This is a genomic window from Streptomyces sp. NPDC041713 (assembly GCF_055591085.1).
Map to the genome: position 1 here is coordinate 502317 of NZ_JBVIZY010000003.1, position 230686 is coordinate 733002.

A 230686-nucleotide genomic window follows, 5' to 3' on the forward strand; every position below is an offset into this window, starting at 1 on the left:
GGTCGCCGTCCTCTCCCTGGACCGCATCGAGGTCATCGAGTCGTACTTCGCGCTGGCCAAGCTCGGCGCCCTGTTCGTACCGCTGAACCACAGCCTCACCGCGCCCGAGGTGACCGGCATGGTGCGGCGCACCGGGGTGAGCGTGATCCTCGGTGAGGCCGCGCTCCTCGACCGCCACCCCGAGCTGCCGGTGCGGCTGCGCGTCGCGGTGGACGGCCCGGAGTACGCGGAGCTGGCCGCGCCGCGGACGACGCGGGCCGGCGAGGAGGGCGACGAGGACGGCGACGACGCGAGCTTCCGGCTGCCCGACGTCGCCGACAGCGACCTCGCCGCGATCCTGCACACCTCGGCCACCACGGGCCGGGCCAAGGGCGTCACCGTCGACCACGGCTCGTTCCGCGGCATCTCGCTCGGCTGGCTCGCCACGGCGGCGCCCACCGACGACATGGTCCTGGTCAACTGCTGCCCGCTCTACCACGGCAGCATGACGGTCATCCTCACGTACCTGGCGGCGGGCGCCACCGTCGTCCTGCTGCCGGGGTTCACGCCGCAGCGGGCGCTCGCGGCGCTGGAGCGCCACCGGGCCACCCACGTCTGGCTCGTCCCGCAGATGCTCCGCTTCCTGCTGCAGAGCAAGGGCATGGCGGGCGCCGACCTCGGCTCGCTGCGCGAGGTGCTGTACGGGGCGGCGCCGATGCCGGTCGAGCTGCACGCCGAGGCCACCGCGCGGCTCGACTGCGGCTTCCGGCAGGTGTACGGCATGACCGAGGTGGGCGGTCCGTTCGCCACCCTCACCCCGGACGACCACCGCACCCTCGCCACCGGCGCGCCGCTGCCCGCGGGACGCGTCATCCCCGGCATGTCGGTACGGGTCCTCGACGACGCGGGCGCGGAGCTGCCGCTCGGCGCGGTCGGCGAGATCACCGTGCGCGGCCCCGGGCTGATGCGCGGCTACTGGAACAACCCGGCCGCCACCGAGGAGATCACCGTCGACGGCTGGATCCGCACCGGCGACCTCGGCCTCCTCGACGAGAGCGGCCTCATCCACCTCGTGGACCGGCGCAAGGACCTGATCCTGCGCGCCGGACAGAACGTCTACCCCGCCGAGATCGAACGCGCGCTGCTCACGCACCCGCTGGTGCGCGACGCGGCCGTGGTCGGCGTCCCGGACGCCGACTACGGCGAGGTCCCGACGGCGTACGTCGTCACCGGCCCCGCAGGCCCCGCGGACACCGCGGCCGACGGCGCACCGCCGCACACCACGGACGGCCCCGCACCGCCGGACACCACCGCCGACGGCGCCCCGGCCGTCACCCGGGCCGAGCTGATGGCCCATCTCGCCGAGCGCCTCGCACCGTACAAACGCCCCCGGCATCTGGAGTTCATCGACCAGGTGCCCCGTAGCCCCGCCGGAAAGATCCTCAAACGGCTGCTGCGCACCTGAGCCGGAAGGAAGGCCCATGACCAGCGCACCCACGCTCGACCTGCGCTACACCGCGGAGCGCACGCTCCGCGTCTCGGACGACACCGAGCTCTACTACGAGATCCAGGGGGACGAGGGCCCGCACCTCACCCTGGTGAACAACTTCTTCATCATCGCGCCGATGTGGCGCAACTTCACCGCCGAACTGGCCAAGCGGAACCGGGTCCTCACCTACGATCTGCGCAACCAGGGCGCCTCATCGGTCTCCCCGGACATGACCTGGGACGACCACGTCGAGGACCTGCGGGTGCTGCTCGACGGCCTCGGCATCGAGCGCACCCACCTGCTCGGCACCTCCGCCTCCGGGTTCATCTGCCGTGACTTCGCGGCCCGTTACCCCGAGCGCGTCGACGGCCTGATCCTGACCGGCCCGTCCTGCACGCCCGGGGACGGCGTACGGCGCCGGGCCACCGAGCGCGCCTGCATCAACTCCCTTGAATTGGGCGGCACCCAGGCCCTCTGGGACCACCTGTACTCGGTCGTCTTCAGCGAGGCGGCGATGCGCGAGATGGGCGCCACCGGCTACCTCGGGCTGCGCTCCGCGTTCACGGCCATCCACCCGCCGGACCCGATGCTCACCAACCTCAAGTGCGCCCAGCAGGTCACCGACGGCCCCGAGCTCCTCGCCGCCATCAAGCAGCCCACGCTGCTGCTTCTCGGCGACAAGGACGACATGTGGAACGAGACGCTCGGAGCGGAGGCCGGCCGGCTCATCGAGGACTCCGAGGTCGAGTGGATGCACGACGTCGGCCACCTCCCGTACATGGAGGACGGCGACGGCTTCCAGGCCCGGGTCCAGCGCTTCCTCGACGCGCTGGCGGCCCGCGAGGCGGCCGTGGCCCCGCAGACCGGTGACGACGACCGGACTCCGGCGGGCGACCGAGCCGCCGGGGAGACCGCCGGAGGCGAGGCTTCCGCGCCGGTCGCCGGGGCCTCCGAGACCGACGACGCGCTGCTCGCCGTCCTCTGCGCGCTGCTCCGCGAGGTCGTCGCCGACCGGGCCGACCTGCCCGTGACGGGGCTCGCCGAGACGCCGCTGAACAGCATCGGCCTGGAGTCCTGGGCGTTCACCCTGCTGCTCGGCCGGATCGAAGAGCAGCTGTCCGTCGAGTGGGACATGGACGTCCCGCCGGAGGTCTTCGAGAGCCTCGCCTCCATCGCGGCCCATCTGCGCGCCCACCACAGCCCCACCCTGCCCGCCACCTCCCAGGAGTCCGCACAGTGACCGCCACCACCCCTCCCGCCGTCCACGTCATCACCGGGGCGACCGGCTTCGTCGGCGGGGCCGTCGCACTCGAACTGCTCCAGGAGACCCCCGACCACCTGGTGTGCCTGGTGCGCGGCGACGACGACGCGGCCGCGACCCGCCGCCTGCACGACGCCCTCGGCCACGCGGCGGAGATGTACGACGTCCCCGGCTTGCTGCCCGCGATCCTGGAGCGCACCCGGGCCGTCGCCGGCGACATCACCGACGACGCGCTGCCCGCGTCCGCCGACCGGTTCCGCGCCGCCGACGGCACCGCGCCCGGCACCTTCTGGCACGTCGCGGCCTCCCTGAAGTACGAGGACCGGCACGCCGACGAGATCAACCTCATGAACGTGACCGGCACGCACAACGTCCTGGAGCTCGCCAAGGCCCTCGGCGAGCCGGTGTTCAACCACGTCAGCACCGCCTACGTGGCGGGCAGGCGCACCGGCCTGATGCACGAGGAGTTCCCCGGCGACACCGAGTCGGCGAACAACGTCTACGAGGCCACCAAGACCATCGGCGAGCAGAAGGTCGCCGCCTCCGGTCTGCCGTGGCGCGTGCTGCGCCCGTCGATCGTCATCGGGCACTCCGCGACCGGCGCCGCCACCAGCTTCACCGGCATGTACGGCTTCGTCTCGTCCGCGCTGCGCTTCCGCCGCGCCGTGGAGAAGGAGTTCGGCAACCTGCTCCAGCACCGGCAGGTGCCGATCATCGCCGATCCGGACATCGAGTGCGACCTCGTCCCCGTCGACCTGGTGGCCAGGAGCGCCGTCGCCATCGGCCGTACGGGCGCGCTGAGCACCGTCTACCACCTCAACAACGGCGGTTCGCCGACGGTCGGCGAGGTCATCGAGGAGGTCTTCGCCCTCACCGGCCTGCGCAAGCCCCGCTTCGTCTCCAACCGGGGGCTGCTCACCGCGATCGACCTGAAGCTCGACGAGGGCATCCAGTTCTACGCCTCGTACATGATCAACGGAAAGCGCTTCGACCAGACGAACACCGAGTCCGTCTGCGGCGCGGGCGCCCAGCGCTTCGACCTGGACCGCGCCGAGGTCAGTCGCTTCGTGCGCTGGTACCTCGACCGCATCGAGTCCGACGGGCGCAGCTCGGCGCCGGCCCGCGCCTCCTTCGCCTTCAAGGGCACGCGCCGGGTGGCCGCCACCGCCGGCTGACCTGCGCCCCGCGCCGACGGCGTCCCCCACCGCCGTCGGCGCCCCCTTCTCCGCTTCTCCGTACGCCGCCGTACGCCGCCCACTCACGCCCGAGACGCCGCACCGTCTCCCGTCCCCTCCAGGAGAGGAGACCGCGCATGCCCACGACCGACGACCTGCCGAAGCCCGGGAAGCTGTTCACGCTGGGTCTGATCACCCAGCAGGCCGCACGGAACCACCCCGACGCGCTGTTCTACCTGGACCGCGCCTTCGACCTCGCGCCCGGCCTCGGCCTGCGTCCGACCTACGCCCAGGCCGCCGAGCTCGTCGAGGACACGGCCGCCCGGCTGTACGCCGCCGGGGTGCGCCCTGGCGACACCGTGGCCGTCTTCAAGAGCCACAACGCCGACATCCTCTTCCTCGCCTGCGCCATCGGCCGGGTGGGCGCGGTCCCCGCGATGCTCGCGCCCTTCCTGGAGTGGCCGACCGTGGTGACGATGATGAGCCGGCTCAAGCCGGACCACTTCCTCACCGACCCCGGCATCCTGGCGCGCGCCGGGGAGCACCTGGACGCGCTGCGCGAGCACGCCCCGTCCGTCCTGCTCACGCACGGCGAGGCGGCCGGGCTGCCCTCGCTGGCCGCCACGGCGCCGGGCGAGGCGCCGCCGTACCCGGACATCCCCGAGGACGCGCCCGCGCTGATCACCCACACCTCCGGCACCACCGGGGTGCCCAAGCTGGTCGCCGCCGCGCGTCGCGGCACCCAGCTGCCCATCAACACGCAGGCCAGGATGGCGAAGCTGCTGCGCTACCGCGAGACGTTCGCGATGTGCATCTCCTTCGTGCACGCCCGCACCTACGCGGCGCTCGCCACCGCGCTCCAGCTCGGCATCGGCATCGCGCCGCTCGCCGACGCCGACCCGGACAGCGTGCGCGAGGTGCTCTCCGAGTGCCGCCCCGGCTGCGTCGAGGCACACCCCAACATGTATCTGCACTGGGAGGAGCTGGCCGGCCTTCCGGACGGCCCCTTCGAGCGGGTGCGCATCTTCATGAGCACCTTCGACGCCATCCACCCGCGCAGCATCCGCACCCTGCTCGGCGCGAGCAAGCGGCGCTCACCGCTGTTCATCCAGACGTACGGGCAGACCGAGACCGGTCCCGTCACCATGCGGATCTACACGCGCCGCAACATCGAGAAGGCGGACGGCCGCTGCGTCGGCTTCGTCTTCCCCGGCATGACCAAGGCCCGCATCCGCCCCCGCCCGCAGGACGAGGGCACCCGCAACGGTTACATCCAGGCCAAGTCCTCCGGCGTCGCCCTCACCTACGTCGGCCAGCAGGACCTGTACGACGAGCGGTACGACGACGACTGGTGGAACCTGCAGGACATCGGTCACAAGACCCGCTGGGGCTGCGTGCACCTGATGGACCGCGAGTTCGACCAGACGGACGGCCTGGAGAGCCTGCTGGCCGCCGAGGACCTGCTCATCGAGGCGCTCCCCGAGCTGACCGAGGCCGTCTTCGTCCGCGTCGGCGACACCGTACGGCCCGTGGTGAGCACCCGCCGCGACCTGCCCCTCGACCGCGCCGCCTGGCGGGCCGCCGTCGCGGACCTGCCCACGGTGCCGGCTCCGGTGCACGTCGCGTGGGAGCACATGCCGCACACCGCCACCTGGAAGGTGAAGCGGAACGTCCTCGCCGCCGGTCTGACCGACGGTTCGATCCCGGCCCTGGACGGGGTGCTGAGCTGAGATGACCACCCACCCCCTGACCGTTCCGCTCCCCCGGGAGTGGACCACCGGCGCCGGGGTGCGCGTCGAGCGCTCCCGCACCGCCGTCGACGGCGAACCGGCCCTGCGGGAGCTCGAGAACGCACTGGACACCCGCAGGGGTGCCGTCCTGCGCTCCGACTACGAGTCCCCAGGCCGCTACCGGCGGCACGCCATCGGCTACACCGACCCGCCCGTCGAGATCGTGCTGCGCGCGCTGCGCACGGTGGAGGTGCGCGCGCTCAACGCGCGCGGCGAGGTGCTGCTCCCGGTGCTGCGCGCGGCGGCCCGGCGCACCCTGCGCGAGGTCCGCGACCTCGCCGCCGCCGAAGGTCCCGGCTTCACCGGCCTGGTGCGCAGCACGCCGGGCCAGGACACGTTCAGCGAGGAGGACCGGTCGCGGCGGCCCGGCGCCTTCGACTTCGTCCGCGCGGTCCGCGACGCCCTGTCCGGCCCCGCGGGCGACTTCCTCGGCCTGTACGGAGCCTTCGGCTACGACCTCGTGCTCGCCTTCGACCCCGTACCGCTGCGGCAGCACGGACGCGCGGACCACGACCGCGACCTGGTCCTCCACCTGCCGGACGAGGTGACCGTCGCCGACCCGGTGGCGGGCACCGCCTGGCGCCACCGTTACGAGTTCACGGCCCACGGCCGGAGCACGCACGGGCTGCCGCGGACCACGCCCGCGCAGCCGTACCGCGCCGGGGACCCCGCCGACGGCCCGGCCGGCGACCACGCGCCGGGCGAGTACGCCGCGCTGGTGGACGTCGCACGGGAACGGTTCCGCACCGGCGACCTGTTCGAGGTGGTGGCCAGCCGCACCTTCGACCGGCCGCTGCCCTGCCCGCCGTCGGAGCTGTTCCGGGCGCTGCGCGGCCGCAACCCCTCGCCGTACCAGATGCTCGTGAACCTCGGCGAGGGCGAGCACCTGGTGGGCACCTCGCCGGAGATGTTCGTCCGGGTGCACGCGCGGCACACCTCCGACGGCACCGGCTGGCGCGTGGAGTCGGCGCCCATCAGCGGCACCGCGGCCCGCGGCCGGGACGCCCTGGAGGACGCCGAACAGATCAAGGCGCTGCTCGCCTCCGAGAAGGAGGAGGCCGAGCTGACCATGTGCACCGACGTGGACCGCAACGACAAGTCCCGGGTGTGCGAGCCCGGCACCGTCCGCGTCATCGGCCGCCGCCAGCTGGAGATGTACGCGACGCTCATCCACACCGTCGACCACGTCGAGGGCGTGCTGCGGCCGGAGCGGGACGCGCTCGACGCCTTCCTCAGCCACATGTGGGCGGTGACGGTCACCGGCGCGCCCAAGCACGCGGCCGTCGCCTTCCTGGAGGAGCACGAGCGCTCCCCGCGCCGCTGGTACGGCGGCGCCGTGGGCCGCGTCGGCTTCGACGGCACGCTGGACACGGGCCTCACCCTGCGCACCGTGCACGTGCGCGAGGGGCGGGCGCGGGTCCGGACGGGGGCGACGCTGCTCTACGACTCGGTGCCCGAGGCGGAGGAGCGGGAGACCGAGCTGAAGGCGAAGGCGCTGCTCGACGTGCTCGCCGCGCCGTTCGGGCCGGGGGCGGCGGGTTCCTCCGGGGCGGTCCGCGCGACGGCCTCCGCCACGGGTGGGGACGACTCCGCGTACCGCCCGCGGGTGCTGCTCGTCGACCACCAGGACTCCTTCGTGCACACGCTGGCCGGGTACTTCCGGCAGGCGGGCGCCCGCGTCTCGACGTACCGCGGCGGCTTCGACAAGTCCCTGGTGACGGACCTCGACCCCGACCTGCTGGTCCTGTCGCCGGGTCCCGGCCGCCCCGAGGACCACGACACGGCGGGCACCCTGCGCGTCGCCGAGGACAACGGCATCCCGGTGTTCGGCGTCTGCCTCGGCATGCAGGCCCTCGTGGAGTACCTGGGCGGGCGCCTCGCGGTGCTCGACCGGCCCTTCCACGGCAAGCCGTCGACGGTCTCGGTGGTGGACGGCGGCGGGGAGCTGCTGCGCGGCCTGCCGCCGCGCTTCACGGCGGGCCGCTACCACTCCCTGTACGCCGACGCCGCGGCCCTGCCGCCCGGCCTGCGGGTCACCGCCCGCTGCCCGGACGGGGTGGCGATGGCCGTCGAGCACGAGACCCGGCCGCTGGCGGGCGTGCAGTTCCACCCCGAGTCCCTGATGACGCAGTTCGACGACCACGGGCAGCGGCTGATCGGCAATGTCCTCGCGCGACTGGCACGGCGGCCGCAGCCCGTCGGCAGCGTGCCCCGTGTGTGAACCCCGTGTGTGATCCCCGTATGGGGTCCCCGTGTGTGCCCGTAAGTGATCCCCGTGTGTGTTGGAGAGAGGTTCCACGAGCATGACTGACACCACCGTTGCCCCGGCCCCCGGTGCCGCCGTCCGGCGGACCTGGCAGGCCCCCGGCGAGCTGCACCCCGACGACCGCCGCGAGTTCGGCGCGATGCTGCGCTACTGCCTGGACGGCACCGAAGGCACCGGCGAGGGCGGCATCGACCTGACATCCGTGCCCCGGATCGAGTTCGGCGCCGTCGACGACGCCCACGCCGACCGGGTCGAACGGCTCCTCGGCGAGGCGTTCAAGCGGTTCGCGGGCGCTCCGCAGCGCACCCCCCGTACCCGCCTCGACCGCTGGGACCTGGCCGTCGAACCCGCGCCAGCCGCCGTCCCGGGACCGCTCGGCACGACCCCCGCCGACGGCCGCATCGGGCCGGGCCTGTTCGTCAGCGGCCCCCGCAACGCGCTGCTGATCCGCACCCTGGAGCGGCTCCTCGGGCAGACCGCGGCGCGGCTCGGCGCCGCCGAGTACACGGTGCCCGCGCTGCTGCCCTGGACCACGCTGGAGAAGGCCGGCTACACCGGCAACTTCCCGCAGCACATCACCGCCGCCGGCGTCGTCCGCCCCGACCTGGACGCGCTCGACCGCTTCGGCGCCGCCACCGACCAGGCCGCCCGCGCGGCCGAGTTGGAGTTCACCCCGGTCGCCCTCGCGCCCGCCACCTGCCTGGGCCTCTTCGAGCGTTTCCAGGGCGCGCGCCTCGACGAGCCGCTGACCGTCACGGCCACCGGCCAGTGCAGCCGGTACGAGGGCAAGGCGGCCGCCGACACCTCGCCGACCCGCCGCTGGTCGTTCAGCATGCGCGAGATCGTGTACGTCGGTGACCGCCCCGGCGCCCGCGCCTTCCACGCCCAGGTGCTCGAGGAGCTGCTCACGCTCGCCGAGAGCCTCGGCCTGCCCTGCAAGGTGCAGCCCGCGTCGGACCCGTTCTTCACCAGCGCCCGCCCGCAGATGGCCCAGTACCAGGCGGCGATGGACGTCAAGTACGAGCTGGTGGGGCGCATGGCGCACGACGGCTCGGAGGTCGCGGTCTCCTCGCTCAACTACCACAACCAGCACTTCGGCAAGGGCTTCGACATCGCCTTCGCCGGGCAGCCGGGCTTCTCCGTCTGCTGGGCCTTCGGCCTGGAGCGCTGGGCGGAGTGGCTCGGCGGCTACCTCGGCGACGACCCGACGGGGTGGCCGGCGCGCCTGCGCGAGCAGTGCTGACGGCAGGCTGACCCGGGCGCTCGCCCGGGTCAGCCCCTGGTCAGCCCCTCATCAGCGGCTGGTCAACCTCGGTCAGCCACCGGTCAGCGCCAGGCTTCCTCGAAGTTCCGCCGGGCCCGGTGCAACCGCGACCGCACCGTGCCCACCGGCAGCGAGAGCACGCGCGCCGTCTCCCGCTCCTCCAGGCCGTAGACGGCGCGCAGCGTGAGGATGTCCCGCTGGTGCGAGGGCAGCCGCTCCAGTACGTCGGCGATGGCGACGCCCAGCGAGGGGTCGGCCGGGGACGGCTGGTCGACCAGTTCGGCGGTCGCGGTCCGCCCCGCACGCCGCGCGGTCCGCGCGGCCTCCCGCACCGTCACGGCGCGCACCCACCCGTAGAACGCCGCGGGCTCCTTGAGCGTCCGCAGCCCCCGGTACACGGCGAGCAGCGACTCCTGGACCGCCTCGGGCCGGTGACCCGCGTCCACCGAGGAGCACAGCCGCCGTACGAACGGCGTGATGTGGAGCAGCAGATCGTTCACCGCGCGGTGGTTTCCCGCCTGCGCGTTCCGGATCAGATCGTCGACCGACTGGACCGTGACCTTCTCGTTCATTCCCCCGCCTTGCCTACGTGTCGCAATGACCGATGAATTCACGGGGGAGTGCACGCGTCGAAAGCAGCGCGTTCCCGCCGAATCCGGCAAGGACGTGCCGACGGCAGCCGGAATATCCGGCTCCGCAATGTCCAACCCCCGTGCCGTCGAGGCTAATGACGGAGGTGCACGGAACAACCAATTCACACTGGCTGGATTCCGCCATGGCAAAAATTCGCCATCCCACCCGCCGTCCGCACGTCTCACGCGTGTCCCAAAAGCGGAGAGTCCGACCCGATGGTCACAAGTCCGTTGCACAGCGCGTGATCTGACTCTCACTTACTGCTCACCCTCCGCGCCTCCGCCCTAGAGTGATCGCCTACGCGTCGGTAGCCGCTGGACAGCGGGCACAGCCCATGGCACAGCCCATCGCACCGCCCATGGCTCAGCTCATTGCACAGCTCATTCACCGGAGGGCCGCTCTGTGAGAAACCGTGCAGCCGGCACGGACGCCCAGGTGTCCGAAGCCTCACGGCTCGCCGTCTATATGGAGCTCCGTGAGCGCGGCGGTTCCGACCCCGAAGAGCTGACCGACAGTTTCGGCCTGTCCCGTTCCGAGGCGCGCGCCACCTGGGCCTCGCTGCGCCGCCTCGGATTGGTGAGCTGGCCCGCCGAACCGGGCGACCGCGTCGTACCGGTGGACCCCGAATTCGCGCTGATGCGCATGCTCCGACAGCAGCAGGACATGGCGCAGCGCAGCCTGGAGGAGTCCCTGCGGATGCACGAGGCGATGGAGTCGCTCCTGGAGGTCTACCTCCCGGCGACCGGCTCCTCCCGCTCGCGCGTCGAGGTCACCGCCGCCGGCACGATCGACGAGATGGTGCAGGCCCTGCACGACGTCACGGACTCGGCCCGCGCCACCCTGCGCACCGCCTACGCGGAGAGCAGCCTCCCGGCCCGGCTGCGCCGCAGGATCGGCCCGCTCCGGCAGCAGATGTTCGACCGGGGCATCCAGGTCCGCTCGGTCCGGCTCCGCCGCGACTCGATGTCGCCGGGCACCTACGACTCCTTCGGCCGCCTGGTGGCCGCGGGCGTGGACCTGCGGCTCGCCTCGGTCATCCCGCTCAACATGGTGATCATCGACTCCGACTACGCCGTGCTGCCCGCCGCCGACGACGCATCCCACAGCTGCCAGCTCACGATCCGCGGGGCGCCCCTGGTCAGCGCGTTCTCCGCGGTGTTCGAGCACACCTGGCGCGAGGCCACCCCCTTCGCCCCGGAGGGCGAACGCTCCCCCACCCACCTCTCGACCGAACAGCGCACGCTGGTGCAGCTCCTGGCCGACGGCATGAAGGACGAGGCCATCGCGCGCACCCTCGGGGTCTCGCCGCGCACCGCGAGCCGTCTGATCGCCGACCTGATGCAGCGGCTCGGCGTCACCAGCCGCTTCGCCGCCGGCGCCCGCGCCGCCCAGTACGGCCTGCTGACCCCGGTCCGCCCCCCACACATCACCCCGGCTCCGGCCCCTGCCCCGGCCTCCAGCGCTCCGTAGCGTCAGCGGCAGGACGCACCAAAAAAGCCCCTCCGAACCGCGTTTCCGCAGTTCAGAGGGGCTTTACGGTGTGGAGCCTAGGGGAGTCGAACCCCTGACATCTGCCATGCAAAGACAGCGCTCTACCAACTGAGCTAAGGCCCCGAGAGCGACACCGTCACCGGAAGAATCACCTCCCGGCGTGCGTCGCAGACCAGAGTACCGGGTCACCCCCCGGATCCCGCAAAAGGATTGGGGGTCCCGGTCGACGACCACGCTCCGTAAGATGCACGACGTGGTTCGCGGCAGCGAACCGCGGTCTTAGGGGAAGCGATGGGGAGACGCAATGGACGCCGCACAGCAAGACACCACCGCGAGAGCACGAGAGCTCCAGCGGAACTGGTACGGGGAGCCGCTGGGGGCGCTCTTCCGCCGACTCATCGATGACCTCGGCCTGAACCAGGCCCGCCTCGCGGGAGTCCTCGGCCTCTCCGCACCGATGCTCTCCCAGCTGATGAGCGGCCAGCGCGCCAAGATCGGCAACCCCGCCGTGGTCCAGCGCGTCCAGCTCCTGCAGGAACTGGCCGGCCAGGTCGCCGACGGCAGCGTCAGCGCCGCGGAGGCCACCGACCGCATGGACGAGATCAAGAAGTCCCAGGGCGGCTCGGTCCTCACCAACACCGCGCAGACGGCGACCAGTTCGGGCGCCCCCACGGTCAAGCGCGTGGTGCGCGAGATCCAGTCACTGCTCCGCTCCGTAGCGGCGGCGGGCGACATCATCGATGCCGCGGACTCCCTCGCCCCGACCCACCCGGAGCTGGCAGAGTTCCTCCGGGTGTACGGCGCCGGGCGCACCGCGGACGCGGTCGCCCACTACGAGGCGCACCAGAGCTGAGCCGTCGACCGGGCCGCCCCGCGGCCCGGGAGGGGAGCGGAGCGCGACCATGGGTGAGGTCTTCGCCGGCCGGTACGAACTGGTCGACCCGATCGGACACGGGGGAGTCGGAGCGGTCTGGCGCGCCTGGGACCACCGGCGCCGCAGGTACGTCGCCGCCAAGGTGCTGCAACAGAGCGACGCGCACTCCCTGTTGAGGTTCGTACGGGAGCAGGCCCTGCGGATCGACCACCCTCATGTGCTCGCGCCCGCCAGCTGGGCCGCCGACGACGACAAGGTCCTCTTCACCATGGACCTCGTCGGCGGCGGCTCGCTGGCACACGTCATCGGGGACTACGGCCCGCTGCCGCCCCACTTCGTCTGCACCCTCCTCGACCAGCTCCTCTCCGGCCTCGCCGCCGTCCACGCCGAGGGTGTCGTGCACCGTGACATCAAACCGGCCAACATCCTGCTGGACGCCACCGGCGCCGGGCGCCCGCATCTGCGGCTGTCCGACTTCGGCATCTCGATGCGCAAGGGCGAGCCCCGGCTCACCGAGACCGACTACGTGGTCGGCACCCCCGGTTACTTCGCCCCCGAGCAAATGATGGGCGCGGAACCGCACTTCACCGCCGACCTCTTCGCCGTCGGCCTGGTCGCCCTGTACCTCCTGGAGGGCGCCAAGCCGGACGCCAAGGCACTCATCGAGTACTTCGCCGACCACGGCACGCCCACGGCCCCGCAGGGCGTGCCCGAGCCGCTCTGGCAGGTCATCGCCACGCTGCTCCAGCCCGATCCCCAGGCACGCTTCCGTACCGCCACGGGGGCGCGGAAGGCGCTGGCCTCGGCCGCGGAGGTGCTGCCCGAGCCCGGCCCCGACGACGAGCGCATCGAGATCTTCGACCAACTCCCCCCGCTGCCTTCCGGTTTCGCCCCCGAGGGCCCGCTGCCGTCAGCGCCGTACGCGGGCGGCCCGCATTCCCGCGCCCGTCATGCGCGTCCCGTTCCCGTTCCTGGTTCTGGTCCTGGTCCTGGGGTGCCTCCGCCACCCAACCGTGCTCCTGACCCCACCCCGGGGTTCGCGCGTCCCGCGCCGGGCCTCGTAGCGGGCCCCGTACCGCATCTTCCTCCGCAGCCCCAGGAACCGCCGCAGCCGTCCACTCCCCCCACTCCGATGCCCTTACAGGCACCCGCACCCGTACCCGTACCCGCTCCAGCCCCCATGCCCGCACCCCCCGCCCACGCCGTGACCTCCGCGGCGCACCGCGCTCACGCTCCTACCCATTCCTACGTCGCTCGCGCCGCTCAAGTTCCGCCTCGCCCGGGACCTCCCCCGAAAGTGGCAGTGCCGATGCTGCTCGTCGCCCTGACCTGCCTCACCGTGGGCTTTTGGGCCCTGACGCAGCTCTGACTTCCCGCCCCGCACGCGCCATCTCAGCCGCCCTCGCCGCCTCGGCCACCCTCTCCGCCCTCGCCGCCCGGCGCCGTGCGATCAGGATCCACAGACCGAGCACACCCAGCAGCGTCACGCCGGTGCCGATCCCCGTGGCGGCGACCACCGCCATCAGCCCGTTCACCCCGTCGTCCCCGGTTCCGGCACCTCCGCCGCCGGCCGTCTCCCCGCGCTCCGCGGCCTGCGCGTCCCGCTCCGTGACGCCGAAGTCGTCCGCGGGCACCGGCGACCCCGCGTACGCGGGCCCGGGCCGCGGCGCACCGTCGACGTCCACCCGCAGCGTCAGGTCCAGCGGGGCATCGCCGAACTTCTCCGCGACCTGCGGGCTGAGGTGCACCGACAGGTAGTACCAGCCGGCGAACCGCATCGCCGAGACCCCGTCGGTGAGGGAGAACCGGTTCTCGTACGCGACCGGCGGCAGCGGATCCAGCCCGGCCGACTTCTGCCTGCCGTCGTACGCCGCGTCGGCGTCGTCCACCTCGGCGCGCACCGGGTTGGACAGCGACATGACCAAGGCGGACGAGACATACCCCGTACCGGAGGCCCCCCGACCGATGCCGCCCCCACCACCCGAGCCCGCCGACCCATCCGCACCACCGAGTCCACCCCCGCCGTCGCCACCACCCGCACTGCCGAGCTCGGCCGTGACCGACAGTTGCTGTCCCCAGTCGACCGGTACGCGGTAGAAGAGGGTCTCTCCGGGCTTGATCCCGGCCCCCCAGACGCCCGTGCCGAGGCCCCGCGCCTCGCCGAAGCCCGCGCCGCCCTGCCGCACCCTGCGCTCACCCGACGGCGGTACGGGCACCGCGGAGCCCCAGGTCTCCGGCGGCACCGTCGCACCGTCCGCCCGCAGCACGGGTTCTGACGCCACGTGGAGTTCGAGGTCCCAGTCGCCCTGCGCGGCTCCGGAGGACGCCCTGGTCCGCTCGACGAGCACGTAATACGTACCGGCCCCCGTACAGCTCTTCTCGTCGGGCCCGACCCTGCGTACGGCCGACGCCGTGATCGGGCGCGGGCTCTCCGAGGAGCCGAACCGCGCCCTTTCCGCCTCCACAGGACTGCAGTTGTTGCCGTCGGCGTCCTGCAGGGAGACCTGGACCCCGTCGGCATAGGTCACCCGGGCCCCGGGCCTCGGAACGGCGGTCACCGCGACGTACGCATTCTGTTCCGCCGTCAGCTCCAGGCGGTAGAAACGTTGCCCCGCGCGCGGGAGGGCACTTTTGTACGTCTTGCCGGGCCGCAGCCGATGCCCTTCGAGGTTGCTCGTGGCGCCCTCGACCGTCTCGGCACCCGGGGCGAAGGCGTACGCCCCGGGATCTCCCACCTCACCCACCGCAGCCCCGACGGCCCCGGCCTCCCCAGGAAGTACCGCGACAGCGCACAACGCCGCGACCGCGGCGGCAACCACCCCAACCCGCCCCCGGCCCCGCTCCGCCACCCCACGGCCCCCGCCCGGCCGCCCCATCACGCGCCGCCCCATCACGCGCCACCCCTCGTCGCGAACTCAGCCGACCCACCCGCCCCGACCCACCCGCCCGGTCCCGACCGTCCTGCCCGCCCGAGACCGCCCGAACACCATCGCGAACCCGCCATCGGCGCGACCGCCCCGCACCCGCCCGCACGCCCCGGTGGCGCTTAAAGAATCAACTGATTTCGGAAGCGAAAGAGGGTGAATCCGCTGTTGTCACCGGCGCACCCGCCATCCGGGTTCCATGCCCGAACCACCACCACGACCGGCCCGCACGCGCACCCGCTCCACGACCGTCCGCTCCCCGCCCGAAGCGGAGCAGCACAAAGCCCCGGCCGCAACTGCGACCGGGGCCTGTGAAGTGACTGTCGTCGATACTCACGAACCCGTGGGCACGGAGTCAGTCGCCTCCGTCCACAGATCCTGCTCGGCGCGATCCGCCTGGATCTGGCGGTACACGAGGAGCCCGCCGATGGCGGCCAGTGCGACCAGGAGAAGCTTCTTCACCGCGCGACCTCGTCTTTCCTTGACGTAGGGGACTTCTGGCGCCCGACTATACACACCGAGCGATATCGATCGGTGACCTGGATCCGCCTCAACTCCCGCCCCGCACACAGCAGTCGAAACCGGACCCGGGAGCTCCACGGGGAACCCGTCCCACTGTGATTTTCGCCGCTTTGCCCCTCTCTCGGCGCCCTTGAGGCCAAACGGGTGGTGTTCATCTGAACATCGACGCCACGCGAGCGTCGGTCCACCACTCGCGGCCTCACATACACATCATGAGGAAAGTACGCAAATCGCCCAACCCGAATTGAGGGGCCATGACCGGCAACAAGGCCATGAAACTGTGGACCACGATCGTCACCGCACTCCTCGCGCTCTTCGCCGCGATGGGGCTCACCACGACGGCCACCGCGGCCACGGGCACACAGGAGACCACGAACGCACGCAACGCCACGGTGTGCGCGCCGACGCCGATGATGGCGGCCCTCTGGTCGGCGGCGTACGAACGGTCCCTGCCGCCGACGATGAAGCAACGCATCCGCGCCGAGGCCCACGGCTCGTCCCCCAGCTGCCGGCACCTGCCCCCGTCGGACACGGAAGCCGAGGCTGACACCACCACCACCGAACCGGGCCTAGCCGCGGAGCCGTAACCCGGCCCCCAGGGCCCGCGCCCTCCCCGAACCCCAGAAGACCCCCGGCCCCAGGCCGGGGGTCTTCTCACGTCCACCCACCGCCCCACCCGGAACACCTACGGCACACCTGCGCACCCCTGCACACACCTGCGGCACAGCCGGATGCAGCAGGGCCATGGACGTCTCCACACCCAGCACGTGGGAGGTGAGGCGACGGCGAGGGGGAGACGCCACCGATGTCACCTGTAGACCCCGTAGACGCCAAAAACCCCCAACCATGATCGGTTGGGGGTCTTCGTGCTGGTGGGGCTAACAGGATTTGAACCTGTGGCCTCATCCTTATCAGGGATGCGCTCTAACCAACTGAGCTATAGCCCCGCCGCGCTGCGGTATGTCCCGCGCGCTGACCTCTGAAGATTAGCGCACCTGGGCGCCAGTCCCAAAATCGATGCCCGCGCGCGGGGGAGCAGCCGCTACTCGTCCTCGGCGAGGGTCAGCTCGACGCCGCCCACGAAGCCCGCGGAGAGGTTGTAGATGAACGCGCCCAGGGTCGCCAGCGCCGTCGCCAGGACGACGTCGATGACCGCGATGATCGACGTGAACAGCAGGACGCGCGGCAGGGAGAGGAACGACTGCAGGTCGAATCCGTTGGACTCGTTCGAGCCCGTCGCCTCGGAGATCGTGCCGCCCACCGTGGAGAAGACACCCATGGCGTCCATGACCATCCACAGGACGGCCGCCGCGACGATCGTGCAGATGCCGAGCGCGATGGAGAGCAGGAAGCTGACCTTCATCACCGACCAGGGGTCGGCCTTGGACACCCGCAGACGCGCCTTGCGGGTGCGCGGCGTGGTGCGCGCCCCGGTGCGCGGGCGGCGCACCGCGCCGGACGGGGCGCCCTGCTGGTACGCCTGCGGCGGGTGGTACGGCTGGGACGACTGCTGCTGAGGCTGACGCTCGCCGGGCAGCGCCCCGCCTCGGGTATCCGTCACAGTCCCCCCCTGGGATCCATGAGACTCGTTCGAGTCGTGTGCATCAGTGGCGGAGCCACGGGCACCATCCGTACCGGTAGTGCCGGTCCGCTTTGCCTCGGCGCCCTTGGCTCCGCTCACGATGACTCACTCCTCGCGCTACTCGGCCGAGGAGTCCGTGCCCTCGTCCGTACCGGTGACCGGCTCGGCGGCGTCCGATTCGTCGACGACGATGTCCCCGTCGACTTCCTCGGCCTCGCGACCGGCCTCGGCGTTACGAGCGATACCGACCACGGCATCGCGCTTGCCCAGGTTGATCAGTTGGACGCCCATGGTGTCACGGCCCGTCTCCCTGACCTCGTTGACTCGCGTACGAATCACACCGCCGGACAGCGTGATGGCGAGGATCTCGTCCGTCTCCTCGACCACCAGGGCGCCGACGAGCTCGCCGCGGTCCTCCACGATCTTGGCGGCCTTGATGCCGAGGCCACCGCGACCCTGGACGCGGTACTCGTCGACGTTGGTCCGCTTCGCGTACCCACCGTCGGTGGCGGTGAAGACGAACGTACCGGGGCGAACCACATTCATCGAGAGCAGTTCGTCGCCGTCACGGAAACTCATGCCCTTGACGCCCGAAGTGGCGCGGCCCATCGGGCGCAGCGCGTCGTCCGTTGCGGTGAACCTGATCGACTGGGCCTTCTTGCTGATGAGGAGCAGGTCGTCCTCGGCCGAGACCAGCTCGGCGCCGATCAGCTCGTCGTCCGAACCGTCGTCCGTCTCACGGAGGTTGATGGCGATGACGCCACCCGAGCGAGGCGAGTCGTAGTCCTTGAGCGGCGTCTTCTTGACGAGGCCGCCCTTGGTGGCGAGCACCAGGTAGGGCACCGCTTCGTAGTCGCGGATCGCGAGGATCTCGGCGATCTGTTCGTCCGGCTGGAAGGCGAGGAGATTCGCCACGTGCTGGCCGCGCGCGTCGCGTCCGGCGTCGGGCAGCTCGTACGCCTTCGCGCGGTAGACGCGGCCCTTGTTGGTGAAGAACAGCAGCCAGTGGTGGGTCGTCGACACGAAGAAGTGGTCGACGATGTCGTCCTGCTTCAGCTTCGTGCCGCGCACGCCCTTGCCGCCGCGCTTCTGCGAGCGGTAGTCCTCCGTCTTGGTGCGCTTGATGTAGCCACCGCGCGTGATGGTGACGACGATGTCCTCTTCGGCGATCAGGTCCTCGATGGACATGTCGCCGTCGAAGGGCACGAGCGCGGAGCGCCGGTCCTCGCCGAACTTGTCGACGATCGCCGCGAGCTCCTCACTGATGATCTGGCGCTGCTTCTCGGGGGAGGCCAGGATCGCGTTGTACTGGTTGATCTTCTCCTGGAGCTCGTCGTGCTCGGCGACGATCTTCTGGCGCTCCAGGGCGGCGAGCCGGCGCAGCTGCATCTCGAGGATGGCGTTGGCCTGGATCTCGTCGATCGACAGGAGGCCCATCAGGCCCTCGCGCGCGATGTCGACCGTCTGGCTGCCGCGGATGAGCGCGATGACCTCGTCGATGGCGTCCAGGGCCTTCAGGAGGCCGCGCAGGATGTGCGCCCGCTCCTCGGCCTTGCGCAGCCGGTACTTCGTACGGCGGACGATGACCTCGACCTGGTGGGTCACCCAGTGCCGGATGAACGCGTCCAGGGAGAGGGTGCGCGGCACGCCGTCGACCAGGGCCAGCATGTTGGCGCTGAAGTTCGACTGCAGGTCGGTGTGCTTGTAGAGGTTGTTCAGCACGACCTTGGCGACCGCGTCCCGCTTGAGGACGATGACCAGGCGCTGACCGGTGCGCGAGGACGACTCGTCGCGGACGTCGGCGATGCCGCCGACCTTGCCGTCCTTGACCAGGTCGGCGATCTTCTGCGCGAGGTTGTCGGGGTTGGTCTGGTACGGGAGCTCGGTGACCACCAGGCACTGGCGGTTCTGGATCTCCTCGACCGCGACGACCGCGCGCATCGTGATGGAGCCACGACCCGTGCGGTACGCCTCCTCGATGCCCTTACGTCCCACTACCAGGGCGCCGGTGGGGAAATCGGGGCCCTTGATGCGCTCGATAAGGGCGTCGAGCAGCTCCTCGTGCGTGGCGTCCGGGTGCTCCAGGGCCCACTGCGCGCCCGCCGCGACCTCGCGGAGGTTGTGCGGCGGGATGTTGGTGGCCATGCCGACCGCGATGCCCGCCGAGCCGTTGATCAGCAGGTTCGGGAAGCGCGCCGGCAGAACCGTCGGCTCCTGGTTGCGGCCGTCGTAGTTGTCCGTGAAGTCGACGGTCTCCTCGTCGATGTCACGGACCATCTCCATGGCCAGCGGCGCCATCTTGCACTCGGTGTACCGCATGGCGGCCGCCGGGTCGTTGCCCGGGGAGCCGAAGTTGCCGTTGGAGTCCACCAGCGGCATCCGCATCGACCACGGCTGGGCGAGGCGCACCAGGGCGTCGTAGATGGAGGAGTCGCCGTGCGGGTGGTACGTGCCCATGACGTCGCCGACGACGCGGGCGCACTTGTAGAAGCCCTTCTCGGGGCGGTAGCCGCCGTCGTACATCGCGTACAGGACGCGACGGTGGACGGGCTTGAGGCCGTCCCGTACGTCGGGCAGCGCGCGGGACACGATGACGGACATCGCGTAGTCGAGGTAGGAGCGCTGCATCTCCGTCTCGAGCCCGACGGGCTCGACGCGCATGCCCACACCGGGGACAGCGGGCTCCTCTTCGGGCATCACAGGGGTGTTTTCGTCGGCCATTGCTGGTCAAAGTCCTTTCGAGGTGCGGCTCGTACGGGCCGACTCAGATGTCGAGGAAGCGGACGTCCTTGGCGTTGCGCTGAATGAACGAGCGCCGCGCCTCGACGTCCTCTCCCATCAGCACCGAGAAGAGGTCGTCGGCCTGTGCCGCGTCGTCCAGGGTGACCTGGCCGAGCACGCGGTGTTCCTGGTCCATCGTCGTGATGCGCAGCTCCTCGGCGTTCATCTCGCCGAGGCCCTTGAAGCGCTGGACCGAGTCGTCCTTGATGCGCTTGCCGGCCTGGCGGCCGAGCTCCACCAGGGCGTCGCGCTCGCGGTCGGAGTACGCGTACTGGAAGTCGTCCCGCGACCACTTGATCTTGTAGAGCGGCGGGCGCGACAGGTAGATGTGCCCGGCCTCGACCAGCGGGCGCATGAAGCGGAACAGGAAGGTCAGCAGCAGCGTGTTGATGTGCTGGCCGTCGACGTCGGCGTCCGCCATCAGGATGATCTTGTGATAGCGGAGCTTCTCGATGTCGAAGTCCTCGTGCACCCCGGTGCCGAAGGCGGAGATGAGCGCCTGGACCTCCTGGTTGTGCAGGATCTTGTCGACGCGCGCCTTCTCGACGTTCAGGATCTTGCCTCGGATGGGCAGGATCGCCTGGTACATCGGGTTGCGGCCGGACTTCGCCGAACCACCGGCGGAGTCACCCTCGACGATGAAGATCTCGCACTGCGTCGGGTCGTTCGACTGGCAGTCGCTCAGCTTGCCCGGCAGCGACGCCGTCTCCAGGAGCCCCTTGCGGCGGGTCAGGTCGCGCGCCTTGCGGGCGGCCACGCGCGCGGTGGCGGCCTGGATGCCCTTGCGGATGATGTCCGCGGCCTCGTTCGGGTTCCGGTCGAACCAGTCCGTGAGGTGCTCGTGGACGACCTTCTGCACGAAGGTCTTCGCCTCCGTGTTGCCCAGCTTGGTCTTGGTCTGGCCCTCGAACTGGGGCTCGCCCAGCTTCACCGAGATGATCGCGGTCAGACCCTCGCGGATGTCCTCGCCGGTGAGGTTGTCGTCCTTCTCGCGAAGGAGCTTCTTCTCGCGCGCGTAGCGGTTCACCAGACCCGTCAGCGCGGCCCTGAAGCCCTCTTCGTGCGTACCGCCCTCGTGCGTGTGGATGGTGTTCGCGAAGGAGTACACGCCCTCGGTGTACTGCGAGTTCCACTGCATGGCGATCTCGGCCGAGAGCAGGCGGTCCTTGTCCTCGGCCTCCACGTCGATGACGGTGGGGTGGATGACCTCGCCCTTGCGGGAGTTGAGGTACTTCACGAAGTCGACGATGCCGCCTTCGTAGTGGTACGTCACCGTGCGGGGCTCGTCGTCGGCCGCCTCCGCCGTGTCCGCGCCCGCCACGGCCTTCGCCGACTCGCGCTCATCGGTGAGTTTGATCGTCAAACCCTTGTTGAGGAACGCCATCTCCTGGAAGCGCCGTGCCAGCGTCTCGAAGGAGTACTCGGTCGTCTCGAAGACGTCGGGGTCGGCCCAGAAGGTGACCGTCGTGCCCGTGTCCTCGACCCGCTCGTGCTGGGCGAGCGGGGCCGTCGGGACGCCCAGCTTGTAGTCCTGGGTCCAGCGGTACCCATCGGTCCTGATGTCGACGGCCAGCTTGGTCGACAGCGCGTTGACGACCGAGACGCCGACGCCGTGCAGACCGCCGGAGACGGCGTACCCGCCGCCGCCGAACTTGCCGCCCGCGTGCAGCACGGTCAGCACGACCTCGACGGCCGGCTTCTTCTCGACGGGGTGGATGCCCACCGGGATGCCACGGCCGTTGTCGATGACCCGGACGCCGCCGTCGGCGAGGATCGTGACGTCGATGGTGTCCGCGTACCCGGCCAGGGCCTCGTCGACGGAGTTGTCGACAACCTCCTGCACGAGGTGGTGCAGGCCGCGCTCACCGGTCGAGCCGATGTACATGCCGGGTCGCTTGCGGACCGCGTCCAGACCCTCGAGGACGGTGATCGCGCTGGCGTCGTACGAGGGCGGGGCCTCGCCGTTCTCGCCGGCGGCGGTGGACGGGATGTTCTCGTTGGGGTTGCCGGAATCGGCCACGAAGCGCCCTTTCTGGCACAGCACAAGCCAAGCTCCCGGCGGTGGCCGGAGCGGCTGCGTCGTTCAGCGATAGTCAGCGTTGCTCGGTGCGTCCCACAAGTGGGGCGGGATTAGCTTCCAGTCTACCGGTAGCGCTGACAGTGATGGGGGTTTGCCGGTACCTGAGTCCGCATGTGCCGTCCTGAACGGGACTCGGCCGACTCCCCATATGCGGAACGGGGCTCCAAAGGGCTCACAGCGGCACTCAGCGCTTTGGGACGTCAACCGCCAGCTACCGTCGCCGACGGGCTCATCCGTAGGTGTCGCCGGGGCCCGTGCTTCCGGGGGCGCGCAAGGGTCCGAAGCGGCGCGCGGGGCCCCCGGGGCCGAGCACCTTGATGAGGCGTACGGTGCCCTGCCCCAGGTCCTCGTTGAGGCGTGCGACCAGCTGCGGAGCCATCAGCCGCAGCTGCGTGGCCCACGCCGTCGAGTCGCACTGCACGGTCAGGACGCGCTCGTCCTCGTCGTACTTCTGGGGCACGCAGTGGTTGGCCAGGTCTTCGCCGACGATCTGGGGCCAGCGCCCCATCACACCGCCCACCGCGGCCGGCGTCTCCCAGCCGCGCTCGGTGATCAGACGATTGATCGCGGAACCGAGCGGCAGCGGATCGCGCCCGTCGGCGCGCGCGCCGGACCGCAGTCCGCCGCGGCGGGCCTGCTTCTTCTGCTGTGCGGCGTCGCCACGCGCGCGTGCCTGTTCTTTCGCGGCCCGCAGGGCGACCCTCGCCAGGTCGACGCCGGAGGGCTCGGGCGTCTTCGGTGCCTCGGCGGGCCCGGGGGCGCCCTCGGCGGGCTCCTCGGCGCTCATACGCGCTCCACCGCGCCGTCCGCCACCGCGTAGCGCGTACCGCTGAGCACGCCCGGGACGTCGTCGTCCACCGCGGCGGTGACAAGCACCTGCTCGCCCGGCGCCACCAGCTCCGCGAGGCGCTCCCTGCGGCGCGCGTCCAGCTCGGCGAAGACGTCGTCGAGGACGAGGACCGGCTCGTTGCCCTCGGCCCTCAGCAGGTCGTACGAGGCCAGGCGCAGCGCCAGCGCGTACGACCAGGACTCGCCGTGGCTCGCGTACCCCTTGGCGGGGAGCTGGCCCAGCTTGAGGACGAGGTCGTCGCGGTGCGGGCCGACCAGGGTGACGCCCCGCTCGATCTCCTGCTTGCGGGCCTCCTCCAGGGCGGCGGTCAGCTGCTCGTAGAGGGCCTCGCGGGTGTGTCCCTCGCCGGGCGCGGAGGGCTTGTACTCCAGGGAGACCGGGCCGCCGCCGGGCGCCAGCTGTTCGTACGCCTTGTCGGCCAGCGGCTGCAGCGCCGAGATCAGGTCGAGCCGCTGGGCGAGCAGCTCGGCGCCCACGCGCGCGAGGTGCTGGTCCCAGACGTCGAGGGTGGACAGGTCCATGGTGCGGCCGCCGTGCCGACGGGCGAGAGCGGCCGACTTCAGGAGGGTGTTGCGCTGCTTGAGGACCCGGTCGTAGTCGGACCGGACGCCGGCCATGCGCGGCGACCGCGCGGTGATCAGCTCGTCGAGGAAGCGCCGCCGCTCCCCGGGGTCGCCCTTGATCAGCGCGAGGTCCTCGGGGGCGAACAGCACGGTGCGGACGATCCCCAGCACATCGCGCGGCCTGACCTGTGAGGACCTGTTGATGCGGGCGCGGTTGGCCTTGCCGGGGTTGAGTTCGAGCTCGATCAGCTGCTGGCGCTCGCCCTGGCGGACGGCCGCCCTGATGACGGCGCGCTCGGCGCCCATGCGCACCAGCGGGGCGTCCGAGGAGACCCGGTGGCTGCCGAGGGTGGCCAGATAGCCGACGGCCTCGACGAGGTTGGTCTTGCCCTGGCCGTTGGGGCCCACGAACGCGGTGACGCCCGGGTCGAGCGGTACCTCGACCCGGGCGTACGAGCGGAAGTCGGCCAGCGAGAGATGCGTGACGTGCATGGTGTGCGCCGACCTCCCCCGGCCTACTTCCGTTGGTGCAGAGGCCTGTGGGAAACGGCTGGCGTTCCCCACAGGCTGTGGATCAGTTCTCGCTCTTGGACTCCACCGCGTGGCCGCCGAACTGGTTGCGCAGCGCGGCGATCATCTTCATCTGCGGGGAGTCGTCCTGGCGCGAGGCGAACCGCGCGAAGAGCGAGGCGGTGATGGCCGGCAGCGGCACCGCGTTGTCGATGGCGGCCTCCACCGTCCAGCGGCCCTCTCCGGAGTCCTGCGCGAAGCCGCGCAGCTTCTCCAGGTGCTCGTCGTCGTCCAGGGCGTTGACCGCGAGGTCGAGCAGCCAGGAACGGATGACCGTGCCCTCCTGCCAGGAGCGGAAGACCTCACGGACGTCGGTGACGGAGTCGACCTTCTCCAGGAGCTCCCAGCCCTCGGCGTAGGCCTGCATCATCGCGTACTCGATGCCGTTGTGGACCATCTTCGAGAAGTGGCCCGCGCCGACCTTGCCCGCGTGCACCGAACCGAAGTCGCCCTCGGGCTTGAGCGCGTCGAAGATCGGCTGGACCTTCGCGATGTCCTCGGCGTCGCCGCCGTACATCAGCGCGTAGCCGTTCTTCAGGCCCCAGACGCCGCCGGAGACGCCGCAGTCGACGAAGCCGATGCCCTTGGCCTTCAGCTCCTCGGCGTGCTTCTCGTCGTCCGTCCAGCGGGAGTTCCCGCCGTCCACGACGACGTCGCCGGGCTGCAGCAGCTCGGCGAGCTCGTCGATGGTGGACTGGGTCGCGGCTCCGGCCGGAACCATCACCCACACCACCCGCGGGCCCTTGAGCTTGCCGACCAGCTCTTCGAGGCTGGAGACGTCAGCGACGTCCGGGTTGCGGTCGTATCCGATGACCGTGTGACCTGCGCGGCGGATGCGCTCGCGCATGTTGCCGCCCATTTTGCCGAGGCCGACGAGACCGAGCTCCATCAGAGGTTCCTTCACTAGCGAGGTGGCGTTACGGCACTTTCGTACCTGCGTCCGAGCCTACGCCCGGACGCACGCACACACCTGTGGGCTCAGCCGCTCAGACGTACCGGCATGATCAGGTACTTGTAGGCGTCGTCGGCCTCCGCGTCGACGGCAGGCCGGCCGCTGAGCAGCGCGGGCTTCGTCGACGTGGTGAACGACAGCTGGGCGACCGGCGAGTCGATCGCGCTGAGGCCGTCGAGCAGGAACGTCGGGTTGAAGGCGATCGAGACGTCGTCGCCCTCGAGCTGCGCGTCGACCCTCTCCACAGCCTGTGCGTCGTCACTGGAGCCGGCCTCCAGGATCAGCACGCCCTGCTCGAAGCTGAGCCGCACCGGGGTGTTCCGCTCGGCCACCAGGGCCACGCGCTTCACGGCCTCGACGAACGGGGCGGTCTCGATGACCGCGATCGAGTTGAACTCCGTGGGGAAGAGCGTCTTGTACTTCGGCAGGTCGCCCTCGAGCAGACGCGTCGTCGTACGCCGTCCGGCACCCTCGAAACCGATCAGGCCCTCGCCGGCACCCGAGCCGGACAGGGCCAGGGTGACCGTGTCGCCGCTCGTGAGGGCTTTGGCGGTGTCCAGGAGCGTCTTGGCGGGCACCAGGGCCACGGCGGACGCCTCGGGGTTCTCCGGCTTCCACAGGAACTCACGGACCGCGAAGCGGTAGCGGTCGGTGGAGGCCAGGGTGACCGTGTCGCCCTCGATCTCGATGCGCACACCGGTCAGCACCGGCAGCGTGTCGTCGCGGCCCGCGGCGATGGCGACCTGGGCGGCGGCCGAGGCGAAGACCTCACCGGGGACGGTGCCCGTGGCGGTCGGCATCTGCGGCAGCGCGGGGTACTCCTCCACAGGAAGCGTGTGGAGTGTGAATCGCGAGGAGCCGCAGACCACCGTCGCCCGTACACCGTCTGTGGAAATCTCCACCGGACGGTTGGGGAGCGCGCGGCAGATGTCCGCGAGCAGGCGGCCCGACACGAGGACGGTGCCCTCCTCGTCGATCTCCGCGTCCACCGAGACGCGCGCCGAGACCTCGTAGTCGAAGCTCGACAGGCTCAGTGCGCCTTCCTCGGCCTTCAGCAGCAGGCCCGCGAGGACGGGCGCGGGCGGCCGGGCCGGGAGGCTGCGCGCCGCCCAGGCCACTGCCTCCGCGAGTACGTCGCGTTCAACCCGGATCTTCACCGTTAGCCGACCTCCTGCTGTTGCTGGCTGCTCTCGCCCGCTGGGCCTGTGGCCCTCGTCGTCTGACTCGGTGTCTCTCAGCCATGCCGTGGGAAGGACACCGGGGACCAGTCTGACGCACCGCGCTGACAGTCGGTGCCTGTCGGGGTCAAGTCGTGCCGAGCGGTGTCGGCGCTCCGGAGCGCGAGTTGTGCACAGCCCCCACTTCGAAACCATTTCCCCGGTCTCTCTAGTTGGGAGTAGTAGTAGGGGCTGTGGAAACCGTGGATAACCGCGAAAGCGCAGGTCAGTGCCGGTTTTTTATCCACTGACCCTGTGGGCGGAGCCGGTGGACAACCGGTGGTTTCTGTGGACGGGCGAAAGTTCTGCACACCCGATGCACAGGGAGGGGGTACTTCTCCCCAGCACTGTCCCCAGCTTTACCCAGCTTCCCCACAGGCCAACCGACCACCTTGGTGTGACGCCTTTCACTCGACCCGGTGAGAGGGCGCGTTGCGTTGCCGAACAGTGGACAGCCGTGTGGAGAAGCTGGGGAAAGCTGGGGACAACGAGCTCCAGCCTGTGGGCCGCCGGTGGACAACTTCATGCACAGCCTGTGGACGAAATTTTCCTCCACAGGCTGTGGAGAGTCGTCGTCCACGAATCCACAGCCACCTGACCTGGCTTGATGATCCCTCAGCGGAGCCGCCTGTGGACAGCGTCTGGACAACTTCTGGGTCCCCAGGGTGTGGAGGGAAAAAAGTGCGCACATCTGTGGAGAACAGCCGTATGAGCAGGGGAAATCGAACAGCGGGAGGCGCTCGTACGACGTCGCTGTACGGATCCGAGTGGGCGGAACGGCCTCCCGCGGCCCGCGAAAACGCCCTCCACGCGCGCGTGGACGACGAAAAGGGCGTCCCAGGAGTTGCCCTGGGACGCCCTCAGCGATGTGACGCGGCCGCTGTCAGCCGTTCTTGATGCGGTTGGTGAGCTCGGTGACCTGGTTGTAGATGGAGCGGCGCTCGGCCATCAGCGCGCGGATCTTGCGGTCGGCGTGCATGACGGTCGTGTGGTCACGGCCGCCGAACTGCGCGCCGATCTTCGGCAGGGAGAGGTCGGTCAGCTCCCGGCACAGATACATGGCGATCTGGCGGGCCGTCACCAGGACGCGGCTGCGCGAGGATCCGCACAGGTCGTCCACCGTCAGGCCGAAGTAGTCGGCGGTCGCCGCCATGATGGCCGTCGCGGTGATCTCCGGAGCCGCGTCCTCGCCGCCCGGGATCAGGTCCTTGAGGACGATCTCGGTGAGCCCCAGGTCCACCGGCTGCCGGTTCAGCGACGCGAACGCGGTGACTCTGATCAGCGCGCCCTCGAGCTCACGGATGTTCCGCGAGATCCGGGACGCGATGAACTCCAGCACCTCCGGCGGCGCGTTCAGCTGCTCCTGCACCGCCTTCTTGCGCAGGATCGCGATGCGCGTCTCCAGCTCCGGCGGCTGGACGTCGGTGATCAGCCCCCACTCGAAGCGGTTGCGCAGCCGGTCCTCCAGCGTGACCAGCTGCTTGGGCGGCCGGTCACTGGAGAGCACGATCTGCTTGTTCGCGTTGTGGAGCGTATTGAAGGTGTGGAAGAACTCCTCCTGCGTCGACTCCTTGTCCGCGAGGAACTGGATGTCGTCGACGAGCAGGATGTCCATCTCGCGGTAGCGCTTGCGGAAGCTGTCGCCCTTGCCGTCGCGGATGGAGTTGATGAACTCGTTGGTGAACTCCTCCGAGCTCACGTAGCGCACGCGCGTGCCGGGGTACAGGCTGCGGGCGTAGTGCCCGATCGCGTGCAGCAGGTGTGTCTTGCCGAGCCCCGACTCCCCGTAGATGAAGAGGGGGTTGTACGCCTTCGCCGGCGCCTCGGCGACGGCGACCGCGGCCGCGTGGGCGAAACGGTTCGACGCACCGATGACGAAGGTGTCGAAGAGGTACTTCGGGTTGAGGCGCGCGGTGGGCTCGCCGGGCCCCGTCGCGGGCGCCGGCTGCGCGGCCAGCGGGCCGGGGGCGCCGCTGGATGAAGTGGGCCCGACCGGGCCGCCCCGGTGCACGCCGTGGCCGCCGTGGGTGCCGTGACCGCCGCCCCGGTGGCCGCCGGGCGGCTCCGACAGGTCGTGGCGCTCGCGCCGGTCGTGCTGCTCGGAGCGCTGCTGTTCGTAACGCTCCTGCGGCGGCTGCGAACGGTAGTCGTGCTGCGGCTGCTGGACCGGGTTCGCGTACGGGTCGCGGTCGGGGAAGCCGAGTCGCGGCTGCTGCCAGCCGTAGTCGTCCTGCTGCTGAGGCTGCTGCTGCGGCCAGGCGCCGGGAGCGGGGCGCTGGTAGTCGGGGTAGGCCGGGCGCGCGGTCGGCAGCTGCTCGGAGCGGGATCCGCCCTGGTGCTCGTCCGCGGGGCGGCGTCCGTAGGTGTCGTACGCGTCGTGCCCCTGCCCGGAGGCGGGCGGCAGCTCGGGCTCGTCGTAGCGCTGCTGATGTGACTGCTGCTGGTGTGACTGCTGTTGCTGGGGGGCCTGGTGCTGAGGGCTCTGGTGCTGGACGGGCGGGGCCGGCGGGCCCGGGGGCTCGCCGACCGAGTCGTCGACCGTGATGGCGATACGGATCGGACGGCCGCACTCGCGGCTCAGGGTCTCGCTGACCACGGGGGCGAGACGCCCCTCCAGTACGCCCTTGGCGAATTCGTTCGGAACAGCGAGCAGCGCGGTGTCGGCGACGAGCGCCAGGGGCTGGCAGCTCCGCAGCCACCGCTCGTCCTTCGCCTCCACGCCCTGCCCGCGGCCCTCACCCAGCAGATGTTCCAGAACTCGTGGCCACACTGCGGCAAGATCGGCAGGTACATCAGCCACAGGGCACGCTCTCTCACGGGGTCCCACGAACGTGTGGTTCTCGGGACGGACATCGGGATGGGGAGAAGAAAGGAACGAATCGGAGTTCCGTCACGGTAGTCAGGGCGACGGGTACGGTTCAAGTTGTTGTCCACAGGCTGTGCACAGTGTCTCCCCTCGACAGCCGGTTTGACCGGATGGCGCAGCCCCGCGTACCGTGACCAGGTCGAGTTGTCGATGGCTGCTGCCGCCTGCCTCCGATGGGCAAAGATCACGATCTGTGATTGTGAAGCGGTGCACTCGGTGCGTATTCGCGAGCTTCTCGTGGGCGCACGGTGACAGCCAGGCGATGTCCCGCCACCACACGATCATTTCTGGAGCCCCCGAGTGAGCAAGCGCACCTTCCAGCCGAACAACCGTCGCCGCGCCAAGACCCACGGCTTCCGCCTGCGGATGCGCACCCGCGCCGGCCGCGCGATTCTCGCGAACCGTCGTGGCAAGGGTCGCGCCAGCCTGTCCGCCTGATCTCAGTCAGGTCATGACGTCGTGCTGCCTACCGAGCATCGGCTGAGGCGGCGCGAAGACTTCGCGACCGCGGTACGCCGAGGACGCCGGGCCGGACGCCCGCTTCTCGTCGTCCATCTACGCAGCGGCGCAACGGACCCGCACGTGTCAGGGGAGAGCCATCCCCCGACACGTGCGGGTTTCGTCGTCAGCAAGGCCGTGGGCGGAGCGGTCGTGCGCAACGCCGTGAAGCGCCGACTCCGTCATCTGATGCGCGACCGGGTGGCCGAGCTGCCCCCCGGTAGCCTGGTAGTAGTACGAGCGCTGCCCGGAGCGGGCGACGCCGACCATGCACAGCTGGCCCGAGACCTGGATGCCGCCTTGGAGCGGCTGCTGGGAGGGGGCGCGCGATGAAGTACCCACTGCTGGCTCTGATCAAGCTGTACCAGTGGACGATCAGTCCACTGCTCGGCCCGGTGTGCAAGTACTACCCGTCGTGTTCTCGCTACGGCTACCTGGCCATCGACCGGCACGGAGCGATCAAGGGAACGGCGCTCACTGCCTGGCGCATCCTGCGGTGCAATCCGTGGTCGCTCGGTGGCGTCGACCATGTTCCGCCGCGCAAGCGTCCGCGGTGGCACGAGATGCTGCGCGCCGCCTGGCGCGAACGCAAGGGCGGGCCCTCCGCCGCAGGCGCCCCGACCGGGGAACTCCCCCCGGGAACGGCCGCCGAGACCGAGACCCCGTCCCATGCTCAAGGAGCCTGATTAGTGGACACGATTGCCAGTCTCTTCAGCTTTATCACGACACCAGTTTCGTGGGTCATCGTCCAGTTCCACTCGGTGTACGGGAAGATCTTCGGTCCCGACACGGGCTGGGCCTGGGGCCTGTCCATCGTGTCCCTGGTGATCCTGATCCGGATCTGCCTGATCCCGCTCTTCGTGAAGCAGATCAAGGCGACTCGGGCGATGCAGACGCTGCAGCCCGAGATGAAGAAGATCCAGGAGCGCTACAAGAGCGACAAGCAGCGCCAGTCCGAAGAGATGATGAAGCTGTACAAGGAGTCGGGCACCAACCCGCTCTCCTCGTGCCTTCCCATCCTGGCGCAGTCGCCCTTCTTCTTCGCGCTGTACCACGTGCTCAACGGCATCGCGACCGGCAAGACGATCGGCGTCATCGACGACCAGCTCCTGGAGAGCGCGCGTAAGGCGCACATCGTCGGTGCCCCGCTGGCCGCGAAGTTCACCGACAGCGCGGACAAGGTCGCCTCCCTCGGCGCCACCCTCACCGATGTCCGGGTCGTCACCGCGATCATGATCATCATGATGTCGGCGTCGCAGTTCTTCACGCAGCGCCAGCTGATGACGAAGAACGTCGACACCACGGTCAAGACGCCGTTCATGCAGCAGCAGAAGATGCTGATGTATGTCTTCCCGGTCATGTTCGCCGTCTTCGGCATCAACTTCCCCGTCGGTGTCCTCGTCTACTGGCTGACCACCAACGTGTGGACCATGGGCCAGCAGATGTTCGTGATCCGCCGTAACCCCACCCCCGGCTCCAAGGCCCAGGCCGCCTTCCTGGAGCGCCTGCAGAAGCAGATCACGCACACCAAGAAGGTGCGGGGGCGCGGCAACACGAACATCATCAAGGCGATCGTCGCCAAGGGCCGGGACCGCAACGAGTTCGAGCGCAAGTTCATCAACGGTCTGACCAAGGCGGGCCTCGCGGCCCAGGCCGACGGCACCGTGGTGGAGAGCGACACCACCGTCCTCACCGAGACCGAGGACGGCACGCCCGGCGGCCAGGGCGCCCCGAAGCGCCAGCAGCCCAAGCGTCAGAGCAAGTCCAAGCGCCAGACCGCCACGACGCAGGCGGCGGGCGCCACCAAGGCGGACGTCTCCTCCGAGACGAAGCCTTCGCTGGAGAAGACCGCGGCCGAGCCCGAGGGCGCTTCCCCCAAGACCAAGCCGGCCGGTGACACCACCAAGCAGGGCAACCAGCCTGGCGCCGGTCAGCGCAGCCGAGCCAAGTCGGGACAGCAGCGCAAGGGCCAGCAGCGGCCCAAGCACCCGTCCTCCAAGAAGTAGAAGGAGCCCATCCAGTGACGGAAGGCACCACCACCTCCGCCGCAGCCGAGGCCGGCGACACCCTCTCCCGCCTCGAGCAGGAGGGCGAGATCGCCGCGGACTACCTCGAGGGTCTGCTCGACATCGCCGACCTCGACGGCGACATCGACATGGACGTCGAGGCCGACCGGGCCGCTGTCTCGATCATCAGCGACAGCGACAGCCGCGATCTGCAGAAGCTCGTCGGCCGCGACGGTGAGGTCCTGGAGGCCCTGCAGGAGCTCACGCGTCTCGCCGTCCACCGCGAGACGGGCGACCGCAGCCGCCTGATGCTGGACATCGGGGGCTACCGCGCCCAGAAGCGCGAGGAGCTCTCGGAGCTGGGTGCCAAGGCAGCGGCCGACGTGAAGAGCTCCGGCGAGCCCGCCAAGCTCGACCCGATGACGCCGTTCGAGCGCAAGGTCGTGCACGACGCGGTCAAGGCCGCCGGCCTGCGCAGCGAGTCCGAGGGCGAGGAGCCGCAGCGCTTCGTCGTCGTTCTCCCTGCCTGATCGGCACAGCGTTATCCGGCCCCGTCTGTTCGCAGGCGGGGCCGATCTTTGTCAGCCTGATAGTCAGCCACCCCCAGTGCGGTACGGAAGGACGGCCCCCGTGACGGAGGCAGCGGAGCTCCCCCCGGCGCCCGAAGAGGCCCGGACGGTATTCGGTGATCGCTTCTCGGACGCGGTCCGGTACGCGGAACTGCTGGCCGACGCGGGAGTGCAGCGGGGCCTGATCGGCCCCCGCGAAGTGCCACGGCTGTGGGAACGGCATCTGCTGAACTGCGCGGTGCTCTCCGAGGTGGTGCCCGAGGGCGTCACCGTGTGCGACGTCGGCTCGGGCGCCGGACTGCCGGGTATCCCCCTGGCTCTGGTCCGCCCGGACCTGAAGATCACGCTCCTGGAGCCGCTGCTGCGGCGCACGAACTTCCTGACCGAGGTCGTCGAGCTGCTCGGCCTCGACCACGTCACGGTGGTGCGGGGCCGTGCCGAGGAAGTCCTCGGCAAGCTGCCTCCCGTCCATGTCGTGACCGCGCGAGCCGTCGCACCACTGGACCGCCTCGCGGCCTGGGGCGTCCCGCTGCTCCGCCCGTACGGAGAGATGCTGCTCCTCAAGGGCGACACCGCCGAGGAAGAGGTCAAGGCGGCAGGCGCCGCGCTGAGCAAGCTGGGCGCGGTGGACATCTCGGTGCTGCAGGTCGGCGAGGGCGTGGTGGACCCGCAGTCCACGGTCGTACGGGTCGAGGTCGGAGAGAGCCCCGGCGGTGTGCGCTTCGCAGCGAAGCGCGCCAAGGCCGCCCGCACCGGCCGCACGCGTCGACGCCGCTGAGGCGCGCGGCCCGGCGCTCCCAAACCGGCGTCGCTGATCCGTCCTGACGACGAGCCGTACTCCACACAAGCTGCCAAACGTACGCATACCGGGGTGTCGCACCAGCGGCACCCCGGCTGCCGTGCATCGTGTTTCACGTGAAACGTCGCTCACTGCTGCATGGCATCATCAGTCGCGGCCGCGCTGCGGAACCTCGCGACCGCCGGCCACTCGGTTCCCTCGATAAGGGCACGGAGTTTTCCACAGAGGTGGATTCGTCCACAGAAGACCGGGCCTCGCTGGTTCATGACCCTCAAAGCATGGGAGGCTCTGTTCATTGCGAGCCTGATGTCGAGGAGAGTGAATCCTTGCGGTCCGACGCCAACATCGCGGGACCGATGACCGATCCGGTCCCCGGTCCCCGTACCGAGTCGGCGGGGGAGGATGTTTCACGTGAAACACCGACCCCGATGGACGACACACCCATCGGTCGTGCTGCCCAACTGGCAGTAGAAGCACTCGGCCGCGCAGGCGAAGGCCTGCCGCGCCCCGAGCAGACCCGCGTCATGGTGGTCGCCAACCAGAAGGGCGGGGTGGGCAAGACGACGACGACCGTCAATCTCGCCGCCTCGCTCGCTCTGCACGGCGCCCGCGTCCTGGTGATCGACCTGGACCCGCAGGGCAACGCCTCCACAGCTCTCGGTATCGACCATCACGCCGAAGTGCCGTCCATCTACGACGTGCTGGTGGAGAGCAAGCCGCTCTCCGACGTCGTGCAGCCGGTGTCCGATGTCGAGGGACTCTTCTGCGCCCCGGCCACCATCGATCTCGCCGGTGCGGAGATCGAGCTGGTGTCGCTGGTGGCGCGGGAGAGTCGGTTGCAGCGAGCGATCCAGGCGTACGAGCAGCCGCTGGACTACATCCTCATCGACTGCCCGCCGTCCCTGGGCCTGCTGACGGTCAACGCCCTGGTGGCCGGCGCGGAGGTGCTGATCCCCATCCAGTGTGAGTACTACGCGCTGGAAGGGCTCGGCCAGCTCCTGCGGAACGTCGATCTGGTCCGCGGGCACCTGAACCCGAACCTGCATGTGTCGACGATCCTGCTCACCATGTACGACGGCAGGACCCGGCTCGCCTCGCAGGTGGCGGACGAGGTGCGCAGCCACTTCGGCGAGGAGGTGCTGCGGACGAGCATTCCGCGGTCGGTCCGTATCTCCGAAGCGCCGAGCTACGGCCAGACGGTGCTCACCTACGACCCGGGGTCGAGCGGGGCTCTCTCCTACTTCGAAGCGGCACGAGAAATCGCGCTGCGCGGGGTCGGGGTGCGCTACGACGCCCAGCACGCCCACGTGGGCGCTCAGAACGACCAGCACAGCATGACGGAGGGGATGCAGTGAGCGAGCGACGGAGAGGACTGGGCCGAGGCCTCGGCGCCCTGATCCCTGCAGCCCCGACGGAGAGGCAGCCCTCACCGAGTGCGGATGGAGCCTCGGCTTCCCCCTCGGCGGTGCCGGTGCTGACGGCTGAGCGTGGAGTGGCGGCCGCGAAGGTGACGGCGCTTCCCCAGAGCCCTGTTTCACGTGAAACGGTCGAGCCGCCTCGCCAGGCCGCGGAGGCACCGACGGAGAATCAGACGGTCGCCGGGGCATACTTCGCCGAGCTGCCGCTGGACTCCATCAAGCCCAACCCGCAGCAGCCGCGTGTGGTGTTCGACGAGGACGCACTCGCCGAGCTGGTGACCTCCATCAAGGAGGTCGGTCTCCTCCAGCCGGTCGTCGTCCGGCAGCTGGGCCCCGCGCGCTACGAGCTCATCATGGGTGAGCGGCGCTGGCGGGCCTGCCGGGAGGCAGGGCTTGAGCGGATCCCCGCCATCGTGCGGGCCACGGAGGACGAGAAGCTCCTCCTGGACGCGCTGCTGGAGAACCTGCACCGCGCCCAGCTGAACCCGCTGGAAGAGGCCGCCGCCTACGACCAGTTGCTCAAGGACTTCAACTGCACGCACGACCAGCTGGCGGACCGCATCGGCCGGTCCCGTCCGCAGGTCTCCAACACGCTGCGGCTGCTGAAGCTCTCGCCGGCCGTGCAGCGCCGCGTCGCCGCCGGAGTCCTCTCCGCGGGGCACGCCCGTGCACTGCTCTCCGTCGAGGACTCGGAGGAGCAGGACCGGCTGGCGCACCGCATCGTGGCCGAAGGGCTCTCGGTGCGTGCCGTCGAGGAGATCGTGACCCTCATGGGGTCCCGGCCGCAGAGCGCCCCGAAGGCCAAGGGGCCGCGCGCCGGCGCCCGTGTCTCGCCGGCGCTGACCAGCCTCGCCACCCGCCTCTCCGACCGGTTCGAGACGCGGGTCAGGGTGGACCTGGGCCAGAAGAAGGGGAAGATCGTCGTTGACTTCGCCTCTCTGGAAGACCTGGAGCGCATCCTCAGCACGCTGGCCCCGGAAGAGGGGCCGGTGCTGAAGAACGGCCTGGCCGAGGCCGACGCGGACGACACCCCCGAGGGCACCTCCGGAGACAAGGAAGCCTGAGCCGCAGAGCCCGGCACCGCGAGAGCGGGCCGTGTCCGGTCTGTACCGGAACACGGCCCGCTCTTTGCTTTCTTACGGTTTCGGTGCAATCACATCGTGGATACGATGCGTTCGGGTATGGCGCATTACCTGGCGGCCCCTCATGGAGGAGGCGGCCGCCCGCTGCACGGCGGCCGAGGGAAATGAGGAATCGCGTTCATGGGGCGTCGGCTCGTACCGCTCACACTGGACAACCTCCCGGATCTCCCCGAGCGGTGCCGCACATGTGTCTTCTGGGAGCTGGACCCGGTCAGCGGCCAGGCGGCGGTGAAGGCCGGAACCCCGGAGCTGGAGAAAGAGGCGTGGATCTCCGCCGTTCTCCTGGAATGGGGATCCTGCGGCCGGGTGGTCTATGTCGACGACATGCCGGTGGGCTTCGTGCTCTACGCGCCGCCGGCGTATGTGCCGCGCTCCACGGCCTTCCCCACGAGCCCGGTGGCCCCGGACGCCGTGCAGTTGATGACCGCCTGGATCATGCCGGGCTACCAAGGTCAGGGGCTGGGCCGGGTGATGGTCCAGACGGTGGCGAAGGATCTGCTGCGCAGGGGCTTCAAGGCGATCGAGGCCTTCGGGGACGCGCGCTGGGAGAAGCCGGCGTGTCTGCTGCCCGCCGATCACCTGCTGGCGGTGGGCTTCAAGACGGTCCGCCCCCACCCTGCCTATCCGCGGCTGCGGCTCGAACTGCGCACGACGCTCTCCTGGAAGGAGGACGTCGAGCTGGCGCTCGACCGGCTGTTGGGGGCGGTCCAGAAGGAGCCCGCGCTCCGGCCGCTATGAGCCCGGCGACCGGGTCGCCGAACGACGAATGGACCAGCCCCCGGAGGGACTGGTCCATTCGTGTTTCACGTGAAACATCGTCGCTGATTACTCGGCGATGAAGTCCTCGAGGTCGCGGACGATCGCAGCCTTCGGCTTGGCGCCCACGATGGTCTTGGCCACCTCGCCACCCTGGTAGACGTTCAGGGTCGGGATGGACATGACGCCGTACTTGGCGGCCGTCGCCGGGTTCTCGTCGATGTTGAGCTTGACGACCTCGATCTTGTCGCCGTGCTCGGCGGCAATGGCCTCGAGGGACGGGGCGATCTGACGGCACGGGCCGCACCAAGCGGCCCAGAAGTCCACCAGGACGGGCTTGTCGCTCTTGAGGACGTCCTCGTCGAAGGAGGCGTCCGTCACGTTCTTCAGGTTGCCGGCCACTGCGGGCTCCTCATTTCTCGGGGTGGTGCAAGGGGGAAGGGTACGGGTCAGACGCTGGCGGTCGGGGTCTTCTCGGGCTCCGCGGCCTCGGCGTCGGAGAGCGCCGCCAGGAAACGCTCGGCGTCGAGAGCGGCCGAGCAGCCGGTGCCGGCCGCCGTGATGGCCTGACGGTAGGTGTGGTCGACGACGTCACCGGCGCCGAAGACACCGGTCAGGTTCGTCCGGGTCGAGGGCGCCTCGACCTTCAGGTACCCCTCGTCGTCCAGTTCGAGCTGGCCCTTGAAGAGCTCGGTGCGCGGGTCGTGGCCGATCGCGATGAACAGGCCCGTCACCGGCAGCTCGGACGTCTCGCCCGTCTTCAGGTTGCGCAGCGTCAGACCTTCGAGCTTCGGGTCACCCTTGATCTCGGCGATCTCGCTGTCCCAGATGAACGAGATCTTCGGGTCGGCGAAGGCGCGGTCCTGCATCGCCTTGGAGGCGCGCAGGGTGTCGCGGCGGTGCACGATCGTCACGGACTTGGCGAAGCGCGAGAGGAAGGTGGCCTCCTCCATCGCGGTGTCGCCGCCGCCGATCACGGCGATGTCCTGGTCCTTGAAGAAGAACCCGTCACAGGTGGCGCACCAGGAGACACCGCGGCCGGAGAGGGCGTCCTCGTTCGGCAGGCCCAGCTTGCGGTGCTGGGAGCCGGTGGTGACGATGACGGTCTTCGCGCGGTGCACGGTGCCCGCGGTGTCCGTCACGGTCTTGATCTCACCGCTGAGGTCCACGGCGACGACGTCGTCGGGCACGAGCTCGGCGCCGAAGCGCTCGGCCTGGGCCCGCATGTTGTCCATGAGCTCAGGGCCCATGACGCTGTCCTGGAAGCCGGGGAAGTTCTCCACCTCGGTGGTGTTCATCAGCGCACCGCCGGCGGTGACGGCGCCCTCGAACACCAGCGGCTTCAGCGACGCGCGCGCGGTGTAGAGCGCCGCCGTGTAGCCGGCGGGCCCGGAGCCGATGATGATCACGTTACGGACGTCGGTCACGGCTTGATTCCTCGTCTCTGGGGACTGCTGCGTACTGCTGGCGGGGTACCTGTATCAGGACTCTCACCCCACCCAACGGATCCTACGGGGCGTGCATTCCCCGACACGTCCGCGCGCACGGGAGCGGGCGAGGAGGGAGAGTGCCATGCACCACAAGACCGCTGGCAGCAGCGTTGAGTACCCGCAGAACGGCGCGGGAAAAACCCCGGGGACGTCAGCCCTGCGGGTACGTGTGTGTCACGAGGACCTTGCCCGCGGCCGACGAGGACGTGCCCACACAGGCGGCATCGACGACGTATGCGGAGACCATGTCGCTCTCGGAGTCATGGGGCACCACGACGAGGTAGGCGCGCTTGCCCTCGTACGAGCCCTTCTCGGCGGCGAGCGGAGTCCTGTCGCCGATGCCGCGCTGGATGCACTCCGGAACCTCGACCGCCCGCAGCGTGGAGTCCATCTTGGGCGACTCCGGGCTGGAGCGAGGGGCGAAGGACGGAGTCGACGCCTCCGACTTCCCCGGAGCCTTCTTGACGTGGTTCTTGTCGAGGAGGTCGGCGACGCGGCCCTTGATCTCTTTCCCGGAGAAGGCCTCCGCGGAGTTCGGCCGTTTCGATGCGGACTCGCTCGTCCCGCCGGGGTCGCTCCCCATGGTCTGTGTCAGCAGGGTGCCGAGGCCGATGGCGGCGGCGGTGAAGACGGCGCCGAGTACCGCGGTGCGGCGGCGGGTGCCGCGCAGCCGGCCTCCGCGTCCCGGGCCGGTGGCCGCACGGGAATGACCCGCGGGGCGGTCGGTGGCGGTCCCGGAGAGCGCGGGAGCGGGCGTTGTTTCACGTGAAACATGCGCGGTCGCGGGTGCCGAACCCACGGCCACGCGCTCGGGGACCGCTTCTGCGGGAACGTTCTCGGAGGTCGTGGAGTCCAGCAGTGCCTCGGCCGCCAAGGCGGCGTCGATGCGTCCGGCCACGTCATCCGGCATGCGCGGCGGGCCCGGCAGGGTGCCGAGCAGACCGCGGATCTCCTCCAGTGAGGCGTGGACGTCGGCACAGAGCTCACAGTCGGCCAGGTGGCTCCGCACCTCGCTCGTACGCGACGGAGAGAGTAGACCTTCGATCAGGTCGGAGATCTCAGCGACGTCCGGATGCCCTGCCGAGTCGGTCGTGGTTGTCACGCTCGCCCACCTCCGCCCTTCACAGCAGCTGAATCGCTCGTGCCCGTATCCCGTGGTCCTGCTGCCGGTGGGACGGATGGCTCCTGCGTCCGGTTCCTTCCGGCGCCGGGCTTCTTGCTCTGTCCGTCGCCCGCGGCGGCGCCGTCGTCTCCGTCGCCCGGAGGCGACTCCGTCCGCAGGTGGGTGAGGAGCGGCAGCAGTCTGGCTCTGCCACGAGCACAGCGGCTCTTGACCGTGCCGGTGGGAACGTCGAGCACATCGGCGGCCTCGGCCACCGGATAACCCTGCATGTCGACCAGGACGAGCGCGGCCCGTTGTTCGGGCGGGAGGGTGCCGAGCGCCTCCACGAGCTCCCGGTGCAGATCCCCCCGCTCCACCGGCGCGGCGGCGGACTCCTCCGGCTCCAGGAGCTGCTCGAGACGCTCGGCGTCGTCGATCGGGGAGGTCTTGCGGGAGGCCGCCTTGCGCGCCCGGTCGAGACAGGCGTTCACGGTGATGCGGTGCAGCCAGGTCGTCACGGCCGACTGTCCCCGGAAGGTGTGGGCCGCGCGGTAGGCGGAGACCAACGCGTCCTGCACAGCGTCGGCCGCCTCCTCGCGGTCCCCCAGGGTGCGCAGCGCCACGGCCCAGAGCCGGTCGCGGTGGCGCCGCACGATCTCGCCGAAGGCGTCCTTGTCGCCCGCGACATGGCGGGCGAGGAGGTCCTTGTCGCTCATGTCGCCGTGCGCGGTGCCGTCCACCGTCGAACCCCCTCCCCTGTGAGCCTTGGCGGGCCTGCTAGCCCTTGAGCTTCACGTCGGTGATCGCCTGCTTGTACCCCGCCCGGTAATACCCGTCGGCACCGGAACGCGGAACCGCAGTCATCCAGAGGAGCACGTACTGCGACTTCACGGGCTTCTTCGCTTTGATCTTCAGGGTCTGGCCCGACGTGGTGGCAGTGCCGATCTTCTTCAGGGAGGCGATGTCTGTCGAGGGCGTCAGGGAGTCCGCGGCGTACAGCTCGACCGTGGTGTGGTCACCGCCGTAGTGAAGGGCTATCGACGCCTCGGAGACGTTCTGTGCCGACCCGAGGTCGTAGACGATACCGACACCGGGCTTGTACGGGGCGAGCCTCGGGCCCTCATTGAAGGTCTTGGTCCGCCAGAGCGAGGACCCGTCGGTGTCGTAGGTGTTGCCGACGTCTCCCGGGGCCTGGGCCCCGCCCGACGCGACGAACTCCTGGGCGCCCTTGATCGCGATCGGTTTGGCGGGCTTGGGCTGGCCCTTCTCGCCGCTTTCGTTGGTGTGCGTGGTGCCGGGGTCGCTGGAGTTCTCGCGGTCCATCAGAGCGTCCGCCAGCTGCCAGCTGCCCAGTCCGAGCGCGGCGATGAGCAGGGCGGAGACACCCCACTTGAGCACCTTGCCGGTTCGGCTCTGCAGCGGAGGCGGGGGCGTGGGCACCGGCTGCGTGACGCCCGGGTGGACCTGGGTGCGGCCGTACGTGCCCTGTTGGTACGTGGTGTGCTGGTACTCCGGCGGCGCCGTGAACGCGGGCTCCGGCGGGCGGATGCGGGGCATCTCGCCGATCGCCTTCACCAGCTCCTCCGGAGTCGTGCACGGAGGGTCCTGCCGTGACGCGGTCGCACCGTCGTTGACGAGCGCGCGCATGGCGAGCTCCGACAGGCCGCGGTGGATGCCGGCGCGCACCTGGTCGGGGGCGATGAGGCCGACGTCCTTGGGCAGCCCGGAGAGGCCGTACGCGTCCTCTTCGTACGGCCAGCGCTGGGTCAGCGAGGCGTACAGGAGAGCGCCGATCGCCTCGGTGTCCGTGCGCTGCGGGGTCTCGGAGCTGATGCCGCGCAGGGCGGCGTTCACCGCGAGGCCGCGGATGCGGTACTGGCCCGTCGAGGTGCGCAGGATCGCGCCCGGGGTCAGCCGCAGATGGGCCAGCCCCTCACGGTGCGCGGCGGCCATGGCCTGTGAGACCTGGCTGACGAGCTGGTAGGCGTCGTGGGCCTCCAGCGGGCTCGCGGCGAGCAGCGCGGTCAGTTCCGTGGCGTCCGGGAGCCATTCGTGGACCACGTAGACGAGGTCGTTCTCCTCGACCGCGTCCAGGACCTGCACGAAACGCGGGTCGCCGAGCAGCGCCGAGGAACGGGCCGCGGCGAGGACCGAGCGGGCCCTCGGGTGGTCGGCGGGCAGCAGGTGCACGCCGACGGCACGTCGGAGCTTCTCGTCGACAGCACGCCAACTGCTGAAACCGTCCAGACGGGTGACGCACTCCTCGAGCCGATAGCGTCTGGCGAGCTTGTGGCCACTGTGCAGCTCGGGGGGTGAGGAGGCCCCGCGGCTCGTGGACTTGTCGTTGTCCGCCCCGTCTTCGTCTGCTGCCGTGTCCCGCTCCCGGGTCTGGGCCACCCCGTCGGCCGTGGCCTGTTCCGCCTTCGCGGTCAGCGGCTCCTCGCCGCTGTTGTCTGCCACGTCGACGGCAGCCGTGCTCCGTTCCGCCACCGTCGTTCCTGCCTCCCCATCCATTGCGCTCCGTCAGACGCCAAAGCCAATTGTGCCCACAGTCTGGCGCTATGCACGACACACGGTGGCTGGCGATGGTTGTGCGCGGCCGCCCATCTCAGCGACCGAGACGGCCGCGGACCATGCCGACCATCGAGTTGAGTTCCGCGATCCGCATGCGCTTCGCGGCGACGAAGAAGACACCGAGCAGGACCACGCCACCGGCCAGCAAGGCCGCCAGCGACCCGAGGACGCCCTGTCCGAGCGCCTGGGTGACCGCGTACGCGGCGCCGCCGCTGAGCAGGGCCGCGGGCAGCGCCGCGATCCCGAGGCGGGCGTAGGTGCGCAGGACGTTGGCGCCGTCCAGGTCGCCGCCGAGGCGCTTGCGCAGCCGGCGCCAGGCGACGCCCACGCCGATGGCGTACGCGAGGCCGTACACGGCGGCCATGCCGGTGACCGCCCAGCGCGTGGGCAGCAGCATGTAGCAGGCGCCGGAGGCGGCGGCGTTGACGGCCGCGACGATGACCGTGTTGTAGAAGGGCGTGCGGGTGTCCTCGTAGGCGTAGAAGGCGCGCAGCACCACGTACTGCACGGAGTAGGGGATCAGGCCGAGGCCGAAGGCCATCAGCATGTAGCCCATGTTCGTGGCCTGGGCGCTGCCCGAGGAGCCGAAGATCAGGGTGCACATCGGGATGCCGAGCGCGACGAATCCGAAGGCGATCGGGACGATCGCGACGGCCGTGGTGCGCAGGCCCTGCGAGATGTCGTCGCGTACGGAGCCGGTGTCGCCGTCGTGCGCGGACCGGGCGAGCCGGGGCAGCAGGGCCGCCATCAGGGAGACCGTGATGATGGCCTGCGGGAGGCCCCAGATGAGCTGGGCGTTCGCGTAGGCGGCGAAGCCGATGCCGCTCGTCGCGGGCAGGTCGGTGGTGGCCGCGGTCGCCAGCTGCGTCACGACGATCGCGCCCGCCTGGTTGGCGAGGACGAAGAGGATGGTCCACTTGGCGAGCTTGGCGGCCTTGCCGAGGCCGTGGCCCTTCCAGTCGAAGCGGGGGCGCAGGCTGAACCCGGTCTCGCGGAGGTAGGGGATCATCGCAAGCGCCTGGACGACCAGGCCGAGCAGGACACCGACGCCGAGGAGGCGCTCGGCCTGCGGCGGGATGCTGTTCACCGTCATGCCGGACTCGGCCGACGACCCGTACACCCAGATGAACATGCCGAGCGTCGAGATGATGACGATGTTGTTCAGGACCGGCGTCCACATCATCGCGCCGAACTTGCCGCGCGAGTTGAGGATCTGTCCCATCACCACGTGGACGCCCATGAAGAAGATCGAGGGCAGGAAGTAGCGGAGCAGGGTGACGCCGACCTCGGTGGCCGCCGGGTCGTCAGCGACCGGCACCGACATCACCCGGACCAGCTGCGGTGCCAGGACGATGCCCAGGACGGTGAGCGCGCCGAGCGCCACCATCACGAGCGTCAGGAGGCGGTTGGCGTAGGCCTCGCCGCCGTCGTCGTCCTCCTTCATGGAGCGCACCAGCTGGGGCACGAAGACCGAGTTGAGGCCGCCGCCGACGGTGAGGATGTAGATCATCGTCGGGATCTGGTAGACGACCTGGAAGGTGTCGCCGAGCAGACCGACACCGAGCGCCGAGACGATCAGGGCGGAGCGGATGAAGCCGGTGAGGCGGGAGACGAGCGTGCCGGCCGCCATGACCGCGCTGGACTTCAGCAGGCTCGACGCGCGGCCGCCCGACTTGCCGGCGGGGGCGGGCGACGGCGCGGCGGGGGCCGGCGCGGAATCGGTCACCGGAGCGGCGGCCGGCGCCGGGACGACCGGCTGCTCGGCGGCGGGCGGGTAGCCGCCGTCGACGGGCAGCGGGTAGCCGTTGCCCTGCGGATGGCCGCCGTCCTGCGGATAGTCGCCGCCCTGCTGATAGCCCTGGGGATAGCCGTTGTCCTGCGGGTATCCGTTGTCCTCGGGATGGCCGCCCTGCTGGTAGGCGCCCTGCGGGTGACCACCCTGGGGGTAGCCCTGCTGCTGGTAACCGCCTTGCTGGGGGTATCCGCTCTGCTGCTGATAGCCGCCCTGCTGGTAGCCCTCACGGGGATACGCGTCCTGCTGGTAGTCGGCCTGTCCGCCGCCGTACCCGCCGGGCTGCTGGTCGCGGAAGAGGTGGGCGAAGGCGTCCGGCTCGTGCCGCTCCTCGCCGGCCTGGGTGACCAGGTCGTCGACGCCCACGAATTGCGTCGTACGGGCGTCGTCGCCGTACGGCAGGTGCCGGGTCGGGCCCTCCGGCTCGGGGGGCGGGGTCTGCGCCCACCTGCGGGGGTCGGGAGCGTGCGGCGGGGCGGGCGGTTGGCCGTAGAGCGGCTGCTGCGGGTAGGTGCCCGGCGGCGGCGGTGGGTGCGCCGCGCGGTCGTAGAGGGCCTCGGTCACCGGGTCCTGGGCGGAGAGGTCCTGCGCCCGGTAGGGATCCTGGTCGTAGGCGTCCTGGAGGTACATGTCCGGCGCGGGCTGCGGCGGCACCTGCCCGTGCTCGGGAGAGCCGGGCGGCAGGTCCTCGGGAGAAGCGGAGCCACCCGTGCCCTGGCCACGGTCACCGTCGTACGGCGCGTTCATGGTTACCCCACCTCATCGTCCCCGGGCCCACCGGCCACGACATCGCTCAACGCTCCACTCTCTCACCCGTGTCCGACGGGTCCGTGCTTTCCGGGGCGGTGTCCGGTGTCGGGTCACTCGGCTGCTCGGGGTCGCCCTCGTCGGGCTCGCTGCCGGACCCACCCTCCGGGCCGTCGCCCGGGCCCGTGTCCGGCGCCTCCTCGGCCCGCTTCCGGGCCGCGCGCTTGCGCTGTGTGTACATCCGGAACCCGGCCAGCACGAGCAGCAGGAGACCGCCGGCGATGACGAGCATCACGGCGGGGGTGACCTCGGTGACGTTGACGTCGAAGCGCACGACGTCGCCGTACGGCTCGCCGTCCTCCGTGTACAGCTGGGCGTAGACCGGGACCGGGCCGTTGGCGTTGGCCGTGGTCGTGAACTTCACGGACTGGGAGTGCCCGCCCGCGATCTTGATCTGCTTCTCCTCGAACTGCCCGTCGCCCACCTTCAGACGCGTGGGGTTGGTCGAGGACAGCCGCAGGACCAGATGCTCGACGTCCTGCACCAGGTTGTTCTGCACGGAGATCGGGATGGTGGCGCTGCGGCCGGAGAGCTTCGCGTCGGACCGCTGGATCAGGGAGACCTGCCTGGTGAGGTCCTTCAGATAGCTCCCGACACTGTCCCGGTAGGCCTTGGCCTGCGTCGGACGGCCGCGCCAGGACGTCGACATCTCACGGTCTATGGCCCTGCCGAAGGGGGTGACCACCCGGTCCTTCTCGGTGAGGATCACCTGGAAGCGCTTGAGCCGGCTCTGGGTGTTCTGGATGGCCTCGAAGGCCGGCTGCGGCAGCTCCTGCTTGCGCAGGGCGGCGGGGTAGGACCCGGCCGACGGGACTTGGGTGTTGGAGCCCGGGTCCGGCTTGGCCTTCGCCGCCGCGGCCAGGTCCTGGGGCTGGGACCACTTCTCGTCGCCGAGGGCCGACAGCGCCTTGTGCATGGTCTGGGCCTGGCTCGCCGTGGGCATGCGCTGCGGGGCGACGACGATGTTCCGCTGCCGGTCGGGATCCTGCAGATTGATCATCAGGCTCTGGGCGAGGAACTCCTGGACGGCGAGGGTGGAGTTCTCCGCTCCCGTCATGTCGCCCTGGAAGGCCGTGGAGAGGCGCGCGTCGGCCACCACGGCGGTCGTGCCACCACCGATGGGCCGCGCCGCGGACGGCGTGTAGGACAGACCGCCGGTCTCGCGCAGGCTGTCGCTGCGGGCGATCACCGTATGGGCACCGGCGGAGGTGGCGACGTCGACGATCGACGGATCGATCGCGCCGTCGGCGGGCCAGGCGAAGTCCGTGCTCGGCTTCACCTGCAGGATCGCCTTCACCGCGTCGGCGCCGACCTCGGTGGCCTCCCTCAGGTGACCGAGGGAACCGGAGACCGCCTTGCCGGTGTGCGCGAGCGAGGCGAGGTCGGGGTCGGCGAAGGGCAGGGCCACGACCTTCTTGCCCTTGACGGCGGACTGCAGGCTGTTGAGCCACTGATTGGCGAGCGTCTGGTGCTTGCCCGCCCTGGTGGACTTCCCGTCGGGGTTCTCGATCCGGTAGCTCTTCGTCATCGCCTCGACCGAGGCGAGCAGGTCCGGATCGATGACCCAGGTGACGTCCAGGCTGCTGCCGAGCGACAGGAGCTGCTCCAGGCGCCCGCCCGTGGCCAGCTCCTTGGCCAGGTCGTCGTTCTTGAAGACGGGGGTCTGCTGTTCGTCGGAGCCGGTCTTCGCCGTGAGGTGGTTGGTCGAGGTGAGCGGCCACAGGTACGTGGTCTTCGTCTTCGTGGAGGCGGTGTCCGGCTGCCACGGCAGGAAGGTGTGCTGGATGCCGAGGACCTGGGAGTAGGGCTGGGCGGCGCTCTGCCCGGTGAGGGCCACGCCGAGCTGGTAGACGCCCTCGGCGCCCAGCGGCAGCTCCTTCGCCGGTACGGAGATGCTGAAGTCCTGTCGCACGCCGGGAGCGAGCCTGCTGAACTTGTCGACGTACTTCCCGCCGACATCCGTGCCCTCGGACCCGGGCTGGAAGCCCGTGCGCTTCGCGGCGCTGTCGATGGCGCTGCGGGAGGTGAGCGGCGCGACCCGCAGCCCGACCTGGGCGCCGGTCACCGTCTGCTTGCCGTTGTTGGTGACCGTGCCTGAAACCGTGACCGTGTCGCCCTCACCGGGGGCGGTGGGGGTGAGCGAGTCCACAGAGACGTCGACGGTGCGGGAGCCGGTCGGGTCGGCCTTCGCGCCCGGCATGGTGGAGGCCGCCGTCGCGCCCGGCTCGGCGTGCGCCGCCGTCCCCGCCGGGACCTGCAGCAGCCCGGCCAGCAAAGGGGTACCCACCAGCAGTGCTGCGGTGCGCCGCAGCCACCGGCGGGCAGGTGAGGGGCTTGTCCCCGGGAAGTCTGCCGCCTCGGCCACGCGTTCGCCCGTCCCTCGTCGTCAGTGGTCGTCGGATGTGCGTCCACGCATGGTAACGATGCGCGCTGTGGCGAAGTGCCGCGGACTGCTCCACGTGATCGGAAGAGCTGTCCGGCGCGGCGGCGCGGGCCTCTGGGGCCGGGCGGGAATCGGGTCGGCCGCGGGCGTCCGGTGCACGTACCCTTTTCTGTTGTGCCGAACGCCAATGAAGACAATCCCAGCGCACTGAGCCAGGTGCAGCGCCGCGCGGTCAGCGAACTGCTGCGGGTGTCCCCTGTCGCGGACGATCTCGCCCGCCGTTTCCAGGAGGCCGGGTTCTCCCTCGCCCTGGTCGGCGGCTCGGTCAGGGACGCCCTGCTGGGCCGGCTCGGCAACGACCTGGACTTCACAACCGACGCCCGCCCCGAGGACGTGCTGAAGATCGTCAGGCCCTGGGCGGACGCGGTGTGGGAGGTCGGGATCGCCTTCGGCACGGTCGGCTGCCAGAAGGAGGCCCGCGTCGGAGATGTGGAGCAGAGCTTCCAGGTCGAGGTCACGACGTACCGCTCCGAGGCGTACGACAGGACCTCGCGCAAGCCCGAGGTGTCCTACGGCGACTCCATCGAGCAGGACCTCGTACGCCGTGACTTCACCGTGAACGCGATGGCCGTGGCGCTGCCCGAGAAGGAGTTCGTCGACCCGCACGGCGGGCTCGAAGACCTGGCGGAGCGCGTGCTGCGCACCCCCGGCACGCCCGAAGAGTCCTTCTCGGACGACCCGCTGCGGATGATGCGGGCCGCGCGCTTCGCCGCACAGCTGGACTTCGAAGTGGCTCCCGACGTCGTCGCCGCGATGAAGGCGATGGCCGAGCGCATCGACATCGTCTCCGCGGAGCGCGTGCGCGACGAACTGAACAAACTGCTCCTCTCCGCACACCCGCGCAAGGGCCTGGCCCTCCTCGTCGAGACGGGGCTCGCCGAGCGGGTCCTGCCCGAGCTGCCCGCGCTGCGCCTGGAGCGGGACGAGCACCACCGCCACAAGGACGTGTACGACCACTCCCTGATCGTTCTCGAGCAGGCGATGGCCCTGGAGACGGACGGCCCCGACCTGACGCTGCGGCTCGCCGCGCTGCTGCACGACATCGGCAAGCCCCGCACGCGGCGCTTCGAGAGTGACGGCCGGGTCTCCTTCCACCACCACGAGGTGGTCGGCGCCAAGATGGTCAAGAAGCGCATGACGGCGCTCAAGTACTCCAACGAACTCGTGAAGGACGTCTCGCGCCTGGTCGAGCTCCACCTGCGCTTCCACGGCTACGGCACGGGCGAGTGGACGGACTCGGCCGTACGTCGCTACGTACGGGACGCGGGTCCCCTCCTGGAGCGCCTGCACAAGCTGACCCGCTCCGACTGCACGACGCGCAACAAGCGCAAGGCGAACGCCCTGTCGCGTGCGTACGACGGCCTGGAGGAGCGCATCGCCCGCCTCCAGGAGCAGGAGGAACTGGACTCGATCCGCCCCGACCTCGACGGCAACGACATCATGGAGGTCCTGGGCGTCCGCCCGGGCCCGGTGATCGGCAAGGCCTACAAGTTCCTCCTTGAGCTGCGCCTGGAGAACGGCCCGATGGAACGGGACGCGGCGGTGGCGGCGCTCAAGGAGTGGTGGGCCGCGCAGAGCTGAGGCGATGGGACGCCGGAGGGCGGGGGATGTTTCACGTGAAACACCCACTCCGCCCTCACTGTGCCGAGGGGCGTTGTTTCACGTGAAACCGTGAAACAACGCCCCTCGGTGGTCTACCGGCCGGCTCCGCTTACTTGGTCTTCTTCAGGCACAGCACGACGTTGTGGCCCTTGCCGCTCTGGTAGTAGGCGATCTCAGAGGTCTTGACGGCCTCGCACTTGTCGCTGTCGCTGGTGTTGTCGAACTTCTCGACCACCTTGTACTGGGAGTCGCTCGAGGAGCAGTCGACTTCCTTGAGGTCCGGCGAGAACTGTGTGCCGTCGTTGTGCATGCAGCTGCCGACGCTGGTGGACTCGGCGTCGCTCTTGGTGAGCATCCACTTGCCGACGGCTATGAGGATGGCGACCACGATGAAGCCGACGATGCGCAGGATCAGCTTCTTGCCACCGCCCCGCCGCGCGGGCGGCGGGGGGACAGGTCCGCCCTGGTTGAAGGCGGGGTACGGGGCCGTCGGGCCGCCCGGCTGGCCCTGCTGCGGCGGGTACGGGGCCGCGGGGGCCTGACCGTACGGGGCGACGCCGCCCTGCGGCTGCCCATAGGGGTTCTGGCCCTGGGGCGGGTACGGAGCCTGGCCCTGGGGCGGCGGAGTGGTCACTTTGGGGGTCCCCCTCGAACGAAGGCGCGATGGCGCGAATACGACGCCCGTAAGTTATCCGGGCCGAGTGGGAACTCTGAAGTCCAGAGGGGCTCTGTGTCACTGATGTGACACTTACTGCGCGTCAAAGCGGGCCATAGCCCCAGCAATCGCCGCGTAGACCAGAGCCACCGTGACGACCAGCGGAACCGAGCGGCCGTCCGGGGGCAGTATCAGGGCGGCTACCGCCGCTGCGCCCACGAATGCCACGTTGAAGAGGACGTCGTAGACGGAGAAGATCCGTCCGCGGAAGCCGTCGTCCACCGAGGACTGCACCACCGTGTCCGTGGCGATCTTCGCGCCCTGCGTCGTCAGGCCGAGGACGAAGGCGGCGACCAGCAGCGGGGCGGGGGCGAAGGTGAGCCCGAGCGCCGGTTCGAGGACCGCGGCCGTTCCCGCGCAGGCGATGATCCAGCCACCCGCCCCCAACCGCCCCACCGCGGCCGGCGTCACCAGGGCCGCCGCGAAGAAGCCGGCGCCGGAGACCCCCAGGGCCAGCCCGAGCAGCGCGAGCCCGTCGGGCTCCGTCGACGACCACGCGTACCGGCACAGCATCAGGACCATGACCGTCAGCGCGCCGTAGGAGAACCGCATCATCGTCATCGCGGCCAGCGCACGGGCGGCCGCGGGGCGCCGCGTCAGGTGCCGTACCCCTGCCGCCAGGCCGTGTGCCGTGCCGGCCAGCGCTGCCGCGAGCCGTGGCGGCACGAGTTCCGGATCGGGGCCGAGCAGTTCGCGGGCCATGCGGAGCGAGGCGACCGCCGCGCAGAGGTACAGCAGCGAGCCGAGCAGGACCACCGCCGCGTCCGAGTCCGCGGCCACCAGGCGGACGACGAAGGCGAGGCCGCCGCCCGCGGTCGCGGCGAGCGTCCCCGCGGTAGGCGAGAGGGAGTTGGCGAGGACGAGTCGGTCGGCGTCGACCACGCGGGGCAGCGCGGCCGAGAGCCCGGCGAGCACGAAACGGTTGACGGCGGTGACACAGAGCGCGGAGACGTAGAAGAGCCAGTCGGGCACGCCGCCCAGCATCAGCACCGCGGTCAACGAGGCGAGCACGGCCCGCAGGAGGTTGCCGTAGAGGAAGACCTGACGGCGCCGCCAGCGGTCGAGCAGCACGCCCGCGAAGGGACCGATCAGCGAATAGGGCAGGAGCAGCACCGCCATGGCCGAGGCGATCGCGCCCGGCGAGGTCTGCTTCTCCGGGGAGAAGACGACGTACGTGGCGAGCGCGACCTGGTAGACGCCGTCCGCGCCCTGGGAGAGCAGCCGTACGACGAGAAGCCGCCGGAAATCCCGCAGCCTCAGCAGTATCCGCAGGTCACCGACGACAGCCATGGAGCACAGCCTCACATACGCGAAGGGCCCCCGGGCGGAATGCCCGGGGACCCTCTACAAGCGACAAGGAGAGAGCTCGCGGCGCTCTGCCTCGGTCAGGGCTCGACCCCTTGGTCAGGGCTCGACCCCTCGGTCAGCGCTCGACCTCGCCCTTGATGAACTTCTCGACGTTGTCGTACGCCTCGTCGTCGAAGTACTGCACCGGCGGGGACTTCATGAAGTACGAGGACGCGGAGAGGATCGGGCCGCCGATGCCGCGGTCCTTGGCGATCTTCGCGGCGCGCAGGGCGTCGATGATGACACCGGCCGAGTTCGGGGAGTCCCAGACCTCGAGCTTGTACTCCAGGTTCAGCGGGACGTCGCCGAAGGCGCGGCCCTCGAGGCGGACGTACGCCCACTTGCGGTCGTCGAGCCACGCCACGTAGTCCGACGGGCCGATGTGGACGTTCTTCTCGCCCAGCTCACGGTCCGGGATCTGCGAGGTGACGGCCTGCGTCTTCGAGATCTTCTTGGACTCGAGGCGGTCGCGCTCCAACATGTTCTTGAAGTCCATGTTGCCGCCGACGTTGAGCTGCATGGTGCGCTCGAGACGGACACCGCGGTCCTCGAACAGCTTCGCCATCACACGGTGCGTGATGGTGGCGCCGACCTGCGACTTGATGTCGTCGCCGACGATCGGGACACCGGCCTCGGTGAACTTGTCCGCCCACTCCTTGGTGCCGGCGATGAAGACCGGGAGGGCGTTGACGAACGCGACCTTGGCGTCGATGGCGCACTGTGCGTAGAACTTCGCGGCGTCCTCGGAGCCCACGGGCAGGTAGCAGACGAGGACGTCGACCTGGCGGTCCTTGAGGATCTGGACGACGTCGACCGGGGCCTCGGAGGACTCCTCGATGGTCTCGCGGTAGTACTTGCCGAGGCCGTCGTGGGTGTGACCGCGCTGGACGGTGATGCCCTTGTTCGGCACGTCGCAGATCTTGATGGTGTTGTTCTCGCTGGCGCCGATGGCGTCCGAGAGGTCGAGGCCGACCTTCTTCGCGTCGACGTCGAAGGCGGCGACGAACTCGACGTCACCGACGTGGTAGTCGCCGAACTGGACGTGCATCAGGCCCGGGACCTTGGCGTCCGGGTCTGCGTCCTTGTAGTACTCGACGCCCTGGACCAGCGAGGCGGCGCAGTTGCCCACGCCGACGATGGCTACGCGAACCGAACCCATTCCGGTTGCTCCCTGTGTGATCTCGGTATTCCGGATGAAACCCCGCGGAACGCTGGGTCTCACTTGGTGGGGTCATCGGACGGATCCGGCGGCGGGTTGGTCTCCCGCCGCCGGGGCAGGCCCGCCGACTCCCCGGATGTGCTGTTCTGCTGAGCGGAGCCGCCGGGGGCGGACCGTTGCTGGTCCCGCCCCGCCCGCTCGCTCTCGATGAGCTCGTTCAGCCAGCGCACTTCGCGCTCCACGGACTCCATGCCGTGGCGCTGAAGCTCGAGCGTGTAGTCGTCCAGGCGCTCCCGGGTACGGGCCAGGGAAGCGCGCATCTTCTCCAGGCGCTCTTCGAGGCGGCTGCGGCGGCCCTCGAGCACCCGCATCCGCACGTCCCGCGAGGTCTGCCCGAAGAAGGCGAAGCGGGCGGCGAAGTGCTCGTCCTCATAGGCGTCGGGGCCGGTCTGCGACAGCAGATCCTCGAAGTGCTCCTTACCTTCCGCCGTCAACCGATAGACGATCTTGGCGCGACGCCCTGCGAGTGGAGCTGCGAGGGCGTCCTCGGGGCTGCTGCCCGTCTCCTCGATCAACCAGCCGTTGGCGACCAGCGTCTTGAGGCAGGGGTACAGCGTCCCGTAGCTGAAGGCGCGGAACACTCCCAGTGACGTATTGAGGCGTTTACGCAGCTCGTAGCCGTGCATCGGGGACTCGCGAAGCAGACCGAGGACGGCGAATTCCAGGATGCCGGAGCGCCTGCTCATCTTCGCCTCCTGTCTGTCACGGTCCCTCGGGACGGCCTTTATGCCGAGCTGATGTATCGACTCGATACATCGAGACGATAGAACGGCGATCCGGATGAGACAAGAGGGGGCACGGTGAACGGCGTCACATCACCGATTCGTAGGAAGTAACTTGCCTGATTTGGGGTGAACTTCGGCTCTACGAGGGTTTTGACGGTGCGTAGTCTGTGCGCCATGCATGCCACCGGGAACCAAGTGACGCCGGGGAGCGTCGTGGTCCCCGGTGCAGTGCGGGTGAGCTCCGGAACGGGCGCATCCGTACTTCGGGGGGACCGGAAACCAGCCGCCGTTTCCAGGCGTGGACAGCTGCGCCTGCCCGAGGAGTAATCGTTCGATGAGCGAGCACCGTCGCAAACCGCCGCAGCCGCAGGGCGGCGGACGCGCCGCGGCCCGGCGCGGCGCCCCAGCAGCGCCGTCGGGCCGCCGTGCGGCACCGCGGGGCGACACCGGATCGCCCTCTTCTTCTTATGGGGCTTCGGGATCAGGCACTCCGGATGACGGAGGCCGTCCCTACGGCGGCCGGGCCGAGGCCCGGCGCGCCGCACAGCGCAGCGGTTCCATCGGGGCGAGCGGCGGCCGCCGCAGGGCGCCCGACGGAGGCGGGCGCTCGGGCGGTGGCGGCCGTCGTGGCGGTGGCGGCCCCGGTGGTCCGAGCGGGCCGGGCCGTGGCAGGGGGCGCGGTGGTGCCGAGCCGCCCCGCAAGAAGCGGTTCATCGACTACCCGCGCGCGGGCAAGTACGGCGCGCGGCGCTGGGTCCCGTCGTGGCGCCTGGTCTCGGGTGTGTTCCTCGGCTTCCTCGGCAGCGTGATGGCGGTCGCCGGCATCTCGTACGCCTTGGTGGAGGTGCCCGAGGTCGACAAGGCGGCCAAGGCGCAGAACAACGTCTATTACTGGGACGACGGCAAGCAGATGGTCGCGACCGGCGGTGAGCGCAACCGCCAGATCATCGACTACGACGACATCCCCAAGGAGATGCGCTTCGCCGTCATGTCGGCGGAGAACAAGACCTTCGAGGACGACAAAGGCGTCGACCCGATGGGCATCACCCGCGCCCTGGTGAACATGGCCAAGGGCGGGCAGACCCAGGGTGGCTCGACGATCACCCAGCAGTACGTGAAGAACGCGCGCCTGGGCGACCAGTCGCAGACGTTCACCCGTAAGTTCAAAGAGCTCTTCATCTCCATAAAGGTCGGCCGGACGGTCTCCAAGGAAGACATCATGGCCGGCTACCTCAACACCGCGTACTACGGGCGTGGGGCGTACGGCATCCAGGCAGCCGCCCGGGCGTACTTCAACAAGGAAGCCAAGGAGCTGGACCCGAGCCAGTGCGCGCTTCTCGCCACCGTGCTCAAGGGCGCCACGTACTACGACCCCGCCGGCTACCCCGAGATCGACCCCGCCGCCAACTCGCAGGACAACACCACACGTGCCAAGAAGCGGTGGTCCTGGATCCTCGACGAAGAGGTCAAGGACGGTCGGCTGACCGCCGCCCAGCGGGCCAAGTACCAGGACTTCCCGAAGCTGCAGAATCCGCGCTCGAACATCGATCTGGCGGGCCAGACCGGCTACCTCGTGGACCTGGCCAAGGCGTACGTCATCCGGAACACCAAGATCACCGCCGAGCAGCTCCAGCAGGGCGGCTACGAGATCCACACGACCTTCAACAAGGCGAAGGTCAAGGAGCTCGAGGACTCGGTGAACAAGGTCCGCAAGGCGAAGATCAAGCCGAAGCTGCGCCCGGAGAAGGACACGCACGTCCAATTCGGCGGTGCCTCGGTGGAGCCCGGGGACGGCGCGATCAGGGCCATCTACGGCGGTGAGGACGCGACGAAGCACTTCACCAACAACGCCGACCAGACCGGTGCCCAGGTCGGTTCGACGTACAAGCCGTTCGTGCTGGCCGCCGCGTTCAAGAACGGCGTGCGCAACCCGGACCTCGGCGAGGTCCAGGCGGACAGCGAGCGCACGGTCGTCAACCCGAAGAGCCTGTACAGCGGCAAGAACAAGCTCAAGATCCAGAAGTACGACGGAAACGTCTGGACCGACCGCGACGGCAAGGAATGGCTCCAGAAGAACGACGGCAATGAGTCGTACAACCCCCCGACCTACCAGATCGACCTCCGCGAGGCGATGAGGCAGTCGGTCAACTCGGCCTATGTACAGCTCGGCATGGACGTCGGTCTGGACAAGGTGAAGGAGTCGGCCATCGCCGCCGGCCTCAAGGACGACCGGTCCATGGCGAGCGCCAACTACCCGTCCTTCTCGCTCGGCACCTCGTCGCCGAGCGCGATCCGGATGGCGGGGGCGTACTCCACCTTCGCCGCGAGCGGTGAGCAGAACGACCCGTACTCCGTCACCGAGGTGCAGCACGAGGGCGACACGGTCTACAGCCACAAGAAGGAGACCAAGCGCGCCTTCGACGACACGGTCGCGGACAACGTCACCGACGTGCTGCGGACGGTCGTGGAAAAGGGCACCGGCACGTCGGCCAAGCTCGTCGGCCGCCAGGTCGCGGGCAAGACCGGTACGACGGACGGCAACAAGTCCGCCTGGTTCGTCGGCTACACCCCGCAGTTGTCGACGGCGGTGAGCATGTACCGGCTCGACGACGACGAGTCCAACAAGAAGCGGCACTTCCTGGAGATGTTCGGCACGGGTGGCGAGGAGAAGATCCACGGCGCCTCGTTCCCCGCGCAGATCTGGCAGGACTACATGGAGCGGGCGCTCAAGGGTGAGCCCGTGAAGAACTTCCCCGTGCCCGGGCCGATCGGTGAGGTCGTCGGTGAGACCCCGCCCCCGACGACCGCTCCCACGAAGTCCGAGGAGCCGCCGAAGACCACGTCGCCCTCGCCCTCGGATTCCAAGTCCTCCAAGCCTCCGACGAAGTCGCCCGACCCCGGGGAAACCTGTGACCCGCTCGACTGGGACTGCAACCACGACGGCGGCCAGGAGAACGGCGGAGCCGAAGGGGGCGTTGGCGGCGGTCCCGGCGGCCCCGGCGGCCAGTCACCGCCCGCTACGGAGGACCCGGACGGTGGCGGGGTCAACGAGGGCAACGAAGACGGCGGAAGCCACTTCATCGGTGGTCCGGGCTGAGCCGAGCTCGCGGGAGTGACCCGGTGAACCGCCGGGGCACGGTCCACGGATGTTTCACGTGAAACGAGAGCCGTGGAAACGAGGGTCGTCGCGCCGATGGGCGCGGCGGCCCTCTCCGCGTTCCCCGTCGCGTACGGCAGGATGGCGGGCATGCCCAGTGCAGACCCCCACAGCGCAGATTCCCCCGGCGCGCATTCTCATGGTGCAGAGCACGAGAGCGTCGGCCCCCACAGCTCAGGACGGATCGGTGCGGGCTCGGGCACCGAGACCGCGCTCGCGAGCGAGCACGAGCCGGTGGACCCGCGGGAGCCGGAGCCCGAGCCGGTGCGGCCGACCGAGGAGGACGAGGTCGCCAGGGCCAGCAGTGAGCTGATCGGGGGCCCGACGGGACGAAGAGTGCTGTTCGCGCCCAGCTGGTGGACCCCAGTGCGCATCATCGCGCTCGTCGCCCTCGGGATGTTCGCGCTCGGAATGATCCAGAAGATGCCGTGCTACAACGGCGCCTGGTTCTTCGGGGCGAGCTCGCAGTACACGCACGCCTGCTACTCAGACATCCCGCACCTCTACCAGGGCCGCGGTTTCGCCGACGGCCTCGTGCCGTACTTCGACAAGCTGCCCGGCGACATGGAGTACCTGGAGTACCCGGTCCTGACCGGGGTGTTCATGGAGGTGGCCTCCTGGCTGACTCCCGGCAGCGGCTCCATCCAGCATCAGGAAAAGATCTACTGGATGGTCAACGCCGGGATACTGATGGCCTGCACCGCGGCCCTCGCCCTCTGCGTCGCCCAGACCCATCGGCGCCGCCCCTGGGACGCCCTGCTCGTCGCTCTCGCGCCCGCGCTCGCCCTGACGGCCACCATCAACTGGGACCTGCTCGCCGTCGCTCTCACGGCCGCCGCGATGCTGATGTGGTCACGCGCGCGTCCGCTCGCCTTCGGTGTGCTCCTCGGGCTCGCCACGGCCGCCAAGCTCTACCCCGTGCTGTTGCTCGGGCCGCTGCTGATCCTGTGCTGGCGCGCGGGACGATGGCGGGCGTTCGGGGCGGCCCTGGCCGGCACGGTGGGCACCTGGCTGATCGTCAACCTGCCGGTGATCCTGCTCGCCGGCGACGGCTGGTCGAAGTTCTACACCTTCAGCAAGGAGCGTGGCGTCGACTTCGGCTCCTTCTGGCTGATCCTGTCCCAGCGCATGGACTCCCCGCTGAGTACGGACACGGTCAACACCCTGGCGACGATTCTGATGCTCCTCGCCTGTCTGGCCGTCGGCGCGCTCGGACTCACCGCGCCGCGCCGCCCGCGCTTCGCGCAGCTCGCCTTCCTGGTGGTCGCCGCCTTCGTCCTCACCAACAAGGTCTACTCGCCGCAGTACGTCCTGTGGCTGATTCCGCTCGCCGCGCTCGCCCGCCCGCGCTGGCGGGACTTCCTGATCTGGCAGGCGTGCGAGGTCGCGTACTTCCTGGGGATCTGGATGTACCTCGCGTACACGACGAGCGGAGACGCCCACAAGGGCCTGCCGACCGAGGGCTACCAACTGGTCACCGCCATCCACCTGTTGGGCACGCTCTACCTCTGCGCAGTGGTCGTGTGCGACATCCTGATGCCCGAACGGGACGTCGTACGGCGGGCGGGGGAAGACGACCCCTCGGGGGGTGTGCTGGACGAGGCGGAGGACGTCTTCGTCCTGGGGCACACGGGCCGCGCCACCGCGTCTTCCGCCGTGAAGTGGGGAACAGAGCCCAGGCGCGTTCGCTGAGGGCGAACGGGCCGACAGAGGTGGAAGACGGAGGGGCCGGTACGACGCGTGGTCGTACCGGCCCCTCCGTCTACCGCTCTCGGTGTCTTCTCAACGGTCGACGATCCGGTCGAACTGCGTGGTGGTGTGCCGCAGATGGGCCACCAGCTCCTCGCCGACCGTCGGCTCCGGCGCGTCGGACGGCACGAACAGGATCGAGACCTGCATGTGCGGCGGCTCCGCGAACCAGCGCTGCTTGCCCGCCCAGACGAAGGGCGAGAGATTGCGGTTCACGGTCGCGAGGCCCGCACGGGCCACGCCCTTGGCGCGCGGCATCATGCCGTGCAGCGCCTTCGGGGCCTCCAGGCCGACGCCGTGCGAGGTGCCGCCCGCGACGACCACCAGCCAGCCGTCCGACGCCGCCTTCTGCTGGCGGTAGCCGAAGCGGTCGCCCTTGGCGACAGCGGTGACGTCCAGGACGGCGCCCCGGTACTCGGTGGCCTCGTGGTCGCCCAGCCAGAGGTTCGTACCGATCCGCGCGCGGAACCGGGTCTGCGGGAACTGCTGCTGCAGACGCGCCAGTTCACCCGCCTTGAGGTGGCTGACGAACATCGTGTGCAGCGGAAGCCGGGCCGCGCGCAGGCGGTCCATCCAGCCGATGACCTCCTCGACGGCGTCCGAGCCGTCGGTGCGGTCCAGCGGCAGGTGGAGGGCGAAGCCCTCGAGGCGCACGTCCTCGATCGCGGCGTGCAGCTGCGGGAGCTCCTGCTCGCTGACGCCGTGCCGCTTCATCGAGGACATGACCTCGATGACGACGCGGGCGCCCACGAGGCCGTAGACGCCGTCGAGCGACGACACGGAGCGGATCACGCGGTCGGGCAGCGGCACCGGCTCCTCGCCCCGCCGGAACGGGGTCAGGACCAGCAGGTCGCCGCTGAACCAGTCCTTGATCCTGGCGGCCTCGTAGGTGGTGCCCACGGCGAGGACATCGGAGCCGAAGCGGGTGGCTTCCTCGGCGAGGCGCTCGTGACCGAAGCCGTAACCATTGCCCTTGCAGACCGGGACGATGCCCGGGAACTGCTCCAGCAGGTGCTTCTGGTGTGCCCGCCAGCGCGCGGTGTCGACATAGAGCGTGAGCGCCATGGCTGGATCCCGGAACCTTTCTCGTGCCTGCGGTGTATCGGAGTGGTGGAAGGAGATTGTGCGGGATCAGCGGCGCGACATGTAGATGTCGAGCGCCTTGTGCAGCAGCTTGTTGAGCGGGAAGTCCCACTCGCCGATGTACTCGGCGGCCTCGCCGCCGGTGCCGACCTTGAACTGGATCAGACCGAACAGGTGGTCGGTCTCGTCCAGCGAGTCGGAGATGCCGCGCAGGTCGTAGACGGTGGCCCCCATGGCGTACGCGTCGCGCAGCATCCGCCACTGCATCGCGTTCGAGGGCCGGACCTCACGCCCGATGTTGTCCGACGCGCCGTAGGAGTACCAGACGTGCCCGCCGACGACCAGCATCGTCGCGGCCGACAGGTTCACGCCGTTGTGCCGCGCGAAGTACAGCCGCATGCGGTTGGGGTCCTCGGAGTTGAGGGACCGCCACATCTGCTCGAAGTAGCCGAGCGGCCGCGGGCGGAACTTGTCGCGCACCGCGGTGATCTCGTAGAGCCGCTGCCACTCGGCGAGGTCCTGGTAACCGCCCTGGACGACCTCGACGCCGGCCTTCTCGGCCTTCTTGATGTTGCGCCGCCACAGCTGGTTGAAGCCCTTCTGGACCTCGTCCAGGGAGCGGTTGGCCAGCGGCACCTGGAAGACGAAGCGGGGCTGCACGTCGCCGAAGCCGGCGCCGCCGTCCTCGCCCTGCTGCCAGCCCATCCGGCGCAGCCGGTCGGAGACCTCGAAGGCGCGCGGCTCGATGTGCGTGGCCTCGGTGTCCCGCAGGCGCTTCACGTCCGGGTTCTGGATGCCTGCCTTGATCGCCGGAGCGTCCCAGCGGCGGATCACGACCGGCGGACCCATCTTCACGGAGAAGGCGCCCTGCTGCTTCAGATGCGCCAGCATCGGCTGCAGCCACTCGTCGAGGTTCGGGGCGTACCAGTTGATGACCGGGCCCTCGGGGAGGTACGCGAGATAGCGCTTCAGCTTGGGCAGCTGTCGGTAGAGCACCAGGCCGACGCCGACCAGCTGACCGGTCCTGTCGTCGAACCAGCCCAGGTTCTCCGAGCGCCATTCGCTCTTCACGTCAGCCCATGCCGGGACCTGGCAATGACTCGCCGACGGCAGTGTCTGGATGTACGCCAGATGCTGCTCGCGACTGATGGTCCTCAGGGTCAGACTCATTCGGGGCGCTCCTCGGGCTGGTGTGTCCCCATGGGTACAGGGGCTCCGGCTCTCGCGCCGAAGCCTACTGCGCCCCGCGAGCGCCCTGTCTGGGCGTACGGAACTCAGCACCCCGGTCCGCGTGCGCGACCGGGGCGCCCGGAGGCCGTCAGCCGACGATTCCGCCGAAGAGACCGCCGTGTGCCATGCCCAGGAAGAACCCGACCGCCGATGCGCCGAGGCCGAGGATCAGGCCGAAGCGCTCGCGCGTGGTCACCGAGATGAACTGGCCGTACGCGCCAGCGGCGATCCCGATCAGGCCTGCCCACGAGCTGATCAGATGGAGGTTGTGGAACATCGCCGTCACGAAGGCGATCACCCCGAGCACCAGGGTCACGCCGAGCAGCGTGTCCTGGAGCGGATGGGCTTTGCCGTCGGTGGCGAAGAGAGACGTGCCGGTATTCGGTCGCATTGCTTGTGCCATGGAGGCACCTCCTGCGGAAGGCGGCGCATCGTAGCGCCGTACACACCCGATGTGTACAGATTCTGCCCGTCCGACGCCGGATTTCAACCGGAAGCCTCGGTGCGGGTACTCTGTACCGTCTGCACCGGTGTCTGCCCTGGCCACAGCAAGAGCCCCCGTTCGCGGGAGTCGATTGTCAGTGGCGGCCGATACCGTTGCGTACGCATCACGACCCTCCTGCCACGGAACGACCGTGGCCGCTGAGTCCAAAGGAGGTGGGTTCCACATGCGTCACTACGAAGTGATGGTCATCCTCGACCCCGATCTCGAGGAGCGCGCTGTCTCCCCGCTGATCGAGAACTTCCTCTCCGTCGTCCGTGAGGGCAACGGAAAGGTCGAGAAGGTCGACACCTGGGGCCGTCGTCGTCTGTCCTACGAGATCAAGAAGAAGCCCGAGGGCATCTACTCGGTCATCGACCTGCAGGCCGAGCCTGCGGTCGTCAAGGAGCTCGACCGACAGATGAACCTGAACGAGTCGGTCCTCCGGACCAAGGTCCTCCGTCCCGAGATGCACTGAGCTCTCTAGCTCAGCAGCACCCGGGAATCGAGTAGCAGCAACAAGCAGCCAGCAGCAAACCCGCCGAGAGGTTCCCCCATGGCAGGCGAGACCGTCATCACGGTCGTCGGCAATCTTGTCGACGACCCCGAGCTGCGCTTCACCCCCTCCGGTGCGGCGGTCGCGAAGTTCCGTGTCGCGTCCACCCCCCGCACCTTCGACCGTCAGACCAACGAGTGGAAGGACGGCGAGAGCCTGTTCCTGACCTGCTCGGTCTGGCGTCAGGCGGCGGAGAACGTCGCGGAGTCGCTTCAGCGAGGCATGCGCGTCGTCGTGCAGGGCCGCCTGAAGCAGCGGTCCTACGAGGACCGTGAGGGCATCAAGCGCACGGTCTACGAGCTGGACGTCGAGGAAGTCGGCGCCAGCCTGAAGAACGCCACGGCCAAGGTCACCAAGACCACCGGTCGCGGTGGCCAGGGCGGTTACGGCGGCGGTGGCGGCGGCCAGCAGGGCGGCGGCTGGGGTGGCAACCCCGGCGGCGGTCAGCAGCAGGGTGGCGGCGGCGGTGCTCCCGCCGACGACCCCTGGGCGACCGGTGCGCCGGCCGGCGGCGGCCAGCAGCAGGGCGGCGGCGGTGGCGGCTGGGGCGGAAGCTCCGGCGGCTCCGGTGGCGGCTACTCGGACGAGCCCCCCTTCTAAGCCTCACGGCCTTCGGGCCACGGGCCGAGGGTGGGCCGTAACCCCACTTCTTGATCACACAGGAGATACACCATGGCGAAGCCGCCTGTGCGCAAGCCTAAGAAGAAGGTCTGCGCTTTCTGCAAGGACAAGGTCACGTACGTGGACTACAAGGACACGAACATGCTGCGGAAGTTCATTTCCGACCGCGGCAAGATCCGTGCCCGCCGCGTGACCGGCAACTGCACGCAGCACCAGCGTGACGTCGCCACGGCCGTGAAGAACAGCCGTGAGATGGCGCTGCTGCCCTACACGTCCACCGCGCGATAAGGGAAGGGTGACCGACTAATGAAGATCATCCTCACCCACGAGGTCTCCGGCCTCGGTGCCGCCGGCGAGGTCGTAGACGTCAAGGACGGCTACGCCCGCAACTACCTGATCCCGCGGAACTTCGCGATCCGCTGGACCAAGGGTGGCGAGAAGGACGTCGCGCAGATCCGTCGTGCGCGCAAGATCCACGAGATCGCGACCATCGAGCAGGCCAACGAGGTCAAGGCTCAGCTCGAGGGCGTCAAGGTCCGTCTGGCCGTCCGCTCCGGCGACGCCGGTCGTCTCTTCGGTTCCGTCACCCCGGCCGACGTCGCTTCGGCGATCGAGGCTGCCGGTGGTCCGAAGGTCGACAAGCGCCGCGTCGAGCTGGGCTCGCCCATCAAGACCCTGGGCGCCCACACGACGTCCGTGCGTCTGCACCCCGAGGTTGCCGCGAAGGTCAACGTCGAGGTCGTCTCCGCCTAAGCGCTGCGCTTGGCAGAGTTGAAGCAATCGTTGGGCCGCACCCCTGGGGTGCGGCCCAACGTGCTTCGTGGATGGCGCTGCGGGGACGTGCTGCGTGGAGCGTGGCCGTGCTGCGTGGCTTGTTTCACGTGAAACAGAGCGTGTCGCCCGGTTTCACGTGAAACAGGGTGCGTCGCCCGTCGGCCGTACCCTCAGCGCTTCGTCCTCAGCGTGTGGCGCCCGTGACGAGCCAGCGGCCGGAGCGGGAGCGCAGCCACAGGGTCAGCATCCGGACCGCCATCATCAGCGTCATCGCTCCCCACAGGGCGGTCAGGCCGCCGCCGAAGGTCGGTACGAGCAGGGCGACCGGCGTGAAGACGGCCAGCGTGGCGATCATGGCCCAGGCCAGATAGGGCCCGTCGCCCGCTCCCATCAGGACACCGTCCAGGACGAAGACGATCCCGCAGATGGGCTGGGCGAGCGCGATGACGACGAGGGCCGGCAGGGCCGCGTCCTGGACGTCGCCGTCGCCGGTGAAGAGCGGGATGAACACGGGCCGCGCGAGGACGACCAGCAGGCCGAGGACGACGCCCGAGGCGATGCCCCACTCGACCATCCGCCGACAGACGGCGCGAGCACCGTCCGGATCGTCGGCGCCCAGGTAGCGACCGATGATCGCCTGGCCCGCGATGGCGATGGCGTCGAGGGCGAAGGCCAGCAAACTCCATAGGGACAGCACGATCTGGTGGGCGGCCACGTCGGAATCACCGAGGCGGGCGGCGACGGCGGTCGCGATCATCAGGATGGCGCGCAGGGAGAGGGTGCGGACCAGCAGCGGTGCACCGGCCTGGGCGCAGGCCCTGATGCCGGCGGCGTCGGGGCGCAGCGAGGCGCCGTGCCGGTGGGCACCGCGTACGACGACGTAGAGGTAGATGACGGCCATGCCGCACTGGGCGATGACGGTGCCCCAGGCGGAGCCCGCGATACCGAGGTCCGCGCCGTAGACCAGGCCGACGTTGAGGACGCCGTTGGCGACGAAGCCGCCGATCGCGACGTACAGCGGGGTTCTGGTGTCCTGCAGGCCGCGCAGCACTCCGGTGGCGGCGAGCACCACGAGCATGGCGGGGATGCCGAGCGAGGAGATCCGCAGATATGTGACGGCGTAGGGGGCCGCGGTCTCCGACGCGCCGAAGAGCTCCACGAGGGCGGGAGCGGTGGGCAGGACGACGGCGATGACGGCGGCGCCGAGAAGCAGCGCGAGCCAGATGCCGTCCATGCCCTGGCGGATGGCGGACTGCAGATCGCCGGCGCCCACCCGGCGCGCGACGGCGGCCGTGGTGGCGTAGGCGAGGAAGACGAAGATGCTCACCGCGGTGGTGAGGAGCGCCGAGGCGACGCCGAGACCGGCCAGTTGCGCGGTGCCGAGGTGGCCGACGATGGCGCTGTCGGCCAGCACGAAGAGGGGCTCGGCGACGAGCGCGCCGAATGCGGGAACGGCGAGCGAGATGATCTCTCGGTCGTGCCGTCGCCGGGCGGCCTTGGGCGCCGCGGGAGCCTGTGTCATGAGCACCAATGTAATCTTCCACAGGTAAGAGATGCAATGCTTTAGAGACCCTTACCTGACTGCTCTTTCCGTGTGCCGCGGGGCGTGGTTTGCAACGATCTTGGTCCGACCGGGGAAGTTTTTCTTCTGCACAGCCGGTGGATGGGAAAGGTGCAGGTCAGAGGTGTTCCGAGAGGCGGGCTGAGGGCTTGTTCACAGGCCTGTCCACCGGCCCGTGCACAGGTTTTGCGGGGTTCTCCACAGCCTGGGGTCCGTCATCCACACCGCCTGTGGATAACCAGATTGGCTGACGGTGCCCACAGGCCTACCGTGGTCCGGCGCCCGCCTCGTCGTACGACCTCGGAAACCCCGTAAAACCGACGCGTCAGAACCGGAGTTGGGCCCGCTTATTTGTCAGTGTCGTGCCGTAACAAAGAGGGGCACGGCGAGGTCCGCTCGGCGGACGGGAGGAGGTGGCCCGGTGAGTATCTCCGAGCCTTTGGACGACCCCTGGGCCGACAGCGGTCCCAGTGACCGTCTGCCCGTCTCCCGTCAGCGCCGCGACGGAGGCAGGGGCCGCGACGAGCAGCACGACCGGGGCCGGGAGAGCGGCTGGGACGGCGGGGGTTCGTCGTTCGAGCGTGTCCCGCCGCAGGATCTCGACGCGGAACAGTCCGTGCTCGGCGGCATGCTGCTGTCCAAGGACGCCATCGCCGACGTCGTCGAGGTGCTCAAGGGCCACGACTTCTACCGCCCGGCGCACGAGACGATCTACGCCTCGATCCTCGACCTGTACGCGAAGGGCGAGCCGGCCGACCCCATCACCGTGGCGGCCGAGCTCACCAAGCGCGGCGAGATCACCAAGGTCGGCGGCGCATCGTATCTGCACACGCTGGTCCAGACGGTCCCGACCGCGGCGAACGCCGAGTACTACGCGGAGATCGTCCACGAGCGCGCGGTGCTGCGCCGCCTCGTCGAGGCCGGCACCAAGATCACGCAGATGGGATACGCGGCCGACGGCGACGTCGACGAGATCGTCAACAGCGCTCAGGCCGAGATCTACGCGGTCACCGAGCAGCGCACGACCGAGGACTACCTTCCGCTCGGCGACATCATGGAGGGCGCCCTCGACGAGATCGAGGCGATCGGCTCGCGGTCAGGAGAGATGACCGGTGTGCCGACCGGCTTCACCGACCTCGACCAGCTCACCAACGGCCTGCACCCGGGCCAGATGATCATCATCGCGGCCCGCCCCGCCATGGGTAAGTCGACGCTCGCGCTGGACTTCGCGCGAGCCTGCTCGATCAAGCACAACATGCCGAGCGTGATCTTCTCGCTCGAAATGGGGCGCAACGAAATCGCGATGCGTCTGCTGTCCGCCGAGGCGCGGGTGGCGCTGCACCACATGCGGTCCGGCACGATGACCGACGAGGACTGGACCCGTCTCGCCCGGCGCATGCCGGACGTCTCGGCCGCCCCGCTCTACATCGACGACTCCCCGAACCTGTCGATGATGGAGATCCGCGCCAAGTGCCGCCGCCTCAAGCAGCGCAACGACCTGAAGCTCGTCGTCATCGACTACCTGCAGCTGATGCAGTCGGGCGGCTCCAAGCGGTCCGAGAGCCGCCAGCAGGAAGTCTCGGACATGTCGCGAAACCTGAAGCTCCTGGCCAAGGAGCTGGAGCTGCCGGTGATCGCGCTCTCGCAGCTGAACCGTGGCCCCGAGCAGCGCACGGACAAGAAGCCGATGGTCTCCGACCTGCGTGAATCCGGCTCGATCGAGCAGGACGCGGACATGGTGATCCTGCTGCACCGCGAAGACGCGTACGAGAAGGAGTCCCCTCGCGCGGGCGAGGCGGACATCATCGTGGGCAAGCACCGTAACGGCCCGACGGCGACGATCACCGTCGCGTTCCAGGGTCACTATTCGCGCTTCGTGGATATGGCCCAGACCTGATCCCGCTCTCGCCATGGCTCGGCGGTCGCTTCTGAGGCTCGCCTTCGGTCGTCCGGTTCAGAAGGCGCTGAGCCCGGTGAGTTCGCAGGAGAGGTTCCAGAGCCGGGCCGCCGCGTCCGGGTCGACGGCCCAGGGTTTGACGCCGCCGATCAGCATGTCGTCGGTGGTGGCGGGTTCGGCGACGTCGCAGTCCTGGCAGTACGCCCCGCCGTGGCCGTCCAGCAGGGGTGAGGTCGCCGCCCACACTGCCGTCGCCGCGCCCTGTTCAGGGGTCTTGAAGCCCGCGGCGGGTGTGCCGTTTTGGGTGATCCAGCCCTGGGCGAGCTGCTCGTCACGGGGGATGTGGCGCTGCAGTGGCGTGAGGATGCTGCCGGGGTGGACGGCGAAGGCGTGCAGGCCGCGGGTGGTGCCGAGCCGGTCGAGGTGCAGGGCGAAGAGGGCGTTGGCGGTCTTGGACTGGGCGTACGCCAGCCAGCGGTCGTAGCCGGAGCGGAAGTGCGGGTCGTCCCACCGGATGTCGGAGAGGAAGTGCCCGGAGGAGGCGACGGCCACCACGCGGGCCCCGGTGGCCGCGAAGGACGGGGACAGGCGGTGGGCCAGCGCGAAGTGCCCGAGGTGGTTGACGGCGAAGTGCGCCTCCCAGCCCGGGCCGACGCGTGTCTCCGGGCAGGCCATCACGCCCGCGCCGTTGATGAGGACGTCGAGGGAGGGGCCTGTCTCCAGGAACCGTTCGGAGAAGACGCGGACGCTCTCCAGGTCGGAGAGGTCGAGCGCCCGCACCTCGGTCCGGGGGAGGCCGTGCAGGGCGGCCTCGGCGGTGTCGGGCCTGCGGGCGGGGACGATGACGTGGGCGCCCGCGTGGACGAGGGCGCGGGTGGTCGCGAGCCCGAGTCCGGAGTAGCCGCCCGTGACCAGGGTCGTGGCACCCATCAGGTCCACGCCCGCGAGTACGTCCGTAGCCGTGCTGTGGGCGTCGAATCCGGTGCCGAGCTTGTGCTGTTCGGTGATCATGGGCGGGACGCTAGGACCTTGAGCGCAGGCTAGGTCAAGCGGTCGCAGCGGAGGCCGGTTCAAGCGGTCGATACGGTCCTGGCATGAGCGAGGACGCGGGTGGGCTGCCCGACGAGACGACGAGGATGCCGAGCACGACGAGGACGCCGAGGGCCACGAACCGGCTGTCCATCGGCCAGGTGGCGGAGGCGACCGGCCTGAGCGTGCACGCACTGCGCTTCTTCGAGCGTGAGGGGCTGTTCCTCCGCGAGATCCCACGCTCCGGCGGGGGACAGCGCGTCTACGAACAGGCCGATGTGGACTGGCTCCTGCTCTGCCGGCGGCTGCGCGACTCGGACATGCCGATCGCCACGATCCAGAGATTCGCGGCGCTCGTACGCTCCGGGCCGGGCAACGAACCGGAGCGCCTTGCGCTGCTCCAGGAGCACGAGCGCGCCGTCCGAGCGAAGATCGACGGCCTCGCCGCCTGCCTCGATGTCATCCACGGCAAGGTCGTCACCTATGAGCAGCACCTGCGCGACGGGACGGCGGCCGGGCTCTGGTCACACCCTCGGTGAGGCGGCGGCTCGACTCGGGGGCGGCTCCCGGGTGAACTGGTCCCATGACGACACCTCATGAAGACGCCCGGCCCTACGAAGGGCTCCAGCCGTACGAAGGGCTCCAGCCGTACGAAGAGCTCCAGCCGTGCGAAGACCTCTTGCCGTCCACCCGCCGAGCCCTGCTGCACCGCATCGCCGTCGCGCAGCGGGAGGGCCGTACCCCCTCCTTGGTCGCCGCCGTGGCCCGGGACGGTGCGCTGGTGTGGAGCGGCGGCCGCAGCATGGTGGACGGCCACGCGCCGGACGAGAACGTCCAGTACCGCATCGGTTCGATCACCAAGACCTTCACCGCCGTGCTGGTGATGCGGCTGCGGGACGAGGGCGTACTGGACCTTGGCGACCCGTTGGAGAAGCACTTGCCGGGCACCGGCGTGGGGGAGGTCACCATTGCCGAACTCCTCTCCCACACGGGCGGGTTGGCCGCTGAGACGCCGGGAGCCTGGTGGGAGCGCACGCCCGGCTCGACGCGCCCGGAACTCTCCGATGTGCTGGGTGAGGAGCCCTTCAAGCACCCCGTGGGCCGGCGCTTCCACTACTCCAACCCCGGTTACACCGTGCTCGGTTCGCTGGTGGAGGCGCTGCGCGGCGCCCCCTGGGAGGAGGTACTGCGCCGCGAGGTGCTGGAGCCGCTCGGCCTGAACCGGACGAGCGCACAGCCGCAGGAGCCGCACGCGGGTGGCTTCGCCGTGCACCCCTGGGCGGACGTGATGATGCCCGAGCCCGTCGAGGACCTGGGTCTGATGGCTCCGGCGGGCCAGCTGTGGTCCACCGCGGCCGACCTGGCCCGCTTCGGGGACTTCCTCGTGCGGGGGAACGACCGGGTGCTCGCCGCGGAGTCCGTACGGGAGATGCGCACGCCGTCGGCTCCCCTGCAGACCGGCGAATGGGACAGGGCCTACGGTCTGGGGCTGGATCTGGTGCGCTGGCAGAAGGGCAGCCTGGCGGGTCACGGTGGATCGCTGCCGGGCTTCCTGGCGGCGTTGTGGGTGAGTGAGGCCGACGGGCTCGTCACCGTCGCACTGGCCAACTGCACGTCGGGGCCCCCGGTGTCGACGCTGGCCGTGGACCTGCTGAAGACCGTGGCCGACGCCGAACCGCGTATCCCGGAGCCGTGGCGCCCGCTCACCGACGTCGACGAGAAGGCCTTGGAGGTGACCGGCCCCTGGTACTGGGGGACCCAGGTGCTCGCTCTTCGGCTGACGGCCGATGGTGAGCTCGATCTTGGGCCGCTCTCCGGCGCGGGACGACAGGCGCGGTTCCGGTCCAACGGCGACGGCACCTGGACGGGACTCAACGGCTACTACGCGGGGGAGTTGCTGCAGCCGGTACGGCGACCCGACGGCTCGGTGAGCCACCTGGACCTGGGGTCGTTCGTCTTCACCCGTGAGCCTTACGACGCGGGAGCGCCGGTTCCCGGCGGCGTGGACCCACAAGGGTGGCGCGGTTTCCCGTAGGCGTTGCTGCGGTGCACCAGGTCGGGCGGCCTGTTTCACGTGAAACAAGGCGTGTGAGCCAAGGCGTGTGATCCAAGGCGTGTGAAGCAGGCCGCTCTTTGCTGTCGCTCCGTCAAGCGACGTCTCAAAGCTGCAGCTTGAAGCCCACGTGCGACGCCGAGAATCCCAGTCGCTCGTAGAAGCGATGCGCGTCGGTGCGCGAGGCGTCGGAGGTCAGCTGCACCAACTGGCAGTTGTGGCGGCGGGATTCCTCGACGGCCCACTCGATGAACCGTGTACCGAGCCCGCTGCCGCGCTCTTCGGCATGGATGCGTACGCCCTCGATGATCGACCGGGTGGCGCCCTTGCGGGAGAGCCCCGGGATGATCGTGAGCTGCAGGGTGCCGACGACGCGGCCCTCACGCTCGGCGACGACGAGATGCTGGTTCGGATCGGCGGCCAGAAGCTCGAAGGCGGTGACGTACGGAGCGAGGTCGTCCGGCGACTCGCGCGCGGCGCCCAAGGGGTCGTCGGCGAGCATGCCCACGATGGCGGGCAGATCCGCAGCGGTGGCAGGGCGTATTTCGAGATCTCCCATGGCCGCAGCCTATGCGGGCCGGCTGCGGCGCGGGGTGGGGCCCACTGCGGCCACCCCACCCGTGCCCGCTCCTATGCGGGCACGCGCAACGTCTCGACGGCCTTGACCAGCGGGGCCAGCTCCGGGTTCTGTGCCGCCTCGTCGAGCGCTTCGCGCAGCGCCGCGTCGTTGGTGGGACGCGCCTCGGCGAGCAGCGCGGCACCGGCCTCGCTGACGTCCGTGTAGATGCCCCGGCGGTCGGTGGGGCACAGGTAGCGGGAGAGAAGGCCGCGCTCCTCGAGCCGGGTCACCAGGCGGGTGGTCGCGCTCTGACTGAGCACCACCGCGTCGGCGACCTGCTTCATCTGCAGGTGACCGCCTTCACCGTCGTGCTGGCGGTTGAGGACGTCGAGGAGCCCGTACTCCCGCACGCTCAGGTCGTGCTTGGCCTGGAGGGCGCGCTCGACGTGGGCCTCGATCTTGCCGTGGAGCAAGGAGAGGGCGCACCAGCTCTGTGCGAGCGCGGTGAGTGCGGGGTCTGTCGCTGTCATGGCTCTTGTTCCTCCGTCCCGGAGCGGCTGCACCCAGAGTAGTCCACCGATGCAATATCCGGCGGTTGCAATTAACCCGCGCGTGCAACTATTGTGTACGCACGTTAAGCGCACCTGCAATCGTTTGGAAGGTAGATCCATGCCTCTCGCGCTTCTGGCCCTCGCGATCGGGGCCTTCGGGATCGGGACCACCGAGTTCGTGATCATGGGACTGCTTCCCGAGGTCGCGGGTGACTTCGGCGTCTCCATCCCGACGGCCGGCTTCCTCGTGACCGGCTACGCCCTCGGTGTCGTGCTCGGCGCTCCCCTGATGACCGCTCTCGGCACCCGAATCCCGCGCAAGCGGATGCTGATGCTCCTGATGGGCCTCTTCGTCCTCGGCAACCTGCTCTCCGCCGTGGCCCCGGTCTTCGGCGTGATGCTGGCCGGCCGCGTCGTCGCCTCACTCGCCCACGGCGCCTTCTTCGGTATCGGCTCGGTCGTCGCGGCCGAACTGGTCGCTCCGGAGAAGAAGGCAGGAGCGATCGCCATGATGTTCTCGGGACTCACGGTCGCCAACGTCGTCGGTGTCCCGCTCGGCACGCTCGTCGGACAGGCCATCGGCTGGCGGATCACCTTCGTGATCGTCGCCGCCCTCGGCGTCCTCGGCCTCTTCGGGATCGCCAAGCTCGTGCCGGACCTGCCCAAGCCCGAAGGCGTGCGGCTGCGCGACGAGATCGGAGCCTTCCGCAACGTACAGGTGCTGCTCGCCATGGCGATGACGGTCCTGGGCTTCGGCGGCGTCTTCGCGGCCATCACCTACATCACGCCGATGATGACGGACGTCGCCGGTTACGCGGACTCCTCCGTCACCTGGCTGCTCGTCCTCTTCGGACTCGGCATGGTCGGCGGCAACCTGGTCGCCGGTCGGCTCGCGGACCGGGTGCTGATGCCGATGCTCTACGTGACGCTCGGTTCCCTCGCTCTGGTGCTGGGTCTGTTCACCCTGACCGCGCACAACAAGATCGCGGCCGCCGTGACCGTCCTGCTGATCGGCGCCCTGGGCTTCGCGACGGTGCCGCCGTTGCAGAAGCGCGTCCTTGACCACGCATCCGGCGCCCCGACGCTGGCCTCCGCGGTCAACATCGGCGCCTTCAATCTGGGCAACGCGCTTTCGGCGTGGCTCGGCGGGCTCGTCATCTCCGCCGGCCTCGGCTACACCGCCCCGAACTGGGTCGGCGCGGTCCTCGCCGCCTCCGCCCTCGTCCTGGCCCTGGTCTCGGCCGCCCTGGAGCGCCGCTCCACCGGCCCCGGCCTCGTCATGGCGGGCGGGACGCCGACCCCCGTCGAGCAGGCGGCACCCGCCGAGCAGCCGACGCCCGTCCACCACTGAGCCCTCACTCCCTCCCCCGGGTGCCGCCCGAACTCCTGGCACCGACCGGGCGATCCAGTACCGCAACACCAGGCGTTACCTCGTACCACCTCGCAAGGAGAAACCCCTCATGACCACCATCCCCGCCACCGCCGTCGCCCCGCTGACCATCGAGGACGCCGAGGTTCTCGTCACCGCGGCCCGCCGCGCCGCCGAGGCCGCCGACGTCACCGTCAGCGTCACCGTCCTCGACGCGGGCGGTCATTTGCTCGCCTTCCGGCGGGACGACCGGGCCGTGCTGATCTCCGGCGAGACCAGCACCCGTAAGGCGTACACCGCCCTGCAGTTGAACGCGCCCACCGCCGACCTGGTCGACGCCGTCCAGCCCGGGGGCCTCTTCCACACCCTGCCCACCGCCCTCGACCGCCCGCTGCTCTTCATCGCGGGCGGGGTGCCGGTCCACCGTGACGGCCGGCTGATCGGCGCCGTCGGCGTCGGCGGTGGCGCGCCCGAGCAGGACCACGGCTTCGCGACGGCGGCCGTGGAGGCCCTCGCGTAGGGCGCGCAGAACATACGGCACGCAGAACGTACGGCGCGTAGAGCAGCACGTACGGATGGCGTACGAGAGAGGCCCGCCCCGGGGGAACCCGTGGGCGGGCCTCTCTCGCGTGACCTGAGTCGGCCTCTGTGCGTGGCGCCGGGCCACGCGACCGGCTCAGCCGGCGGCGACCGTCAGCGGTGCGAAGCGTCGGGTCCAGTCGCCAGGGAGCTCCGGCACTCCGTACGCCATCACGTCGTTGTCGGCGATGTGCGCGAGCCCGCTCTCCTTGGCCCACGCCAGCAGCTCTGTGTGCCGTGCGTCGATGTCGGTGCGCAGTGGGCGGTCGGTGCCTGCGCCGAGTGAGGCGATCAGGGCCTTGGCGGTCTCGGTGTCCCGGGCGATGAGCGGGCCCACGACATGGGTCTCCATGTTGGGCCAGGCACCCGCGTAGCCGACGATCTCTCCGTCGGTCTCGGCGACCCTGAGCTGGTCGGTGAAGGCCGGCAGCCGGGTGATCACATGCATGCGGTCATGGCCGAAGACTTCGGTGTCGAGCCGGAGGATGGCGGTCAGGTCCTCCGCGCTGGCCGGCCGGGTGGCGATGTCGGGCAGGGGGCCCGCGGGAACGAGGTGGCCCATGACCATCTCGGCCCGGCCGATCGCCTCGAAACCGAGCTGTTCGTACAGCGGGCGGCCGAACGGCGTCGCGTGGAGGGTCAGCGGAGTGGTGCCCGCCTCCTCGACGGCGTTCTGCATCATGCGGCGGCCGATGCCCCGCCGGGCGTACCGCTCGGCGACGAGGACCATGCCGATGGCCGCGAGGTCGGGACGCTCCGTAGAGCCGTACCGGGTCACCACGTAGGCGCCGATCAGGCCGTTGCCGTCAGGGTCGTCGATGCCGTACCCCGTGCCGGCCGACAGGAGCAGGCCCCACTTGTGTTCTTCACGCGGCCAGCCCCGGTCTTCGGACAGGTCGGCGCAGGCCGGCAGATCGCGGGGCGTCAGTCGGCGGATGGGCAGGGCGGAGAGGGAAGGTGTCGACACCTGGTTCAGGCTGTCGGACGTTCCTCCCCGGCGTCCACCTGTTTGTGGAGAGAGGCACGGTGCTTTTGGCCACGGAGCAAGTGCGCCCAGCGGCACGATGTTTCACGTGAAACACGATGCCGAGCGGTGAGGCCCGGGAGGGAGCGTGGAGGGAGGGGTGTCTGGCGGCGGGAGCCATCGCGGGGACTAGCCTCGGCGGACATGGCACGCCTACACCTCTTCGACCTGGACGGGACGCTGCTGCACGGCACGGCGGCGCCCGTGGAGATATCACGCCAGCTCGGCCTGAACGCGGAGATCGCCGAGCTGGAGCGGGACTTCGTGGCCGGACGGATCGACTCACCGGAGTACGCGCGGCGGGTGCATGTCCTGTGGGCGGAGCTCACTGACGCACACGTGACGGCCGCCTTCGACGGAGCGCCATGGCTCACCGGCATCCGGGAGACCTGGGCCGCGATCCGGGAGAACGGGGACTACTGCGCGGTGATCTCCCTCTCGCCGTCGTTCTTCGTCGAGCGGCTCATCGGGTGGGGCGCGCATGCCGCGCACGGCTCTCGCTTCCCGGACGTGCCGTTCACCATGCCGGTCGATCCGACGGGCATTCTCGATGCCGCGGCCAAGGTGAAGATCGCGGACCGGCTCTGTGCGGAGTTCGGACTGGGGCGGAGCGATTGCATCGCATACGGCGACTCGCTCTCCGACCTGGAGTTGTTCGGCGCAGTGCCCGTTTCTGTGGCCATCAACGCGGATCAACGGCTGGTGAGCCTGGCCACCCACTCTTATGTCGGGCGGGATCTACGTAAGGCGTACGAATTGGGCCGGCGCGACCGGTAATTACCGGCAATGCACTGTCAGAGCGGTGGAATTCCGGACGAGGGGTAGAGGGGCTTGTGTGTTCGGCGGCTGCCGGTAAGGTCGATCAAGGTCGTACCCGGTGCGTCTCTTCGCACCCAAGGGGTACACGCGGCACTCCAAGGGGTGCACGCGGAGGGCAATGAAGCCTAACGGCGTGGAGAGATCCAGAACTCGGACTTTCCGTTATGCGGCTGTCGAGGCAGCCGCTAATGGGATGCTGCGGTGAGACGACTGCGGACAATGTCACATTCTGGCCCTACTTGTCCGTAGGGTTCGGGGCGCCGGGGTTCAATGTGGCCGTGACGGCCGTCGAGGCAGAGCGGGGACAGCAGGCAGCAGGCAACTTCCGGCAGGAAGTGCGCAGACCGACCGAGAGATGTTCGAGGCGAGGCACAGCATGGACGCTCCGACCACCACGTCGGCGGATGACGGCACTTCCGGCGACGGAGGCGGCTGGTTCACTCCGCGCAGGCCCGCGCAGCAGCCGGAAGACGGCGCACGGCAGCGGCCCGACGGTTTCGGCGACCCGTCCGAGGGCCACGCCCGCCCGTCCGGCAACGCCGAGGCGTCGCCCGGCGTCAGCGCCCGCCCGGCTCCGGCCTCCGGCACAGCGCCTGCCGCGACGACCGCCGTCACGACTGCCGCGACGGCCACCGTGGCGGCGACGGACGAGCGAATAGCAGCCGCTCCGACCCCTCCGGCGTCACCGACCCAGCCCCAGGCCCAGTCTCAGCCCCAGCCCCAGTCGGCCTCACCCACCATCACCGCCCCGACGCCGTCCCCTTCGCGGAAGGCGTCCGCTGACGCGGTCCTGGTGCAGCGCACGATGGCGGAGATCGCCCCCGTCGCCGACAAGGTCACCTCGTACTTCTACGCACTGCTCTTCACCCGCCACCCGGATCTGCGCGCGCTGTTCCCCGCGGCGATGGACACCCAGCGGGACCGGATCCTCAAGGCGCTGCTGACCGCGGCCGAGCACATCGACCACACCGACGTGCTCGTCTCGTACCTCAAGAACCTCGGGCGAGGACACCGCAAGTACGGCACCCAGCCCGAGCACTACCCGGCCGTCGGCGAGTGCCTGATCGGCTCGCTGAGCCGGTACGCGAGCGCCGTCTGGGACGACGAGACCGAGGCCGCCTGGGTCCGGACGTACACGACGATCTCCCAGGTCATGATCGACGCGGCCGCGGAGGACGAACTGCGCGCCCCCGCCTGGTGGTACGCCGAGGTCGTCTCGCACGAGCTGAGGACCCCGGACATAGCGGTCGTCACGGTCCGCCCCGACCAGCCGTACCCCTTCCTCGCCGGGCAGTACACCAGCCTGGAGACTCCTTGGTGGCCGCGGATCTGGCGTCACTACTCCTTCGCGTCAGCGCCGCGAGCGGACGGGTTGCTGTCGTTCCACGTCAAGGCGGTCCCGGCCGGCTGGGTCTCCAACGCTCTGGTGCACCATGCCCGGCCCGGTGACGTCCTGCGCCTGGGCCCGCCCAGCGGTTCGATGACCGTCGACCACACCACGGACAGCGGCCTGCTCTGCCTGGGCGGCGGCACGGGCATCGCGCCCATCAAGGCGTTGGTCGAGGACGTCGCCGAACACGGCAGGCGCCGCCCGGTCGAGGTGTTCTACGGGGCCCGCACCGATCACGACCTGTACGACATCGACACGATGTTGCGGCTGCAGCAGGCCCACCCGTGGCTGGCCGTGCGTCCCATCGTCGACCATCGGGCGCAACTGCCGGACGCGGTGCGCGAGTACGGGCCCTGGAACGAGTACGACGCGTACCTCTCCGGACCGCCCGGCATGATCCGCAACGGAGTGGACGCGCTGCGGGACATCGGGATCCCGGACGGCAGAATCCGCCACGACGCCATCGAGGAATTGATGGCGGCGAACTAGCCGAGCAACGGACCGGGACGGACCGCGACGGGCCCGCGGATCAGCCAAGGCGGTGGATCACCGAGGTCAGCGGACCAGCCGAGGTCAGCAGATCAGCCGAGGCCGGCGGGTCAGCCGAGATCGGGTGCGTGCATCGCGCGCACCCCCTCGATGTTGCCGTCCAGGTAATGCCGCAGGGACAGCGGTACGAGATGGACCGAGGCGATGCCGACCCGCGTGAACGGCACATGCACGATCTCGTACTCGCCGCACGGCTCCTCCACCTCGGGACCGTGCCGACGGCTGGTGTCCATGGACTCCAGACGGCAGACGAAGAAGTGCTGCACCTTCACGCCGGTCGCGCCACCGTCCTCGCCGATGTGCTCCACGGTGTCGACGAAGCAGGGCACGACGTCGGTGATCTTGGCCCCGAGTTCCTCGTGAACCTCTCGGTGGAGCGCGTCCACGACAGACGCGTCCTCCGCCTCGACGCCGCCGCCCGGGGTGACCCAGTACGGATCCACACCGGGCTTGGTGCGCTTGATCAGGATCAGGTCGTCTCCGTCCAGCAGGACGGCGCGTGCGGTGCGCTTGACCACGGGTCGGACGGTCATGGTGGGAATGTGGCCCGGACTGTTCCACGTGAAACATCGCGGACCTGCGGCGCCCCCATCGGGCGCATAGCTGCCTCATCGTGATGGGACGCCGACGCAGGGTCAACTAACCTTGTCTGCACGGTTCTGCGCGCGTGGAACCGGAACGGTCCGAGTCACGAGGGGGGAGGCTCGGACCGTTCGTTGTGCGTATCCGTAAGGGCGACGCGAGGCTTGCCCCGCGTGGTCAGACGGCTGTGTCGGCCGACTCGTCCAGCGCCCGCAGCACGTCCGCCACCAGGTCGACGGGGTCCTCTGCGCCAGCGGAGAAGCGGATGAAGCCCTCGGAAACGGCGTCCCCGCCCCACCGTCGCCGGCGCTCGGCCGTGGACCGCACACTGCCGAAGCTCGTGGCGTCGTCGACCAGGCGCAGTGCGTCGAGGAAGCGCTCCGCACGCGCGCGTGAGGGCAGCGTGAAGGAGAGCACGCACCCGAAGCGCCTCATCTGCTGGGCGGCGATCTTGTGCGAGGGATCGTCAGGCAGCCCGGGGTAGCGCAGCCCCGACACCTCGGGGCGGTCGCGCAGCGCCTCGGCGAGGGCCAGGGCGTTCGCGTTCTGCCGGTCGGCGCGCAGCTGCAACGTGGCGAGCGAGCGGTGGGCGAGCCAGGCTTCCATCGGCCCCGGAATCGCCCCGACGATCTTGCGCCAACGCCGCACGGAAGAGGTCAACTCGGCGTCACGGCAGGCGACATATCCCAGAAGGATGTCGCCATGGCCGGTGAGCATCTTGGTACCGCTGGCGACCGCGAAGTCGGCGCCGAGTTCGAGAGGACGCTGGCCCAGGGGTGTCGCGAGGGTGTTGTCGACGGCCACCAGGGCGCCCCGCGCGTGTGCCGCGTCGGCGAGCCGCCGCACTTCGCACACGTCGAGGCCGGGGTTGGAAGGCGTCTCGATCCACAGCAGCTTGGCGCCGTCGAGGACGTCGAGCTGTGCGTCGCCGCCGGTCGGCGCGGTGCGCACCTCGATGCCGTACGCCGTGAGCTGCTCCCGGACCAGCGGCAGCACCTGGTAGCCGTCGTCCGGCAGAACCACCACGTCACCGGCGCGCAGCTGCGAGAACAGCACGGCCGAGATCGCGGCCATCCCGGAGGCGAAGACCAGCGTCTCGACGTCCGAGGCGGCGTCCGGGCCGCCGTCGGGTGCTTCGAGCTCGCCGATGGCGCGCTCCAGGTGCGTCCAGGTGGGGTTGTCGTCGCGGCCGTAGGCGTACCCGCCCGTCGGGTCGCCCGGCAGGTGGAAATGCGCGGCGAAGACGGGGCCGGGCAGCGTCGGCTCGTGTTTCACGGGCTCGGGCAGCCCGACCCGAACCGCGCGCGTGCCGTCGCCGATGCGCGCCGCCCCGTCACCCATGGGTCCCACGTCCGTCATGCCGCCGCCTCTCCACTGCTCACACGTTCCTGTACGACGCCGAGCAGGCTCCTCGGCGCCCGACGCCGGGCAGGATCTCGCTCGCCGTCTCCTCCATTCTCCGGCACACGTCGAACGCCTGAACGTCCCACACGGTCACCCGCACTCGGTCACCCGCACCCGCCCCGCACCCGGTCGCCGCGGTCGGCACCCGCACGCGGTCAGTCGTCGTCGGGAAGCACCACGTTCAGCGCCCAGGACACGATCGAGATGATCAGGCCGCCCAGCACGGCGGTCCAGAAGCCCTCGACATGGAAACTGACGTCGAACTTGTCGGCCAGCCACGACGTGAGCAACAGCATCAGGGCGTTGACGACGAGGGTGATCAGGCCGAGCGTCAGGATGAACAGGGGGAAGGTCAGGACCTTGACCACCGGCTTGACCAGGAAGTTCACCAGGCCGAAGAGCAGGGCGACGACGATGAGCGTGCCGACCTTCTTGCCCGTGCTGTCGCCGGTCAGGGTGATCTTGTCGAGCAGCCATACGGCGACGGCCAGGGCCGCGGCGTTGGCGATCGTCTTGACTACAAAATTCTTCATGTGTGTGATCGTGGCAGACATGGGTCGGCCGCAGGCATCAGCGAGGGGTGTACGGGAGCGATGAAGGCATTCCGACTGGATGAGCTGGAGGCGGAGCGCGCCGCGAACGACGGGGCGTATCTGCAGTTCCTGCGTGAGCGGAACATGTCGGTCGGGCTGTACGCGCTGGATGCGGGGGAGGCCGACCCGCAGCAGCCGCACCGCCAGGACGAGGTGTACATGGTCGTCAGCGGTCGTGCCTCGATCACGGTCGGCATGGAGACGACGCAGGTGGCACGGGGCAGCGTCATTTATGTGCCGGCCGGGGTGGCCCACAAGTTCCACCACATCAGCGAAGACCTGCGGGTGCTCGTCGTCTTCTCTCCGCCCGAGTCCTGAGCCCCCTCTGCGCGCACTGCCCTTCGGGATCTCCCTTCGCGGGACCTCCCTTCGCGGGGTCTCCGCCTGCGGGCTGACGTCTTCAGGGTTGTGACCTCGGGGTTCCCTCAGGGTCGGATCAGGGGACGGCAAGGGGTCCGAGGCCCCCGTTGAGCCCTTCGGCGCCCTAGCATCGAATGCAAGACGCCAGGAACCCGCGGAGATTCAGGAAACCGCACCGAGGCGAAGAGCGCGAAGTGCGCGAAGTGCGAAGTGCGGACAGAGCGCGGAAGCGCGGACAGAGCAGAGAGAGGTAAGGACGATGGCAGCGAAGGAGATCTTTGCGGGAATGCCGTGGTGGGTGAAGTGGGTGGCCATACCCGTCATCGCACTCGTCGTGTTCGGCGGAGTGATAGCGGCCGTGGTCGGATTCGTGGTCACCCTGCTCTTCAAGGCGTTGATATTCGTAGCCCTGGTCGGTGGACTCATCTATGTCGTACGGAAGTTCATATCCGGCTCGTCTTCGTCCCGCAGCGACTGGTGACCTCCGGCCTCGCCCGACGACCGGTTTCCACGGCGGTTCCCTCGGGCGGGGGAAGTTTTCCCGTGCGGCTCCGTAGGGCGAAGGCCAAGGATTAGAGTCCGGAATCCGACGCGGGCTCGATATCCGCGGACGGGCGCACGTGCACGGCCCCTCCCTCGCTACTCGGGCACGGGCGGACCCTTCAGGCGCTTCGGGAGTGCACCTTGGACGCGGTCGACAACACCATGCCGCCGGTTGTTGATGCCGTCACTTCACCGTCCGACGACGCTTCCACCGCCGTCGCCGTCGGGCCGACCCTCATCGGCTCCGTGCAGCGGGCGATGCGGCTGCTGGAAGCCGCCGCATCGCATCAAGGCGGGGCGCCCGCAAAGCAGTTGGCCCGGGAGGCAGGTCTCGCCCTTCCCACCGCGTACCACTTGTTGCGCACTCTGGCCCACGAGGGCTATCTGCGCCGGGAGAGAGGAGTGTTCGTGCTCGGCGAGGCGGCCGAGCGGCTGGGCGGAAGCGGGGCCCAGCAGAATCGGCGCGGAGCCATCGAGGAAGCACTGGCGCACTGGCGGGACACCATCGGCGTCCCCGTGTACTTCGCCGTCTACCGCGAGGGTGAGATCGACGTCGTCGCCGTCGCGGACACCCCGGGAAATCCGGCCGTCGAGGAGTGGGCGGACTTCCGGGAGACGGGCCACGCCCACGCGATCGGTCAGTGCCTACTGGGTCAGCTGGATGACGCGGCACGCAAGGACCATCTCGACCGGTATCCCGTGCAGTCGATCACGCCCTATTCGGTGCGCGACGACCGTGCGTTCATCCGGCGGCTCGACGCGCGGGAACGCATGCGGCCCGTGGTGGAGCGGCAGGAGTACGCGCTCGGCACGGTCTGTGCGGCGATCCCGATCACGGCCGGCGACACCGCGGCGACCATGGCCATTTCTGTTCCCTCCTATCAAGCCGAGCGGCTGCTGCCGGCGGCCGACCGGTTGCAGCGTGAGATCGGAAAGCTACTAGGGACACTCGCCTTCTCTATCAGCATCTGAAAACTCACTCCTTGTGATCTGGCCAGTACTTTGAGCAAGATGCCAGGGGTGTCGGGAAGTTGGTTCCTGGCTCCTTGCGGGCTATGCGACGGGGTGCGGCGGGATGGGCGAGACGGTTCAGGCAGAGGTCATGATGAGCTTCGTTGTGTCCGAGGAGCTGTCGTTCCGCATCCCGGTGGAGCTGTACTACGAGCTCGACGACCCCTATGCCGTGCGGCTGACATTCCACCTGCCGGGGGACGCCCCGGTGACCTGGACGTTCGGGCGGGAGTTGCTGATCGACGGGGTGGGCAGGCCGAGCGGGGAGGGTGACGTGCGGGTGGAGCCCACCGACTCCACGAAGCTCGACGATGCGCTGATCAGACTTCAGGTCGGCGCGGACCAAGCGCTGTTTCGGGTGGGCATCCCGCCGCTGCTCGCCTTCCTCGACCGCACGGACAAGCTGGTGCCGCTCGGACAGGAGCGGGCGCTCGCCGGCTTCGACACGCATCTCGACGAGGCACTCGACAGGATCCTCGCCGAGGAGCAGAACGCAGGCTGACGGCTAGGTCAACTGCGCGGTCCAGGTGGCACTTTGGTGCATTTCATGGCATCAGGATTGGCGCGAAATGGTCAGCGCTTACGGCGACGTCCCTTGCCGCCACGTGAGGGTCGCGGAACGCTGGCACCCACGCCCGACCCGGCTCCCACACCTGAGCCAGCACCCACCCCAGCGCCAGCCCCCACCCCAGCGCCAGCCCCAGCACCAGCCCCGACACCACCACCAGCACCCACACCTGCACCCGCACCGCCACCCCCGCCACCGACCGACAGGCCGGAGGCCGCACCCGCCCCGCTCCCCGACCCGGACGTGCGGTCCGCCGAGACGACCAGGGCGGCCAGCGCGGTCGTCACCGGCACCGAGGCGACCAGGCCGATCGAGCCGATGAGGGTACGCACGATCTCCTCGGCGACCAGTTCGCTGTTGGCCACCGTGCCCACGCTGGACTGGGCGATGGAGAAGAGCAGGAGGAGGGGCAGCGCGGCGCCCGCGTAGGCGAGGACGAGGGTGTTGACGACCGAGGCGATGTGGTCGCGGCCGATGCGGATGCCTGCCCGGTAGAGGCCGCGCCAGCTCATCGTCGGGTTGGCCTGATGCAGTTCCCAGACGGCGGAGGTCTGGGTGACCGTCACGTCGTCGAGGACGCCGAGCGAGCCGATGATGACGCCCGCGAGGAGGAGGCCGCTCATGTCGATGGACGGGTACAGGCCATGGATCAGGCCGGTGTTGTCGTCCGTGTTGCCGGTCAGCGAGGCCCAGCCGATGAAGAGGGAGCCGAGGAGGCCGATCAGGAGGAGGGAGATGAGCGTGCCGAGCACCGCGACCGACGTACGGGCCGTGAGGCCGTGGCAGAGATAGAGCGCGATCAGCATGATGGCGCTTGCCCCGATCACCGCCACCACCAGCGGGTTCGAGCCCTGCAGGATGGCCGGCAGGATGAAGAAGGTGAGCACCAGGAAGCTGATGGCGAGGGCGACCAGGGCCATCACGCCGCGCAGCCGGCCCACCACGACGACGGCGAGGGCGAAGATGCCGGCGAGCAGCGCCATGGGGAGCTTGCGGTTCACGTCGGTGACAGAGTACTGGAGGCCTTCGGGGGCCTTGGGTTCGTAGGCGACCACCACCTTCTGACCCTGCTTCAGTTGCCGGGGGGAGTCCGGCTGGATGATCTCGGTGAAGGTGCGGCCCGTGTCATCGCCGCTGGTGACCTCGACCGTGGCCCGCTTGCAGGTGCCCGCCGCCCGGGACTGCGCGGACTGGCCTTCGGCGGTGGAGGTGTCGCCGTTCGGCGGGGTCTGCGAGGGGTTGAGGTCCTTGCAGGGGAGCTCCTGGATCTTCGTGACCTTCGCCGACTGGGTCTGCCGGTCGAAGCCGACGCCGGTGCGCTCGTGACCGGGCGTGCCCCCCGGCCACAGCACCGCCAGGCCCACGACGACCGCGGCGGCGAAGGGGATCAGGATCGCGGCGATGACCTTGCGCAGATGCTGGGAGACAGGGGCGGCCGGACCGTGACTGTGCGAGTGGCCGTGACCTCCGTCGCCGTGACCGCCGTGACCGCCGTGACCGCCGTGACCGCCGTGGCCTCCGCTGCTGTGTCCGCTGCGTCCGCCGTGTCCGCCGTGATCGCCGTGTCCGTGGCCGCCGTGGTCGCCGTGGCCCGGCCCGCCGTGGCCTGCGTATTGGTGGCCTTCGGGGGCGGGGTGATGGGGCGTGACGTGGCGGTCGGAGGGTGGGACGGGGCCGGGGCGTCCGGACGGGGGGCGGGAGGGGGGCGGGAGCGGCGGCTCTGTGGTGGTCACTGCCCGATCATCGCAAGAACGAGGGGGGCCCTCTGTTCAGCGCGCCCGAGATGACGCTAGCGTGGAGCCACCTTTGCAATCGCGGGAGCTCGGAGCACCGGGCTGAGAGGGCGCTGACCTCCGTACGAACCGGCACGAATGTGCACGAGCCGTACGGGATCCGCTGCGTCGACCGCCGAACCTGTTACCGGGTAATGCCGGCGTAGGGAGTAGGTCTCATGACCACATCGGACGCACGCACGCCTGCCTCCAGCAGCGACAACAGCACTGCCGCAGCTGACGAGGCCGGGAAGTCCATCGGCTGGCACAAGGCGTATGTCGAGGGTTCGCGCCCCGACCTGCGCGTGCCGGTCCGCCAGGTGCACCTCACCAACGGCAAGGCCGTCACCCTGTACGACACCTCGGGTCCGTACACCGACCCGTCGGCCGAGACCGACGTCCGCCGCGGTCTGCCGCCGCTGCGGGAGAACTGGATCATCGCCCGCGGCGACACCGAGGAGTACGTCGGACGGCCGCTCCGGCCCGAGGACGACGGTCTCAAGCACACCTCACCGCGAGGTGGTCTCAAGAACCTCGACGCGGTCTTCCCCGGCCGCCCCCGTCAGCCGCGCCGCGCCCGTGAGGGGCAGGCGGTGACGCAACTCGCGTACGCGCGCCGCGGCGAGATCACGCCCGAGATGGAGTTCATCGGGATCCGCGAGAACCTCGACCCCGAGGTCGTGCGGGCGGAGGTCGCCGCGGGGCGCGCGGTGATCCCGGCGAACGTCAACCACCCGGAGATCGAGCCGATGATCATCGGCAAGAAGTTCCTGGTGAAGGTGAACGCCAACATCGGGAACTCCGCGGTCACCTCGTCCATCGAGGAGGAGGTGGACAAGATGACGTGGGCGACCAAGTGGGGCGCCGACACGGTCATGGACCTGTCCACCGGCCGCAACATCCACACCACCCGCGAGTGGGTGCTGCGCAACTCCCCCGTGCCGATCGGCACCGTGCCGCTCTACCAGGCCCTGGAGAAGGTCGACGGCAAGGCCGAGGAGCTGACCTGGGAGATCTACAAGGACACGGTCATCGAGCAGGCCGAGCAGGGCGTGGACTACATGACGGTGCACGCGGGAGTGCGCCTCCCGTACGTGCCGCTCACCGCGCGCCGCAAGACCGGCATCGTCTCGCGCGGCGGTTCGATCATGGCGGCCTGGTGTCTGGCACACCACAAGGAGAGCTTCCTCTACGAGCACTTCGAGGAGCTCTGCGAGATCCTCGCGGCGTACGACGTGACGTACTCGCTGGGTGACGGGCTGCGGCCCGGTTCGATCGCGGACGCCAACGACGAGGCGCAGTTCGCCGAGTTGCGGACGCTCGGGGAACTCAACACGATCGCCAAGCGTCACAACGTACAGACGATGATCGAGGGCCCCGGGCACGTTCCGATGCACAAGATCAAGGAGAACATCGACCTCCAGCAGGAGATCTGCGAGGAGGCGCCGTTCTACACGCTCGGCCCGCTGACCACGGACATCGCGCCCGCCTACGACCACATCACCTCCGGCATCGGCGCCGCGATGATCGGCTGGTGGGGCACGGCGATGCTCTGTTACGTCACGCCCAAGGAGCACCTGGGCCTGCCCAACCGGGACGACGTGAAGACCGGCGTCATCACGTACAAGATCGCGGCGCACGCGGCGGACCTCGCCAAGGGCCACCCGGGCGCGCAGGACTGGGACGACGCGCTCTCGGACGCGCGCTTCGAGTTCCGCTGGGAGGACCAGTTCAATCTGGCCCTCGACCCGGTCACGGCACGGGAGTTCCACGACGAGACGCTGCCGGCCGAGCCCGCCAAGACGGCGCACTTCTGCTCGATGTGCGGGCCGAAGTTCTGCAGCATGAAGATCTCGCAGGACATCCGGCGTCAGCACGGCGGCGACCTCGGTGAGGCGGACATCGAGGCGGGGATGGAGCAGAAGTCCAAGGAGTTCGCGGCGGCGGGCAACCGGGTTTATCTGCCGATCGCCGACTGACCGAACGGGCACGCCGACCGCAACGGACAAGGCAGCCGCAGGGACGCCACCGGCACCCAGCCGGTGGCGTCCACCCGCACCCGGGCGACTCCGCCCCACCGTGCTCTGGGCAGGGCGAATCGCCCACCTGTCGTTGTTGCCCTGTCGCTGTCGTCGCGCCTCCCCCGCGCGTCCGACCTGGACGCCTCCCCGGGCGCCGGCGGGACCGGGCCCGCTACTCCGGCTTGTGGTCGGGACCGCCGAAATCGGGGCTGGAGAAGTCGGGGCTCGAGTAGCTCGGCCGCGGACCCGCGGCCGGGCCGCCCTCCGGGCTGCTGAACCCCGGGCGGTGATAGCCGAGTTGCGGCATCCGGCCATGACCGCCGGAGGCCCCGGCCCCCGCCCCCGCCCCCGCCCCGGCCCCGGAACCCGACGTCGACGTCCGGGCGGCGGGAGCCGCGCCCGGGTCCGTCAGCGCCTCCCGGAGGAACGGCACGACGCCGCGCTCGAGGAGCGCCCGCCCCCAGTCCTCTCTGGCGCGGGACACCTCCTCGTACCGCTCGCCGTGCAGTCCGGCCTGGAGGGAGGTGGAGCCGTTGCGCAGCGCGGTCAGGAGCAGGCCGACCGCCGCGACCAGGATGCCCCCTGCGGTGAGCGCGCCGAACAGCCAGCCCACGGTGAGCAGGGTGTCCGCGAAGGCGGGCTCCGGGGTGAGCATCTTCAGGATGTAGCCGACGAGCAGGAAGATCGCGGCGGCCGCCCCGGCGAGGACGGGTGCGAGGACCGCGACGACGGCGATCGCCCCGGCTCCCGCTGCCGCCGGTTCCGCCACCTCGCCCATCGTGGTGGCGAGGCTGAGGCCGCCGGAGCCGGACTCCGTGGCGCTCTGTCCGTCCCCTTCACGGATCGATGTGGACGTCGGTCGAGGTTCGCGCAACTCCTCGCGAACCTGCACGTAGTGCGCGTACTCGGCCGCTGCCGCGGCCGTGATCAGTGCTGTCGCGTTCAGGGCCATGGTGCGCAGTTGTTCGGTGTTGAGCCGCTGGCCCATTGCGGCGAGTTCGGGACGGTCAGGTGCGTTGCGCAGCGCCTCGTCGAGGATCCGCTCATACTCGGGGCGGTCCTCATTGAGCAGGTGTGGAGCGCTGTTCATGTGCATCCCCCGATGCTCCGTAGGGCTGAGGCTCGCATGGCTACGAGCCGTTGGGCAGAAACGGAGGGGAGCCTGCTACGGATAAGCCGATGGTAGAGCCGTGACCGCGTGCGGTGACAGGGGGTTTCCGGAAATTGCCCCCCTGGCCAGCGTGATCGTGTAGGGGGGGCGCCTGCCCAGGTAACGCTCAGATACCCAGGGGGAGTTGGCGGACCAGCAGCTTTCCGGCCATGGTCACTCCGCCGTCCATGGCGATGGCCAGACCGTCGGCGTAGACGTGCGGGCCCTCGATGACGGGGCCGCCGCCGTCCGACTCGTCCTCGGAGCCGACGTCGCCCAGGAGGTACGGGATGGGGCTGTGGCCGTGGACGATGCGTGTGCCGCCGTAGACGTCCAGGAGTTCGCGGGCGGCCGAGGGGCCCGACTCGTCGCGGAAGGCGAAGCGCTTGGTGAACTTGCGGAAGAGGTCCCAGCACTCGTCGGCGTCGTTGCGCGTGAGGGTCTCCCGGATGGTGTCGTTCACCGCCTCGATCGAGTCGCCGTAATCCAGATAGGCGGTCGTGTCGGAGTGCACGAGCAGGTGGCCGTCGGCCTCCTCCATCGCGTCCAGGCGGGCCATCCACTGCAGATGGTGGTCCTCCAGGCGCTCCATGTCGGACTTCTGCCCGCCGTTGAGCAGCCAGGCCGCCTGGAAGGTGGCGGTGCCCGCGCCGGAGTTGACGGGGGTGTCGCCGAAGCGCTTGGCGCCGAGCAGGAGCAGCTCGTGGTTGCCCATCAGCGCCTTGCAGTAGCCGCCGGCGGCGGCGGCCTCGGCGGACAGCCGCATCACGAGGTCGATGACGCCGATGCCGTCGGGCCCGCGGTCGGTGAAGTCGCCGAGGAACCACAGGCGCGCGTTGCCCGCGGCCCAGTTGCCCTCGGCGTCGACGAGGCCCTGCTCCTGGAGGGCCGCGACGAGCTCGTCCAGATATCCGTGCACGTCGCCGACGACGAACAGCGGCCCGTGCTCGTCGCCCGGCCGCGGCTGCGGGGGCTCCGGCATGACCTGGACCTGCACCTGGACGGTGTCGCCCCGGTTGATGACCGGCAGGTCGCGCTGGGTCGGGGTGTAGCCGTCACCCGGCCCCTCACCAGGCACTTCGCCCGGCGCCTCGGCGGGCGCGCCGGGGCTCACCGGGCCGGGGCCGGTCGTCTCATGGACGTACGCCGGTACGCGGAAGTCGCGCAGCGTCGCCGTCCGCACATCGGGTCCCTGACCGGCCCCCTGAGTCATCGACCCCTCCACCACCATTGCGCCGCATCTGCACCGAGATCGGACTGCCTGGTCGCAGCGGCCCTCGGTGTCGTCCGCCCATCATAGGAATGCGGCTCCCGCTGTGTGGTGCACCAGGGGTGGTGAATCGGTCCCGAACCCCGGTTCACCGCGGATTTCTCCCGAATTGGGCAGAGGTTTCCCCCTGATTCCCCCTGGACGAGGGGGAGGAAGTCGGCCTCTGCCCGGTGCCGGGTGTCCGGGCGGGAGCGGTCAGCCGTGGCCGGGCGAGCGGGGCGGGCTGACCGTCGTGCGCGGTGGACGTCGCTCGGACGAGGTGCGCACGATCAGTTCGGTCGGTATCACCTGCTCGACGGGCCGGCCCGCGTCGAGGCCCTCGATGGCGTCGATCAGGAGCTGGACGACGGCCGTGCCGATCCGCCGCGGTTTGAGCGAGAGCGTGGTGATGGGCGGCTCCGTGGTGGCGTACACCGTGGACTCGCTGCAGCAGACGAGCAGCAGATCGTCGGGGACGCGCAGGCCGTACCGCCGGGCGGCGGCGAGCAGGTCGGTGCCGTTGGGGTCGAAGAGGCCGTAGACGGCGTCGGGCCGGTCGGGCCTGGCGAGCAGCCGGTCGGCGGCGACGGCGCCTGCGCACGGGTCGTGCGCCGGGTAGGACTCGTAGACCGGATCCTGGCCGATGCGTTCGCACCAGCGCAGGTAGGCGGTGGTGGAGAGGTGGGTGTACGTGTCCGTGGTGGTGCCGGTGAGGAGGCCGATCCGGCGGGCGCCGGCGGCGGCGAGGTGGTCGAGGATCTCCAGGACCGCCGCCTCATGGTCGTTGTCGACCCAGGCGGTGACCGGGAGCGAACCCGCGGGGCGGCCGTCGGAGACCACCGGAAGGCCCTGCCGGACCAGTTCGCTGACCACGGGATCGTGGTCGGAGGGGTCGACGACGACGGTGCCGTCGAGGGCGACGTTCGACCACACGTCGACGGGGCTGCGGCGCGAGGTGGCGGGCAGGATGACCAGGGCGTATCCCCTGGCGAGGGCCGCGGAGGTGGCGGCTCTGGCCATCTCGGCGAAGTAGGCGAACTCGGTGAAGGTGAAAGGTTCATCCCCGTATGTCGTCACGGTCAGGCCGATGAGCCCTGACTTGCCGGTACGGAGCGTGCGGGCCGCCGCGGACGGGCGGTAGCCCAGCCGTTCTGCGACCTCGCGGACGTGGCGTCGGGTGGCGTCGGGCAGCCGACCCTTGCCGTTGAGAGCGTCGGAGACAGTCGTGATGGAGACACCGGCGGCGGCGGCGACGTCTCTGATGCCCGCTCGACTTTGCCGGTTGCCCCGGCGTGCGGTCTCCGCTCGGCTCACCTGATGCTTCCCTGCTGCTGTCATGGCGACCCGATAGTAGGGCTCATGGGGGTGGGTAGCAGGGGCGCATATTCACTCGTTGACAGGCACGTTTCTGCATGGCTCAGAACCGCCAATGACCTTCGAATGAAAGGGAGTTGGCGGGTGCGACGGATAGCTGCCCCTGATCGTCGCGCATGAGCCTGCCAAGTGGGGCAGGTCTCGAAGAGGTCTCAACTCACCTTCACGGGGGACGCGCGCCACGGCGCGAGCCACCGGCGCACGGGGGAGCACGGAGCGCCCCCCTCGCGCGTACGCCGCTGCCGGATCGTTCGTCCGTCGAAGCCGGATCGTTCGTACGCCGATACCGGGAGGCCATTCGCAGCGGGCCGCAATCCTCATAAGGTAAGCAGTATTCGAACTGGTTGTGCCGGGCTACGAGGAGGACTGCGGTGAGCGAGACGAACCCGAGGCTGCGCGCCGAGCTGGCGGGGATCCCCACCTACAGGCCGGGCAAGCCCGCGGCGGCCGGCGGTCCCGTGGCCTACAAGCTGTCGTCGAACGAGAACCCCTACCCGCCGCTGCCCGGCGTGATGGAGAGCGTGCTCGCCGCGGCCGACTCCTTCAACCGCTACCCCGACATGGCGTGCACGGGCCTGATGAGCGAGCTGGCCGAGCGGTTCGGGGTGCCGGTCTCGCACATCGCCACGGGCACCGGTTCCGTCGGTGTCGCCCAGCAGCTGCTGCAGGCCACGGCGGGCCCGGGCGACGAGGTGATCTACGCCTGGCGGTCCTTCGAGGCGTACCCGATCATCACGCAGGTCAGCGGCGCGACGTCGGTGCGGGTGCCACTGACGGACGGCGAGGTGCACGACCTGGACGCGATGGCGGACGCCATCACCGACCGCACGCGGCTCATCTTCGTCTGCAACCCCAACAACCCCACCGGCACCGTGGTCCGCAAGGCGGAGCTGGAGCGGTTCCTGGACCGGGTCCCCTCCGACGTGCTGGTCGTCCTCGACGAGGCCTACCGCGAGTTCATCCGCGACCCCGAGGTTCCGGACGGCGTCGAGATCTACCGCGACCGCCCGAACGTCTGTGTGCTGCGCACGTTCTCGAAGGCGTACGGCCTCGCGGGGCTGCGGGTCGGCTTCGCCATCGCCCACGAGCCGGTGGCCGCCGCGCTGCGCAAGACGGCGGTGCCCTTCGGCGTGAGCCAGCTCGCGCAGGACGCCGCGGTGGCGTCGCTGCGCGCCGAGGACGAGCTGATGGGGCGGGTCGGCTCGCTCGTCGCCGAGCGCACCCGCGTGGTGGAGGCCCTGCGCGCCCAGGGCTGGACGGTGCCCGAGACGCAGGCCAACTTCGTGTGGCTGCGGCTCGGGGACCGGACCATGGACTTCGCGGCGGCGTGTGAGCAGGCCGGTGTGGTCGTACGGCCGTTCGCCGGCGAGGGGATGCGGGCCACGATCGGTGAGACCGAGGCCAACGACGTCTTCCTGCAGGCGGCGGAGGCCTTCCGCAAGGAGCTGTAGCCGCCGTGGCTGGCGGAGGCCTTCCGCAGGCCTCCGTCAGTCCTCCACCACCTCGACCCGGATGGGGTCGCCACTGCGCACCGTGGCCAGGAGGCGGGCGTCGCCGTCCAGGCGGCCGAGGAGATTGCACGGGCTCGCGAGGCGGCACTCGTCGCCGCGCGAGATCGGCGTCGGGCCGTAGGGGAGGGCGAGGGCGTCGCCGTCCGTCCAGAAGGCGACCGTGCCGGGCTCGACGACCTGCTGGGCGCCGCCCTCGCGCGGGACGCTGACGCCCGTGTCGAAGTACACCTCCTCGCCCCAGGTGTGGGCGGTGGAGCTGAGCGGCAGGACCTTGCCCAGGGCCTGGGCGGTCGGGGTGTCCTCGAGCGTTGCGGTCAGGTGTCCGGCGGGCCAGGAGATCCGTATCTGCGTCTGCATGAGGCGGATTCAACAATATGTTGAAGAGTTGGGGAAGGCCCCGGACGGTGGTCCGGGGCCTCTTCGCGTTTGAGGGGGACCCCCCTTTCGGAGATCGACAGCCAGTACGACATAATGCTTGTGAATGTGAACGCGTTCACAAGCGTGTCCCGGTTCATCCGGAGATCAGCGGGACAAAAGGCGCAAAGCGCCTTCTGGGCCGCGGAGAGTCTGGACCGCGGTGAGCTGGACAGCGGTGAGTAAGGAGAAGGCAGTGGACCTGGCTCTGGCGCCGGAAACCCTGGCGCGATGGCAGTTCGGCATCACGACCGTCTACCACTTCCTGTTCGTCCCCCTGACGATCTCGCTCGCCGCCCTCACGGCGATCCTCGAGACGGCCTGGGTGCGGACGGGCAAGGAGCACTACCTCAGGGCGACCAAGTTCTGGGGAAAGCTGTTCCTGATCAATATCGCGATGGGTGTCGTCACCGGCATCGTCCAGGAGTTCCAGTTCGGCATGAACTGGTCCGACTACTCGCGCTTCGTCGGTGACGTCTTCGGGGCGCCGCTCGCGTTCGAGGCGCTGATCGCCTTCTTCTTCGAGTCGACCTTCATCGGCCTGTGGATCTTCGGCTGGGACAAGCTGCCGAAGAAGCTGCACTGCGCCACGATATGGATCGTCTCGATCGGCACCGTCCTGTCGGCGTACTTCATCATCGCCGCCAACGGCTTCATGCAGCACCCGGTCGGCTACAAGATCGTGGAGCGGGACGGCACCAAGCGCGCGGAGCTCACCGACTTCTCCAAGGTGCTGTTCCAGGAGACGACGCTCGTCAACTTCTTCCACGTCATCTCGGCGGCCGTCCTGGTCGGCGGCGCCTTCATGACCGGCATCGCCATCTTCCACCTGCGCAAGAAGCAGCACGTGCGCACCATGCGGACGTCGCTGCGGCTCGGCCTGGTCGCCGCGTTCGCCGGCACGCTGCTCACCGTGGTCAGCGCCGACACCCTCGGCAAGGTCATGTACGAGCAACAGCCGATGAAGATGTCGGCCGCCGAGGCGCTGTGGGAGTCGGAGAAGCCGGCGCCGTTCTCGCTCTTCGCGTACGGAGACGTCGCCAAGGGGCACAACGACGTCGCCATCGAGGTCCCGGGCGTCCTCTCCTTCCTCGCCAAGAACAACTTCAGCGCCGAGATCCCCGGCATCAACGACCTCAACAAGCAGGCGCAGGAGAAGTTCGGGCCCGGTGACTACCGGCCCAACATCCCCACCGCCTACTGGTCGTACCGCTGGATGATCGGCTTCGGCGGGGTGTCGATGGCCCTGTGCACCGTGGGCCTGTGGCTGACCCGCAAGAAGTTCTGGCTCGCGCCGGAGCACCGCACCGGCGCCGACGACGTGCCCAAGCTGATGCTCACCAAGAACAAGGAGCTCGCGCCACGGCTCGGCTCGTGGTGGTGGCGGCTCTCGCAGTGGACGCTGATCTTCCCCCTCATCGGCACCGCCTGGGGCTGGATCTTCACCGAGACGGGCCGTCAGCCCTGGGTGGTCTACGGAGTCCTGCGCACCAAGGACGCGGTCTCCCCCGGCGTCTCGCAGGGCGAGGTGCTCACCTCGCTGATCGGGTTCACGCTGATCTACGCGATCCTCGCCGTGATCGAGGTGAAGCTGCTGCTCAAGTACGTCAGGAAGGGCCCGCCCGAGCTGACCGAGGCGGACCTCAACCCGCCCACCAAGATCGGCGGGCCCGGGTCGGGCGGGGGCTCCGGCTCCGATGCCGGCCAGGACGCCGACGCCGACCGGCCGATGGCCTTCTCGTACTGAAGGAAGGAGGGACAGGGACATGGAACTTCACGACGTCTGGTTCGTACTGATCGCCGTCCTGTGGATCGGCTACTTCTTCCTGGAGGGCTTCGACTTCGGGATCGGGGTGCTCACCAAGCTGCTCGCCCGCGACCGGGTCGAGAAGCGGGTGCTCATCAACACCATCGGCCCCGTCTGGGACGGCAACGAAGTGTGGCTGCTCACGGCGGGCGGCGCGACCTTCGCCGCCTTCCCCGAGTGGTACGCGACGCTCTTCTCCGGCTTCTATCTGCCGCTCCTGATCATCCTGATCTGCCTGATCGTGCGCGGCGTCGCCTTCGAGTACCGCGCCAAGCGGCCCGAGGAGCGCTGGCAGACCAACTGGGAGCACGCGATCTTCTGGACCTCGCTGATCCCGGCGGTGCTGTGGGGCGTGGCCTTCGGCAACATCGTGCACGGCGTCAAGATCGACGCCCACAAGGAGTACGTGGGCAGCTTCGGGGACCTGCTCAACCCGTACGCGATCCTGGGCGGGCTCGTCACCCTGACGCTGTTCACCTTCCACGGCGCGGTGTTCGCCTCGCTGAAGACGGTGGGCGACATCCGGGTGCGGGCGCGGAAGACGGCGTTGGGCCTCGGGCTCGTCACCGCCGTCCTCGCGCTCGGGTTCCTGCTCTGGACGCAGGCCGACAAGGGTGACGGCAAGAGCCTGGTCGCCATGGTCGTGGCGGTGGTCGCGCTGGTCGGGGCCATCGCGGCGATCAAGATCGGGCGTGAGGGCTGGTCGTTCGCGCTGTCGGGGATCACGATCGCGGCGGCCGTCGCGATGCTCTTCCTGACGCTCTTCCCGAACGTCATGCCGTCGTCACTGAACGACGAGTGGAGCCTCACGGTCACCAACGCCTCGTCGAGCCCCTACACGCTGAAGATCATGACGTGGTGCGCGGGTGTCGCGACGCCCGTCGTGCTGCTCTACCAGTCGTGGACGTACTGGGTGTTCCGCAAGCGCATCGGTACGCAGCACATCGCCGACGCGCACTGAGTTCGCTTCGCATCGCCGACGCGCGCTGAGTTCGCTTCGCATCGCCGGCCCCCTGCCCTTCGGAGGGTGTGTTTCACGTGAAACCAATCGACCCGCGTCTGCTGCGGTACGCCCGCGCCACCCGCTTCTTCCTGGTCGCGGTGGTGATCCTGGGGTTGCTCGGGGCGGGGCTGGTCGTCGGTCAGGCGATGCTCGTCGCCGAGATCGTGGTGGGCGCCTTCCAGAAGGGCCACTCCGTAGGGGACCTCGGCACCCCGTTGGTGCTGCTCGCCGCGGTCGCGGTGGGGCGGGGGCTGGTCTCCTGGCTGACCGAGCTCGCCGCGCACCGGGCGAGCGCGGCGGTCAAGTCGGAGCTGCGGGGGCGGCTGCTGGAGCGAGCGGGCGCGCTCGGGCCCGGCTGGCTCGGGGGGCAGCGCACGGGATCGCTGATCTCCCTCGCCACCCGTGGCGTGGACGCGCTCGACGACTACTTCTCGCGCTATCTGCCCCAGTTGGGGCTCGCGGTGGTGGTGCCGGTGGCGGTGCTCGCCCGCATCGTCACCGAGGACTGGGTCTCCGCCGCGATCATCGTGGTGACCCTGCCGCTCATCCCGGTCTTCATGATCCTCATCGGCTGGGCCACGCAGAACCGCATGGACCGCCAGTGGCGGCTCCTCTCCCGGCTCTCGGGCCACTTCCTGGACGTCGTGGCCGGGCTTCCCACCCTGAAGGTGTTCGGCCGGGCCAAGGCGCAGGCCGATTCGATCCGCAGGATCACCGGTGAGTACCGGCAGGCGACGATGCGGACGCTGCGCATCGCCTTCCTGTCGTCGTTCGCCCTGGAGCTCCTCGCGACGATCTCGGTCGCGCTGGTCGCGGTCACCATCGGCATGCGGCTCGTCCACGGCGAGATGGAGCTGTACGACGGGCTCGTCGTCCTCGTCCTCGCGCCCGAGGCCTATCTGCCGCTGCGGCAGGTCGGCGCGCAGTACCACGCGGCGGCGGAGGGGCTCTCGGCCGCCGAGGAGATCTTCGAGGTCCTGGAGACCCCGGTGCCGGACGCCGGGACGGGGGCGGCGCCCACGGGGGTGCTGAGCGTGGAGGGTGTGACGGTCCGGTATCCGGGGCGGTCCTCCGACGCGGTCTCCGGTGCCTCCTTCGCGGTGGCGCCCGGGGAGACCGTGGCGCTCGTCGGGCCGAGCGGGGCGGGCAAGTCGACGCTGCTGAACGTGGTGCTGGGTTTTGTGCGGCCCGTCGAGGGGCGGGTGTGCGTCGGAGGCGTCGACCTGGCGGACGTGGCGCCCGAGCGGTGGCGGGAGCGGATCGCGTGGGTGCCGCAGCGGCCGCACCTCTTCGCCGGGACCATCGCGGAGAACGTACGGCTGGCGCGGCCGGACGCGGACGACGCGCAGGTGCGGGGGGCCCTGCGGGAGGCGGGCGCCCTGGAGTTCGTGGACGCGCTGCCCGCGGGGGCGCAGACGGTTCTGGGTGAGGACGGCGCGGGTCTGTCCGCGGGGCAGCGGCAACGGCTCGCCCTGGCGCGGGCGTTCCTCGCCGACCGGCCCGTGGTGCTCCTCGACGAGCCGACGGCGGCGTTGGACGGCGGGACGGAGGCGGAGGTGGTCGACGCCGTCCGCCGGCTGACCGTCGGCCGGACGGTGCTGCTCGTCGTACACCGCCCTGCCCTGCTGGCCGTCGCCGACCGCGTCGTACGGGTGGCGGGCGGCGCCGGGACGGGTGGGGTGCGGGGGCGCCGGGGCGTGGGGGCGGGGGCGGAGCATGTGCTCGCCGGTGCGGTGGCTCCGCGCACGGGGGCGCCGGACGGGGGGTCCGTTGCGGGTCCGGCGGTGGTCGACGGCGGGTCCACTGAGGGGGCGGTCGCCGGTGGTCGGTCTGCTGACGGAGCGGTCGCCGACGGTCGGGTCGGCCGTGGCGGGACGGAGCGCGTCCTCGCTCGGGTCCGGCGCGCGGCGCGGGCTCGGCTGGGGCAGCTTGCCCTCGCGCTCCTGCTCGGGAGCCTCGCGCTCGCGAGCGCCGTGGGGCTCATGGCCACCTCGGGGTGGCTGATCTCGCGGGCCTCGGAGCAGCCCCCGGTGATGTACCTGATGATCGCCGTGACGGCGACCCGCGCCTTCGGCATCGGCCGCGCCGTCTTCCGGTACGCCGAGCGGCTCGTCTCGCACGACGCCGTGCTGCGGATGCTCGCCGACACCCGGGTCGCCGTCTACCGGCGCCTGGAGCGGCTCGCCCCGGCAGGGCTGCGCGGGGCCCGGCGCGGTGACCTCCTCTCCCGTCTCGTCGCCGACGTCGACGCCCTGCAGGACTACTGGCTGCGCTGGCTGCTGCCCGCGTCCGCCGCGGGCCTCGTGAGCGCGGGCGCCGTCGGGTTCACCGCCTGGCTGCTGCCCGAAGCGGGTGCCGTGCTCGCCGCGGGGCTGCTCGCCGCGGGCGTCGGCGTGCCGCTCCTGAGCGGTGCCGTGGCCCGGCGCGCCGAGCGACGGCTCGCTCCCGCGCGCGGGGTGCTGGCCACCCGGGTGGCCGACCTGCTCACCGGGACCGCCGAGCTGACCGTCGCCGGTGCGCTGCGGCGTCGTACCGCCAAGGCCAAGGAGGCCGACGCCGAGCTGACCCGGATCGCCTCGCGCGGCGCCACTGCCACCGCGCTCGGCGACGGGCTCGGAGCGCTCGTCACCGGGCTCACCGTGGCGGCGGCCGCGCTCGTCGGTGTGGAGGCGGTGCACGACGGACGGCTGAGCGGGGTGGCCCTCGCCGCGGTCGTCCTCACCCCGCTCGCCGCCTTCGAGGCGGTCATGGGCCTGCCGCTCGCCGTCCAGTACCGCCAGCGGGTCGGCAAGAGCGCCGAACGCGTCTACGAAGTCCTCGACGCGCCCGTCCCCGTCCCCGAGCCCGCGGTCCCCGCCCCGGCGCCGGGGACGCCGTTCCCGCTGCGCGTCGAGGGGCTGCGGGCCCGGTACGAGGGGCAGGACCGGGACGCGCTCGCCGGTGTCTCCCTCACGCTGGAACGCGGCCGGCGGATCGCCGTGGTCGGGCCGTCCGGGTCCGGCAAGACGACCCTCGCGCAGGTGCTGCTGCGCTTCCTCGGGACGCGCGAGGGGACGTACACGCTCGGGGGCACGGACGCGGCCGCGCTGGACGGTGACGCCGTGCGCCGCATGGTCGGTCTGTGCGCCCAGGACGCGCACATCTTCGACAGCTCCGTGCGCGAGAACCTGCTGCTCGCCAAGAAGGACGCCACCGAGGCGGAGCTGCGCGACGCCCTGGAGCGGGCGCGGCTCGACGGCTGGGCCGGCTCGCTGCCCGACGGGCTCGACACGCTCGTCGGCGAACACGGCGCGCGGCTCTCCGGCGGGCAGCGGCAGCGGCTCTCGCTGGCCCGCGCGCTCCTCGCCGACTTCCCCGTCCTCGTACTGGACGAGCCCGCCGAACACCTCGACCTGCCGACCGCCGACGCGCTCACCGCCGACCTGCTGTCCGCGACCGAGGGCCGTACGACGCTGCTCATCACGCACCGCCTCGCCGGTCTCGACGCCGTGGACGAGGTGCTCGTCCTGGACGCGGGGCGGGTGGCGCAGCGCGGCACGTACGCGGAGCTCGCGGCGGAGGAGGGCCCGCTGCGGCGCATGCTGGAGGTGGAACGTGCGGCGGACCTGCTGGTGGCGGGGTGACGGGGGATGAGGGCAGCGGCGGGGCGCGGCCGCTGATTCCTCGTCGACGGCGGCCCGCCGTCCCCGTGGCCCGCCGGCCCCGTCACCCGCTGCGATCCGCGACGGCTTCGACTTTCCCCTGCAAATAGGACTTACTAGGCTCAAAGGCATGTCAGCACCCTCGGCCTCCGCCGGCTCACCGCCCCCCGACGGCACCCCCAGCTCGGTGGAGGCGGCGGCGCGGGCGACCCGCAGCCTCCAGGGGTTCTCGCCCGAGCTGACCTCACGGGTGCCGCAACTGCTCGAAGCCATGCGGTCGGTCGGCACCGGACTCGAACTGCACACCACCCTCGACCGCATCTGCGAGACCGCCGCCGAGCTCGCGAACGCGCACTACGCGGCGATCGGCGTCGTCGCCGAGGCCGGCGCGGGGCTCTCCGACTTCGTCTACCACGGCATCGACGCGGAGACGGCCGAGCGGATCGGACGGCTGCCCGACGGGCACAAAGGGCTCCTGGGCGCCCTCATCCACCAGCCGCGCACCCTGCGCCTCGGAGACCTCTCCGCCGACCCGCGCTCATGCGGCTTCCCGGCCCACCACCCGCCGATGCGGACCTTCCTCGGCGTCCCCATCCGCGTCCAGGGCGAGATCTTCGGCAACCTCTATCTGACGGAGAAGCGGGACGGCGCGGAATTCAACGACTACGACGTGCACATGGTGCGCGTCCTCGCCACGGAGGCGGGCATCGCCATCGGGAACGCACGCCTCTACGAAGCCGCCAAGCAGCGCGAGCGCTGGATCGACGGCTCCGTGGCGGTCACCACCGCCCTGCTGTCCGGCAGCGACGCCGAGGAGGCGCTCGCGGTCGTCGCCGAGCAGGCCAGACACCTCGCGGACTCGGCCGCCGGCATCGTGCTGCTGCCCGACGAGGAGGGCGGCATGGAGGTCGTCGCGGTCTCCTCGGAGGAGCCCACCGGGGCGCTCGGCGTGGTCGTGCCGCCGGAGAGCCGCATCGTCGCCGACCTGCTCGAAGGCCACTCCGTGTTCATCGACGACATGGCGGGCGACCCCCGCGTGATGACCGAGGTCGCCCGCGCCTTCGGACCCGTCATGATGCTGCCGCTGCAGAGCGACGGCCGGGTCCTCGGCACGCTCGTGACGCCCCGCGTGCGCGGGGAGCGGCCGTTCAGCGAGGCCGAACGGACGCTCGCCACCCAGTTCGCCTCGCAGGCCGCGCTCGCGCTGATGATGGCCGAGGCACAGCGGGACCGGGAGCGGCTCGCGGTCTACGAGGACCGCGACCGGATCGCCAGGGACCTGCACGACCTGGTCATCCAGCGCCTGTTCGCCACCGGCATGATGCTGGAGAGCGCCCAGCGCCGGTCGGTCGTGCCGGAGGTGCAGGTCGGCGTCGGCCGGGCCGTCGACGAGCTGGACGTGACGATCCAGGAGATCCGCACCGCGATCTTCGCGCTGCAGCAGGGTCCTGCCGAGGCGCCGTCGGGGCTGCGCACCCGCGTCCTGCGCGAGATCAACATGGCCGCGGTCCCGCTCGGCTTCAAGCCCTCGCACCATTTCGTCGGCCCCGTCGACACGGTGGTCGGCGAGCTGACCGGCAAGAACCTCATCGCGGCCCTCCGGGAGGCGCTGTCCAACGCGTTCCGGCACGCGCAGGCGGCCCGCATCGACGTCGTCGTCGACTCGACCGTCATCCTCCCCGACGGCGAGCACGGCGTGCGGCTGACGGTCGCCGACGACGGCGTCGGCATCGCGGAGGGCGGCCGGCGCAGCGGCCTGAAGAACCTCAAGAGGCGCGCCGAGTCACTGGGCGGCGACAGCTGGTACGGCCCGGGGATCGGCGAGGACGGCGGCGGTACGACGGTGGTGTGGGAGGCACCGTACTGAGGCGAGGGTGGTTCCTGTGATGCGGTGCCGCTTGTACTGACACCGCCATGGCCCCGGGGCCCCTGTTCGGCCGTACCCGAGTGCGCCGTACGGGGCACCGCGCCCCCCGACTGCACGAAGCACGCACGATCCGCGCCGCGGTCGCGGGCAACGATCCGTGACATGTCCCCGCGTCGTCGTCGCCGTCCGCATCCGTCGTTCAGTGTGGCGGTCCTGCTGTGCGCGCTGCTCTGGTGCGTGCCGCCCGTACCCGCCCCGGCCTCCGAGAGCCCGAGCGTGAGCACCGAGGTGGCACGGCTCTACGAGGAGGCCGCCACGGCGACCGCCCTGTACGAGGAGGGGCGTCGCGCGGCCCGCATCCAGAAGGCGAAGGTCCGGCGGCTGCACCGGCGCCTCGCGAAGGAGCGGCGCCACAGGGCGGTGCTGCACGGGGACCTCGGCCGCCTGGCCGCCGCTCAGTACCGCTCCGGCGGCGGCCTGCCCTACACCGCGCAACTGCTCCTCGCCGACAGTCCGGACGACCTGGTGCGCGGCGGGCAGCTGCTGCGGCAGGCGGACCTCGCCGTCAACAGTGCCGTCGCGAAGACGCAGCGGGCCGCGGCCCGGGTCACCGTCGCGAGGGGCAGGGCGACCCGCGCCAAACGCTTCCTGGACCGGCGCAACGTACGCCTGGCGAAGCTCAAGCGCGACGTCGAGGAGAAGCTGGAGACGGCGCGGTGGACCCTGCAGGGCGAGGCCGACCGCTCGGTCGCGGCGGGGAAGTGCCGCGGCGCGGTGCGGCTCGACCAGCCGAAGACGCCGGCCACGCGCGCGTGGGTCGCTCCCGTCGAGTCGTACGAGCTCTCGGCGGGCTTCGACAGCGCCGGTGACCGCTGGGCGCACCGGCACACCGGGCAGGACTTCGCGGTCGGCATCGGGGCGCCGGTGCGGGCGGTCGGCAAGGGCCGGGTGAAGAGCGTGTCGTGCGACGGGGGTTTCGGCGTCGAGATCGTGGTGCGGCACGCGGGCGGGTACTTCACGCAGTACGCGCACCTCGCGGCCGTCACCGTCGACCAGGGGGACCGGGTACGCACCGGTCAGTGGCTCGGCCAGGTGGGCACGACCGGCAACTCGACCGGCCCGCACCTGCACTTCGAGACCCGGCTCACGCCGGATCTGGGCTCGGGCGTCGATCCGCGGAAGTGGCTGGCCGAGCGGGGCGTCACGCTCTGACGTCCGGCCGCCCCGGTCCGGTGTCGCCTCGGCGGTCCGCCAGGATCTGCTCGATGACGACCGCGACGCCGTCGTCGTTGTTGGCGACGGTGCGTCCGGAGGCGGCGGCGACGACGTCCGGGTGTGCGTTGCCCATCGCGTACGACGTGCCCGCCCACGCGAGCATCTCGATGTCGTTCGGCATGTCCCCGAAGGCGACGACTTCCTGCGGGGCGATGCCGCGCTCGGCGCAGCACAGCTCCAGGGTGCTGGCCTTGGAGACGCCGGGGCCGCTGATCTCCAGGAGGGCGCTCGGGCTCGAACGGGTGACCGTGGCCCGGTCGCCGATCGCCGCGCGGGCGAGCACCAGGAACTCGTCGGGGGCCAGCCCGGGGTGGAAGGCGAGCACCTTCAGGACGGGCTGATCGGTGGCGGGCGAGGCGGCGGGGCCGGGCGAGGCGGGTGAGGCTGCGGGGCCAGCCGGGCCAGCCGAGACGGCTGTGGCTGCCGAGGCGCCGTCACCGTTCGAGGCCGCGCCGCTCCCCGCGGTCTCGGCGACCAGCGTCTCGGCGAGCAGCTTCTCGGCCGGGGCGATGCTCTCGGCCGGCTCCATGTGCAGCGGCGGGTACGTCTCCTCGTGGTGGAGTCCGCCGGTCCGCTCGACCGCGAAGGACGTGCCCGGCGCCGCGGCGCGCAGCCTGCGCACGACGTCGAGGGCGCACTCCCGGGTCAGCTCACGGACCTTGACGAAGCTGTGGGTGCCGGGGCCGCCGTGCAGGTCGACCACCGCGGCGCCGTTGCCGCAGATGGCGAGGCCGTGGCCGTGCACATGGGCGCTGACGACGTCCATCCAGCGGGCTGGGCGGCCGGTCACGAAGAAGACCTCGATGCCGGCCTCCTCGGCGGCGGCGAGCGCGGCGACGGTGCGGTCCGAGACCGTCTTGTCGTCGCGCAGCAACGTGCCGTCGAGGTCCGTCGCGATCAGCCGGGGCCGCGGCCCGGCCGAAGCGGGGGCGGCCGGCGCGGATGCGGCAGCCGGACTCTGGGGCCGTGGGTTCGCTGAGGTCACGCCTTCGATTGTCCCGCACCTGTGTGCACGGCCGTGCGCGGGGGCGCACATCTGAGTGCCGACGGTGGGGTGTCGGTCACACTGTGTGCAGGGCGGGCACACGTCACTCCGGCCCGGGGCCGCACTCGACCGTCGGCACTGCCTGCCCTCGCCGCCCGGCGCAAGCGGGGGCCACTTGGCATGCCGCGGCATCCGCCGTCATAGGCTCTGCGGCATGACCCTGCGCCTGAGCACCGTGATCCTTCCCGTGGCCCGCTGGCACGAGGGCGGCCGCGAGCCCTGGCTGCGCGCGGAAGAACTGGGTTTTCACGCCGCGTACACCTACGACCACCTGTCCTGGCGCACCTTCCGGGACGGCCCGTGGTTCGGTGCGGTGCCCACACTGACCGCGGCCGCGACGGCCACGGAACGGATGCGGCTGGGAACGCTCGTGACGTCGCCGAACTTCCGGCACCCGGTGACCCTCGCCAAGGAGCTGATCTCCCTGGACGACATCTCCCGCGGCCGGATCACCCTCGGCATCGGGGCCGGCGGGAACGGCTTCGACGCCACCGCTCTGCTGAAGGAGGGGGAAGAGCCCTGGACGCCGCGCGAGCGGGCCGACCGGTTCGCGGAGTTCGTCCCGCTGCTCGACCGGCTGCTGAGTGAGGGCACAGTGACCCACGAGGGCACCTTCTACTCGGCGTCCGAGGCACGCAACATCCCCGGCTGCGTGCAGCGGCCGAGGCTGCCCTTCGCCGTGGCCGCGACCGGCCCGCGCGGCCTGAGGCTCGCGGCCCGGCACGGGCAGGCATGGGTGACCACCGGGGACCCGAAGCTCTACGAGACCGGTACGCCCGAGCAGTCACGCGACGCACTCCGTGGCCAGCTGGACAAGCTCGCCGGCGCCTGCGCGGACATCGGCCGGGACCCGGCCGAGCTGGACAAGATCCTGCTGACGGGGTTCACCCCGGACCGCAGCGGGCCCCTGGAGTCCGTCGACGCCTTCGTCGACTTCGCCGGCCGCCACCAGGAACTGGGCTTCACCGACATCGTGCTCCACTGGCCCATCGCCGACTCCGTCTTCGCCGCCGACCACGCCGTGTTCGAGAAGGTGGCCACGGGGGCCGTCGCCCAGCTCCGCTGAGCGCGGCCGATGTCCCACGGACCACGCACACCCGCGGCACCGGTCCGGGTCAGCGGCACACGATCTGTTGCGCCAGGTCGACGAAGCGCCGAGCCAGCGGGTGCGGGTCCTGCGGAGGAACGGCCAGCCGCAGGGGCACCAAGGGGGCGTCGGGGATGGGCACGAAGGCGACCTGCGGATGGATGCGCTGGCGCCCGATGGTCTCCGGGACGACGCCGACACCTTGGGCGGTGGCAATGGCCTCCAGCCACTCGTCGAAGTTCTCGCAGAACAGGGCGACGGAAGGCCTGGCCTCCTCCGGCCAGTCCGTCAGAGACGTCGTGCCACTGATCCGGTTGAGCACCAGGCACTGGCCGGCCAGCTCCCGCCAGGTGATCTCGTCCAGTTCCGCCAGCGGGGAGCGTACGGACACGGCCGCGATGCGCCGCTCCGACAGGAGCGTCGTCGCCTGCACCCCGGTCGTGTCGAACTCCCCCCGCAGCAGGGCCAGATCGACGTCCCCGGTCTCCAGACCGGCCAGCGGAGCGTCCCTGCGCCGCACCCGGACGGGCACGCCGGTCTCCTGCTCGAACCGGGCGATGACCTCATGCGGCCAGCCGCCGGGGAAGCCCCACGCGAAACCGAGCCGGAATTCTGCCGCCGCGGGATCTTCGTGCAGTACGGCGTCCAGGCGGGGCAGCAGCGTACGCAGCTCCTCGTAGAGCCGGCTTCCCGCGGGGGTGAGCGTGACCTGCCGGGTGGTCCGGTCGAGCAGCCGCCTGCCGAGCAGCTCCTCCAGACGGCGGAGGTGCCGGCTGAGTGTGGGCTGGGAGGTTCCGAGCAGCTCGGCGGCACGTGTGAAGTGCCGCTGCTCCGCGATGGCCAGAAAGCCGCGGAGTTGGTGCAGTTCGATTCCCATGATCAGCAGCCTATCCAGGGTTGCCGACACGGTTCTGGGGCGGGAACGATCCGCCGGGGTGTGGGTCCCGCGGCCGTGGGCCGGGCGGGGTGCGTGTGACATGAAGTTGACGGAGTCTTACTCGGGTCGGAGGAGGGTGAGCACCGTGCCGGCGTCCGCGGGGGAGCCACCGGTCGTGAGGCCGGAGCCGACGAGCGCCGAGTCCGTGCGGGACCCGGCCGTGGCGCGCCGCAGTGCCCATCGGGCCGCAAGGGCCGCGAGGACGAGGCAGCCCGCAGAGGGGACACCCACGAGCAGGCCGGTGGCCGGCATCACGCCGAGCTGTTCGGCACGCTGCCGAGACGGGTGATGAGGACGAGCCCCAGCAGCGCCCCCAACGCCGAGAGGAGAACCGTCACCGCGAGCGTCGGTCCTTCGACGGCACGGGGGTGCCCCCTCTCCCGGGCCGACGCAGCCTTGGGAGAGGAGGCCCGGAACCGGCCGGCGACGCTCACCGGCCGTCCCCTTGAGCCGGGGCCACCGCGCCGACCACCTCCTCGGGCGGCTGCGCGGCGGCCGCCGCCCGGCCGGACGGTCCGCGGCGCAGTCCCAGGGAGATGAACAGGAACGCCGCGACGGAGACCGCCACGAGGAGCCACATGGCCGCCTGGTTTCCCTGCACGAGCGCATCGCCGAAGAGGTCGTCGGCCTTGCCGGCGGACAAGTGCGCGTGGCTGCGCAGGAGTTCCGGTCCGGACCCGGGCTCGGCGATCACCTGTTTCACCCACTCTCCGCTCACGCCGCTCCCGCCGGGCACGCCGTCGGCCAGTGCGGACCGGGCGGACCAGCGGTAGACCGCCATGCCCGCCGCGAGGCCGACGGCACCGCCGAGGTTGTGGAACGTCCAGGAGGAACCCACCGCCGTGCCGGCCAGGCGGTCGGGGACCGAGGAGAGGGCGGCGACGGTGGCGGGCCCGAGGATGAGCGCCCAGCCGATGCCCATGCAGGCGAACGCCACCGCGACGTAAAGGAGGCTGCTCTCCGCCGTGAAGCGGGTCTGCATCAGGGCGGACAGCGCGAAGGCCGCGAAACCCACGCACAGCAGGGGCCGGGGGGAGAACCGGTCCACCAAGCGGCCGACGACCGGGGAGAGCAGCGCCACCAGGGCGGTGCAGGGCAGCAGCAGGAGGCCGGTGGCGTAACCCTCGAAGTGCCGTACGGCGTTCAGGTACAGCGGCATCAGGAAGAACGCCAGGCAGTAGAAGAACGCCAACGAGAAGTCGGCGACGATGGCGGCGATGAACGTACGGTTCGCGAAGAGCTGGAACCGGATGATCGGTGAGGCCACCCGGCGTTCCACGGCGCAGAACGCCACGAGCGCCAGGAGTCCGCCCGCGAGCAGTCCCAGGATGCGTGCGGACGACCAGCCCCAGGTGTCACCCAGGGACAGTCCGAGCACCACACAGGGCAGGCCGGCGGAGAGCAGGACCAGGCCGGCCCAGTCCACCCGTTCGCCGCGCCCCTCACCGCGGGATTCCTGGACGCTCGGGAAGCAGATCAGCAGGGCCACCACCACGAGCGGCACGTTGAGCCAGAACACCCAGTGCCAGCTCAGCCAGCTGACGAGGAAGCCCCCCAGCATCGGCCCGATGGCCAGGCCCACGCCGTTGACCCCGTACAGCGCCCCGATGGCCTTGCCGCGCTGCTCGTCGGGGAAGGCGTGCGACACGATCGCGCTGGTGCTGGTGTAGAGGACGGCGCAGGCGGCGCCCTGCACGAAGCGGCAGCCGATGAGCAGTGTCACGTCGGTGGCGAAGCCCGCCGCGAGGGAGGCGACGCCGAAGACCACGGTGCCGCAGTAGAGCACCAGGCGGCGTCCGTGGGCGTCGGCCAGCCGCCCCATGGTCACCATGAACATCGAAAGTGCGGCGATGAAGATGTTCACGATGAGCTGGAGTTCGGTCACGGTGGCACCCAGATCCGCCTGGATGTTCGGTGCCGCGGTATTGACGATGGTCAGGTCGATGCAGCCGAGGAAGCTGATGATGCTCACCCCGGTGAAGGCCCACCATCTCCGGTTCGCATCAGTGATGACTTTGGCCATGTTCTCTTCCAGTATTTCGGGTCAGGCTGCCGCGAGCGCCTGAGCGCGCTTCTTGAACTTGAGCGAAAGCCACTGGCATTTGTCCGGGAACTCGGGCTGTACGAATATCTCCCGGGTGCTCGCCATGGCCGAGGTCATGGGCTGGGGGTAGATGACGAAGTCGTGGCCCTGCGCCGCCCAGAGCGGCATGATGGCCGGGCACTCCTCCAGCAGATAGGTCAGGCAATGGGTGAACGCCTGCGCCAAGTCCGCGTGCTCGTCACGGGCCGAGAGGCGGTCGAGGAAGACACCGATCGTGGCGTCCACGGCCCCTCGGTACTCTTCATTAGTCGCGTATTCGTCTCCGACGCGCTTGCGGAGTCCCGCGTAGTCGTCGTCCGCAAGCGCGGCATCCCAGCGAAGGATCTCGACGGCCGGTTCCAGGCGGCCGAGTATCTCCGCGTTGCGTTCGAGCCATTCGTTGCCAAGGCGCAGGCTGTGTGCGTAGGCGATGTCCTCGGGCATGTCGAGGAAGTTCGTCCTTTGCAGGGTGTCGGCCACCGCCACGGTGACGTGCCCGATGTCTGACCGGTTGATGAGGTCCACGGTGGCGGAGAGCTTGTCCCCCTCGTGGTAACGCTGCCCCACGCTGACGAGGAGAACCGCCTTCTTGCCGGAGAATTCGAGCTCCTGGCCCGCTTTTCCGAAGGAGGCCTTGGTGCGGTGATCTGGGTTCATGGGTTTCCTTTCGCAAACGGGTGTGCTGCCGTACGAATTCAGCTCCAGTAGACGAGCGGGCGGTCTTCGCCCCGGTAGCCGATGAAGTGGCCGATCGTGATGCGGGGGGTGTCCTGCGAAGGGCGGACCGCATGGACCAGACGCGGGTTGAGCAGGATGAAGTCGCCCGGCTCGGGCTTCACCACGGCCACCGGCTCCGGGAGCTTGTCCCGGTCGATTCCGTACGCCCTATCGCCCATGAGGGTCTGGTAGTCGGATTCCGTGGGCTCGATGTCCCACAGTTCGAGTTCGCCGCCCTGTTCCGGAATGTTGATGTAGACGTTGACCGAGAGCTGGGCGGTGAGTTCCTCCCCGTACTCCGTCGGCAGATTGCGTTCCAGGGCGTCCGTGTGCGGGTTCAGGTCCACATCACGGTCCTGGTAGCGGCAGATGCCGATGAAGCACTTCTCGCCGTCCACCTGCATGAGGTGTGCACCACTGGGCCATATCTCGTCGAGCATGATGCGGAGTTCGTCCGTCGGGGAGGCGTATGGAGCGAACACGTCGCGTATGAGTCGCGTGTTCACGATCGCGCTCTCGTGATATCGGCGCCTCGAAGTGTCGTCACTGATCTCCGAGTAGGCGAAACCGATGCGGCCGAACTCGCCGGCCTGACTCAGCTTCCCGCGCCCTTCGTGATCGAAGAGCCTCTCCCTGGCCGACTCCAGTGCCTGCGCGCCGCAGAAGCCGTTGATTTTGACGGCAAGAATTTCCTTCTTCGCCAGAGCGGTGATGTCGCGGTGTGAAAAGTCCTCACGTGTGGTGTGCAGAACGGCATCCATGGAATTCCCTTCTCCAGTCGGTCGCCGCAAAATCTAGGGCGGCTCACTGGAGGTGAGAAATACGGGGAGGCGGGCATTCATGCAGCGGTTGCATGAGTCATGCCATTGGTGCCGTAGGTGAATAAATCAATCCAAGAGCCGTATAGGTGTAGACGGAAGGTGCTTAGGATCGGCTTCGTAGGGATCAGGTAAAGGTGCGAAACGGGGGGCGATCGTCGTGGGCGGAGAAAAAGCCGTCGGCATAGTGGGCGTGGGACCGCGAGGGCTTGCAGTGCTGGAGCGTCTGTACGCGAACGCGGGGCCATTGCTGCCGGAGACGGCTGTGACGGTGCACGTCATTGACCCGGCTCCGCCCGGCGCCGGGAGCGTGTGGCGCGTGGATCAGCCCGCGGAGCTGCTGATGAACACGGTCGCGGACCAGGTCACGCTGTTCACCGATGCCGGAGTGAGCTGCGCCGGACCGGTCCTGCCGGGGCCGACCCTCTATGAGTGGGCCCAGTTGCTGGCAGTCATGGGCGAGGTCGAGGGCTATCCCGAGCACACACTGACCGAGGCCCGCGGTCTGGGGCGTGACGACTACCCGAGCCGCGCGCTGTACGGGCACTACTTGCGCTGGGTGTTCGATCGAATCGTCAGGACGGCCCCGGACCACTTCGCCGTGCGAGTCCACCAGGACCGGGCCGTCGACCTCCGCGGCGGATCCGGGACGCAGCGCTTGCGCCTGTCGGACGGACAGGAACTGCTGCTCGACGCGGTGATACTTGCCCAAGGCCATCTGCCGGTCAGGCCCTCGCCCCGGACAGCGGCACTTTCGCGGCACGCTCGCGCGGTCGGCGCCCGGCACATACCGCCCGCGAACCCGGCCGACGTCGACCTGCGTGACATCGAGCCGCGGGAGGCGGTCGCACTGCGGGGCCTCGGGCTCAACTTCTTCGACTATCTCGCACTGTTCACCCAGGGCCGCGGCGGCACGTTCGTGGACCGGGGGCGGGAGTTGGAGTACCGGCCCAGCGGCCTGGAGCCCCGGCTGTACGCCGGCTCACGGCGCGGCGTCCCGCACCATGCGCGAGGCGCCAACCAGAAATCCCTGGGGGAACGCCACCGTCCCCTCCTCCTCACACCGGCGGCCCTGAGCGACCTGCGGGCAGCGGCGGCCTCGGGCACCCGGGGGGACTTCCGCCGTGACCTCTGGCCGCTCATCGCCCGGGAAGTGGAGACGGTGTACTACAGCACCTTGCTGCGCCGTCGCGGAGTCGCCGCGGACGCGGTGGCCGACTTCGCCCGGCGCCATGCGCACCAGGAGGCGGGGCGTGATGCTCTGCTGCACGCCCACGACATCGCGGACGCCGACCGCTGGGACTGGTCGGCCTTCGAACAGCCCTGTGCGGAACAGGACTTCGGCAGCCCCGAGGAGTTCCGTGACTGGCTCCTCGATCACCTCCTGCGAGATGTCGAGCGGGCCCGTGGAGGGAACACCGACGATCCCGTCAAGGCCGCCCTCGATGCCCTGCGCGACCTGCGCAACGAGATCCGCCTCGTGGTGGACCACGGAGGCATCGACGGCGATTCCCGCCGACGTGACCTGGACTCCTGGTACACGCCCCTCAACGCCCACCTCTCCATAGGCCCCCCGCTCCGCCGCACGGCCGAGATGGCCGCGCTGATCAAGGCCGGCATCCTGCGCCCCGTCGGTCCCGGCATGCGGGTGCAGACCGCCCCGGGCGGGTTCCTCGTCTCGTCCGCGCGGGTGCCCGGCCCGCCCGTCGAGGTCAGCACGCTGATCGAGGCACGGGTACCCGAGCCCGGAGTGCGGGCCACCACCGACCCGTTGATGTGCGAGCTGCTGCACCGCAAGGAGGCGACCACCCACCGGCTCACGGCTGGTGTGGGCACGGAGTACGACACAGGTGGCCTCGCGGTGACCCGCCGCCCCTTCCACCTGCTCGATGCCCGCGGCAGGCCACACCCCCGACGGTTCGCCTACGGCGTCCCGACCGAAGGAGTCCACTGGGCGACGGCTGCGGGCGCCCGGCCGGGCGTCGACTCCGTTCTCCTTTCCGACGCCGATGCGATGGCCCGGCACATCCTCGAGCATGTCGTGGCAGCACGCGTCCAGGTGCCGGAGAGCCGCGAGTCATGACCCGCCCCTCAGTCGCCGAACCGTCCTCCCGGGCCCGGTGGACGGCGGGATACGGGCCCGATGCGAGGCGGGAAGCCGGGGCCGGGCCCAGCGGGCCGCGGGAAACGGGCGCCGACCGCGATGCGCCGGGGCGGCAGCCGTCCGGGCTGCCCACCGCCTTCGCAGCCGGCACGGTGACCGTCCTCACCTCGCTGCCGGTCTTTCTGCCGGGTGCGGCGAGCGGGCTCATCAGCGCCGACCTGGGATGGAATGCCGGCCGGACGGGGTTCCTGTTCGCGGTCTACTGGCTCGCGTCTCTGCTGGGTGCGTTCCGCAGCAGAAGGGCGGACAACCACTGGTCCGTCGAACGGATCCTCGCGGTGGCTCTTGTCCTGACCGGGGCGGGGCTGCTCGGCGCGGGGGCGGTGCCGACGGTGGGCCTGTGGCTGAGCTCCCTGCTGGGCGGCTTCCTTTACGGGTACACCCAGCCGCACACCAACGTACTCATCGTGCGCCGGTGTGCACCCCGTATCCGTGCCGCCGCCATGGGACTCAAACAGGCGGCCGTCCCCGCCGCGACACTGCTGGCCAGCATCACGGTGCCGCTGCTCGCGGACTCCGCCGGGTGGCGTGCGGCTTTCGTGGGCTCGGGGGCGCTCTGCGTCGCCCTCGGAACCGCTTTCCTCTGCCGCTCCGGCAGCGGGGCACCGGTCCGCCCGCCGGGCGGACCAGCTCTGCGGTTCACCGCACACATCAGCGCGCTGAGCTGCGCCGGATTCTTCGGGGCCATGGTCGGCAACGGACTCGGCGGATTCCTGATGCTCTCCCTCACCGAGCGGGGCAGCAGCCTTGCCGCCGCGGGGGCCGTGGCCTCGGCCGGGGCCACTCTGAACGTCGGGGTGCGGCTGGGCTCCGGCCTGGCGGTGGACCGGCGGCCGGGCCGGGTGTGGTCGCTGCTCGGCACCATGTTCCTGGCGGGGCTCCTGGGGACGGCACTCCTTGCCTCCTCTGGCGGGGCCGTCGCCATGACAGGCGCGCTGCTCGCCTACGCGGGAGGCTGGGGCTGGGCCGGGCTTCTGCACCACACGGCGGCACGGTCCTTCCCGGGGCAGGAGAACCATGCGACGGCCTGGACCCAGATGGGTGTCTCACTCGGGGCCGCGGTCGGGCCGGTCCTGTGCGGAGTCCTCTTCGACGTCTCGCCGAGCGCACCCTGGTGGGCACTGACGGCGGCGGGTGCCGCGGCCTTCGTCTGTGTACGGGGCGCCCACCGCACGATGCCGGCAGATGGCCGGCGAGCGGTCAGCGTGGGGTGAGCGGTCAGTGCGGGCCGGGAAAGCGCAGGTAGGCCGGAGGTACGGCGGCGGTGAGCCAGACGCCGTTGGCGCTGACCTGGAACACCAGGCCGTCGCGGTGCATCGCGCCCGCGTCGACGGACAGGACGACGGGTCGCCCGCGCGGGGCGCCGACGCGCGTGGCGGTCTCGCGGTCCGGCGAGAGGTGCACGGCGTGCCGGTTCATGGGGCGCAGCCCCTCGGCACGGATCGCGGCAAGGCGGTCGGCCACGGTGCCGTGGAAGAGGTACGCGGGCGGGGTGGCCGGCGGCAGCGCCAGGTCGACGTCGACGGAGTGGCCCTGGCTGGCGCGGATCCTGCCGTCCCGCACGGCGAAGCGCTGCTTGTCGTTGACGGCGACCACGTGGTCGAGCTCTTCCCGGGTGAACGGGAAGCCGTGCGCGGCCGCCGCGGCGAGGAGCGCGTCGATCTCCACCCAGCCGTGCGCGTCGAGGGTGAGACCGATGCGGTCCGGGCGGTGGCGCAGGTGCCGCGACAGGTACTTGGACACCTTCACGGTCCGCGGTTCGGTCCCCTCGGGAGGTCTTTCCTCCATGCCTCCAGGGTCTCGGCCAGCCGTTTTCCACGCACTCGATTTTCGTCCACCGACATTTCATCGACGAATGTCGACCCGAAGGTTTGATCCACAGCCAAGTCGAGTTATCCACAGGCTAGTTGGCAATTCTGTGGACAACTCTCAGGCTGTAGGCGGCATTTGCCCAATTACATCCCCTTGCACCCCAGTTGTGGCCAGCGCATCCAATGTCCTTTTCTGCACCTCACGTTCGGCCGCCGCTGCAACGAACGCGGCAGCGTTCCGCACCCCAACCAGCTTTTCCACGGCCTGCATTGTGGACGCGGGCAGCACCACACTTCGCGGCTCGTCAGGCCGTCCGTCCGCCGCCCCCGGCTCCAGGTGCTGCCGCAGGTGGCGCGTGGCGAACAGACGCATCGCACGGGCCAGTTCGGCGTCCACCGACTGCTGGGCGAGCGGGCGCAGCCTCCGTACGAGCGACGCCGCCTCGGCCGCGTCCGCCTCGGTCGGCGGATGATGGCCGAGATAGCGCGCGAACACGTGCTCGGTCGTGAACTCCAGGAAACGGGCCGCTATGTGCTCGACCTGCCCCCTCAACTCCCGTAGATGCCCGGAGATCGCGGACAGCGGCACGCCTGCCGCATACAACTCGACTGCTACCGCCAGTTCTTGAGGACTCGGCACCAGGAACTCGTCCTCGCGCCCCGGCATCGGTTCGAGCACCCCGAGGGCGACCGCGTCGGCCACCGCCGCCTCGTCCGGCGTGCCGCCGAACGCCGCGTCGAGCTCGGCGCGGGTGATCCGGTCCGCCTTCTCGTCCGTCCACGGACCGTCGACCTCCGCCGCGAGACCGAGCACCCCGCCGAGCCCCCGGCCGGCGTCCCAGGCCTCCAGGAGCTCCTTGATGGAGGCCAGGGTGTACCCGCGGTCGAGCAGGTCGGCGATCTGCCGCAGCCGGGCCAGATGCGCGTCCCCGTACACGTTGGACCGGCCGCGCCGCTCCGGGCGGGGGAGCAGCCCGCGGTCCTGGTAGGCGCGGATCGTGCGGACCGTCGCGCCGCTGTGGTGCGCCAGGTCCTCGATGCGGTACTCCGCCCGGCGCTCTGTGGGCTCCGTGTACGCCACGCTCCCCGCCCTTCGTATTGCCTCGTGCCAGGACCTAGGCGGTGGCCGCCCGGCCGATCGCGCCCGCCGCGGCCCGCGCCGCGGGCGACCGCGCCAGATATGCGACGGCCTCGCGCAACGAGCCTTCCTGCGAGGGATGGTACGACCGCCGCAGATAGCGGGGTATCGCCGTACCGATCTCGCGCCAGGTGGGCAGCAGGCCCTTGGCGACCGCCCTGTTGTGCTCGGCCAGTGAGTACCGCACGCGGCCCGCGAGTTGGGGGTCGTGCCGGATCAGATAGGCCGTGCCCCACACCCACAGGTAGAGCATCACGGGCGCCGTCACGGTCATCCCGGCGATCCGCCGGGCGTACCGGGGCAGGCCCTGGCCGGCGCAGTGCTGGAACATGTCGAAGGCGACCGCGCGGTGCTCGACCTCCTCCGCGCCGTGCCAGCGCAGCAGGTCGAGCATGACCTCGTCGGCCTCGGCGCGGTCGAGCCCCTCGGCCTGCAGCACCCAGTTGCCGAGGACCGCCGTGAACTGTTCGATCGCGGCGATGATCGACAGCCGGAAGCGCAGCCACTCCTGCGCCGGCACCGGCGCCCCCAGCGGCGGCCGCTCACCGAGGAGCTTCTCGAAGAGGAAGTCCACGTACCGGGTGAAGGCCGCGGTGTCGAGGTGCTGCGCCGCCAGGTGGTCGAGCACGTGCGCGTGCTGCACGCTGTGCGTGGCCTCCTGGCCCATGAACCCCTTGACGTCGCCGCGCAGCACCGGGTCGGTGATCAGCGGCAGGCCTTCCTTGAAGACCTTCACGAACCACCGCTCCCCCGCCGGGAGCAGCAGATGCAGGACGTTGATGACGTGGGTGGCGGTCGGCTCGTCCGGTATCCAGTGCAGCGGGGTGCTGTCCCAGTCGAACGAGACCCGGCGCGGAACGATCGTGTGGTGCTCCTCGGCGGGTGCGTGCGGATCCGTCTCCTTGCTCACGGCCTCGTTGCCCACAGCCTCACTTCCCACAGCCTCGTTGCTCACAGCGGTGGCTCCAATCGGGCGATCGCGCGCAGGGCCTTCGGGCTGAAGCGGGACATGAAGCGGGCGCCGCGCGCCTCGGGAGTGACCGGGACCACCGCCTGGTTCTTGACCACGGCGTTCAGAATGGCGTCGGCGACCTTCTCCGGCGGGTAGTTGCGCAGGCCGTACAGCCGGGCCGACTTCTTCTGGCGGCGCTTCTCCTCGTCGGCCGCGACACCGACGAACCGGGACGTCGACGTGATGTTCGTGTTGACGATCCCCGGGCAGATCGCGGAGACCCCGATGCCCCGGTCCGCGAGCTCCGCGCGCAGGCACTCGCTGAGCATCAGGACGGCCGCCTTGGAGGTGCTGTAGGCGGGCAGGGTCCGGGAGGGCTGGTACGCCGCCGCGGACGCGGTGTTGACGATGTGGCCGCCCTGGCCGCGCTCGGCCATCTGCTTGCCGAAGAGCCGGCAGCCGTGGATCACGCCCCACAGATTGACGTCGAGGACCTTCTTCCAGTCCTCGCTGCTGGTGTCGAGGAAGGAGCCCGCGAGGCCGATCCCCGCGTTGTTCACCAGGACGTCCACCACGCCGTACTCCGTGGCGACGCGCTCGGCGAGCTTCTCCATGGCCTGCTCGTCGGTGACGTCGACCGTCTCGCCCCAGGCGGCGGGGGCGCCTATCAGTCGGGACATCTCCGCCGTGCGCGCCGCGCTCTCCGCGTCCCGGTCGACGGCCACCACGCGCGCGCCCGCCTCGGCGAAGGCGAAGGCGGTGGCCCGCCCGATGCCGCTGCCCGCGCCGGTGACCAGGACGAGCCGGCCGCCGAACCGGTCGGCGTGCTTGCCGGTGGCGGTGCTGTCGTTGACGGGCATGCCATCCTCGTTCGTCGTCACGAATTCGCCGATCCAGGCGGCCAGTTGGTCGGGCCGGGTGCGCGGCACCCAGTGCTTGGCCGACAGGGTGCGGCGGACCAGGTGCGGGGCCCACAGCTCCAGATCGTCGTAGAGCCGCTCGGAGAGGAAGATGTCCCCGGACGGCGTGATGAGCTGCACGGGCGCGTGGGCGTAGGCGTCGGTGCGGGGCCTGCGCAGCCGGGCGCGGACGTTGTCGCGGTAGAGCCAGGCGCCGTGCGCCGCGTCCTGCGGCAGGGACGCCGTCGGGTAGTCGCCCGCCGGGACCTTCTCCAGGCGCTGCAGGATCTTCGGCCACTGCTTGGCGAGCGGGCCGCGCCAGGCCAGTTCGGGCAGGACGGGGGTGTGCAGCATGTACACGTACCAGGACTTGGCGCCCTGGCCGAGGAGCTGGCCCACCTTGCGCGGCGTGGGCCGGGACACGCGCTTCTTGATCCAGTGACCGAAGTGGTCGAGGGAAGGCCCCGACATCGACGTGAAGGACGCGATGCGCCCCTCCGTGCGCTTGACCGTGACGAACTCCCAGGACTGCACCGAGCCCCAGTCGTGCCCCACCACGTGCACCGGGCGGTCCGGGCTGACCGCGTCGACGACCGCCACGAAGTCGTCGGTCAGCTTCTCCAGCGTGAAGCCGCCGCGCAGCGGTCGCGGAGCGGTCGACCTGCCGTGCCCCCGGACGTCGTACAGCACGACGTGGAAGCGGTCCGCGAGCCGCCCGGCGACCTCGCTCCACACCTCCTTGGAGTCCGGATAGCCGTGCACCAGCACGACCGTGGGCCGCTCCGGGTCGCCCAGCTCGGCGACGCACAGCTCCACGCCGCCCGTGCGCACCCAGCGCTCGCGCGCACCCTGCAGCCCCTGCCCCTGTCCCTGTTCCGTACCGGCGCTCCTGCCGATGTCTCCGGTCGTCATGCGGCGGCCCTCTCCTCAGCCCAGCGCCGCACATGCGGCAGATCGTCGTCCAGCCAGAACGCGCTCTCTTCGGGGTCCTTGGAGTCGGTGACGACCAGGATCTCCTCGAACTTCGCGCCCGTACCCCGGAAGCCGAGGTGCGGCTCGACCGCCCAGAGCCCCTCGCGGGGCGGGTGGTCGGAGAACTTGTAGGGGGACCACAGCGGCGACCAGCCGTCCCGGTGGCCGTGCAGCGCGTCGCTGGCCAGACCCTTCAGCGACTGCGTGCCGAAACCGAAGAGGTGCGGGGTCAGCCGACGCTCCTTGACCCGGTCGACCTTGTGCGCGATCACGCCGAACGGATACGCGCGGTGGCGGTTGGCGTATCCCTGGCGGACCATGAGCCGGTCCACGTCCTCGTAGATCTCGCGCAGCGGCCGGCGCTCGCGCACCTCGCGCAGGATCAGCTCTCGGTGCGCCTCCAGGTCGGCGAGGAGCCGGTCGTGCACCGGATTCAGGCCCAGACAGCCGGAGTAGCCGATGTCGGCGGTGAATCCCTTGTAGACCGGGGCCATGTCGAGGATGAAGGGCATCCCCGGCTCCAGCTTGCGATGGGTGGGGAAGAACTGCAGCGGGACACGGAAGCCGACGAACGCCGTACGGTCCCCGAACCAGGCGAAGGGCAGATGGAACCAGTCCCGCACACCCCGCTCGCGCAGCCACTCGCGCTGCATCTGCGCCGCCTCGCGCTCGGTCACGCCCGGCCGGAGCTGAGCCGCGACCGCCTCCGCACACTCGTACGCGAGGGTCTGCACTTCCCTGAACCCCCGCAGGTCCGCGGAGAGTTCGCCTGCCACGCTTGAGGTCATGCCACCGTCCGTCCCGAGTCCGGTCATCCCGTGTCCGGTCCATCGCCGTACGCGGTCGTAACTTGACACTGATGAATGTGACAATGCCCGGCGGCTACGTCAAGAGTTCTGTCCAACTGCGCGGGACAGGTCCGGGAGAACCCCCAGGGGGCGACGTCCGGACGACCCCTACGGGCCCGTAATACTCCAGAGTGACTTCAGGTCGAGACCGTGGTCTGACGACCTGTGTGGTCTGCGCCACTACCGTCGAAACGTGACTGTGATCGCGACCGAAAGCCTGAGCAAGCGGTTCCCGAGGGTGACCGCGCTTGACCGGCTCTCCATGGACATCGGGCCCGGTGTGACCGGACTCGTCGGAGCCAATGGAGCCGGCAAGTCCACACTGATCAAGATCCTGCTGGGTCTGTCCCCCGCCACGGAGGGCCGCGCCGCCGTGCTCGGTCTGGACGTCGCCACCAGCGGCGGCGAGATCCGCGAACGCGTGGGGTACATGCCGGAGCACGACTGCCTGCCGCCCGACGTCTCGGCCACCGAGTTCGTCGTCCACATGGCGCGGATGTCCGGACTGCCGCCCGCCGCGGCCCGCGAGCGCACCGCGGACACCCTGCGCCACGTCGGGCTCTACGAGGAGCGCTACCGCCCCATCGGCGGCTACTCGACCGGTATGAAGCAGCGCGTGAAGCTCGCGCAGGCCCTCGTCCACGACCCGCAGCTGGTCTTCCTCGACGAGCCGACGAACGGCCTCGACCCGGTCGGCCGCGACGAGATGCTCGGCCTGATCCGCCGTGTCCACACCGACTTCGGCATCTCGGTCCTGGTCACCTCGCACCTCCTCGGCGAGCTGGAGCGCACCTGCGACCACGTCGTCGTCATCGACGGCGGCAAGCTCCTGCGGTCCAGCTCCACCACCGACTTCACCCAGACCACCACGACGCTCGCCGTCGAGGTCACCGACACCGAGACCCACCCCGACGGCACCCGCGCCCTGCGCGACGCGCTGCACGGCCGCGGCATCGACACGGAGACCGGCGGCGAACTGCCCGGCGCGGGCCACACGATCCTGCTCACCGCCGACGGCGAGGAGACCTTCGACGTCGTCCGCGACCTCGTCGCCGACCTCGGCCTCGGCCTGATCCGGATGGAACAGCGCAGGCACCACATCGCGGAGGTCTTCAAGGACGAGCCCCGCCAGGAGCCGGTGACCGAGCGGACGGCAGCCCTGGCCGCCACCGCGACGACCACCGCCACCGCCACAACCGCCGCCACCACCGCACAGCAGAAGAAGGGAGGCGCGCGATGAGCACCGAGTCCACCCAGATCCACAACATCGGCTACCGCAGCTACGACGGCCCGCGCCTGGGCCGCGCCTACGCCCGCCGTTCGCTCTTCTCCCAGAGCCTGCGCGGCGCGTACGGACTCGGCCGCTCCGCCAAGTCCAAGGTCCTGCCGATGATCCTCTTCGCGGTGATGTGCGTACCCGCGGCGATCATGGTGGCGGTCGCCGTCACCACCAAGGCCGACGACCTCCCCGTCGACTACACGCGCTATGCGATCTTCCTGCAGGCGGTCATCAGTCTCTTCCTGGCCGCCCAGGCCCCGCAGACCGTCTCGCGCGACCTGCGCTTCAAGACGGTGCCCCTCTACTTCTCGCGCCCCATCGAGCGCGGTGACTACGTGGCGGCGAAGTTCGCCGCGATGTCCTCCGCCCTCTTCGTGCTCACCGCGGCGCCGCTCCTCGTGCTCTACGTGGGGTCGCTGCTCGCCAAGCTCGACTTCACCGACCAGACGAAGGGGTTCGCCCAGGGCCTCGTCTCCGTCGCGCTGCTCTCGCTGCTCTTCTCCGGCATCGCGCTGGTCGTCTCGGCGGTCACCCCCCGCCGCGGCTTCGGCATCGCCGCCGTCATCGCCGTCCTGACCATCACCTACGGCGCGGTGTCCACGGTCCAGGCCATCGCCTACGAACAGGGCAGCACCGGAGCCATCGCCTGGCTCGGCCTCTTCTCGCCGATCACCCTCATCGACGGCCTGCAGTCCGCCTTCCTCGGCGCGACCGCGTCTTTCCCCGGTGGGGAGAGCCCCTCGACCGGCGTCGGCCTCGTCTACGTCCTCGTCGTCCTCGCCCTCATCGCGGGCTGCTACGGCGCGCTGATGCGCCGCTACCGGAAGGTCGGCCTCTGATGACCACCCTCACCATCGACCACGTCTCCCGCTGGTTCGGCAACGTGGTGGCGGTCAACGACATCACCATGGACATCGGCCCGGGAGTCACGGGGCTCCTCGGTCCGAACGGCGCGGGCAAGTCGACCCTCATCAACATGATGGGCGGCTTCCTCGCCCCCTCCACGGGCAGCGTGACCCTCGACGCCCGGCCGATCTGGCGCAACGAACAGATCTACAAGGAGATCGGCATCGTCCCCGAGCGGGAGGCGATGTACGACTTCCTCACGGGCCGCGAATTCGTCGTCGCCAACGCCGAGTTGCACGGCCTGGACGAGCGCGCCGCCAAGAAGGCGCTCGCCACCGTCGACATGGAGTACGCGCAGGACCGGAAGATCTCCACGTACTCCAAGGGCATGCGCCAGCGCGTGAAGATGGCATCCGCCCTGGTCCACGACCCGTCCGTGCTGCTGCTCGACGAGCCGTTCAACGGTATGGACCCCCGTCAGCGCATGCAGCTCATGGAGCTGTTGCGGCGCATGGGGGACGAGGGGCGCACGGTCCTGTTCTCCTCGCACATCCTCGAAGAGGTCGAGCAACTGGCCTCGCACATCGAGGTGATCGTCGCGGGGCGGCACGCGGCGAGCGGCGACTTCCGCAGGATCCGCCGGCTGATGACCGACCGCCCGCACCGCTATCTGATCCGTTCCAGCGACGACCGCACGCTGGCCGCCGCGCTGATCGCCGACCCGTCGACGGCCGGCATCGAAGTCGACCTCAAGGAGGGCGCATTGCGCATTCAGGCGGTCGACTTCGGCCGGTTCACGGCGCTGCTGCCGCAGGTCGCCCGCGAGCACGGCATCCGGCTCCTGACGGTCTCGCCCTCGGACGAGTCCCTCGAGTCGGTCTTCTCCTACCTCGTCGCGGCCTGAAGGGAGCCCTCATGTACGACCCCACTGTCGCCCGGCTCACCTACCGGGCCCTGCTCGGCCGCCGCCGGGCACTGATCCTCTTCGCCCTGCCCCTCCTGCTGATCGTCATCGCCGGAGCGGTCCGCGGCTTCAGCGGCGCCGACGACCAGGTGGCCGTCGACGTCCTCGGCGGTTTCGCGCTCGCCACGATGGTGCCGATCATCGGCGTCATCGCGGGCACCGGCGCGATCGGCCCGGAGATCGACGACGGCTCCGTCGTCTACCTCCTCTCCAAGCCGGTCAAGCGGCCCACGATCATCGTCACCAAGCTGATCGTCGCCATCGCCGTGACCATGGCCTTCTCCGCGATCCCCACCTTCATCGCCGGCATGATCCTGAACGGCAACGGCCAGCAGATCGCCGTCGCCTACACGATCGCCGCGCTCGTCGCCTCCATCACGTACGCCGCGATCTTCCTGCTGCTCGGCACGATCACCCGGCACGCCGTGGTCTTCGGGCTCGTCTACGCCCTGGTGTGGGAGGCCCTCTTCGGCTCCCTCGTCTCCGGGGCGCGCACGCTCAGCGTGCAGCAGTGGTCCCTCGCCGTGGCCCAGAAGGTCGGCGAGGGGGACCTGATCACCTCGGACGTCGGTCTGCCGGTCGCCACCGTGCTGCTGGTCGTGGTCACCGTGATCGCCACGTGGTACGCGGGACAGAAGCTGCGGTCGCTGACGCTGGCCGGCGAGGAGTAGCCGGGCGGCGCGGGCGGGGGCGCCGTTTATTCGGTGGCGGTGAACCGCCCGTGCGGGCACAGTAGTTGGGGGCGGCGTCCGCGGGAGACTCCGGAGCGGTCATTCGCTCCGTGGAGTCCCGCACACGGGGGAGCTGCCCGGGGGCGGCCGCTTCGAGCGCGCCGATCCGCATCGCTGCGCGGGTCGCCCCTCCCGACATCGCACCGAGCCGGGCGCCATAGCTTCGGCGCCCGGCTCGGTGTGTCGGGTCAATCGGGGCGGTTGCGGGTGAGTGCGGGGCCGCCCGGTCCGCGAGGCCTAGGACAGCAACCGCTCGAGGACCACCGCGATGCCGTCCGCCTCGTTCGACGTCGTCACCTCGTCCGCGACGGCCTTGAGCTCCGGGTGGGCGTTGGCCATGGCCACGCCGTGCGCCGCCCAGCCGAACATCGGGATGTCGTTCGGCATGTCGCCGAAGGCGATCGTGTCCGCGGCCTTCGCGCCCAGGCGGCGCGCCGCAAGGGAGAGCCCGGTGGCCTTGGAGAGGCCGAGCGGCAGGATCTCCACTATCCCCTCGCCCGCCATCGTCACGCCGACCAGGTCGCCCGCCACCTTGCGGGCCACCTCCGCCAGCGCGTCGTCGCCGAGCCCGGGGTGCTGGACGTACACCTTGTTCAGCGGGGCCGCCCACAGGTCGGCGGCGTCCTTGATGGGCACGGCGGGCAGCGGACCGTCCTGGACCGCGTACCCCGGGCCGACCAGGACCTCGCCGTCCAGGCCGTCGCGGCTCGCGGCCAGGAAGAGCGGGCCGACCTCCGCCTCGATCTTGGCGAGCGCCAGACCGGCGAGCTGCCGGTCGAGCGTCACGGAGGTGAGCAGCCGGTGCTCCCCCGCGTGGTAGACCTGCGCGCCCTGGCCGCACACCGCGAGACCGTCGTAGCCGAGGTCGTCGAGGATGTGCCGCGTCCAGGGCACCGCGCGGCCGGTGACGATGATGTGCGCGGCGCCCGCCGCGGTGGCCGCGGTGAGCGCCTCGCGCGTCCGCTGCGACACCGTGTCGTCGGGGCGCAACAGCGTCCCGTCGAGGTCGGTCGCGACCAGCTTGTACGGAAAGGCCGGCGTGAGGGGAGCAGGGTGACTCACTTGGCGATGGGCTCCAGGATCTCTCGGCCCCCCAGGTACGGACGCAGGACCTCGGGCACCACCACGGAGCCGTCGGCCTGCTGGTGGTTCTCCAGGATGGCGACGATGGTGCGCGGGACGGCGCACAGCGTGCCGTTCAGCGTCGCCAGCGGCTGCATGACCTTCTTGCCGTCGCGGGTGTCGCGCATACGGATGGAGAGGCGGCGGGCCTGGAAGCCGTCGCAGTTCGAGGCCGAGGTGAGCTCGCGGTACTTGCCCTGGGTGGGGATCCACGCCTCGCAGTCGAACTTGCGCGAGGCCGAGGCGCCGAGGTCGCCGGTGGCCACGTCGATCACCTGGAAGGGCAGGCCGAGGCCGGTGAGCCACTGCTTCTCCCACTCCAGGAGGCGCCGGTGCTCGTTCTCCGCGTCGGCCGGGTCGACGTACGAGAACATCTCGACCTTGTCGAACTGGTGGACGCGGAAGATGCCGCGGGTGTCCTTGCCGTACGTGCCCGCCTCGCGGCGGAAGCAGGGCGAGAAGCCCGCGTACCGCAGGGGAAGCTTGTCGGCGTCGATGATCTCGTCCATGTGGTAGCCGGCGAGCGCGACCTCGGAGGTGCCGACCAGGTAGTAGTCGTCCTTCTCCAGGTGGTACACGTTCTCCGCGGCCTGGCCAAGGAAGCCGGTGCCCTCCATGGCGCGCGGGCGGACCAGCGCGGGCGTCAGCATCGGGATGAACCCGGCCTCGGTGGCCTGCGCGATCGCGGCGTTCACCAGGGCCAGTTCGAGCAGCGCGCCGACGCCCGTGAGGTAGTAGAAGCGCGAGCCCGAGACCTTCGCGCCGCGCTCGACGTCGATGGCGCCGAGCAGCTCGCCGAGTTCCAGGTGGTCCTTCGGCTCGAAGCCCTCGGCCGCGAAGTCGCGCGGGGTGCCGATGGTGTCGAGGACGACGAAGTCCTCCTCGCCGCCCACCGGGACGTCGGGGTGGACGAGGTTGCCGAGCTGCCCGAGCAGGCGCTTGGCCTCCTCGTCCGCCTCGTCCTGCGCGGTGTTGGCGGCCTTGACGGCGGCGGAGAGCTCGCCGGCCTTCTTCAGGAGCTCGGCCTTCTCGTCGCCCGAGGCCTTGGGGATCAGCTTGCCGAGCGCCTTCTGCTCGGCGCGGAGTTCGTCGAAGCGGCTGCCGGACGACCTGCGCCGCTCGTCGGCGGAGAGCAGGGCGTCGACGAGCGCGACGTCCTCTCCACGGGCGCGCTGGGAGGCGCGAACACGGTCGGGGTCCTCACGGAGCAGGCGAAGGTCAATCACCCCTCAAGGCTACCGTCGCGCCGTTCGGGCCCACGACTCCATATTCCCGTGCGTGCGTTTTGCCCGTTTTGCCGCAATGTGAATTGCCGTGGAGGGTGGCTTCGAATCGCCCCCGCGGCGGCCGGAAAAGGCTCCTTCGCGCAGGTCCGGCCGCCGGTCAATAAAACGGGCGCCATTCCCCGAAATGGGGCAGAGTGCGCCTGCCGCCTTGACCCGAACTCCTTGCGGGAGACGGGACTTGGGCCCTCCGTCCACCGCGGTTGTCCACAGGAACCAGGGACTCCGGACGGTTATCCACAGCCTGTGCGAAAGATCTGTGGATGCCGGAAGAGGGCGTTCCGAAAGCCTCGTGCCGCGCGAAGGATTCCCTTCCCAAACCACCCGCACACCCACTTTCGAGTGTAAATCCCTCGCTCCAAAGAGTTGATCAATAGAAAAGAGTGGACGAGGGGTGACGTGCGGGACTGTGGACGGACTTGGGGGCTGTGAGCCGATTTGTCGACCATGTCGTGCTTCGTTGTCGACTTGTCCCCAGGTCGAGACGCAGGCCTGTGGATAACTTCTGTGGACAACGTAAATCTGCAGGTAGGACCGGAGAGAAAGGACGAGGAGAGCCGCCGGACCGGCTAGAAACGGCCGTCCTGGCAGCGCGCCAGCCAGTCCGAGGCCGCCATGAACTCGGCGTCGGTGGTGCCGGGCCGCGGCGCCTTGACGTCCTCCGTCGCCACCCCGGCGCGGGGATACGAACCGAGGAAGCGCACCTGCGGGCAGACCCGCTTGAGCCCCATCAGGGCCTCGCTGACGCGGCGGTCCGTGATGTGCCCCTCGGCGTCCACCGAGAAGCAGTAGTTGCCGATGCCCTGGCCCGTCGGGCGCGATTCGATCCGCATGAGGTTGACGCCGCGCACGGCGAACTCCTGCAGCAGTTCGAGCAGGGCACCGGGGTGGTCGTCGCCCAGCCAGATGACGACGGAGGTCTTGTCGGCGCCCGTCGGCGCGGCCGGCCGCGCCTGGCGGCCGACCAGGACGAACCGCGTCTCGGCGTTGGCCGCGTCGTGGATCTCGCTGACCAGGGGCTCCAGGCCGTACGTCGCCGCGGCGAACTCGCCCGCGAAGGCGGCGTCGAAGCGGCCCTCCTGGACGAGGCGGGCGCCGTCCGCGTTCGAGGCCGCCGACTCCCACAGGGCGTCGGGCAGGTGCGTGGCCAGCCAGTTGCGGACCTGGGGCTGCGCCACGGGGTGGCCGGTGACCGTCTTGACGTCCCTGAGCTCCGTGCCGGGGCGCACGAGCAGCGCGAAGGCGATCGGCAGGACGACCTCGCGGTAGATCATCAGCGGCTCGCCCTTGGCGAGCTCGTCGACGGTGGTGGTGACGCCGCCCTCGACGGAGTTCTCGATCGGCACCAGCGCCGCCGCCGCCTCGCCGCTGCGGACGGCGTCCAGCGCGGCCGGCACGGAGACCATGGGGACGAGCTCCCGGGTGGCCGCCTCGGGCAGCGTACGGAGAGCCGCCTCGGTGAAGGTGCCTTCAGGACCCAGGTACGTATAGCGCGTCGCCGACATACCGTCACCCTAATGGGCCCGACGTGGCACGGCTCACGCGTCTCACGGAGCGGCGCCCGCCTCACGTACGTACGTACGAACACGCCGCACGTGCCCGCCCCGCGCTGTACGGGAGGGCCTCACCCCTCCCGCTTCACCCCTCCAGCAACCGCTGCCCCACGTACTCGCCCTTCGCCGCCCCGCCCGGCACCGCGAAGAGGCCGCTCGCCTCGTGGCGGATGAACTCCGACAGGGCGTCGCCCCGGTCGAGCTTGCGCTGCACCGGGATGAAGCCCTGCATCGGGTCCGCCTGCCAGCAGACGAAGAGCAGGCCCGCGTCCGGCTCGTCCTTGGCGTCGAAGCCGTCGTGGTACGAGAACGGGCGGCGCAGCATCGCGGCGCCGCCGTTCTGGTCGGGCCGGGTGATGCGCGCGTGCGCGTTCAGCGGGATGACGACCTTGCCGTCCGGGCCGGTCTTCTCCAGCTTCGGCTCGGTCGTCTCCGTGCCGCCGGTCAGCGGGGAGCCGTCCGACTTGTGCCGTCCGATCACCGCCTCCTGCTCCGCCAGGCCGAGCTTCTCCCAGTCGTCGAGGAGCATGCGGATGCGGCGCACCACGACGTAGGAGCCGCCCGCCATCCAGGCGGGCTGCCCGCCGTCGGGCACGAAGATGCGCTGGTCGAAGGTCCTCTCCGACGGCTTGGGGTTGTTCGTGCCGTCGATCTGGCCCATCAGGTTGCGGGTGGTCAGCGGGCGCGCGGTGGCGCCCGGCGAGCGGTTGAACCCGTTCATCTGCCAGCGGACCTTCGCCGTGCCCGCCGCCTGCTGCTGGAGCGCGCGCAGCGCGTGGAAGGCGACGAGCGGGTCGTTCGCGCCGATCTGCACCCACAGGTCGCCGTTGCTGCGCGCCTTGTCGAGGTGGTCCGAGGAGAAGTCGGGCAGCGGGTCGAGGGCGGACGGGCGCTGCTTCTGGAGTCCCGTACGGGAGAAGAAGGAGGCGCCGAAGCCGAAGGTGACCGAGAGCGAGGACGGGCCGGCGTCCCGGGCGACCGCGGTGTCCTCGCCGTCGGCGGGCCGGCCCGCCATCAGCCGCTCGGCCGTGGCCGACCAGCGGCGCAGCAGCGCGGCCGCCTCCTTGCGTCCCGCGCCCGCGACCAGGTCGAAGGCGACCAGATGGCCGCGGGACTGCATGGGCGTGGTGATGCCGGGCTGATGTTTCCCGTGAAACATCACCTCGTCCGCGCCGAGGGACGCCAGCGCCGACGAGGACCCGCCCGGACCCGCCGGTCCGGACGCGTCCGAGGGGGCCGCGGCGTATCCGACGGCGCCGCCCGCCGCGCCGAGCGCGAGACCGGTCGCACCGGCGGTGCCGAGCAGCCGCCGCCTGGAAATGCCGTTGTCCGCCATGGTGGTTCCACTCAGCCGATCTGCGTGTTCTTCTGCACGGTGATCTGGTCGATGTCGGAGGTCCGCACCGTCACCGCGATCTTCCAGTTTCCTGCCATCGGGAGCTGCACGCCGTTCGCGCTCCAGTGTCCGGTGGCGATGTGGTCCGGCGCGACGGGCAGCGGACCGAGGTCCTTCGCCTTGAGCGTGAAGGACACCTTGACCTCGGGCACGTCGAAGGCACTGCCGTTGGGCCGCTTCACGTACAGGTGCAGGGTGTTGCTGCCGCTGCGGCCGGGATCGAGGTCCAGCTGCACGGTGCCCTTGCCGTCGGTGCCGCCCGTGTCGAAGGGCACCTTGACGTTGAGCGGGCCCGAGCGCTGGGCGGCCGCCGCGGAGGTGGCGTCGGCGGCCTCCTCCTCGGTGCGGCCGGGCTCGGTGGTGGTGAGGATCGTCGTCACGGCCAGCAGGACGACGGCGATGCCGGTCTCGGTGAGCACGGAGCGGCGCAGGCCCGAGCGGCGCGGGTCGGCGTCGCGGATGCGCTTGTCGCGTGCGCTGTCCATGGCGGCCTGCTGGCGCGCCAGCTGCGCGGACCGCTCGGCGTCCTTGCCGGCCCGCTTGCCGTCACCGGCCGCAGCCGCAGCCGCCGCGCCGCTCGCCTTGCCGTCACCCGCCGCGCCGCTCGCCTTGCCGTTCCCCGCTCCAGCAGCCGCTCCAGCATCCGCTCCGCCGTCCTCGCCGCCGGACGACGGCACCGTGACCGCCTTCTTCTGCGGCTTCTTCGACGACGGCTTCCCGCGCTGTTCGACCACCACGGCGGCCGCGGCCTCGGGGGCCAGGCCCTCCGCCTCGGCGGCGATCCGTCCGGTCCACCGCCGGGAGATGGAGGCGACGCCCACCAGGACGACGACCAGGCCGATCTTGACGAGCAGCAGCTGCCCGTACGACGTGTCGGTCAGCGCCGACCACGAGCCGACCTGCCGCCACGACTGGTAGGTGCCGGTGGCGGCCAGGACAACGACGCTGGTGAACGCCACGGTGGAGAACCGCCGTACCGCCGACGCCTCCAACGAGGGCGTGCCGAACAGCGCGAGACCCAGCGCCGCGAGACCGCCGAGCCAGGTGGAGACGGCGAGCAGGTGCAGCACGTCGACGGGCATCGCGAGGCCCGCCTGGATGCCGGTCGACGCGTGCTCGGCCATCGCCCAGGTCGCCGCGATGCCGATGGCGACGACGGTGCCGCCGATGGCGAGGCCGAAGGTGAGGTCCTTCTTCTCGTCGGCGTTCTCGGGTCCCTCGCGCTTCACGTACGCCCCGAACAGAACCGCGATGAACAGCGCGGCGGCGGCGAGCAGCAGCAGCCGGGAGACCAGCGCCGCGCCCGTCTTGGTGTTGAGGACGTCACCGAGTTTGGCCAGGTCGAAGGCGTCGGCGAGCTTTCCGGAGCCGGTGTAGGGGGCGCGCAGGAGCAGCAGCAGGAGCGTGGAGGCGGTGAGCGCGACCCAGCCGGACGTCACGAGCCGCTGCAGGGGCCGCACCCCGGCGCCGCGCGGCCAGCAGCCGAGCACGAAGGCCGCGCCGCCGACGAGCAGGATGAACCCGGCGTAGGAGAAGTAGCGGGTGATGTCGTAGAGCACGCCGACGAGACCGCCGCCGGCCTCCTGGTCGGGCAGCGCCACCTTGGTGTCGGACGGCGCGCCGATGGAGAAGGTGAAGGCACCGGAGACCGGGTGGCTGTCGGCGGAGACGACTTGGTAGGCGACGGTGAAGGTGCCGTCGGGCAGGCCGGGGCGCAGCTTCACGCCGTACGTGTTGGAGCCCAGGTCGGCCGTCTTGCCGGCGTCGGCGCGCTTGCCGGACGGGTCGAGGACCCGCACGGAGCCGTCCGACATGGCGACCTTCTCGGAGAAGGTGAGCTTCACCTCGGCGGGGGCCGACGGGACCACCGCTCCCTGCTTGGGGTCGCTGCCGGTCAGCGCGGCGTGCGCGGAGGCCGGCGCGGCGCCCGCGAGGAAGGCGCAGGCCGCGGCGGACAGGACGAGCAGGAGCCGCCAGATGGGGGGGACGCCCGGCCGGACGCGGGGGGTGCCCGCGGCCCGCGGAGTGGCCCTGGAGCGGGGAGCGATGGTCTGCATCAACGGTCCGTCCCTCAGTGCGAGTCGTGTGACGTGTCGTGCTGCGGGGGCTGGTACGTGGCTTCCTTGACCGGCACCTCGACCTTGATCGGGTCCGACTTCTCGAAGTGCAGCGTCAGGGTGACCTTCTCGCCCTGCTTCGGCTTGTGCCGGAGCTTCTCCAGCATCAGGTGGTTGCCGCCGGTGGCGAAGTCGAGGTGGCCGTCGGCGGGCACGTCGAAGGACTTCTGCTCCTTCATCTCGCCGCCCTTGGTGCTGTGCAGGGTGACCGAGCCCGCCAGGTCGCTGGTGGCGGAGGTGAGCTTGTCGGCGCCGCCGTCGTTGGTGAGCGTGAAGAATCCGGCCGCCATGTCGGCCATGGTGGGCGCGGGGATGTAGGCGCCGCTGACCTTGAGCTCGGGCGCCTTCGCGGCGTCCGAGGAGTCGGAGTCCGCGCAGCCCGTCAGGACGAGGGCGGCGGCGAACACCAGGGTGCCGCCGGCGAACGCGCGGCGCTGGGTGGTGCGGTGGTTCACGGATTCTGTCCCTTGAGGAGCTTGGGGAGGTCCTTGGTGTAGTCGACGGCGGTCGCCTTGTCGCTGTAGATGACGTAACCCGCGTCGGTCTTCGGCGAGAAGGCGAAGACCTGCGTGCCGTGCATCGAGACGATCTTGCCCTTCTTGTCCTTCTTGGACGGCTCGATGCTGATGGCGAGCTGGCGGGCGCCGGCCTGGATGGTGGCGAAGTCACCCGTCAGACCGATGAAGTCGGCGTCCACGCCCTTGAGCCACTTGCCCAGCTCGGCCGGGGTGTCCCGGTCGGGGTCGGTGGTCACGAAGACGACCTTCAGCTTGTCCTGGTCGGCCTTGGGCAGCGCCTTCTTGGCGACGGCGATGTTGTTCATCGTCAGCGGGCAGACGTCCGGGCAGTGCGTGTAGCCGAAGTAGATCAGCGTCGGCTTGCCCTTGGTCTTCTCGCGCAGGTCGTACTTCTTGCCGTGCGTGTCGGTGAGGACGAGGTTCGGCTTCTCGTACGTCTGGTCGAGGACCGTGGCGGCCTTGCCGGAGTCGGTCTCCACGGAGACGTCGGCGACCGGCTCCTTGCCGTCGTCGCCGCCGCACGCGGTCAGCGTGAGGGCGGCCGCGGCAAGCAGGGCGGTGGCGGCGAGCTTGGTGCGGTTGCTCTTCGAGGGGTGCGGGGAGTGGCTCTTCGAGCTGTTCGTGCGCATATGGAAATGTCCCAGATGTGAGGGGGCCGGGGTGCGCCGGGGCGGCTGTCCGCCGCGCCGGCACACCCCGAAAGGTGGCTCGGCGCGGGTCAGCTCGTGACGCGGCGGCGGCCGGCGAGCACGCCGAACGCGACGCCCGCCGCACCGATGACGATGCCGACGATGCCGAGGACCCGCGCGGTGGTGTCGCTGCTGTCCGACGAGTCGGAGGACGCGCTCTCGGTCTTGGCGCCCTTGTCGTCCGACGCGGGGTCGGCAGCGGCGCCGTGGCCCTCGGTCGCGGCGGTCAGCGCGAGCGCGGGCGCGGGGTGCTCCGGCTCCTCCTGGCCCTTCTTCTGCGGCTCGATCCAGCGGACGACTTCCTTGTTGTCGTACGTCTGGACGGCCTTGAAGACGAGTTCGTCGGCGTCCTCGGGCAACTGGCCGAGGGAGAGCGGGAACTTCTGGAAGGTGCCGGGCTGGATGCCCTTGCCGTCGGCGGTCCAGGTGACCTTGGAGACGGCCTCGTCGATCTTTTCGCCGTGCATCTCCAGCGGCTTGGCGAGCTTGGTCTTGGTGACCTCGGCCTTCCAGCCGGGCACGGGCTGGGTCATCACGGAGGCCAGCGGGTGGTCGGCCGGGAAGGAGACCTCGAGCTTGTTGGTCGAGGCGTCGTCCATCTCGTTCGGCACCTTGAAGTTGACCGTCGCGTACCCGCCCTTGGCGGCCTGGCCCTCCGGGGAGACGCTGACGTGCGCGAACGCGGGCGCCGAGAGAACGAGGACGGCGGAGGCGGCGACGGTGCCGACGGCGGCGACACGGGACATCTTCATGAAAGGAACACTCCACTTTCGTCAGTGGTCATCGGTACGCGACATGCGGCGTCGTACCGAGTGCTGGATACGCACCGGGTGCTGATCGCACCGGGTACTGATACGCACCGGGTGCTGGATACGGGGGGTGGGCGCGGCCGTGCGGCACGCGCGCGCGTGCGCGCCGAGCGACCCCTCCGTACAGCGGTGTTCCGTACAGCGCCAGGGAGTGCGTCGCGTCAGGCGGCGAGCTGGAGGTCGTGGGCGGCGGCCGGGGGGCCGCGCCGGATCACCGCGTCCTCCAGGGCGACGGTGCGCGGCGGGGCGGGCGCGAGCAGCGCGGTGCGCGGAGCCCGCGGACCGGTGGTCTCGGGCGCGCCGGGCAGGCCAGCCCGCAGGGCGCGGACGAGGGTGAGCGCCGAGCGCAGGGAGCGCACGAGCGCTCCCTCGGCGACCCCGTGCGCCCCGTCGGCGAGCCGGACGAGGCGGAGCAGCGCGAGGTCGCCGCGGCGCAGCAGCCAGCCGGCGGCGACGGCGGCGAGCAGGTGCGCGAGGAGCATCGGCAGGGACGGCAGCAGCGCCGCGGCGCCCATCGAGCCCATCGAGTCCATGGAGCCGAGGGAGTCCAGCGAACCCGGCGCGCCCCCGGCGCCCGGGGTGACGCCCGTGCCCGCCATGGAGTCCATCGCGGTGTCCGCGGCCGCGGCGGATCCGCCGTGCACGTGGGCGGCCGCGTGGCCCGCTCCGGAGGCGCCCGTGCCGCCGGGGCCGAGCCCCGCGGTGGTGAGGATCCGGTGGGCCTGCGCGGGGGTGATCGTGGCGGCGCCCGCCCCGCAGACCAGGCGCGCGGCCCGCTCCACGAGGGTGCCGTCACCGTTCTGGGTGACGGTGGTGCCGTGCTGGCCGAGGCCGAACAGGGCGTGCAGGCCGAGCTGTCCCGCCGCGAGCAGCGCGGCGATGCCGGGCAGCGAACGGGCCCGCCCGGCGAGCGGCAGCGTGACGGCCAGGACGACGAGGAAGGCGGCGCCGAGCGTCCACAGCGGGACGGCGACGCAGGAAGCGAGCACATGGCCCCCGGCGGACAGCACGACGCAGACCGCGGCGAACGTCGCGGCCCTGAGCAGCCGGAGATCGGCTCCGTCGCGCGCCTCGCGCTGATGGGGGGCAGTCATGGCCGAGTCATCATCGCACTGGACCCACCCGGTCCACACGGCAGGTCCGGAAGGTCCGCTTCCGTGGTGTTGGGGGTGTCCGGGGCCCGGCAAAGCACGGACGGAGGGCGGATCGAGGGACGATCGAGAGCGGACGGTGGGCGGATCGAGAGCGGGTCGAGAAGCGGGCCGAGAAGTGGGCCGAGGGCGGGCCGAGAAGCGGGCCGAGGGCGGATCGAGGGGCTCGTGGGAGGCCTCCACACACCGGCTTCCTACACCGGGTGGCAGCACCCGCGCGTCCGCCGTATGGGCGGTATCACGTCAACCGGGCGCTTATCCGTGGGCGGGTGTGGCAATACGTATCGGTATGTCGAGCCGCAGCCAGGAGGCTGGAGCATGAGCATCTGGTGGTCTCTCCATTTGCGGCGCGAAGCTGCGAGCGTTCCGCTCGCCCGCCGCCTGTTGATCGGCACGATGGAGACCGCGGGCGTGGACCCGGACGTCTCCTACGACCTGTCGGTCGCCCTCAGCGAAGCGTGCGCCAACGCCGTGGAGCACGGCGGGGCGGGCGCGCCCGGCGGTGCCGCGGCCGGGGCGGGCGGCGCGGGCGGATACCGGGTCACGGCCTACCTGGACGGCGAGAAGTGCCGTATCGAGGTGACCGACTCCGGGCCGGGCTTCCCCGGGGCTTCGCGCGGCTGTCCGGCGCCCCGGCCGCCCGCCGCGGAGACGGACGAGCACGGCCGGGGCCTGTGCCTGATCCAGGAACTCGCCGACCACGTCCATCTCGGCAACAAGCCGGGCAGGGGCGGTGGCGCGGTGATCAGCTTCGACAAGATCCTCAAGTGGCGCGAGGACGCGCCGTTGATGACGGCCTGACCGGGAACACGGCCCGTGGCCCGGTCGTTGTGCACAGCATGACGACGACAACTGCGCATGCTGCGGCGGAAGATGAGCGCGAACGGTTCCAGCGGCCCGCCCGGATGCACACGTTGCGGCTCGGTCGGACGAAGCTGACGTACATACCCGACGGTGCCGTGCAGTTGTCGCCGCGTGGGTGGTTCGCCGCCTCCACGGAGGAGGACTGGGCGGCCCACCCCGAATTCCTGGACGCGACCGGCTACTTGGTGGCGAGCATCGGCGGACTGCTCGTCGAGACCGAGACCGAGAGCGAGGGCGAGGACGTGGCTGAGGGGTCGGGCAGGGGCAGCGGCGACGGAGAGGGTACGGGCGGCGGCGCGGGCCCGCTGCTCATCGACGCCGGCTTCGGACCGCTGACGGCGCCCGCCCGGGAGGGCGAGCGGATCGGCGCGGCGCACGGCGGGGCGCTGCTCGACAGCCTCGCGGCGGCGGGTCACGCCCCGGCGGACATCGGCGCGGTGGCCTTCACGCATCTGCACCCCGACCACGTGGGCTGGGGCTGGCACACGGCACCCGGCGGCGACGGGCCCGCGCTCGGCGGCGCGGAGTACGTGCTGGCGGAGCAGGAGTGGTCCGGTCGGCACAGCGCCGGTCACGAGGGCCTCAGCGACGACATCCTGAAGACGCTCGAACCGCGGGTCCGTACGGTGGCCGACGGCGAGGAGATACGCCCCGGCGTCCGCGTCCGCCTCCTGCCCGGGCACACATCGGGGCACACGGGTTACGTCATCTCCGCGGGCGGCAAGCGCGTCATCGCGTTCGGCGACGCGATGCACTCGCCCGCGCAGATCTCCCACCCGCGGTGGTCCGCCTCGCCCGACCTGGACGGGGAAGCGGCGGCGGAGGCCCGCCGCGCCCTCATCGCCGAACTGGCGGAGCCGGACACCATCGGCTTCGGCATCCACTTCGCGGACGTCCCCTTCGGCACGGTCCAGCGGGACGGCGAGGGTCTCCGCTGGGTGCCGTATCCGACGGAGGTGCCGTATCCGTCGGAGGTCCCGACCCCGTAGGGACGCGGCGCGTTCTGGCGGGCGCCACACCCTCACCTCACCCCACGCCCCCCTCCCTATCCGCCGCCCCCTCCCCCGGCGGCAACGCCCGCAGCAGCGCCTCCAGTGCCGCCCCGTACGCGTGCTCCGTCGGGGTCGCGTAGCCGACCACGAGGCCGGGCGGCGGGGGCATCGTGGCCTCGGGGTGGCGGAACGCGGCCAGGCCGTCCAGGGCGATCCCCTGCCAGGACGCCGCCTTCACCGCGGACGCCTCCGTGCCGGGCGGCAGCCGCAGCACCGCGTGCAGCCCGGCCGCGATGCCGGTGGCGGTGATGTGCGGGGCCCGTTCGGCGAGCGCGTCGACGAGCCGGTCGCGGCGGCGCCGGTACGCCTGCCGCATGCGGCGCACGTGCCGGTCGTACTGCCCGGCCGCGATGAACTCCGCGAGCGTCAGCTGGTCGAGCGCGCTCGCCCACGCCTCCCGCTCCCCCTTCGCCGCGAGCACCCCGTCGACGAGCCGTTCGGGCAGCACCATCCAGCCCAGGCGCACCGCGGGGGACAGGCTCTTGCTCACCGAGCCGAGGTAGACGACGTGTTCGGGGTCGAGGCCCTGCACCGCGCCGACCGGCTCACGGTCGTAGCGGAACTCCCCGTCGTAGTCGTCCTCCAGGACCACCCCGCCGCCGGCGCGGGCCCAGTCCACGACCGCCGCGCGGCGCTCGGGGTGCAGCGGACCGCCGGTCGGGAACTGGTGCGCCGGCGTGAGCAGTACGCCCCTCACCCGCGGCCCCGCGGTCAACTCCTCGATGCGGGCGCCCCGTTCGTCCAGGCCGAGCGGCACCGTCCGGACCCCCGCCCCCGCCAGAATGTCGCGGTGGAAGCCGAGCCCGTACGACTCCACGGCGAACGGGCCGCGCAGCACCCCGCCGCCCACACCCCGCGTCTCCGCGAACAACAGCCGCAGCGCGTGCGCGAATCCGGAGCAGACCACGATCCGTTCGGGATCGGCGCGCACCCCGCGCGCCCGCGTCAGATAGTCGGCGAGCGCCCGCCGCAGCTCGATGCGGCCGCGCGGATCGCCCGGCCCGAACGTGTCGTTGGGCGCGGCCGCGAGCGCGCGCCGCGCCGCGGCGAGCCAGGCCGTACGGGGGAAGGACGCGGCGTCCGGCGTGCCCTGCCGCAGGTTGTGCGCGGGGGCGGCGGGCCGCGCGGGGACGGGCTTCGGCCGGCGCGGCCGCTTGACCGGGGCGGCCCGCTCGGCGACCCGCGTCCCCGAACCCTGCCGGGCCGTCAGCCAGCCCTCGGCGACCAGTTCGGCATAGGCGTCGGCGACCGTGTTGCGGGCGAGACCGAGGTCGGCGGCGAGCGAACGGTACGGCGGCAGCCTGGTGCCCGGAGGGAGCCGCCCCTCACGGACCGCGTCCCGCAGCGCCCGGATGAGAACGGCGCGGCGACTGCCCGGACCGGACAGGTCCACGTGCAGATCACTCCCAATGCGCTCCGCCAAATTGACCCATGATTCCGGCATGGCAATGCACCCTACGCGAGGTCTTTCCCACCCATAGATTCATGGTCATGACGAACACCACGAACACCCCGCAGCCCACGGTCACCGCCCCGCAGCCCACCACCGCCACCCACTCCGCCCCGCCCCAAGTCCGCGCCCCCCGCCTCGACTTCGCCAAGGCCGCCCCCAAGGCGTTCAAGGCTCTCATCGGCTTCGACGCCGCCGCCCGCGAGGGCATCGACCCCGCCCTGGTCGAGCTGATCCAGATCCGCGCCTCACTCCTCAACGGCTGCGCCTACTGCCTGCACATGCACACTTCCGACGCCCGCAAGGCCGGCGAGGACGAGGCGCGGCTGCACATGATCGGCGTGTGGCGCGAGGCCAGGAACTTCTTCACGGAGAAGGAGCAGGCGGCCCTCGCCCTCACCGAGGCCGTCACCCTCGTCGCGCGGGCCGGCCTCCCGGACGACGTCTACGCCGAGGCCGCCCGCCACTTCGACGAGCAGGAACTGGCCCGCGTCCTCGCCCTGATCTTCACCATCAACACCTGGAACCGCATCGCCCTGAGCACCGCCAAGGTCGCCGGCGAGGACGAGCGGGCGGCCCGCTGACGACCACCACCCTGGAGGCGGCGCGGTGAGGGACTCCCGACGGCAACGCCGAAGGGCCGGCCCCCGGACGGGGACCGGCCCTTCGGCGTACGCGTTCGGTGCGGTTCAGCCCTTGACCCGCGCCATCCACGCCTCGACCTCGTCCGAGGTGCGGGGCAGAGCGGCCGACAGGTTCCGGTTGCCGTCCTCCGTCACCAGGATGTCGTCCTCGATCCGGACGCCGATGCCGCGGTACTCCTCCGGCACGGTCAGGTCGTCGGCCTGGAAGTACAGGCCCGGCTCGACGGTCAGGCACATGCCCGGCTCCAGCGTGCCGTTCACGTACGTCTCGGTGCGCGCGACGGCGCAGTCGTGGACGTCCATGCCGAGCATGTGGCCGGTGCCGTGCAGGGTCCAGCGGCGCTGCAGGCCGAGCTCCAGGACGCGCTCGACCGGGCCCTCGACGAGGCCCCACTCGACCAGCTTCTCGGCGAGCACGCGCTGCGAGGCGTCGTGGAAGTCACGGAACTTGGCGCCCGGCTTCACCGCCGCGATGCCCGCCTCCTGCGCCTCGTACACCGCGTCGTAGATCTTCTTCTGCAGCGCGTCGAAGCGGCCGTTGATCGGCAGCGTGCGGGTGATGTCCGCGGTGTAGTACGAGTGCGTCTCCACACCGGCGTCGAGCAGCAGCAGCTCGCCGGAGCGCACCGCGCCGTCGTTGCGCACCCAGTGCAGCGTGGTGGCGTGCGGGCCCGCGGCGCAGATCGAGCCGTAGCCGATGTCGTTGCCCTCGACGCGGGCGCGCAGGAAGAACGTGCCCTCGATGTAGCGCTCGCTGGTGGCCTCGGCCTTGTCGAGGACCTTCACGACGTCCTCGAAGCCGCGCGCGGTCGAGTCGACGGCCTTCTGCAGCTCGCCGATCTCGAAGGCGTCCTTCACCAGGCGGGCCTCGGAGAGGAAGACGCGCAGCTCCTCGTCGCGCTCCGCGGTGACCTTGTCGGTCAGCGCGGCCTCGATCCCGGCGTCGTACCCGCGCACGACGCGGACGGGTCCGGTCGCCTCGCGCAGGGCGTCGGCCAGCTCGCGCACGTCGGACGCGGGCATGCCGTACAGCTTCTCGGCCTCGGTGAGGGAGTGCCGGCGGCCGACCCAGAGCTCGCCCATGCCGTCCAGCCAGAACTCGCCGTTCTCACGGTTGGAGCGCGGCAGCAGGTAGATCGTGGCCCGGTGGCCGTCGGAGACCGGCTCCATGACGAGGACGCCGTCCTCGGTCTGGTTGCCGGTGAGGTACGCGTACTCGACGGAGGCCCGGAAGGCGTACTCGGTGTCGTTGGAGCGCGTCTTCAGGTTGCCCGCGGGGATCACCAGGCGCTCGCCCGGGAAGCGCGCGGAGAGCGCGGCGCGGCGGGCGGCGGTGTTCTCGGCCTGCTCGATCGGCCGCAGGTCGTGCAGCTCGGTGTCTGCCCAGCCGGACTTCATGTTCTCGGCGAGCTCATCGGACACGCCCGGGTACAGGCCGTTCTTGCGCTGCTTGATCGGCTCTTCTTCGGACTCTTCCGGGGTCGCCGGGTTGAGCGCCTCCGACACGATCTGCCTCCTCTGTACGACACTGGGCCGCCCTCCATCGTACGGGCGTACGGAAGGGGGCCCAGGGCCGGAAGGCCACTTACCCAGCGTGCCCGGCGCCGCACGCCGGCGGGCCGGGGGCGGCTCACTCGAAGCGGGCCGCCAGCAGCACCACGTCCTCGTCGCTGTCCACCGCGTCGAGCCCGTCCGGCAGGACGGTGTGCAGCACGTGGTCGGCGATCGCCCCGGGGTCGTCCCTGATGCCCTTGGGCACGCTCGCCGCGGCCGCGTGCAGCCGCGCGAAGGCCCGGTCCATCGCCTCGCCGGTGCGGTACAGCAGTCCGTCGGTGTAGAGCAGCACCGTTTCTCCCGGCTCCGGGCTGATCTCCACGCTCGGCGCCTCCCAGCAGGCGAGCATCCCGAGCGGCGCGGACAGGGAGGTCTCCACGAACTCGGTGCGCCGCTCCCCGACGATCAGCGGCGGGCTGTGCCCGGCCCCGGCGAGGACGACCTTGCGCAGCGCCGGCTCGCAGTACGCGAAGAGGGCGGTCGCCGACCGCGCGGGCTCGGTCAGCCGCAGGAGCAGCTCCAGGTCGGAGAGGACGGCGACGGGGTCCTCGCCCTCCATCACCGCGTACGCCCGCAGCGAGGCGCGCAGCCGCCCCATCGCGGCCACCGCGCTCGGCCCCGACCCGGTCACCGAGCCGACCGCGAGCCCGAGCGCCGCGTCCGGCAGCGGCAGCGCGTCGTGCCAGTCGCCGCCGCCGCGCGGTCCGGTGCGGTGCCGGGCGGCGAGCTGCACCCCGGCGACCCGGGGCAGCCGCGAGGGCATGAGCTCCTCGCGCAGGGTGTGGTCGGCCGCGCAGGCGCGGCCCAGTTCGATCAGCCGCGCCACGTGCTCGGAGGCGTGGCGTGCGTAGAGCCCGGCCAGGTGGCGGCGGCGCTCGGTCGGCTCGGCGGGCTCGTCGTACAGCCAGACGGCGGCGCCGATCCGCGATCCCGTCCCGGTGGCCAGGCCCACGGCGTAGCTCGCGGCGTAGCCGAGGCGGGCGGCCACCTCGCGCTGGCGCGGGTCGAGGGCGTCCTCGGCGAGCAGGTCGGGCTGCACGATCTCGTCCGGCACACCGCCCGGCCGGCCCTCGACGGCGTCCAGGATCCTGCCGTACGAGGTGGCGCCGCGCGGCACCGTCTCCAGGTGCCCCAGGTCCGCGCGGCCGAGACCGAGGCCGACGGTGGTGTCGGGGCCGAGCCCGTTGGCGGGCTCCACGACGACGAGGCCGCGCCGGGCGCCCACCAGCGCGGCGCCCGCGCGCAGCAGCTCCCGCAGGGCCTCGTCGAGGGTGGCCGTACGGGCCAGCCGCTCGGTCAGTTCGTGCAGCGTGGTGAGGTCGGAGACCCAGCCGGCCAGGCGGTCCTGGAGCACGGCGCCGGGTGCGGTGAGGATCGGGGCGTCCTCGGGGGCGGCTGCGGCGGGCGTGGTCTGCGCGGTGGGCGCGACAGTGTGGGCCGGTGGCGGAACTGTGGAATCGATTCCGGCCACTTTCGGAAGGTGAGGGGCGTTCATGGCTGACGGCTTTCCGGCCGGTGCGTAATGCTCGATAGCATCGCAAACCCCCATGTCATTCTGCGCCGCTAGCAGTGCCTCCAGATGTACACGCACTGGTGAGGGGATGTCCAGCATTGTCCTGCTGGGATTCCTGGTGTCCGTGAGAATTCCGGGGCGGAAAAAAGATCTTGAAAAGATGGCTGAAAACAGCGCAGGGTTAGGGCATATTGGGGTCGACTGACGTTGTTCGGTAAAGCGTTGCAGTGGTCGCGCTGGGTACGTACTCAGTGATGGCCAGGGGCAGTTGGGACCCGTTCGGAACCTGACCGAGGACCCGGGCGTCCTAACGCACGACGACCGTGCCCCATCCTCCCGTGGCGGAGGCGGCAAGCAATATCGCGGGACGGCAAACGCCAGGCGCCGCCACCCCACGCCACGTCAACGCTCGGTTCAGAGTGGTTCCCCATGCCGCAGGCTGGGGTCGGATGTGCCAGCTCGTACGTACAGCGAAGAGATCCACACATGGTGTGAAGTGGCCCGCAGTCTCCCCGGCTAACGCCGGCGTGCAACGGAAAGGAACGAGCGCTCATGCGCGAGATCCTCGGAAGGCGACGCAGGCTCCTGCCCTGGCGAATCGGAAGAAAGCCCGGCCGGAGCGCCGGACAGCTCGGCGCGGCCCTGACCTTCGCGACCGAATGGCGGTGGCCCGTACTGCCGGGCGTCGCCCTCGACCGGCGTGACGACAGCCGCTGCGCCTGCCCCGACCCCGACTGCGCGGTACCGGGCGCGCACCCCCTCGACCCCGGCCTCCTCGCCGCCACCACCGACGAGCGGATGGTCCGCTGGTGGTGGACCAACCGACCCGGCGCGCCCGTCGTGCTCGCCACCGGCGGCCGCGCCCCGTGCGCCGTGAGCCTCCCCGCGGAGGCGGGCGTGCGCGCCCTCGCCGCGCTCGACGAGGCGGGCATCAGGCTCGGCCCGGTGGCCGCCACCGAGGAGCGGGTCCACCTGCTCGTCGCGCCGTACTCACTGGCCCAGTTGGGCGAGCTCCTCTACGCCAGGGACCACGTCCCCGGCTCGCTCCGCTTCCACGGCGAGGGCGGCTACATCGCACTGCCCCCGTCCGAGACGGGACAGGGCCGGGTCCGCTGGGAGCGTGCCCCGCTGCCCGGCTCGGCCGCCCCCTGGGTGCCGGACGTCGAGGCCGTGGTGGACGCGGTCGTCGACGCCCTCACTCGTACGGGTGTGAGCGCACCCGAGTTGTAGGGGAATTGGGCGCGCGGCGACCGGGCCGCGCGCCCGCGGTCGTTATCTTCGGCTCATGCAACCCCGCCTCATCGTGCTCATGGGCGTCGCGGCCGTCACGGTCCTGCTGCCGCTCGCCGGCGCGTCCGCGGGACCGGTGGGCGACGGTGACGCGAAGTCGCCCCTCCCCGCCCCCTCGAACGCCTCTCCGGAACCGCACCGGCCCCCCGAGACCCTGCGGAACCTCTCGTTCCCTACGGGCCTCGGCGCGACCACCGTCGCCCGCTGCGGACCCGAACTCTCCGCGCCCGACGGCATCGAGGCCCAGACCTGCGTCCTCACCCAGGAGCGCGACACCTGGGCGCGCACCTACTACCGCAACGCCACCGGCGAGGAGCTGACCGCCGTCCTCACCCTGATGGGCCCCGGCGGACGCACCGTACAGATGCACTGCGCGGTGGAGCCGGGCGACGAACCGGCGACGTGCGAGACCCCGCGCGAGCGGACGGCGGGCGAGGTGGGCGCCTACTCGGCGGTGGCGGAGTACGCGGCGGGGGAGACGGCCGGGCTGCTGCTGCGCTCGGGCAGCAACTCACCGAAGCCACAGGGCAGTTGAGCGCCGGGCCGGGCCGCCGGGCATGAAAAAGGCCCGGTTGCTGGCGACGGGGGATGCACCAGCAACCGGGCTACCTGAACGGTAACAAGAGATCGGCTCCTGGCAAATTCGATCTCAGTTATCCGGACAGGGATTCGTATACGGCGACGGGGAGTTGTGACCGCGGTCACGCGTTCCGTGCGCGGCGCACGCGCCGGTCCACCGACCGGCGCGGCGAGGTCAGCTGAGCGTCACCTGGCGGTTGGTCAGACCGCCGCGCGCCCGGCGCTCGTCCGGGGTCAGCGGGGCGTCCGAGGCGAGCGCCGCGGCGAGCCGCTCGGCGAACTCCGCGGCCGGCTTCTCGACGTCCGCGGCACCGACACCGGTCGGCAGGTCCCACACCGGCACGGTCAGCCCGTGCGCACGGAAGGAGCCGACCAGACGGGTGCCCTCGCCCAGACCGGATGTGCCGGCCGCGTGCAGCCGGGCCAGCGCGTCGAGGAGCTGCTCCTCCGGGTGCGGCATGACCCAGCGCAGGTGGTTCTTGTCCGGGGTCTCGCACCAGTACGCGGCGTCGACGCCGGTCAGCTTCGCGGTCGGGATGGCGGCGTCGTTCGCCCGCTCCAGGGAGGCGGAGACCTCCGGCGTCGCGTTCTCCGCGTCCGGCACCCAGAACTCGAAACCGGCGTGCACGGCCGGCTCGAACGGGCCCTCGGGGTCGAGGAGATCCTGCAGCCGCGGACCGTCGGCCGGGGCGCGGCGGCCCTTCACCGGCGTACCCGGCTCGGCCTCCAGGGCGCGCTGCAGGGTGTCCGCCAGGTCGCGGCTGATGTCACCGGACGCGGTGTCGTTCTGCAGCCCGAGCAGGACCGAACCGTCGTCGCGGCGCAGCGCGGGCCACGCCATCGGCAGCACGGTGGCGAGGGAGACCGAGGGGACACCCTCGGGAAGCCCGCCCTTGAGGGTCAGCTCGACCGTGGCGGCCGGCACCAGCTCGCGCAGCGCGACCCAGTCGCACTCGCCGGGCAGGCCCTCGAAGGGGCGCTGCACCAGCTCGGTCACCGCGTGGGCGGCGGCCCGGCCGTGACAGGCCTTGTAGCGGCGGCCGGAACCGCAGGGGCAGGGCTCGCGGGCGCCGACGACCGGCAGCTCCCCGTCGCCCCGCTGCGGCTGCTGCGACTTGCCCTTGGTCTGCGGGCGCTTCTTGGCCATCTTGGGTGTCTCCCGGCTACGGCTCTCTTGCGTACGGGCGCGAGCCTAGCCGTTGGTGCGGGAGCCGTCGGGACGCGTGCCCGCGCGGCCGCCGCACCCGGGCCGGGGGCACCCCGGGGAACGGGACGGTCAGTCCAGGTCGTCGAAGGGGTCGGCGAACGCCAGGTCGGAGAGTGCGGCCGCCGACGGGGCGGCGACGCGCGTAGCGAAATCCTCGTGGTGGTGGCCCGATGCGAGGACGACCCACACGGTGACCTCGCCGTGCACGTCGTCGCGGACCCCCCAGGTGTCGGAGAGCGCCGTGATGATGTTGAGCCCGCGGCCGCCGCGCGCCGTCACCGACGGGGTCGCGGGGACCGGGCGGGTCGGGCCGCCGCCGTCCGTCACCTCGACCGTGAGGCGGCCCGCCCGGTCGACGTGCCACGCCGCCCGCACGTCACCGTCGCCGACCATCCCGCGGCCCAGCGGCCTGCCGTGCCGGCAGGCGTTGCTGAGCAACTCCGACAGGACCAGTACGGCATCGTCGACGACCGACTCCGGCACCCCGCTCATGCGCAGCTGACCGCGCATCCGCTGTCGTGCCTCCCCCACGCCCGCAGGGCCATGGGGAACGGCCATGCTCGACGACGTGGGCACCTCCCGTGCCACCACCAACGCCACCCCCGAGACCTCCTTCGCCCCACGCCACGGTGTGGATGCCCCAATGGACTGGACCGGAAACCGGCCAATCCCCGCCCGGTGACGCACTCGTAACGATCGAATACGGACCGAACGCGCCGGTGCACACCCTGTAACCGGAGTTAACGGAGTCCCAGACGGTCCAGTTGGGACAGAACCTGCTTGGGGCGGTTGGTGATGATCGCGTCGACACCCAGTTCGGCGCAGAGTTCCACGTCCTCCGGCTCGTTCACCGTCCACACGTGCACCTGGTGTCCCGCGCGCTTCAGCTTCTCCACGTATCCGGGGTGGTTGCGCAGGATACGCAGGGCCGGGCCTGCGATGCCCACGCCCGCGGGCAGGCGTCCGTCGCGGTGGCGCGGCGAGACGAACTGCATCAGATAGACGGTCGGCAGCGTCGGGGACGCGGCCCGTACGCGGTGCAGGGAGCGCGCGGAGAAGCTCATGATCCGTACCGGCGACGCGGTATCGGACGCGGGGGCGTCCAGGCCGAAGCGCTTGAGGAGCAGGAGCAGGCGCTCCTCCACCTGGCCCGCCCAGCGGGTGGGGTGCTTGGTCTCGATCGCGAGGCGCACCTGGCGCCCCGAAGCATTACTTTCGGCCACCAGCTCCAGGAGCCGCTCCAGCGTCAGGACGGAGGTGTCCTCGCCCGCGTCGCCTCCTTCGCCGGCTTCGCCCGCGGAGCCCTCCCAGTCCGGGTCCTCGTCGGCCTCGCCGTGCTGTCTCTTCCAGGAGCCGAAGTCCAGGGTGGCGAGATCGGCGAGTTCGAGGGCGGAGACGGCGCCGCGGCCGTTCGACGTACGGTTGACGCGCCGGTCGTGGACGCACACGAGGTGGCCGTCGGCGGTGAGCCGTACGTCGCATTCGAGGGCGTCGGCACCGTGCTCGACCGCCTTCTTGTAGGCGGCCAGGGTGTGTTCGGGAGCGTCTTCGGAGGCTCCGCGGTGGGCGACGACCTGGATCTGGTGCTGTCGTGCGAGGGTCACCGCGTCATGGTGCCATCACGGGGTACCCGACGGCTCGCCGGACGGCCCCCTCCAGGGGCGCCGGACGCACAGGATCGGCTTATGGTGCCCTGACAGCCCATGGGAAAAGCTGACTGCAGACATCTGTACCGCGTATGTGCCGCGCAGTCGCTCAGCCGCGTATCCGCGTACGCGGGGGGCGGGCCGCCACGTCCACAGGTAACAGGTGCACAGTAGGCCCCGTAGGCACAGCAGGCACCGCCGAGCCGTGACCGAGAACGCACGCAACGCAGCCGAGAACGCACGCAACGACAGCATGGACCGAGGAGAAGAGCTGTGAGCACCGAGAACGAGGGCAACGAGGTACCCAAGGCCCCGTCCGCGCCTCCCGCGCCGGTGGACGCTCCCGCTGTTCCCGCCGACTCCGCTGCCGCCGGTCCCGTCGCCGGGACCGCGCCCGGGGCCGACGCCGGCGCGGCGGCTCAGGCCGCGCCCGCCGGGCAGCCGGGGCACGGCGGGGCGCACGCCGCTCCCGCGCACTCCCACGCTCCCGCGCACGCCCCCGCCCCTCCCGCTCCGGCCGCCGCGGGCGCCCCGCAGGGCGGTTCCGGCGCGGGGAACTGGCCGCCGCCCGCGCCGCCCGCCGTGCCTTCGTACGCCACGGGCGGTGGTTCCGGTTCCGGCTGGGGCGCCTCGTACCACCCGCAGGAGCCGAAGTCCGGCGGCCGGCGCGGCGGCCTGGTCGCGGCGGTGCTCGCGGCGGCGCTGATCGCGGGCGGCATCGGCGGCGGCGTCGGCTACTGGGCGGCCGAGCGGGGCGACGACGACACGGGCTCCACGACGGTCTCCGCCGCGGACACCCCCGCCGACCTGAAGCGCGAGCCCGGCTCGGTCGCCAAGACCGCGAACGACGCGCTGCCGAGCGTCGTGACCATCGAGGCGCAGAGCGGCGGCGGCGAGGGCGGCACGGGCACCGGCTTCGTCTACGACAAGCAGGGCCACATCCTCACCAACAACCACGTGGTGGCGTCGGCCGCGGAGGGCGGCAAGCTCCAGGTGACGTTCTCGAACGGCAAGAAGTACGGCGCCGAGGTCATCGGCCGCGCCGAGGGCTACGACGTGGCGGTCGTCAAGCTCAAGAACGCCCCCGAGGGGCTCAAGCCGCTCGCGCTCGGCAACTCCGACCGGGTGGCCGTCGGCGACTCGACCATCGCGATCGGCGCGCCCTTCGGCCTGTCGAACACGGTGACGACGGGCATCGTCAGCGCCAAGAACCGCCCGGTGACCTCCAGCGACGGCGGCCAGAGCGGCAAGAGCTCGTACATGAGCGCGCTGCAGACCGACGCGTCCATCAACCCCGGCAACTCCGGCGGCCCGCTGCTTGACGCGCGGGGCGCGGTCATCGGCATCAACTCCGCGATCAAGCCCGCGGAGAGCGGCGGCGGCATCGGCGGCGGCGGCCAGTCCGGCTCCATCGGCCTGGGCTTCGCGATCCCGGTGAACCAGGCGAAGCAGGTCGCCCAGCAGCTGATCAAGACGGGTACGCCGGTCTACCCCGTGATCGGCGCCTCGGTCTCCCTGCAGCAGGAGGGCGACGGCGCGACGATCAGCCGGGGCGGCGCGGACGGCACGTCCAAGCCGGTCACCCCGAACGGCCCGGCGGACAAGGCGGGCCTCAAGCCCGGCGACGTCATCACCAAGCTGGACGACATGGCGGTCGACAGCGGCCCGACCCTGATCGGCCAGATCTGGACCCACAAGCCGGGCGACACCGTCAAGATCACCTACGAGCGCGACGGCAAGGAGCACACGGTCGACGTGACCCTGGGCCAGCGCAAGGGCGACAGCTGACCCGCTAGTCTTGTCCCCGCGCAGTCCTGATCCCACCACGTCGACACGGACACGTCGGCACGGACGGGACGGACGGGACGGCGCGGGGTGGGTTGCCCGAGCGGCCTAAGGGAACGGTCTTGAAAACCGTCGTGGCGCGAGTCACCGTGGGTTCAAATCCCACACCCACCGCTTGCAGGCCAGCGTATGTACTGGTCAGAAGGGTGCCTCTCAGTGAGAGGCACCCTTCTTCGTGGGGGACCTGTCTCACCTTGATCCGCGACTGTCACGCCTTTGACCAGTGTGTGTGGACCAGGCGTGGACCACGATGGAGCCCGAACGGGGCCTATCACCAGGTGCTTTGGGCCATACGTGGGCCGACGCCCGAGATGCTGTGGGAACGCGCCCGTCTACGGACCTGGTTCCGCGCCAGGACAGCGAGCAGCGCCCCAGGGCGTGAGCCACTGGGGCGCTGCTCGCTGTCCTCTGGCTGCTACTGCCCCACGGTGAGGGACCAGCGAACTGCCGAGGGGGCAGTCACGGTGACTGTGCCCTCTGGCCTCGACTTCTTGAGGCCCAGTTCGTTGTACGTGCTGCTGACCTCGCCGTCCACGCAGTCGAGCGGGAAGTTCATGCCCATGGGCTGGACGGCGACCTTGAGTGTTCCCTTGCCTTGGCAGTTGACGAGCACGGACAGCGGCCCCTCAGCGACTCGGCCGAGCGGGACGTTCCGACTCCCCTTGGCCGCTGCGATCTCGGCCAGCGCCTTGCCCTCTGGCAGCTTGGGCGCCTCGCTGACCGACTCCCCAGGGATGTGTTCCGGCCTGGCTTTGTCCTTGGAGGGAGCGGTGGAGGGCGTCGGCTTCGACTGCTTCGACGAGTCATCTGCTCCAGAGCAGCCGCCAAGTACGACGCTCAACAACAGCACCCCAGTGGCACAACCTGCTCCGCGGAGAGTTGCCCGCCTGGCACTGTGGGGCATCAGCTCTCCCAGATGTACCAGCCCACCCGGTACGGGGTGTAACTGGTGATCGTCTTCTTCGCGGTCGTCGAGCAATCGCTGTAGTAGGAGTAGCTCTTCCCCTTGTGCTTCAGCCGGTAGACCCCGTACTTGGCGTGCGTGGTCTTCTTGGCCGGAGTGTTCACGCTGATGACGTTGCCGAGTTTCGCGGTCAGTTCAAGGGAGAGATTGACGCTGTACTCCGACTCAAGTTCGGACACCATCGTGCGCGCCTTGACCTTGAGTCCAGCGGATACCGATATGCCGACCTTGGCTGTCACCTCAGCTTCGAACCGGGACTTTGCGGTACGGCTCGTGCCGTTGTAGTTGGAGTTCGTGGGGCCGACGCCCTTGTGGAATTTGCCCAGCTTGCTGGTGGGCCGGTACACACCGCCGGGTGTGCAGTGCTCGGCACCTGGAGCGGGGTCGGCCTTCCCCGGCGGCAGCTCTCCGCCCTCTACGGGAGCGTCGGGATCCTGGACCTCAATGAGGTCCGTCTCCTCCGGGTCGGTGGGCGGACCGGGCTGGACGGCTATGTCCTCCGCGTCTGCGGAGTTGCCGCCTACAGGTTCTGGGCTGGGTGCGTCTGCCAGTGCGGGAGTGGTCAGCCCCGCAAAGAGCAGAAAGGTCGCTGCCGGAATCAGCAGGCCCTTGTTTGTTCTGATGCCCACAAGGCACCTTCCCCGATGAGCCACCCCTACTGGGTGGCTGGTCAGCTGAAAGTACTGGAGCGGCTGCTCTGGGTGAAGGGCGCGGGTGATCTTCTGAGCAAGAATTGAGGTCCCGGAACTGCAGGAGCGCCGTCCTGTCCTGACTGCGGTGAATGGCCTTTGCGTAGAAGCGGAATAGGAATGCGATGTTGTGGCCCGCGCGTCGGGCGACCTCTGCCGGGGATGGATACTCCCGACTCAAGCCAGAGGGACACGCCCGCATGCCGCATCGAGTAGGGCACCTCCGCCAGGGGCGAGGCCGCTTCGGAGTCCGACAGCACTACGAGCCGTGCTGCCTTCCAGAGCTCTCCGTACTCCTTGGACAGGAGATGTCCACCCAGGACCGCGCGGAACAGGCGGCCATCATCGGCGGTACCGAACTCCTTGATGTGCTCGCGGATGAGGCGGACCAGCACAGGCGGAATGGGTACAGGCCGAGTGGCCTTGCGCGCCCGCTTCTTCAGTCCGCGTGAGTCGAACGACTCGCCGGAATCCGTCCACCCCGAGCCGACGCGGGGCGTGCTGCTCGACAGGAGGACCTCTCCCCAGCCCTTCTCCGGCAGGGTGAAGTCCGACTCACGCAGATTGCACGCCTCGCCGGGGCGATTGGCTATACGCATCAAGGTCGGCGACGTCGGCGGGCAGCGCGACGTCCCCGAGCAGAGCCACACCGTCCGTCTTGTACGGCGCGCGGGCGGTAGTCCCACCTTCTCCGGGTGCACGCAGACAGGTACACCGCGCGGGGTGTACCTGGGGCCGTCCTCCGGGTTGAAGGGGCACTCACCGGACGGACGCTCGACCACGTCGAACGCACCGAGCGGGAAGCGGCGGGATGGGCAGATGCCGCATGCGCAGTGGCCGTCACCGGAGACGAATGCCTCAGCCACGGGCGGCAGCGTAGCGTGGTCGACGTGCCGGGACAGCAGCTCTAGGAGGCCCACACCCACGCGGGTGACGGCTGGCAGGAGCAGCCCAATACCGTGAGCCGGAGCCGGTGGACCAGGTGTGGACCACCGGGGCGTGTGCCCCTGGCGCGCATGTTCTTGAAAACCGTCGTGGCGCGAGCCACCGTGGGTTCAAATCCCACACCCACCGCGTAGGTTGAAGGCCCCTGACCAGGAACATCGGTCGGGGGCCGTCGCGCTGGGCGCTGTCCGTGAGTAACTGCGGTTCCCCGGTGTTTCCCGCTCGATCGGGCACGGCTGGGGCACGTCCGCTTACAGCCTGGACGCTGCCACAGGTCCATTGTCGGTCCCCCTTGCTAGCTTGCTCGTCGAGACCGGTCGGAGAACCCTCGAGGTCCGCGGTTAAGGGGGGTGGGCACAAAGGTCCCCGGGTTCGCCTCGGGACTGTGAGCTCAAGGCCGTGGCATCCACCCCCCTCCTCGAGCCTCGCGCGCAGCCTCCACCACCACGGTACGAACGACCTGGACGCCATGGGCCGCGTCTGCTCAGCTCTGCCTGGGGCGATGGTGGACGGGATGGGAGCACCCCGCGCACGCCACTACGGGCCCGCAGTCGGGAACGGCGCCCCTTCCATCCCGGTGCCGGCCGGATCCCCCGCCGGGCGGAGCGGAGCGCAGCCGGGTGCCTTGACGAAGTAGGGAAAGTCTTATCCCGCTGGGATGAGGTGCTTGCCGTCGTGGCTCCTTACGTGAGGGCCGTTGCCGTCCAGGGCATCCAGGAGTCTGATCGCGTAGACCTCAGCCATGCGTTCGCTGACCTCGTCGGGTGTGGGCCAGGAGACGGCTGTGGACTCGCTGGAGGTGCGTTCGGTGCCGCCGGAGCGCTTGCAGCGGAAGACCAGGGCGACGATGCCTCGGGTGGTGTTCTTGCAGACGCCGGTGAGTTCGTCGATCTCGACGTGGATGCCTGCGAGCGATCACCGAGTGATGGCACCGAGTGATGGCACGGCTGGCCGTGTCCAATTCCCGTCTATGCGTAGCGCATATGCATCACTACTCTGCGCACACATGGGGAAAGTGGTGCGTCTGTACTGGGGATACATGGTGGCTGCTGCCTTGGTCGTTGCCTGGAGCCAGCAATGGGCCTTGCCCGTGATCGTGGCTCTATCGGTCGGTGTCTCGGCCTACGCTGCCTTTCAGGTGCCGGTCTGGTGTGGAGCGGTTAACCGAGATGGCCGGACCTACTGCCGGAACAACGCGTACGGCGTGCTGATGGGCTGCTCGAAGCGTCAGCACAGATGGCAGAAGATCACGATGATCGTTCTGCGCAGCAAGGTTGGGAACGTCAGTCGGTCCGTGTTCCCGACGGCCAAGGAGAAGTTCAACGGCGCCCTCGCCGTGGGTGGCCTTCTGTCGGCTGTCGCCGCGGTGATCGTTCCCGTTGTGACTGGTGGTTGAGCGGGCAGGGTCGTCGCTTGAGGCACGTAGCGGGCACGGCAAGCAGGGCGGCGCCCGAGGCGGGGCGGTTTCGCTCGCCTGACCTGCACGGGAGCGGGTACGGCGCCCGGCCCTCGAAAGGTCTTGAAAACCGTCGTGGCGCGAGTCGCCGTGGGTTCAAATCCCACACCCACCGCAGTGGTTGACGGCGCCTGCACCGGACACGGTCAGCGGGCGCGGAAAGGGCGCGATCCTGGTGAGGATCGCGCCCTTTCTGTGTCGTCCCGCCTTACGGCGCGATGGTGCGCCTGATCAGTCGTTGGCGCAGGTGTTGCCGAAGGCCGGGTTCAGCAGGCCGATGATGTCAACCGTGTTGCCGCAGGCGTTGACCGGGATGTGGATCGGAACCTGGACCATGTTGCCGGAGATGACGCCCGGGGAGTTCACCGCGGCGCCCTGCGCCCCGGAGTCGGCGGCGGCGAGGCCGGCGCCGCCCATGACGAGGGCACCGGTGCCCAGCACGACAGCGGTCGTCTTCTTCATTGCGGACATGATTGTTCTCCTTGATTACGTGCCTGTCGAAGGCGCCCCGCCGGGCCACACACAACACGACGTCGCTCCGGCAGAGGAGCAGCACACCTGTCGGGCGCCTGCGTGATCAACGCTCGCCCCCGCCGCCGGACACGTTCGTGCCGCCATTCGGGGGACAGCCCCACGCCCGGCGGGGCGGGCGTGGGGCGGCAGGGCGTTCAGGCGTGGTCCGTCAGGCGTGCCGCCGAGGCGATCGTCGAGTGGGCCTCGCGTTCGGTGAGGCCGACGCGGCGGGCGGCGTCGGTGAGCTGGGGCGCCAGGGCCTCGCCGATGCCGTTCTCGTACGCGCGGCAGGCGGCCCAGAACAGGCGCGTGTTGCGCTGGCCCTCGTGTGCCGCGAGGACGAACTGCACGAGTCCCTGGCCGTGTTGGGCCTCCTGGTTCGAGGAGTGGGGGTGTGCCGCTCGTGTGAGGTCCGGCTGTGTGTTCGAGGGGGTGCGGGGTGCCCGTGACGGGGGTGGCGCGAGCAGGCGGAGCAGGGTGGGAGGGCAGGGCGCGGGCGGCAGGTGGTCCGTGCCGGGCACGGTGCTGTAGATGCCGTGTTCGGTACGGGAACCGGGGCCGACGAGGTAGCCGCCCGCGCCCCTGATGTCGATGCCGGGGGCGAGCCGCCCCGCCGAGTTGGGGATCACGGCGTGCGGCGGCCCCGTCAGCCAGATGTGCCGGCCGCCGCTCGGCGTGGTCACGACGACGGTCGGGGGGATCGTGAAGAGGTGGCGCAGGGCCAGTTCGCGCAGGCCCGCGGACGCGTCCGTACCGGACTTGGTGTCCAGGTCGATCCCGATCAGATGGTGTGGCGGCAGCCCGCAGGCGATGCCGTAGCCGGTGGCCCAGGGGGCGGCGGCGAAGAGTTCCCGGATGCGGTGCGGGTCGGTCGTCGCGTCGTACACGCCGTGCCCGGGGCGGCCGCATGCGCCGTGGCAGAGGGCCGGTTGCGGGTCGTCGTGGTGGGGGGAGCGCAGGGCGGGGAGCTTGGTGCGGGAGAGCGGGATCACCGAGAGGCCCCGTTCGGCCGCGGACAGGGCGTGGGCGAGCGCGAGGGTGGCGGCGCGGCGGTCGGCGACGCTTCGGGCGGCGGTGCTGGCGGCGCCGGCCGCGCTGGACGACGAGCTGGACGACGCGTCGGACGCGGAGGTGCGGGCGGCCGCGCTGGATGCGGAGGAGCTGCTTCCAGTGGCGCCGCGTTCGGTGGGAGCCATGACTTCATTTTCGTACACACGTTCGAAGAAGGGAAGAGGGAACGGCTCCCGAACGGTGGGGTGGTGTGGCCCGGAAGGGGCGCCGCCCCCTCGCACCGGGCGGTCGGCGCGGCCCTGCCGGAACGCTTCGCCTCATGCGGCACAAGGCGAGCGCCACGGTTCGAATGGGTTCGCACAGACCTGAACAGACCTGAAACAGGATGCAGAGGGCGCACGGCATGTTTATCGACATGTCATCACGCTTGCGGGGGAATCGGGGCGATAGGGGTGGTTCGCCGGGGATTCGGTGGGCAACTCTGATCTCGCGACGTCGTGCAGAACTCCAAGGCGGTCGGCCAACTTCCTTGGAACAAGCCGTACTTCTGGTGCTCACGGATCCACGTCCGGCGTGCACCTCCTGCTCTGGAGGAAACAGACATGGCAAGCATCCGTACCGCCCGCATCTTCGCTGCCGCCGCCGCCGTGCCGCTGGCTGCGGCGCTCTTCACGGGCATCGCGACGGCCGACAACGGTTCCTTCGCGAACGACGGATCGAACGCGGGTGTGGCGACGGTGAACGGCAGCGGGGTCGGCCACAACAACAGCGGCAACTCGTCCACGACGCAGCAGCAGGCGGTCGGCAACGGCGCCTCCAACCAGAGCAACACCGCCCAGGTGAACGGCTCGGCGTTCACGGCGATCCACCAGGAGAACGAGAACATCGCGGTCAACTTCACCCACCTCTGGTGAGCCGACGGCCCCTTGAGCCGCTCGGGACGGCTCCAAGGGGCGTGGGCTGTGGGGTGTGACGCTCTGTGCGGCGGTGCTTCGGCGCCGCCGCACAGGCGTGTTCGGGGGCGGGCATCTCTTGACATCGGCACGCAATCTGACGGACAGTCAGAAACCCTTGCCGGTACGGGAGGACGGGTGCGCGGCTCGTACGAGAGGCGCGCGCAGCCGTGACCCCGTACCGCCCGTACGCGCCGTACGAGCCGGAGAGGCCGCCACCGTGTACCTCGCCCCCACCGAACGCCAGCGCCGACTCCGCGCCGAACTGCGCGCGTACTTACGGGACGTGATGCCGGACGGGCCACCCGACGGCGCGGACACGCAGGGCCAGCGACGGCTGCTGCGGCGGATCGGGGCCGACGGGATGCTGGGCCTCGGCTGGCCCGTCGAGTACGGGGGTCAAGGGCGCGGCGCCGACGAGCAGTTCGTCTTCTTCGACGAGGCGTACCGCGCGGGCGCGCCGGTGTCGATGGTCACCCTCAACACCGTCGGGCCGACCCTCATGAAGTACGGCACGGAGGAGCAGAAGGCCGCCTTCCTGCCGCGCATCCTCAGCGGTGACCTGGTCTTCGCGATCGGCTACAGCGAGCCGTCCGCCGGGACGGACCTCGCGTCCCTGCGGACGAGGGCGGTGCGCGTCGGCGCCGACGGGGCGGGTGGTGGGGCGGGCGCCGTGGCAGGCGACGGGACAGGTGGCGGAGGCTGGCTGGTCGACGGCCAGAAGATCTTCACGTCGAACGCGCAGAACGCCGACTGGATCTGGCTGGCCTGCCGCACCGACCCCGACGCCCCCAAGCACCGGGGCATCTCGATCCTGCTCGTCCCGACCGACGCACCCGGCTTCTCCTGGACGCCCATCGAGACCGTCGGCGGCCTGACGACGACGGCCACCTATTACGACGGCGTCCGGGTGCCGGCCGGCCACCTGGTCGGCGAGGAGAACGGCGGCTGGGGCCTCATCACCAACCAGCTGAACCACGAACGGGTGGCGCTCGCCGCGATCGGCATGCAGGCGGAGGACTTCTACACGGCGGCACGGGCGGCGGCGCGCACGCCCGATCCGGTGACGGGCGAGCGCCGCATCGACGCCCCGTGGGTGCGGGCGCGGCTGGCCGAAGCGCATGCCCGGCTGGCGGCGACGCGCCTGCTCAGCTGGCGTCTGGTGGGGGACGTGGGCGCGGGGTCGCCGGCGCCGGGTGACGCGAGCGGCGTGAAGTTCATGGGGACCGAATCGGCCGTGGCGGTGTACCGGATGTGCCAGGAGGCGGTGGGCGAGGCGGGGTTGGTCCGGGCCGGCTCACCGGGCGGATGCGGGGACGGGGAACTGGAGCGGATGAACAGGGCGGCGCAGATCAACACGTTCGGGGGCGGGGTGAGCGAGGTGCAGCGCGAGATCGTGGCGACGATGCGGCTCGGGATGCGGAGGGGGCGGCGGTGAGGGGTGGTGCGGATGCGGTGGGGCCCATCGTGACTGGTGAGATCCCGTACGACGAGTTGCGGGCCTTCGAGGGCAGGGGCGCGGAGGAGACCGGGCGCGGCAAGGACCCGGTCAACCGGCCGATGATCAGGCACTGGTGCGAGGCGATGGGCGACACCCATCCCGCGTACGGGGGCGAGGATCCCGTGGCGCCGCCGACGATGCTGCAGGCCTGGACGATGGGCGGCCTCTCCGCGCGCGGCGGTCGCTTCCGCGCCCACGACGAGCTGTTCGCGCTGCTGGACGGCGCGGGGTACACCTCGGTGGTCGCGACCGACTGCGAGCAGGAGTATCTGCGGGCGCTGCGCCCCGGCGACGAGATCACCTACGACGCGGTCATCGAGTCGGTCTCGCCGCGCAAGACGACCAAGCTGGGCACGGGGCACTTCGTGACGACGCGGATGGACGTCCTGGCCGACGGCGAACTCGCGGGGACCCACCGTTTCCGCATCCTCAAGTACGCTCCGGCGGCGACGGCGGAAACGGCGACGGCGGAAACGGCGACGGCGGAAACGGCGGCGGCAGCGGCTCGGCGGGAGCGGGGCGTCGCGGGGGGCGAGAGGGAGCGCAGCAGCCGTCCCCGGCCCGTCGTCAACCGCGACAACGCCGGGTTCTGGGCGGGCGTCGCCGAGCACCGCCTGTTGATCCAGCGCTGCACCGGATGCGGCGGCCTGCGCTTCCCCTGGCTGCCGGGTTGCAACGCCTGCGGCTCGCCCGAGTGGGACACGGTCGCGGCGAGCGGTGAGGGCACGGTCTATTCGTACGTCGTGATGCACCACCCGCCCTTCCCGGCCTTCGACCCGCCCTACGCCGTGGGGCTCATCGAACTGGCGGAGGGCGTACGGATCGTCAGCAACGTCATCGGGGTGCCGTACGACAAGGTGCGCGTGGGGATGCCGGTGCGGCTGGAGTTCCGGCGGGTCGACGCGGAGTTGGAGCTGCCGATGTTCCGCGCCGTGGACGACGCCGGCGCCGACGCCAACGCCGGTGCCGGTGTCGCGGAAGGTGTGGGCTGACATGGACTTCACACCCACCCCGGAGCAGGCGGCGGCACGTGAACTCGCCGGGGAGATCTTCGCCGACCTGGCCACTCCGGAGCGGCTCGCGGCGGCGGGTACGGGGTCGGACGCCGAGCTGTGGAAGGCGCTGTGTGCGGCGGGGCTGCCGGGCGCGGTGGAGGAGGTCGGGCTGCTCGGGCTCGTGCTGCTCTTGGAGGAGCAGGGGCGGGTCACGGCACAGGTGCCGTTCGCGGCGAGCTGTGTCTACGGCCTGCTCACGGTGGCGGCGCACGGCACGCCGGAGCAGCGGGACCGGCTGCTGCCTCCGCTGCGGCAGGGGAGCGAGGTCGCGACGGGGGCGTTCCCGGCGCGGGGCGGGGTCGTGGCGTCCGCGGACGGGCGGCTGAGCGGCGAGGTGGCGTGGGTGCCGTGGCTGCGGGACGCGACGCAGGTCCTGGTGGCGGCGGCCGACCGGAGCCTGTGGCTGGTGCGGGTGGCCGACGCGCGGGTGGAGCCGGTGGAACTGACCGCGCCCTGGGCGGCGGGCCGACTCGTCCTCGACGGGGTGCCTGGGGAGCGGCTTGGTGGGGCGGGTGTGGAGCGGCGGCCCAGCGGGCTGGGGGCTGAGCGGCTCGGCGGCACGGGTGTGGACCGGCTCGGTGAGTCGAGGGTCACACGGCTCGGCGGCACCGGTGTGGACCGGCTCCAGGGGCCGGGTGCCGAACCGCTCCGCCAGGGCCCGGGAGCGTACGAGGACGTATTGGCCTCCGCACGGACCGCGTTCGCCGGGCTGCAAGCCGGGGTGTGCGCGGGTTCGCTGGCCCGCGCGGTGGCCCACACGAACGAGCGGGAGCAGTTCGGCCGCCCCCTGGCCGCCAAGCAGGCCGTCCAACTGCGCGCCGCGGACGCCCACATGGACACCGAGGCGATACGGGTGACGGCCTACGAGGCGGCCTGGCGCCACGACGCCGGGCTGCCCTGCGCGACACACGCGCTCACCGCCGCCTGGTGGGCGTCGGAGGCGGGCACCCGCGTCGTCCACGCGGGCCAGCACCTGCACGGCGGCACGGGTGCCGACCTCGACCATCCCGTACACCGGCACTTCCTGTGGGGGCGGCAGTTGGACGCGTACTTGGGATGCGGCAGCGAAGTGCTGGAGGAGTTGGGTGAGTTGATCGCGCAGGGGGAGGAGCCGGCATGACGGGGAGCGCAGGTACGCCGCGCAGCGCAGGTACGCCGGATACAACAGGCACCACAGGGAGAGCCCCTACCGCCCAAGAAGGCGAAACCCTGCCCCCCCTCGAGATCCCGATCACCCGCACCCTGATCGTCTCCGGCGCGATCGCGTCCCGCGACTACCAGGACGTACACCACGACGCGGAGCTGGCGCGGGCCAAGGGCTCGCCCGACATCTTCATGAACATCCTCACCACGAACGGCCTCGTGGGCCGGTACATCACCGACCACTTCGGCCCCACCGCCGTCCTGCGCAAGGTGGCCATACGGCTCGGCGCCCCCAACTACCCCGGCGACACCATGGTGTTGACCGGCACGGTAAAGCACGTCGAATCCTCTCCCGACGGCGACACCGCGACCGTCAAGGTCGTCGGGGCCAACGGCATCGGCAACCACGTCACCGGAACCGTCACCGTCACCGTCACGGTGCCCGTCCCCGCGGAGGGGGCCGTATGAGTGTCCGTACGCGCGACAGCCTCGGCGGCAGGGCCGCGATCGCCGGCATCGGGGCGACCGAGTTCTCCAAGGACTCCGGGCGCAGCGAGCTGAAACTGGCCGTCGAGGCCGTGCGGGCCGCGCTGGACGACGCCGGGCTCGTCCCCGCGGACGTGGACGGCATGGTCACGTTCACCATGGACACCAGCCCGGAGATCACTGTCGCCCAGGCGGCCGGCATCGGTGAACTGTCCTTCTTCTCCCGCGTCCACTACGGCGGCGGCGCGGCCTGCGCCACCGTCCAGCAGGCGGCGCTCGCGGTCGCGACCGGGGTGGCCGAAGTCGTCGTCTGCTACCGCGCGTTCAACGAACGCTCGGGCCGCAGATTCGGCTCCGGCGTACAGCGGCGCGAGCCGTCCGCCGAGGGGGCGGCGCTCGGCTGGTCGCTGCCGTTCGGCCTGCTCACCCCCGCCTCCTGGGTGGCGATGGCGGCCCAGCGCTACCTCCACACGTACGGCCTGACACCGGACGCCTTCGGCCACGTCGCCGTGATGGACCGCCGGTACGCGGCCACCAACCCGGCGGCGTACTTCCACGGGAAACCGATCACCCTGGAGGACCACGCCGCGTCGCGCTGGATCGTCGAACCGCTGCGGCTCCTGGACTGCTGCCAGGAGACGGACGGCGGCCAGGCACTCGTCGTCACGACCGCCGAACGGGCCCGCGACCTCCGTCAGCCCCCGGCGGTGATCGCCGCGGCGGCGCAGGGCGCGGGGCGGGCGCAGGAGCAGATGACCAGTTTCTACCGCGACGACCTCAGCGGGCTCCCCGAGATGAGCGTGGTGGCCCGCCAGCTCTGGCGGACCTCGGGGCTCGCCCCGGCCGACATCGACGTGGGGATCCTCTACGACCACTTCACGCCGTTCGTGCTCATGCAACTGGAGGAGTTCGGGTTCTGCCCGCCCGGGGAGGCCGCGGGCTTCGTCGCCGAGGGGCGGCTGCCCCTGAACACCCACGGCGGCCAGCTGGGCGAGGCGTATCTGCACGGCATGAACGGCATCGCGGAAGCCGTCCGCCAGGTGCGCGGCACCTCGGTGAACCAGATACCCGGCGCCGCGCGCACCTTGGTGACGGCGGGCACGGGTGTTCCCACATCGGGATTGATTCTGGTGGGTTGATTCTGGTGGTTGGTTGTTTCTGGAGGGTTGCTTCTGGTGGGTTGAGTCGAGCGGGTTGATTCTGGTGGCGGACGGCTGAACTCGGCGCGTCCCTCGCGTGTGCGGCGAGGCCGGGCCCTTTCACTCGCCCTATGCGTCTCCAAAAGCTGATCATTGGACTTGTCCTCGTCCTGACCGCCCTGACCGCGGACCTGACGGCAGCACCACCGGGCGCCGCCGCCGATCCCACGCCCGGCACGGGCGGCCCGTCCGGCTGGGCCGGCGCCATCGGCTGGGCCGCGGCGGCCGAAGCGGCCGGTGCGTCGGGTGCGGACGGTGTGTCAGGGGTGTCGGGTGTGTCGGGTGCGGGCGATGTGCCCGAGCTGCCCTGGTCGGGCGCGCGGGCGTCCGCGAAGGTGTCGACCTTCAACGGCAAGGCGTTCGACACCTGCAACACCCCGTCCACCGACACCATGCGGCGCTGGCTCAAGTCCAGTTACCGCGGCGTCGGCGTCTACTTCGGGGGGCGCGGCCGGGCCTGCAAGACCCAGGCCCACCTCAGCCACGCCTGGATGCGCTCGGTGAAGGGCATGGGCTGGCGGGTCCTGCCGGTGTACGTGGGATCCCAGTCGCCGTGCGTCGTCGCGAAGAACAAGCGGAACGTGCGCATCGGAAAGAACCCCGCGGCCCAGGGTCAGCGGGAGGGCAGTGACGCGGTGCGCAGGGCGAAGGCCTTCGGCATCGGGAAGCAGAGCCCGCTCTACCTGGACATGGAGGCGTACCCCTACCGCAAGAAGAGCTGCGCGAACACCACGCTCTCCTTCGTCAGGGCCTGGGACCGGCAGGTGCGCAAACAGGGCTACATCCCCGGGTTCTACAGCAGCGCCGACTCCGGTGTGCTGCACATGGAGATGTCCCGCCGGGCGGGCGTACGGGACCTGCCCGAGGTGATGTGGTTCGCGCGCTGGCACACCAAGCCGAACCTGTACCGCGAGGCGGCGCTGGGCCGTTCCGCGTGGCACCCGGCCCGGCGCATCCACCAGTACGCGGGCAACGTGAAGGAGACCCACGGCGGGCGCGCCCTGAAGATCGACCGCAACCTGGTCCACGCCCCGGTGGCACGCATCAGCTGACGCGTCCACCGCGCGGCGGCCTCGCGTGACGGGGTGGTGCGGTCGGGCGGTCCGGTGGGGCGGTGCGGTGGGGTGGTGCGGAAGGGCGGTGCGGTGGGGTGGCTCTCGGGGGTGAACCCTCAGGGGGACGCCCCACCTCCTCCACCTGTAGGAGGTGGCGCCGACCCCACTCGTACAACCTGAGGCGGACACGGCTTCGGGACCTGCGGCCGATCCGCTGAAGTAGGGGGCGCTTCTAGCGTGGAGCCATGACCGCATCCATGGTGTCCGTGTGCACCAGCGCATCGAAGGCCGCGACGCGGCGCCCGGGTCCGACGCGGCCCGCCGGGCCCTCCGCGTACCCGTCGTTCGCGTCCTACGTACGGGCCCGCCAGCCCGTACTGCTGCGCACCGCCCGCTCGCTGACCGCGAATCCGAGCGATGCCGAGGACCTGCTCCAGACCGCGCTGACCAAGACGTACGTGGCGTGGGACCGGATCGAGGACCACCGCGCGCTCGACGGCTACGTGCGCCGGGCCCTGCTGAACACCCGCACGTCGCAGTGGCGCAAGCGCAAGATCGACGAGTTCGCCTGCGATGAGCTGCCGGAGCCCGACGTGGCACCGGCCGGGGACCCCGCCGAGCAGCAGGTGCTCCGCGACGCGATGTGGCGCGCGATCATGAAGCTGCCGACGCGGCAACGGGCCATGGTCGTCCTCAGGTATTACGAGGACCTCAGCGAGGCCCAGACGGCCGAGGTGCTCGACGTGTCCATCGGCACCGTCAAGAGCGCGGTGTCGCGGGCGCTCGGCAAACTCCGCGAGGACCCGGAGCTGACCCCCGTCCGCTGAGACGGCGGACCGCGGTACTCGGGCAGCCGCAGTACTCGGGCGACGGCCGTACCCAGGCCACCGCGGTACTCGGGCAACGGCCGGCGATGATCGATCATCCCCTGGACTAGTGACATACCAAGCGGTATGCGCGCAGAATCAGCGCAGCCCCTACTGCCGCGCGGGCGATCTGCCGCGCAGGCGCTGTCGCCCCAGGAGGACGCCGTGCTGAGCACGATGCAGGACGTACCGCTGACCGTCACCCGCATCCTCCGGCACGGCACGACCGTGCACGGGACGTCGCAGGTCACGACCTGGACCGGCGAGGGCGCCCCGCAGCGCCGCAGCTTCCGTGAGATCGGTGAGCGCACCGCCCGGCTCGCCCACGCCCTGCGCGACGACCTCGGCGTCACGGACGACGAACGTGTCGCCACCTTCATGTGGAACAACTCGGACCACGTCGAGGCCTATTTCGCGGTGCCCTGCATGGGCGCCATCCTGCACACCCTCAATCTGCGGCTGCCCGCGGACCAGCTGACGTGGATCGTCGCCCACGCCGCCGACCGCGTCATCATCGTCAACGGCTCCCTCCTCGGTCTGCTCGCACCGCTGCTGCCGCAGCTGACGAGCGTCGAACACCTGGTGGTCTCGGGGCCCGGCGACCGCTCCGTCCTCGCGGGCTGCCACGCCCAGGTCCACGAGTACGAGGAGCTGCTCGCCGGCAAGCCCGACACCTACGACTGGCCCGAGCTCGACGAGCGCGCCGCGGCCGCCATGTGCTACACCTCCGGCACCACCGGCGACCCCAAGGGCGTCGTCTACTCCCACCGGTCCATCTATCTGCACTCCATGCAGGTCAACATGGCGCAGTCGATGGGCCTGACGGACGCGGACACCTCGCTGGTCGTCGTCCCGCAATTCCACGTCAACGCCTGGGGCCTGCCGCACGCCACCTTCATGACCGGCGTGAACATGCTGATGCCGGACCGCTTCCTGCAGCCCGCCCCGCTCGCCGAGATGATCGAGTCGGAGCGCCCCACGCACGCGGCGGCCGTCCCGACCATCTGGCAGGGCCTGCTCGCCGAGCTCACCGCGAAGCCGCGCGACGTCGGTTCGCTCGGCCAGGTCACCATCGGCGGCTCGGCCTGTCCGCCCTCGCTGATGGAGGCCTTCGACCGCCTCGGCATGCGGGTCTGCCACGCCTGGGGCATGACGGAGACGTCGCCGCTCGGCACCGTCGCCCGCCCGCCGGCCCACGCCGTCGGCACCGACGAGGAGTTCGGCTACCGGCTCACCCAGGGCCGCTTCCCCGCCTCGGTCGAGGCCCGGCTGGTCGGCCCCGGCGGCGAACACCTGCCGTGGGACGGCGAGTCGGCCGGCGAGCTGGAGGTGCGCGGCCCCTGGATCGCCGGCGCCTACTACGGCGGCGCGGGCGGCGAGGTGCTCCGCCCCGAGGACAAGTTCAGCGCGGACGGCTGGCTGAAGACCGGCGACGTCGGCGTGATCACCGCGGACGGTTTCCTGACCCTCACCGACCGGGCCAAGGACGTCATCAAGTCGGGCGGCGAGTGGATCTCGTCGGTCGAGCTGGAGAACGCCCTGATGTCGCACCCGGACGTCGCCGAGGCCGCGGTCGTGGCCGTGCCCGACGAGAAGTGGGGCGAACGCCCCCTCGCCACGGTCGTGTTGAAGGAGAACGCGACCGCCGACTACGCGGCCCTGCGCGACTTCCTCGCCGGCACCGTCGCCAAGTGGCAGCTCCCCGAGCGCTGGGCGGTCATCCCCGCGGTCCCGAAGACGAGCGTCGGCAAGTTCGACAAGAAGGTCCTGCGCAGGCAGTACGCGGCCGGCGAGCTGGACGTCACGCGACTCTGAGGCGACCGGCGCGACCGGCGCGACCGGCGCGACCGGCGCGACCGGCGCGACCGGCGTGACCGGAGCGACCGGCACGACCGGCGGGACCGGCGGGACCGGCGGGACCGGCGCGACCGGAGCCGAGGTCGTGCCCGAGCCGGGGCCAGGGCCGGTGCCGGTGCCGGGGGTCATGCCACCCCGGCACCGGCGGCCTTCCCGCCACCCCGGCGGGCCGGTATCGCGGTGCTCGCCCAGCCGAGCGCGAGCCAGAGCGCGGCCACCGCGCACACCCCCGTCCACCCCCAGTGGGTGTACGCGCTGCCCGCGAGGGCGGAGGCCAGCGCGCCGCCCGCGAAACCGGCCACCACATAGGCGGTGTTGGCGACCGCGGGTGTGGAGGTGGTCGTCAGGGCCAGGGTCTGGTTGGCGACGTGATTGGCGACCAGCGCCATGTGCAGGGCCGTCGCCGCCGCGCACAGGGCCCAGAGCGCGCCGCCGCCCAGCCAGAAGAGCGGCACGGAGATCCCGGCGGCGCCGTACGCGTACGAGACGACCTTGGCGGCGCCAAAGCGGTCGACGAGCCCGCCCGCGAGGGGTGCCACGACGGCGGCCGCGAGACCGAAGAGTCCGAAGAGGCCCGCCGTGGCGGTCGTCATGCCGTACCCACCGGAGCCGCCCTCGGTGAGCAGCAGGGCGAGGGAGGTCCACAGCGCGCTCCACGCCCCGTACATCCCGGCCTGGCGGACGCAGGCCCGTCGCAGGTCGGCGGAGCCGCGCACCACGCCGGGCAGTTGGGCCAGGCCGGCGAAGAGCGGGCCCGTGCGGCGGCGGTGCTCCTTGGGCAGCACGGCGGCCGAGGCCAGGCCGAGCAGCGCCGTGAGGACGGCGGCGCCGACGAAGACCGAGCGCCAGCCGAAGGCCTGACCGGCCAGGGCGCCGAGCACGCGGGCCGCCACGACCCCCGTGAAGAGGCCGGCTATGACCGCCGCCACATGGCTGGCCCGCCGGTGCGCGGGCGCCCGCTCGGCGACCAGCGGCACGAGCAGCTGCGGCACGACCGTCGCCGCGGAGGCCACCAGGATGGCGGCGGCGAGCGCGGTGGTGCCCGAGGCGGCCGCTCCGAGAACCAGTGCCGCCGCGGTCACGAGGGAGAGCACCGCGACGAGTCTGCGGCGGTTCACACGGTCGCCGAGCGGCGCGAAGAACAACAGCCCCGCCGCATACCCGAACTGGGCCACGGAGGCGACCCACGCGACTGCCGACGGGGTGGACCCGAAGTCGCGGGCCATCAGGGGGAGCAGGGGTGCGGCCAGGTAGATGTTGGCGGCCGTCACGGCGGTGCAGACGGCGATGAGGACGAGGAAGACGCCGTGCGGGACGGGGAGCGGGTGCGGGGTCGGGGCCGGGGCCGGGGCTCTGGCCCCCGCAGGGGCGGCCGGAAAGGTGACGCTCTGGACCGGGCGGGCGGCTGCTGCGGTCGCCCGGTCGGCGGAGGACGTGGACGGTGCTTGTGAAGGCATGGGCGTGACGACTCCCGCGTGCGGACGGAGGGGCGAAAACGGCAACCAACTGGTTGGTTGGAAAAAGTCTGCGCCCGCCACCGCCGCGATGTCAAGCAACCAACCGGTTGGTTACTCGAAGGAGTTCGCTACCCTGAGCCCATGGCAGTGAGAGACCCCGAGGCCACCAAGGCGCGGATCTTCGAGGCGGCGGTCGCCGAGTTCTCCCGGTACGGCATCGCCGGCGCCCGCATCGACCGCATCGCCGGCGAGGCGAAAGCCAACAAACAGCTCATCTACGCCTATTTCGGCAACAAGGCGGAGCTGTTCACGCAGGTGCTCGAGAAGCGCATGCTGGAGATGGCCGTCGCCATCCCCGTCGACGCCGACGACATGGACGGCTGGCTCGACCGGCTGATGGACTACCACGCCGCCCACCCGGAGCTGCTGCGCCTGCTCTTCTGGGAGGGCATCGAGTACGGCGCGGAGGATCTCCCCGACGAGCCGGAACGGCGCGCCCACTACGACCGCAAGGTCGCCGTGCTCACCGACGCACAGGAGCGGGGCGTCCTCAGCGACGAGATCCCCGCCCCGCACCTGCTCTTCATGGTCGTCGCGCTGGCCGGCTGGTCCACGGCGGTGCCGCAGATGCGGCGGATCCTCGTCGGGGACGAGGACGCCGACCGCGAGCGGCTGCGCGCCTCGGTCAAGGCCGCGGTGCGCCGCATAACGGCCTGAGCTCGCCGGTCCGCACGTAGCCGTACCCAGCCGTACGCGCGCGGGCCGGCGTCCCCCACGTAGCCGTACGCGCGCGGGCCCGCCGTGCTCTACGCGCACGTACAGCACAGCACGCACACGCGTACGCGTGCGTCCTCGCCCGCCTCCGCGTCCGCGCTAGTTCGTGCCGATCTTCGCCAGCAGATCCACGATCCGGCCCTGCACCTCGCTGCTGGTGGAGCGTTCCGCGAGGAACAGCACGGTCTCGCCCGCCGCCAGCTTCGGCAGCTCCGTCTCGTCGACGGCCGCGGTGTAGACGACCAGCGGGGTGCGGTTCAACTGGCCGTTCGCGCGCAGCCAGTCGACGATCCCGGCCCTGCGGCGGCGCACCTGGAGCAGGTCCATCACCACGAGGTTGGGCCGCATCTGCGCCGCGAGCGTCACCGCGTCCGCGTCGCTCTCGGCCCGCGCGACCTGCATGCCGCGCCGTTCCAGCGTGGCGGTCAGGGCGAGCGCGATCTCCTCGTGCTCCTCGATGAGCAGCACGCGCGGGGGGTGCTGTTCGCTGTCGCGCGGTGCGAGCGCCTTCAGGAGTACGGCGGGGTCGGCACCGTACGCCGCCTCGCGCGTCGCCTGGCCCAGCCCGGCCGTCACCAGCACCGGAACCTCGGCGGCCACGGCGGCCTGCCGCAGCGACTGCAGCGCCGTACGCGTGATCGGGCCGGTCAGCGGGTCGACGAAGAGCGCCGCGGGGAACGCCGCGATCTGCGCGTCGACCTCCTCCCGCGAGTGCACGATCACCGGGCGGTAGCCGCGGTCGCTGAGCGCCTGCTGCGTGGTGACGTCGGGCGCGGGCCACACCAGGAGGCGCCGCGGGTTGTCGAGCGGCTCGGGCGGCAACTCGTCGTCCATCGGCTGCGGCTGGGGCCGGTTCGCGACCTCGACTGCGCCGCCGGGTCCGTCCAGCGGCTCCGGTCCCTCGTCGGCGTCCTCGTCCGGCGCGCCGATCGCGTACGACCGTCCGGTGCCTTCCGTGGCCGACGCGATACGGGACTGCGGGTGCGTCGGAGTGTGGCCCGAGGCGTGCGTCGGGGGCAGCGGTGTCTGGGGCAACGGGTGCGGGCGTGCGGCGGCCTCGGGACGCTCGTCGGCCGAGGGGTCCGGGGGCGTGCCCAGCCTGCGGCGGCGTCCGGAGCCGCCGAGCGTGTGCGACTGCCCGGCGGCGGTCTGCGGCTGCGTGGCCGGCTGCGGGTGTGCGGTGGGCTGCGGCTGAGGCTGTGCGGTGGGCATCTGGCCGGTCTGGCCCGGGAGAGGCTGACCCGTCTGGGCTGTCTGGCCCGTCTGCGGCTGGCCCGTCGGGGCCTGCTGAGGCGACTGAGGCGGCTGAGGCGACTGACGTGCCTGAGGCGACTGCTTCCGTGCCGGCTGCCGGGGTTCGGCGGCGGCGTCCGGGGACTGGGGCGCGGCCGGCTGTCCGGGCTGCGGTGCCTGCGATGCCTGCGGCGGCAACGGAGGCTGCGGGGGCTGCGGCGACTGCGGGATCCGGGGCGTACCGGGCGTACGGGGCTGCTGCTGGCCACGGCCGCCCTGCTGACCCTGCCCGGCCTGACCCGGAAGAGGCTGACCCGGGGCAGGCTGCTGTCCCTGCGGGGGCTGACCGGCGCCGGGTACGGCCGTGCCGCCACCATTGCCGCTGCCCTGCGGGCCCCGCTGCTGGTCGGTGATCTGCTGGCCGAACGGCACGCCCTGCCCGAGGGTGCGCACGCTGATCGAGCGCCCCTGCGTCGAGTTGGGGTCCCCGGCCGGGGACTCTGCGGGCAGCGGCTGGGCCGCGCGGGCCTGCGCGCCCTGCTCGGGCGGGAGCGCGGTGCCCTGCGCCTGCGACGGGAGCGCCTGCGACGGGACGCCGTGCGCCGGAGTACCCGCGGTGTGCGGGGTGCCCTGCGCGGGCACGCCGCCGGGCGGCGTCGTCCCGTCGGGCCATGGCTGCGGCTGTGGTTGAGGCTGCTGCTGCGGTGCCGGCAACGGTCCGGCCGCGCCACCCTGACCGCCCGCCCCGGACCGCGGCCGAGCCTGCGCCTCCCCCGCCCCCTGCGGGCCACGCGCGGGCGCACCCTGACCGGGCACCCCGGCAACACCCTGACCCGGACCCGGAGCCGGACCCTGCACAGGCAAGCCCGGCGCGACCGGCGCGACCGGCGAGCCCGGCGCGACCTGCTCCTCCGGAGCCTGTTGCGGCGCCGCCACCGCCCGCCGGGACCGGCGACCCCTAGGGGCCTGCGCCGGATGAGCCTGCGGCGGCGTGTGATCGTCGTCCTCGGGCCGCACGGCCGCACCGTGGTGCCCGGTGATCTCCTGCGCGGCCGCGTACTCCTGGCCTGCGGCGTGCCCGGCGGGCGCATACCCCGCCACGTCCTGTCCCGGCGTGCGGTCGGCGGCGGCGGGCGGCAGCGCGAAGACCCGCCCGCTGTTCGCCTCCTCCGCGGCTGCCCGCTCCTTGGCGGCGGCCAGCGCGCGCCGCGCCCGCCGCCCCGTGGGCCGCGTGGTCCCGTCGCCGTACCCGGCCTCGACCGCCGCGAGCTCGACACCCGTGGAGGTGCCCGCCGCCTCGGACGGACCCGAAGCCAGCGCGGGCAGCGCGTGCTGCTCGCCGACCCGGCGGGCCCGGCGCCCGGACGCCCCGTCGACGGGTACGCCCTGCGGCGGCACCGTCTCGCCCAACGCGGCGGATCCGGCCGCGTGTTCGGCCGCGGTCATCACGGCACCCTCGGCACCCTCGGCGGCACTCGGCCGCCCACGCCGCCGCCCGGTGCCCCCGGAGGCACCGCCGTACGTCTCCGAAGAGGCCGCTCCCGTACCACCGGCCCCACCTGCGCCACCCGGGCCACCAGCACCACCCGGGCCACCCGCGCAGCTCGCCGGTGGAGCCGTGGGCCCGCCCACCAGGTCCGTCGTCACAGATCCGCCGAGGCCCTCCGGAGCGGCCTCAGCAGCCCGCCGCCCCCGGCGACGTCCCGTACCAGTAGGCCCACCCGTATCGCCGGACGCACCCGCGCCACCGGCCTCCGTACCACCGACCTCCGTACCACCGGCAGGCGTGTCCGAAGCCGCGGGCGGAACAGAGTCCTCCGCCCCCGCGACAGAACTGGCCGCCCCCGAAACACCGCTCTCCAGGAAGGAGTCCACCGAAGCCCGTCGGGCCCGCCGACGCCCACCCCCGGTACCGCCCGAAGCCTGCTCGGGAACCATCACCGCGTGACCGGGGCCGACACCAGCACCCGCACCAGCACCAGCACCCGCACCAACGCCCGCGCCCCCCGACGCAACACCCGCACCGTCGTCGCCGCCCCCCGCGGCGCCCGTCCCCATCGGCACTTCGAGCACGTACGCGCTGCCGCCCATGCCCGGCACCTCATGCGTCTGCAGCACGCCTCCGTGCGCCCGCACGATGCCCCGCACGATCGGCTCGTGGACCGGGTCGCCCCCGGCGTACGGGCCCCGCACCTCGATGCGGACGACCTCGCCGCGCTGGGCCGCGGCCACCACGATGGTCGAGTCGACGAAGCCACCCGCGGCCGGGACACCGGGGAGCCCGCCGGACGCCCCGACACCCGCGCGCGCGTTGCCGGTCGCGTCGATGCCCGCCACGTCCGCGACGAGATGGGCCACCGCCGTGGCGAGCCGCTCCGCGTCGACCACGAGCTCGATCGGCGGCGCGTGCACCGCGAACTGCGCGCGTCCGGGCCCGATCAGCTCGACCGCGCCCTCCACGCCGGCGGCGACGACCGCGTCCAGCAGGACCCTCGTACGGGAGAGCTGTTCGTCGCCCGCGTCGAGCAGCTGGAAGCCCAGGACGTTGTCGACGAGGGTGGTCATCCGGGCGTACCCGGCCGACAGGTGGTGCAGCACCTGGTTGGCCTCGGGCCACAGCTGGCCGGCGTCGTCCGAGGCGAGCGCGGCCAGCTCGCGGCGCAGCTCGTCCAGGGGCCCGCGCAGGGCGGAGCCGAGGACGGCGAGCAGCTGCTCGTGCCGCGCGGCCAGCGACTCGTACCGCGTCTTCTCGCGCTCGGCCAGTTCCTCGAAGCGGTCCTTCTCGCGCTCGGCGAGCGCCGCGTACCGCTCCTGTTCGGCGGCGAGCTCCTCGGCCCGCTGCTCCTCGGCGGCCTTGGTCTCCTCCGCGCGGCGCTCCTCGAGGGCGCGCACCTCTTCCTCGCGGCGCTCCTCGGCGGCGCGCAGCTCCTCCTCGTGCCGGGCGAGGGCGGCCTCGTACTTCTCGTTCAGCTCGTCGTAGGGCCTGCGGTCGGTGAACGTCATCACCGCGCCGACCAGTTGGTCACCGTCGCGCACGGGGGACGTCGTCAGGTCGACCGGCACCTTGGCGCCGCTCTTGGACCACAGGACCTGCCCGCGCACCCGGTGCTTGCGGCCGGAGCGCAGCGTGTCGGCGAGCGGGGACTCCTCGTACGGGAAGGGCTCGCCGTCGGCGCGCGAGTGCAGTACGAGCGGGTGCAGTTCCTGGCCGCCGAGGTCGCTGGCGCGGAAGCCCAGTATCTGGGCGGCGGCGGGGTTGACCAGGACGACCCGGCCGTCGGTGTCGGTCCCGACGACGCCCTCGGCCGCGGCGCGCAGGATCATCTCGGTCTGCCGCTGGGAGCGGGCGAGTTCGGCCTCGGTGTCCACCGTGCCCGAAAGGTCCCGGACGACCAGCATCAGCAGTTCGTCACCCGTGTACCCATGGGTGTCGTACGCCGTCCTGCCGTCCTCCAGCGGGGAGCTGGTGACCTCGACGGGGAACTCGATGCCGTCCGTGCGCCGGGCGGTCATCCGCGTCGGCTTGGTGCGCCCGCGCTCGTCGATGGTGTCCGGGCGCCGCATGGATCCGGGGATGAGCCGCGAGTCGAACCCCGGCAGCAGATCCAGCAGGCCGCGCCCCACGAGCGCGGTGCCGGGGGCCTCGAACGCCTCCAGCGCGATGGCGTTGGCGTTCACGACGGTGCCGTTGGCATTGACGAGGACGAGCGCGTCCGGGAGCGCGTCGAGTATGGCTGCGAGGCGAGCAGCGCCTCGGGATGGCCTGCTGCTCACGACGACGCTTCCTCCCTGATGTACCGCTTCTTGCCGACTCGCTCAGGCCATCTTGCCCCTCGACCCGTGGCGTGTCACGGGAGGGAGTCTACGGGGAGTGGTCGTGCGCGCGACGCCGGATGAGAGGGAGGTCGCACGCAGAACATGTGAGTTTTCAGTAGCCCCTGGTCACGCGGAGGTCGCGGGCAGCACCGGCACGAGGGCGTTCCACCGGGAGATCTGGCAGCCGTCGGTGCGGCTGTAGCGCGCGTCGACGGGGCGTCCGGCCCAGGTCCCCCGGATGTGCGCGGTGGCGGGGCCGCCGTACTGCATCGTGCACATCGCGTCGCGCGGCACGGGCGCGAACGGATTGGTCCCGAAGACGGTGACCTCGTCGAGCCGCGCACACGCGTCGGCGGCCTCCGGGTGGTTGCCGCCCGTCGGGTGGCACTTCAGTACGTACGTTCCGTCGCCGTCGCCGCCCGAGTCGGTGACCGTGACGGTGAGCCGGTCGACCGGGGCCGGGGCGGGGGCCGGGGTGGGGGTGCCGGTCTGGGCGGCGGCGGGCAGGGCGGACAGCGCGGCGACCGAGACGGCGACGGAGGCGGCGGCGGTGAGGGCGAGACGGCGCAGCATGGGGACTCCACGGTGAGAGGGGCGAGGGACAAGGGGTGAGGGACAAGAGGCCGAGGCTCTACCGCTCTAACGCCGCGCGCGGCACGACGTTGCGGTGGGGAGGAACGCTTTTGCCCTGCGGGCCGCGCGACCAGTACCGCGGAGGAATGCCTTTGCCCTGCGGGCCGCGCGACTAGTACCGTGGAGGCCGCGATTGGTGACCGGCCGCCCGGCTGTGTCATCATCTGCACGCACCCCGCGCTCGCGCAGGTGTGCAAGCTGGAGGCGTCGCCTAGTCCGGTCTATGGCGCCGCACTGCTAATGCGGTTTGGGCCTTAAAGCCCATCGAGGGTTCAAATCCCTCCGCCTCCGCAGCTCGATCCGAAGCCCCGGTCCGTCTGGACCGGGGCTTCGGTGCGTAGGCGCGCAGGTCGGCGCATACGGGTGTTTCCCCAGCTCACAAGGGGTCGGGCTAACGGATTTCACATGGCGGCGGCAGTCATGTAATGTTCTTCCTGTCGCCGCGAACGGGCCGCAAGGCCGGGAAGCGAAGACAGAAACAAAAGAAAAAACAAGCACTCGTAGCTTAACGGATAGAGCATCTGACTACGGATCAGAAGGTTGCAGGTTCGAATCCTGCCGAGTGCACAGCAGCCCAGAGGCCCCGTGGAGGAATCCACGGGGCCTCTGGCTTTTGCGTTGACTGCAGTCTCGTGGAGGAGCGACGCGCAGGTGCGGCGCAGGTCGTGAAAACGGACCTTCCGGGGCCGGCCCGGACGCACGGCACCTCGAAGGACCCCCGGACCGACGCATACCGTGGGGTATGCACAACGACCACCACGACCTCTCCTGGATCGGCGAGCACGCCTACGTCGATACGCCGTCTCGCGACACACCAGGTATGCGTGACGGGATCTCGTTGACCGCGATACGCGGCGTTGACACGTCCGCGTGGCTCGACCGCCTGGGCGCTGTCACGACCGGTACGCCGGTCGCGTACCGGGACTACACCGTCCCGGACGACGTCGAAGGGTCGCTCGCCATGGTCGGAACCAGCGGCGACTGGTCCTTTGTCCTGGAGGACGGGGACGCGGCCACGGTGTTCCTGTCCCAGTTCGACGACGATGACGTTCTGTCCCGTGAAGGGGAGGAGATGGTGTGCGTGACGCTCAATCGCCACGATGCGCCTGCCATGATCCTCTACTCCTCTCCGGCCGATGACCGGATGGCCTGGTCGGCTGAGTTCGGCGCGGCCTTCCTGGACGGGTACTCCGCGCTTCCCGAAGACACCGCGGCCCGCCTGTCCGTTCTTGACGACAGGCTCGCTGCTTGCGGTGCCGTCCATGCCCGGCTCGCCCCTCCGGCCCGTCCGTGGTCGGAGATGGGCCTGTCGGACTGGGCGCCGGCCGTGTACCGGGCCGTCGGCTGCCTGTTCGGCATCCGGATCGGCCGGGATGAGGTCGAACAGGGACAGCTGCCCGCGGTGGTACTGCCGGAGTCGTTGGGCGGGTGTGCGGGGTGATGGCGGTGGCTTGGCGGTGTGTGGGGCTTGGGTGGCCTGGTGGGGTGCCCGTGTTGCGGTGGGCAGGGGGGCGGGTCAGTGGGCTGGTGTATGGGGGTTTCGTCGGGTTTCGGGTTGTGGGGGAGCGGGGGTGTATTGGGGCGCGGGGGAATCCTTGTCCTCTGCGGGCCGTCGTGGCGGGTACGGCCGCGCAGGCTCGGTGTTCTGAGTGTGCGCGGTTGGATCGTCTCTACTCCGTGGCCGCGGATGGGGTTCCCGATGATCCGCGGACCTATCGGGTCTACCTCGCGTGGTTCGGGCCCGGGCTCCTGAAGGTCGGGATCACCGCCGAGGAGCGCGGGGCCGTGCGGCTTCTGGAGCAGGGGGCCGTGGCGTTCTGCTGGCTGGGGCGGGGGCCGTTGATGGCGGCCCGGCGTACGGAGGAGCTGTTGCGGGCCGCGCTCGGGGTGCCGGACCGGGTGCCGTACGCCCGTAAGCGGGAGGTGCGCGGTGCGCTGCCGGTGTGGGGCGAGCGGGCGCGGGAGCTCGCGGAGCTGTACGGGCGGGCCGTGGGGCTCGACGGGTGGGCCGAGACCCTGGAGCCGGTGCCGTTCGAGGCCGTCGATCACTCGGCAGCCTTCGGGATGGGCGGCGGTGGGGGCGCGCCCGGTCACCTGGTGATGCGGGAAGCCGTCGACGGTGGTGTCGTCGCGGGGCGGCTCGTCGCCGCCGCCGGGCCCGATCTCCATCTGCGGGTCGCGGGCGGGGACGTGCTCGTCGTCGATACGCGGCTGCTCGTGGGGTGGGAGCTGGTGGCCGCCGACGCGGGCGCCGGCGTCAGCGTGCCGGTCCGGCCGATCGCGTCGCCGCCGGGTGGAGGAGGCGTTGAGCAGGATGGGCTCTTCTGACGGGGGCAGGGGCAGGGGCAGGGATAGGGGCAGGGGGGTGGGGCGTGCTCGGGAGCCGTCGCTTCGTTGACCGAATGGTCAAGTCCGTTCGACCGTTGGGCAAGAGCGTGCGGAAAGCGGTGGACGCGGGCGCCGCGCGGGCCCGATGGTGACGTCATGAGCGATCACACCCAAGGTCCTGTCGGTCCCTTCGAACCGCCTTACTACGTCGTCGTGTTCTCCTCCATACGCACCGCGGGAGACCGCGGATACGGCGAGACCGCCGACCGCATGGACGAACTGGTCTCCGAGGTGCCGGGGTTCCTCGGCGTCGACTCGGCCCGCACGCCGGACGGCCTCGGCGTCACCGTCTCGTACTTCCGCGACGAGGAGGCCATCCGGGCCTGGCGCAGCGACCTGGAGCACCGCGCGGCGCAGCGGCGCGGGCGCGAGGACTGGTACGAGACGTACGTCCTCCATGTCGCCAAGGTCGAGAGGAGTCACGGGTTTGTGCGGGAGCGATAGCGCGAGTGCCATAGGCGGGAGCGGAGACGGTGGTGATGAGTCTGTCGCCGTTCGGGGGTTCTGGGAGCGGCTCGGGGTGCCCGGACTCGTCGACGTCCACACGCACTTCATGCCGGAGCGGGTGCTCAACAAGGTCTGGGCGTACTTCGACTCCTACGACGCGACGGGCGCGGTGCGGTGGCCCATCACGTACCGGCACGAGGAGGAGCGGCGGGTCGCGCTGCTCGCAGAGTTCGGGGTGCGGGCCTTCACCTCGATGCTCTATCCGCACAAGGCGGGCATGGCGGAGTGGCTCAACCGGTGGTCGGCCGACTTCGCGCGGCGCACGCCCGGGTGTCTGCACACCGCGACGTTCTTCCCCGAGCCGGGCGTGGACCGGTATGTGCGGGAGGCCGTCGAGGCGGGCGCGCGGGTCTTCAAGTCGCATGTGCAGGTGGGGGGTTACGACCCCAACGACGTACTGCTCGATCCCGTGTGGGGGCTGCTCGCCGAGGCCGGGATCCCGGTGGTCATGCACTGCGGGTCCGGGCCCGAGCCCGGCAAGCACACCGGCCCGGAGGCGGTCGCGCGACTGCTCGCGCGGCATCCGCGGCTGCCGGTCGTCGTGGCGCACATGGGCATGCCCGAGTACGGCGAGTTCCTCGGCCTCGCGGAGCGGTACGCGGAGGTGCGGCTCGACACGACCATGGCGTTCACCGACTTCAGCGAGGCGCTGATGCCGTTCCCGGTGGCGGAGGCGGGGCGGCTGGCCGACCTGGGGGACAGGGTGTTGCTGGGGAGCGACTTCCCCAACATCCCGTACCCGTACCTGCATCAACTCCAGGCGCTGGAACGGCTCGGGCTCGGCGACACCTGGCTGCGGGGGGTGTTGTACGGGAACGGGGCGCGGCTCTTCGGGGTCGGGTGACCGGGGGGACCTGGGGGTCGGGTTATCCCGCGCTCGAATGAACCCGGGCCCCGCCTTTTCTCAGGGAATTCACAGGTTCGCGCAAGAGTGCTCTCAGGGGCCCCGCCCAGGGTGTGCGTATGACCATGACCACGCCTCACGCGCGTACCGAACTGCTCAGGCCGGACGGGAGCCCCGTCCGCGTGCTCGTCGTGGACGACGAGGTGTCGCTCACCGACCTGTTGTCCATGGCCCTGCGGTACGAGGGCTGGGAGATCCGCAGCGCGGGCGACGGGGCGGGCGCGGTGCGTGCCGCGCGCACGTTCCGGCCCGACGCCGTGGTGCTCGACATGATGCTGCCCGACATGGACGGGCTCGCCCTCCTCGGCAGGCTGCGCCGCGAGATGCCCGACGTGCCGGTGCTCTTCCTCACCGCGAAGGACGCGGTGGAGGACCGGATCGCCGGGCTCACGGCCGGCGGCGACGACTACGTCACCAAGCCGTTCAGCCTGGAGGAGGTCGTGGCGCGGCTGCGCGGGCTCATCCGGCGGGCCGGCGCCGCCGACAAGCGCAGCGAATCCACCCTGGTCGTGGGCGACTTGACGCTCGACGAGGACAGCCATGAGGTGACGCGGGGCGGCGACTCCATCCACCTCACGGCGACCGAGTTCGAGCTGCTGCGCTATCTGATGCGCAATCCGCGGCGCGTGCTCAGCAAGGCTCAGATCCTCGACCGGGTGTGGAACTACGACTTCGGGGGCCAGGCCAACGTCGTCGAGCTCTACATCTCGTATCTGCGCAGGAAGATCGACGCCGGGCGCGAGCCGATGATCCACACGCGGCGCGGGGCGGGGTATCTGATCAAGTCCGCGGTTCCTGTCGCCTGTACGTGAGTCCGCCCCTCCGCCGCGCGGGACGTCGTCTACGACACCTCCGTCGTCTCTGTCGCCTCCCGCGTCGGGATCGGCCGCGCACGCTCCGTACCCGGCTCGTCCTCTCCGCCGTCGCGCTGATCGCCGTCGTGTGCGCGGTGATCGGCACCGTCACCACGCTCGCCCTCAAGTCACACCTGTACGACCAGCTCGACGGCGCGCTCGGCGACGTCGCGAAGCGGGCGTCCGGACCGGCCGTGGCACCCGGCACCGGTAGCGGCACCGGCACGGGTAACAGCAGCGGCACCGGCAACCGTGGCCTGCCGGACGGCAGCGGTGGCGGCGACGGGCCCGGCGCCCACGACCCGCTGGAGTTCGTCACCCGCGGCCCCCAGGAGCTGGGGACCATCGGCGCGGAGGTGGGCCGGGACGGCGCGGTCGGCCGCGCCCTGCTCAGCACCGAGGCGGACGACGACAGCGGCAGCCCGTTGCCGGACGCGACCCGGCTCGACGCCGGCCAGATCGCCGCGCTCGCCGCCGTCCCCCGGGACGGCGAGCCGCACGACGTCGACATCCCGGGGCAGGGCGCGTACCGCGCGACGTACGCGTCCGGCGTCCGCGGCGACTTCCTCGTCGGCGTCCCCGCCGCCAAGGTTCGGAACACCCTCGACACGCTGATCGTCGTCGAGGTCAGCGTCACCGCGGCGGGCCTGGCCGCGGCCTCGCTGGCCGGCGCCGCCATGGTCGGCGTCGCGCTGCGCCCGCTGCGCAGGATCGTCACGACCGCGACGCGCGTCGCCGAACTCCCCCTGCACAGCGGCGAGGTGGCCCTCCACGAGCGGGCGCCCGACGCCGACCCGCGCACCGAGGTCGGCCAGGTGGGCGCCGCGCTCAACCGCATGCTCGACCACGTCCACTCCGCGCTGGAGGCGCGCCAGCGCAGCGAGACGCGGGTGCGCCGGTTCGTCGCCGACGCCAGCCACGAGCTGCGGACCCCGCTCGCCTCGATCCGCGGATACGCCGAACTGACGCGTCGGGGGCGGGAGTCCACCGGCCCCGACACGCGGCACGCGCTCGGCAGGATCGAGTCCGAGGCGGAGCGGATGACCGGGCTCGTCGAGGATCTGCTGCTGCTCGCGCGGCTCGACGCGGAACAACCGCTCTCGTACGAGAGCACTGATCTCGCACCGCTCGTCGTCGACACCGTCAGCGACGCGCGGGCGGCAGGACCCGACCACCACTGGCACCTCGAACTCCCCGCGGAACCGGCCCTGGTGCGCGCCGACCCGGCCCGTCTGCACCAGGTCGTCGTCAACCTCCTGGCCAACGCCCGCACCCACACCCCGCCCGGCACCACGGTCACGGCCCGGGTGTGCGGGGCGGGGCCGCACGTCCGTATGGAGGTCCGGGACGACGGGCCCGGCATCCCGCCCGACCTGCTGCCCGCCGTCTTCGAACGGTTCGCGCGCGGCGACGCGTCCCGTTCCCGGCACGCGGGGTCGACGGGTCTCGGCCTCGCCCTCGTACGGGCCATCGTGACCGCGCACGGCGGCACGGTGACTGTGCAGAGCGTGCCGGGGCGGACCGTGTTCACCGTCGTGCTGCCGGCCGTCGCGGACCCGCCGCCCACCACCTCACAGCCGGGCGACAGCCTCACCTCACAGCCTGACCACAGCCTCACCACACAGCCCTGACAGACCAGTTGGCGAACGTCGGCCGCATGCGAACCGACTCTGCCCCGGCCGCCGTCTCACCAGTTTCCGTCTCCCCCGCCGCCCTGCCGTCGCGGGAGCACCTTCCCGCCGCGTGGCGTGACGTGCCCGTCCCCGTCCTGGACGTCGTGATTCCGGTCTACAACGAGGAGAAGGACCTCGGGCCGTGCGTCCTGCGGCTGCGCGACCACCTCGCCCGCACCTTCCCCTACCCCTTCCGCGTCACGGTCGCGGACAACGCGTCCACGGACAGCACCCCGCGGATCGCCGCCGGGCTCGCCGCCTCCGTACCGGAGGTGCGGCACGTACGGCTCGACCAGAAGGGCCGGGGCCGGGCGCTGCGCGCCGTCTGGTCCGCCTCCGACGCGCCCGTCCTCGCCTACATGGACGTCGACCTCTCCACCGACCTCAACGCGCTGCTCCCGCTGGTCGCCCCGCTGATCTCGGGCCACTCGGACCTGGCGATCGGCTCGCGCCTCGCACGCAGTTCGCGGGTGGTGCGGGGCCCCAAGCGGGAGTTCGTCTCCCGCACGTACAACCTGATCCTGCGCGGCTCGCTGCACGCCCGGTTCTCCGACGCCCAGTGCGGGTTCAAGGCGATCCGCGGCGATGTGGCGCGGGTGCTGCTGCCGTTGGTGGAGGACACCGGCTGGTTCTTCGACACCGAGATGCTGGTGCTCGCCGAACGCGCCGGGCTGCGCATCCACGAGGTGCCGGTCGACTGGGTCGACGACCCGCACTCCTCGGTCCACCTGGTGCGGACCGCGACGGACGACCTCAGAGGCGTGTGGCGGGTGGGGCGCGCGCTCGCGGTCGGGGCGCTGCCGCTCGACCGGCTCGCCCGCCCGTTCGGCGACGACCCGCGCGACCGCGGGCTGACCGGAGTCCCCGGTGGCCTCACCCGCCAGCTCGTCGGCTTCTGCGTGGTCGGCGCCCTGTCGACGCTGTTCTACCTCCTCCTCTACAGCGGCTTCCGTACGTTCACGGGGTCGCAGGCCGCCAACGCGCTCGCCCTCCTGGTCTCGGCGGTGGCCAACACCGCGGCGAACCGGAGGCTCACGTTCGGCGTCCGCGGGCGGGGCCGGGCGGTCCGCCACCAGGCGCAGGGCCTCGTCGTCTTCGCCATCGGTCTCGCCCTCACCAGCGGTTCCCTGGCGGCGCTCGGCGCGGCGTCGGGCGACCCGGCGCACTCCACGGAACTGGCCGTCCTGATCGCGGCGAACCTGGCGGCGACGGTGCTGCGGTTCCTGCTGCTGCGGGCGTGGGTGTTCCCGGACCGCGGTGAGACCGCGTCGGGGGCTACGGCTCCGCCGGAAGCCACGGCTCTGCCGGAAGCCACGGCTCCGGCGGGAGCTACGGCTCTGCCGGAAGCCACGGCTCCGGCGGGAGCTACGGCTCTGCCGGAAGCCACGGCTCCGGCGGGAGCTACGGCTCTGCCGGGAGCTACGGCTCTGCCGGAAGCCACGGCGCCGGCGGGAGCTACGGCTCTGCCGGGAGCTACGGCTCCGGCGGGAGCCACGGCTCTGCCGGGAGCTACGGCTCTGCCGGGAGCTACGGCTCTGCCGGAAGCCACGGCTCCGGCGGAAGCCACAGCTCCGCCGGAAGCCAAGGCTCCGGCGGCCACACCCGCGCCCGCCATCACACCCACGCCCGCTGTCATACCCGCGCCGGTCGTCATGCCCGCGCCGACCGTCACACCCGCGCCCCACACCACACCCGCACCCGACGCCCACACCCCCGCTCCCCACGACCACCCGAGGACCGCACGATGACGACCGCCTCCCCCACACCCACACCCACACCCACACCCACACCCACCCCCACACCCACCCCCACACCGGCACCGCTCCAAGCCCCGCGGCTCGGCGCCCTGCCAGCCCGGCTGTGGCGTGGCCGCCCCGACGACCCGCGTTGGGCCCGCCCCGCCTTCCTCGGCCTGCTCCTCGCGACCGCCGTCCTCTACCTCTGGAACCTGAGCGCGTCCGGCTACGCCAACTCCTTCTACTCCGCCGCCGTCCAGGCCGGCAGCCAGAGCTGGCAGGCCCTCTTCTTCGGCTCGCTCGACGCGGGCAACGCGATCACCGTCGACAAGCCGCCCGCCGCGCTCTGGCCGATGGCGCTCTCCGTGCGCCTCTTCGGCCTGAACTCCTGGGCGGTCCTCGTCCCGCAGGTCCTGATGGGCGTCGCGACCGTCGGGGTCCTGTACGCGGCCGTGCGACGCCGTTTCAGCCCGGCGGCCGGACTGCTCGCGGGCGCGGTCCTCGCGCTGACGCCCGTCGCCGCGCTGATGTTCCGCTTCAACAACCCGGACGCGCTGCTCGCCCTCCTCATGACCGTCACGGTGTACTGCGTGCTGCGCGCCCTGGAGCATGGCCGCACCGCATGGCTGGTGTGGGCGGGCGTCGCGGTCGGCGTCGCGTTCCTCGTCAAGACGTTGCAGGCGTTCCTGATCCTGCCGCCGCTCGCGGTCCTCTACGCGGTGTGCGCGCCGGTGCGGCCGCGCAGGCGCTTCGGCCAACTCGCCGCTTCCGCGGGGGCGATGGTCGTCGCGGGCGGTTGGTGGGTGGCGGTCGTGGAGCTCTGGCCCGCGTCCTCGCGCCCGTACATCGGGGGCTCGCAGAACAACTCCTTCCTGGAGCTGACCTTCGGCTACAACGGCCTCGGCCGCATCAACGGCGAGGAGACCGGCAGCGTGGGCGGCGGCGGCGGCCCGCGTGGCGGTGGCGGGGGAGGCGGTCAGTGGGGTGAGATCGGCATCGGCCGGATGTTCGACTCCGAGATCGGCGCCCAGATCTCCTGGCTGCTGCCCGCCGCGCTGATCCTCCTGGTGGCGGGGGTCGTCCTCACCCGCAAGGCGCGCCGCACGGACACCGCGCGGGCGGCGTTCGCGGCGTGGGGCGGCCCGCTCCTGATGACCGCGGCGGTCTTCAGCTTCATGGCGGGCATCTTCCACCAGTACTACACGGTGGCCCTGGCCCCCTACATCGCCGCGCTCGTCGGCATGGGCGCCACGGTCCTGTGGGAGGAGCGCGCGGCGCGGTGGGCGCGTGCTGTGCTCGGCGTGACGGTGGCGGCCACGGCGATCTGGTCGTACGAGCTGCTTGGTCGGGCCCCGGACTACCTCCCGTGGCTGCGCTGGGCGGTGCTCGTGGCGGGCCTCGCGGGGGCGGTGGGCCTGCTGTTCGCGAGCCGTGCCGGGCGTCAACTCGCCCTCATCACGGTGGGGTTGAGCCTGGGGGCCTCCGTGGCGGGACCGGTGGCGTACACCTTGTCGACGGTGGACAGCGCACACACGGGCTCGATCGTGACGGCGGGCCCGGCGTCGGCGGGAGGCAGGGGCGGCCCGGGGGGTGGCGGCGGGCCGGGTGGCGGGGGCCCCGGTGGTGCGGGCGGGCCGGGCGGTCCGGGCGGCGGCCCCGGCGCGTTCCCGGGCCGGCAGGGCCAGGGCGCCCAGCCACCCGGCAACAACGGCAGCAACGGCAACAACGGCCCCCGCGCCCAGGGCGGCAGCGCGAAGAACCGCCCGGGCGGCGGAACGGCACGCGGCGGCGGCATGGGCGGACTGCTCAACGGCGCGCAGGTCTCCGCCGAGGCGAAGAAGCTCCTGGAGATGGACGCCGACACCTACACCTGGGCGGCCGCGGCCATCGGCTCACAGAACGCGGCGAGCTACCAACTCGCCACCGAGCGGCCCGTGATGGCCATCGGCGGCTTCAACGGCAGCGACCCGTCGCCGACGCTCGCGCAGTTCAAGCAGTACGTGGCGGACGGCGAGATCCACTACTTCGTCGGCGGTGGCGGAATGGGCGGCGGAACGGGCGACCGCCCAGGTGGCGGAACGGGTGGCGGTGACGGCACCTCCGCCGGCATCACGGCGTGGGTCGAGTCGACGTTCAAGAAGGTGACGGTGGGCAGCGCGACGTTCTACGACCTGACGAAGCCGCAGTCGACGCCGCAGCCCCAGGCGAAGCCGCAGAAGTAGCGGGCCCGGGCCCCGGAGGGCCCTTGCGGATCCCCCCTCCCGTAAATCTATTGTACGCCGTACGGGACTTGTTCTACGGTGTAAGTCGAACAAGGGAGGGCCGCATGACGGCGATGACTGCCGAGAGCTCCACCGCCTCGTCGAGGCACCCGCAGCGCTGGCTGATCCTCGGCGTCATCTGCCTGGCGCAGCTCACCGTGCTGCTGGACAACACCGTCCTCAGCGTCGCGATCCCCTCCCTCACCCGGGAGCTGGACGCGTCCACGTCCGACATCCAGTGGATGATCAACGCGTACTCGCTGGTCCAGTCGGGGCTGCTGCTCACCGCGGGCAGCGCCGCCGACCGCTACGGCCGCAAGAAGCTGCTCGCGGCGGGCCTCGCCCTGTTCGGCGTCGGCTCGCTCGCGGCCGGCCTCGCGCAGAGCTCCGCGCAGCTCATCGCCGCCCGCGCGGGCATGGGCGTGGGCGGCGCGCTGCTCATGACGACCACCCTCGCGGTGGTCGTGCAGATCTTCGACGACACCGAGCGCGTCAAGGCGATCGGCCTCTGGGCCACCATCAACTCCCTCGGGTTCGCGGCCGGTCCGCTGCTCGGCGGCTTCATGCTCGACCACTTCTGGTGGGGTTCGATCTTCCTGATCAACATCCCGGTGGCGCTGCTCGGCCTGATCGCGGTGGTCAAACTGGTGCCGGAGTCCAAGAACCCCCGGGGCGAGCGCCCCGACCTCCTGGGCGCCCTGCTCTCCACGATCGGCATGGCCGCGGTGGTCTACGCGATCATCTCCGGCCCCGAGCACGGCTGGACCTCGTCGCGGGTCCTGGTCTCCGCGGCCGTCGGCGCCCTTGTGCTCGGCGCGTTCGCGCTCTGGGAGCTGCGTGTCCCGTACCCGATGCTGGACATGCACTTCTTCCGCAACCAGCGCTTCATCGGCGCGGTGGCCGGCGCCATCCTGGTGGCGTTCGGCCTGAGCGGCTCGCTCTTCCTGCTCACCCAGCACCTGCAGTTCGTGCTCGGATACGAGCCGTTGGAGGCGGGGCTGCGCACGGCGCCGCTCGCGGTGACCATCGTGGCCCTGAACCTGGCGGGCGTCGGCGCGAAGCTGCACGCCAAGATGGGCACGCCCGTCACCATCGCGTCCGGCATGAGCCTGCTCGCCGCGGGCCTCGCGGCGATAGCGCTGCTCGGCGGCGACGACTACAACGGCCTGCTGCTCGGCCTGATCGTGATGGGTGCGGGCATCGCGCTCGCCATGCCCGCCATGGCCAACGCCATCATGAGCGCCATCCCGCCGGAGAAGGCGGGCGTGGGCGCGGGCATCAACGGCACGCTCGCGGAGTTCGGCAACGGCCTCGGCGTCGCCGTGCTCGGCGCGGTCCTCAACTCCCGCTTCGCCGCGCTGGTGGCGGTCCCGGCCGCCTCGTTCCCCGCCGCGATGGCCGCGGCGGGGTCGGCGGGCGAACGCGAACGGATCGCCGACGCGTTCTCCTCGGGCCTGGAGACGAGCCAGCTGGTCGGCGCGGCCGCGGTGTTCGCCGGGGGCGTCCTCGCGGCCGCGTTGCTGCGCAGGGCGGAGAGGGCAGACTCCGTGGGTAAGACAGCGGCATAGCATCGGGGAGGGCGGACCACCCGGTTCCGGAAGGGGCCGACGGACCGCCCTCGCACGCCGCCCCCGCACGCCGCCCACCCGGGCCGCTCCCGGCCCGAGGACCAACGAGGAAGGTGCGCCATGACGAAGGCAGCCGGCCGCACGAAGAACACGGCGCGGACGAGCGTCTGGCTGCAGGCCAAGGCCCCGCGCGGCGGCGGCCGCAAGGGCGACCAGCCGAGCGGCCTCGACCGGGACCGCATCACCGAGGCGACGGTCCGGCTCCTGGACGCGGAGGGCCTCGACAAGTTCTCCATGCGCAGGCTCGCCGGCGAACTCAACGTCACGGCCATGTCGGTCTACTGGTACGTGGACACCAAGGACGACCTCCTGGAGCTCGCCCTCGACGCGGTGTGCGGAGAGATGCGGCTGCCCGACGCGGAGGCGGCGCCCGAGGCGTGGCGCGAGCGGCTCCGTGCGCTGGCGGAGGAGTACCGGGCGGCGCTGATCCGGCATCCGTGGGTGTCCCCGCTGGTCGGCCGGTACCTCAACATCGGCCCCAACTGGCTGGCGTTCGCCCGGGCCATCCAGTTCACGGTGCGCAGCACCGGGCTTCCCGCGTACACGCAGAACGGGGCGATCTCGGCGGTCTTCCAGTTCGTGTACGGCTTCGGCACGATCGAGGGCCACTACATCTCGCGGTGCGCGGAGGCGGGGATGTCGCAGGAGGAGTACTACCGGGAGGCGGCCGGTACGGTCCGCGACGAGCTCGCGTCGCACGGGCTCCTGGAGAGTGCGGACGAGTTGATGGCGGCGCGGGACGGGGACACGGTCGAGGAGATGTGGGAACGGGATTTCACGATCGCCCTCGACCTGATGATCGCGGGCATCGAGTCCCTCCTGCCCCGCCCATAGCGACGCGGCACCGCTCCGCGGGGGCGGGGATGGGGGTTCCTCCCCCGGTCCCGCACCCGCACGCGCCCCCGCCAGACCTGCTACGACACCTCCGGCAGCCCCTCCCCCTGCACCGCCTGAATGTCCAGCGTCACCCGCAGCGTCGTCCCGATCGCCGAGATGCCCGCCTGGACCACCTGGTTGTAGTTCATCGCGAAGTCCTCCCGCCGCAGCTCGGCCGTCGCGCGGAACGCCGCTCGCGTCCCGCCCCACGGGTCCGCCCCGGTCCCGAGGTAGCTGAGGTCCAGGTCCACCGGCCGCACGACCCCGTGCATCCCCAGCTCACCGTGGACCGTCCAGCGGTCCGTACCCGACGGCGTCAGACCGTTCGAGCGGTACGTGAGCTCGGGGTACTGCTCCACGTCCAGGAAGTCCGGCGACTTCAGGTGCCCGTCCCGCATGCCGTTCCCCGTGTCGATCGACGCCGACCGGATGACCGCCTCGACGCGCGACTTCTCGACGTCCTCGGCGATCTCGATCCGCCCGCCGAACTCCGTGAACCGCCCGTGCACACTCGTGATCCCGAGGTGCTGCGCGACCGCGCCCACCGTCGAGTGCGCGGGGTCGATGGCCCACGGTCCGGGCGGCGGCAGCTCCGTGCCGCCCTGCCGGGCGAGGACGACGTTGCCGACCTCGGCCCGCCCGCTGGCGGTGACGAGCGCCGTGGAGGCGACGGGCGCGTACCCGACGGCCGTGACGATGACGGTGTAGGGCCCGGCCGCGAGCGGGGTCTCGTCGCGTACGACGCCCTCGCCGTCCGTGTCGGCCCGCAGCACCTGCGTGCCGGTCATGTCGGTCACCGTGACGACGGCGTGGGGTACGGCCCACCCGTCACGCGTACGGATCCGAGCGTTCAGTGCCATCCCGTTTACTCCTTGCCGGGCTTCACGAAGGGAAGCCCCAAAGCTTCAAAATCAGGTCAGACGCAGACGACCCCCGGGCCGGCGGTGGCCGGCCGTCCCCTGCCGTGAACGCCACCGCCGGCCCGGGGGCCCTTTCCGCGACCGGCCCGGGGCCGCGCCTCCGCTCGGGGCGCGACCTCGGGCCGGGGCCGGTCACTCGCCCGGGTGGGCGAGTTCGATGTCGTGGCCGTCGGTGCCGCTGCCGGCGACCGTCAGCCCCGTGGCCACCGGCGGGTACCCCGTCGCGATGACCGTGTACTCCCCGCTGTCCAGGTCGGTGAAGGCGTACGCCCCGTCCGCCCCGGTGGTCGCGGTGGCGACGACGTTGCCCGCGGCGTCCACCAGCGTGACGCGGGCGTCGTTCAGCGCCGAGCCGCCGGCCCGCACGGTGCCGAGCACCCGCGCGCCGGAGTTGAGCTCGACCTCGACCCGGGTGACCCCGGTGCCGCCGACCTCGACGGGCAGCGCCATCGGCCGGTGACCCGCGGCGTTCACCGCGATGGTGACGGTGCCGGGGACCAGCTCGGCGAAGGTGAACTCGCCCTGCTCACCGGAGAGTCCGGTGGCGAGGACGTCACCGCGGACGTCGGTCACGATGACCATCGCGCCGCTGACCGGCAGCTTGCTGTCGGCGTCCCGCACGAGCCCGCTCAGCCCGCTGGTGCCGCTGAGGAGGATGTCGTACGACAGCGCCTCCTCGCCCACGACCACGGTCGAGGCCTGCGGCTGGAAGCCGTCGGCGGAGGCGATGAGCACGTACGACCCGGCGCCCGGGGCGTCGACGGTGTAGGCACCGTCGCCCTGCGCGACCGCACGGCCCAGCTGCCGTCCCCCGAGGGAGATCAGCGTGACGGCGGCCCGCGGAACGGGCGCGCTCTCGGCGCCGCGGACGTAACCGCGCACCGGGATGCCGTTGGTGACCGGAGGAAGACCCCCGCCCCCCGCGCCGGCCTCGGCGGCGGACGCCACGGCGGCGAGCCGCTGCGTGCCGTCGGGCCCCTCGGACCCGGCCTCGGTGTGCGAGGCGACGGAGGCGAGCACGGGCTGCTCGGCGGTGGCCGCGGGAGCGGCGGAAGCCGTGGCGTCGGCAGGGGCGTCGGCCGGAGCCGCGCCGTCCGTGGCCGCCGCGGCGGCCTGGGCGATGCCACCCGACGTACGCAGCGGAACCTCCTTGATGAAGAGGGTGATCAGGAAGGCGAGGAACGCGAGCGGCGCGGCGATCAGGAAGACGTCGGCGATGCCGTGCCCGTACGAGCTCTCCATCACCGTGCGGAACGGCTCCGGGATCTTGTCCAGGTCCGGGATGCCGCCGCCGCCCGTGCCGCCGTGGCCGAACTGCGCCGCGGCCTTCGGGCCGAGGTCGGTGATGCCGTCCTTGACGTAGTCCGTGATCCGCGTGGACATGATCGCGCCGAGCGCCGAGACACCGATCGCACCGCCGAGGGAGCGGAAGAAGGTGACGGTGGAGCTGGCGGAGCCGAGGTCCTCGGGGGCGACCTGGTTCTGCGTGCACAGGACCAGGTTCTGCATCATCATGCCGATGCCGAGACCCATCAGGGCCATGAAGATCGCGATGTGCCAGTACTCGGTGTCGTACCGGATGGTGCCGAGCAGACCGAGGCCCGCCGTCACCAGGACGCCGCCGCTGACCAGCCACGCCTTCCACTTGCCGGTCTTGGTGATGACCTGACCGGAGACGGTCGACGAGATGAACAGACCACCGATCATCGGGATCGTCATGACGCCGGACATCGTCGGGGACTTGCCCCGGGCGAGCTGGAAGTACTGGCTGAAGTAGACCGTGCCCGCGAACATCGCGACACCCACGAAGAGCGAGGCGAGCGAGGCGAGGGTGATGGTGCGGTTGCGGAAGAGCCGCAGCGGGATGATCGGCTCCTTGGCCTTCGTCTCGACGAGCACGAAGAGGAGTCCGAGGACGACCGAGCCGCCGACCATGGCGGCCGTCTGCCACGACATCCAGTCGTACTTGTCACCGGCGAAGGTGACCCAGACGAGCAGCAGGCAGACCGCGGCGCTGATGAAGAACGCGCCGCCCCAGTCGACCTTCACGTCACGCTTGACGACGGGAAGCTTCAGGGTCTTCTGCAGGACGATCAGCGCGATGATCGCGAACGGCACGCCGACGTAGAAGCACCAGCGCCAGCCGAGCCACGAGGTGTCGGTGATGACACCGCCGAGCAGCGGGCCGCCGACGGTGGCGACGGCGAAGGTGGCGCCGAGGTAGCCGGAGTACCGGCCGCGCTCGCGCGGGGAGATCATCGCGGCCATCACGATCTGCGCGAGGGCGGAGAGACCGCCCACGCCGATGCCCTGCACAACGCGGCAGGCGATCAGCATCCCTGCGCTCTGCGAGAGACCGGCGACGATCGATCCGCCGACGTAGATGACCAGGGCTATCTGTACGAGCGCCTTCTTGCTGAAGAGGTCGGACAGCTTGCCCCACAGGGGGGTCGTCGCGGTCATGGCGAGCAGCGACGCGGTGACGACCCAGGTGTAGGCGGACTGGCCGCCGCCGAGGTCGCCGATGATTTCGGGCAGGGCGTTGGAGACGATCGTCGACGACAGGATCGCCACGAACATGCCGAGCAGCAGCCCGGACAGCGCTTCCATGATCTGCCGGTGCGTCATCGGAGCGTTCTCGCCGGGGTGGCCGTGATGCGCTCCGTGCTTGGCATGGCTGCCCCGCACACCGGCTGGTGTGGTTGTTGCCATGGGCTTCCTTTTCTTACGCGGGTGTACGGGTGGTCTCCGACGTGGTCCGCACGTCGTGGGGGGCGGGGAGCCGGGCCGAAGCCGCGCGGCAGTCCCCGAAACTGTCGCGCAGGCGCGCGAGCAGCGTGCTGAGCTGGACGACCTCTTCGTCGCTCCAGTCGTGCAAGTAGTGGGTGAGCGTCCGGATGGAGAGCTCGGCGAGCTCGTCCACCTTGGCCTTGCCGTCGGGCGTGAGCCGCAGGATCCGGGAGCGCCTGTCCGCGGGGTCGGGATCGCGGGCGATCCACTCCTTGTCCGCGACGTGCGCCACGTGGCGGCTGGTCACCGACGTGTCGACGGCGAGCAGCTCCGCGAGCCTGCTCATCCGCATCGCGCCGTGGCGGTCGAGCAGGATGAGGACGGCGGCGGATCCGGCCGGGCAGTCGTGCGGCAGGCCTCTTCCGAGGCCACGCTTCACGGCACCGATGGCGCTGAGCTGCTGGGCCAGCTCCTCGTACTGACGCTGCGCGGCCACGGCACCTCCTAATTTTTTGTTGCTTAGGGCAACGATAGAAGCAGTTGGTTGCCGCAGGCAAACTAAAACCTGGCCGTCGGCCTAAAGAGTCGGCAAAGCTCTGGGGGCCGGGTCGTAAAGTCCCTGGCCAGAGGGGGTTGGGCCGAGGGCCGTGGATTCGCTAGGGTCCTGATCCATGGCACACAACCCCCAGGACCCCCAGGGCAACCGGGGCCACCAGGCTCCGCAGGGCAACCTCGACCCCGCCGGCAGCACGCAGATGTTCCGCGCCTTCGTCGACGAGGCGCCGCGGGGAGGACAGCCCCAGGCAACGACGTCCTCGTCGGGCCCACGGGTGGGCTTGATCGTGGGCGTGCTCCTGGCGATCGTGATCGTGGCGGGAGTGGCGTGGCTGGCGCTGTCGTAAACGGTTTCTGCGGGGACCCTTGCGGGGCCTGGAGGGGCTGTGATCTGCGGGCGATCGCCGGCTGATCGCGATTCCCTGCGGGGCTCGGGCGGTTTCTGATCTGCGGGCGGTCGCTGGCTGATCGCGCGTTTCCCTGCGGGGCTTGGGCGGTTTTTGATGCGCGGGCGGTCGCTGGCTGGTCGCGCAGTTCCCCGCGCCCCTGAGTCACCCGCGGCGAGGCACCCGCGAAGGCCCGCAGATGAACGACGACGCGAGCACCCCATCAGGGGCGCGGGGAACTGCGCGAGCAACCACGACGCACCCGCAGGTCGGCGACGTGCTCAGCCGCCCCCCCCGGGGGGGCCTACTCCCAGTCCACCCAGACGTCCCGCGTCTCCACCCTCATGCCCAGCGGCACACGCCACGCGTCCACGCACACCGTCCAGGCCCCCTCCCTCTTCGCCCCGGGACCGATCGGAGCCGGCAGCGCCACCGTCGACTTGATCGTGGCCCAGTCCACCCCGAGCGCCCCGATGATGTGCGTACCGAAGGTGACCTCCCCCGAACGCACCGCCGTCCCACCCGTGTTGCGAAAGGTCACCGTCACCTTCTCGCACCACCGCTTGTCCGCAGGAGCCCGTTCCGGATCGCCGACGGCGAGCACCGCGGGCCCACTCGGCGCCGGCTCCGTCCCAGACCCCCCGGAACCGGACCCCGGACCCGGCCCCGACGGACTCGGGGAGCCCCCACCCGTACCCGTACCTGACCCCGTACCCGTACGACCGCCCTCGTGCCCCGACGACGCCCCAGGAGACGACGACACCCCCGAACCTGACCCCGAACCCGAACCCGAACCCGAGTCCGAACGTCCCTCCCCGACCGGCGACTTGCTCGCCCCGCCCCCCTCCGGCGACGCCCCCGCCGAGTCACCGGAACGGCCCCCGTCGCCGGAACCACCCCTCTCCAGCGGCACCATCCTCACGTCACCTGTGGGCCCCACCGTCTTGCCCGGCGCCCGACCGGGCGAGGCCCCCGCCGCGCCCGTCGCCACGTAACCGTCGCCGCTGTCACCGCCGCAGGCAGACAGCAGGCCGCCGAGGCACAGCACAGCGGCCCCCGCACCGAGGACGTTCCGCACTCCACGTCGCATCGCGCCAGTGTGTCTGACGGGTCGTCAATTAGGAACCCCGTAACTAGGAACCCCGTCAGCAACACCCCCGACACACAAGGGAGTCGGCGCGTCTCAGTCCGCGATGAGACCGTCCCGCAGCTGCGCCAGCGTCCGCGTCAGCAGCCGCGAGACGTGCATCTGGGAGATGCCGACCTCCTCGCCGATCTGCGACTGCGTCATGTTGGCGAAGAAGCGCAGCATGATGATGCGGCGCTCGCGGGGCGGCAGCTTGGCCAGCAGCGGCTTGAGGGACTCGCGGTACTCCACGCCCTCCAGGGCCGAGTCCTCGTACCCGAGGCGGTCCGCGAGGGAGCCCTCGCCGCCGTCGTCCTCGGGCGTCGGGGAGTCCAGCGAGGAGGCGGTGTACGCGTTGCCGACGGCGAGGCCGTCGACCACGTCCTCCTCGGAGACGCCGAGCGCCGCGGCGAGTTCGGGCACGGTCGGCGAGCGGTCGAGCCGCTGGGCCAGCTCGTCGCTGGTCTTCGTGAGCGCGAGCCGCAACTCCTGGAGGCGGCGCGGCACCCGCACCGACCAACTGGTGTCCCGGAAGAAACGCTTGATCTCACCGACGACCGTCGGCATCGCGAACGTCGGGAACTCCACGCCGCGTTCGCAGTCGAAACGGTCGATCGCCTTGATCAGGCCGATCGTGCCGACCTGGACGATGTCCTCCATCGGTTCGTTGCGACTGCGGAAGCGGGCCGCCGCGTACCGCACGAGGGGGAGGTTGAGCTCGATGAGCGTGTCCCGCACATAGGCGCGTTCCGGGCTGTCCTGGGCGAGCGTGGCGAGCCGCAGGAAGAGGGATCGGGACAGGGTCCGGGTGTCGATGACTTCCGGGGCCGTTGAGCTCTGGAGCGCTTCGGAGCCCTGAAGCGCGTCGGGCGCCGGCTCGCTCGGGCTCTTCGTGAGCGTGAGCGTGAGCACCTTCGAGCTGCCCTGGTCTGCGGACATGCCACCCCCTTGAGGTCGCGGACGGTCGCGGCGGACGCTCCCGTCGGAGGAACGCAGCCTCCACCTGAATACCGGAGGTGGGGCTACGGCAAACGCGGTTCCAGCAGAATGTCACATGTCGGCAACACGCTGTAGTTACTTGTCGACAAACAAGGGTGACATCCGTGCAGGAAAGAGGGGGTCTGAGGCTTTTCAGCAAAGAGTGCCGTCGGCAACCGCCGCGACGGCACTCCACTCGATACGGTTACGCCTCGATCCGATTTGCGGACCGAAGGCGTGCGAAGCTCCGGGCGAGCAACCGCGACACGTGCATCTGGGAGACGCCGAGTTCGGCGCTGATCTGTGACTGCGTCAGATTGCTGTAGTAGCGGAGCAGCAGGATCCGCTGTTCCCGCTCGGGCAGTTGAACCAGGAGATGGCGTACGAGGTCGCGGTGTTCGACGCCGTCGAGCGCGGGGTCCTCGTAGCCGAGCCGGTCGAGCAGGCCGGGCAGCCCGTCGCCCTCCTGGGCCGCCTCCAGCGACGTCGCGTGGTACGAGCGGCCGGCCTCGATGCAGGCCAGCACCTCGTCCTCGGTGATGCGCAGCCGCTCGGCGATCTCCGAGGTCGTCGGCGAGCGCCCGAAGGCGGTGGTGAGGTCCTCGGTCGCGCCGGTCACCTGCACCCACAGCTCGTGCAACCGGCGCGGTACGTGGACGGTGCGGACGTTGTCGCGGAAGTACCGCTTGATCTCGCCGACCACGGTCGGCATCGCGAAGGTCGGGAACTGCACCCCGCGCTCCGGGTCGAACCGGTCGATGGCGTTGATGAGCCCGATGGTGCCGACCTGGACGACGTCCTCCATCGGCTCGTTGCGGCTGCGGAAGCGGGCGGCGGCGTACCGGACGAGGGGCAGGTTGGCCTCGATGAGGGCGCCGCGCACCCGGCCGTGTTCCGGGCTGCCCGGCTCCAGATCCTTCAGCTGACCGAAGAGCACCTGGGTGAGGGCCCGGGTGTCGGCACCGCGCGTGCTTCCGGTGGTCCCGGCGCTCCGGGGGGTCCCGGCGCCCGGTACGGGTTTGGCGGGTGGAGCTTCGGGCGCAGTACTGGCCGGCACGGGCAACGCCACCCCTTCTCAGACAAGCTCAGTCAAGCTCGGTCGACCTCGGTCAACTCATCCGTCAAAAGCGGTCATAGCATCACAAGACATGTGCACTGTGTGCAAGCACCTGATAACTACGTGTTGAGGGCGAGGGGGGAGGGTGTACGACAGAAAACGGCCCCGCACCGTCGCGGTGCGGGGCCGAAGTGGCGGGGTGGGGAGGAGTGGGACCGGATCAGAACTCGTAGTCCGCGATGACCCACGTGGCGAACTCGCGCCACAGCGCGACGCCCGCCTGGTGGGCGGGGTGCTCGAGGTACCGCTTCAGCGCATCGGTGTCCTCGACCGCCGAGTTGATGGCGAAGTCGTACGCGATGGGGCGGTCGGTGATGTTCCAGGCGCACTCCCAGAACGTGAGCTCCGGGATCTGCCCGCCGAGGGCGCGGAAGGCCTCGACGCCCTCGACCACACGCGGTTCGTCGCGCCGCACACCGTCGTTGAGCTTGAAGAGGACCAGATGGCGGATCACGGGCACTCCTTGAGGAAGCGGGGAGAAGGCGGGGAAGGGGGGAAGGCGGGGCGGGGAACGGAAGGGCGCCGCTCAGTCCTTGCCGCCGTTGGCGACCCACGTCATGAAGTCCCCGATGCTCCGAGCGGCGCTCGAGATCCCTTCGAAGCCTATCTGGACGTAGTCCGCGGCCTTGGCCGGGTCCGTGATGATCACATAGAGCACGAAGACGACCACGGCGAAAAGGCCGAGCTTCTTCCACTGCACTGCCACGATCCTGGCCTCCCCTTGCCCGCGACGCGTGTGTCCCCTGTGATCGCGGTGAGTCTAACCCGGGCCGTACTCACGGGGCTTTTAAGGACCAACGGCCCGGCAGCAGAGGCCCTTTGCCCGCGCTCCCCGGGTGGTGCGCGGAGCAGGATGGGTGGTGAGCCCGGCGGATCTGGCAGGAATCCGCGGGTGAGGGACCGGCCCCACTGCGGGGTCCGCGCCGTCCGCTTCCCCCCGACGGCGGCGTTGACTTGAGGGTCCGGTCCTCGTCGGGGGGAGCGGCTTGTCCCCCCGATGCCGTTCCCCCCGTCCTGGCGGGAGAGAGCCCCGGCGCGTGGAAGGCGCCGGGGCTTTCCGCGTGCCGCGGCACGAGCGATCCGCGCAACCCGCGAACAACCCACACGCGACGAAGGGCCCGTCCAGCTGGACGGGCCCTTCGTATCGAGAGCGGTAGCGGTGGGATTTGAACCCACGGAAGGGGGTTACCCTTCACTCGCTTTCGAGGCGAGCTCCTTCGGCCGCTCGGACACGCTACCGAGAGGAACTCTAGCCCAAAGTGCCCCGTGTTCTGAAATCCGTTCGGCCGACCCCCTGAGTCCCCCCGGAGTCAGCGGTTGCGGAAGAACTCGGTCAGCCGCGCCGCGCACGCGTCGGCGAGGACTCCCTGGATGACCTCGGGGCGGTGGTTGAGCCGTCTGTCGCGTACGACGTCCCACAGGGAGCCCGCCGCTCCGGCCTTCTCGTCGAGCGCTCCGTAGACCACCCGGTCCACCCGGGACTGCACGAGCGCGCCCGCGCACATCGTGCAGGGCTCCAGGGTGACGACGAGCGTGCAGCCGGTCAGCCGCCACTCGCCGAGTCCGGCGGCGGCCCTGCGCAGGGCGAGCACCTCCGCGTGGGCGGTGGGGTCGCCGGTCGCCTCGCGTTCGTTGTGACCCGTCGCGAGCACCGTCGTGCCGTCCGGGGACAGCACGACGGCGCCGACGGGCACGTCGCCGCCCGCGGCGGCCAGCTCGGCCTCGGCCAGGGCGAGCCGCATGGGCGCCCGCCAGCGGTCGCGTACGGGATCACCTTCGGTGATGTCGAGGGGAGAGTCGGAGGTCGGGTCGTTCGGGTCGTTCGGGTCGGTCACACGGGGAACCTAGCGGACGGTCTCCAGCACCTCCGCCGCCCCGAGGATTTCGGCGATCTCGCTGAGCGCGTCGCCTGCCTCCAGACCGAGCAGATCCTTCTCGGGCACGCCGAGGTCGGCGAGGATCTCCGTGTCGCCCAGGGGCCCGGACGGCACTCCCGAGGTGCCGGCGTCGTCGGCCGCGTCGCCGTCGGAGTCCGTGTCGGACGCCTCGGGTTCACCGTCCTCCGTACCGTCGAGGTCGAGGGCGTCGAGGTCGACCGCCCCGTCGTCGTCCGGGTCGCGGCCCAGCATCTCGTCGGTGAGCAGGATCTCCCCGTACGAGCTGCGGGCGGCCGCGGCCGCGTCCGAGACGTAGATACGAGGGTCCTCCTCACCGTCCACGCGGACGACGCCGAACCACGCGTCCTCCTGTTCGATGAAGACGAGCACTGTGTCGTCGTCGTAGTCAGCCGTGGCTTCACGGGCCAGATCGGCCAGATCCGCCAGGGTCTCCACATCGTCGAGCTCCGTGTCGCTCGCTTCCCACCCGTCTTCGGTGCGCGCGAGCAGTGCGGCGAAGTACACCGTGACTCTCCCACTGGTCATAGGCAGTGCCGGTTGGCGGTTTGGGATCCCCCCGGCGAGGTCGGGGGGCGGGGAGCACTGTGCCGAGCCCCGCCCATTCGGAATCGTGGCAGAAACGGCGCCGTCAGGAGAGGTCTTCCGCTCGCTGTGTTCCGCGTCGCGTTCTCCCGGGGGCTTTTCCCGGCCCTGCCGGGGGCCCGCCTGCAGGGGGGCGGCTACCAGCGGAACGTGCGCATGCGCATCTGCTGACGCATGCGTGCCGCCCGGGCGCGGCGCGGCTTCACGCGGTCGCGGAGCTCGATCGCCTCGTTGCGCTCCCGCAGGAACTGGGCGCGACGCCTGCGGCGCTCGATGTCGTTCTCGTCTTCCGGCTTGCGCTCCGCCATGGGCCACACCACCTCGGTTCGTACGTCCCCACCTTCCCTCGGACGGCGGTGTTGATGCCAGCGAGAGGCGTGGGGCCCGGGCCCGGTTACTGTTGATGGCATGCGGATCCACGTCGTCGACCACCCGCTGGTGGCGCACAAACTCACCACGCTGCGCGACAAGCGCACCGATTCCCCGACCTTCCGGCGCCTCGCCGACGAGCTGGTCACCCTGCTCGCGTACGAGGCCACCAGGGACGTGCGCACCGAGCAGGTCGACATCGACACCCCGGTCTCGCGGACCACGGGCGTCAAGCTCTCCCACCCGCGGCCGCTGGTCGTGCCGATCCTGCGCGCCGGTCTCGGCATGCTCGACGGCATGGTGCGGCTGCTGCCGACCGCCGAGGTGGGCTTCCTCGGCATGGTGCGCAACGAGGAGACGCTGCAGGCGTCCACGTACGCGACGCGCATGCCGGACGACCTCTCCGGCCGCCAGGTGTACGTGCTCGACCCGATGCTGGCCACCGGCGGCACGCTGGTCGCCGCGATCCAGGAGCTCATCAAGCGCGGCGCGGACGACGTGACCGCCGTGGTGCTGCTCGCCGCCCCCGAGGGCGTCGAGATCATGGAGCGCGAGCTGGCGGGGACGCCGGTGACGGTCGTGACGGCCTCGGTCGACGAGCGGCTCAACGAGCAGGGCTACATCGTGCCCGGCCTCGGGGACGCGGGCGACCGGATGTACGGGGCCGCGGAGTAGCGGTCCCTTTCCCCTGCCGGTTCGCCTACCGGCAGTTCTTCTTGCCTGACGGCACGGACGTCGGCTCGGGCTTGGCCAGTGCGGCCAGGGCCTTGTCGGCGTCCTCCTTTTTGGCCAGGTTCTTGAACTGGTTTCCGATGATCAGGTCGACGTCACCGGTCTTGCGTACGTCGGACTTGAGCTCGGCGCCCGCGAGCTGGGTGCCGAGGACGGGGAGCGAGGTGTCGGCGGCCGCCTTGGCGCCGAGCAGCATCCCGGTGCCCTTGACCTTCTTGTCGAACTCCTTGGTGGCGTTGCCGACCTTGCCGATGGCGAAGCCGCGCTTCTTGAGCTCGTCGGCGGTGCTCTTGGCCAGGCCGCCGCGGGGCGTGGCGTTGAAGACGTTGACGGTGATCTGCTTCGGCTTCGGCAGCGGCTTGCCCGCCTTGCCCTTCGCCGCGGCGGCCGAGGCGGCGGAGTGGCCCGCGGTGTCGTCGCCGTCCGGGTCACGGTCGCAGTCGCCGGCCGCGGAGCCCGCCGCCGAAGCCTTGTGGCCTCCCGTGAAGACGTCGATGAGCTGCAACGCGCCCCAGCCGATGAGGCCGAGGGCGGCGGTGGACGCGATGACCGCGAGCACGAGCCTGCGGCGGCCGTTGGGGCGGCGCATCCGTGGGTATTTGTCCCCCGTGATGCGGTATTCGCCGCCCATGCCGGGGGGAGTGAGCATGCTCATGGGCGCAGCGTAGTGCGGCGCGGCAGTGATGCCTACTAAATGATCATTACTTGAGGGGCAGTCCAACCCGAAAGGGCGAATGCGGGGTCGGGGCCCGGCTCGGCGGGGGTGTGGGGCCCGTGGCCGGACCCCGGCGTCAGCCCAGCTCGAGTACGCGCGCGTGGAGCACCTGGCGCTGCTGGAGCGCGGCGCGGACCGCGCGGTGCAGCCCGTCCTCCAGATAGAGGTCGCCCTGCCACTTCACGACGTGCGCGAAGAGGTCGCCGTAGAACGTGGAGTCCTCGGCGAGCAGGGTCTCGAGGTCGAGCTGGCCCTTGGTCGTCACGAGCTGATCGAGGCGGACCGGGCGCGGTGCGACGTCCGCCCACTGGCGGGTGCTTTCCCGGCCGTGGTCGGGGTACGGCCGGCCGTTTCCGATGCGCTTGAAGATCACACGGAAAGCCTACCGGGCAAGGCTCTCCGGGCGCAGCCATGGCGACGGAGTGCGAGTCTGGGAAATGCCGCTGCAAAGCGGGGCAAACCGGAAACGCACCAGCCGGGAACAGGGGTCGAAGTGAGCGATAGCCAGTCGATGCCGTCCACTCCGGGTCGTGCGAATCCCCCGAACGAGTCCGCGCCGGCGGCGGAGCCGGGTGCGGGAGGGGCGGGGGAAAGGGTGGGGGAAAGGACAGGGGGAAGCGCTCTGCCACCGGAGGCCGCGGAGATCGCCGCCGGGTACGCCTTCGCCGGGCCCGCCCTCGACCTGGGCGCGCTGCTCTGGGACGGACAGTGCCGTGCCGACGCGCCGGTCCGCATCCCGCTGCCCATGCTCAACCGGCACGGGCTCGTCGCCGGCGCCACCGGCACGGGCAAGACCAAGACGCTGCAGCTCATCGCCGAGCAGCTGGCCGCGCAGGGCGTCCCCGTCTTCCTCGCGGACATCAAGGGCGACGTGTCGGGCATCTCGGCGCCCGGCGCGGCGAACGACAAGGTCACCGAGCGGGCCGGGGAGGTCGGGCAGGAGTGGGCGGCGACCGGGTTCCCGAGCGAGTTCTACGCGCTCGGTGGCATCGGTACGGGGATCCCGGTGCGGGCCACGATCACCAGCTTCGGCCCCGTGCTGCTCGCCAAGGTGCTGCAGCTCAACCAGACGCAGGAGCAGTCGCTCGGTCTCGTCTTCCACTACGCCGACCAGAAGGGGCTCGAACTGGTCGACCTGAAGGACCTGCGGGCGGTCGTCACCTTCCTCACGTCCGACGAGGGCAAGCCGGAGCTGAAGGGCATCGGCGGTCTGTCGTCCGTGACGGCCGGCGTCATCCTGCGGGCGCTCACCACGTTCGAGGCGCAGGGCATGGCGGACTTCTTCGGGGAGCCGGAGTTCGACACGAGCGAGTTCCTGCGGCTCGCGCCGGACGGGCAGGGGCTGGTGTCGGTCCTGGAGCTGGCGGGCGTCCAGGACAAGCCGCAGCTCTTCTCGACCTTCCTGATGTGGCTCCTGGCCGACCTCTACCACGACCTGCCGGAAGTGGGCGACGTCGAGAAGCCGAAGCTCGTGTTCTTCTTCGATGAGGCCCATCTGCTCTTCAGTGGGGCGTCGAAGGCGTTTCTGGAGGCCATCACGCAGACCGTGCGGCTGATCCGGTCCAAGGGCGTCGGCGTCTTCCTCGTGACGCAGACGCCGAAGGACGTGCCCGCGGACGTCCTCGGACAGCTCGGCAACCGGGTGCAGCACGCGCTGCGGGCGTTCACCCCCGACGACCAGAAGGCACTGAAGGCGACCGTACGGACCTTCCCCGACTCGCCGTACGACCTGGCGGAGGTGCTCACCGGGCTCGGCACCGGCGAGGCGGTGATCACGGTGCTGAGCGAGAAGGGCGCGCCGACGCCGGTCGCGGCGACCCGGCTGCGGGCGCCCGAGTCGCTGATGCGGCCGGTGGCGGCGGAGGCGCTGGACCAGGCGGTGCGTTCGTCGCCGCTGTACGCGCGCTACGCGGACGCCGTCGACCGTGAGTCCGCGTACGAGAAGCTGACGGCCCGGGAGGTCGAGACGCAGGCCCGCAAGCAGGCCGATGCGGCGGCCGCCGATGCGGCGAAGGAGGCCCGCACGCAGGCACGGGCGAAGCCCCGGGGCGACGGGTCCGTCGTGGAGCAGGTGGTGGGGAGCGGGATGTTCAAGTCGTTGATGCGGTCCGTGGGGACGCAGATCGGGCGGGAGATCTCACGGTCGGTGTTCGGGACGGCCCGGCGCCGACGCTGAGTCCGGTGCCGACGCTGAGTGCGGCGGGGGCGCCGGGGCTGGCGGGGCACCGGGTCTGGCGGGGCGCCTTGAGCGGGCCGCGTGGTGCGGGCCGCCGGGTGCGGGTCGCCTGGCCGCTTGGTGCGGGCTGCGCCGGGCCGTCGGGGTCAGGCGTCCTTGGGTCGCTGCTCGGATTCGGTGGGGTCGGTCTCGCGGATCGTCTGCTCCGGCGAAGGCGCCGGGTTCGCGGGTGCCGACTGCGGCGGCGTCGTACGGACGGCCTCCGCGCGCAGGAGCGCTTGCAGGGCCGCGTAGGGGTCGATGGGCATGAAGGTGTCCTTGATCTGCGCGCTGGGACGGCTGGCGGGGGACGGGACGGGGGCGGCCGCCGAGTGCCTGCTCCCTGTCCCTGTCCTGGTCCCTGTCAGCAGCGCAGGACCACCGAACGCGGGGTCGGGACGCGGGGGTGCAGAAGGGCGGGGCGCGGGGCCGGGCCGACGGCGGGGTGCCGGGGCGGCGCCGGACGGGGCGTACGAGGGGTGGGGACGCGGGTGGCGTGGCCGGTCGGGAGGCGCAGCGCCGTGTCGGTGGCGTCCTCCTGGATCTCGCTGCCGCCGGATTCCGTGGAGACGGCGGCGGGCGGGGGCGGGACCGCCGCGGTGGCGGGGGCGGCGGGGACGGCGGTGAGGGCGCCGAGCAGGAGCGCGAGGAAGGTGAGCAGCACCCGGGGCCACGTGCGGTGGCGGCGGTACGGGGGCGGGGTGCTCATGGAGGGCATGTCCCCGTACGAACGGTTCGTCGACCGCCCGACGCCGAGATCCGCCCTCATGGGCTAGGGGGTCATGGGGTCAGGGGGCATGGGTCAGGGGGCATGGGCCACGAAGTCCGCGCGCCCCGTCCCGTCCCGCCCCGTCCCGCCCGGCCCGCCGCCTTCAGCCGCTGTTCGTGCGGGCCTTCGCCTTCAGCTGCTGTTTGTGCGCCCTGACCTTGAGGAGGGACTCCGGGCCCGTGATGTCCGCGACGGACCGGTACGCCTCGGCGGCGCCGTAGTCCCCGGCGGCCTCGCGCCAGCCCTTGGGGCGGACGCCCAGCTGCTTGCCGAGGAGGGCGACGAAGATCTGGGACTTCTGCTTGCCGAAGCCGGGCAGGTCGTTGAGGCGCTCGAGGAGCTCCCCGCCGGTGGTGGCGTCCTGCCACAGCGCCGTCGGGTCGCCGTCGTAGTGGTCCACCAGGTACTGGCAGAGCTGCTGGATCCGCTTGGCCATCGAGCCCGGGTACCGGTGCACCGCCGGCTTCGTGGAGAGGAGCGCGGCGAAGTCCTCGGGGTCGTACGCCGCGATCTCCCGCGCGTCGAGGTCGTCCGCGCCCAGCCGCGTGGCGATCGTGTACGGGCCCGCGAACGCCCACTCCATGGGGACCTGCTGGTCGAGGAGCATGCCGACCAGCGCGGCCAGCGGGCTGCGGCCGAGGAGTTCGTCGGCCGCCTCGTCCTGTGCGAGGTGAAGGGTCACGTCCATGAGCCGATGATCCCCCGTCGACGGCCCCGTCGCTCGTCGCCCACCGCCCACCGCACCGAGCGGCGAGCGCCGAACCACCACGCGGCGCGAAAACCCGGATGCGCCCCGCCCGACCGGCGCGTTAGCCTCGGACACATGTCTACGCCCCGCATCTCCTAGCCAGGACACACGCCTCCACGTCACCCGTGTGTCCATTCGCTGTTGCGGAGCGTTACTTCATGATCACCGTACGAGGTGCCGACGTGCGCGTCGGTGCCCGCCTCCTGCTGTCCGACGTCTCCTTCCACGTCGCCCCGGGCGACCGCGTCGGCCTGGTCGGGCGCAACGGCGCCGGCAAGACCAGCCTCCTGAAAATCCTCGCGGGGCAAGCCACCCCCGCCGCCGGCACCGTCACCCGTACCGGCTCCGTCGGCCACCTCGCCCAGGACCCGGGCGCCGCCGACCCCGCCGTCACCGTCACCGACCGCATCCTGTCCGCGCGCGGCCTGGACGAGGCGGTGGCGGCGCTGCGTACCGCCGAGGCCGCCATGGCCCGTGCCACCACCCCGGCCGCGCAGGAGCGGGCCATGGCGGCCTACGCCCGCGCGGAGGACCGTTTCCAGGCCCGCGGCGGCTACGCGGCCGAGGCCGAGGCCGCCCGCGTCGCCGCCGGACTCGGGCTGCCCGAACGCGCCCTGCACCAGCCTGTGGGCGATCTGTCGGGCGGCCAGCGGCGCCGCGTCGAACTGGCCCGCATCCTCTTCTCGCGCCACGACACCCTGCTCCTCGACGAGCCGACGAACCACCTCGACGCCGACTCGGTGGCCTGGCTGCGCGGGTTTCTGGCGGGGTACCCGGGCGGCCTCGTCCTCATCAGCCACGACACCGGGCTGCTCGCCGACGTCGTCAACCGCGTCCTCCACCTCGACCCGCGGCGGGCCGTCATCGACGTGCACAACACCGGATGGCACACCTACCTCGCCCAGCGCGCGGCCGACGAGCGGCGACGTACCCGGGAACGCGCCAACGCCGAGCGCAAGGCCGCCTCGCTGCGCTCCCAGGCCGACAAGATGCGCTCCCGCGTCGCCACCGCCACCGCCGCGAAGAACATGGACCGGCGCGCCGAACGCCTGCTCGCGGACGCGGAGCCGGTCCGGCGCGGCGAGAAGGTTGCCCGCATCCGGCTGCCCGAGCCCGCCCCGTGCGGCCGGACGCCGCTCGGCGCGATCAGCCTCACCAAGGCGTACGGGTCCCATCGCGTCCTCACCGGTGTCGACCTGGCCGTCGACCGGGGCAGCCGCCTGGTCGTCCTCGGCTTCAACGGCGCGGGCAAGACGACGCTGCTCCGGCTCCTGGCGGGGCGTGAACTCCCGGACACGGGAAGGGTGGTTGAGGGGCCGGGGCTGCGGCTCGGCTACTTCGCGCAGGAGCACGACACGTTGGCGGCGGACCGGACCGTACGGGAGAACCTCGCGGCCGCGGCCCCGCACCTGACCGACGGCGAGGTGCGCCGGGTGCTCGGCTCCTTCCTGTTCGGCGGGGACGACGCGGACAAGCCCGCCGCCGTGCTCTCGGGCGGCGAGAAGACGCGGCTCGCTCTGGCGGGCCTCGTGCACTCGGGCGCGAACGTCCTGCTCCTCGACGAGCCCACCAACAACCTGGATCCGGCGTCCAGGGACGAGGTGCTCGCGGCCGTGGGGACGTACCCGGGGGCGATCGTGATGGTCACGCACGACGAGGGCGCGATCGACGCGCTGCGCCCGGACCGCGTCCTGCTGCTCCCTGACGGGACGGAGGACTTGTGGAGCGCCGACTACCGGGAGCTGGTCGCGCTGGCCTGAGGGCGGGGTGGGCGGAGTGGGGTGACGGCGGCGGAAGGTGACTTGGCGGCGGAAGGTGACTTGAGGCGGAAGCGAGGTCGCCGTCCCCACCGCTGTGATTCGATGCTGCGATGAGACGAGACCGTGCCGCCGACGCGGCCGACGGGCACCCCGTCCTGCGGTTGCGGGAACGTTCCGGTCAGCGTGACCTGGACGCCTGCGTCGGCGTGCTCACCGGCGTCCACAAGGCCGACGGCTACCCCGTCGACTGGCCGGACCGGCCCGCCGAATGGCTGGAGGGCGACGGCGCACTCGGCGCCTGGGTCGCCGAGCTCGACGGCCGGGTCGTCGGACACGTGGGCCTCGCCCGCCCCGGCGCGGGGGACGAGGCGCCGGCCCTGTGGAGCGAGCGGGCGGGACCGGAGGCCGGGGCTGGCCGGCGTCGTCAGCCGCCTCTTCGTCGCGCCGGACGCCCGGGGCCACGGCATCGGCGCCCTGCTGATGGGACGGGTCGTACGGGAGGCGCGGGCGCGCGGGCTGCACCCGGTCCTCGACGTCGTGTCCTCCGACACCGCGGCCGCCGCCCTCTACGCCCGCCTGGGCTGGCAGTTGCTCGCCATCGTGGAACAGCAATGGCGACCCGGCCTGCGGGTCGCCCTGCACTGTTACGCGGCTCCGCCGGAGGATCCCCGGCAGCACTGAGGCCGCACTGAGGCCGCACTGAGGCCGCACTGAGGCCGCACCGGGAACGCCCGGTTCCGCGTCGGCCGCCGCTCAGCCCAGCAGCGAACGGACCGCCGCGCGGTCGACGCTCGTCAGGGCGCGGACCAGCTTCGGGGTGAGGAAGACGAGCACGGCACCGATGCCGGCGACCGCCGCGATCTGGGCGGGCGAGGTGATGTAGTACTCGTGGTGCCGGCCGCCCGACGTGAAGTCGTACACGCGGTAGCCGGGCCAGCCCACGTAACGGTGGAAGACCCAGGAGTACGTGGGGAAGAGCGCGACCACCCAGCCGGTGACGAAGAACGTCACCGTCAGGACGAAGCTGAGGACGCGCCAGGGGAACATGACCACCTGGAACAGCAGCGCCTTCCAGCCCGCGGCGTCCGCGAGCCGGGCCCTGGTCCCGGCCCAGAACCCCTTCGCCCGCGGCCCGTCGCCCTCCGCACCGTATGCCCCCGTGCCGTACGCCCCCGGGCCGTCGACGGTGAGCCCGAGACCCACCCGCGCCCGGAGCCGTTCCGCACTGCCGAGCCCGCGCGCCCCGGCGAGCGCCACGGCGAGGACGGGCAGCCCGAGCAGGGTGACGAGCAGCCCCGCGCCGAGGCAGAACATGGTCACGGCGAAGACGAACCCGACGATGGCGAGGGGGAACGAGGTCAGCACGTACCCGATCTCGCGGAAGGTGACGCCGGAGAACGGCGCCCGCCAGAACCCGGGCCTGCGCGGACGGACCGTGGGGCCGGTCGTCGGAGGGGTCACCGCAGCGGCCACCCCCGCGGCCGACGAGGTCGAAGTGGCGTACGGCAGGGTGCTGGTGCTCATGGCGGGCCCTCGAATCGTCGTGGAGCGTGGGGAGCGGGGACGTGTCGTGTTGACGTGCTCCACGCTCCCGTATCCGCGGCCCCGGCGGCATACGGTGCTCCGGTGTCTATGGGGTGGTGCTAGCCCCCCTGACTGCCAGCCCCCCTGACTGCCAGCCCCCCTGGCCGCGAGGCCCCTCCGGATACACGCCCCCCTCCGGCAGACGAGGTCACCGGCGCTCCAACTCCGCCCGCCGAAGGGCCCCTTGCCCACGCAACCACTGGACGACGTCCTCGGCGGCGCCGGCGTCGATGGCGATGTCCAGCGGAGTCATGTCGTCGTACCCGACCCAGTCGAGCTCGGCGCCGCACTCCAACAGGTAGCGGGCGGTGGCCAGTTGACCGCCGTGACACGCACCCCAAAAGGCACCGGATATGTCGACCGGATCGAGCGATGGAGTTCTCCCGCCCCGGCCAAGGCTCTCGACGAAGGCCGTGACCCGGTCGAGCAGCCCCAGCGTCGCCGCGTCCTGCAACGTCGTACGGGCCCCGTGCTCCAGCAGCCGCCGCGCCGCGCGCCACTGTCCGAACCCGCGCGCGTCGGCGAGCGGCGTGCCGCCCGCGATGACGCCGCCGGGCGCCTCGATGTCCGCGCCGGCCGCGATGAGGGCGTCGAGCGCGGGGACGTCGTCGTTGCTCGCGGCCCAGTGCAGCGGAGTCTCGGAGTGCGCCCCGACGAAGGGCGTGCCGGGGTCGGCGCCCGCCTCGACGAGGGCGGCGATGACCTCGGGGCCGGCAGGGATGTGTCCGGGCCAGTCCGTGGCGATGTGCAGCAGGCTGCGCGTGCCGGCCGCCTCGCCGACCCGTCTGATCCCGGTGGCCCCGAGCCCGGGATGTGTGACGAACAGCTGCCGCAGCCCGGCCACGTCACCGGAGCGGATCGCACCGGTCACCGCGACAGCCAGAGGATCCCCCGCGTCGAGAACTGCCATGCCCGACCTCCTAACGCTGCCTGCGATTCTGTCAGGACCCACTGACAACGACCGCTCGTTCCGCGACGGCCGGCCCGCTCCTCCGGTGCAGCACCCCGCCGAGGGCCACCGCGACGACCACGGCGATCAAGTGCTCGCGCCCCGCGAGGTCGAGGTCCCTGATCGAACCGGTCACCGTCGGGACCACCACGGCGATGAAGAGCAGAGGCGCCCGCAGCGCCACGGAGGTGTAGGCGAAGAGCCCGACGATCGCGGCGGAGGTACCGGTGTCGACCGTGTGCGCGACATCGGCGGGCAGTCCGCCGAGCCGTTCGGGCCCGAGAGCGACCATGAGACGCGCCCCGAGCGTCCCGGCCAGCGTGACGGTGTACGCCACCGCCAGCGTGCGTATGCGCCCGAACAGCAGCTCGGCGAGGGCGAAGGCGAGCAACAGCCGGGGGAGCCCACCCCAGACGGGCAGGTCCACCGCGGGCACGAACATCGATACGGGCGTCCGCAGCAGGGTCACCCAGAACGGCTGATCACCCCGCACCTCACTGACGAAACGCACCACGCCACCACCTACCCCGGTCTGCTGGAACGCGTGCAGCCCGATGACGGCGAGAGCCCCGAAAACAGCGACCGAGACCCCACGAACCCCCCGCCCCCACAACCGCCCCAGGGACCGGACGACCACGACCCGCCACTCATGCCGGACCACCCGCCACCCCCAAAGGCCCACCCGCAGCACGAACGCCCTGAGCACCCCGAGAGAGACCGACACCGACACCGACTTGCCCACCCTTGTCCACACCCGCACCCGAAGAGGGCCCTCGCCCACCCGGCCGAGCAAATGCGGAGGATACGTGACACCCCTCCCGCGACGCCCCGCCCGGCCGTCAATCGGCCAGCATGCGGAGCTCGTCGCCCAGCTCGGGGTCGGCGATCTCATGCCCCCGGGCGAAGCTCTTGAAGATCGCGGTCCCGGTGTGGCGATCGACCGATGCGGCGTAGCAGAGCTCCACCTGCCCGCATCGATCACAGAGGAGGCCGGCCACCAGGGGCGCCAGGGTGAGCGCGCCCGCTGAGGTCAGCAAGTAGAAGGTGTCGTTGGCGACGGGCTCGTCCCACGTGAAGGACTGGCACTCGAAATCGGGGTGGTCGCCGGTCACGCGCTGCATCACGACGTCGAAGCGGCGGGGGCGCGGCCGGTAACCGCACGAAACGGTGAGCAGCCACGGGGTGGCGACGAGGAAGTCCGCGGCCTCCAGGGCTCGTTCGAGCCGCGGTCTGAACTCCGCCGTGCGCAGGGCCGATTCCTGTGGGCTGCGGGGGCTTGTCGCCGTGCGAGGTGCGGTTGCGTTCGTTCTGCAGGGCCCGGAGGTCGGTGAGGATCCCCGGAGCGCGGCCATCGCCCTGGAGGGCGGTACGGAGGCCGGGCACCAGGTCGGGCTGGGCGGTGGAGACGGGCCCGAGGTGTTGGTCGAGCCAATTCGTCCACGTCCCGAACGTGGCGCGTCTGAGTAACCCGTTCCGCAGCGCCACGAGCCCCTGACGCGCGCGATCTCGCTGGTCACCGTCGCCCGCGACGCGGCCGTCGACCTGCCCTCGCAGCAGGGCCGCTCCGGTGACCGCGAGGGTGATGGCGAGGATCTCGGCGGCCTCGAGCATCGCCTCGTACTGGTCCTTCGGCCCGGGGGCCCGCTGGAGTGCCCGCACGGAGCGGGCGAGGGGGTGCGGCAACGACTCCCGTGCGGTCGACAGCGCTCCGGGGTTGCTCACGGGCTGACGCGTGCCTTCCGGATGCCCGCCGACGGCCTGCACGGGCGGCACGGCCGGCGACGGTTGGGGTGCCGCCACCGGGGCGACCGGGCCCGCGCGGGTGTGCCCGGAGGGCGGTGACTGCCCGCCGGAGCGAGGCGGGCGGCCGCCGGTTGCCGGTCGAGCGCTTGCGGGCTGCGTCCGTTGCGCCGGGGTGGCCGTCTGCTGCTGTTGCCGCCGACGCCACCACCATCGGCGGAACACCAGCCGCAGCCAGGTCGGGACGATGCCGAACAGCGCGATGAACACGATGGTGGCGAGGAGCGTGTCCAGCCATGTCGGCAGGGAGCTCGGTTCATCGCTGGACGGAATCGAGGCGACCGCGAGAGCCCCCCAGCCGATGGTCATCCAGAACGCCCAGTCCCGGTACACGGGACCGTCGAAGAGTCCGAGCACCGCGTTGCGCCGCTTCGGCAGAGCCGCGGGCGGAGGCGACGACGAGGCCCTGGCGCCACTGTTCATGGAGCCATGGTGCCTCCGGACGCCACCCGGAAACAGCGTTTCGCCACACTCGGTCGATGAACCAGCAGCACTGGGTGACAGGCCAGTTGGAGGCGCGAGAGCGAGATCCGAGCCGCAGAACACCGAAGGGCCCCACTGTGAACGGTGGAACGGTCAGCGGTTGATGGACTGGACCTCCTGGACGTTCATGTCCTGCGTGGTCTCAAACGTGCCGTCGGGTAGGGGTCCGTGCGCGTCGCCCGTGCCGTGCCAGGAGATCTGCCAGGTCACCGATGCCGTGAGCTGGTTGGGCCGGCCACCCGAGGCGCGCAGATAGGTGATGCCGCACGGCGGTGACTCCTTTGAGCTGCCCTTGGTGTACGGGGTGCCGATGGAGCCGTCCTTGTTGAAGGTGCACTCACCGGATGCCGGGTAGGTCTCCGCGTCCTCAGTGCCCGGTTCCAGGTGGAGGCTCACAGGCTTCGCGGTGGTCTCGGCGAACAGGCCGGTCCCGGGCAGCTCGGCCCGTACCTTGACCTCCTTGAACGTGCCCTTGTCCAGCCACACCCACGTGGGCAGGTTCACCGTCGACTTGGCCTCGGGCTTCAGCTCGACCTTGGTGTCGGGCACCTTGGTCTGCTGGTACGCCAGCGCCGCCAGGGTCTTGGGATCGATGGCCTGCGGAACCTTCGGGGTCTTGCCCTTGTCCACCCAGAACGGGGGACGAGTACAGGCACCCGCGGCCGGGTCGTCCCTCATGTCGGGGTTCTCGACGGCGACCCACCACATGCCCTTGCCGTTCTTGCCGGCGTTGAAGTCCTTGTAGGGGTGTCCGCCCTTGTAGCGCGCCTTGGCGTCCGCGAGGTCCCTGGGGTCACCGCCCGCGGACTTGTGCATCGACCACTTCGCCTCCGTGAAGGTCTTGAAGTCCTCGGCCTTCCAGTAGGGCTCGTACCAGCACGCCGGTGCCTTCCAGCCCACAGCCGTGGGAGTCAGGGAGCCGGAATGCCGAACCCTGGAAGGGGCACCTTGCACCTTGAAAGCGACCTTGGAGAGGAGTGCCTGCCCGGACGAGTCACCTGACGTCTCCGTCTCCTGGGAGCCGGCACCGCCCCGGCCTGCCGCGAGAGCCGCAGGTGTGCCGAGCAGGCACGCGGTGACGGTGAGCGCCGCAATGGCTCTGCCCCGCGTCACGGCTGACACTTCTGCGACCCCCGGTCCTCGTTGAGGCTCCGGGTCTGCCAGACCCCGTCCTTGTTCTTCTTCACGGCGGTGTTGTAGAAGACATAGTTGTCGGGGCTGTCCGGCGGAGTGTCGCTCTTGATGACCTTGTTCGACTTGCGGTTCTTCAGGTTCGTCTTGCTCTCGTCGACGCAGTACGTCACCGCGGCCGAGGTCTTGCCGAAGACCGTCACGTGCCGGTTGAAGTAGCGTGCGGTGCCGGTCCAGCTGACGTTTTCGTCGATGTTGCGCTTGGTGTACTTGTAGAGCCCGACCAGCGCCTGGTCCGTCGTATAGAAGGCAACTGCTGAGCCCTTCAGGTCCCCGGTCGCCAGCGCCTCGTCCACCGCGCTGATGCGCCGCTCGTTGTCCGCCAGGATCGCGTCCTTCACCGCGTCCCCGGTCTCCCGGCCGTCGAAGACGTTCTTCATGTCCGACGGCAGCTTGATCTCCGGCCGGTCGATGCCGTCCGCCGTTCCAGACGGCGACGGTGACGCCGACTTCGCCTTGCCGGTATCTGCCCCGGCGATCTTGTCGCTGTCGTGGCTGTCGTCCGAGCCGCCGCAGGCACTCAGCAGCAGAGCCGCGGAAGCCGTGAGGAGGGCCGTCGCGAGCCGGGTCGAGCGATTCACAGTTGTCTCCGGTGAGGTGAGGGTTAACCCGAGCGAAGCAACGCTATCTGTGAGCGCTTGATGACAGAAAAAGCGGGGCGAGCTTTGGCCGAGACGTGGCGTGGGACACCGGTTGGCGAGAACGACGAAGGTCCCGGCCGGTGAACCGGTCGGGACCTTCGTCTGCCCTCTCGGGCGGGTGCGGAGGATACGAGATTCGAACTCGTGAGGGGTTGCCCCCAACACGCTTTCCAACTGTCCGCGTGGCCGTACGGGGGCGTTCGTAGAGGTTCGAGGGGCAGGTCAGAGAGGGTGCGCGTACGGCAGTGAACGGTGGCGGCCGTCGGCGCACTGGACAAAGACCAGGACAACGAGCAGTGCCAAAACCTCAGCTCAGACACGACGGGCTGAGCCTGGGCACCTGCGCGGTGAGCCGTCTCCGCTGCTGCCAACGGCGTGAGCCAACGCGTAGGCTGACGCCGAGGTGGCGGACGTGCAACCAGGGAGGGGAAATGGTTGGATGATATGGGAATTTGTGGTTCCCGGAATTCCGCTCTCGGTCAATTCCAAAGATTCAAAGAAGAAGCAGCGATGGATTGATCATGTGCGCGCTTGCGCCACAAAGCAGCTTCCGGAAGATGGCTTCCCGCTTGTTGAGGATGTGTCCGTATCGGTTACATACTTCCATGTGGGGCCGACAGACGTAGACATCGACAACATTTTGAAGCGCATCATCGATGGAATGTATCCGGAAGTTATGGTGGATGATGCACAGATTCAAGATGTTTCGGCATCTCGGAGAGACGTCCTGGATGGTTCGTTCAGGAATCCGCCATCGGTCATCCTTCCGTACCTGATCACTGGCGAGCCGTTTGTTTATGTGACCGTATATTCAGCTATGCCGCACGAGGAGTTGCCGTGGCTTGGCAAAATGCAACGATGAGTGCGCTCCGCGAACGCGCGGAAAGGCTTCCTCCTGGATGGAAAATGTACATCGGCGTAGTCGATGGCGAACATCTACCGGAAGGGTTTGCATCCGGCGCTCGGGAGGAGTTTGACGCTGTTGCCGTCGGCCCCGATGGTGGCATCATTTTTGAAGTTGTCCAGCAGAGGGCCGCTAGCTCGCAGGCGAAGATCGCTCGTATTGAGAGGATTCGAAAGCGACTCCACCGGCTTAGCGGTTGGGACGTGGAAGTCATCGTCCTCCCTCAAGCATCGCGTCTGGCGCAAGGGGGCGAGATTGAAAATAGGCTGCGGGCTGTTTCTGAGCTTGTGGAATCCGGAGAGTCTTCGGGTGACAGGGAATTCTTGCGCGCTGCGTTCGTCCTAGCCTTTTCAGTCCTGGAATGGACTTTGGCGCGGCATTTTCAGGATGCTCCGGAAGGTCGCGCTCTGAGTGTCCGGCAGATGGCTGAAAAGATGGTTTCGGAGGGTGTTCTATCGGAGGACATCTACCGGGAGATTCGCGAACTTCAGGCTGTGCGGAGTGAAATCGTTCACGGCCTTTCGGTGACCGCATCAATTGATGGTGACACGGTTCGGCACATCAGGCAGGTGGCGGAAACAGTCAACGCCGAACTTTCGAAAGTTCAGACGTGACGCGAGGCCGGTATTTCTTCTCGAAAACAAGACGGGCGCGGCCTCTTTTGGAGGCCGCGCCCGCTTTTCTGTTTAGCCGTCAGGAAGGCAGGAATCCCGGCTTCTCCCTGCCCAGGTCTTGCAGGTGGTTCAGGTAGTCCTGTGCAGCCGGTTCGGTGCTGTAGCGCTGCCTCACGACGGCCGCGAGTTCTCGGCTGGTCATGATCAGGGAAGGGACAGACTGACGCTCGCCTTGTAGGGCGCGTTCGCCATGGATGAGGGCTTGTTCGAGGTCGCCCCCTCGCGCTGCGGTGACCCCCAGGGTCACCCGTGCTTCGGCGTTCCGCATGGGCGACCGCTCCGTGCCGTCGAAGTCAGTTCCCGCACGGAGAACCTCATCCGCGAGTGTCCGCGCAAGTCGGTCTTCCCCGACCAGGCGGTAGCAGTCCATCGCGTAGAAGTCGAACTTGGCGGGGTCGACAACAAAGTGGTTGTCCAGGTTCTCGGGATACGGCATCCCCTCTAGCAGCCGGCGCCCCTTGTCGAGAGCCACCTCAACCTGCCGACGGTCCCCGAGCCGCGCCCATGCTTTGGCTTCCTGGCCAGCGAGCTGCACGGCGACGCCATGGTGTGCTGCGGTCTCTGCCCCGGCTTGTGCTGCCGCGATGACCCCGCGATAGTCGCCGGTCGTGAGGGCGAACCACGCCCGCATCTCGTGTGCCCACCCCGCCACCTCGGGGTGGTCGGACTCGGTTGCGAGCGAGAGAGCGGCACGCCGCGTTGACTCGGCCGCGTGGCGGTCGCCCGTGTCGTACTCGACACAGCCGACCAGCAAGGCGAGCCAACCCGACAGCGCGAGTACTTCGCGATGCTGGGCGAGCGTGAGGCTCTTCGTGTGCAGGTCGACAACGCGGCGAAGCCACTGCCGCCCCTCGATGAGGAGCTGAGCACTCGGCATGAACGGGTATTCGGAGCAGAGGCGGTCCGTGGTGATCCGGAGAGCATCGAGAGTCGCGCTGTCGACGTCCGACCGGTTCAGGCGACTCACGATCTCCAGAGTCTCCATGCCGCTCGCTGCCAAGATCTCCTTGTCTCCGTCCCGGCGAGACGGAGCAGGGAAGAGGGCGTGCGTCACCGTGCCGAACACGGCCGCGATGATCGGTTGATAGAAGTCGTTCGGTGCCTGGCCGGACTCCCAGCGCTTCCACTGGCGAATCATGCTGTCCTCTGCCGGCAGCTCCGTGGGTGCGTGCGCACGCAGGGCCCTGACCGCGTCACGCTGTGACCAATCGCGTGCCTGTCGCTCGGCAGCGATGCGCCGCGCCCATGCGGGCCTGTCGTCAGTCATGCGCCCTCCTCCGAGTGCCTACTCCGAGTCTCACGCGCGGGCAGGGGGGACAGGGAAGGGGACAGGGGGGTGTCACTGGACATGTCCCCACCCCCCCTTCCGTCGTCCCCTGGCTGTCACTTACCTCACACACTCCGTTACTCCCATGCTGGTTGCAGATCAAGCGCCACCCGGTACGGAGCGGCTTTCCAGCGCTTCGAGCCGTTCGGTCAACGCCTTGAGTTGGGAGCGGATTTCCTTGATGTCATCGCGTACGTCGTCACCCGGGGCAGACCCGTCGCTGACGAAGTTGCCCAGGTTCCCCGCCGACACGATCAGTCCTTCGGACCGGAGTGCAGCTAGCCCGTTCTGGATGGTCTGGCTCGCATACCCGAATCGGTCCATCAACTCTCGCTGAGACGGGAGTTTCTCCCCCGGCTGCATCTTCTTGATGTCGTCGCGGAGAGCGTCCGCGACCTGCACCGCCTTCGGCTTTGGCCCTCCTGTGACAGTCATGCCTTGAGGGTACCCACCACAGTGAACTAGTGCGCATCACTCCACAGGGGTTGTGCGCCACAGCAGACTAGTGCAAGCTAGTCAGCAAGAGGTCGCCCCGGCCTTAAGGGGAAACCGTTTGACCTGCACAGACAGCGTCCGGAGGAAAGCCCGCAGGGGTGAGTACGAAGGAAGCGCCGGTTCCTTGAGAACTCAACAGAGTGCTTTGAAAGACCAGCCCCGGCATCCAGCCGTGAGGGCGCGAGATCGAATCTCGCCCGGGGCGCTTGGCCCGCCGCGACATGCGGCGTTGGCCCCCCCCGTATCCGGACGCGGCAGTACTCCCGGACAGGACAGCCCGCCGCGCCGGATCTCCCTATCCCGACGTACCTGAATGGAGATCCACCATGCGAATGCGTACTTTCGTCGCCGGCCAGGAAGCGCACGGCGACTTCGAGTTCGCGGAACTGGCGCTCGGTATCGACGTCGATCTGTTCCGGGGCCCGCTGGTTTTCGAGGCGGACGACGAGCGCGCGGCCCGTGAGGACGCGGCCCGTGACGTCCTCGCCGACCTGCGGGAGATGGGCGAGGCCGGTGACGAGATCGCTGGTTGGGACGCCCTGTACGCCGACGCGCTGACCCGTACGGTGCCGTTCCTGCGTGCCGCTCGCGGCCACCGGGCGGGAACGGGGGAAGCGGCATGAGCCAGACACGCAAGCCGCTGAGCAAGGTGCAGATCGGTGTTCTGACGGCCGCGTTCGTGCCCATGCTGGCCACGGGCGTTGTCGGTGGCATCGGCACGTACAGCAACATCGGTCACGCCTACGGCACGGGTACCGCGCTCGGTGCGCTCGGTGCCGGTGAGGGCGCCACGGCCGTGCTCGCCCTGGTCCTGCTGGGACTGACCATGCTGGGTCAGTCCTCGCCGCGTGTCGTGCGGATCGGTCTGTGGGCGCTGCCGGCCGCCGCCGCTGTCATGGGTGCCATGGCCGCGCCGGACCCGGGCCGCACGGTCGTCTACGCGCTGACCCCGATGGGCATGTCCGTCTCGGCCGAGGGCATGGCGTTCCTCGCGCGTCGGATCGTCGTGCACACCGACGGCCGCGATGCGGAGAACGAGCGGCGGACCGCCGACATCGTGCAGGCCCTCGCCTACCACCGGGCCCGTGCCGCGCACCACCCGGTGAGCCGGGTGCGCAAGCGGTCCGATCGGGCGTCGTGGCGACTGGCACGCAAGGCCGGGGTCGGGGACGCGGCGCTCGGATCGAGGCTGCTGGACGTACAGCGCGACCGGATCACCGACGGCGCGGACGCGGCCCTCGCCGCGATGTTCGGCACCACCACCCCTACCCCCACCCCGATCGCAAATGCGGAGGAATCGTCCGGAAGCAGTCGAGAACGGTCTACCTCTGACCTGCCTGTATCGGCCCCGGCGACGGTCACCCTGACGCGGCTTTCGGTGCCCGATCCGGCGCCGGTCGACCTCGGCAAGTCAAGCGGCGGCATGAAGCCGATTCCCGCCGTCGCGCCCACGGTGAAGCCGGTGCCGATCGCCCCGACGCCCGCCCGGCCGGTGCCGGCTGCGTCGAGCGCGCCGCGTCGGGCGACGGGCCGTGTCCCGGTCGCCGCGAAGTCGACCCGCACCCGCCGTACCCCGGATCAGCTCATGGCGGAAGCGCGCAAGGCGACGGCCGGATGGACGGACGCTGAGGTGACCGGGGAGGGCATCCGCCGGGCCCTGCGCACCTCGCCCGCCAACGCCCGCAAGCTGCGTGACGCCCTGCTCGCCGAACGCGCCACCGGGGCGGTGACGCCGTGAACGCCCTCGCCGCGCTCTTACCGGCCCTGCCGCCCGTCCTCGGGTGGGCGGTACACGCCCGGTGGTTGCACGCACGGTTGACCACGGCCCGCCGTGACCCGCTCACCGGGTTGTGGACGCGGGACGCGTTCACCTGGCGGGCCCGCCGTCTGCTGCGTGACCCGCGCGCCGTGGTCGTGCTCGCGGACGTCGACCACTTCAAGCAGGTCAACGACACCCACGGCCACGCGGCCGGTGACGTGCTGCTCGCCACGGTCGCCGCCCGTCTCGCCCACGGCACCACCCCGGGCGGGGTGGCGGGTCGGCTCGGTGGGGACGAATTCGCCGCCGTCGTCATCGACCGCGACGGCACGGCCGCTGACCGGCTCCACACCCTCGGCCGCGTCCTCGCCCGGCCGGTCGACACGGCGCCTGACGTGCACACCACGGTGTCGCTGGGGTGGGTGCGGGCCGCCGACCACTTGGGCGAGGACTTGTCGGCGCTGCTGCGCCGCGCCGATGAGGCCATGTACGCGGCGAAGCGCTCGGGTAGGTCCGGTCCCCGTCGGGCCCGTCTCGGTCGGCTGCTGGGGTCGGTGGTCGGCCGTCGTCCCGGGCGGCGCGGCGCGGCATGAGCACGCTGCCAGTCTTCCGGTGGCACTTCGCCCCGGACGGCTACGCCACTCGCCGTCAACTGCGGGCCCGTGGCCTGCGCCCCGGTGGTCAGGATGTCGCCGCGCAACTCGAACGTCCCCGGCGGCGGGGCCGCGCGCCGCTGGTCGCCTTCTTGTACCGCGTCGACCTCGCCCTACCGGTCCGGCCGATGACGCCGGGCCGTTGGCGGGCCCACGCCGCGATGATGCGCGCCCGCCGCACCTGCCCCGAGTGCCACCGGGACGCCGGATACGTCATCCCCACGTCGCTCGGATCGTGCGTGACCTGCGCCTATCCCGAGGAACAGCACGCCGCGTGAGCACAACCCATCCCCATCGAACGCGTGAAGCCTTGGCCAGAACTATCCGAAAGTCAGGATAGTTACGGCCCTTGCGTGGCTCCACGATCGATTTCCCCGGGTCCGGCCGCCCGACCTTCCACAGCAAGCCAGCCGGACCCTTCGACTCCCGAAGGAGTACGTACATCGTGACGGAAACGACGACCTTCACGCCCGCCGGGGACCCGGAGGGCACCGAACCGACGGCCGACATCGTGCCGTTCCCGCTGAAGAAGACCACCGACCCCGACCCGGCCGTCCCGGGTGGGGGTGTGGTGAAGCCGGGTGAGTGGGAGGCCGAACTCCCCGACTCCGACGACCCGGAGGCCGACGGCCTGAGCGAGGGGGCGCCGGTCGACCCGCCGCGAGAGGTCTACCCGCCCTCGGTCGCAGAGTGGATGGAGGCCAAGGACAAGGCCCGCCTGCCGGTGCTGCCGGACTGGGTGAAGCTCCCCGACCAGCGCACGGCCGTGCGCAAGTGGGCGATCCGGCACTACTCGGCCGTGGTCGGCTACCACGCCGTGCGCCTGCCGCTCGTGTACACGCCGAAGATCTGCGCGTACTCGCCGCGCGGCGCGTGGCGTTGGTCGACCGCGATCGGCCGGTGGGTCTTCGACGCGGAGGGCAAGGGCTTGCGCCTCGCCTCCGTGGCCAACGAGGACGCGGCGGAGTACCTGAAGCTCTCCCGGCAGCGCAACGACCGCGTGCGGCTGCGCGGCATCGTGGCCACGATCGCCGGTGTCGTCGGCCTGGCCGCCGCGCTGACCCTGTACGTCATGGCGCCGTCGTGGCTGCTCATGCTGGCCATGGCGACGCTGACCACCACCCTCGGTGTGGTGGGTGCGCCGGCCGACCGGCCGCTGATCGACATGGCCAAGGTGACGTTCCGCAAGCGCAAGCTGTCTTCCGACATCGTCATCCGCGCGCACGAGGCGTCCGGGCTGACCACCAAGGATCAGACGATCGCCTTCCCGCGTCCGATCGGCCGGGACGGCGACGGCTGGCGCGTGGTCGTGGATCTGCCGTACGGCAAGACGTTCGAGGACGCGATGAAGGCTCACGCCCGTCTCGCCTCCGGTATGGACATCGCTCCCACTCAGCTCTTCCTCGACAAGGACGAAACGAGCGGCCGGCGGGTGTCGTACTGGATCGCCGACCGTGACCCGCTCGCCGTCCCGTCGGGCAAGTCCCCGCTGCTGGGGGCAACCCGGGTGGACTTCTGGAAGCCGTTCCCGTGGGGCGTGGACGAACGTGGCAACCCGGTCATGGCCACGATGCTGTGGCTGTCGCTGCTGGTCGGCGCCGTGCCGCGTCAGGGCAAGACGTTCTCCGCCCGCACGATCGCCCTCGCCGCCGCGCTCGACCCGTACGTCCGGCTGTACGTGTTCGACGGCAAGGCGTCGCCGGACTGGCGGGCGTTCACCAAGGTCGCTCACCGCGTCGGGTTCGGCATCGTCCCGAAGAACGGGATCGACCCCGTCTCGCATCTGCTGACCTCGTTGCGCGAGTTGAAGGCGGACGTCGAAGACCGGTACCACCGGCTATCCGAACTGCCGCTGCACGTCTGCCCGGAGGGCAAGCTCACCCCGGAGATCAGCCGGGACAAGAAGCTGAACATGCCGCTCACGTTGTTCGTGGTGGATGAGGTGCAGGAGTACCTGACCCACCCCGAGCACGGCAAGGAAATCCTGTCCCTGATGGTCTACCTCGCCCGGGTCGCCCCCGCGGTGGGTGTCTCGGTGATGACGGCGACGCAGAAGCCGGACGACAAGGCGTGCCCGTCGGAGCTGCGTGACCAGCATCAGGCCCGGTTCGCCCTGCGGGTCGGCGCCTACCAGGTCTCGGACACCATCCTCGGTGCCGGGTCCTACAGCGAGGGCTTGGACGCGTCCAAGCTGCTGAAGTCCCACAAGGGCGTGGGTCTGCTCAAGGGCATGTCCGACGACTCCGGGATCGTGCGCACATACCTCGCCGACGGCCGCGACGCCGAACGCATCCTCAGCCGCGCCGCCGCCCTGCGCGAGGCAGAGGGCACGCTGTCCGGCGACGCGGCCGGCGAGGCCCCCGCCCCCGAGACGTCCGCGACCATCCTGGACGACGTCGCGGCCGTGCTCAGCAAGGGCGAGGCCAAGGTGTGGTCCGAAACGGTCGTGGACCGGCTTGCCGACCTGCGCCCGGAGGTCTACGGGCCGTGGGCGGAGCTGGAGGCCAAGCCCAAGGCGGAAGCGCTCACCGCCGCGCTCAAGCCGTTCGGCATCGGCACGGTGCAGATCAGCCGGCGCATCGACGGCGAACAGGTCAACAAGCGCGGCATCAAGCGCGAGGGCATCGCCGCCGCGATTACGCACCGCAACCAGAAGAGGGACGCCGGATAGGTCTCACAGCCTGCTACCGGTAGCGGCAGACGTCGCTACCGGTAGCAACCCTGCTAGCGACCAAAACCACCCCTGATCAGGCCGCTAGCAGATAGCGGCCGACCTGCGGAAACCCCTCGAACCCCCTCTGAGAGGCCCTCGATGAGCCTTGCAGCGCTCGCTATCGCATTCCTCCTGGTCGTCACCCTGGGTTACGTCGTCAAGTGCTGGCTGAGCCCGTTCGGCGACTGCCGCAAATGCGACGGCATGGGCCACGGCTTCACCACCGACCGCAAGGGCAAGGCCAAGCGCGGCCCTGACTGCCGCCGCTGCGACGCCACCGGCAAGCGCATACGTGTCGGCCGCTGGATCTACAACCGCGCCGCGCGCACCTACCGCGCTGGCACCCGCTGACCACCCCCGCCGGGAGGCCCCATGGACATCACCATCTCGCTCGTTCTGCTGCTCGCCGTCGGCGTCGCACTGCTGCTGCGCTTCAAGGCCGTCGGTGCCGGTGCGGCCGTCGTTGTCGCGCTCTTCGGCTTTTACCTCGCCGACACCGACGCGAGCGACACCGTCAACCAGCTCGTCACCGCCGTCACCGGCGCCCTCGCCGACGCCGGCCGCTAGAAGGGAGACCAGACGTGAACGAACCCACCGCGTACGGCCGTCCGGCCGGACACGAGACGGCGGCCGTGGAAGTCCACACCCCCACCCCCCTCACCCCCGCCCACACCGCCCCGCTCATGCCCATGCAGCCGGGCACCATCCCGACCGTGACGAGCGTCGTCCTCCTCGACGGCCGCGTCGTCACCGGCTACGCCATCGAGCCCGCCAAGCCCGAACCAGTCGCGCACAAGCCGGCCGTCTCCCGGGCGGCGGTGAACATCGCGCTCGGGGGCGTCGGGTTCCTCGCCGTGTGCGGCGGACTGCTGATGCTCACCACGTTCATCACCGCCCTGACCGCGCTGGTGACCCAGCTCGTCATCCTCGCCGCCGTCGTCTTCGGCGGCTGGATCGCCGTGCAGGTGTTCAGCGCGAGCGGCCACCGGGACGGGGCCACGGTCAACATCCGCAAGGCCGTCATCAAGCGCAACAAGTTCTACGGCTGAGAAGGAGATCAACACTCGTGATCCGACTGCGTATCCAGCGCACCGCGCTGCCCCGCAACGCCCTGATCCTGACCGACACGCCTCGCCCCGACTGCCCCGAGTGCGACGGCGTGGGCGGCATCCCGCACGACTACGGCAACCACTACGACGGCGAGTACGAGGGCACCGAGTGGGAGCCCTGCCCTTGCTGGACGGAGTGGCGCATGGTCCTGCTGCCGCTCCCGCGCCTGCCCCGGTGGCTGCGCCGCCGCGACAACGGCCGCGACCCATGGGGCCCGGACGGCTACAGCGACGAACCGCCCTTCTAGCTCCGCCCGTGGGCGGCGGCACTCCCGGACAAGGACAGCCCGCCGCCCACGGTCTCCGTATCCCGACGTAGCAGAACAGGAGACCTACAGCATGACCCAACTGCGCGTTTTCGGCGAGGGCCCTTTGGCCCCTGCCACCCGTTCGGGGCGAGTGTCCCGGCCGCGTCTGCTGGATTTGTTCTCGTGTGCCGGTGGTGCCGCGATGGGTTACCACCGGGCGGGGTTCGCGGTGGACGGCTGTGACATCGCTGACCGCCCGAACTACCCCTTCCCCTACCAGCGCGGTGACGCCCTCGCCTACCTCGCCCACCTGATCGCGTCCGGTGAGATCCGCCGGTACGCGGCCGTTCACGCCTCCCCGCCGTGCCAGCACGGATGCGCCCTGACGGTGGGCACCAACGCCTCGCAGGGATGGGGCCGCACTCACGTCGACCTGGTCGCCCCCGTTCGTGAACTGTTGGAGCGGACCGGCCTGCCGTACGTCATCGAGCAACCGAACGGCCGCGCGGAGATCCGCAAGGATCTGACGCTGTGCGGAGAGATGTTCGGTCTCGGGGTCATCCGGCACCGCAACTTCGAGTTGGGCGGATGGACCACTGACGGGCTGGCGCACGTCCCGCACCGGGGCCGCGTACGTGGCTACCGGCACGGCCGTTTCTACGACGGCCCGTACGTGGCCGCGTACGGCAACGGCGGCGGCAAGCCGTCCGTCCCCGAACTCCAGACGGCCATGGGCATCATGTGGACCGACGTGCGCGAGGAACTGACGGAAGCGATCCCGCCCGCCTACACCGAGTTCATCGGCCGCGCCTACCTCGCCGCCACCGGAACAATGGGGGTGGCGGCATGAGCGCGACGCCCGAAACCCTCCGGGTCGCCCTCGCCCTCGCGGCGGCCGGTGTACCGGTCCTGCCCCTGCGGGCGGGAAAGGTCCCGTTCGGCAACTGCCGTTCCTGCAAGGACGGCGCCTGTGGTGGCCGACCCAACATGAAAGCCGTGGGCGCCTGCACGTGCCCGGCGCCGTGCCACGCGTGGGCCGCTGCGACAACCGACCCGCACGTCCTCACCTCGCCCGTGTGGGCGCCGGTGTGGCGTGAGGCGGTGGCGGTCGCCTACCACCCCGGCGGGGCGGGGCTGACGGTCGTCGACCTGGACAACGCGGCGGCTGTCGCATGGGCCCGAGAGTCCCTGCCCGCCACCCGCGTCGTGTCGACGACGCGTGGTGAGCACTGGCTCTACCGGGGCGCCATGGCGTCGGCGAACGCGGTCCGGCCGGGTGTCGACATCAAGTCCCTGACGCAGTACGCCCGCTGGCTCGGACCCGGGACCGGCCGTATTGCCGTTCTCCCGGCGGCCGTGCGCGCCCTGGTGGTGAAGGAAAAGACCACCCCCGCCCCGGGGGAGGTGGCATCTTCCCTTCCCACCCGCGCCACATGGTCGCGGCAGGTGGCCACCGGGTGCCGCCACACCGAGCGCTACGTCCGCACCGGCCTGGAACGCGGCCTCGCCCTCGTGCGGGCCCGCACCGAATCCGGCGCCGGATCACAGGCGTTCGGGGTCGCGCGGTTCCTCGCCGCCCAGCACACCGCATGTCCGGGACCGTGCGGACTCGCCGTACTCGGGGACGCGGTCGTGGCCGCCGCCGTCTCCGTCGGTGTTCCGGAGACCTACGCTCGCCGCGCGGTCGCCAACGGCCTTGAGACGGCTGTGGAGCGCGCGGCATGAACAAAACTTCCCGAATCCCCACGTTCGGCCCTCAGGGCGCCGTGCAGGGCCCGCCACGGCCGACCGTAGGCGAACCGAAGGGCGTCGCCCGTAAGGGCGTCCTTTCTGCCGTTGGTTCTGACCCGCAGACGGTCACCGTCACCGGCATCACTCCGGGGCTACAGGTTCAGTGCGAGGGCGTACCGGTCGCGGACTGGCTGTGTGCCTGTGGTCAGCACGAACGCGCCCGGGGCCGTGCCGCCGTCATCGCTCTGCAAGCCCGCGTCATCGTCGGCATCTGTCCGCACATCACCACCGCCGAAGGGAGGGCGGCCTCATGACTCCACAGCCTGTGGACAGTCCCGACCTGTGGGCCGGACTGCCCACCCTGGAAGACCCGCCCGGCGAGGACGACACGGCACCGGATGTGTGGGAGGACCCCATTCCTCTCACCGGCCGCCGTGAGCGTCCGTCGTTCCCCGCCCACGTCCTCCCCGCCTGGTTGGGGGAGTTCGTGGGGGCGGTGGCGGAGGAGACGCAGACCCCGGTGGACCTCGCCGGGTCGGTCGCCCTCGCCGTGCTCGCCACGGCGGCCGGCGGCCGGTCGGTGGTCCACGTGCGCGGGAACTGGCGTGAGCCGACCAACCTCTTCACGGTGGTCGCGCTCCCGCCCGCCAACCGCAAGTCCGCCGTATTCGCCCTGCTGACCAACCCTCTCTATGAGGCGGAGAAACAGCTCAAGACCGCGATGGAGCCGGTCATTGTTGAGGCGGAGTTGACGGCGCGGTTGGCCAAGGAAGCGGCGGACAAGGCCGCCGCCAAGGCCGCGTCCGCCGACACGGACAAGCGGCAGGAGATGGTGGCCACGGCCGTCGGTCTCACGCAGACGGCCGGCACGCTCACCGTTCCGGCCGAACCGGTGCTGTTGGCGGACGACTCGACCCCCGAGACGGTCACCTCGCTCATGGCGGAGCAGGGCGGGCGGCTGTCGGTGATGAGCGCGGAGGGCGGCATCTTCGACATCATCGCCGGTCGATACTCCGGCGCCCCGAACATGGAAGTCTTCCTGAAAGGGCATGCCGGGGACCGGTTGCGGGTGAACCGGCAGACCCGCCGCGAGTACATCGACGCCCCCGCCCTGACCATCGGCCTCGCCGTACAGCCGGACGTGCTGCGGGACATCGGCAAGGTGAAGGGGTTCGAAGGACGCGGACTGCTGGCCCGCTTCTTGTACTCCCTGCCGGCGTCCACGGTCGGTGAACGCCAGATCATCACCGACCCCGTCCCGGAAAAGACGGCCGCCACCTACACCGCCCAGGTCATCGACCTCACCCTGTCCCTGGCGGAGTGGACCGACCCGGCCGTCATCCAGCTCACCCCGGAAGCCGACGCGGCCCTGATCGCCTATCAGAAGCGCATCGAACCGCAGCTCAAGGCACGCGGTGGGAAGCTGGGCCACATCTCCAACTGGGCCGGAAAGCTCGCCGGGGCGACCGCCCGCATGGCCGCGCTACTGCACCTCGCCGAACACGGCGGCAACGGCTACGCCCACCCGGTCACCGCCGCCACCATGAACGCGGCGATCGAGCTGGGGGAGTACTACACCGCTCACGCCCTCGCCGTGTTCGACCTCATGGGCGCCGACCCGGTCCTGTCCCGAGCCCGCAGCGTTCTGGAAGCGCTGAGGGACAACGGATGGGAGGACGTCAGCCGACGGGATGTCTTCACCGTTCTGTCCCGCAGCGAGGTCCCCACCGTCGCCGATCTCGAACCGGCCCTCGCACTGCTGGAAGACCACGGATACCTGCGGTCCTACCAACCCGAGCGGACCGGCAAGCGCGGACGCCCCCCGGCACCCCGCCTACTGGCCCACCCCGCCCTGCGGCAGGGCGGCCGGTAACCCTGCCGCGCCCTCAACCCCTCCCGCACAAACCGCAAAATCCGCAATAACCCCCGGACACCCCGCTGGCCTGTGCCGAGACCCCTGCTCCGTCCCAGCCGGGGGCCCTCGCACAATCCCGCGATATTCCGCAAAAAACCGAGCACCACCCCACCCGCCGGGGCCGGTCACCGGCCGCCCCCGATTTTTGCGGAATATCGCGGATTTCTGCGGAGCACCGTCCACCACCGTCCCCCTACCGCATCACCGCAGGTCAACGCCCCTCCCCGGTATTTCTGCGGATTTTGCGGTTTGTGCGGCGGCACCTGCCCATGAACTCAGCCCCCACAGGAGCGAGCCTTGGACGAACACGGCACCCTCGCGACCCCCACTGACGACGACACGACCCTCGTTCTCCTCACCGTTGAAGAGGCCGCCCGTCGCCTCCGTATCGGCCGGACCACATGCTTCGCGCTCATCCGCGCTGGAGAGCTGGAGTCCATCGACATCGGCCGTCTCCGCCGTGTCCCCGCCGACGCGCCCGCCGAATACCTCGCCCGCCGGCGTGCGGAACGACGAACCGCTTGACGACGCCCGGGGCGGCGGCACTCCCGGACAGGACAGCCCGCCGCCCCGGTCTCGATCCCGACACCAAGGACAGGAGTTCTGCCTGTGGCAGAAAAGAAGAAGGGCACCCGCCGCGCCAACGGCGAATCCGCGATCTACTTCGGGAAAGACGAGCGTTGGCACGCCCGCGTACCGATGGGCTACAAGGACAACGGGGAGCCGTACCGCCGACACCTGACGCGCAAGACGCGCGAGGACCTGGTTGAGGAAGTCCGCAAGCTGGAGAAGCAGCGCGACGCGGGTTCGGCGAGTCGGCCCGGCAAACCGTGGACGGTTGAGAAGTGGCTGTTGCACTGGGTTGAGAACATCGCCAAGCCGACCGTCAGTGAGAACACGTACGACGGCTACGAGGTCGCCGTTCGCGTTCACCTCGTGCCCGGTGTCGGCAAGCACCGCCTTGACCGCTTGCAGCCCGAACACCTGGAGAGTCTGTATCGCCGTATGCAGGCGAACGGGGCACGCAAGGCCGGTACGGCTCATCAGGCTCACCGCACCGCTCGAACCGCTCTGGGGGAGGCCGTACGGCGCGGCTACGCGGCGAAGAACGCTGCCGCGCTGGCGAAGCCGCCGCGGGTGGAAGAGGACGAATCAGAGGTTGAGCCCTACTCCGTGGAAGAGGTTCAGTGCCTGCTGCTCGAAGCCAACAAGCGCCGGAACACGGCCCGTTGGATGCTGGCACTGGCGCTCGGATTGCGGCAGGGCGAAACGCTCGGACTGCGCTGGTCTGACGTCGATCTGGACAACGAGTACCTCAAGCTGCGCCGGAACCGTCTGCGCCCCCGGTACGAGCACGGGTGTCCGGAAGCCTCACCGTGCGGCCGAAAGGCGGGGTACTGCCCGGCCAAGGTGCAGGTCCGGCGCGAGACCAAGAACACCAAGTCCCGAGCGGGCCGCCGCGCCGTGCCCCTGCCGGGCCCGCTGGTCGCCATGCTCCGGGCACACGCCGAGACTCAGGAGCGCGAGCGAAAGGCGGCCGGCGACCTGTGGACCGAGTCGGACTACGTGTTCACCAAGCTGTTGGGTGGCCCGTTGAGCCCGAACACGGACTATCACGACTGGAAGCGGCTGCTGGAAGACGCGGGGGTTCGGGACGGTCGGCTGCACGACGCCCGGCACACGGCCGCCACTGTGCTCATGCTGCTCGGTGTCCCGGCCCGGGTCATTGATCAGATCATGGGTTGGGAGCCGGGCACGTCCGCAAGCATGCGGGCCCGCTACCTCCATGTGCCGGACGCCATGCTCAAGGACGTGGCCCGGAAGATCGCCGATGCCATCTGGGGAACCCCGGAGGCGCCCGCTGTGGACAAAAACCAGGACAACGAGGGCTGAGAACCGTCGAAGGGCCCCACCGCGAACGGTGGGGCCCTTCGACATCGTGCCCGGTGAGGCACTGGCGGAGGATACGAGATTCGAACTCGTGAGGGGTTGCCCCCAACACGCTTTCCAAGCGTGCGCCCTAGGCCACTAGGCGAATCCTCCGCCGCAAACAATACAAGACGTTGAGGGGTGCTCGCGAACACGATCCGGAGGGCGCCGTCGTGATCGTCCTCGGGGCGGGGAGCGGGTGGGAGGGGGCGTCGCTTCCGGGGGTGGGGATCCGCTACTGTGGGGGTCAGCCCCTCACGTGGCGCTATCTGACTGAACTCCCCCAGGGCCGGAAGGCAGCAAGGGTAGGTCGGCTCTGGCGGGTGCGTGGGGGGCGCTTTGCGTTGGGGCGGTCCGGGTTGTCGGTGGTCGCCTATAACCTCGTACACGTGTCGTCTCTCGCGTTGTACCGCCGTTATCGCCCGGAGTCGTTCGCCGAGGTCATCGGGCAGGAGCATGTGACAGACCCGCTGCAGCAGGCGCTGCGGAACAACCGGGTCAATCACGCCTACCTGTTCAGTGGCCCGCGCGGCTGCGGCAAGACGACGAGCGCGCGCATCCTGGCCCGCTGCCTGAACTGTGAGCAAGGTCCCACCCCCACGCCCTGCGGGGAGTGCCAGTCCTGCCGCGACCTGGCGCGGAACGGCCCGGGTTCGATCGACGTCATCGAGATCGACGCCGCTTCGCACGGAGGCGTGGACGACGCCCGTGATCTGCGTGAGAAGGCCTTCTTCGGCCCCGCGTCCAGCCGGTACAAGATCTACATCATCGACGAGGCCCACATGGTCACCTCGGCGGGCTTCAACGCCCTCCTGAAGGTGGTCGAGGAGCCCCCGGAGCACCTCAAGTTCATCTTCGCGACGACCGAGCCCGAGAAGGTCATCGGCACGATCCGTTCGCGTACGCACCACTACCCCTTCCGGCTCGTGCCGCCCGGCACCCTGCGGGACTACCTCGCCCAGGTCTGCGGGCAGGAGGAGATGACCGTCGAGGACGGCGTCTTCCCGCTCGTCGTGCGGGCCGGCGCCGGGTCCGTGCGTGACTCCATGTCCGTCATGGACCAGCTCCTCGCCGGCGCCGCCGACGACGGTGTGACGTATGCCATGGCCACGTCCCTCCTCGGGTACACGGACGGCTCGCTGCTCGACTCCGTCATCGAGGCCTTCGCCTCCGGGGACGGCGCCGCCGCCTTCGAGGTCGTCGACCGCGTCATCGAGGGCGGCAACGACCCGCGCCGCTTCGTCGCCGACCTCCTGGAGCGCATGCGGGACCTCGTGATCCTCGCCGCCGTGCCGGACGCCGCCGAGAAGGGGCTCATCGACGCCCCCGCGGATGTCGTCGAGCGGATGCAGGCCCAGGCCTCCGTCTTCGGCGGCGCCGAGCTGAGCCGCGCCGCCGACATCGTCAACGAAGGCCTCACGGAGATGCGCGGCGCCACCTCGCCGCGGCTCCAGCTGGAGCTGATCTGCGCGCGCGTGCTGCTCCCCGCCGCCTACGACGACGCGCGTTCCGTCATGGCCCGCCTCGACCGCCTGGAACGCGGCGGGAACTTCGTCCCGGGTGGCCAGGGCCCCGGCCCCACCATGGGGTACGTGCCCGGGCCCGAGGCCCACGCGGGCGTCCAGCAGCCCGGTGTCGGCATGCCCTCGGGTGGCCCGGCGCCCGCGCCCGCGCCGGGCCACTCGCCCGTTCCGTCCGGGCCGCCCGTCCCGCCCGGCGGCGGACCGGCCGCCGCGCGGGCAGCGGTACGGGGGGCTGCCCCTGGAGCGCCGCAGAGTGCCGGGGATGTTGGCGGTGGACAGGGGACGCCCGAGGCCGCCGAGGTTGCTCGGGCTCCTGAGGCCGCTTCTGAGGTGGCTCCTGAAGCGGCGCAGGCTCCGCCCGCCCCCGCCCCCTCCGCTCCCTCCAGCGAGCGCCGGCCCGGTGGGTGGCCCACGGCCTCCGCGCCGGGCAGCGGCCCCGCGTCCGCGCCCACCCCCGCCGCCGCACCCACGTCGTCCTCCGCCCCGGAGGCGGCACCCCGGCCGGGCGGCTGGCCCACGGCCGCGTCCGCCGGAAGCAGCGCCCAAGCCGCCCCGCAGCCCACCGCCGCCCCCGCCCCGGCCCCGGCTCAGGCCCCGGCCCCGCAGGCGCCCGCCCCGATGGCCGCCCAGGCGCCCGCCGGCGGGCCCGACCCGCGCAGCCTGTGGCCGAACATCCTGGAGGCGGTCAAGAACCGTCGCCGCTTCACCTGGATCCTGCTCAGCCAGAACGCCCAGGTGGCCGGGTTCGACGGGACGACCCTGCAGCTCGGCTTCGTCAACGCGGGCGCGCGGGACAACTTCGCGAGCAGCGGCAGCGAGGACGTGCTGCGGGCCGCGTTGTCCGAGCAGTTCGGTGTGCAGTGGAAGGTCGAGGCGATCGTCGACCCGTCCGGCGGCTCCGCGCCCCCGCCGGCCGCGGGGAACTTCGGCGGTGGTTCCGGTGGCGGATTCGGCGGTGCCTCCGGAGGCGGCGGGTACGGGGGTGGCGCTCCGGTCGCCCCGGCCGCGCCGCGCCCCGCCGCGTCCCCGCAGCACTCGTCGCCGGCCCCGGCGTCGCCCGCCCCGCAGTCCTCGCCGCCCAGGCCGGACCCGGGCCCCGCCCCGTCCTCCCGGGCGTCCGCCCCCTCGGCCCCCGCGCCCGAGCACGTGTCCCCCGAGGACGACATCCCCGAGGACGACGACCCCGACCTGGTGGAGTCGGCCCTCTCCGGCCACGACCTCATCGTCCGGGAGCTGGGCGCGACGGTGGTCGACGAGTATCCGAACGAGTAGGGCCTCCCGGGCGAGCCACGGGTAGCGCTCCAGGGACTGCCCCTCGCCGGCCCGGCGTCGCGGGGTGAACGGGTGGGTGGGTGGGAGGGGATCCGCCGCGGAGCGGCGGTTTCGGGGGCGTCAGGAGCGACGCGGCGGCGGCCGAAAAGCCGCCCGGGCCCCGCAAGGGCCCCTGCGAGCTGGAGGAACGTACAACAGGCTCGGACGCCAACCCTGGCAGCCCGTACAAAAACGCTCCGCCCGGTCGGGCTAGGCTGACCACCGTGAAGGTCCTCGTCATCGGCAGTGGTGCCCGCGAACACGCCCTGTGCCGCTCTCTGTCCCTCGACCCCGACGTCTCCGAGTTGCACTGCGCCCCCGGCAACGCCGGCATCGCAGAAGTGGCCGAGCTGCACCCGGTCGACGCCCTCGACGGCGCCGCCGTGACCGCCCTCGCCCGGGAGCTGGGCGCCGGCCTCGTCGTCGTGGGCCCGGAGGCCCCCCTCGTCGCGGGCGTCGCCGACGCCGTGCGGGAGGCCGGGATCCCCGCGTTCGGGCCCTCCAAGGAGGCCGCCCGCCTCGAAGGATCCAAGGCCTTCGCCAAGGACGTGATGGCCGGCGCGAGCGTGCCGACCGCGCGGTCGTACGTCTGCACGACCCCGGTCGAGATCGACGAGGCCCTCGACGCCTTCGGTGCGCCGTACGTCGTCAAGGACGACGGTCTCGCCGCCGGCAAGGGCGTCGTCGTCACCGACGACGTCGAGGCGGCCCGCGCGCACGCCCTCGCCTGCGACCGCGTCGTCATCGAGGAGTTCCTGGACGGCCCCGAGGTCTCGCTCTTCGCGGTCACCGACGGCGAGAGCGTCGTCCCGTTGCAGCCCGCCCAGGACTTCAAGCGCGCGCTCGACGGCGACGAAGGCCCGAACACGGGCGGCATGGGCGCCTACTCGCCGCTCCCGTGGGCCGACCCGAAGCTGGTCGACGAGGTCATGCAGAGCGTGCTGCAGCCCACCGTGGACGAGCTGCGGCGCCGGGGTACGCCCTTCGCGGGGCTGCTGTACGCGGGGCTCGCGATCACGAGTCGCGGCGTACGGGTCATCGAGTTCAACGCCCGCTTCGGCGACCCGGAGACCCAGGTCGTCCTCGCCCGCCTGCGGACCCCGCTCGCCGGGCTCCTGATGGCCGCGGCCACCGGCAACCTCGCCGACCTGCCCCCGCTGCGCTGGAGCGACGACGCCGCGGTGACCGTGGTCGTCGCCTCGCACAACTATCCGGGCACGCCGCGCACGGGCGACCCCATCGAGGGGCTCGACGACGTCGCGGCGCAGGATGCCCCGGATGCGTACGTCCTGCACGCCGGGACCAGGCGGGACGGCGACTCCGTCGTCAGCGCGGGCGGCCGGGTGCTGTCCGTGACGGCGACCGGCGCCGGGCTCACCGAGGCCCGCGAACGCGCGTACGCCGCGCTGTCCCGCATCCGCCTCGACGGCTCGCAGCACCGCACGGACATCGCGGCGAAGGCGGCCGCGGAGGCCTGACCAGCTGTGGGGATGCCCCCGCTGCCCAGCCCGCTCGCGTGACTTTCAGCCAACTTCAGGCCCCGGATCTGACACTGGATCCGGGGCCTTTTCGGCATCCACCTTTAGCCAAAGCCATTCCATCGAGTGACCGGTGGCCCATCCGGCTGACGGAGCGGGACGCCCCAACTAGGGTGCGGCGCAAGCGTTCAAGGCCCCCAGAGCCAAACAGACCACCGGCATTGCGATGTCGGTGGCGGGTGCCACAGTGGGGGAGTGAGCAACGCCAACGCCATTGATGTGCGCCGCCGGCCCAGGCCGGCGGCCGAACAGTAAGGCAGCAGGGGGTGCCATCGGTCGTGTCAGGTACGGGTGTGGAGGTGGGCGCGCAGGCCGCGCGCTCCCGGGCCCTCGCCGTGCTGCGCCTGCGCAGCCGGGCGCTGGCCGTCGCCCTGCTGCCCGCGGCCGTGGCCGTCGTGCTGCTCGCGGCCGGGGCCACGGGCCACGCGAGCGGCGGGAGTTGGGACGTCGCGCGCTGGGTGGTCACCGGCGTCGCCGTGCTCGTCCTGCTCGGGGCGGCCGGTGTCGCGCTGGTCGTCGCGCGGGCCAGGCCCGCGCTGAGCCCCACCGTCCCGATCGCCGAGGAGTCCGCGCCCGACCTGTACCGGCTGGTGCGCGACCTCGCCGACCGTCTCGACGTGCCCGCGCCCTCGGCCATAGCGCTCACCCCGGACTGCGACAGCTGGCTGGAGGACCGCACCCATCCCGCGCACGGGCCGCCCGCCGTCTCCTCCTCCGCCGCTCCTGCGGGCGCCGGCTCCTCGGCCACCCCGCCCTCCACCGCTCCCGTCCTCGTCATCGGCTCCCCGTTCCTGTGGTGGATGCGGGTCGGTGAGCTGCGGGCCGTGCTCGCCCCGGTCGTCGCCGGTACGGGTCCCTCCGCGCACCCCGACATAGCCGCCGCCCGGCGCTTCGTGCGCGGGCTCGACGCTGCCGTCGCGGTCGCCGCGGCGCCCGGCCGTGGCGCCATCCCGCGCGTGGTGCTCGGGGGCGTCGGCCGGATCGCCCGGCTCCTGCTGCGGCACTGCCGGGTGCACGCCGCCGAGATGGAGCGCGGCGTCGCCGCGGCCGCCGCCGAGCGCGCCCAGGCCGTGGACTACGGGGTGCGGATCGTCGCCCAGGAGCAGGTCGGCCTCGCGTACGCGGGGTGGGACCGCCTCCTCACCCGGGTCGCGCTGCCCGCCTGGCGCATGGGCCGCTGGCCCTCCCGGCTCGACGCGGGCGTGGTCTCCGCGCTCACCGAGCTCTCCCGCAGGGACCGCCTCGCCGAGGGCTTCGCCTCGCGCCTGGGCGAGCGCCCCGCCTGTGACCTTCTGGAGGAGCCCGGTTCGGTGGACGAGGCGGCGTCCCTCCTTGCCGCCCGCCTCTTCCACGGCGGCCCCGCCGAGGCGAGCCCGGACTGGGCGCCGGTGGCCTGGCAGGACTATCCGGACGAGGTCGTCGACCGGAAATGGCGCGTCGACGCCGCCCGGCTGCACCGCGTCCTGGACTCCCTGGGCGTCAGCCACTCCGCCGACCCGACGGCCCCCGACCCCGACGGCCCGACCCTGGGCCGCGTCCTGGACCACCTCGCGACGGATCCCGTTGGCGATACGGAGAGTGACGGGATGTGGGGCGACGGACCGAGGGGCGGGGCCGACGCCGCACTGACGGCTGGGGCCCACGAAGCTCGTGAGGGGGGTGGGGCGTACGAGGCCCGTGCAGGGGGCGGGGCGTACGAGGCCCACGGCGCCCCTGAGGCTGACGCCGACTTGACCGACGTAACCGACGAGGCCGGCGACACCGCTGTCGTGGACGCCGAAGGCACCGCCGCCGACACCGGCACGGACACCTACGACGACACCGACCTCGGCACCGCCGCCGACGACACGGACGACGTCGACACCGACGACGACGCCGACGAAGAGAGCCGTGGCGGTCGCCTCGCCGCCGGTCTGACCGCCGAGCTGGCCCGCGAGGAGGCCGCCACCCCGCCCCGCCCCGCGCCCACCGGCCAGGGCCCCGACGAGGCCCTCTGGGACGACGGCGCCCTGCCCCTCTTCCCGCTCCAGCCACCCCGTACGGGCCGTGAGCTGCTGGCCGACCACGTCACGGCGATGGTGTGCTGCGCCGCGGTGGACACCGCGGGAGCCGCGCCGGGCCTCGACTGGCTCGACGGGCCCGCCCTGCTGGTCGGCGGCGAGCGTGCGGCGGACCTCGCGCCGCGCGTCCGGAGCCTCGTCGAGGACGGCGACCCGTCCCCGCTGCGGGACTGGCTCGCCCGCCTGGGCATCCGCCCGGAGAAACCGGTCCGCCTCGTCTGACCCCGAGCACGCCCCCCCCCGGGGGGGGCAACCTTCGACCACCCCGCATCACGCCGTCGGCATCACCCCACCCCGCCCCCGCCCACCCCGCGCGCCACCCTTCCGCCCCGGCGTCCGGAATGTCACTCTCCGTTCACACCAATTCGCGACGAACGGTGACGGCGTGCCTGCGTAATGTGATGTGCTGGGAGCCGGCCGCCGGACCACCACGCACCACCGGGCGGCACACGCCAGGGGGAGCGAGGGAGGGGCAGAGATGGCAGAGATGAGGTCGGAGCCGATCCGCCGCTGGGAATCGGGCGCGCTCGCCCACGCCGTGTCGGACCCCTTCGGCCAGGGCCCGCTGCCCTGGCTGCGCGGAGCCGAGCACTACTTCGACGACACCGGGCACGTCGTGCCCTGGTACGTCGACCACGCCCCGGCCCCCGGCGCGAACATCCCGGCACCCCGCACCGGCGGCCCCCGCAACGCCGACGACGTGCACCGCCAGATCAAGGGGTTCACCTCCACCGGCGCCGCGGCCCCGGGCGAGGCGATCGACTTCCACGTCACCGTCGACCCGCCCCAGCAGTTCAGCGTCGACATCTACCGCATCGGGCACTACGGCGGCGACGGCGCGTCGAAGATCACCACGAGCCCGCGCCTCTCCGGCATCGTCCAGCCGCCCCCGCTCACCGCCGACCGCACCGTCTCCTGCCACCACTGGTGGCTCTCCTGGCGCCTGCAGATCCCCTCCTACTGGAGCATCGGGGCGTACGTGGCGGTCCTCACCACCGCCGACGGATACCGCTCGCACGTCCCCTTCACCGTCCGCGACGACCGCCGCGCCGACCTCCTGCTGCTCCTGCCGGACGTCACCTGGCAGGCGTACAACCTCTACCCGGAGGACGGCCGCACGGGCGCCAGCCTCTACCACGCGTGGGACGAGGAGGGCGGCCTCCTCGGCGAGAGCGAGGCCGCCGTGACGGTCTCCTTCGACCGGCCGTACGCGGGCGCGGGCCTCCCGCTGCACGTGGGCCACGCCTACGACTTCATCCGCTGGGCCGAGCGCTACGGCTACGACCTCGCGTACGCGGACGCCCGCGACCTGCACGCCGGCCGCATCGACCCCACCCGGTACCGCGGCCTGGTCTTCCCCGGCCACGACGAGTACTGGTCGACCACCATGCGCCGCACCACCGAGCGGGCCCGCGAGCACGGCACCTCGCTGGTCTTCCTCTCCGCCAACACCATGTACTGGCAGGTGGAGTTGGGCCCCTCCCCGTCCGGCGTCGCGGACCGGCTGCTCACCTGCCGCAAGCGGCGCGGCCCCGGCCGCCCGGCCCTCTGGCGCGAGCAGGACAAGGCCGAACAGCAGCTGCTCGGCATCCAGTACGCGGGGCGCGTCCCCGAGCCGCGCCCCCTCGTCGTCCGCAACGCCGACCACTGGCTGTGGGAGGCCACCGGGGCGCACGACGGTGACGAGATCGACGGCCTCGTCGCCGGCGAGGCCGACCGCTACTTCCCGCGGACCGCGCTCCCCGAGCACCAGGGCCGCATCCTCCTCGCCCACTCGCCGTACGAGGACACCGAGGGCGTCACCCGCCACCAGGAGTCGTCCCTCTACCGCGCCCCGTCCGGCGCCCTGGTCTTCGCGTCCGGCACCTTCGCCTGGTCCCCGGCGCTCGACCGCCCCGGCCACATCGACCCCCGCATCCAGCGGGCCACGGCCAACCTCCTCGACCGCATCTGCAAGCGCGACTGAGCCCCGTCCGCAAGCGCGACCGAGCCCCGTCCGCACCCGGCGCCGGGCGCCTCCCCGCGCCCGTGCGCCCGACCACTGGCCAAAACCGCACGTCCCATGCGGGAGAATCGACCTCACTTGGCCAGAACCACGGGAGGGAACCGTGTCCGGATTCGTAGAAAAGCCCGAGCCTCTTGAGGTCCCGGGGCTGGTCCACCTCCACACCGGCAAGGTGCGCGAGCTGTACCGGAACGAGGCGGGCGAGCTCGTCATGGTCGCCAGCGACCGCCTGTCCGCCTATGACTGGGTGCTCCCCACGGAGATCCCCGACAAGGGCCGCGTCCTCACCCAGCTCTCCCTGTGGTGGTTCGACCAGCTCGCGGACCTCGTGCCGAACCACGTCGTCTCCGCGGAGCTGCCGAAGGGCGCGCCCGCCGACTGGGAGGGCCGCACCCTCATCTGCAAGCCCCTGCAGATGGTCCCGGTCGAGTGCGTGGCCCGCGGCTACCTGACCGGTTCGGGCCTCGTGGAGTACGACGAGACCCGCACCGTCTGCGGCCTCGCCCTGCCCGAGGGTCTGGTCGACGGCTCGGAGCTGCCCGCGCCGATCTTCACCCCCGCCACGAAGGCCGCCGTCGGCGAGCACGACGAGAACGTGTCGTACGAGGAGGTCGCCCGCCAGGTCGGCGCGGAGACCGCGGCGCAGCTGCGCCAGACGACCCTCGCCGTCTACGGCCGGGCCAGGGACGTCGCGCGCGAGCGCGGCCTGGTCCTCGCGGACACCAAGTTCGAGTTCGGCTTCGAGGACGAGACGCTGATCCTCGCCGACGAGGTCCTCACCCCGGACTCATCGCGCTTCTGGCCGGCCGACCAGTGGGAGCCGGGCCGCGCCCAGCCTTCGTTCGACAAGCAGTTCGTGCGGGACTGGCTGACCTCGCCGGCCTCGGGCTGGGACCGCAAGAGCGAGCAGCCGCCGCCGCCCCTGCCGCAGGACGTGGTGGACGCCACCCGCGCCAAGTACATCGAGGCGTACGAGCGGCTCACCGGCACGCCCTGGTAGCCGTTCTGTCCCCGCCGGCCCGCGTCGGCGTGGGCCGGCGGCGAGGGACACGAGAAAGGCCCCGGTCCAGTGGACCGGGGCCTTTCTCTGCGGAGCGGACGACCAGGTTCGAACTGGCGACCTCAACCTTGGCAAGGTTGCGCTCTACCAACTGAGCTACGTCCGCGCTGCGCCGAAGCGCGAGGACAACTATACCCAACCTCGCTCGCGGGCGAGACGCACCGCCGCGTGCCGGTTCTCCGCCCCGATCTTGGTGGCCGCCGACGAGAGGTAGTTGCGGACGGTCCCCTGCGACAGCGCGGCGCGTTCCGCGATCTCCGCGACGGGTGCCCCGTCGGCGGCGAGTTCGAGGACCTCGGCCTCGCGGGCGGTCAGCGGGGAGTCCCCGGCGGAGATCGCGTCGGCGGCCAACTCCGGGTCCACGTAACGGTTTCCGGCGTGCACGGTGCGGATGATCTCGGCGAGCCGCTGGGCGCTCACGGTCTTCGGCACGAAGCCGCGCACCCCGACCGCGAGGGCCCGCTTGAGATGCCCCGGTCTGCCGTGACTCGTCACGATCATGGTCCGGCAGTGCGGGAGTTCGTCCCGCAGCGTTGTGGCGACACTCACACCGTCGGCGCCCGGCATCTCCAGATCCAGCACGGCGACGTCGGGCCGGTGGGCCCGCGCCATGGCCAGCGCCTCAGGACCCGACGCGGCCTCGGCGACGACGGCCAGGTCGTCCTCCAGGGCGAGCAGCGCGGCGAGCGCGCCCCGGATGAGGTGCTCGTCGTCGGCGAGCAGCACACGAAGGCTCACAGCAGGGCTTCTTCCTCGGCAGGGTCTGCGGGTTCCCGAAGGGCGGCGCGGTCGGAGCGCTGCGGCGGCACCTCGGCGCGGAGCCGGAAGGTGCCGCCGGCGGACGTCCACGCCAGCGTCCCGCCGACCGCGGCGAGGCGTTCCCGTAGTCCGGCGAGCCCGGTGCCGCGGTGCCGGGGCGGGCCCCCTTCCGCCGGGCCGTCGCCGGGCGGAACCTCGGTCACCCCGTCGTTCTCGACGACCAGCGTCGTGTGCCCCTCGGCCACCGCGAGGGTGATGTCGCACCGCCGGGCGTCCCCGTGGCGCAGCACGTTGGTGGCCGCCTCGCGCACGACCCAGCCGAGGGCCGACTGGACGGCGGCGGGCAGCCCGGCCGCCGATCCGGTCACCCGGCAGCGGATCCCGGCCGCCTCCAGGACGCCCTGCGCGCCGGTGAGTTCCACGCCGAGGTCGATCTCGCGGTAGCCGCGCACCACTTCCCGTACCTCCCGCTGCGACTCCTGGGCGATGCGCTGCACCTCGACCATCTGGTCCACCGCCTCGTCCCTGCCGCGCCGGGCGAGCTGCACGGCGAGCTCGCTCTTGAGGGCGATGACGGCGAGGTTGCGCCCCATCACGTCGTGCAGGTCCCGCCCGAACCGCAGCCGCTCCTCGGCGACCGCGAGCCGCGCCTCGACCTCGCGGGCCCGGTCGGCCTCCCACATCACGGAGAGCGTCCAGGCCCCGCAGCGCGAGGCGAACAGGGTGAGGAGTCCGCCGAAGACGATGAACCCGGCGAGCGCGAGGAGCCGCCCGTCGCGCACGCCCGCGGCGGCGAACCCGGCGACGATCAGCACGTCGAGGACCGCGATGCGGATCAGATACGTCCGGATCGGCACGGCGAAGGCCAGCGCCTGCCCGAACGGGATCATCAAGTACATGGCGGTGAGGGAGAGCAGACCCTCCTTGACGCTGTCGGGGGCCTGCAGGCCGATCGCCACGGCGTAGGCGACGGCCATCAGGGCGACGGCCACGCCCAGGTCGCGGCGCGGCATCGCGCGCCGCTTCAGGAAGTGGTCGAGCGAGCGCCGCATCGTGCGGTTGGCGTGCACGCACTGGACCGCGCCCAGGACGATCAGCGTCCAGCCGAGGGCGTGTGCCGCAAGGCCGGGGCGCAGGCTCAGGCCCAGCGGCAGGGAGCTCCAGCTGAGGTAGAAGATCCAGGGCAGGGCGTGCCAGCTGGCGAGACTCTGGAACTCGACCTTCTCGATCTTGCTGCGGCCGTGCCAACCACGCTGCCAGGCCCGTACGCGGCCGAGTAGCACCCGGTACCTCCTCAGTGGCGCGGTTCCCAGCGGAACCATCGTCGTACAGCAAACACCGCGAGCAGGGTCCAGGCCACCGCCGTGCCGAGGGCGCCGAACGCGTCCCCCGCGGAGAGGTTGCCGGCCC

201 protein-coding genes, 8 tRNA genes, 1 other RNA gene and 2 pseudogenes (2 of these 212 only partly in view) are annotated in these 230686 nt (G+C 70.9%); 107 read left to right on the forward strand and 105 right to left on the reverse strand.

The window, feature by feature from the left end:
* The 6 genes from ACZ6CV_RS11905 to ACZ6CV_RS11930 form a co-directional block, all read left to right on the forward strand.
* Positions 1-1444 carry the 3' portion of a class I adenylate-forming enzyme family protein gene (locus ACZ6CV_RS11905; protein WP_469250681.1) on the forward strand. Its footprint begins 158 nt before the window's first position, so the window shows 1444 of its 1602 coding nt (coding positions 159-1602); its start codon lies off the left edge, out of view; it ends in the stop codon at positions 1442-1444.
* A 16-nt stretch (positions 1445-1460) separates the two neighbouring features.
* Positions 1461-2708, forward strand: coding sequence for an alpha/beta fold hydrolase (locus ACZ6CV_RS11910; RefSeq protein WP_469250682.1), 1248 nt, complete (start codon positions 1461-1463; stop codon positions 2706-2708).
* The gene (locus ACZ6CV_RS11915) at positions 2705-3904 is read left to right on the forward strand and encodes an SDR family oxidoreductase (protein WP_469250683.1); all 1200 of its coding nucleotides are present in this window, start codon (positions 2705-2707) and stop codon (positions 3902-3904) included. Before ACZ6CV_RS11910 ends, ACZ6CV_RS11915 begins: the two co-directional genes overlap by 4 nt.
* 137 nt (positions 3905-4041) lie before the next feature.
* The gene (locus ACZ6CV_RS11920) at positions 4042-5634 is read left to right on the forward strand and encodes an AMP-binding protein (protein WP_469250684.1); all 1593 of its coding nucleotides are present in this window, start codon (positions 4042-4044) and stop codon (positions 5632-5634) included.
* A 1-nt stretch (position 5635) separates the two neighbouring features.
* Positions 5636-7915: an anthranilate synthase component I gene (locus tag ACZ6CV_RS11925; RefSeq protein ID WP_469250685.1), complete on the forward strand. Its 2280-nt coding sequence runs from the start codon at positions 5636-5638 to the stop codon at positions 7913-7915.
* 82 nt (positions 7916-7997) lie between these two features.
* Positions 7998-9203 (forward strand): class-II aminoacyl-tRNA synthetase family protein, encoded by a 1206-nt coding sequence (locus ACZ6CV_RS11930; protein WP_469250686.1) that lies wholly within the window; start codon positions 7998-8000, stop codon positions 9201-9203.
* Between the two features lie 83 nt (positions 9204-9286).
* On the opposite strand, the gene ACZ6CV_RS11935 is transcribed toward ACZ6CV_RS11930, so the two are convergent.
* Positions 9287-9796 carry an RNA polymerase sigma factor gene (locus ACZ6CV_RS11935; protein WP_358710000.1) on the reverse strand — a complete coding sequence of 170 codons (510 nt, stop codon included), beginning with the start codon at positions 9794-9796 and terminating at the stop codon, positions 9287-9289.
* A gap of 496 nt (positions 9797-10292) precedes the next feature.
* Here ACZ6CV_RS11935 and ACZ6CV_RS11940 point away from each other — a divergent pair, with 496 nt between their 5' ends.
* Positions 10293-11327: a LuxR C-terminal-related transcriptional regulator gene (locus ACZ6CV_RS11940; RefSeq protein WP_469250687.1), complete on the forward strand. Its 1035-nt coding sequence runs from the start codon at positions 10293-10295 to the stop codon at positions 11325-11327.
* Between the two features lie 71 nt (positions 11328-11398).
* Here the strand turns inward: ACZ6CV_RS11940 and ACZ6CV_RS11945 are convergent.
* Positions 11399-11471 (reverse strand) — tRNA-Ala (locus ACZ6CV_RS11945).
* Positions 11472-11652: 181 nt separating this feature from the next.
* Here ACZ6CV_RS11945 and ACZ6CV_RS11950 point away from each other — a divergent pair.
* Both ACZ6CV_RS11950 and ACZ6CV_RS11955 read left to right on the forward strand, forming a co-directional pair.
* Positions 11653-12201, forward strand: coding sequence for a helix-turn-helix domain-containing protein (locus ACZ6CV_RS11950; protein ID WP_055527494.1), 549 nt, complete (start codon positions 11653-11655; stop codon positions 12199-12201).
* A gap of 49 nt (positions 12202-12250) precedes the next feature.
* Entirely contained in the window at positions 12251-13591 is a 1341-nt protein-coding gene (locus ACZ6CV_RS11955; protein WP_469250688.1) for a serine/threonine-protein kinase, read from the forward strand.
* On the opposite strand, the gene ACZ6CV_RS11960 is transcribed toward ACZ6CV_RS11955, so the two are convergent.
* The gene (locus ACZ6CV_RS11960; RefSeq protein ID WP_469250689.1) at positions 13557-14957 is read right to left on the reverse strand and encodes a hypothetical protein; all 1401 of its coding nucleotides are present in this window, start codon (positions 14955-14957) and stop codon (positions 13557-13559) included. The genes ACZ6CV_RS11955 and ACZ6CV_RS11960 overlap by 35 nt on opposite strands.
* A gap of 522 nt (positions 14958-15479) precedes the next feature.
* Entirely contained in the window at positions 15480-15608 is a 129-nt protein-coding gene (locus ACZ6CV_RS11965) for a DLW-39 family protein (RefSeq protein ID WP_003999697.1), read from the reverse strand.
* A 314-nt stretch (positions 15609-15922) separates the two neighbouring features.
* On the opposite strand from ACZ6CV_RS11965, the gene ACZ6CV_RS11970 reads away from it, so the two are divergent.
* A complete protein-coding gene (locus tag ACZ6CV_RS11970; protein ID WP_362375469.1) occupies positions 15923-16255 on the forward strand; it encodes a DUF6344 domain-containing protein in 333 nt (110 codons plus the stop codon).
* Between the two features lie 283 nt (positions 16256-16538).
* Here the strand turns inward: ACZ6CV_RS11970 and ACZ6CV_RS11975 are convergent.
* The 9 genes from ACZ6CV_RS11975 to dnaA all read right to left on the reverse strand — a co-directional run bounded on the left by ACZ6CV_RS11975 (position 16539) and on the right by dnaA (position 29063).
* A tRNA-Ile gene (locus ACZ6CV_RS11975) sits at positions 16539-16615 on the reverse strand.
* A gap of 95 nt (positions 16616-16710) precedes the next feature.
* Positions 16711-17349: a DUF3566 domain-containing protein gene (locus ACZ6CV_RS11980; RefSeq protein WP_469250690.1), complete on the reverse strand. Its 639-nt coding sequence runs from the start codon at positions 17347-17349 to the stop codon at positions 16711-16713.
* A gap of 18 nt (positions 17350-17367) precedes the next feature.
* Complete coding sequence (gyrA, locus tag ACZ6CV_RS11985) at positions 17368-19971, reverse strand: DNA gyrase subunit A (protein ID WP_469250691.1); 2604 nt, start codon at positions 19969-19971, stop codon at positions 17368-17370.
* 43 nt (positions 19972-20014) lie between these two features.
* Positions 20015-22075 carry a DNA topoisomerase (ATP-hydrolyzing) subunit B gene (gyrB, locus tag ACZ6CV_RS11990; RefSeq protein ID WP_469250692.1) on the reverse strand — a complete coding sequence of 687 codons (2061 nt, stop codon included), beginning with the start codon at positions 22073-22075 and terminating at the stop codon, positions 20015-20017.
* A gap of 265 nt (positions 22076-22340) precedes the next feature.
* Entirely contained in the window at positions 22341-22898 is a 558-nt protein-coding gene (locus tag ACZ6CV_RS11995; RefSeq protein WP_469250693.1) for a DciA family protein, read from the reverse strand.
* Positions 22895-24016, reverse strand: a complete 1122-nt coding sequence (gene recF / locus ACZ6CV_RS12000; RefSeq protein WP_362375427.1) for a DNA replication/repair protein RecF — start codon at positions 24014-24016, stop codon at positions 22895-22897. The genes ACZ6CV_RS11995 and recF overlap by 4 nt, the downstream gene beginning before the upstream one ends.
* An 82-nt stretch (positions 24017-24098) precedes the next feature.
* Positions 24099-24983, reverse strand: a complete 885-nt coding sequence (gene gnd / locus ACZ6CV_RS12005; RefSeq protein WP_362375424.1) for a phosphogluconate dehydrogenase (NAD(+)-dependent, decarboxylating) — start codon at positions 24981-24983, stop codon at positions 24099-24101.
* Positions 24984-25072: 89 nt separating this feature from the next.
* Positions 25073-26203: a DNA polymerase III subunit beta gene (dnaN, locus tag ACZ6CV_RS12010; protein WP_362375422.1), complete on the reverse strand. Its 1131-nt coding sequence runs from the start codon at positions 26201-26203 to the stop codon at positions 25073-25075.
* Between the two features lie 943 nt (positions 26204-27146).
* Positions 27147-29063, reverse strand: coding sequence for a chromosomal replication initiator protein DnaA (gene dnaA, locus ACZ6CV_RS12015; RefSeq protein ID WP_469250694.1), 1917 nt, complete (start codon positions 29061-29063; stop codon positions 27147-27149).
* A 366-nt stretch (positions 29064-29429) separates the two neighbouring features.
* On the opposite strand from dnaA, the gene rpmH reads away from it, so the two are divergent.
* From rpmH to ACZ6CV_RS12060, 9 genes are all read left to right on the forward strand, one after another.
* Complete coding sequence (gene rpmH, locus ACZ6CV_RS12020) at positions 29430-29567, forward strand: 50S ribosomal protein L34 (protein WP_006381191.1); 138 nt, start codon at positions 29430-29432, stop codon at positions 29565-29567.
* Positions 29568-29588: 21 nt separating this feature from the next.
* Complete coding sequence (rnpA, locus tag ACZ6CV_RS12025; protein ID WP_469250695.1) at positions 29589-29960, forward strand: ribonuclease P protein component; 372 nt, start codon at positions 29589-29591, stop codon at positions 29958-29960.
* On the forward strand, positions 29957-30313 hold the full coding sequence (gene yidD / locus ACZ6CV_RS12030) for a membrane protein insertion efficiency factor YidD (protein ID WP_362375417.1): 357 nt from the start codon (positions 29957-29959) through the stop codon (positions 30311-30313). Before rnpA ends, yidD begins: the two co-directional genes overlap by 4 nt.
* 3 nt (positions 30314-30316) lie before the next feature.
* Positions 30317-31633 (forward strand): membrane protein insertase YidC, encoded by a 1317-nt coding sequence (yidC, locus tag ACZ6CV_RS12035; protein ID WP_469250696.1) that lies wholly within the window; start codon positions 30317-30319, stop codon positions 31631-31633.
* Between the two features lie 14 nt (positions 31634-31647).
* Positions 31648-32163, forward strand: a complete 516-nt coding sequence (locus ACZ6CV_RS12040; RefSeq protein WP_469250697.1) for a Jag family protein — start codon at positions 31648-31650, stop codon at positions 32161-32163.
* Positions 32164-32263: 100 nt separating this feature from the next.
* Positions 32264-32980, forward strand: coding sequence for a 16S rRNA (guanine(527)-N(7))-methyltransferase RsmG (rsmG, locus tag ACZ6CV_RS12045; RefSeq protein WP_358710011.1), 717 nt, complete (start codon positions 32264-32266; stop codon positions 32978-32980).
* 299 nt (positions 32981-33279) lie between these two features.
* Complete coding sequence (locus ACZ6CV_RS12050; protein ID WP_355812127.1) at positions 33280-34356, forward strand: ParA family protein; 1077 nt, start codon at positions 33280-33282, stop codon at positions 34354-34356.
* The gene (locus tag ACZ6CV_RS12055; protein WP_469250698.1) at positions 34353-35483 is read left to right on the forward strand and encodes a ParB/RepB/Spo0J family partition protein; all 1131 of its coding nucleotides are present in this window, start codon (positions 34353-34355) and stop codon (positions 35481-35483) included. Before ACZ6CV_RS12050 ends, ACZ6CV_RS12055 begins: the two co-directional genes overlap by 4 nt.
* Positions 35484-35681: 198 nt before the next feature.
* On the forward strand, positions 35682-36299 hold the full coding sequence (locus tag ACZ6CV_RS12060) for a GNAT family N-acetyltransferase (protein WP_362375406.1): 618 nt from the start codon (positions 35682-35684) through the stop codon (positions 36297-36299).
* 87 nt (positions 36300-36386) lie between these two features.
* Here the strand turns inward: ACZ6CV_RS12060 and trxA are convergent, their stop codons facing one another.
* The 7 genes from trxA to ACZ6CV_RS12095 form a co-directional block, all read right to left on the reverse strand.
* Complete coding sequence (gene trxA, locus ACZ6CV_RS12065; RefSeq protein ID WP_355812115.1) at positions 36387-36719, reverse strand: thioredoxin; 333 nt, start codon at positions 36717-36719, stop codon at positions 36387-36389.
* Positions 36720-36766: 47 nt separating this feature from the next.
* Entirely contained in the window at positions 36767-37744 is a 978-nt protein-coding gene (gene trxB, locus ACZ6CV_RS12070) for a thioredoxin-disulfide reductase (RefSeq protein WP_469250699.1), read from the reverse strand.
* Between the two features lie 214 nt (positions 37745-37958).
* On the reverse strand, positions 37959-38909 hold the full coding sequence (locus ACZ6CV_RS12075; protein ID WP_469250700.1) for an anti-sigma factor family protein: 951 nt from the start codon (positions 38907-38909) through the stop codon (positions 37959-37961).
* A complete protein-coding gene (sigM, locus tag ACZ6CV_RS12080) occupies positions 38906-39649 on the reverse strand; it encodes an RNA polymerase sigma factor SigM (RefSeq protein ID WP_469250701.1) in 744 nt (247 codons plus the stop codon). The genes ACZ6CV_RS12075 and sigM overlap by 4 nt, the downstream gene beginning before the upstream one ends.
* Before the next feature lie 37 nt (positions 39650-39686).
* On the reverse strand, positions 39687-41399 hold the full coding sequence (locus ACZ6CV_RS12085; protein ID WP_469250702.1) for a protein kinase family protein: 1713 nt from the start codon (positions 41397-41399) through the stop codon (positions 39687-39689).
* A gap of 118 nt (positions 41400-41517) precedes the next feature.
* Positions 41518-44022, reverse strand: a complete 2505-nt coding sequence (gene murJ, locus ACZ6CV_RS12090; RefSeq protein ID WP_469250703.1) for a murein biosynthesis integral membrane protein MurJ — start codon at positions 44020-44022, stop codon at positions 41518-41520.
* A 46-nt stretch (positions 44023-44068) separates the two neighbouring features.
* The gene (locus tag ACZ6CV_RS12095; RefSeq protein WP_469250704.1) at positions 44069-46447 is read right to left on the reverse strand and encodes a DUF6049 family protein; all 2379 of its coding nucleotides are present in this window, start codon (positions 46445-46447) and stop codon (positions 44069-44071) included.
* 192 nt (positions 46448-46639) lie between these two features.
* On the opposite strand from ACZ6CV_RS12095, the gene ACZ6CV_RS12100 reads away from it, so the two are divergent.
* Positions 46640-48106 carry a CCA tRNA nucleotidyltransferase gene (locus tag ACZ6CV_RS12100; RefSeq protein WP_469250705.1) on the forward strand — a complete coding sequence of 489 codons (1467 nt, stop codon included), beginning with the start codon at positions 46640-46642 and terminating at the stop codon, positions 48104-48106.
* 130 nt (positions 48107-48236) lie between these two features.
* Here the strand turns inward: ACZ6CV_RS12100 and ACZ6CV_RS12105 are convergent, their stop codons facing one another.
* The 4 genes from ACZ6CV_RS12105 to ACZ6CV_RS12120 all read right to left on the reverse strand — a co-directional run bounded on the left by ACZ6CV_RS12105 (position 48237) and on the right by ACZ6CV_RS12120 (position 52094).
* Positions 48237-48761 (reverse strand): LppU/SCO3897 family protein, encoded by a 525-nt coding sequence (locus ACZ6CV_RS12105; protein ID WP_469250706.1) that lies wholly within the window; start codon positions 48759-48761, stop codon positions 48237-48239.
* A 114-nt stretch (positions 48762-48875) separates the two neighbouring features.
* Entirely contained in the window at positions 48876-50132 is a 1257-nt protein-coding gene (locus ACZ6CV_RS12110) for an MFS transporter (RefSeq protein ID WP_469250707.1), read from the reverse strand.
* 133 nt (positions 50133-50265) lie between these two features.
* The gene (locus tag ACZ6CV_RS12115; RefSeq protein WP_469250708.1) at positions 50266-51348 is read right to left on the reverse strand and encodes an inositol-3-phosphate synthase; all 1083 of its coding nucleotides are present in this window, start codon (positions 51346-51348) and stop codon (positions 50266-50268) included.
* Positions 51349-51407: 59 nt separating this feature from the next.
* Positions 51408-52094, reverse strand: a complete 687-nt coding sequence (locus ACZ6CV_RS12120; protein ID WP_355812085.1) for a PadR family transcriptional regulator — start codon at positions 52092-52094, stop codon at positions 51408-51410.
* A 373-nt stretch (positions 52095-52467) separates the two neighbouring features.
* On the opposite strand from ACZ6CV_RS12120, the gene ACZ6CV_RS12125 reads away from it, so the two are divergent.
* Together ACZ6CV_RS12125 and ACZ6CV_RS12130 are read left to right on the forward strand one after the other, a co-directional pair.
* A complete protein-coding gene (locus tag ACZ6CV_RS12125; RefSeq protein WP_469250709.1) occupies positions 52468-55230 on the forward strand; it encodes a transglycosylase domain-containing protein in 2763 nt (920 codons plus the stop codon).
* A gap of 150 nt (positions 55231-55380) precedes the next feature.
* Entirely contained in the window at positions 55381-56982 is a 1602-nt protein-coding gene (locus tag ACZ6CV_RS12130) for a glycosyltransferase family 87 protein (protein ID WP_469250710.1), read from the forward strand.
* Positions 56983-57072: 90 nt separating this feature from the next.
* On the opposite strand, the gene ACZ6CV_RS12135 is transcribed toward ACZ6CV_RS12130, so the two are convergent.
* The 3 genes from ACZ6CV_RS12135 to ACZ6CV_RS12145 form a co-directional block, all read right to left on the reverse strand.
* Positions 57073-58104, reverse strand: a complete 1032-nt coding sequence (locus ACZ6CV_RS12135; protein WP_355812078.1) for an alanine racemase — start codon at positions 58102-58104, stop codon at positions 57073-57075.
* 66 nt (positions 58105-58170) lie between these two features.
* Positions 58171-59292, reverse strand: coding sequence for a lipid II:glycine glycyltransferase FemX (locus ACZ6CV_RS12140; protein WP_355812076.1), 1122 nt, complete (start codon positions 59290-59292; stop codon positions 58171-58173).
* A gap of 148 nt (positions 59293-59440) precedes the next feature.
* Positions 59441-59755 (reverse strand): hypothetical protein, encoded by a 315-nt coding sequence (locus ACZ6CV_RS12145; protein WP_355812073.1) that lies wholly within the window; start codon positions 59753-59755, stop codon positions 59441-59443.
* A 265-nt stretch (positions 59756-60020) separates the two neighbouring features.
* On the opposite strand from ACZ6CV_RS12145, the gene rpsF reads away from it, so the two are divergent.
* From rpsF to rplI, 4 genes are all read left to right on the forward strand, one after another.
* Entirely contained in the window at positions 60021-60311 is a 291-nt protein-coding gene (gene rpsF / locus ACZ6CV_RS12150; RefSeq protein WP_016644628.1) for a 30S ribosomal protein S6, read from the forward strand.
* Positions 60312-60389: 78 nt separating this feature from the next.
* A complete protein-coding gene (locus tag ACZ6CV_RS12155) occupies positions 60390-60989 on the forward strand; it encodes a single-stranded DNA-binding protein (protein ID WP_469250711.1) in 600 nt (199 codons plus the stop codon).
* 72 nt (positions 60990-61061) lie between these two features.
* Entirely contained in the window at positions 61062-61298 is a 237-nt protein-coding gene (gene rpsR, locus ACZ6CV_RS12160) for a 30S ribosomal protein S18 (protein WP_003949403.1), read from the forward strand.
* An 18-nt stretch (positions 61299-61316) separates the two neighbouring features.
* Positions 61317-61763 (forward strand): 50S ribosomal protein L9, encoded by a 447-nt coding sequence (gene rplI, locus ACZ6CV_RS12165; protein WP_355812067.1) that lies wholly within the window; start codon positions 61317-61319, stop codon positions 61761-61763.
* Between the two features lie 205 nt (positions 61764-61968).
* Here the strand turns inward: rplI and ACZ6CV_RS12170 are convergent, their stop codons facing one another.
* Positions 61969-63306: an MATE family efflux transporter gene (locus tag ACZ6CV_RS12170; protein ID WP_469250712.1), complete on the reverse strand. Its 1338-nt coding sequence runs from the start codon at positions 63304-63306 to the stop codon at positions 61969-61971.
* Positions 63307-63766: 460 nt separating this feature from the next.
* Here ACZ6CV_RS12170 and dnaB point away from each other — a divergent pair, with 460 nt between their 5' ends.
* Positions 63767-65242 carry a replicative DNA helicase gene (dnaB, locus tag ACZ6CV_RS12175; protein ID WP_355812061.1) on the forward strand — a complete coding sequence of 492 codons (1476 nt, stop codon included), beginning with the start codon at positions 63767-63769 and terminating at the stop codon, positions 65240-65242.
* A 57-nt stretch (positions 65243-65299) separates the two neighbouring features.
* On the opposite strand, the gene ACZ6CV_RS12180 is transcribed toward dnaB, so the two are convergent.
* A complete protein-coding gene (locus tag ACZ6CV_RS12180; RefSeq protein WP_469250713.1) occupies positions 65300-66253 on the reverse strand; it encodes an SDR family NAD(P)-dependent oxidoreductase in 954 nt (317 codons plus the stop codon).
* 125 nt (positions 66254-66378) lie between these two features.
* On the opposite strand from ACZ6CV_RS12180, the gene ACZ6CV_RS12185 reads away from it, so the two are divergent.
* Together ACZ6CV_RS12185 and ACZ6CV_RS12190 are read left to right on the forward strand one after the other, a co-directional pair.
* Positions 66379-66810: a MerR family transcriptional regulator gene (locus tag ACZ6CV_RS12185; RefSeq protein ID WP_469250897.1), complete on the forward strand. Its 432-nt coding sequence runs from the start codon at positions 66379-66381 to the stop codon at positions 66808-66810.
* A 44-nt stretch (positions 66811-66854) separates the two neighbouring features.
* Positions 66855-68306: a serine hydrolase domain-containing protein gene (locus tag ACZ6CV_RS12190; protein ID WP_469250714.1), complete on the forward strand. Its 1452-nt coding sequence runs from the start codon at positions 66855-66857 to the stop codon at positions 68304-68306.
* Between the two features lie 124 nt (positions 68307-68430).
* Here ACZ6CV_RS12190 and ACZ6CV_RS12195 read toward each other — a convergent pair whose 3' ends face one another.
* Both ACZ6CV_RS12195 and ACZ6CV_RS12200 read right to left on the reverse strand, forming a co-directional pair.
* Positions 68431-68883 (reverse strand): GNAT family N-acetyltransferase, encoded by a 453-nt coding sequence (locus tag ACZ6CV_RS12195; protein ID WP_362375369.1) that lies wholly within the window; start codon positions 68881-68883, stop codon positions 68431-68433.
* Between the two features lie 71 nt (positions 68884-68954).
* Entirely contained in the window at positions 68955-69413 is a 459-nt protein-coding gene (locus ACZ6CV_RS12200; protein ID WP_355812044.1) for a MarR family winged helix-turn-helix transcriptional regulator, read from the reverse strand.
* Between the two features lie 139 nt (positions 69414-69552).
* On the opposite strand from ACZ6CV_RS12200, the gene ACZ6CV_RS12205 reads away from it, so the two are divergent.
* Both ACZ6CV_RS12205 and ACZ6CV_RS12210 read left to right on the forward strand, forming a co-directional pair.
* The gene (locus ACZ6CV_RS12205) at positions 69553-70785 is read left to right on the forward strand and encodes an MFS transporter (protein WP_469250715.1); all 1233 of its coding nucleotides are present in this window, start codon (positions 69553-69555) and stop codon (positions 70783-70785) included.
* 118 nt (positions 70786-70903) lie between these two features.
* Positions 70904-71323 (forward strand): GlcG/HbpS family heme-binding protein, encoded by a 420-nt coding sequence (locus tag ACZ6CV_RS12210; protein WP_469250898.1) that lies wholly within the window; start codon positions 70904-70906, stop codon positions 71321-71323.
* A 156-nt stretch (positions 71324-71479) separates the two neighbouring features.
* Here the strand turns inward: ACZ6CV_RS12210 and ACZ6CV_RS12215 are convergent, their stop codons facing one another.
* Positions 71480-72349 carry a GNAT family N-acetyltransferase gene (locus tag ACZ6CV_RS12215; RefSeq protein WP_469250716.1) on the reverse strand — a complete coding sequence of 290 codons (870 nt, stop codon included), beginning with the start codon at positions 72347-72349 and terminating at the stop codon, positions 71480-71482.
* Positions 72350-72550: 201 nt separating this feature from the next.
* Here ACZ6CV_RS12215 and ACZ6CV_RS12220 point away from each other — a divergent pair, with 201 nt between their 5' ends.
* Both ACZ6CV_RS12220 and ACZ6CV_RS12225 read left to right on the forward strand, forming a co-directional pair.
* Positions 72551-73183, forward strand: a complete 633-nt coding sequence (locus tag ACZ6CV_RS12220; RefSeq protein WP_469250717.1) for an HAD family hydrolase — start codon at positions 72551-72553, stop codon at positions 73181-73183.
* A gap of 397 nt (positions 73184-73580) precedes the next feature.
* Positions 73581-75104, forward strand: coding sequence for a globin domain-containing protein (locus tag ACZ6CV_RS12225; RefSeq protein WP_469250718.1), 1524 nt, complete (start codon positions 73581-73583; stop codon positions 75102-75104).
* A 110-nt stretch (positions 75105-75214) separates the two neighbouring features.
* On the opposite strand, the gene ACZ6CV_RS12230 is transcribed toward ACZ6CV_RS12225, so the two are convergent.
* The 3 genes from ACZ6CV_RS12230 to ACZ6CV_RS12240 form a co-directional block, all read right to left on the reverse strand.
* Entirely contained in the window at positions 75215-75697 is a 483-nt protein-coding gene (locus ACZ6CV_RS12230; protein ID WP_362375351.1) for an NUDIX hydrolase, read from the reverse strand.
* A 226-nt stretch (positions 75698-75923) separates the two neighbouring features.
* Positions 75924-77105, reverse strand: a complete 1182-nt coding sequence (locus ACZ6CV_RS12235; RefSeq protein ID WP_469250719.1) for a cystathionine gamma-lyase — start codon at positions 77103-77105, stop codon at positions 75924-75926.
* A 200-nt stretch (positions 77106-77305) separates the two neighbouring features.
* Positions 77306-77683 (reverse strand): phage holin family protein, encoded by a 378-nt coding sequence (locus ACZ6CV_RS12240; protein WP_355814358.1) that lies wholly within the window; start codon positions 77681-77683, stop codon positions 77306-77308.
* A 60-nt stretch (positions 77684-77743) separates the two neighbouring features.
* Here ACZ6CV_RS12240 and ACZ6CV_RS12245 point away from each other — a divergent pair, with 60 nt between their 5' ends.
* From ACZ6CV_RS12245 to ACZ6CV_RS12260, 4 genes are all read left to right on the forward strand, one after another.
* Positions 77744-78061 (forward strand): cupin domain-containing protein, encoded by a 318-nt coding sequence (locus ACZ6CV_RS12245; RefSeq protein WP_355814360.1) that lies wholly within the window; start codon positions 77744-77746, stop codon positions 78059-78061.
* A gap of 301 nt (positions 78062-78362) precedes the next feature.
* Positions 78363-78584: a DUF5326 family protein gene (locus ACZ6CV_RS12250; RefSeq protein ID WP_355814363.1), complete on the forward strand. Its 222-nt coding sequence runs from the start codon at positions 78363-78365 to the stop codon at positions 78582-78584.
* A gap of 320 nt (positions 78585-78904) precedes the next feature.
* Positions 78905-79618 (forward strand): IclR family transcriptional regulator, encoded by a 714-nt coding sequence (locus ACZ6CV_RS12255; protein ID WP_469250899.1) that lies wholly within the window; start codon positions 78905-78907, stop codon positions 79616-79618.
* A gap of 103 nt (positions 79619-79721) precedes the next feature.
* Positions 79722-80159 (forward strand): SsgA family sporulation/cell division regulator, encoded by a 438-nt coding sequence (locus ACZ6CV_RS12260; RefSeq protein WP_469250720.1) that lies wholly within the window; start codon positions 79722-79724, stop codon positions 80157-80159.
* 71 nt (positions 80160-80230) lie between these two features.
* Here the strand turns inward: ACZ6CV_RS12260 and ACZ6CV_RS12265 are convergent, their stop codons facing one another.
* A complete protein-coding gene (locus ACZ6CV_RS12265) occupies positions 80231-81958 on the reverse strand; it encodes a YibE/F family protein (RefSeq protein WP_469250721.1) in 1728 nt (575 codons plus the stop codon).
* Positions 81959-82176: 218 nt separating this feature from the next.
* On the opposite strand from ACZ6CV_RS12265, the gene thiC reads away from it, so the two are divergent.
* Positions 82177-83976 carry a phosphomethylpyrimidine synthase ThiC gene (thiC, locus tag ACZ6CV_RS12270; RefSeq protein WP_469250722.1) on the forward strand — a complete coding sequence of 600 codons (1800 nt, stop codon included), beginning with the start codon at positions 82177-82179 and terminating at the stop codon, positions 83974-83976.
* A 214-nt stretch (positions 83977-84190) separates the two neighbouring features.
* On the opposite strand, the gene ACZ6CV_RS12275 is transcribed toward thiC, so the two are convergent.
* From ACZ6CV_RS12275 to ACZ6CV_RS12285, 3 genes are all read right to left on the reverse strand, one after another.
* Positions 84191-85114 carry a hypothetical protein gene (locus ACZ6CV_RS12275; RefSeq protein ID WP_469250723.1) on the reverse strand — a complete coding sequence of 308 codons (924 nt, stop codon included), beginning with the start codon at positions 85112-85114 and terminating at the stop codon, positions 84191-84193.
* Positions 85115-85295: 181 nt separating this feature from the next.
* Positions 85296-86396 carry a metallophosphoesterase gene (locus ACZ6CV_RS12280; RefSeq protein WP_469250900.1) on the reverse strand — a complete coding sequence of 367 codons (1101 nt, stop codon included), beginning with the start codon at positions 86394-86396 and terminating at the stop codon, positions 85296-85298.
* Between the two features lie 237 nt (positions 86397-86633).
* Positions 86634-87755 (reverse strand): LacI family DNA-binding transcriptional regulator, encoded by a 1122-nt coding sequence (locus ACZ6CV_RS12285; RefSeq protein WP_469250724.1) that lies wholly within the window; start codon positions 87753-87755, stop codon positions 86634-86636.
* A gap of 407 nt (positions 87756-88162) precedes the next feature.
* Here ACZ6CV_RS12285 and hisC point away from each other — a divergent pair, with 407 nt between their 5' ends.
* The gene (hisC, locus tag ACZ6CV_RS12290) at positions 88163-89242 is read left to right on the forward strand and encodes a histidinol-phosphate transaminase (protein WP_469250725.1); all 1080 of its coding nucleotides are present in this window, start codon (positions 88163-88165) and stop codon (positions 89240-89242) included.
* A 36-nt stretch (positions 89243-89278) separates the two neighbouring features.
* On the opposite strand, the gene ACZ6CV_RS12295 is transcribed toward hisC, so the two are convergent.
* Positions 89279-89659, reverse strand: coding sequence for a cyclophilin-like fold protein (locus ACZ6CV_RS12295; protein ID WP_469250726.1), 381 nt, complete (start codon positions 89657-89659; stop codon positions 89279-89281).
* A 253-nt stretch (positions 89660-89912) separates the two neighbouring features.
* On the opposite strand from ACZ6CV_RS12295, the gene ACZ6CV_RS12300 reads away from it, so the two are divergent.
* The 5 genes from ACZ6CV_RS12300 (at position 89913) to ACZ6CV_RS12320 (ending at position 99246) form a co-directional block, all read left to right on the forward strand.
* Complete coding sequence (locus ACZ6CV_RS12300; RefSeq protein ID WP_469250727.1) at positions 89913-91463, forward strand: cytochrome ubiquinol oxidase subunit I; 1551 nt, start codon at positions 89913-89915, stop codon at positions 91461-91463.
* A gap of 19 nt (positions 91464-91482) precedes the next feature.
* On the forward strand, positions 91483-92484 hold the full coding sequence (gene cydB, locus ACZ6CV_RS12305) for a cytochrome d ubiquinol oxidase subunit II (RefSeq protein ID WP_469250728.1): 1002 nt from the start codon (positions 91483-91485) through the stop codon (positions 92482-92484).
* A gap of 77 nt (positions 92485-92561) precedes the next feature.
* Positions 92562-96149 carry a thiol reductant ABC exporter subunit CydD gene (gene cydD / locus ACZ6CV_RS12310; protein WP_469250729.1) on the forward strand — a complete coding sequence of 1196 codons (3588 nt, stop codon included), beginning with the start codon at positions 92562-92564 and terminating at the stop codon, positions 96147-96149.
* A 148-nt stretch (positions 96150-96297) separates the two neighbouring features.
* Positions 96298-98034 carry a GAF domain-containing sensor histidine kinase gene (locus tag ACZ6CV_RS12315; protein ID WP_469250730.1) on the forward strand — a complete coding sequence of 579 codons (1737 nt, stop codon included), beginning with the start codon at positions 96298-96300 and terminating at the stop codon, positions 98032-98034.
* Positions 98035-98196: 162 nt separating this feature from the next.
* Complete coding sequence (locus tag ACZ6CV_RS12320) at positions 98197-99246, forward strand: murein hydrolase activator EnvC family protein (protein WP_469250731.1); 1050 nt, start codon at positions 98197-98199, stop codon at positions 99244-99246.
* Here the strand turns inward: ACZ6CV_RS12320 and ACZ6CV_RS12325 are convergent.
* Positions 99236-100294, reverse strand: coding sequence for an HAD hydrolase family protein (locus tag ACZ6CV_RS12325; RefSeq protein ID WP_469250732.1), 1059 nt, complete (start codon positions 100292-100294; stop codon positions 99236-99238). The two genes, ACZ6CV_RS12320 and ACZ6CV_RS12325, sit on opposite strands and share 11 nt — an antisense overlap.
* A 214-nt stretch (positions 100295-100508) precedes the next feature.
* Between ACZ6CV_RS12325 and ACZ6CV_RS12330 the strand changes: the two genes are divergently transcribed.
* Entirely contained in the window at positions 100509-101420 is a 912-nt protein-coding gene (locus tag ACZ6CV_RS12330) for an LLM class flavin-dependent oxidoreductase (RefSeq protein ID WP_362375314.1), read from the forward strand.
* Between the two features lie 49 nt (positions 101421-101469).
* Here ACZ6CV_RS12330 and ACZ6CV_RS12335 read toward each other — a convergent pair whose 3' ends face one another.
* The 6 genes from ACZ6CV_RS12335 to ACZ6CV_RS12360 all read right to left on the reverse strand — a co-directional run bounded on the left by ACZ6CV_RS12335 (position 101470) and on the right by ACZ6CV_RS12360 (position 105939).
* Positions 101470-102318, reverse strand: a complete 849-nt coding sequence (locus ACZ6CV_RS12335; protein WP_362375311.1) for a LysR family transcriptional regulator — start codon at positions 102316-102318, stop codon at positions 101470-101472.
* Positions 102319-102435: 117 nt separating this feature from the next.
* Positions 102436-102630, reverse strand: a complete 195-nt coding sequence (locus ACZ6CV_RS12340; protein ID WP_469250733.1) for a hypothetical protein — start codon at positions 102628-102630, stop codon at positions 102436-102438.
* Complete coding sequence (locus tag ACZ6CV_RS12345; RefSeq protein ID WP_362375306.1) at positions 102630-102812, reverse strand: hypothetical protein; 183 nt, start codon at positions 102810-102812, stop codon at positions 102630-102632. The genes ACZ6CV_RS12340 and ACZ6CV_RS12345 overlap by 1 nt, the downstream gene beginning before the upstream one ends.
* Positions 102809-104350 (reverse strand): MFS transporter, encoded by a 1542-nt coding sequence (locus tag ACZ6CV_RS12350; RefSeq protein WP_469250734.1) that lies wholly within the window; start codon positions 104348-104350, stop codon positions 102809-102811. Before ACZ6CV_RS12350 ends, ACZ6CV_RS12345 begins: the two co-directional genes overlap by 4 nt.
* Positions 104351-104422: 72 nt before the next feature.
* Positions 104423-105118: a tRNA-dependent cyclodipeptide synthase gene (locus tag ACZ6CV_RS12355; protein WP_469250735.1), complete on the reverse strand. Its 696-nt coding sequence runs from the start codon at positions 105116-105118 to the stop codon at positions 104423-104425.
* A 38-nt stretch (positions 105119-105156) separates the two neighbouring features.
* A complete protein-coding gene (locus ACZ6CV_RS12360; protein ID WP_469250736.1) occupies positions 105157-105939 on the reverse strand; it encodes a 2OG-Fe(II)-dependent halogenase WelO5 family protein in 783 nt (260 codons plus the stop codon).
* A 271-nt stretch (positions 105940-106210) separates the two neighbouring features.
* On the opposite strand from ACZ6CV_RS12360, the gene ACZ6CV_RS12365 reads away from it, so the two are divergent.
* Positions 106211-108079, forward strand: coding sequence for an FAD/NAD(P)-binding protein (locus ACZ6CV_RS12365; RefSeq protein WP_469250737.1), 1869 nt, complete (start codon positions 106211-106213; stop codon positions 108077-108079).
* Complete coding sequence (locus ACZ6CV_RS12370) at positions 108076-109374, forward strand: MFS transporter (RefSeq protein ID WP_469250738.1); 1299 nt, start codon at positions 108076-108078, stop codon at positions 109372-109374. Before ACZ6CV_RS12365 ends, ACZ6CV_RS12370 begins: the two co-directional genes overlap by 4 nt.
* A 4-nt stretch (positions 109375-109378) precedes the next feature.
* On the opposite strand, the gene ACZ6CV_RS12375 is transcribed toward ACZ6CV_RS12370, so the two are convergent.
* The 5 genes from ACZ6CV_RS12375 to ACZ6CV_RS12395 all read right to left on the reverse strand — a co-directional run bounded on the left by ACZ6CV_RS12375 (position 109379) and on the right by ACZ6CV_RS12395 (position 114720).
* Positions 109379-109948: an RNA 2'-phosphotransferase gene (locus ACZ6CV_RS12375; protein WP_469250739.1), complete on the reverse strand. Its 570-nt coding sequence runs from the start codon at positions 109946-109948 to the stop codon at positions 109379-109381.
* A 141-nt stretch (positions 109949-110089) separates the two neighbouring features.
* Positions 110090-111052 (reverse strand): MerR family transcriptional regulator, encoded by a 963-nt coding sequence (locus ACZ6CV_RS12380; protein ID WP_469250740.1) that lies wholly within the window; start codon positions 111050-111052, stop codon positions 110090-110092.
* A 34-nt stretch (positions 111053-111086) separates the two neighbouring features.
* Positions 111087-112019: a metal-dependent hydrolase gene (locus tag ACZ6CV_RS12385; protein WP_469250741.1), complete on the reverse strand. Its 933-nt coding sequence runs from the start codon at positions 112017-112019 to the stop codon at positions 111087-111089.
* Between the two features lie 41 nt (positions 112020-112060).
* Entirely contained in the window at positions 112061-113872 is a 1812-nt protein-coding gene (locus tag ACZ6CV_RS12390) for an SDR family oxidoreductase (RefSeq protein WP_469250742.1), read from the reverse strand.
* Complete coding sequence (locus tag ACZ6CV_RS12395; RefSeq protein ID WP_469250743.1) at positions 113869-114720, reverse strand: M24 family metallopeptidase; 852 nt, start codon at positions 114718-114720, stop codon at positions 113869-113871. Before ACZ6CV_RS12395 ends, ACZ6CV_RS12390 begins: the two co-directional genes overlap by 4 nt.
* A 259-nt stretch (positions 114721-114979) precedes the next feature.
* Between ACZ6CV_RS12395 and ACZ6CV_RS12400 the strand changes: the two genes are divergently transcribed.
* The 4 genes from ACZ6CV_RS12400 to ACZ6CV_RS12415 are packed head-to-tail and all read left to right on the forward strand — an operon-like array spanning position 114980 to position 118540.
* Positions 114980-116020: an ABC transporter ATP-binding protein gene (locus tag ACZ6CV_RS12400; protein ID WP_469250901.1), complete on the forward strand. Its 1041-nt coding sequence runs from the start codon at positions 114980-114982 to the stop codon at positions 116018-116020.
* Positions 116017-116898 (forward strand): ABC transporter permease, encoded by an 882-nt coding sequence (locus ACZ6CV_RS12405; RefSeq protein WP_469250744.1) that lies wholly within the window; start codon positions 116017-116019, stop codon positions 116896-116898. Before ACZ6CV_RS12400 ends, ACZ6CV_RS12405 begins: the two co-directional genes overlap by 4 nt.
* Entirely contained in the window at positions 116898-117809 is a 912-nt protein-coding gene (locus ACZ6CV_RS12410; protein WP_362375284.1) for an ABC transporter ATP-binding protein, read from the forward strand. Before ACZ6CV_RS12405 ends, ACZ6CV_RS12410 begins: the two co-directional genes overlap by 1 nt.
* 11 nt (positions 117810-117820) lie before the next feature.
* A complete protein-coding gene (locus ACZ6CV_RS12415) occupies positions 117821-118540 on the forward strand; it encodes an ABC transporter permease (RefSeq protein ID WP_469250745.1) in 720 nt (239 codons plus the stop codon).
* Between the two features lie 297 nt (positions 118541-118837).
* Here the strand turns inward: ACZ6CV_RS12415 and ACZ6CV_RS12420 are convergent, their stop codons facing one another.
* The 9 genes from ACZ6CV_RS12420 to ACZ6CV_RS12460 form a co-directional block, all read right to left on the reverse strand.
* Complete coding sequence (locus ACZ6CV_RS12420; protein ID WP_469250746.1) at positions 118838-119662, reverse strand: HAD family hydrolase; 825 nt, start codon at positions 119660-119662, stop codon at positions 118838-118840.
* Positions 119659-120948, reverse strand: a complete 1290-nt coding sequence (serS, locus tag ACZ6CV_RS12425; RefSeq protein WP_469250747.1) for a serine--tRNA ligase — start codon at positions 120946-120948, stop codon at positions 119659-119661. The genes ACZ6CV_RS12420 and serS overlap by 4 nt, the downstream gene beginning before the upstream one ends.
* 626 nt (positions 120949-121574) lie before the next feature.
* Positions 121575-122510: a prephenate dehydratase gene (gene pheA / locus ACZ6CV_RS12430; protein ID WP_469250748.1), complete on the reverse strand. Its 936-nt coding sequence runs from the start codon at positions 122508-122510 to the stop codon at positions 121575-121577.
* Between the two features lie 133 nt (positions 122511-122643).
* The gene (efeB, locus tag ACZ6CV_RS12435; protein WP_469250750.1) at positions 122644-123894 is read right to left on the reverse strand and encodes an iron uptake transporter deferrochelatase/peroxidase subunit; all 1251 of its coding nucleotides are present in this window, start codon (positions 123892-123894) and stop codon (positions 122644-122646) included.
* Positions 123895-123905: 11 nt separating this feature from the next.
* On the reverse strand, positions 123906-126011 hold the full coding sequence (locus ACZ6CV_RS12440; protein ID WP_469250751.1) for a copper resistance CopC/CopD family protein: 2106 nt from the start codon (positions 126009-126011) through the stop codon (positions 123906-123908).
* A gap of 14 nt (positions 126012-126025) precedes the next feature.
* Positions 126026-126526: a copper chaperone PCu(A)C gene (locus ACZ6CV_RS12445; protein WP_469250752.1), complete on the reverse strand. Its 501-nt coding sequence runs from the start codon at positions 126524-126526 to the stop codon at positions 126026-126028.
* Complete coding sequence (locus tag ACZ6CV_RS12450) at positions 126523-127218, reverse strand: SCO family protein (protein ID WP_469250753.1); 696 nt, start codon at positions 127216-127218, stop codon at positions 126523-126525. The genes ACZ6CV_RS12445 and ACZ6CV_RS12450 overlap by 4 nt, the downstream gene beginning before the upstream one ends.
* 89 nt (positions 127219-127307) lie before the next feature.
* A complete protein-coding gene (locus ACZ6CV_RS12455) occupies positions 127308-128030 on the reverse strand; it encodes a YcnI family copper-binding membrane protein (RefSeq protein WP_469250754.1) in 723 nt (240 codons plus the stop codon).
* Between the two features lie 218 nt (positions 128031-128248).
* Positions 128249-129181 (reverse strand): hypothetical protein, encoded by a 933-nt coding sequence (locus ACZ6CV_RS12460; RefSeq protein ID WP_469250755.1) that lies wholly within the window; start codon positions 129179-129181, stop codon positions 128249-128251.
* A gap of 375 nt (positions 129182-129556) precedes the next feature.
* Here ACZ6CV_RS12460 and ACZ6CV_RS12465 point away from each other — a divergent pair, with 375 nt between their 5' ends.
* A complete protein-coding gene (locus ACZ6CV_RS12465; RefSeq protein WP_362375258.1) occupies positions 129557-130039 on the forward strand; it encodes an ATP-binding protein in 483 nt (160 codons plus the stop codon).
* A gap of 38 nt (positions 130040-130077) precedes the next feature.
* Positions 130078-131091 (forward strand): MBL fold metallo-hydrolase, encoded by a 1014-nt coding sequence (locus tag ACZ6CV_RS12470; protein WP_469250756.1) that lies wholly within the window; start codon positions 130078-130080, stop codon positions 131089-131091.
* Between the two features lie 37 nt (positions 131092-131128).
* Here the strand turns inward: ACZ6CV_RS12470 and pdxR are convergent, their stop codons facing one another.
* Entirely contained in the window at positions 131129-132598 is a 1470-nt protein-coding gene (gene pdxR, locus ACZ6CV_RS12475; protein ID WP_469250757.1) for a MocR-like pyridoxine biosynthesis transcription factor PdxR, read from the reverse strand.
* 41 nt (positions 132599-132639) lie between these two features.
* Here pdxR and ACZ6CV_RS12480 point away from each other — a divergent pair, with 41 nt between their 5' ends.
* Entirely contained in the window at positions 132640-133188 is a 549-nt protein-coding gene (locus tag ACZ6CV_RS12480) for a carboxymuconolactone decarboxylase family protein (RefSeq protein WP_469250758.1), read from the forward strand.
* Between the two features lie 105 nt (positions 133189-133293).
* Here ACZ6CV_RS12480 and ACZ6CV_RS12485 read toward each other — a convergent pair whose 3' ends face one another.
* Complete coding sequence (locus ACZ6CV_RS12485) at positions 133294-134754, reverse strand: aminopeptidase P family protein (protein WP_469250759.1); 1461 nt, start codon at positions 134752-134754, stop codon at positions 133294-133296.
* A gap of 124 nt (positions 134755-134878) precedes the next feature.
* Positions 134879-136414 (reverse strand): PP2C family protein-serine/threonine phosphatase, encoded by a 1536-nt coding sequence (locus tag ACZ6CV_RS12490; protein WP_469250760.1) that lies wholly within the window; start codon positions 136412-136414, stop codon positions 134879-134881.
* A gap of 453 nt (positions 136415-136867) precedes the next feature.
* On the opposite strand from ACZ6CV_RS12490, the gene ACZ6CV_RS12495 reads away from it, so the two are divergent.
* Together ACZ6CV_RS12495 and ACZ6CV_RS12500 are read left to right on the forward strand one after the other, a co-directional pair.
* Positions 136868-137545 carry a bifunctional DNA primase/polymerase gene (locus ACZ6CV_RS12495; protein ID WP_469250761.1) on the forward strand — a complete coding sequence of 226 codons (678 nt, stop codon included), beginning with the start codon at positions 136868-136870 and terminating at the stop codon, positions 137543-137545.
* A 55-nt stretch (positions 137546-137600) separates the two neighbouring features.
* Positions 137601-138140: a hypothetical protein gene (locus ACZ6CV_RS12500; protein WP_469250762.1), complete on the forward strand. Its 540-nt coding sequence runs from the start codon at positions 137601-137603 to the stop codon at positions 138138-138140.
* 219 nt (positions 138141-138359) lie between these two features.
* Here the strand turns inward: ACZ6CV_RS12500 and ACZ6CV_RS12505 are convergent, their stop codons facing one another.
* The 3 genes from ACZ6CV_RS12505 to ACZ6CV_RS12515 all read right to left on the reverse strand — a co-directional run bounded on the left by ACZ6CV_RS12505 (position 138360) and on the right by ACZ6CV_RS12515 (position 140995).
* Positions 138360-139331 carry a DUF5926 family protein gene (locus ACZ6CV_RS12505; RefSeq protein WP_469250763.1) on the reverse strand — a complete coding sequence of 324 codons (972 nt, stop codon included), beginning with the start codon at positions 139329-139331 and terminating at the stop codon, positions 138360-138362.
* A 129-nt stretch (positions 139332-139460) separates the two neighbouring features.
* Complete coding sequence (locus tag ACZ6CV_RS12510; protein ID WP_469250764.1) at positions 139461-140078, reverse strand: ATP-binding protein; 618 nt, start codon at positions 140076-140078, stop codon at positions 139461-139463.
* Between the two features lie 53 nt (positions 140079-140131).
* Positions 140132-140995, reverse strand: coding sequence for a glycerophosphodiester phosphodiesterase (locus ACZ6CV_RS12515; protein ID WP_469250765.1), 864 nt, complete (start codon positions 140993-140995; stop codon positions 140132-140134).
* Positions 140996-141310: 315 nt separating this feature from the next.
* Here ACZ6CV_RS12515 and ACZ6CV_RS12520 point away from each other — a divergent pair, with 315 nt between their 5' ends.
* Together ACZ6CV_RS12520 and ACZ6CV_RS12525 are read left to right on the forward strand one after the other, a co-directional pair.
* Positions 141311-142825, forward strand: coding sequence for a S1C family serine protease (locus ACZ6CV_RS12520; protein WP_469250766.1), 1515 nt, complete (start codon positions 141311-141313; stop codon positions 142823-142825).
* A gap of 86 nt (positions 142826-142911) precedes the next feature.
* Positions 142912-142996, forward strand: a tRNA-Ser gene (locus ACZ6CV_RS12525).
* A 301-nt stretch (positions 142997-143297) separates the two neighbouring features.
* Here the strand turns inward: ACZ6CV_RS12525 and ACZ6CV_RS12530 are convergent.
* The 5 genes and pseudogenes from ACZ6CV_RS12530 to ACZ6CV_RS12550 form a co-directional block, all read right to left on the reverse strand.
* Positions 143298-143723 carry a hypothetical protein gene (locus ACZ6CV_RS12530; protein ID WP_469250767.1) on the reverse strand — a complete coding sequence of 142 codons (426 nt, stop codon included), beginning with the start codon at positions 143721-143723 and terminating at the stop codon, positions 143298-143300.
* Between the two features lie 62 nt (positions 143724-143785).
* Complete coding sequence (locus tag ACZ6CV_RS12535; protein WP_469250768.1) at positions 143786-144475, reverse strand: hypothetical protein; 690 nt, start codon at positions 144473-144475, stop codon at positions 143786-143788.
* A 1650-nt stretch (positions 144476-146125) separates the two neighbouring features.
* Positions 146126-146386, reverse strand: a pseudogene (locus ACZ6CV_RS12540) (NUDIX hydrolase); the annotation flags it as partial.
* A 781-nt stretch (positions 146387-147167) separates the two neighbouring features.
* Positions 147168-147407 carry a chaplin gene (locus ACZ6CV_RS12545; RefSeq protein WP_362375185.1) on the reverse strand — a complete coding sequence of 80 codons (240 nt, stop codon included), beginning with the start codon at positions 147405-147407 and terminating at the stop codon, positions 147168-147170.
* Positions 147408-147604: 197 nt separating this feature from the next.
* The gene (locus ACZ6CV_RS12550) at positions 147605-148645 is read right to left on the reverse strand and encodes a bifunctional DNA primase/polymerase (protein WP_469250769.1); all 1041 of its coding nucleotides are present in this window, start codon (positions 148643-148645) and stop codon (positions 147605-147607) included.
* Positions 148646-149062: 417 nt separating this feature from the next.
* Here ACZ6CV_RS12550 and ACZ6CV_RS12555 point away from each other — a divergent pair, with 417 nt between their 5' ends.
* From ACZ6CV_RS12555 to ACZ6CV_RS12595, 9 genes are all read left to right on the forward strand, one after another.
* The gene (locus tag ACZ6CV_RS12555) at positions 149063-149374 is read left to right on the forward strand and encodes a hypothetical protein (protein WP_355814495.1); all 312 of its coding nucleotides are present in this window, start codon (positions 149063-149065) and stop codon (positions 149372-149374) included.
* Positions 149375-149633: 259 nt separating this feature from the next.
* Positions 149634-150851, forward strand: coding sequence for an acyl-CoA dehydrogenase family protein (locus ACZ6CV_RS12560; RefSeq protein WP_469250902.1), 1218 nt, complete (start codon positions 149634-149636; stop codon positions 150849-150851).
* A gap of 29 nt (positions 150852-150880) precedes the next feature.
* Positions 150881-151906 carry a bifunctional MaoC family dehydratase N-terminal/OB-fold nucleic acid binding domain-containing protein gene (locus ACZ6CV_RS12565; RefSeq protein ID WP_469250770.1) on the forward strand — a complete coding sequence of 342 codons (1026 nt, stop codon included), beginning with the start codon at positions 150881-150883 and terminating at the stop codon, positions 151904-151906.
* 1 nt (position 151907) lies between these two features.
* Positions 151908-153089, forward strand: coding sequence for an acyl-CoA dehydrogenase family protein (locus ACZ6CV_RS12570; RefSeq protein WP_469250771.1), 1182 nt, complete (start codon positions 151908-151910; stop codon positions 153087-153089).
* Positions 153086-153580, forward strand: a complete 495-nt coding sequence (locus tag ACZ6CV_RS12575) for a MaoC family dehydratase (RefSeq protein ID WP_469250772.1) — start codon at positions 153086-153088, stop codon at positions 153578-153580. Before ACZ6CV_RS12570 ends, ACZ6CV_RS12575 begins: the two co-directional genes overlap by 4 nt.
* Complete coding sequence (locus ACZ6CV_RS12580) at positions 153577-154737, forward strand: lipid-transfer protein (RefSeq protein ID WP_469250773.1); 1161 nt, start codon at positions 153577-153579, stop codon at positions 154735-154737. Before ACZ6CV_RS12575 ends, ACZ6CV_RS12580 begins: the two co-directional genes overlap by 4 nt.
* Before the next feature lie 131 nt (positions 154738-154868).
* Positions 154869-155849, forward strand: a complete 981-nt coding sequence (locus ACZ6CV_RS12585; protein ID WP_469250774.1) for a DUF1906 domain-containing protein — start codon at positions 154869-154871, stop codon at positions 155847-155849.
* 248 nt (positions 155850-156097) lie between these two features.
* Positions 156098-156679, forward strand: a complete 582-nt coding sequence (locus ACZ6CV_RS12590) for a SigE family RNA polymerase sigma factor (protein ID WP_469250776.1) — start codon at positions 156098-156100, stop codon at positions 156677-156679.
* 204 nt (positions 156680-156883) lie between these two features.
* A complete protein-coding gene (locus ACZ6CV_RS12595; RefSeq protein ID WP_469250903.1) occupies positions 156884-158533 on the forward strand; it encodes a long-chain fatty acid--CoA ligase in 1650 nt (549 codons plus the stop codon).
* A gap of 167 nt (positions 158534-158700) precedes the next feature.
* Here ACZ6CV_RS12595 and ACZ6CV_RS12600 read toward each other — a convergent pair whose 3' ends face one another.
* Positions 158701-160032, reverse strand: coding sequence for an MFS transporter (locus ACZ6CV_RS12600; RefSeq protein ID WP_469250777.1), 1332 nt, complete (start codon positions 160030-160032; stop codon positions 158701-158703).
* Positions 160033-160173: 141 nt separating this feature from the next.
* Between ACZ6CV_RS12600 and ACZ6CV_RS12605 the strand changes: the two genes are divergently transcribed.
* Positions 160174-160749, forward strand: coding sequence for a TetR/AcrR family transcriptional regulator (locus ACZ6CV_RS12605; protein ID WP_469250778.1), 576 nt, complete (start codon positions 160174-160176; stop codon positions 160747-160749).
* Between the two features lie 156 nt (positions 160750-160905).
* Here ACZ6CV_RS12605 and ACZ6CV_RS12610 read toward each other — a convergent pair whose 3' ends face one another.
* Both ACZ6CV_RS12610 and ACZ6CV_RS12615 read right to left on the reverse strand, forming a co-directional pair.
* Entirely contained in the window at positions 160906-165813 is a 4908-nt protein-coding gene (locus ACZ6CV_RS12610; RefSeq protein ID WP_469250779.1) for a PAS domain-containing protein, read from the reverse strand.
* A 168-nt stretch (positions 165814-165981) separates the two neighbouring features.
* Entirely contained in the window at positions 165982-166428 is a 447-nt protein-coding gene (locus ACZ6CV_RS12615) for an SSI family serine proteinase inhibitor (protein WP_469250780.1), read from the reverse strand.
* Positions 166429-166688: 260 nt separating this feature from the next.
* Between ACZ6CV_RS12615 and ACZ6CV_RS12620 the strand changes: the two genes are divergently transcribed.
* The 12 genes from ACZ6CV_RS12620 (at position 166689) to ACZ6CV_RS12675 (ending at position 179273) form a co-directional block, all read left to right on the forward strand.
* Positions 166689-166779: transfer RNA gene (locus tag ACZ6CV_RS12620), tRNA-Ser, on the forward strand.
* A 203-nt stretch (positions 166780-166982) separates the two neighbouring features.
* Positions 166983-167055 (forward strand) — tRNA-Arg (locus ACZ6CV_RS12625).
* A 175-nt stretch (positions 167056-167230) separates the two neighbouring features.
* The gene (locus tag ACZ6CV_RS12630; protein WP_469250781.1) at positions 167231-167929 is read left to right on the forward strand and encodes a hypothetical protein; all 699 of its coding nucleotides are present in this window, start codon (positions 167231-167233) and stop codon (positions 167927-167929) included.
* On the forward strand, positions 167929-168816 hold the full coding sequence (locus ACZ6CV_RS12635; protein ID WP_469250904.1) for a DUF2797 domain-containing protein: 888 nt from the start codon (positions 167929-167931) through the stop codon (positions 168814-168816). Before ACZ6CV_RS12630 ends, ACZ6CV_RS12635 begins: the two co-directional genes overlap by 1 nt.
* 156 nt (positions 168817-168972) lie before the next feature.
* On the forward strand, positions 168973-169320 hold the full coding sequence (locus ACZ6CV_RS12640) for an antibiotic biosynthesis monooxygenase family protein (RefSeq protein WP_469250782.1): 348 nt from the start codon (positions 168973-168975) through the stop codon (positions 169318-169320).
* On the forward strand, positions 169274-170227 hold the full coding sequence (locus tag ACZ6CV_RS12645; RefSeq protein WP_469250783.1) for an amidohydrolase family protein: 954 nt from the start codon (positions 169274-169276) through the stop codon (positions 170225-170227). The genes ACZ6CV_RS12640 and ACZ6CV_RS12645 overlap by 47 nt, the downstream gene beginning before the upstream one ends.
* Before the next feature lie 119 nt (positions 170228-170346).
* On the forward strand, positions 170347-171099 hold the full coding sequence (locus ACZ6CV_RS12650) for a response regulator transcription factor (protein ID WP_469250784.1): 753 nt from the start codon (positions 170347-170349) through the stop codon (positions 171097-171099).
* A complete protein-coding gene (locus ACZ6CV_RS12655; protein ID WP_469250785.1) occupies positions 171096-172772 on the forward strand; it encodes a sensor histidine kinase in 1677 nt (558 codons plus the stop codon). The genes ACZ6CV_RS12650 and ACZ6CV_RS12655 overlap by 4 nt, the downstream gene beginning before the upstream one ends.
* Positions 172773-172798: 26 nt before the next feature.
* On the forward strand, positions 172799-174562 hold the full coding sequence (locus tag ACZ6CV_RS12660; protein WP_469250786.1) for a bifunctional glycosyltransferase family 2/GtrA family protein: 1764 nt from the start codon (positions 172799-172801) through the stop codon (positions 174560-174562).
* Positions 174559-176772: an ArnT family glycosyltransferase gene (locus tag ACZ6CV_RS12665; protein WP_469250787.1), complete on the forward strand. Its 2214-nt coding sequence runs from the start codon at positions 174559-174561 to the stop codon at positions 176770-176772. The genes ACZ6CV_RS12660 and ACZ6CV_RS12665 overlap by 4 nt, the downstream gene beginning before the upstream one ends.
* Positions 176773-176876: 104 nt before the next feature.
* Positions 176877-178379, forward strand: a complete 1503-nt coding sequence (locus ACZ6CV_RS12670) for an MFS transporter (protein WP_469250788.1) — start codon at positions 176877-176879, stop codon at positions 178377-178379.
* Between the two features lie 120 nt (positions 178380-178499).
* Positions 178500-179273, forward strand: a complete 774-nt coding sequence (locus ACZ6CV_RS12675; protein ID WP_469250789.1) for a TetR/AcrR family transcriptional regulator — start codon at positions 178500-178502, stop codon at positions 179271-179273.
* An 80-nt stretch (positions 179274-179353) separates the two neighbouring features.
* On the opposite strand, the gene ACZ6CV_RS12680 is transcribed toward ACZ6CV_RS12675, so the two are convergent.
* The 3 genes from ACZ6CV_RS12680 to ACZ6CV_RS12690 form a co-directional block, all read right to left on the reverse strand.
* A complete protein-coding gene (locus tag ACZ6CV_RS12680) occupies positions 179354-180175 on the reverse strand; it encodes a YceI family protein (protein ID WP_469250790.1) in 822 nt (273 codons plus the stop codon).
* Between the two features lie 192 nt (positions 180176-180367).
* A complete protein-coding gene (locus ACZ6CV_RS12685; RefSeq protein ID WP_469250905.1) occupies positions 180368-182863 on the reverse strand; it encodes an MFS transporter in 2496 nt (831 codons plus the stop codon).
* A 97-nt stretch (positions 182864-182960) separates the two neighbouring features.
* On the reverse strand, positions 182961-183461 hold the full coding sequence (locus ACZ6CV_RS12690) for a MarR family winged helix-turn-helix transcriptional regulator (protein WP_362375125.1): 501 nt from the start codon (positions 183459-183461) through the stop codon (positions 182961-182963).
* Positions 183462-183636: 175 nt separating this feature from the next.
* Between ACZ6CV_RS12690 and ACZ6CV_RS12695 the strand changes: the two genes are divergently transcribed.
* The gene (locus ACZ6CV_RS12695; protein ID WP_469250791.1) at positions 183637-183867 is read left to right on the forward strand and encodes a hypothetical protein; all 231 of its coding nucleotides are present in this window, start codon (positions 183637-183639) and stop codon (positions 183865-183867) included.
* Positions 183868-184210: 343 nt separating this feature from the next.
* Here ACZ6CV_RS12695 and ACZ6CV_RS12700 read toward each other — a convergent pair whose 3' ends face one another.
* From ACZ6CV_RS12700 to ACZ6CV_RS12740, 9 genes are all read right to left on the reverse strand, one after another.
* Entirely contained in the window at positions 184211-184447 is a 237-nt protein-coding gene (locus ACZ6CV_RS12700; RefSeq protein ID WP_469250792.1) for a hypothetical protein, read from the reverse strand.
* A 642-nt stretch (positions 184448-185089) separates the two neighbouring features.
* Complete coding sequence (locus ACZ6CV_RS12705; RefSeq protein WP_355814570.1) at positions 185090-185971, reverse strand: RNA polymerase sigma factor SigF; 882 nt, start codon at positions 185969-185971, stop codon at positions 185090-185092.
* A gap of 244 nt (positions 185972-186215) precedes the next feature.
* Positions 186216-187067 carry an RNA polymerase sigma factor SigF gene (locus tag ACZ6CV_RS12710; RefSeq protein ID WP_362375117.1) on the reverse strand — a complete coding sequence of 284 codons (852 nt, stop codon included), beginning with the start codon at positions 187065-187067 and terminating at the stop codon, positions 186216-186218.
* Between the two features lie 220 nt (positions 187068-187287).
* The gene (locus ACZ6CV_RS12715; protein ID WP_355814575.1) at positions 187288-187581 is read right to left on the reverse strand and encodes a Dabb family protein; all 294 of its coding nucleotides are present in this window, start codon (positions 187579-187581) and stop codon (positions 187288-187290) included.
* Between the two features lie 72 nt (positions 187582-187653).
* A complete protein-coding gene (locus ACZ6CV_RS12720; RefSeq protein ID WP_355814578.1) occupies positions 187654-187833 on the reverse strand; it encodes a hypothetical protein in 180 nt (59 codons plus the stop codon).
* A gap of 445 nt (positions 187834-188278) precedes the next feature.
* A tRNA-Ser gene (locus ACZ6CV_RS12725) sits at positions 188279-188366 on the reverse strand.
* 71 nt (positions 188367-188437) lie between these two features.
* Entirely contained in the window at positions 188438-188869 is a 432-nt protein-coding gene (tadA, locus tag ACZ6CV_RS12730) for a tRNA adenosine(34) deaminase TadA (protein ID WP_362375531.1), read from the reverse strand.
* Between the two features lie 102 nt (positions 188870-188971).
* The gene (locus ACZ6CV_RS12735) at positions 188972-189529 is read right to left on the reverse strand and encodes a tRNA adenosine deaminase-associated protein (RefSeq protein ID WP_362375112.1); all 558 of its coding nucleotides are present in this window, start codon (positions 189527-189529) and stop codon (positions 188972-188974) included.
* A 215-nt stretch (positions 189530-189744) separates the two neighbouring features.
* Positions 189745-189915, reverse strand: coding sequence for a hypothetical protein (locus tag ACZ6CV_RS12740; protein WP_362375109.1), 171 nt, complete (start codon positions 189913-189915; stop codon positions 189745-189747).
* Between the two features lie 100 nt (positions 189916-190015).
* Between ACZ6CV_RS12740 and upp the strand changes: the two genes are divergently transcribed.
* On the forward strand, positions 190016-190651 hold the full coding sequence (gene upp, locus ACZ6CV_RS12745) for a uracil phosphoribosyltransferase (protein ID WP_362375107.1): 636 nt from the start codon (positions 190016-190018) through the stop codon (positions 190649-190651).
* Positions 190652-190676: 25 nt separating this feature from the next.
* Here upp and ACZ6CV_RS12750 read toward each other — a convergent pair whose 3' ends face one another.
* Together ACZ6CV_RS12750 and ACZ6CV_RS12755 are read right to left on the reverse strand one after the other, a co-directional pair.
* A complete protein-coding gene (locus ACZ6CV_RS12750; protein ID WP_469250793.1) occupies positions 190677-191363 on the reverse strand; it encodes a LytR C-terminal domain-containing protein in 687 nt (228 codons plus the stop codon).
* Positions 191364-191499: 136 nt separating this feature from the next.
* A complete protein-coding gene (locus ACZ6CV_RS12755; RefSeq protein ID WP_003955420.1) occupies positions 191500-191796 on the reverse strand; it encodes a type II toxin-antitoxin system VapB family antitoxin in 297 nt (98 codons plus the stop codon).
* A 138-nt stretch (positions 191797-191934) separates the two neighbouring features.
* On the opposite strand from ACZ6CV_RS12755, the gene ACZ6CV_RS12760 reads away from it, so the two are divergent.
* Positions 191935-193599: a helicase HerA-like domain-containing protein gene (locus ACZ6CV_RS12760; protein ID WP_469250906.1), complete on the forward strand. Its 1665-nt coding sequence runs from the start codon at positions 191935-191937 to the stop codon at positions 193597-193599.
* Positions 193600-193745: 146 nt separating this feature from the next.
* Here ACZ6CV_RS12760 and ACZ6CV_RS12765 read toward each other — a convergent pair whose 3' ends face one another.
* From ACZ6CV_RS12765 to ACZ6CV_RS12775, 3 genes are all read right to left on the reverse strand, one after another.
* A complete protein-coding gene (locus ACZ6CV_RS12765; RefSeq protein WP_469250794.1) occupies positions 193746-193907 on the reverse strand; it encodes a hypothetical protein in 162 nt (53 codons plus the stop codon).
* Between the two features lie 95 nt (positions 193908-194002).
* Complete coding sequence (locus ACZ6CV_RS12770; protein ID WP_469250795.1) at positions 194003-194347, reverse strand: hypothetical protein; 345 nt, start codon at positions 194345-194347, stop codon at positions 194003-194005.
* Positions 194348-194510: 163 nt separating this feature from the next.
* Complete coding sequence (locus ACZ6CV_RS12775) at positions 194511-195095, reverse strand: HhH-GPD-type base excision DNA repair protein (RefSeq protein ID WP_469250796.1); 585 nt, start codon at positions 195093-195095, stop codon at positions 194511-194513.
* A 218-nt stretch (positions 195096-195313) separates the two neighbouring features.
* On the opposite strand from ACZ6CV_RS12775, the gene ACZ6CV_RS12780 reads away from it, so the two are divergent.
* Positions 195314-196915 carry an ABC-F family ATP-binding cassette domain-containing protein gene (locus tag ACZ6CV_RS12780; protein WP_469250797.1) on the forward strand — a complete coding sequence of 534 codons (1602 nt, stop codon included), beginning with the start codon at positions 195314-195316 and terminating at the stop codon, positions 196913-196915.
* 110 nt (positions 196916-197025) lie between these two features.
* Positions 197026-197596: pseudogene (locus ACZ6CV_RS12785) on the forward strand (GNAT family N-acetyltransferase).
* 72 nt (positions 197597-197668) lie between these two features.
* On the opposite strand, the gene ACZ6CV_RS12790 reads toward ACZ6CV_RS12785, so the two are convergent.
* From ACZ6CV_RS12790 to ACZ6CV_RS12815, 6 genes are all read right to left on the reverse strand, one after another.
* Positions 197669-198439 carry a sensor domain-containing protein gene (locus tag ACZ6CV_RS12790; protein WP_469250798.1) on the reverse strand — a complete coding sequence of 257 codons (771 nt, stop codon included), beginning with the start codon at positions 198437-198439 and terminating at the stop codon, positions 197669-197671.
* A gap of 208 nt (positions 198440-198647) precedes the next feature.
* The gene (locus ACZ6CV_RS12795) at positions 198648-199409 is read right to left on the reverse strand and encodes an ankyrin repeat domain-containing protein (protein ID WP_469250799.1); all 762 of its coding nucleotides are present in this window, start codon (positions 199407-199409) and stop codon (positions 198648-198650) included.
* A gap of 31 nt (positions 199410-199440) precedes the next feature.
* Positions 199441-199962, reverse strand: a complete 522-nt coding sequence (locus ACZ6CV_RS12800) for a hypothetical protein (RefSeq protein ID WP_469250800.1) — start codon at positions 199960-199962, stop codon at positions 199441-199443.
* 325 nt (positions 199963-200287) lie between these two features.
* Complete coding sequence (locus ACZ6CV_RS12805) at positions 200288-200800, reverse strand: hypothetical protein (RefSeq protein ID WP_469250801.1); 513 nt, start codon at positions 200798-200800, stop codon at positions 200288-200290.
* A 1024-nt stretch (positions 200801-201824) separates the two neighbouring features.
* Complete coding sequence (locus ACZ6CV_RS12810; protein WP_469250802.1) at positions 201825-202631, reverse strand: hypothetical protein; 807 nt, start codon at positions 202629-202631, stop codon at positions 201825-201827.
* Between the two features lie 209 nt (positions 202632-202840).
* Positions 202841-203503: a hypothetical protein gene (locus tag ACZ6CV_RS12815; protein ID WP_469250803.1), complete on the reverse strand. Its 663-nt coding sequence runs from the start codon at positions 203501-203503 to the stop codon at positions 202841-202843.
* 463 nt (positions 203504-203966) lie between these two features.
* On the opposite strand from ACZ6CV_RS12815, the gene ACZ6CV_RS12820 reads away from it, so the two are divergent.
* Both ACZ6CV_RS12820 and ACZ6CV_RS12825 read left to right on the forward strand, forming a co-directional pair.
* Complete coding sequence (locus tag ACZ6CV_RS12820; protein WP_469250804.1) at positions 203967-204425, forward strand: RusA family crossover junction endodeoxyribonuclease; 459 nt, start codon at positions 203967-203969, stop codon at positions 204423-204425.
* Positions 204422-205081: a hypothetical protein gene (locus ACZ6CV_RS12825; RefSeq protein WP_469250805.1), complete on the forward strand. Its 660-nt coding sequence runs from the start codon at positions 204422-204424 to the stop codon at positions 205079-205081. Before ACZ6CV_RS12820 ends, ACZ6CV_RS12825 begins: the two co-directional genes overlap by 4 nt.
* Before the next feature lie 79 nt (positions 205082-205160).
* Here the strand turns inward: ACZ6CV_RS12825 and ACZ6CV_RS12830 are convergent, their stop codons facing one another.
* Together ACZ6CV_RS12830 and ACZ6CV_RS12835 are read right to left on the reverse strand one after the other, a co-directional pair.
* On the reverse strand, positions 205161-206408 hold the full coding sequence (locus ACZ6CV_RS12830; protein ID WP_469250806.1) for an XRE family transcriptional regulator: 1248 nt from the start codon (positions 206406-206408) through the stop codon (positions 205161-205163).
* 159 nt (positions 206409-206567) lie between these two features.
* Positions 206568-206903, reverse strand: coding sequence for a winged helix-turn-helix domain-containing protein (locus ACZ6CV_RS12835; RefSeq protein ID WP_469250807.1), 336 nt, complete (start codon positions 206901-206903; stop codon positions 206568-206570).
* 392 nt (positions 206904-207295) lie between these two features.
* Between ACZ6CV_RS12835 and ACZ6CV_RS12840 the strand changes: the two genes are divergently transcribed.
* The 14 genes from ACZ6CV_RS12840 to ACZ6CV_RS12905 all read left to right on the forward strand — a co-directional run bounded on the left by ACZ6CV_RS12840 (position 207296) and on the right by ACZ6CV_RS12905 (position 218984).
* Entirely contained in the window at positions 207296-207586 is a 291-nt protein-coding gene (locus ACZ6CV_RS12840) for a hypothetical protein (RefSeq protein WP_469250907.1), read from the forward strand.
* The gene (locus ACZ6CV_RS12845) at positions 207583-208701 is read left to right on the forward strand and encodes a conjugal transfer protein (RefSeq protein ID WP_469250808.1); all 1119 of its coding nucleotides are present in this window, start codon (positions 207583-207585) and stop codon (positions 208699-208701) included. The genes ACZ6CV_RS12840 and ACZ6CV_RS12845 overlap by 4 nt, the downstream gene beginning before the upstream one ends.
* Positions 208698-209315 carry a GGDEF domain-containing protein gene (locus ACZ6CV_RS12850; protein WP_469250809.1) on the forward strand — a complete coding sequence of 206 codons (618 nt, stop codon included), beginning with the start codon at positions 208698-208700 and terminating at the stop codon, positions 209313-209315. Before ACZ6CV_RS12845 ends, ACZ6CV_RS12850 begins: the two co-directional genes overlap by 4 nt.
* Complete coding sequence (locus ACZ6CV_RS12855) at positions 209312-209653, forward strand: RRQRL motif-containing zinc-binding protein (protein ID WP_469250810.1); 342 nt, start codon at positions 209312-209314, stop codon at positions 209651-209653. The genes ACZ6CV_RS12850 and ACZ6CV_RS12855 overlap by 4 nt, the downstream gene beginning before the upstream one ends.
* A gap of 167 nt (positions 209654-209820) precedes the next feature.
* Positions 209821-212046 carry a cell division protein FtsK gene (locus ACZ6CV_RS12860; RefSeq protein WP_469250811.1) on the forward strand — a complete coding sequence of 742 codons (2226 nt, stop codon included), beginning with the start codon at positions 209821-209823 and terminating at the stop codon, positions 212044-212046.
* Between the two features lie 141 nt (positions 212047-212187).
* Positions 212188-212439, forward strand: a complete 252-nt coding sequence (locus ACZ6CV_RS12865; protein WP_469250812.1) for a hypothetical protein — start codon at positions 212188-212190, stop codon at positions 212437-212439.
* Between the two features lie 21 nt (positions 212440-212460).
* The gene (locus tag ACZ6CV_RS12870; RefSeq protein WP_469250813.1) at positions 212461-212655 is read left to right on the forward strand and encodes a hypothetical protein; all 195 of its coding nucleotides are present in this window, start codon (positions 212461-212463) and stop codon (positions 212653-212655) included.
* Between the two features lie 14 nt (positions 212656-212669).
* Entirely contained in the window at positions 212670-213137 is a 468-nt protein-coding gene (locus tag ACZ6CV_RS12875) for a hypothetical protein (protein ID WP_469250814.1), read from the forward strand.
* Positions 213138-213154: 17 nt separating this feature from the next.
* Complete coding sequence (locus ACZ6CV_RS12880) at positions 213155-213445, forward strand: hypothetical protein (protein WP_469250815.1); 291 nt, start codon at positions 213155-213157, stop codon at positions 213443-213445.
* A gap of 202 nt (positions 213446-213647) precedes the next feature.
* On the forward strand, positions 213648-214295 hold the full coding sequence (locus ACZ6CV_RS12885) for a DNA methylase (RefSeq protein ID WP_469250816.1): 648 nt from the start codon (positions 213648-213650) through the stop codon (positions 214293-214295).
* Complete coding sequence (locus tag ACZ6CV_RS12890; RefSeq protein ID WP_469250817.1) at positions 214292-215170, forward strand: bifunctional DNA primase/polymerase; 879 nt, start codon at positions 214292-214294, stop codon at positions 215168-215170. The genes ACZ6CV_RS12885 and ACZ6CV_RS12890 overlap by 4 nt, the downstream gene beginning before the upstream one ends.
* A 331-nt stretch (positions 215171-215501) precedes the next feature.
* On the forward strand, positions 215502-217049 hold the full coding sequence (locus tag ACZ6CV_RS12895; protein WP_469250908.1) for a YfjI family protein: 1548 nt from the start codon (positions 215502-215504) through the stop codon (positions 217047-217049).
* A gap of 339 nt (positions 217050-217388) precedes the next feature.
* Positions 217389-217616 carry an excisionase family DNA-binding protein gene (locus ACZ6CV_RS12900; protein ID WP_469250818.1) on the forward strand — a complete coding sequence of 76 codons (228 nt, stop codon included), beginning with the start codon at positions 217389-217391 and terminating at the stop codon, positions 217614-217616.
* Between the two features lie 84 nt (positions 217617-217700).
* Positions 217701-218984, forward strand: coding sequence for a tyrosine-type recombinase/integrase (locus ACZ6CV_RS12905; protein ID WP_469250819.1), 1284 nt, complete (start codon positions 217701-217703; stop codon positions 218982-218984).
* Between the two features lie 62 nt (positions 218985-219046).
* Here ACZ6CV_RS12905 and ACZ6CV_RS12910 read toward each other — a convergent pair.
* A tRNA-Ser gene (locus ACZ6CV_RS12910) sits at positions 219047-219134 on the reverse strand.
* A gap of 132 nt (positions 219135-219266) precedes the next feature.
* Here ACZ6CV_RS12910 and ffs point away from each other — a divergent pair.
* The 6 genes from ffs to ACZ6CV_RS12940 all read left to right on the forward strand — a co-directional run bounded on the left by ffs (position 219267) and on the right by ACZ6CV_RS12940 (position 228457).
* Positions 219267-219365: signal recognition particle sRNA small type (ffs, locus tag ACZ6CV_RS12915), an RNA gene on the forward strand.
* Between the two features lie 44 nt (positions 219366-219409).
* Positions 219410-221815, forward strand: coding sequence for a DNA polymerase III subunit gamma and tau (locus tag ACZ6CV_RS12920; protein WP_469250820.1), 2406 nt, complete (start codon positions 219410-219412; stop codon positions 221813-221815).
* Positions 221816-222078: 263 nt separating this feature from the next.
* A complete protein-coding gene (gene purD, locus ACZ6CV_RS12925) occupies positions 222079-223332 on the forward strand; it encodes a phosphoribosylamine--glycine ligase (protein WP_469250821.1) in 1254 nt (417 codons plus the stop codon).
* Between the two features lie 338 nt (positions 223333-223670).
* Complete coding sequence (locus tag ACZ6CV_RS12930) at positions 223671-225674, forward strand: M48 family metalloprotease (RefSeq protein ID WP_469250822.1); 2004 nt, start codon at positions 223671-223673, stop codon at positions 225672-225674.
* A gap of 265 nt (positions 225675-225939) precedes the next feature.
* The gene (locus ACZ6CV_RS12935) at positions 225940-227418 is read left to right on the forward strand and encodes a N,N-dimethylformamidase beta subunit family domain-containing protein (RefSeq protein ID WP_469250909.1); all 1479 of its coding nucleotides are present in this window, start codon (positions 225940-225942) and stop codon (positions 227416-227418) included.
* Positions 227419-227560: 142 nt separating this feature from the next.
* Entirely contained in the window at positions 227561-228457 is an 897-nt protein-coding gene (locus ACZ6CV_RS12940; RefSeq protein ID WP_469250823.1) for a phosphoribosylaminoimidazolesuccinocarboxamide synthase, read from the forward strand.
* Between the two features lie 93 nt (positions 228458-228550).
* Here ACZ6CV_RS12940 and ACZ6CV_RS12945 read toward each other — a convergent pair.
* The 4 genes from ACZ6CV_RS12945 to ACZ6CV_RS12960 all read right to left on the reverse strand — a co-directional run.
* Positions 228551-228623 (reverse strand) — tRNA-Gly (locus ACZ6CV_RS12945).
* 23 nt (positions 228624-228646) lie between these two features.
* Positions 228647-229255, reverse strand: a complete 609-nt coding sequence (locus tag ACZ6CV_RS12950; protein ID WP_355814636.1) for a response regulator transcription factor — start codon at positions 229253-229255, stop codon at positions 228647-228649.
* The gene (locus tag ACZ6CV_RS12955) at positions 229252-230559 is read right to left on the reverse strand and encodes a sensor histidine kinase (RefSeq protein WP_469250825.1); all 1308 of its coding nucleotides are present in this window, start codon (positions 230557-230559) and stop codon (positions 229252-229254) included. The genes ACZ6CV_RS12950 and ACZ6CV_RS12955 overlap by 4 nt, the downstream gene beginning before the upstream one ends.
* Positions 230560-230570: 11 nt before the next feature.
* Positions 230571-230686, reverse strand: partial view of an ABC transporter permease gene (locus ACZ6CV_RS12960; RefSeq protein ID WP_469250826.1) — the end only. 694 nt of this gene lie beyond the right edge of the window; the window shows 116 of its 810 coding nt (coding positions 695-810); its start codon lies off the right edge, out of view; its stop codon occupies positions 230571-230573.

Coding starts and splice junctions, on each gene's coding strand:
- ACZ6CV_RS12140 (WP_355812076.1), bottom strand. CDS start 59,292: ATGAGTCTGACCCTGAGGACCATCAGTCGCGAGCAGCATCTGGCGTAC.
- ACZ6CV_RS12480 (WP_469250758.1), top strand. CDS start 132,640: ATGGTCATGACGAACACCACGAACACCCCGCAGCCCACGGTCACCGCC.
- ACZ6CV_RS11935 (WP_358710000.1), bottom strand. CDS start 9,796: ATGAACGAGAAGGTCACGGTCCAGTCGGTCGACGATCTGATCCGGAAC.
- ACZ6CV_RS12670 (WP_469250788.1), top strand. CDS start 176,877: ATGACGGCGATGACTGCCGAGAGCTCCACCGCCTCGTCGAGGCACCCG.
- ACZ6CV_RS12680 (WP_469250790.1), bottom strand. CDS start 180,175: ATGGCACTGAACGCTCGGATCCGTACGCGTGACGGGTGGGCCGTACCC.
- ACZ6CV_RS12450 (WP_469250753.1), bottom strand. CDS start 127,218: ATGCGCACGAACAGCTCGAAGAGCCACTCCCCGCACCCCTCGAAGAGC.
- ACZ6CV_RS12705 (WP_355814570.1), bottom strand. CDS start 185,971: ATGTCCGCAGACCAGGGCAGCTCGAAGGTGCTCACGCTCACGCTCACG.
- tadA (WP_362375531.1), bottom strand. CDS start 188,869: ATGCGGCTCGCCCTGGCCGAGGCCGAGCTGGCCGCCGCGGGCGGCGAC.
- ACZ6CV_RS12505 (WP_469250763.1), bottom strand. CDS start 139,331: ATGGCCAAGAAGCGCCCGCAGACCAAGGGCAAGTCGCAGCAGCCGCAG.
- ACZ6CV_RS12675 (WP_469250789.1), top strand. CDS start 178,500: ATGACGAAGGCAGCCGGCCGCACGAAGAACACGGCGCGGACGAGCGTC.
- murJ (WP_469250703.1), bottom strand. CDS start 44,022: ATGAACGCGCCGTACGACGGTGACCGTGGCCAGGGCACGGGTGGCTCC.
- gnd (WP_362375424.1), bottom strand. CDS start 24,983: ATGGAGCTCGGTCTCGTCGGCCTCGGCAAAATGGGCGGCAACATGCGC.
- ACZ6CV_RS12500 (WP_469250762.1), top strand. CDS start 137,601: ATGCAACCCCGCCTCATCGTGCTCATGGGCGTCGCGGCCGTCACGGTC.
- ACZ6CV_RS12460 (WP_469250755.1), bottom strand. CDS start 129,181: ATGACTGCCCCCCATCAGCGCGAGGCGCGCGACGGAGCCGATCTCCGG.
- ACZ6CV_RS12275 (WP_469250723.1), bottom strand. CDS start 85,114: ATGCACATGAACAGCGCTCCACACCTGCTCAATGAGGACCGCCCCGAG.
- ACZ6CV_RS12205 (WP_469250715.1), top strand. CDS start 69,553: ATGCCTCTCGCGCTTCTGGCCCTCGCGATCGGGGCCTTCGGGATCGGG.
- ACZ6CV_RS12410 (WP_362375284.1), top strand. CDS start 116,898: ATGACCACCCTCACCATCGACCACGTCTCCCGCTGGTTCGGCAACGTG.
- ACZ6CV_RS12630 (WP_469250781.1), top strand. CDS start 167,231: ATGCACAACGACCACCACGACCTCTCCTGGATCGGCGAGCACGCCTAC.
- ACZ6CV_RS12580 (WP_469250773.1), top strand. CDS start 153,577: ATGAGTGTCCGTACGCGCGACAGCCTCGGCGGCAGGGCCGCGATCGCC.
- ACZ6CV_RS12835 (WP_469250807.1), bottom strand. CDS start 206,903: ATGACTGTCACAGGAGGGCCAAAGCCGAAGGCGGTGCAGGTCGCGGAC.
- ACZ6CV_RS11920 (WP_469250684.1), top strand. CDS start 4,042: ATGCCCACGACCGACGACCTGCCGAAGCCCGGGAAGCTGTTCACGCTG.
- ACZ6CV_RS12585 (WP_469250774.1), top strand. CDS start 154,869: ATGCGTCTCCAAAAGCTGATCATTGGACTTGTCCTCGTCCTGACCGCC.
- ACZ6CV_RS12470 (WP_469250756.1), top strand. CDS start 130,078: ATGACGACGACAACTGCGCATGCTGCGGCGGAAGATGAGCGCGAACGG.
- ACZ6CV_RS12395 (WP_469250743.1), bottom strand. CDS start 114,720: ATGACCTCAAGCGTGGCAGGCGAACTCTCCGCGGACCTGCGGGGGTTC.
- ACZ6CV_RS11910 (WP_469250682.1), top strand. CDS start 1,461: ATGACCAGCGCACCCACGCTCGACCTGCGCTACACCGCGGAGCGCACG.
- yidD (WP_362375417.1), top strand. CDS start 29,957: ATGAAGTACCCACTGCTGGCTCTGATCAAGCTGTACCAGTGGACGATC.
- ACZ6CV_RS12240 (WP_355814358.1), bottom strand. CDS start 77,683: ATGAAGAATTTTGTAGTCAAGACGATCGCCAACGCCGCGGCCCTGGCC.
- ACZ6CV_RS11970 (WP_362375469.1), top strand. CDS start 15,923: ATGACCGGCAACAAGGCCATGAAACTGTGGACCACGATCGTCACCGCA.
- ACZ6CV_RS12340 (WP_469250733.1), bottom strand. CDS start 102,630: ATGCCGGCCACCGGCCTGCTCGTGGGTGTCCCCTCTGCGGGCTGCCTC.
- ACZ6CV_RS12295 (WP_469250726.1), bottom strand. CDS start 89,659: ATGCAGACGCAGATACGGATCTCCTGGCCCGCCGGACACCTGACCGCA.
- ACZ6CV_RS12245 (WP_355814360.1), top strand. CDS start 77,744: ATGAAGGCATTCCGACTGGATGAGCTGGAGGCGGAGCGCGCCGCGAAC.
- ACZ6CV_RS12935 (WP_469250909.1), top strand. CDS start 225,940: ATGAGGTCGGAGCCGATCCGCCGCTGGGAATCGGGCGCGCTCGCCCAC.
- ACZ6CV_RS12060 (WP_362375406.1), top strand. CDS start 35,682: ATGGGGCGTCGGCTCGTACCGCTCACACTGGACAACCTCCCGGATCTC.
- ACZ6CV_RS12390 (WP_469250742.1), bottom strand. CDS start 113,872: ATGACGACCGGAGACATCGGCAGGAGCGCCGGTACGGAACAGGGACAG.
- ACZ6CV_RS12665 (WP_469250787.1), top strand. CDS start 174,559: ATGACGACCGCCTCCCCCACACCCACACCCACACCCACACCCACACCC.
- ACZ6CV_RS12405 (WP_469250744.1), top strand. CDS start 116,017: ATGAGCACCGAGTCCACCCAGATCCACAACATCGGCTACCGCAGCTAC.
- ACZ6CV_RS12285 (WP_469250724.1), bottom strand. CDS start 87,755: ATGACAGCAGCAGGGAAGCATCAGGTGAGCCGAGCGGAGACCGCACGC.
- ACZ6CV_RS12185 (WP_469250897.1), top strand. CDS start 66,379: ATGCCGAGCACGACGAGGACGCCGAGGGCCACGAACCGGCTGTCCATC.
- ACZ6CV_RS12550 (WP_469250769.1), bottom strand. CDS start 148,645: ATGGCTCCCACCGAACGCGGCGCCACTGGAAGCAGCTCCTCCGCATCC.
- ACZ6CV_RS12740 (WP_362375109.1), bottom strand. CDS start 189,915: ATGGCGGAGCGCAAGCCGGAAGACGAGAACGACATCGAGCGCCGCAGG.
- recF (WP_362375427.1), bottom strand. CDS start 24,016: ATGCACGTCACGCATCTCTCGCTGGCCGACTTCCGCTCGTACGCCCGG.
- ACZ6CV_RS12355 (WP_469250735.1), bottom strand. CDS start 105,118: ATGAACCCAGATCACCGCACCAAGGCCTCCTTCGGAAAAGCGGGCCAG.
- ACZ6CV_RS12615 (WP_469250780.1), bottom strand. CDS start 166,428: ATGCTGCGCCGTCTCGCCCTCACCGCCGCCGCCTCCGTCGCCGTCTCG.
- ACZ6CV_RS12545 (WP_362375185.1), bottom strand. CDS start 147,407: ATGTCCGCAATGAAGAAGACGACCGCTGTCGTGCTGGGCACCGGTGCC.
- ACZ6CV_RS12645 (WP_469250783.1), top strand. CDS start 169,274: ATGTCGCCAAGGTCGAGAGGAGTCACGGGTTTGTGCGGGAGCGATAGC.
- ACZ6CV_RS12155 (WP_469250711.1), top strand. CDS start 60,390: ATGGCAGGCGAGACCGTCATCACGGTCGTCGGCAATCTTGTCGACGAC.
- ACZ6CV_RS12260 (WP_469250720.1), top strand. CDS start 79,722: ATGGGCGAGACGGTTCAGGCAGAGGTCATGATGAGCTTCGTTGTGTCC.
- ACZ6CV_RS12360 (WP_469250736.1), bottom strand. CDS start 105,939: ATGGATGCCGTTCTGCACACCACACGTGAGGACTTTTCACACCGCGAC.
- ACZ6CV_RS12855 (WP_469250810.1), top strand. CDS start 209,312: ATGAGCACGCTGCCAGTCTTCCGGTGGCACTTCGCCCCGGACGGCTAC.
- ACZ6CV_RS12415 (WP_469250745.1), top strand. CDS start 117,821: ATGTACGACCCCACTGTCGCCCGGCTCACCTACCGGGCCCTGCTCGGC.
- ACZ6CV_RS12180 (WP_469250713.1), bottom strand. CDS start 66,253: ATGATCACCGAACAGCACAAGCTCGGCACCGGATTCGACGCCCACAGC.
- ACZ6CV_RS12635 (WP_469250904.1), top strand. CDS start 167,929: ATGGCGGTGGCTTGGCGGTGTGTGGGGCTTGGGTGGCCTGGTGGGGTG.
- ACZ6CV_RS12685 (WP_469250905.1), bottom strand. CDS start 182,863: ATGACGCACCGGCAGATCATGGAAGCGCTGTCCGGGCTGCTGCTCGGC.
- ACZ6CV_RS12555 (WP_355814495.1), top strand. CDS start 149,063: ATGGCAAGCATCCGTACCGCCCGCATCTTCGCTGCCGCCGCCGCCGTG.
- ACZ6CV_RS12495 (WP_469250761.1), top strand. CDS start 136,868: ATGCGCGAGATCCTCGGAAGGCGACGCAGGCTCCTGCCCTGGCGAATC.
- ACZ6CV_RS12370 (WP_469250738.1), top strand. CDS start 108,076: ATGACCCGCCCCTCAGTCGCCGAACCGTCCTCCCGGGCCCGGTGGACG.
- ACZ6CV_RS12250 (WP_355814363.1), top strand. CDS start 78,363: ATGGCAGCGAAGGAGATCTTTGCGGGAATGCCGTGGTGGGTGAAGTGG.
- ACZ6CV_RS12315 (WP_469250730.1), top strand. CDS start 96,298: ATGTCAGCACCCTCGGCCTCCGCCGGCTCACCGCCCCCCGACGGCACC.
- ACZ6CV_RS12235 (WP_469250719.1), bottom strand. CDS start 77,105: ATGACGGACGTGGGACCCATGGGTGACGGGGCGGCGCGCATCGGCGAC.
- ACZ6CV_RS12650 (WP_469250784.1), top strand. CDS start 170,347: ATGACCATGACCACGCCTCACGCGCGTACCGAACTGCTCAGGCCGGAC.
- ACZ6CV_RS11995 (WP_469250693.1), bottom strand. CDS start 22,898: ATGAGCGCCGAGGAGCCCGCCGAGGGCGCCCCCGGGCCCGCCGAGGCA.
- ACZ6CV_RS12825 (WP_469250805.1), top strand. CDS start 204,422: ATGAGTGCGCTCCGCGAACGCGCGGAAAGGCTTCCTCCTGGATGGAAA.
- ACZ6CV_RS12780 (WP_469250797.1), top strand. CDS start 195,314: ATGATCACCGTACGAGGTGCCGACGTGCGCGTCGGTGCCCGCCTCCTG.
- ACZ6CV_RS12375 (WP_469250739.1), bottom strand. CDS start 109,948: ATGGAGGAAAGACCTCCCGAGGGGACCGAACCGCGGACCGTGAAGGTG.
- ACZ6CV_RS12145 (WP_355812073.1), bottom strand. CDS start 59,755: ATGGCACAAGCAATGCGACCGAATACCGGCACGTCTCTCTTCGCCACC.
- ACZ6CV_RS12840 (WP_469250907.1), top strand. CDS start 207,296: ATGCGTACTTTCGTCGCCGGCCAGGAAGCGCACGGCGACTTCGAGTTC.
- ACZ6CV_RS12115 (WP_469250708.1), bottom strand. CDS start 51,348: ATGGGTTCGGTTCGCGTAGCCATCGTCGGCGTGGGCAACTGCGCCGCC.
- ACZ6CV_RS11950 (WP_055527494.1), top strand. CDS start 11,653: ATGGACGCCGCACAGCAAGACACCACCGCGAGAGCACGAGAGCTCCAG.
- ACZ6CV_RS12830 (WP_469250806.1), bottom strand. CDS start 206,408: ATGACTGACGACAGGCCCGCATGGGCGCGGCGCATCGCTGCCGAGCGA.
- ACZ6CV_RS12200 (WP_355812044.1), bottom strand. CDS start 69,413: ATGACAGCGACAGACCCCGCACTCACCGCGCTCGCACAGAGCTGGTGC.
- ACZ6CV_RS12490 (WP_469250760.1), bottom strand. CDS start 136,414: ATGCTGGACATCCCCTCACCAGTGCGTGTACATCTGGAGGCACTGCTA.
- ACZ6CV_RS12130 (WP_469250710.1), top strand. CDS start 55,381: ATGCCCAGTGCAGACCCCCACAGCGCAGATTCCCCCGGCGCGCATTCT.
- ACZ6CV_RS12255 (WP_469250899.1), top strand. CDS start 78,905: ATGCGGCTGCTGGAAGCCGCCGCATCGCATCAAGGCGGGGCGCCCGCA.
- ACZ6CV_RS12230 (WP_362375351.1), bottom strand. CDS start 75,697: ATGACCGTCCGACCCGTGGTCAAGCGCACCGCACGCGCCGTCCTGCTG.
- ACZ6CV_RS12765 (WP_469250794.1), bottom strand. CDS start 193,907: ATGCCCATCGACCCCTACGCGGCCCTGCAAGCGCTCCTGCGCGCGGAG.
- ACZ6CV_RS12335 (WP_362375311.1), bottom strand. CDS start 102,318: ATGGGAATCGAACTGCACCAACTCCGCGGCTTTCTGGCCATCGCGGAG.
- ACZ6CV_RS12885 (WP_469250816.1), top strand. CDS start 213,648: ATGGGTTACCACCGGGCGGGGTTCGCGGTGGACGGCTGTGACATCGCT.
- ACZ6CV_RS12330 (WP_362375314.1), top strand. CDS start 100,509: ATGACCCTGCGCCTGAGCACCGTGATCCTTCCCGTGGCCCGCTGGCAC.
- upp (WP_362375107.1), top strand. CDS start 190,016: ATGCGGATCCACGTCGTCGACCACCCGCTGGTGGCGCACAAACTCACC.
- rplI (WP_355812067.1), top strand. CDS start 61,317: ATGAAGATCATCCTCACCCACGAGGTCTCCGGCCTCGGTGCCGCCGGC.
- ACZ6CV_RS12590 (WP_469250776.1), top strand. CDS start 156,098: ATGACCGCATCCATGGTGTCCGTGTGCACCAGCGCATCGAAGGCCGCG.
- ACZ6CV_RS12320 (WP_469250731.1), top strand. CDS start 98,197: ATGTCCCCGCGTCGTCGTCGCCGTCCGCATCCGTCGTTCAGTGTGGCG.
- ACZ6CV_RS12465 (WP_362375258.1), top strand. CDS start 129,557: ATGAGCATCTGGTGGTCTCTCCATTTGCGGCGCGAAGCTGCGAGCGTT.
- ACZ6CV_RS12600 (WP_469250777.1), bottom strand. CDS start 160,032: ATGCCTTCACAAGCACCGTCCACGTCCTCCGCCGACCGGGCGACCGCA.
- ACZ6CV_RS12195 (WP_362375369.1), bottom strand. CDS start 68,883: ATGGGAGATCTCGAAATACGCCCTGCCACCGCTGCGGATCTGCCCGCC.
- rpsF (WP_016644628.1), top strand. CDS start 60,021: ATGCGTCACTACGAAGTGATGGTCATCCTCGACCCCGATCTCGAGGAG.
- ACZ6CV_RS11930 (WP_469250686.1), top strand. CDS start 7,998: ATGACTGACACCACCGTTGCCCCGGCCCCCGGTGCCGCCGTCCGGCGG.
- ACZ6CV_RS12575 (WP_469250772.1), top strand. CDS start 153,086: ATGACGGGGAGCGCAGGTACGCCGCGCAGCGCAGGTACGCCGGATACA.
- ACZ6CV_RS12845 (WP_469250808.1), top strand. CDS start 207,583: ATGAGCCAGACACGCAAGCCGCTGAGCAAGGTGCAGATCGGTGTTCTG.
- ACZ6CV_RS12455 (WP_469250754.1), bottom strand. CDS start 128,030: ATGAAGATGTCCCGTGTCGCCGCCGTCGGCACCGTCGCCGCCTCCGCC.
- ACZ6CV_RS12790 (WP_469250798.1), bottom strand. CDS start 198,439: ATGAGCACCAGCACCCTGCCGTACGCCACTTCGACCTCGTCGGCCGCG.
- ACZ6CV_RS11925 (WP_469250685.1), top strand. CDS start 5,636: ATGACCACCCACCCCCTGACCGTTCCGCTCCCCCGGGAGTGGACCACC.
- ACZ6CV_RS12135 (WP_355812078.1), bottom strand. CDS start 58,104: ATGGCGCTCACGCTCTATGTCGACACCGCGCGCTGGCGGGCACACCAG.
- gyrA (WP_469250691.1), bottom strand. CDS start 19,971: ATGGCCGACGAAAACACCCCTGTGATGCCCGAAGAGGAGCCCGCTGTC.
- ACZ6CV_RS12225 (WP_469250718.1), top strand. CDS start 73,581: ATGTTCGAGGCGAGGCACAGCATGGACGCTCCGACCACCACGTCGGCG.
- ACZ6CV_RS12870 (WP_469250813.1), top strand. CDS start 212,461: ATGGACATCACCATCTCGCTCGTTCTGCTGCTCGCCGTCGGCGTCGCA.
- ACZ6CV_RS12795 (WP_469250799.1), bottom strand. CDS start 199,409: ATGGCAGTTCTCGACGCGGGGGATCCTCTGGCTGTCGCGGTGACCGGT.
- efeB (WP_469250750.1), bottom strand. CDS start 123,894: ATGGCGGACAACGGCATTTCCAGGCGGCGGCTGCTCGGCACCGCCGGT.
- ACZ6CV_RS12865 (WP_469250812.1), top strand. CDS start 212,188: ATGAGCCTTGCAGCGCTCGCTATCGCATTCCTCCTGGTCGTCACCCTG.
- ACZ6CV_RS12640 (WP_469250782.1), top strand. CDS start 168,973: ATGAGCGATCACACCCAAGGTCCTGTCGGTCCCTTCGAACCGCCTTAC.
- thiC (WP_469250722.1), top strand. CDS start 82,177: ATGACCACATCGGACGCACGCACGCCTGCCTCCAGCAGCGACAACAGC.
- rpsR (WP_003949403.1), top strand. CDS start 61,062: ATGGCGAAGCCGCCTGTGCGCAAGCCTAAGAAGAAGGTCTGCGCTTTC.
- ACZ6CV_RS12220 (WP_469250717.1), top strand. CDS start 72,551: ATGGCACGCCTACACCTCTTCGACCTGGACGGGACGCTGCTGCACGGC.
- ACZ6CV_RS12110 (WP_469250707.1), bottom strand. CDS start 50,132: ATGGCTGTCGTCGGTGACCTGCGGATACTGCTGAGGCTGCGGGATTTC.
- ACZ6CV_RS12570 (WP_469250771.1), top strand. CDS start 151,908: ATGGACTTCACACCCACCCCGGAGCAGGCGGCGGCACGTGAACTCGCC.
- ACZ6CV_RS11955 (WP_469250688.1), top strand. CDS start 12,251: ATGGGTGAGGTCTTCGCCGGCCGGTACGAACTGGTCGACCCGATCGGA.
- ACZ6CV_RS12805 (WP_469250801.1), bottom strand. CDS start 200,800: ATGGCCGCGCTCCGGGGATCCTCACCGACCTCCGGGCCCTGCAGAACG.
- ACZ6CV_RS12050 (WP_355812127.1), top strand. CDS start 33,280: ATGGGAGGCTCTGTTCATTGCGAGCCTGATGTCGAGGAGAGTGAATCC.
- ACZ6CV_RS12750 (WP_469250793.1), bottom strand. CDS start 191,363: ATGAGCATGCTCACTCCCCCCGGCATGGGCGGCGAATACCGCATCACG.
- cydB (WP_469250728.1), top strand. CDS start 91,483: ATGGAACTTCACGACGTCTGGTTCGTACTGATCGCCGTCCTGTGGATC.
- ACZ6CV_RS12775 (WP_469250796.1), bottom strand. CDS start 195,095: ATGGACGTGACCCTTCACCTCGCACAGGACGAGGCGGCCGACGAACTC.
- ACZ6CV_RS12770 (WP_469250795.1), bottom strand. CDS start 194,347: ATGAGCACCCCGCCCCCGTACCGCCGCCACCGCACGTGGCCCCGGGTG.
- ACZ6CV_RS12440 (WP_469250751.1), bottom strand. CDS start 126,011: ATGCAGACCATCGCTCCCCGCTCCAGGGCCACTCCGCGGGCCGCGGGC.
- ACZ6CV_RS12190 (WP_469250714.1), top strand. CDS start 66,855: ATGACGACACCTCATGAAGACGCCCGGCCCTACGAAGGGCTCCAGCCG.
- ACZ6CV_RS12695 (WP_469250791.1), top strand. CDS start 183,637: ATGGCACACAACCCCCAGGACCCCCAGGGCAACCGGGGCCACCAGGCT.
- pheA (WP_469250748.1), bottom strand. CDS start 122,510: ATGTCGGCGACGCGCTATACGTACCTGGGTCCTGAAGGCACCTTCACC.
- ACZ6CV_RS12125 (WP_469250709.1), top strand. CDS start 52,468: ATGAGCGAGCACCGTCGCAAACCGCCGCAGCCGCAGGGCGGCGGACGC.
- ACZ6CV_RS12170 (WP_469250712.1), bottom strand. CDS start 63,306: ATGACACAGGCTCCCGCGGCGCCCAAGGCCGCCCGGCGACGGCACGAC.
- ACZ6CV_RS12890 (WP_469250817.1), top strand. CDS start 214,292: ATGAGCGCGACGCCCGAAACCCTCCGGGTCGCCCTCGCCCTCGCGGCG.
- ACZ6CV_RS12605 (WP_469250778.1), top strand. CDS start 160,174: ATGGCAGTGAGAGACCCCGAGGCCACCAAGGCGCGGATCTTCGAGGCG.
- ACZ6CV_RS12120 (WP_355812085.1), bottom strand. CDS start 52,094: ATGAGCAGGCGCTCCGGCATCCTGGAATTCGCCGTCCTCGGTCTGCTT.
- pdxR (WP_469250757.1), bottom strand. CDS start 132,598: ATGCCGGAATCATGGGTCAATTTGGCGGAGCGCATTGGGAGTGATCTG.
- ACZ6CV_RS12760 (WP_469250906.1), top strand. CDS start 191,935: ATGCCGTCCACTCCGGGTCGTGCGAATCCCCCGAACGAGTCCGCGCCG.
- ACZ6CV_RS12660 (WP_469250786.1), top strand. CDS start 172,799: ATGCGAACCGACTCTGCCCCGGCCGCCGTCTCACCAGTTTCCGTCTCC.